Source organism: Sorangium sp. So ce426, assembly GCF_051475585.1.
Taxonomy (GTDB): Bacteria; Myxococcota_A; Polyangia; order Polyangiales; family Polyangiaceae; genus Sorangium; species Sorangium cellulosum_B.
In genome coordinates this window covers 4,348,937-4,579,622 of sequence record NZ_CP150341.1, presented here as the reverse complement: position 1 = coordinate 4,579,622, position 230,686 = coordinate 4,348,937, and the positions used below count along the sequence as shown (strand labels likewise).

The 230,686-nt window shown below is 72.0% G+C and carries 158 protein-coding genes (2 of these 158 cut by a window edge); 53 read left to right on the top strand and 105 right to left on the bottom strand.

Annotation, left to right across the window (positions count from 1 at the left end):
• The 6 genes from hflX to glgA all read right to left on the bottom strand — a co-directional run.
• On the bottom strand, positions 1-778 hold the 5' portion of the coding sequence (hflX, locus tag WMF44_RS17030) for a GTPase HflX (protein ID WP_437300162.1). It extends 653 nt beyond the left edge of the window; only the first 778 of its 1,431 coding nucleotides appear in the window; the start codon lies at positions 776-778; the stop codon falls past the left edge of the window.
• Positions 779-1,020: 242 nt separating this feature from the next.
• Positions 1,021-2,940 carry a GAF domain-containing protein gene (locus WMF44_RS17025; protein WP_437300161.1) on the bottom strand — a complete coding sequence of 640 codons (1,920 nt, stop codon included), beginning with the start codon at positions 2,938-2,940 and terminating at the stop codon, positions 1,021-1,023.
• Positions 2,941-3,172: 232 nt separating this feature from the next.
• Complete coding sequence (locus WMF44_RS17020; RefSeq protein ID WP_437300160.1) at positions 3,173-4,585, bottom strand: WD40/YVTN/BNR-like repeat-containing protein; 1,413 nt, start codon at positions 4,583-4,585, stop codon at positions 3,173-3,175.
• A gap of 35 nt (positions 4,586-4,620) precedes the next feature.
• Complete coding sequence (locus WMF44_RS17015) at positions 4,621-5,004, bottom strand: FixH family protein (protein ID WP_437300159.1); 384 nt, start codon at positions 5,002-5,004, stop codon at positions 4,621-4,623.
• A 70-nt stretch (positions 5,005-5,074) separates the two neighbouring features.
• Positions 5,075-6,079: a hypothetical protein gene (locus WMF44_RS17010; RefSeq protein WP_437300158.1), complete on the bottom strand. Its 1,005-nt coding sequence runs from the start codon at positions 6,077-6,079 to the stop codon at positions 5,075-5,077.
• 168 nt (positions 6,080-6,247) lie between these two features.
• Positions 6,248-7,702: a glycogen synthase GlgA gene (glgA, locus tag WMF44_RS17005; RefSeq protein ID WP_437300157.1), complete on the bottom strand. Its 1,455-nt coding sequence runs from the start codon at positions 7,700-7,702 to the stop codon at positions 6,248-6,250.
• Positions 7,703-7,931: 229 nt separating this feature from the next.
• Between glgA and WMF44_RS17000 the strand changes: the two genes are divergently transcribed.
• The 5 genes from WMF44_RS17000 to WMF44_RS16980 all read left to right on the top strand — a co-directional run bounded on the left by WMF44_RS17000 (position 7,932) and on the right by WMF44_RS16980 (position 15,571).
• Positions 7,932-9,125, top strand: a complete 1,194-nt coding sequence (locus WMF44_RS17000) for a vWA domain-containing protein (protein WP_437300156.1) — start codon at positions 7,932-7,934, stop codon at positions 9,123-9,125.
• A gap of 87 nt (positions 9,126-9,212) precedes the next feature.
• Positions 9,213-10,265 (top strand): RluA family pseudouridine synthase, encoded by a 1,053-nt coding sequence (locus WMF44_RS16995; protein ID WP_437300155.1) that lies wholly within the window; start codon positions 9,213-9,215, stop codon positions 10,263-10,265.
• 205 nt (positions 10,266-10,470) lie between these two features.
• Positions 10,471-11,409: a hypothetical protein gene (locus WMF44_RS16990; protein ID WP_437300154.1), complete on the top strand. Its 939-nt coding sequence runs from the start codon at positions 10,471-10,473 to the stop codon at positions 11,407-11,409.
• A gap of 111 nt (positions 11,410-11,520) precedes the next feature.
• Complete coding sequence (locus WMF44_RS16985; protein WP_437300153.1) at positions 11,521-13,470, top strand: molybdopterin-dependent oxidoreductase; 1,950 nt, start codon at positions 11,521-11,523, stop codon at positions 13,468-13,470.
• Positions 13,471-13,624: 154 nt separating this feature from the next.
• Entirely contained in the window at positions 13,625-15,571 is a 1,947-nt protein-coding gene (locus WMF44_RS16980) for a hypothetical protein (RefSeq protein ID WP_437300152.1), read from the top strand.
• Between the two features lie 14 nt (positions 15,572-15,585).
• Here the strand turns inward: WMF44_RS16980 and WMF44_RS16975 are convergent, their stop codons facing one another.
• Positions 15,586-17,169: a hypothetical protein gene (locus WMF44_RS16975; RefSeq protein ID WP_437300151.1), complete on the bottom strand. Its 1,584-nt coding sequence runs from the start codon at positions 17,167-17,169 to the stop codon at positions 15,586-15,588.
• A gap of 214 nt (positions 17,170-17,383) precedes the next feature.
• On the opposite strand from WMF44_RS16975, the gene WMF44_RS16970 reads away from it, so the two are divergent.
• Positions 17,384-17,890, top strand: coding sequence for a DUF4112 domain-containing protein (locus tag WMF44_RS16970; RefSeq protein ID WP_437300150.1), 507 nt, complete (start codon positions 17,384-17,386; stop codon positions 17,888-17,890).
• Between the two features lie 303 nt (positions 17,891-18,193).
• On the opposite strand, the gene WMF44_RS16965 is transcribed toward WMF44_RS16970, so the two are convergent.
• From WMF44_RS16965 to WMF44_RS16925, 9 genes are all read right to left on the bottom strand, one after another.
• Entirely contained in the window at positions 18,194-18,898 is a 705-nt protein-coding gene (locus WMF44_RS16965; protein ID WP_437300149.1) for a Bax inhibitor-1/YccA family protein, read from the bottom strand.
• A 284-nt stretch (positions 18,899-19,182) separates the two neighbouring features.
• Positions 19,183-19,527: a hypothetical protein gene (locus tag WMF44_RS16960; protein ID WP_157906707.1), complete on the bottom strand. Its 345-nt coding sequence runs from the start codon at positions 19,525-19,527 to the stop codon at positions 19,183-19,185.
• Between the two features lie 148 nt (positions 19,528-19,675).
• Positions 19,676-21,109 (bottom strand): ParA family protein, encoded by a 1,434-nt coding sequence (locus WMF44_RS16955; RefSeq protein WP_437300148.1) that lies wholly within the window; start codon positions 21,107-21,109, stop codon positions 19,676-19,678.
• Between the two features lie 189 nt (positions 21,110-21,298).
• On the bottom strand, positions 21,299-22,867 hold the full coding sequence (purH, locus tag WMF44_RS16950; protein WP_437300147.1) for a bifunctional phosphoribosylaminoimidazolecarboxamide formyltransferase/IMP cyclohydrolase: 1,569 nt from the start codon (positions 22,865-22,867) through the stop codon (positions 21,299-21,301).
• Between the two features lie 59 nt (positions 22,868-22,926).
• Positions 22,927-25,419: an endopeptidase La gene (lon, locus tag WMF44_RS16945; RefSeq protein WP_012235780.1), complete on the bottom strand. Its 2,493-nt coding sequence runs from the start codon at positions 25,417-25,419 to the stop codon at positions 22,927-22,929.
• A gap of 209 nt (positions 25,420-25,628) precedes the next feature.
• Positions 25,629-26,885 carry an ATP-dependent Clp protease ATP-binding subunit ClpX gene (gene clpX, locus WMF44_RS16940; protein ID WP_012235779.1) on the bottom strand — a complete coding sequence of 419 codons (1,257 nt, stop codon included), beginning with the start codon at positions 26,883-26,885 and terminating at the stop codon, positions 25,629-25,631.
• A 482-nt stretch (positions 26,886-27,367) separates the two neighbouring features.
• Complete coding sequence (locus WMF44_RS16935; RefSeq protein ID WP_020735738.1) at positions 27,368-28,012, bottom strand: ATP-dependent Clp protease proteolytic subunit; 645 nt, start codon at positions 28,010-28,012, stop codon at positions 27,368-27,370.
• Positions 28,013-28,309: 297 nt separating this feature from the next.
• Positions 28,310-29,578: a trigger factor gene (tig, locus tag WMF44_RS16930; protein ID WP_437300146.1), complete on the bottom strand. Its 1,269-nt coding sequence runs from the start codon at positions 29,576-29,578 to the stop codon at positions 28,310-28,312.
• Between the two features lie 268 nt (positions 29,579-29,846).
• A complete protein-coding gene (locus WMF44_RS16925) occupies positions 29,847-30,011 on the bottom strand; it encodes a hypothetical protein (protein ID WP_012235776.1) in 165 nt (54 codons plus the stop codon).
• 579 nt (positions 30,012-30,590) lie between these two features.
• On the opposite strand from WMF44_RS16925, the gene WMF44_RS16920 reads away from it, so the two are divergent.
• Together WMF44_RS16920 and WMF44_RS16915 are read left to right on the top strand one after the other, a co-directional pair.
• A complete protein-coding gene (locus WMF44_RS16920; RefSeq protein WP_437300145.1) occupies positions 30,591-31,526 on the top strand; it encodes a ParA family protein in 936 nt (311 codons plus the stop codon).
• Positions 31,523-32,428, top strand: a complete 906-nt coding sequence (locus WMF44_RS16915) for a ParB/RepB/Spo0J family partition protein (protein ID WP_437300144.1) — start codon at positions 31,523-31,525, stop codon at positions 32,426-32,428. Before WMF44_RS16920 ends, WMF44_RS16915 begins: the two co-directional genes overlap by 4 nt.
• 18 nt (positions 32,429-32,446) lie before the next feature.
• Here the strand turns inward: WMF44_RS16915 and WMF44_RS16910 are convergent, their stop codons facing one another.
• The 4 genes from WMF44_RS16910 to WMF44_RS16895 are packed head-to-tail and all read right to left on the bottom strand — an operon-like array spanning position 32,447 to position 37,522.
• Positions 32,447-33,508 carry a tetratricopeptide repeat protein gene (locus WMF44_RS16910; protein WP_437300143.1) on the bottom strand — a complete coding sequence of 354 codons (1,062 nt, stop codon included), beginning with the start codon at positions 33,506-33,508 and terminating at the stop codon, positions 32,447-32,449.
• Positions 33,505-36,366: a [protein-PII] uridylyltransferase gene (gene glnD / locus WMF44_RS16905; protein ID WP_437300142.1), complete on the bottom strand. Its 2,862-nt coding sequence runs from the start codon at positions 36,364-36,366 to the stop codon at positions 33,505-33,507. Before glnD ends, WMF44_RS16910 begins: the two co-directional genes overlap by 4 nt.
• Before the next feature lie 19 nt (positions 36,367-36,385).
• On the bottom strand, positions 36,386-37,219 hold the full coding sequence (locus tag WMF44_RS16900) for a CheR family methyltransferase (protein ID WP_437300141.1): 834 nt from the start codon (positions 37,217-37,219) through the stop codon (positions 36,386-36,388).
• A gap of 15 nt (positions 37,220-37,234) precedes the next feature.
• On the bottom strand, positions 37,235-37,522 hold the full coding sequence (locus WMF44_RS16895) for a hypothetical protein (RefSeq protein WP_044965043.1): 288 nt from the start codon (positions 37,520-37,522) through the stop codon (positions 37,235-37,237).
• Positions 37,523-37,702: 180 nt separating this feature from the next.
• Between WMF44_RS16895 and WMF44_RS16890 the strand changes: the two genes are divergently transcribed.
• Complete coding sequence (locus WMF44_RS16890; protein WP_437301572.1) at positions 37,703-38,548, top strand: ABC transporter ATP-binding protein; 846 nt, start codon at positions 37,703-37,705, stop codon at positions 38,546-38,548.
• A gap of 229 nt (positions 38,549-38,777) precedes the next feature.
• On the opposite strand, the gene WMF44_RS16885 is transcribed toward WMF44_RS16890, so the two are convergent.
• Positions 38,778-40,352: an ATP-binding protein gene (locus tag WMF44_RS16885; protein ID WP_437300140.1), complete on the bottom strand. Its 1,575-nt coding sequence runs from the start codon at positions 40,350-40,352 to the stop codon at positions 38,778-38,780.
• Between the two features lie 89 nt (positions 40,353-40,441).
• Here WMF44_RS16885 and crcB point away from each other — a divergent pair, with 89 nt between their 5' ends.
• Complete coding sequence (gene crcB, locus WMF44_RS16880) at positions 40,442-40,825, top strand: fluoride efflux transporter CrcB (RefSeq protein WP_437300139.1); 384 nt, start codon at positions 40,442-40,444, stop codon at positions 40,823-40,825.
• A 46-nt stretch (positions 40,826-40,871) separates the two neighbouring features.
• On the opposite strand, the gene WMF44_RS16875 is transcribed toward crcB, so the two are convergent.
• The 6 genes from WMF44_RS16875 to rpsB form a co-directional block, all read right to left on the bottom strand.
• Complete coding sequence (locus WMF44_RS16875) at positions 40,872-41,867, bottom strand: hypothetical protein (protein ID WP_437300138.1); 996 nt, start codon at positions 41,865-41,867, stop codon at positions 40,872-40,874.
• A 542-nt stretch (positions 41,868-42,409) separates the two neighbouring features.
• Positions 42,410-44,431 (bottom strand): hypothetical protein, encoded by a 2,022-nt coding sequence (locus tag WMF44_RS16870; RefSeq protein ID WP_437300137.1) that lies wholly within the window; start codon positions 44,429-44,431, stop codon positions 42,410-42,412.
• Positions 44,428-45,780, bottom strand: coding sequence for a hypothetical protein (locus tag WMF44_RS16865; RefSeq protein WP_437300136.1), 1,353 nt, complete (start codon positions 45,778-45,780; stop codon positions 44,428-44,430). Before WMF44_RS16865 ends, WMF44_RS16870 begins: the two co-directional genes overlap by 4 nt.
• A 90-nt stretch (positions 45,781-45,870) precedes the next feature.
• Positions 45,871-46,815, bottom strand: coding sequence for a polysaccharide deacetylase family protein (locus WMF44_RS16860; protein WP_437300135.1), 945 nt, complete (start codon positions 46,813-46,815; stop codon positions 45,871-45,873).
• A gap of 9 nt (positions 46,816-46,824) precedes the next feature.
• A complete protein-coding gene (gene tsf / locus WMF44_RS16855) occupies positions 46,825-47,775 on the bottom strand; it encodes a translation elongation factor Ts (RefSeq protein WP_437300134.1) in 951 nt (316 codons plus the stop codon).
• Between the two features lie 272 nt (positions 47,776-48,047).
• On the bottom strand, positions 48,048-48,884 hold the full coding sequence (gene rpsB, locus WMF44_RS16850; protein ID WP_437301571.1) for a 30S ribosomal protein S2: 837 nt from the start codon (positions 48,882-48,884) through the stop codon (positions 48,048-48,050).
• A 544-nt stretch (positions 48,885-49,428) separates the two neighbouring features.
• Between rpsB and WMF44_RS16845 the strand changes: the two genes are divergently transcribed.
• Together WMF44_RS16845 and WMF44_RS16840 are read left to right on the top strand one after the other, a co-directional pair.
• Positions 49,429-51,531 (top strand): IPT/TIG domain-containing protein, encoded by a 2,103-nt coding sequence (locus WMF44_RS16845; RefSeq protein WP_437300133.1) that lies wholly within the window; start codon positions 49,429-49,431, stop codon positions 51,529-51,531.
• Positions 51,531-53,585, top strand: a complete 2,055-nt coding sequence (locus WMF44_RS16840) for an IgGFc-binding protein (RefSeq protein ID WP_437300132.1) — start codon at positions 51,531-51,533, stop codon at positions 53,583-53,585. Before WMF44_RS16845 ends, WMF44_RS16840 begins: the two co-directional genes overlap by 1 nt.
• 10 nt (positions 53,586-53,595) lie before the next feature.
• Here WMF44_RS16840 and mutS read toward each other — a convergent pair whose 3' ends face one another.
• The 3 genes from mutS to WMF44_RS16825 form a co-directional block, all read right to left on the bottom strand.
• Entirely contained in the window at positions 53,596-56,346 is a 2,751-nt protein-coding gene (gene mutS / locus WMF44_RS16835) for a DNA mismatch repair protein MutS (protein ID WP_437300131.1), read from the bottom strand.
• Positions 56,347-56,463: 117 nt separating this feature from the next.
• The gene (locus WMF44_RS16830; RefSeq protein ID WP_437300130.1) at positions 56,464-59,367 is read right to left on the bottom strand and encodes a hypothetical protein; all 2,904 of its coding nucleotides are present in this window, start codon (positions 59,365-59,367) and stop codon (positions 56,464-56,466) included.
• A complete protein-coding gene (locus tag WMF44_RS16825) occupies positions 59,364-61,121 on the bottom strand; it encodes a hypothetical protein (RefSeq protein WP_437300129.1) in 1,758 nt (585 codons plus the stop codon). Before WMF44_RS16825 ends, WMF44_RS16830 begins: the two co-directional genes overlap by 4 nt.
• 470 nt (positions 61,122-61,591) lie before the next feature.
• Here WMF44_RS16825 and WMF44_RS16820 point away from each other — a divergent pair, with 470 nt between their 5' ends.
• From WMF44_RS16820 to WMF44_RS16805, 4 genes are all read left to right on the top strand, one after another.
• On the top strand, positions 61,592-62,896 hold the full coding sequence (locus WMF44_RS16820) for a PP2C family protein-serine/threonine phosphatase (protein WP_437300128.1): 1,305 nt from the start codon (positions 61,592-61,594) through the stop codon (positions 62,894-62,896).
• Between the two features lie 416 nt (positions 62,897-63,312).
• Entirely contained in the window at positions 63,313-64,320 is a 1,008-nt protein-coding gene (locus tag WMF44_RS16815; RefSeq protein ID WP_437300127.1) for a hypothetical protein, read from the top strand.
• Between the two features lie 242 nt (positions 64,321-64,562).
• A complete protein-coding gene (locus WMF44_RS16810; protein WP_437300126.1) occupies positions 64,563-68,690 on the top strand; it encodes a serine/threonine-protein kinase in 4,128 nt (1,375 codons plus the stop codon).
• A gap of 33 nt (positions 68,691-68,723) precedes the next feature.
• A complete protein-coding gene (locus tag WMF44_RS16805; protein ID WP_437300125.1) occupies positions 68,724-69,461 on the top strand; it encodes an OmpH family outer membrane protein in 738 nt (245 codons plus the stop codon).
• A gap of 63 nt (positions 69,462-69,524) precedes the next feature.
• Here the strand turns inward: WMF44_RS16805 and WMF44_RS16800 are convergent, their stop codons facing one another.
• Positions 69,525-71,636 (bottom strand): hypothetical protein, encoded by a 2,112-nt coding sequence (locus tag WMF44_RS16800; protein WP_437300124.1) that lies wholly within the window; start codon positions 71,634-71,636, stop codon positions 69,525-69,527.
• Positions 71,637-71,700: 64 nt separating this feature from the next.
• Here WMF44_RS16800 and WMF44_RS16795 point away from each other — a divergent pair, with 64 nt between their 5' ends.
• The 3 genes from WMF44_RS16795 (at position 71,701) to WMF44_RS16785 (ending at position 76,001) form a co-directional block, all read left to right on the top strand.
• Complete coding sequence (locus WMF44_RS16795; protein WP_437300123.1) at positions 71,701-72,150, top strand: hypothetical protein; 450 nt, start codon at positions 71,701-71,703, stop codon at positions 72,148-72,150.
• 67 nt (positions 72,151-72,217) lie between these two features.
• Positions 72,218-73,816 carry a hypothetical protein gene (locus WMF44_RS16790; RefSeq protein WP_437300122.1) on the top strand — a complete coding sequence of 533 codons (1,599 nt, stop codon included), beginning with the start codon at positions 72,218-72,220 and terminating at the stop codon, positions 73,814-73,816.
• A 457-nt stretch (positions 73,817-74,273) separates the two neighbouring features.
• Positions 74,274-76,001, top strand: a complete 1,728-nt coding sequence (locus tag WMF44_RS16785) for a glycoside hydrolase family 43 protein (RefSeq protein WP_437300121.1) — start codon at positions 74,274-74,276, stop codon at positions 75,999-76,001.
• Between the two features lie 47 nt (positions 76,002-76,048).
• Here WMF44_RS16785 and WMF44_RS16780 read toward each other — a convergent pair whose 3' ends face one another.
• The 9 genes from WMF44_RS16780 to WMF44_RS16740 form a co-directional block, all read right to left on the bottom strand.
• Positions 76,049-79,027, bottom strand: coding sequence for a hypothetical protein (locus tag WMF44_RS16780; RefSeq protein WP_437300120.1), 2,979 nt, complete (start codon positions 79,025-79,027; stop codon positions 76,049-76,051).
• A 76-nt stretch (positions 79,028-79,103) separates the two neighbouring features.
• Complete coding sequence (locus tag WMF44_RS16775) at positions 79,104-81,722, bottom strand: hypothetical protein (protein ID WP_437300119.1); 2,619 nt, start codon at positions 81,720-81,722, stop codon at positions 79,104-79,106.
• A gap of 380 nt (positions 81,723-82,102) precedes the next feature.
• Positions 82,103-86,332, bottom strand: coding sequence for an RHS repeat-associated core domain-containing protein (locus WMF44_RS16770; RefSeq protein ID WP_437300118.1), 4,230 nt, complete (start codon positions 86,330-86,332; stop codon positions 82,103-82,105).
• Between the two features lie 112 nt (positions 86,333-86,444).
• A complete protein-coding gene (locus tag WMF44_RS16765; RefSeq protein WP_437300117.1) occupies positions 86,445-87,017 on the bottom strand; it encodes a hypothetical protein in 573 nt (190 codons plus the stop codon).
• A complete protein-coding gene (locus WMF44_RS16760; protein WP_437300116.1) occupies positions 87,017-89,791 on the bottom strand; it encodes a type VI secretion system Vgr family protein in 2,775 nt (924 codons plus the stop codon). Before WMF44_RS16760 ends, WMF44_RS16765 begins: the two co-directional genes overlap by 1 nt.
• Before the next feature lie 13 nt (positions 89,792-89,804).
• Positions 89,805-92,078, bottom strand: coding sequence for a type VI secretion system Vgr family protein (locus WMF44_RS16755; protein ID WP_437300115.1), 2,274 nt, complete (start codon positions 92,076-92,078; stop codon positions 89,805-89,807).
• A gap of 40 nt (positions 92,079-92,118) precedes the next feature.
• Complete coding sequence (locus WMF44_RS16750) at positions 92,119-94,344, bottom strand: type VI secretion system Vgr family protein (RefSeq protein ID WP_437300114.1); 2,226 nt, start codon at positions 94,342-94,344, stop codon at positions 92,119-92,121.
• Positions 94,345-95,540: 1,196 nt separating this feature from the next.
• A complete protein-coding gene (locus WMF44_RS16745; RefSeq protein WP_437300113.1) occupies positions 95,541-96,344 on the bottom strand; it encodes a hypothetical protein in 804 nt (267 codons plus the stop codon).
• 179 nt (positions 96,345-96,523) lie between these two features.
• The gene (locus WMF44_RS16740; protein WP_437300112.1) at positions 96,524-101,344 is read right to left on the bottom strand and encodes an alpha-2-macroglobulin family protein; all 4,821 of its coding nucleotides are present in this window, start codon (positions 101,342-101,344) and stop codon (positions 96,524-96,526) included.
• Between WMF44_RS16740 and WMF44_RS16735 the strand changes: the two genes are divergently transcribed.
• On the top strand, positions 101,343-101,654 hold the full coding sequence (locus WMF44_RS16735; RefSeq protein ID WP_437300111.1) for a hypothetical protein: 312 nt from the start codon (positions 101,343-101,345) through the stop codon (positions 101,652-101,654). The two genes, WMF44_RS16740 and WMF44_RS16735, sit on opposite strands and share 2 nt — an antisense overlap.
• A 178-nt stretch (positions 101,655-101,832) precedes the next feature.
• Here the strand turns inward: WMF44_RS16735 and WMF44_RS16730 are convergent, their stop codons facing one another.
• The 4 genes from WMF44_RS16730 to WMF44_RS16715 form a co-directional block, all read right to left on the bottom strand.
• The gene (locus tag WMF44_RS16730) at positions 101,833-102,894 is read right to left on the bottom strand and encodes a beta-ketoacyl synthase N-terminal-like domain-containing protein (protein WP_437300110.1); all 1,062 of its coding nucleotides are present in this window, start codon (positions 102,892-102,894) and stop codon (positions 101,833-101,835) included.
• Positions 102,891-103,922: a DUF2169 family type VI secretion system accessory protein gene (locus WMF44_RS16725; RefSeq protein ID WP_437300109.1), complete on the bottom strand. Its 1,032-nt coding sequence runs from the start codon at positions 103,920-103,922 to the stop codon at positions 102,891-102,893. Before WMF44_RS16725 ends, WMF44_RS16730 begins: the two co-directional genes overlap by 4 nt.
• Positions 103,923-103,986: 64 nt before the next feature.
• Positions 103,987-105,450, bottom strand: a complete 1,464-nt coding sequence (locus tag WMF44_RS16720; protein ID WP_437300108.1) for a YkgJ family cysteine cluster protein — start codon at positions 105,448-105,450, stop codon at positions 103,987-103,989.
• Between the two features lie 114 nt (positions 105,451-105,564).
• Complete coding sequence (locus WMF44_RS16715) at positions 105,565-106,869, bottom strand: DUF1566 domain-containing protein (RefSeq protein WP_437300107.1); 1,305 nt, start codon at positions 106,867-106,869, stop codon at positions 105,565-105,567.
• A gap of 349 nt (positions 106,870-107,218) precedes the next feature.
• On the opposite strand from WMF44_RS16715, the gene WMF44_RS16710 reads away from it, so the two are divergent.
• The 3 genes from WMF44_RS16710 to WMF44_RS16700 are packed head-to-tail and all read left to right on the top strand — an operon-like array spanning position 107,219 to position 110,885.
• Positions 107,219-108,238, top strand: a complete 1,020-nt coding sequence (locus WMF44_RS16710; protein ID WP_437300106.1) for a sugar-binding protein — start codon at positions 107,219-107,221, stop codon at positions 108,236-108,238.
• Positions 108,239-108,270: 32 nt separating this feature from the next.
• Positions 108,271-109,773 (top strand): sugar ABC transporter ATP-binding protein, encoded by a 1,503-nt coding sequence (locus WMF44_RS16705; RefSeq protein ID WP_437301570.1) that lies wholly within the window; start codon positions 108,271-108,273, stop codon positions 109,771-109,773.
• Positions 109,770-110,885, top strand: a complete 1,116-nt coding sequence (locus WMF44_RS16700) for an ABC transporter permease (protein ID WP_437300105.1) — start codon at positions 109,770-109,772, stop codon at positions 110,883-110,885. The genes WMF44_RS16705 and WMF44_RS16700 overlap by 4 nt, the downstream gene beginning before the upstream one ends.
• A gap of 282 nt (positions 110,886-111,167) precedes the next feature.
• Here WMF44_RS16700 and WMF44_RS16695 read toward each other — a convergent pair whose 3' ends face one another.
• Positions 111,168-112,178, bottom strand: coding sequence for a hypothetical protein (locus tag WMF44_RS16695; protein WP_437300104.1), 1,011 nt, complete (start codon positions 112,176-112,178; stop codon positions 111,168-111,170).
• A gap of 114 nt (positions 112,179-112,292) precedes the next feature.
• Between WMF44_RS16695 and WMF44_RS16690 the strand changes: the two genes are divergently transcribed.
• Positions 112,293-113,369 (top strand): glycosyltransferase family protein, encoded by a 1,077-nt coding sequence (locus WMF44_RS16690; RefSeq protein ID WP_437300103.1) that lies wholly within the window; start codon positions 112,293-112,295, stop codon positions 113,367-113,369.
• A 41-nt stretch (positions 113,370-113,410) separates the two neighbouring features.
• Here the strand turns inward: WMF44_RS16690 and WMF44_RS16685 are convergent, their stop codons facing one another.
• Entirely contained in the window at positions 113,411-113,671 is a 261-nt protein-coding gene (locus WMF44_RS16685; RefSeq protein ID WP_437300102.1) for a hypothetical protein, read from the bottom strand.
• 106 nt (positions 113,672-113,777) lie between these two features.
• Positions 113,778-114,569: a Stp1/IreP family PP2C-type Ser/Thr phosphatase gene (locus WMF44_RS16680; RefSeq protein WP_012235727.1), complete on the bottom strand. Its 792-nt coding sequence runs from the start codon at positions 114,567-114,569 to the stop codon at positions 113,778-113,780.
• A 56-nt stretch (positions 114,570-114,625) separates the two neighbouring features.
• Here WMF44_RS16680 and WMF44_RS16675 point away from each other — a divergent pair, with 56 nt between their 5' ends.
• Both WMF44_RS16675 and WMF44_RS16670 read left to right on the top strand, forming a co-directional pair.
• Positions 114,626-116,011 carry an aldehyde dehydrogenase family protein gene (locus WMF44_RS16675; protein WP_437300101.1) on the top strand — a complete coding sequence of 462 codons (1,386 nt, stop codon included), beginning with the start codon at positions 114,626-114,628 and terminating at the stop codon, positions 116,009-116,011.
• A gap of 83 nt (positions 116,012-116,094) precedes the next feature.
• A complete protein-coding gene (locus WMF44_RS16670) occupies positions 116,095-116,523 on the top strand; it encodes a VOC family protein (protein ID WP_437300100.1) in 429 nt (142 codons plus the stop codon).
• A 132-nt stretch (positions 116,524-116,655) separates the two neighbouring features.
• On the opposite strand, the gene WMF44_RS16665 is transcribed toward WMF44_RS16670, so the two are convergent.
• The 3 genes from WMF44_RS16665 to WMF44_RS16655 form a co-directional block, all read right to left on the bottom strand.
• Positions 116,656-119,358: a hypothetical protein gene (locus WMF44_RS16665; RefSeq protein ID WP_437300099.1), complete on the bottom strand. Its 2,703-nt coding sequence runs from the start codon at positions 119,356-119,358 to the stop codon at positions 116,656-116,658.
• 304 nt (positions 119,359-119,662) lie between these two features.
• On the bottom strand, positions 119,663-120,274 hold the full coding sequence (rpsD, locus tag WMF44_RS16660; RefSeq protein WP_437300098.1) for a 30S ribosomal protein S4: 612 nt from the start codon (positions 120,272-120,274) through the stop codon (positions 119,663-119,665).
• A gap of 167 nt (positions 120,275-120,441) precedes the next feature.
• Positions 120,442-121,224, bottom strand: a complete 783-nt coding sequence (locus WMF44_RS16655) for a class I SAM-dependent methyltransferase (RefSeq protein ID WP_437300097.1) — start codon at positions 121,222-121,224, stop codon at positions 120,442-120,444.
• Positions 121,225-121,821: 597 nt separating this feature from the next.
• Here WMF44_RS16655 and WMF44_RS16650 point away from each other — a divergent pair.
• Positions 121,822-122,364, top strand: a complete 543-nt coding sequence (locus WMF44_RS16650) for a PadR family transcriptional regulator (RefSeq protein ID WP_437300096.1) — start codon at positions 121,822-121,824, stop codon at positions 122,362-122,364.
• A gap of 17 nt (positions 122,365-122,381) precedes the next feature.
• On the opposite strand, the gene WMF44_RS16645 is transcribed toward WMF44_RS16650, so the two are convergent.
• From WMF44_RS16645 to WMF44_RS16630, 4 genes are all read right to left on the bottom strand, one after another.
• Positions 122,382-122,912 (bottom strand): GNAT family N-acetyltransferase, encoded by a 531-nt coding sequence (locus WMF44_RS16645; RefSeq protein ID WP_437300095.1) that lies wholly within the window; start codon positions 122,910-122,912, stop codon positions 122,382-122,384.
• Positions 122,913-123,051: 139 nt separating this feature from the next.
• Positions 123,052-124,185, bottom strand: a complete 1,134-nt coding sequence (locus WMF44_RS16640) for a UTP--glucose-1-phosphate uridylyltransferase (protein WP_437300094.1) — start codon at positions 124,183-124,185, stop codon at positions 123,052-123,054.
• Positions 124,186-124,441: 256 nt separating this feature from the next.
• A complete protein-coding gene (locus tag WMF44_RS16635) occupies positions 124,442-125,371 on the bottom strand; it encodes a Uma2 family endonuclease (protein ID WP_437300093.1) in 930 nt (309 codons plus the stop codon).
• A gap of 102 nt (positions 125,372-125,473) precedes the next feature.
• Positions 125,474-127,003: an O-antigen ligase family protein gene (locus WMF44_RS16630; protein ID WP_437300092.1), complete on the bottom strand. Its 1,530-nt coding sequence runs from the start codon at positions 127,001-127,003 to the stop codon at positions 125,474-125,476.
• Positions 127,004-127,263: 260 nt separating this feature from the next.
• On the opposite strand from WMF44_RS16630, the gene WMF44_RS16625 reads away from it, so the two are divergent.
• Positions 127,264-127,869 carry a polysaccharide biosynthesis/export family protein gene (locus tag WMF44_RS16625; RefSeq protein ID WP_437300091.1) on the top strand — a complete coding sequence of 202 codons (606 nt, stop codon included), beginning with the start codon at positions 127,264-127,266 and terminating at the stop codon, positions 127,867-127,869.
• Between the two features lie 73 nt (positions 127,870-127,942).
• Here the strand turns inward: WMF44_RS16625 and WMF44_RS16620 are convergent, their stop codons facing one another.
• Together WMF44_RS16620 and WMF44_RS16615 are read right to left on the bottom strand one after the other, a co-directional pair.
• Positions 127,943-128,824, bottom strand: coding sequence for a hypothetical protein (locus WMF44_RS16620; protein WP_437300090.1), 882 nt, complete (start codon positions 128,822-128,824; stop codon positions 127,943-127,945).
• Entirely contained in the window at positions 128,821-129,885 is a 1,065-nt protein-coding gene (locus WMF44_RS16615) for an AAA family ATPase (protein WP_437300089.1), read from the bottom strand. Before WMF44_RS16615 ends, WMF44_RS16620 begins: the two co-directional genes overlap by 4 nt.
• 96 nt (positions 129,886-129,981) lie before the next feature.
• Between WMF44_RS16615 and WMF44_RS16610 the strand changes: the two genes are divergently transcribed.
• Positions 129,982-131,340 carry a hypothetical protein gene (locus WMF44_RS16610; RefSeq protein ID WP_437300088.1) on the top strand — a complete coding sequence of 453 codons (1,359 nt, stop codon included), beginning with the start codon at positions 129,982-129,984 and terminating at the stop codon, positions 131,338-131,340.
• 96 nt (positions 131,341-131,436) lie between these two features.
• On the opposite strand, the gene WMF44_RS16605 is transcribed toward WMF44_RS16610, so the two are convergent.
• Positions 131,437-131,973 carry a VOC family protein gene (locus WMF44_RS16605; RefSeq protein WP_437300087.1) on the bottom strand — a complete coding sequence of 179 codons (537 nt, stop codon included), beginning with the start codon at positions 131,971-131,973 and terminating at the stop codon, positions 131,437-131,439.
• 122 nt (positions 131,974-132,095) lie between these two features.
• Between WMF44_RS16605 and WMF44_RS16600 the strand changes: the two genes are divergently transcribed.
• Positions 132,096-133,115 carry an AraC family transcriptional regulator gene (locus WMF44_RS16600; RefSeq protein WP_437300086.1) on the top strand — a complete coding sequence of 340 codons (1,020 nt, stop codon included), beginning with the start codon at positions 132,096-132,098 and terminating at the stop codon, positions 133,113-133,115.
• Positions 133,116-133,310: 195 nt separating this feature from the next.
• Entirely contained in the window at positions 133,311-134,144 is an 834-nt protein-coding gene (locus tag WMF44_RS16595) for a tannase/feruloyl esterase family alpha/beta hydrolase (RefSeq protein WP_437300085.1), read from the top strand.
• 276 nt (positions 134,145-134,420) lie between these two features.
• On the opposite strand, the gene WMF44_RS16590 is transcribed toward WMF44_RS16595, so the two are convergent.
• Positions 134,421-135,473, bottom strand: coding sequence for a LacI family DNA-binding transcriptional regulator (locus WMF44_RS16590; RefSeq protein WP_437300084.1), 1,053 nt, complete (start codon positions 135,471-135,473; stop codon positions 134,421-134,423).
• Between the two features lie 624 nt (positions 135,474-136,097).
• Here WMF44_RS16590 and WMF44_RS16585 point away from each other — a divergent pair.
• A complete protein-coding gene (locus WMF44_RS16585) occupies positions 136,098-138,047 on the top strand; it encodes an ATP-binding protein (RefSeq protein ID WP_437300083.1) in 1,950 nt (649 codons plus the stop codon).
• A 153-nt stretch (positions 138,048-138,200) separates the two neighbouring features.
• Here WMF44_RS16585 and WMF44_RS16580 read toward each other — a convergent pair whose 3' ends face one another.
• On the bottom strand, positions 138,201-139,940 hold the full coding sequence (locus tag WMF44_RS16580) for a hypothetical protein (protein WP_437300082.1): 1,740 nt from the start codon (positions 139,938-139,940) through the stop codon (positions 138,201-138,203).
• Between the two features lie 43 nt (positions 139,941-139,983).
• Between WMF44_RS16580 and WMF44_RS16575 the strand changes: the two genes are divergently transcribed.
• Positions 139,984-140,763 carry a hypothetical protein gene (locus WMF44_RS16575; protein ID WP_437300081.1) on the top strand — a complete coding sequence of 260 codons (780 nt, stop codon included), beginning with the start codon at positions 139,984-139,986 and terminating at the stop codon, positions 140,761-140,763.
• Between the two features lie 42 nt (positions 140,764-140,805).
• Here WMF44_RS16575 and WMF44_RS16570 read toward each other — a convergent pair whose 3' ends face one another.
• Positions 140,806-141,294, bottom strand: coding sequence for a hypothetical protein (locus tag WMF44_RS16570; RefSeq protein ID WP_437300080.1), 489 nt, complete (start codon positions 141,292-141,294; stop codon positions 140,806-140,808).
• 11 nt (positions 141,295-141,305) lie between these two features.
• Entirely contained in the window at positions 141,306-143,012 is a 1,707-nt protein-coding gene (locus WMF44_RS16565) for a DUF2330 domain-containing protein (protein WP_437300079.1), read from the bottom strand.
• Between the two features lie 395 nt (positions 143,013-143,407).
• Here WMF44_RS16565 and WMF44_RS16560 point away from each other — a divergent pair, with 395 nt between their 5' ends.
• A complete protein-coding gene (locus WMF44_RS16560; protein ID WP_437300078.1) occupies positions 143,408-144,637 on the top strand; it encodes a hypothetical protein in 1,230 nt (409 codons plus the stop codon).
• 184 nt (positions 144,638-144,821) lie between these two features.
• On the opposite strand, the gene WMF44_RS16555 is transcribed toward WMF44_RS16560, so the two are convergent.
• Positions 144,822-145,271: a hypothetical protein gene (locus WMF44_RS16555; RefSeq protein WP_437300077.1), complete on the bottom strand. Its 450-nt coding sequence runs from the start codon at positions 145,269-145,271 to the stop codon at positions 144,822-144,824.
• 690 nt (positions 145,272-145,961) lie between these two features.
• On the opposite strand from WMF44_RS16555, the gene WMF44_RS16550 reads away from it, so the two are divergent.
• From WMF44_RS16550 to WMF44_RS16540, 3 genes are all read left to right on the top strand, one after another.
• Entirely contained in the window at positions 145,962-147,317 is a 1,356-nt protein-coding gene (locus tag WMF44_RS16550) for a hypothetical protein (RefSeq protein WP_437300076.1), read from the top strand.
• Positions 147,318-147,365: 48 nt separating this feature from the next.
• Positions 147,366-149,063: an amidohydrolase gene (locus WMF44_RS16545; RefSeq protein ID WP_437300075.1), complete on the top strand. Its 1,698-nt coding sequence runs from the start codon at positions 147,366-147,368 to the stop codon at positions 149,061-149,063.
• 87 nt (positions 149,064-149,150) lie between these two features.
• Positions 149,151-149,534 carry a hypothetical protein gene (locus WMF44_RS16540; RefSeq protein ID WP_437300074.1) on the top strand — a complete coding sequence of 128 codons (384 nt, stop codon included), beginning with the start codon at positions 149,151-149,153 and terminating at the stop codon, positions 149,532-149,534.
• A gap of 79 nt (positions 149,535-149,613) precedes the next feature.
• Here the strand turns inward: WMF44_RS16540 and WMF44_RS16535 are convergent, their stop codons facing one another.
• Positions 149,614-150,483 carry a DUF899 domain-containing protein gene (locus WMF44_RS16535; RefSeq protein WP_437300073.1) on the bottom strand — a complete coding sequence of 290 codons (870 nt, stop codon included), beginning with the start codon at positions 150,481-150,483 and terminating at the stop codon, positions 149,614-149,616.
• 404 nt (positions 150,484-150,887) lie between these two features.
• Between WMF44_RS16535 and WMF44_RS16530 the strand changes: the two genes are divergently transcribed.
• Both WMF44_RS16530 and WMF44_RS16525 read left to right on the top strand, forming a co-directional pair.
• The gene (locus WMF44_RS16530; RefSeq protein ID WP_437300072.1) at positions 150,888-152,222 is read left to right on the top strand and encodes a cytochrome P450; all 1,335 of its coding nucleotides are present in this window, start codon (positions 150,888-150,890) and stop codon (positions 152,220-152,222) included.
• 353 nt (positions 152,223-152,575) lie between these two features.
• Complete coding sequence (locus tag WMF44_RS16525) at positions 152,576-154,495, top strand: alpha-amylase family glycosyl hydrolase (RefSeq protein WP_437300071.1); 1,920 nt, start codon at positions 152,576-152,578, stop codon at positions 154,493-154,495.
• A gap of 429 nt (positions 154,496-154,924) precedes the next feature.
• Here WMF44_RS16525 and WMF44_RS16520 read toward each other — a convergent pair whose 3' ends face one another.
• The 12 genes from WMF44_RS16520 to WMF44_RS16465 form a co-directional block, all read right to left on the bottom strand.
• Entirely contained in the window at positions 154,925-155,770 is an 846-nt protein-coding gene (locus WMF44_RS16520) for a carbohydrate ABC transporter permease (protein ID WP_437300070.1), read from the bottom strand.
• A complete protein-coding gene (locus WMF44_RS16515) occupies positions 155,763-156,653 on the bottom strand; it encodes a carbohydrate ABC transporter permease (RefSeq protein WP_437300069.1) in 891 nt (296 codons plus the stop codon). The genes WMF44_RS16520 and WMF44_RS16515 overlap by 8 nt, the downstream gene beginning before the upstream one ends.
• Positions 156,650-157,972: an ABC transporter substrate-binding protein gene (locus WMF44_RS16510; RefSeq protein WP_437300068.1), complete on the bottom strand. Its 1,323-nt coding sequence runs from the start codon at positions 157,970-157,972 to the stop codon at positions 156,650-156,652. Before WMF44_RS16510 ends, WMF44_RS16515 begins: the two co-directional genes overlap by 4 nt.
• A gap of 1 nt (position 157,973) precedes the next feature.
• Positions 157,974-159,050 carry an ABC transporter ATP-binding protein gene (locus tag WMF44_RS16505; protein ID WP_437300067.1) on the bottom strand — a complete coding sequence of 359 codons (1,077 nt, stop codon included), beginning with the start codon at positions 159,048-159,050 and terminating at the stop codon, positions 157,974-157,976.
• Between the two features lie 49 nt (positions 159,051-159,099).
• Positions 159,100-159,264: an NAD-dependent epimerase/dehydratase family protein gene (locus WMF44_RS16500; protein ID WP_437300066.1), complete on the bottom strand. Its 165-nt coding sequence runs from the start codon at positions 159,262-159,264 to the stop codon at positions 159,100-159,102.
• A gap of 8 nt (positions 159,265-159,272) precedes the next feature.
• Positions 159,273-161,456: a family 1 glycosylhydrolase gene (locus tag WMF44_RS16495; protein WP_437300065.1), complete on the bottom strand. Its 2,184-nt coding sequence runs from the start codon at positions 161,454-161,456 to the stop codon at positions 159,273-159,275.
• A 2-nt stretch (positions 161,457-161,458) separates the two neighbouring features.
• Positions 161,459-162,583, bottom strand: a complete 1,125-nt coding sequence (gene glf / locus WMF44_RS16490; protein ID WP_437300064.1) for a UDP-galactopyranose mutase — start codon at positions 162,581-162,583, stop codon at positions 161,459-161,461.
• Positions 162,576-163,724, bottom strand: a complete 1,149-nt coding sequence (locus WMF44_RS16485) for a glycosyltransferase family 1 protein (RefSeq protein ID WP_437300063.1) — start codon at positions 163,722-163,724, stop codon at positions 162,576-162,578. Before WMF44_RS16485 ends, glf begins: the two co-directional genes overlap by 8 nt.
• Before the next feature lie 340 nt (positions 163,725-164,064).
• Positions 164,065-165,975: a glycoside hydrolase family 2 protein gene (locus WMF44_RS16480; protein ID WP_437300062.1), complete on the bottom strand. Its 1,911-nt coding sequence runs from the start codon at positions 165,973-165,975 to the stop codon at positions 164,065-164,067.
• Between the two features lie 508 nt (positions 165,976-166,483).
• Positions 166,484-166,894 carry a VOC family protein gene (locus tag WMF44_RS16475; RefSeq protein ID WP_437300061.1) on the bottom strand — a complete coding sequence of 137 codons (411 nt, stop codon included), beginning with the start codon at positions 166,892-166,894 and terminating at the stop codon, positions 166,484-166,486.
• A gap of 94 nt (positions 166,895-166,988) precedes the next feature.
• Positions 166,989-168,866, bottom strand: a complete 1,878-nt coding sequence (locus tag WMF44_RS16470; RefSeq protein WP_437300060.1) for a c-type cytochrome — start codon at positions 168,864-168,866, stop codon at positions 166,989-166,991.
• Between the two features lie 324 nt (positions 168,867-169,190).
• Positions 169,191-170,363 (bottom strand): ferritin-like domain-containing protein, encoded by a 1,173-nt coding sequence (locus tag WMF44_RS16465; protein WP_437300059.1) that lies wholly within the window; start codon positions 170,361-170,363, stop codon positions 169,191-169,193.
• A 293-nt stretch (positions 170,364-170,656) separates the two neighbouring features.
• Here WMF44_RS16465 and WMF44_RS16460 point away from each other — a divergent pair, with 293 nt between their 5' ends.
• Both WMF44_RS16460 and WMF44_RS16455 read left to right on the top strand, forming a co-directional pair.
• Positions 170,657-172,462, top strand: coding sequence for a hypothetical protein (locus WMF44_RS16460; RefSeq protein WP_437300058.1), 1,806 nt, complete (start codon positions 170,657-170,659; stop codon positions 172,460-172,462).
• Positions 172,459-174,705: a hypothetical protein gene (locus tag WMF44_RS16455; RefSeq protein WP_437300057.1), complete on the top strand. Its 2,247-nt coding sequence runs from the start codon at positions 172,459-172,461 to the stop codon at positions 174,703-174,705. The genes WMF44_RS16460 and WMF44_RS16455 overlap by 4 nt, the downstream gene beginning before the upstream one ends.
• Before the next feature lie 88 nt (positions 174,706-174,793).
• Here the strand turns inward: WMF44_RS16455 and WMF44_RS16450 are convergent, their stop codons facing one another.
• From WMF44_RS16450 to WMF44_RS16440, 3 genes are all read right to left on the bottom strand, one after another.
• The gene (locus WMF44_RS16450; protein ID WP_437300056.1) at positions 174,794-175,369 is read right to left on the bottom strand and encodes a c-type cytochrome; all 576 of its coding nucleotides are present in this window, start codon (positions 175,367-175,369) and stop codon (positions 174,794-174,796) included.
• Positions 175,370-175,458: 89 nt separating this feature from the next.
• Positions 175,459-176,418 carry a TauD/TfdA dioxygenase family protein gene (locus tag WMF44_RS16445; protein ID WP_437300055.1) on the bottom strand — a complete coding sequence of 320 codons (960 nt, stop codon included), beginning with the start codon at positions 176,416-176,418 and terminating at the stop codon, positions 175,459-175,461.
• 83 nt (positions 176,419-176,501) lie between these two features.
• A complete protein-coding gene (locus WMF44_RS16440) occupies positions 176,502-177,317 on the bottom strand; it encodes a class I SAM-dependent methyltransferase (protein WP_437300054.1) in 816 nt (271 codons plus the stop codon).
• A 628-nt stretch (positions 177,318-177,945) separates the two neighbouring features.
• On the opposite strand from WMF44_RS16440, the gene WMF44_RS16435 reads away from it, so the two are divergent.
• Entirely contained in the window at positions 177,946-179,142 is a 1,197-nt protein-coding gene (locus WMF44_RS16435; RefSeq protein ID WP_437300053.1) for a hypothetical protein, read from the top strand.
• Between the two features lie 482 nt (positions 179,143-179,624).
• Here the strand turns inward: WMF44_RS16435 and WMF44_RS16430 are convergent, their stop codons facing one another.
• The 4 genes from WMF44_RS16430 to WMF44_RS16415 all read right to left on the bottom strand — a co-directional run bounded on the left by WMF44_RS16430 (position 179,625) and on the right by WMF44_RS16415 (position 186,827).
• Complete coding sequence (locus WMF44_RS16430) at positions 179,625-181,220, bottom strand: hypothetical protein (protein WP_437300052.1); 1,596 nt, start codon at positions 181,218-181,220, stop codon at positions 179,625-179,627.
• A 267-nt stretch (positions 181,221-181,487) separates the two neighbouring features.
• On the bottom strand, positions 181,488-183,536 hold the full coding sequence (locus WMF44_RS16425) for a rhamnogalacturonan lyase (protein WP_437300051.1): 2,049 nt from the start codon (positions 183,534-183,536) through the stop codon (positions 181,488-181,490).
• 461 nt (positions 183,537-183,997) lie between these two features.
• Entirely contained in the window at positions 183,998-185,770 is a 1,773-nt protein-coding gene (locus WMF44_RS16420; protein ID WP_437300050.1) for an FAD-binding protein, read from the bottom strand.
• 226 nt (positions 185,771-185,996) lie between these two features.
• Entirely contained in the window at positions 185,997-186,827 is an 831-nt protein-coding gene (locus WMF44_RS16415) for an NADPH-dependent oxidoreductase (RefSeq protein WP_437300049.1), read from the bottom strand.
• A 226-nt stretch (positions 186,828-187,053) separates the two neighbouring features.
• On the opposite strand from WMF44_RS16415, the gene WMF44_RS16410 reads away from it, so the two are divergent.
• Complete coding sequence (locus tag WMF44_RS16410) at positions 187,054-187,830, top strand: alpha/beta hydrolase (protein WP_437300048.1); 777 nt, start codon at positions 187,054-187,056, stop codon at positions 187,828-187,830.
• Positions 187,831-188,067: 237 nt separating this feature from the next.
• Here the strand turns inward: WMF44_RS16410 and WMF44_RS16405 are convergent, their stop codons facing one another.
• From WMF44_RS16405 to WMF44_RS16380, 6 genes are all read right to left on the bottom strand, one after another.
• Positions 188,068-189,714 carry a mechanosensitive ion channel family protein gene (locus tag WMF44_RS16405; RefSeq protein ID WP_437300047.1) on the bottom strand — a complete coding sequence of 549 codons (1,647 nt, stop codon included), beginning with the start codon at positions 189,712-189,714 and terminating at the stop codon, positions 188,068-188,070.
• A gap of 164 nt (positions 189,715-189,878) precedes the next feature.
• Positions 189,879-191,180 (bottom strand): 3-phosphoshikimate 1-carboxyvinyltransferase, encoded by a 1,302-nt coding sequence (gene aroA / locus WMF44_RS16400; RefSeq protein ID WP_437300046.1) that lies wholly within the window; start codon positions 191,178-191,180, stop codon positions 189,879-189,881.
• A gap of 123 nt (positions 191,181-191,303) precedes the next feature.
• Positions 191,304-192,713 carry a glycosyl hydrolase family 8 gene (locus WMF44_RS16395; RefSeq protein ID WP_437300045.1) on the bottom strand — a complete coding sequence of 470 codons (1,410 nt, stop codon included), beginning with the start codon at positions 192,711-192,713 and terminating at the stop codon, positions 191,304-191,306.
• A 247-nt stretch (positions 192,714-192,960) separates the two neighbouring features.
• Positions 192,961-193,875, bottom strand: a complete 915-nt coding sequence (locus WMF44_RS16390) for an isoaspartyl peptidase/L-asparaginase (protein ID WP_437300044.1) — start codon at positions 193,873-193,875, stop codon at positions 192,961-192,963.
• Between the two features lie 53 nt (positions 193,876-193,928).
• Complete coding sequence (locus WMF44_RS16385) at positions 193,929-194,489, bottom strand: hypothetical protein (protein ID WP_437300043.1); 561 nt, start codon at positions 194,487-194,489, stop codon at positions 193,929-193,931.
• A gap of 985 nt (positions 194,490-195,474) precedes the next feature.
• Positions 195,475-195,975, bottom strand: a complete 501-nt coding sequence (locus WMF44_RS16380) for a hypothetical protein (RefSeq protein ID WP_437300042.1) — start codon at positions 195,973-195,975, stop codon at positions 195,475-195,477.
• 380 nt (positions 195,976-196,355) lie between these two features.
• Between WMF44_RS16380 and WMF44_RS16375 the strand changes: the two genes are divergently transcribed.
• The 3 genes from WMF44_RS16375 (at position 196,356) to WMF44_RS16365 (ending at position 201,987) form a co-directional block, all read left to right on the top strand.
• Positions 196,356-198,176 carry a hypothetical protein gene (locus WMF44_RS16375; RefSeq protein WP_437300041.1) on the top strand — a complete coding sequence of 607 codons (1,821 nt, stop codon included), beginning with the start codon at positions 196,356-196,358 and terminating at the stop codon, positions 198,174-198,176.
• Positions 198,177-198,243: 67 nt separating this feature from the next.
• Complete coding sequence (locus tag WMF44_RS16370) at positions 198,244-199,671, top strand: pyridoxal phosphate-dependent aminotransferase (protein WP_437300040.1); 1,428 nt, start codon at positions 198,244-198,246, stop codon at positions 199,669-199,671.
• Positions 199,672-199,761: 90 nt separating this feature from the next.
• Positions 199,762-201,987, top strand: coding sequence for a protein kinase domain-containing protein (locus WMF44_RS16365; protein ID WP_437300039.1), 2,226 nt, complete (start codon positions 199,762-199,764; stop codon positions 201,985-201,987).
• Between the two features lie 56 nt (positions 201,988-202,043).
• Here WMF44_RS16365 and WMF44_RS16360 read toward each other — a convergent pair whose 3' ends face one another.
• Positions 202,044-202,475: a response regulator gene (locus tag WMF44_RS16360; RefSeq protein WP_437300038.1), complete on the bottom strand. Its 432-nt coding sequence runs from the start codon at positions 202,473-202,475 to the stop codon at positions 202,044-202,046.
• 237 nt (positions 202,476-202,712) lie between these two features.
• On the opposite strand from WMF44_RS16360, the gene WMF44_RS16355 reads away from it, so the two are divergent.
• The 3 genes from WMF44_RS16355 to WMF44_RS16345 all read left to right on the top strand — a co-directional run bounded on the left by WMF44_RS16355 (position 202,713) and on the right by WMF44_RS16345 (position 205,665).
• A complete protein-coding gene (locus WMF44_RS16355; RefSeq protein WP_437300037.1) occupies positions 202,713-203,219 on the top strand; it encodes a DUF2505 domain-containing protein in 507 nt (168 codons plus the stop codon).
• A gap of 242 nt (positions 203,220-203,461) precedes the next feature.
• Positions 203,462-204,799, top strand: a complete 1,338-nt coding sequence (locus WMF44_RS16350) for an NAD(P)/FAD-dependent oxidoreductase (protein WP_437300036.1) — start codon at positions 203,462-203,464, stop codon at positions 204,797-204,799.
• Positions 204,800-204,885: 86 nt separating this feature from the next.
• Positions 204,886-205,665 carry a hypothetical protein gene (locus tag WMF44_RS16345; protein WP_437300035.1) on the top strand — a complete coding sequence of 260 codons (780 nt, stop codon included), beginning with the start codon at positions 204,886-204,888 and terminating at the stop codon, positions 205,663-205,665.
• A 24-nt stretch (positions 205,666-205,689) separates the two neighbouring features.
• On the opposite strand, the gene WMF44_RS16340 is transcribed toward WMF44_RS16345, so the two are convergent.
• The 3 genes from WMF44_RS16340 to WMF44_RS16330 all read right to left on the bottom strand — a co-directional run bounded on the left by WMF44_RS16340 (position 205,690) and on the right by WMF44_RS16330 (position 210,228).
• Positions 205,690-207,180, bottom strand: a complete 1,491-nt coding sequence (locus WMF44_RS16340; RefSeq protein ID WP_437300034.1) for a tetratricopeptide repeat protein — start codon at positions 207,178-207,180, stop codon at positions 205,690-205,692.
• Positions 207,181-207,280: 100 nt separating this feature from the next.
• A complete protein-coding gene (locus WMF44_RS16335) occupies positions 207,281-209,527 on the bottom strand; it encodes a protein kinase domain-containing protein (protein WP_437300033.1) in 2,247 nt (748 codons plus the stop codon).
• A gap of 44 nt (positions 209,528-209,571) precedes the next feature.
• Positions 209,572-210,228 carry a hypothetical protein gene (locus WMF44_RS16330; protein ID WP_437300032.1) on the bottom strand — a complete coding sequence of 219 codons (657 nt, stop codon included), beginning with the start codon at positions 210,226-210,228 and terminating at the stop codon, positions 209,572-209,574.
• Positions 210,229-210,378: 150 nt separating this feature from the next.
• On the opposite strand from WMF44_RS16330, the gene WMF44_RS16325 reads away from it, so the two are divergent.
• Positions 210,379-211,566, top strand: coding sequence for a lipin/Ned1/Smp2 family protein (locus WMF44_RS16325; protein ID WP_437300031.1), 1,188 nt, complete (start codon positions 210,379-210,381; stop codon positions 211,564-211,566).
• 25 nt (positions 211,567-211,591) lie between these two features.
• Here the strand turns inward: WMF44_RS16325 and WMF44_RS16320 are convergent, their stop codons facing one another.
• Both WMF44_RS16320 and WMF44_RS16315 read right to left on the bottom strand, forming a co-directional pair.
• On the bottom strand, positions 211,592-212,281 hold the full coding sequence (locus WMF44_RS16320; RefSeq protein ID WP_437300030.1) for a lysophospholipid acyltransferase family protein: 690 nt from the start codon (positions 212,279-212,281) through the stop codon (positions 211,592-211,594).
• A 234-nt stretch (positions 212,282-212,515) separates the two neighbouring features.
• Entirely contained in the window at positions 212,516-213,364 is an 849-nt protein-coding gene (locus WMF44_RS16315) for a hypothetical protein (RefSeq protein ID WP_437300029.1), read from the bottom strand.
• Positions 213,365-213,753: 389 nt separating this feature from the next.
• Here WMF44_RS16315 and WMF44_RS16310 point away from each other — a divergent pair, with 389 nt between their 5' ends.
• The gene (locus WMF44_RS16310; protein ID WP_437300028.1) at positions 213,754-214,191 is read left to right on the top strand and encodes an acyl-CoA thioesterase; all 438 of its coding nucleotides are present in this window, start codon (positions 213,754-213,756) and stop codon (positions 214,189-214,191) included.
• 38 nt (positions 214,192-214,229) lie between these two features.
• On the opposite strand, the gene WMF44_RS16305 is transcribed toward WMF44_RS16310, so the two are convergent.
• The 10 genes from WMF44_RS16305 to WMF44_RS16260 form a co-directional block, all read right to left on the bottom strand.
• Positions 214,230-215,789: a class I adenylate-forming enzyme family protein gene (locus WMF44_RS16305; protein ID WP_437300027.1), complete on the bottom strand. Its 1,560-nt coding sequence runs from the start codon at positions 215,787-215,789 to the stop codon at positions 214,230-214,232.
• A complete protein-coding gene (locus WMF44_RS16300) occupies positions 215,777-216,850 on the bottom strand; it encodes a mandelate racemase/muconate lactonizing enzyme family protein (RefSeq protein WP_437300026.1) in 1,074 nt (357 codons plus the stop codon). The genes WMF44_RS16305 and WMF44_RS16300 overlap by 13 nt, the downstream gene beginning before the upstream one ends.
• A 5-nt stretch (positions 216,851-216,855) precedes the next feature.
• Positions 216,856-217,767 carry a 1,4-dihydroxy-2-naphthoate polyprenyltransferase gene (locus tag WMF44_RS16295; protein ID WP_437301569.1) on the bottom strand — a complete coding sequence of 304 codons (912 nt, stop codon included), beginning with the start codon at positions 217,765-217,767 and terminating at the stop codon, positions 216,856-216,858.
• A gap of 29 nt (positions 217,768-217,796) precedes the next feature.
• Complete coding sequence (locus tag WMF44_RS16290) at positions 217,797-217,937, bottom strand: hypothetical protein (protein ID WP_437300025.1); 141 nt, start codon at positions 217,935-217,937, stop codon at positions 217,797-217,799.
• A 49-nt stretch (positions 217,938-217,986) separates the two neighbouring features.
• On the bottom strand, positions 217,987-219,831 hold the full coding sequence (gene menD / locus WMF44_RS16285) for a 2-succinyl-5-enolpyruvyl-6-hydroxy-3-cyclohexene-1-carboxylic-acid synthase (RefSeq protein ID WP_437300024.1): 1,845 nt from the start codon (positions 219,829-219,831) through the stop codon (positions 217,987-217,989).
• A 33-nt stretch (positions 219,832-219,864) separates the two neighbouring features.
• Entirely contained in the window at positions 219,865-220,596 is a 732-nt protein-coding gene (gene ubiE / locus WMF44_RS16280; protein WP_012235642.1) for a bifunctional demethylmenaquinone methyltransferase/2-methoxy-6-polyprenyl-1,4-benzoquinol methylase UbiE, read from the bottom strand.
• Positions 220,593-221,867, bottom strand: coding sequence for a hydroxymethylglutaryl-CoA reductase, degradative (locus WMF44_RS16275; RefSeq protein WP_437300023.1), 1,275 nt, complete (start codon positions 221,865-221,867; stop codon positions 220,593-220,595). The genes ubiE and WMF44_RS16275 overlap by 4 nt, the downstream gene beginning before the upstream one ends.
• 80 nt (positions 221,868-221,947) lie before the next feature.
• On the bottom strand, positions 221,948-223,024 hold the full coding sequence (locus WMF44_RS16270) for a polyprenyl synthetase family protein (protein ID WP_437300022.1): 1,077 nt from the start codon (positions 223,022-223,024) through the stop codon (positions 221,948-221,950).
• A gap of 91 nt (positions 223,025-223,115) precedes the next feature.
• Positions 223,116-223,673 carry a GbsR/MarR family transcriptional regulator gene (locus tag WMF44_RS16265; protein ID WP_437300021.1) on the bottom strand — a complete coding sequence of 186 codons (558 nt, stop codon included), beginning with the start codon at positions 223,671-223,673 and terminating at the stop codon, positions 223,116-223,118.
• Between the two features lie 280 nt (positions 223,674-223,953).
• The gene (locus tag WMF44_RS16260) at positions 223,954-225,702 is read right to left on the bottom strand and encodes a phosphoenolpyruvate carboxykinase (GTP) (RefSeq protein WP_437300020.1); all 1,749 of its coding nucleotides are present in this window, start codon (positions 225,700-225,702) and stop codon (positions 223,954-223,956) included.
• Between the two features lie 177 nt (positions 225,703-225,879).
• Between WMF44_RS16260 and WMF44_RS16255 the strand changes: the two genes are divergently transcribed.
• The gene (locus WMF44_RS16255; protein WP_437300019.1) at positions 225,880-226,737 is read left to right on the top strand and encodes a metallophosphoesterase; all 858 of its coding nucleotides are present in this window, start codon (positions 225,880-225,882) and stop codon (positions 226,735-226,737) included.
• Positions 226,738-226,765: 28 nt separating this feature from the next.
• Here WMF44_RS16255 and WMF44_RS16250 read toward each other — a convergent pair whose 3' ends face one another.
• Complete coding sequence (locus tag WMF44_RS16250; RefSeq protein WP_437300018.1) at positions 226,766-227,953, bottom strand: kynureninase/PvdN C-terminal domain-containing protein; 1,188 nt, start codon at positions 227,951-227,953, stop codon at positions 226,766-226,768.
• A gap of 503 nt (positions 227,954-228,456) precedes the next feature.
• Between WMF44_RS16250 and WMF44_RS16245 the strand changes: the two genes are divergently transcribed.
• Positions 228,457-230,686 carry the 5' portion of a protein kinase domain-containing protein gene (locus WMF44_RS16245; RefSeq protein ID WP_437301568.1) on the top strand. Its footprint extends 1,325 nt past the window's final position, so only the first 2,230 of its 3,555 coding nucleotides appear in the window; its start codon is at positions 228,457-228,459; its stop codon lies beyond the right edge, outside the window.

Below are 230,686 nucleotides of genomic sequence, written 5' to 3'. Positions count from 1 at the left end.
CTACGCGGCGCTGCCCTTGCCGGAGCGCGCGGCGCGTCGACTGCTCGCGCTGAACCGCGGCGAGCTCCTCCTTCAGCTCCGCGATGCGATCGCGGATCTTGCGCCGATCGAGCTCGAGCGCGCTCTCGCCGGCGCCCTTGCCGCCGATCCCGCCGCGCTGCCGGTCCCCGCCGCCGCCCGTCTCCCGGAGCCGCGGCGCGACGTAGTTGAGCCGCGCGATCTCGACCTCGAGCTTCGCCTCCCGGCTCCGCGCGTGGCGGTGGAAGATCTCGATGATCACGCCCGCCCGGTCGAGCACCTGCGCGCCCGTCGCCCGCTCCAGGTTGCGCGCCTGGCTCGGCGAGATGTCGTGGTCGACCGCAACGACCGTCGCCAGGCGCGCCGCTTGCCCGGCGCCGCCCGCGCGCGGCTCCGCGCCGCCGTCGTCGCCCGCGTCGTCGCCGTCGTCTCCGCCGAGCTCGACGTCGTCCTCGTCGCCCTCACCGCTCTCTGCGGCCCGGCGCGCGCGCGCTTTGTTCTTCCGCTCCGGCGCGCCCGAGGGCACGACGCCGCTGCCGCCCGTGAGCTCCGCGAGCTCCCTGAGCTTGCCCTCCCCGAGCACCGCGGCCGCCGCGAGCGCGCTGCGCCGCTGCGATACGGTCGCGATCACGTCGAAGCCGAGCGTGTGCACGAGGCGGCCGAGCTCGGCCAGATCGGCGGCGTGCTCTACATCGTCGACGCCGGGGAGCTGCACCCCGACGAGCACAGCGAGGGGACGTTCTTGGTTGGTGGTGGTCATACGGTCGTGTGCGAAGGCGGGAGCTTCGCCTCATCCACCCCCGCGACGCAAGCCGCCGCGCGCTCGCCCACACCTCGCCGCGTCGCCTCGGACGAAACCGCCGGGCGCGCTCCGGCGAACCGCCGAGCTCTCCCCGACGCGGGCCACGAGGGCGGGCAGGGACAGCCCGACGCCGGCGGCGGGCGTCGCCTTCCGGGCACGCCCGAGGCGCGCGCGTCACATCCCGAGGCGCACGAGCGGCGTCACTTCGCTCGCGCCGCTTCGCCGTGCAGCCGCGCGCTCTCGATGGCCAGCGACGCGAAGCGCCCGAGCTCCGCGGCCACGCCCCTGTCGTCTTGCCGGAGCTCGCGCTCCACGGTCCAGAGGCTCAGCAGGCCGAGCTTGCGGCCGCGCGCCGCGAGCGGCACGAGGATCGCCGAGCGGGCGCCGAGCTCCCGCAGCGCCGAGAGGTGCTCCGGCCCGCGGGCGATCCGCTGCAGCCACGGATCGGTGACCAGCGGGATCAGCGTCGCCTCCCTGCGGGCCGTCGCCTCGGCCAGCGAGGCGGTGTCGCCGAGCAGCAGCGGCGGGTGCTTGAGCAGCCTCGGCAGGAGCGCCCGCGCCTCGGGAAGGCGCGCGGACGCGACGAGCCGCGGGGAGCCGCCGTCGTCGAGATCGAGCGCGCAGAGGTCCGCGAAGCGCTCGCCGCCGAGGCGCACCACCTGCTCGATCGTCCCGTCGTGGTCGAGCGACTCCGCCATCAGCGCGCTCGCGTCGAGCAGGATCTGCCGCGCGCGCTCGGCCTTCCTGAGCTCGGTCACGTCCTCGACCGTCATCACGGCCGCGGTGATGCGCCCGTCGGCGTCGCGCACGGGGGCCACGCTGAAGCTCCCGAGGCGGCGCTCTCCGTCCGCGCGGACGAACTCCATCTCGTCGCGGGAGACCGTCTCGCCGCCGTGCAGCGCCCGGTGGAGCAGCCAGCGCGCGCGCTGGTCGTCGTCGGTCTCGCTGAGCAGCGTCCGCAGCGGCGCGTTGCTCGGGGTCTCCTCGGGGCCGCGGACGATCTCCGCGAACCGCCGGTTGTTGAGCGCGACGGCGCCCGACGTCCCCTCCGCGACGACCACGCCGACCGGGAGCCGCTGGATCGTCGCCTCGAACCGGCCGCGCTCCGCGGCGAGCTGCTCGCGCAGCTGGGCCTGGGTCGCGAGCGCGGCCGCGCGCTCGGCCGCCTTCTTGAAGAGCAGCCGGTCCCCCTCGGAGAACTCCGCCACGCGGCGGGAGCTCACGACCGTGACGCCGACGAGGCGGCCCTCCGAGAGCATCGGCACGCCGTAGAGCGCGTGGAGCGCGTCGCTCGGGCGCTCGCTCTGCGCCCCCGACTCCGGCCCCGCCGCGCCGCCCCCGGCGTCGGTGGCCAGCGGATCCGGCGCGGCCGAGCGCAGCGCCACCGGGCGCCGCTCGCGGACCACGCGCCCGACGAAGCCCTCCGCGAGCCTGTAGGCGCGCAGGCCCCACAGCGCCTCGTCGACGCCGATGCCGGCGCGGATCCGCAGCACCTCGCCCTCGAGCAGCAGCATCACCGCCCAATCGACCGACCGCGCCGACTCGACGAGCACCTCGACCAGCCGCCGCAGCAGCCGATCGATGTGGACGTTGCCCATGCCCTCGGCCGAGACGCGATCGAGCGCGCCGAGCGCGCGCTCGCGCAGCGCGGCGCTCCGCGTCGCCGGATCGATGATCACCTGATCGAGCACCTCGTGCAGGATCGTCATCTCGACCCACGACGGCTGCGTGCCGGTCCGCTCGAGCATCCGGAGCACGCAGCGGCGCAGCACCGAGTACTGCGCGGCCACGTCCTCCAGCTCGAACCCGTCGCGGAGCTTGTCGAGCACGCGGAAGCCGAGCAGCGGCTCGGGGAACTCGACCGACACCGACTCGACGCCGCTCCACGCGTCCTGCTCCTGGTCGCCCGGCGGCGCAGCGGCGGCGGACACGGCCGCCTCGAGGCGCTCGGCGAGGCGCGCGAAGATGGAGGGCAGCTCCTCGCGCAGCGCGATGTAGCCGGGGGACTGCTCACCCGGCGCGCGGCGACGCTCGGCGCGCTCCCATGCCTCCAGGATCTCCGCGCTGTGAGCGCGCAGGAAGACGGCGAGCGGCGATCTGGGAAGGTCTCTAGGGGCCATTCACGCGCTGGCCGGAGCCGCGACCCCCTCAGTCTACGCCAGCCCACGAGGACGTAGATCCAGAAACGAACCGCCGGCGGCTTGCCCGTCCGGCGCCCCCGCGGACGGCGCCGCGTCGGTCCGCCCCCGCCGTCCGTACCCTCCTGCCCGCGCCATGCGAGCGCCCTTCCATAAGCAGTTATGTCGCGCTCGCCTGCACGCCTGCGCCGTCGCGCTCGCCTGCGTCGCCGCGCTAGCGTGCGCGCCGGCGCCGCCGCGCGCTCGCGAGGCCCGCCGCGAGCGCGAACCCGATCGCGCCGCTGGCGGGCGGCGCTGCGTCCTCGCCCCGCCCCGCGCCTGCCGCGCCGATCTTGCACCCGCACCCGTCCGACGCCTCCGCTGGCGGCGGCTCGGATCCCCCGCCGCCGCTGCCGGTCGCCGCGGCGCCGTCGCACCGCTGCGAGCCGATGGTGAGCGCCGTCGCACCCCACAGCGGAGCGCAGGTCGCGGTCGCGCCGCTCTCCGGCGCGCACTCGATCGGCCCGCAGAGCCCGTCGAGGTGCAGCAGCGCGGAGAAGCTCTCGCCGTCGTCGATCGATCGGCCCACCGTGAAGCCGTCGGCGAACTCGTCGCCGCAGGCGAAGAGCGCCTCGGCGGTCCAGGTCAAGCACCGCGCGCCGACGTCCGAGATCTTCTCGAACTCGAGCGACGCGGCCGGCGCGCGCCAGATTCCGTCCTGGGGCCCGCCCACGATCACGGTCGCGCCGTCCGGCGAGAGCGCGAAGCCGAGGAGGTCGCCGGCGCTCTCGAACGCGGTGGTGAAGCTGCGCCCTCCGTCCTTCGAGACGAGCAGCGTATCGGTCGGATCGCCGTCGAGCCGCACGTAGACGATGTCGGGGTCGACGGGATCGATCGCGCCCAGGAACGGCAGGCGCATGTCGTCGCTCCCCGAGATGTCGAGCCGCTCCCAGGTCGCGCCGCGATCGTCGGTGCGCTGGAGGGCCCCGGCGTAGTCGGGCGCGCCGTAGCGGCCGCTCACGTAGACGCGCGCGCGGTCCGAGGGGGCGGCGTCGACCGTGTGGGCGAGGAAGTCGTCGGGCAGATCGACGCCGGCCTTCGTCCAGCTGTCCGCGTTGTCGCTCGTCTCCCAGAGCTGGGTCAGGAACTGGCCCGCCCCGAGCCCCGCGCTGACGACGAGCACGGCACGGGAGGGGTCCTCGCGATCGGCCGAGAGGTCGATGACGTAGCGGTTCATCAGATCGCCCTGGGCGAACGACCAGTCGCAGCCGCCGTTCTTCGACGCGCTGAGGCCGTCGAAGACGCCGGCGATGATCGTCCCGTCGGCCAGGAAGGCGAGCATCGGGTCCTCGTTCCCGCCGAAGCCGACGACCGGCTCGCAGATCCAGCGCCAGCGCTCGCCGCCGTCGTGCGTGGCGAGCAGGCCGTAGGTCGCGCGGACCATGAGGCGCGACGGGTCGCTCGGGTGTGACGCGATCAAGCCTGCGGCCGGAAAGCGGCCGTTGGCCGAGGCCGGCGCGGAGAGCGCAGCGACCGAGAGCAGCGCCGCGACCGAGAGCAGCGGCGCCGCGCAGGACGAGAGGGGGCCGCGCCGTCGCGCGCCTGGCCCGCTGTGGGGGTGACGCGTCGGCGCAGGGAGGGCTCGCACGGAGCGTTCTGTAGGGGCTCGCACGAGGGGTGAGCCTAGTGGACGTCGAACTCGAATGCCGCCTCGTCGATGAGGGACGAGGTCAGGGCCCGGCATTGCACGTCCCAGAGGCCCCCCATCCCGAAGGGCACGTCGGCGATCTCGTACACGCCGGGCTCGATCTCCGTGCCCTCGTGCACGGACCCGTGCCCCATGCCCGTCATGCTGGCGTAGCAGCGGAGCTTGATCCGCTGCGCCGGGTCCCGCGAGTCGGTCCAGGTGAGCCGCACGTGGAAGGTGTTGAAGCCTCGCTTGATCGGCTCGGTCGACTCCACAGCGAACTCGATGCGCCCGTTCGCACCGACGTCCAGCCGGTGGCCGTCGTCCGGCTCCACGTCCCGGGATCCGCAGCCCGCCGGCGAGAGGACGGCGAGCGCCACGAGGAGTGCGGCGCAGGCGCGCGCCCAGCGGCGCCTGGGAGGTGACTTCGGCGAAGGCTGTTCACGAGGTTCAATCACGTCTTCCCCACACGTAGCGAAGGCCTGCGGACAGGGCGGCGAACGCGCCCTCGTTGCGGCCGATCCCGGAGATCGGCACGTCCACCTGGAGGTTGCCGACGGCGGTCCAGCGCGCGCCGACGTCGTGGGCCAGCACGGCGAGCAGCGCCGTCCGCGCGCGCTCCTTTCCCATGGGATTGCGGGGGCCCGGGCCAGGCTCATCCTCGCTCGGCGCGCCCTCGCGCTCGTGGAGCGCGCCCACGGTGAGCGAGGCGCCGGAGGGCCACGAGGGCCCCGCCGCGGCGAGGATCTGCACGCGGGGCGCGGACCGCGCCGCGTCGCCGTCAGGGAGACGGTGGCTGGTGCGGACGCTCGTCGAGGCGGCGAGCAGCGCGTGGAACGAGCCCCACGACTTCTCGAAGACCATCCCCGGCCGGATCTCGGCCACCCCGAGGCCGGTCGTGTCGGCGCCGGTGATGTCGACGCTGTCGACGCCCATCGCGCGGGCGCCGGTCGCGCCGCTCACGCCGGCGTCGAGCGGCGCCGCCCCGGTGCTCGGGCCGCGCCCGGTCGGGAGCGTCACGCCGAGCGTGAACGCGGCGGACGGGATCCACGGCGACGCCGCGCCGTCGATAAGGTCGATCCTGACTGCCGCGCCCAGGTCACCCGGCCCGCCGCCGGACGACGTGGCGCCGAGCCCCACCCCGCTCCAGGTGACCATCATCGGCACGGACACGGCGAGCTGGAGGTGATCCCCGGCGCGCACCAGCCACCCGGCCTCGGCCTTCAGCTCGCGGTGATAGACGCCCTCGCCGGACGCGTCGAAGCCTCCGTCCACCGCCCACGCCCCGAGCTGCTCGCTGAGCCGGACGGAGAAGCTCGCCGCGGCGCGCTCCGAGGGAGCGAGCCACTGGGCCATGCCGTGCCCCGCACCGCAGCAGGCCGACGCGCGCGCGGCCCTCGGATGCACCGCGAGCGACAGCAGGAGCACCACACCGGCGACGACTCTGGCCAGCACGGCCGCTCCTATAGGCGAGGCTCCTGCCCTGCGCCAATGCGACACGTTGTCGCGCGGAGGGCGCCTGATCTCGGTCGGGCCGCGCCTTCACGCGGTGTCGCGAGCCGTTTCCGTTCCGCGCGCAGCGCCTCGCGACCGCGCGCGGTGCTCGGCGACCGCGCGCGGCGCTCAGCTGGCGAGGGCCTGGCGGTAGACCTGGACGTAGCGGCGCGCGGGGCGGTCCCAGCCGAGGTCGAGGCGCATGATGCGGCGCTGGACCGCGGGCCAGCGGGGCGACGTGAGGGCCGCGAGGGCGCGCTGGACGCCGCCGAGCAGCGACGTGGCCGTCGGCTTGTCGAACAGGAACCCCGTGCCGGTCTCCAGGGCGGCGTCGATGTCGACGATCGTGTCGACGAGGCCTCCGGTCCTGCACGCCACCGGGGCAGCGCCGTAGCGCTGCGCGTACAGCTGCACGAGGCCGCACGGCTCGAAGCGCGACGGCACGACCACGAGGTCGGCCGCGGCCATGAGCCGGTGCACGACGGCCTCGCTCACCCCGCCGAGGAACTTCGCCCGCTCGGGCGCCTTGGCCGCGGCGGCGGAGAGCTTCTCCATGAGCTCGGCGTCGCCCTCACCGGCCACGACGACGCTGACGTCGCCCTTCAGGATCTTCGGCATGGCGTTCGCGAGCAGGTCGCTGCCCTTCTGCGCGACCACCCTGCCGATGGACACGAGGAGCGGGCGATCCGGCCGGATCTCGAGCCCGAGCTCCTGGAGGAGCGCGCTCTTGCAGCGGCCCTTGTTGCTCACGTCCTCCGCGTCGTAACGGGCGATGATGGCCGGATCGGTCATCGGGTTCCAGACGGCGTAGTCGATGCCGTTGACGATGCCGGACAGCTGGTTCGCCCGGGTGCGGAGCACGCCGTCGAGGCGCTCGCCTTGCTTCGGCGTGAGGATCTCGCTCGCGTACGTGGTCGAGACGGTGGTGAGCGCGTCCGCGGCCAGGATGCCGCCCTTGAGGAAATTGAGCTGGCCGTAGAACTCGAGCCGCTCGGGCCGGAAGTGGTCGTCGTCCAGGCCGAGGTACGGGAGCGCGTCCTTCGGGAAGAGGCCCTGGTGCGCGGCGTTGTGGAGGGTCAGCACGGTCCGGCCAGGCGCGGACTGCTGGTGGCGGAGCAGGTACGGCACCATGGCCGTGGGCCAGTCGTGGGCGTGGACGATGTCGAACGGCGAGCCCGACCGGGCGCGCTGGCGGACGAGCTCCACGACGGCGCGGGAGAACAGGGAGAACCGGCGCGCGTTGTCCTCGTAGTCGCGCCCCTCCTCGCCGTAGATGCCGGGTCGATCGTGGAAGCCTGGTACGTCGAGGACGACGAGCTCCACGCCCGTGCTGAGCCGCCCGTCGAAGAGCGTCACCTGGATCGGCCCGCCCGGCGACACCTTCGCGTCGACCTCGAGCGGCATCGGGGTGAGGCGGCGCGCCATCATCAGCCCGCTCGAGTCGAGCGCCTGGTAGCGCGGCAGCGCGATCGTCACCTTGTGCCCGAGCAGCCGGAGCGCCTTCGAGAGCGACGAAACGACGTCGGCCAGGCCGCCGACCTTGACGATGGGCGCGATCTCGGACGCAGCGAAGAGGATGTCCATGCGGGCGCCGTGTGTAGCACGAACCGGGGCGCGTACAGCGCGGCTCCGAACCCACAGCGGCGCTGAACGCTGGCCAGCGCCCGGGTGTCGCCGCGGAGGCAGCGCCATGCGCGCCGTTTTGGAGCAACTTTCCATCCGCGCCACATCCACTTCCAGGGCCCTACATGCATCCACTTCCAGGGCCCTACATGGCGGAGACAGGCCGTCCTGCCCTGTGTATCGTTTATCCATGCGCAGTACCCTTAATTTTCCCAGGCTTTCCTTGCTCGTCGCCCTCCTCGCCACCGGCGTCGCCGTGAACTGCGGAGGCAAGAACGACGGCGACGGTTCGTCCCAGGGCTCCGGCGGCATCGGTGGCCATGGCGGCAGCGGCGGCGCGGGCGGCGCGGGCGGCGTCGCCGGCTCGGGCTCGGGCTTCGGCGAAGGCGGCGCGGGGCTCGACTTCGCCGGCTCGCACAGCTCGAGCGGCACGGACGGCGGCGGCGGCGGCGCGTGCCAGCAGCTCGACATCACGTTCGAGCCGCAGACGCCGACCGTGATGATCGTCGTCGATCGCTCGGGCAGCATGTACGGCAGCGGCTTCTGGGATCCGCTCAAGACCGCGGTGCTCAGCGTCGTCGACAGGCTGCAGGACCGGGTGCGCTTCGGCTTCGTGACGTTCACCGGGATCGAGAACAGGCAGTGCCCGCTGCTCGCGAGGGCCGACGGCATCGCCCTCAACCACCACGCCGCCATCTCGGCCGCCTACGAAGAGGCCTCCACGGTGCCGCCCGGCAAGCTCGAGACGCCCACCGCCATGACGTTCAACGAGACGGTCGTCCCGGAGCTCCTCGCGTTCCCGGAGCCCGGCCCCAAGTACATCCTGTTCGTCACCGACGGCGAGCCCGATCGCTGCGACGACGTGCGGGCCGAGTGCGCGCGCGACGACGTCGTCGGCGCGGCGCAGGACGCCTACGAGCAGGGCATCGGCACGTTCGTCTTCGGCCTCGGCTCGGGCGCGCTCGCGCAGCACCTGCAGGACGTGGCGAACGCCGGCGCGGGCCAGCCCGTCCAGCGGCCCAGGAGCGGCACGGACGCGGACTGCTTCACCGGCGCAGGCACTTACGCCGACGCCGGCGGCACCGCCACGTACTACACGCCGGACCCCACCGACGCGTCCTCCCTGGAGGACGAGCTCGACGCGGCCATCGCCGGCGTCAAGAGCTGCACCTTCGACCTCCAGGGCTCGATCGAGGTCGACGTCCGCAACGCGTCGCTCGGCCAGGTGCTCCTCGACGGCACGCCCGTGCCCTACGACGCTCAGAACGGCTGGACGATGGAGAGCGCCACGCAGCTCACCCTCGTCGGCGACGCCTGCGAGCAGCTCAAGGACGCGCAGGAGATCTCGTTCGACTTCCCCTGCGAGATCCTCGTCCCCCAGTGACCCCAGCGAACGACGCGCCGACGCGCGCCGCCCCTTTTCCGCGCCACGGGCCGGCGCTTTTGCTAAAGGCCAAGGCCGGCTCGGCCCATGACCAGGATCAGCGCGCGAGAGCTCGCCGGCACGAGCGGCCCCTTCGGCCGCGGCACGCCGGTGGTGCGCCCCGCGGAGGTGCCGGAGGGGTCGGTCGTCACCGTGCTGCGCGTGCCGCCTGAGTCGGCCGGCATGCGGCTCGACCGGTTCGTGCAGACCCAGCTCAAGCGGACGAGCCGCACGCGCGCCGCCGAGATCGTCGCCCGCGGCGCCTACTCGCCCGAGGCGCGGCGCCTGCGCGGCAGCGATCGCGTCCGGCCGGAGCAGTGCATCCTGCTCTGGCGCGAGCCGTGGGACGAGCAGGCGCCCGACACCCCGATCCCGGTCCTCTACGAGGACGACGCGCTGCTCGCCATCGACAAGCCGGCGGGCCTGCCGGTGCACCCCACGGCGCGGTACCACAAGAGCACCGTGATCAAGATGATGGAGGCCGCGCGCCCCGGCGAGCGGCTGTTCCTGGCCCACCGGCTCGACCGGGAGACGAGCGGCGTGCTGCTGCTCTGCCGCACGCCCGAGGCCGATCGGACCGTGAAGGCGCAGTTCGAGGAGCGCACCGGCGTCGTCAAGCGCTACGCCGCGATCGCGTGGGGCTGGCCCGAGCGCGAGACGTTCCGGGTCGAGCTGCCGCTCGAGCTCGACGACGCGAGCCGCTACAAGGTCAAGATGCGGGTCGCGCCGCCGGGCCGCGGCCTCGCGTCGGCCACCACATGCGAGGTGCTGGGCCGTCGCGCCGATCCCCTCACCGGCCGGCGCTACGCGCTCGTCCGCTGCACGCTCGAGACCGGCCGGCAGCACCAGATCCGGGTCCACCTCGCGGCGAGCGGCCTCCCGCTCGTCGGCGACAAGCTCTACGGCCCGGACGAGGGCATGTTCGCGCGCGGCGCCGACGGCGTGCTCACCGACGACGACCGCCGCGCGCTCGAGCTCGACCGTCACGCCCTCCACGCCGCGCTCCTGGAGCTCACGCATCCGATGACAGGCGAACGCGTGCGCATCGAGGCGCCGCTCTCGGACGATCTGCGCACCTTCTGGGACGCGCTCGACGCGTGATCCACGCGGAAGGCGGAGGATCCATCGCGGGCCACCCCTCCGCTCGTGTGTGTGTGCGGGGCGACGCTTGCGGGACGCGATGACACCGGTGGGCGAGGCGGCGCCTGCGGCGCGCCATGGACGCTGCTGACCGGAGCCCCGCGCGAGCGCGCTCGTGCGCCTGCGGATCTTGTGCCGAAGTGCCGACTTACGTACGATGGCCGAGATGACGCGTGCGCGAGACGACCTCGAGGCGCTGCGGGATCCAGCGCTCCGGTCCACACCGCTCGAGGCCGAGAGCACCGCCCAGAGCACGACATCCGGGCCGGCGCCTGGTCCGGGAGAGACGATGCAGGACGCGGCGGCGCCCTCTCCAGGAGAGCCTGCCGGCGCCGGAGAGCCGCGGCAGGCGGGCCCGGAGCGGGCCGCAGCGGCCTCGTCGGCCGGCGCCGCGCCGCTGCAGGCCGACCCGCGGGCCCGGGGCGACGAGAGCCTGGATCGGGAGCGCTACGAGCGGTACGCGATGCCGGCGAGCGATCTGCCCGCGGCCAACGTGCAGGCCTTTCGCGGCGACGCGAGCGGGGTGCTCGCGATCGTCCGGCGCGCCGTGCAGTCCGTCACGCGCGATCCGGCGCGCCACCGGCGCCGGCTGCCGAAGTCCCGCTTCGACGCGATCCGCAGCCTGCCGGAGCTCGCGATGGCGCTCGACTACGCGGTGACGCGCATGCAGCCCGAGAGCGCGCCGCCGCCCGAGATCGTCGAGAAGCTCGATCTGCTCTACGGGGCGCTGCGCCCGACGCTCGCCACGGCCGAGGTGTACTTCCCGCGCAGCATCGTCCCGGAGACCTTCGGCATCGTCCGGCGCGCGCTCGTCGCCGGCGATCCCGCGAGCGCGACGGCCACCATCACCAACCTCATCCTGGACCGGTGGAGCCACGTGCAGAGCCGGATCCCGATCACGAGGGAGGAGCTGACCCAGCTGAACAGCACGGCGAAGTGGCTGCTCAGCAACACGCGCCCGCCGGAGCGGCTCGACTCGAGGGACATCCGCGATCGGCTGTGGTCGCTCCTGCGCGAGCGCTACGAGCAGCTGCGGGCGATCGCCCAGGAGGTCTCGGGCGACGACTCGCGGGAGTACGCGCCCGAGCGGCTCGCGGCCGATTGATCCGGCGCGCGGAGCCGCCCCGGCGCGGCGTGGAAGCCCGGCCAGGTCCGGACGGACGTCCGGGGGGCGGGGCGGGTGTACCGCCCCGCAGGCTCGATCTACGCTGCCGCCATGCAGGAGCTCCGCAAGACGACCTGTAACCGCGACTGCCCCGACGCCTGCAGCATCGTGGCCACCGTGGAGGACGGCCGCGTCGTGCGCCTCGGCGGCGACCCGGACCACCCGATCACGCGGGGCTTCCTCTGCTACCGCACGTCGCGCTTCCTGGAGACCCAGTACTCACCCGAGCGGCTGACGACGCCGCTGCTCCGCAAGGGCGGCGAGCTCACGCCCGTCTCCTGGGAGGAAGCGCTCGACACCGCGGCCGAGCAGCTCCTCACGATCCGGCGCGAGTCGGGCCCGGCCGCGATCTTCCATTACCGGAGCGGCGGCTCGCTCGGGATGCTCACGGGGATCGCCGACGCGTTCTTCGCGCGGTTCGGGCCGGTCACGGTCAAGCGCGGTGACATCTGCTCCGGCGCGGGCGACGCCGCGCAGCTCGCCGATTTCGGGGAGGAGGACAGCCATGACCTCGCCGATCTGCTCAACGCCCGGCACATCCTCCTCTGGGGCAAGAACGTCTTCACCTCGAGCCCTCACACGCTGCCGGTGCTGCGCGAGGCCAAGGCGCGCGGCGCGGAGCTCGTGCTCATCGATCCGATGCACCACAGGACGGCGTCGCTCTGCGGGGCGTTCTACCAGCCGCGCCCCGGCGGCGACTTCGCGCTCGCGATGGCCGTCGCGCGCGTGCTCTTCGACGAGGGGTGGGCCGATCCGCGCGCCGCGGACTACTGCGATCACCTCGACGCCTTCCGCGCGCTCGCGCGCCGGAGCTCGGTCGCCGCGTGGTGCCGCGAGGCCGACGTGCCCGAGCGCGCGGCCCTGGACCTCGCGCGCCGCCTCGCCGAGAGGCCCACGGCGATCCTCGTGGGCTGGGGCATGGGCCGGCGCACCACGGGCGGCGCGATCGTGCGCGCCCTCGACGCGCTGGGGGCGGTGAGCGGGAACCTCGGCATCCCGGGCGGCGGCGTCTCGTTCTATTTCAAGCGGCGCGGCGCGTTCGACCTCTCGCCGTTCGAGGGCGAGCGCCCGGCGCCCCGCACCGTCTGCGAGCCCCTGCTCGGGCGCGATGTGCTCGGGATGAGCGACCCGCCGATCCGCGCCGTCTGGGTGACCGCGGGCAACCCGGTCGCCATGCTGCCCGAGTCCGACACCGTCGCGGAGGCGCTCCGGACGCGCGACCTCGTCGTCGTTGTCGACTCCTTCCTCACGGACACGGCGCGGGTCGCCCACCTCGTGCTGCCCACGACGACGCTCCTCGAGGCGGACGACGTGGTCGGCGCCTACGGCCACCATTACCTCGGCGTCGCCACGCCCGTGGTCCCGCCCCCGGCCGGGGTGAAGAGCGATCTCGAGATCATGCAGGCGCTCGCGCGGCGCGTGGGCCTCGGCGGCGCGCTCGACGGCAGCGCCCGCGACTGGAAGCGGCGGGTCACCGAGCCCAGGCTCGCGCCGCTCGGTGTCACGCTCGAGACGCTGGAGCGCGGGCCGGTGCGCAACCCGCTGGCGCCGAAGGTGCTGTTCGAGGACCGCAAGTTCCCGACCCCGAGCGGCCGGGTCAACCTCATCACCGAGGCGCCCGAGGAGCGCGAGGATCCCGACGCGAGCGAATACCCGCTGCTGCTCATGGCGCTCTCCACCGAGAAGTCCCAGTCGTCGCAGTGGGCGCGACCCCAGCACGGTCCGGCCGTCGTCACGGTCCACCCGGACGCGGCCGGCGGCGTGCCCGACGGCGGCGCCTGCCGGATCACGTCGCGCGTCGGCGCCATGACGGCGCTGCTCCGCCACGATCCTGCCCAGCGCCGCGACGTCGCGCTCCTCCCGAAGGGAGGCCACCTCCGGGACGGCCGCTGCGCCAACGCGCTGATCACCGCGCGCACCACGGACATCGGCGAGGGCGGCGCGCTCTACGAGGAGCGGGTGCGCGTCGAGCCGATCGACCCGCCGGCGCCCCTGCCCTAGCTCCGCCCGCCAGGGATCCGGAGAGAGATTTCAACGCAAAGTCGCAAAGCCGCAAAGTCGCAAACAAGAACAATGGAGCTCCCGCTCCGGTCGGCCAGGCCGCGCCTGCCGACCCCCCTAGCCCGCGCGGCCGGCGGTCTCTTACGCTCGCGGGATGGCGAGAGAGCTGCCTGCAAGGTTCGGGATCACACCGCACGCGGCGCGCCGCCTGGCGAACCGGCAGATCGCGATCGGCGCGTCGATGGCGCTGGTGGGCGCGGGAGTGAGCGCGACGGGGATCGGCAGCGTCGCGGCCGGGGTGCCCTTCGGGATGGCCGGCGCGCTCATGATCGCGATCGGGCTTCGCGCCCGTTCGATCGGCGTCGCCGTGCAGGTCGTCAACAAGGCGTACAACCTCGCGGCGTCCGGCCAGCGCGAGGACGCCGCCGAGCTGCTCGACTACGCGGAAGCGACATACCGCTCGCGCTACGTCCTGCGCGTCATCGACGTCCAGCGCGCGCTCGCCGCCATGCAGCGCGGCGATCTCGCGGGCGCGCTCGCCCGCGCCGACGCCGCGGTGACCCGCCGCACCGACCCGCTCTCCTTTCACCTGGAGCACGCGACGATCGCCGCGGCGCGCTCGCTGAGGGCCCTGCTCCGCGCCTCGACGAGCGATCGCGACGGCGCCGCGGCGGACATCGAGCTCGTGCGGACGAGCGCCCTGGCGTCGCCCGAAGCGCTCGCCCGCGCGGAGCTCGCGGCCGCGGTGCTCCTGGAGCGCTCGGGCGACAGGGAGGCGCTGCGGGCGCACCTGCTCCGCGAGCGGGGCCTCCTCGTCGAGCACACGCGCCCGCGCGAGCGCGCCCTCGTCCGCGCCTACCAGCGCATGCTGAAGGCGAAGGCGAGCTCGGTCTACCGCACCGGCGCGAAGCGGGAGCCGGAGGCTTCAGGCGAGCTCTCGGCGGCGGACTGGGCGGCGCGCATCTCACCCGACGCGGCGCCGTTCATGCGCGCCCCCGCGCTGGCGGCGGGCGGCGTCGAGGAGCTGTCGCGCGCGGAGGTGGACCGCGCCGACGCCTCCGCGCGCGCCGCGGCGGACGGGCGCGTGGGGAGCAACCGCCAGCCGGTGACGAGGGCGGCGCGCCGCGTGCTGCTCCTGTGGGCGGCCCTGGTGATGCTGTTCCTGGGGGTGTGGCAGCTCTTGAGCTCCGATCGGGCGCCGACGGTGGCGCCCGAGGTCGAGCGCCTGCCAGCGGAGCCGATCGTCGGACCGCTTTCCATCGTCCTGGCGTTGCCGATCCTCTTCATCGTGATGCTCGTCGGGGCCGTGCTCGTGAACATGGCGCGCGCGCGCAAGCTCTCGCAGCGCTTCATGGCCGCCCAGATCGCCGTGGCGAAGGGCGAGGAGCAGCGGGGGAAGGGTGAGATCGAGGCGCTCACGCGAAGCATGGTGCCCGCGGCCGCGGCGCAGGCGCACCTCGCGCTCGCCGAGCTCTCGGAGCGGCGAGGGGAGCTGCCGGCGGCGCTCGCGGCGTGCGAGGCGGGGCTCGCGCGGCTGGGCACCGAGGCGGCGCGCGCGACGGCGGCGGACATCCTGCTGCCTGCGCTCCTGGCCGAGCGCGCGTTCCTGTTCGCGGCGATGGACCGGCGCGCCGACGCGCGCGCCGAGATGGCGCTGCTCGCGGAGCGGTACGCGTCGTACCCGTTCCTGGAGAGGGCCAGGCTGCGGGTGGCGCTCGCGCTGCGCGCGCGGGAGGGCGACATCGCCGGGGCCGCGCGCCTCACCGAGCGGGACGCGGATCTGCCGCTGAACGCGCGCGACGAGCTGCTCGCCGACGTGTGCCGCGCGGCGGCGAGCCCGGGCGCCGCGGGGGCTGGCGAGGTGGAGCGGCTCCGCGAGGAGCTCCGGCTCGACGCCGCGAGCCGGCGCTGGCTCTCGGCGGTCGCGCCGGCGGCGCTCGCGGCGTTCGAGCGCCTGAGGGAGCAAGGCGACGCGGAGGCGCTCGCCGGGGCCGAGGCCCTCGCGGAGACGGAGGCGCTCGCGGAGGCCGAGGCCCTCGCGGAGGCCGAGGCCCTCGCGGAGCGCGCCGGGGTGCGCCCGCGGGACGCCGGGGCGGCGTGAGCGCCGCGCGCCGCTCAGTCTTCTCGAACAGGCGCCCGCATCGGCTCCCTCGGCCTGGTCCGCTCGGGGGGCGCGGCGGCCGAGCCCTCCACGGCGTCGCCGATCTCGCGCGCCACGTCCTCCACGGTGCGCAGGCTGATCCTCCCGGCGACCACCAGGGTCGCGCCGATCTCGCTGCAGTCGATGGGCTCCAGCCGCACCGGCGACGCGAACGCGTTGACGGCCGCCATCTGCCCGGCCGCGTAATCGAGGCGCGCGCCGAACACGAGGTCGCCGTACCGGGTATAGGAGACCAACCCGAGCGACGCGTGGGCGCCGCTCATCCGCTCGAAGAAGAGCTTCGACTCGGCGGACATGGGGCCTCGCAGGCTCGACAGCGCGTTGAAATCGGAGGCGACGCCGCCCACGAGGCTGAGGTCGCGCGTGAGGAACACCTCGGCGCCGAGCCCGACGTTGACGATGGGCGCCGCCGCCTCGACGATGTCGAGGCGGCCCCGCGCCCGGCTCGTCACCGCGCCCCCCGCGATCGCGATCTCCTCGCGATCGGCGGCGATCCGCGCGAACTCGCGCTGGCCCATGTAGAAGAAGCCGTCGAGCTCCAGCCGCAGCCTGCTCCACTCCGCGCTCGCGCCGACCGCGACGCGGGCTGGAGAGGGGGCCACGAACTCCCCTTCACCGGCCCAGTAGCGCGCCGCCGCCGTCCCGTCGGCGCGCGTGTCGGCGTAGCTCGCGTCCAGGGAGTCGACGGCGTGAACGCTGGGCGTCCGCAGGCTGATCCCGGCCGAGAACACCCGGTTCAGCCGGTACGTCACGCCGAGGTGCGCCAGGAGGTCCCATGAATCGCCCGAGAGCGCGGCCTGGTAGGTAGCGCTGCTCGCCGAGCCCGCGCTGGTGTCCTCCACGAGGCTGGCGACGCCGAGCGAGCTCGCGTAGCGGGTGCGCACGAGCGAGAGCGAGGCGCCCACGGCGAGGCGCGGGGTGGCGCTGTAGCTCCACGAAGGGCCGGCGCTGAAGCGACCCCACGCGTAGCGGAGCGTCTGTGCCTGGCTCACGCGCCGCGAGGCGGACTCCCCCGAGAATCGCAGCGCGTCGAACCCGAACTCGTTCTCCTCCGTCTTTCCGAGGCAGGCGGCGACGACCTGGCGGCCGACCGGCACCCGCGTCGAATCCGCGCCTCGTGCGCCGCTCTTCCAGTTGAAGAAATAGCATGTCGCGTCGGGGAGGCTGTCCAGCCCATGATCGCTCACCGACGTGCGATCGAGCCGGAGATCGCCGTAGAGGCCGGGGTCGACCGGCCCTGGCTGGTGCCACCGTTGCAGTGTGCGGTGCGCATAGCGGAAGAACGCCGACGAGAACGCGATGTTCCGGTCCTCGATGCGGACGATCGTGGCTGGGTTCAGGAAGGGCGCGGCGCCGTCGACGCCCAGCACGACGCCCGTGCCCCCCAGGAGCGCCGATCGCCCGCCGAGGAGCGCGGATTCGTACCTTCCCTGCGCGCGCGCCTCGCCTCCGCCGAGCGTCCCGAGCAGCGCGCTGGCGAGGCCGAGCAGCGCTCGGCGCGCTCCGGAGCTGCGAACCAGGGCGCGCGGGCTCGGCATGGCAGGCGCCAGCATGGATCACGGCGCCGTCGCCGCAATGGCGGCAGCGCCCGCCCGCGACCCCCTCTCGAGGCGACGTGCTCCTGCCCGATCCTCGCCCCCGCGCCGCGCGTCCCTGCGACGCCGCCCCGCGGTCTCTCTCGAGTCGCCGTTCGAGGGGGCGAGAAGTAAACTGCAACGGATGTCTGATCCGCTTCGCAGAGATGGGTCCGCCATGCCCGTGCCGCCGCTCGCCCCGCTGAAGGCCGTTGATCTCGAGGACGAGCGGCTAAAACGCTTGAACGCCCTCGGGCATTTTCTGGACAACTCGATCCGTATCCCTGGAGTCGGCTACCGGGTCGGCTACGACGCCGTGATCGGGTTGATCCCTGGGGTCGGCGATCTCATCGGTTTCGCGCTCTCGATTTACATCGTGCTCGCGGCGACGCGTTACCGTCTCCCCGCCTCCGCGGTGCTGCGCATGGTGCTCAACGTGGGCCTCGAGACGCTGCTCGGCACGGTCCCACTCGTAGGCGATCTCTTCGATGCGACCTACAAGGCGAACGCGCGCAACCTCGACTTGCTGCGCGCCCACCTCGCAGCGCGAACGCAGGGCGGCGCGCCGCCCTCGAATCTTCGTTTCTACGCCGGCCTGTTCCTGGCGCTGGCAGGCATCCTCGCCCTGGCAGCTCTCATGCTCTTCTCGCTGACGAGAGCGCTACAAGCCCTCTTCGGCTCCTGACGCCCCCTCTCCTCACTCCTCCGCAACGGACGCCCCCTCTCCTCACTCCTCCGCAACGCCCCCCGCCCGAGTCCCTCTCCGCAACGCCCCCCGCCCGAGTCCCTCTCCGCAACGCCCCCCGCCCGAGTCCCTCTCCGCAACGCCCCCCGCCCGAACCCTTCTCCGCGACGGCCCCCGCCCGAGCGGGGTGCACCCGCACAGGAGACGGGCCCAGATCGGCGTTTTCGGCGCACAGGCGTACTCTCGTACGCCGAGCACCGAAAACGTCGAGGTGGGCCCGTATCCGAAGCGGGTGCGCCCCGCTCAGTCGCGGGAGCTTATGAAGAGACGGAGCACATGCCAGAACAGCATGGCGACCGACGCGAAGAGCTCGAGCGCGGCGCCGACGTACCGGTCCTCGGGGAAGTGGTGCAGGATGTTCGACGTGTCGTAGAGGATGGCGGCCCCAGCGAACGCGACCATGGCGACGCTGAAGAAGGTGCCGAGCTGGAAGCCGAACAGCGCGCCTGCCGCGATGAGGACGAGCGCGCAGATGGCGCCCCAGCGCAGGAGAGCCCCAAGGAACGAGAAATCCTTGCGGGTCACGAACGCGATCGCGGTGAGCCCGGCGAAGCCGGCCATCGTGGCGAGCCCAGCGCTCTGGATCGCGCCGGGAGCGACCATGTCCGCGATGTAAAGGAGCGGCACGAAGACGATCGCCTGGGCGAGCACGAAGCCGCCGAGCGCGGCGTACTGCGCCGGCTTCGAGACCGACGTGTGCGCCGCGCGGCTGGCCAGCCAGCTCACGAGCATGAACGCCCCGAGAACCAGCAGCCAGCTCGTGCCCATCATCGCCCTGGCGATGACCGAGGCGACGCCGGTCTTGAACAGCGCGACCTGGATCGCAGCGAAGAGGACGATCGCACCGAACAGGTGGTTGTACGTTCGCACGATGAAGCGCTCGCGCGACTCGGCACCGGCGCGGAGCACCGACGAGCGTGTCCCGTATCCTACGTAGTTCTGGTCCATGTTCCCTCTCTGGTAGGCCTCGACTCTAGCACGTGAAGCACGCCGCATGCCCGCGGCGAGGCGGCCGGGGGACGAGGCGCAGCGCCACGACGCCGCGAGCGCCGGCGCCTGTGCAGGGGCCCTCCGCCGCTCGCCGGCTCCCGGGAAAGCCGGCCGGTCGCAGGTCCCCCACGGCACCGCGCAGGGCCCCCCGGAGCCCGCCGCGCCCGCCGCGCCCGCCGCACGATGATGGAAATGCGGACGTCGCGCGCCGTGTCCTGTCGAAGTCTCCCTGGAAGAAGGGATTAAATCCCCTTCGGGATCTTGTCGAGGTCCACCTGGGAGAGCGCGTGCCGGATCAGCGCGCTCCTGTTGGCCTTGGTCATCCCGCGCGCCTTGAGCGAGCTGACCATCTCGTCCAGCCGCTCGAGATCCTCGGTGTACATCGAGATACAGATGACCTTGTAGTGCTGCGGTCTCTCCGGCGCCGGCGCAGCACCCGGCTCGGATGCGGCGCCGCTCGTCCGGGCCTTCGCGCGCACGCGAGGCGCTTCCGTGGACGTATAGAACGCCCCGGACAAAACACCTTCCACTTCGTCGCGATCGAGCAGCGCCCGCGCGGCGCCCCCGAGATCGCCTTCGCTTTTCATTGCTTCCTCCAGCTCCCCTGCCCGGTCGAGGCTCCGCGACTGCGGGCCCTTCATTCAGCGAACCCCCGCGTCCGCGGGTCCTTCATCCAGCGGGACCCCGCGTCCGCGGGTCCCTTCATCCAGCGGGACTCCGCGTCCGCGGGTCCCTTCACGCCCCCGCCGCCGCAGCGCCCGGCCGCTCGGTGGCCGCGTCCCCCCGGTCGACGCTCCATGCTGTCCCGTCGCGCGCCGCCCCTGCCTCGGGGCCCGCCGTGCTGCGCTCGCGGCTCTCGATGATGCGATCGACCACCGCGAGGTAGTCGTCCGCGGCAGGGGTTCCCGACGCGTACTCGAAGATCGTCTGCCCTTGCGCGGGCGCCTCCTTGACCTTGATCGCCTGCCGGATCGGCGCGAGGCAGCGCTCCCCGAAGTGCTGCTTCATCGTGCTCACCGCCTCGCGCGCGATCTTCGCGCGGCCGTCGTAGAAGGTCGGCAGCACGCCCCAGATCTGCACCGGGTGATGCAGCAGCGCGTTCACGTTCTTCACCGTCTTGATCACCTGCCGGACGCCGACGAGCGACAGATAGTCGCACGCGACCGGGACGAGCACGCTGTCGGCGAACACCAGCGCGTTCTGGTTCATCAACGACAGGCTCGGCGAGCAGTCGAGCACCACGTAATCGTACTCGGCCGCCGCGGCGGAGAGGCGATCCGAGAGCACGCGGTCGCGGTTCTGGCGCCCTGCCAGGTAGAGCTCTGCCGCGGCGAGCGTCTCGTTGGACGGCAGGAGATCCAGGTTCGGTCGCACCGTCTTGGTCGCGTCCGCGACCCGGAGCCCCATCACGAGCACGTGATAGAGCGACCGCTCCGCGCCCGCGCCGAGCGAGACAGAGACGTTCCCCTGCGCGTCGGTGTCGACGAGGAGCACCCGCTTGTCGCGCGCCGCGAGCCCGGCCGCCACGCTCACGGCCGTCGTCGTCTTGCCCGTACCGCCCTTGTGGTTGAACACGGCCAGGCAGCGGGGCACCCCGGCCGGACGCTGCGGCGGCTGCGCCGGCCGCTTCGCGCCCCCCGCCGGCGACAGGGGCACCGCGACCGCGCCCTGCCCTTTGACCTCCGCCGGGCGAGCGGCAGACGCGGCCGGCGCGGCCCGCCCCGTCGCCTCACCCTGGGCGCTCGCCCGAGCCGCCGGCGGCGCCGGCTCACCTGCCGCCACGGCGGCGCGCGACCCGCCTCCTGCCGGCGGCGCCTCGTCACCGCTCGGCGTCGCTCCCTCGGCCGGCGCCGCGGCCGCCGCCGCGATGTCGCCGAGCCGCACCCCCTTCGCCTCACGGACCAGCTGCGTCCGGCACCCCAGCGAGCACGCGTAGTGCCGGCGCCCGGCGACGTAGAGCACCTGGGACACGAGATCCGGCGGAAACCGCTTCGCGCACGCGTCGCACGTGGCGAGCACGGCGCCGTCCTGCCCGCCGAGCTGGCTCTTTTCCAGGCATTTCTGCGAGCAGAAGAAGGAGAAGCCGCCGTCTTTCTCCTCCATCTGGTACCGGAACTGGACCTCGAATCCGGTCCCGCACACGCTGCACGTCTCGCTGATTCCGCCCACAGCTCGCTCCTTCGCGCCGCGCACAGCGCTTTGCCCAGGCGCAGCGTTGACCATCATCACAGTCAAGGCGCAAAGGTCAACTTTTCTGCGAGCGTGACCCACCCTTCCGACGCAAGGGCGTGGGAGCGCGCGCATCCCGGGACAGAGGCGCGAGGCGGTTCAGCGGCGGGACCTCGGTGCCAGACCGGCTCAGTGACGGAAGTGCCGGGCCCCGGTGAACACCATCGCGATCCCCGCCGCGTCGGCCGCGGCGATGACCTCCGCGTCCTTCACGCTGCCGCCCGGCTGCGCGACCGCCGTGATCCCGTGCTCCGCGGCGAGCACCACGTTGTCCGGGAACGGGAAGAACGCGTCCGACGCGAGGACGCTCCCGCGAGCCCGCTCGCCCGCCTTGCTGCAGGCGATGCGCACGCTCTCGACCCGCGACATCTGTCCGGCGCCGATTCCGACCGTCCTCCCTGGAATCGCGAGCACAATCGCGTTGGATTTCACGTGCTTGCAGACGCGCCAACCGAGATCGAGCGCCTCGAGCTCCTTCTCGGTCGGCGCGCGCTTCGTCACGACCCGGCCGCCGCGCACCTCGCCGGCCGCCGAGGCGTCCCGCTCCTGGACCACCAGGCCGCCGCCGACGCGCTTGAACGTCAGCTCCCGGTGATCCGCGGGCAGGAGCGCGCCGGTCGCGAGCAGCCGGAGGTTCTTCTTGGTCCGGAGCACCTCCAGCGCATCGGGCGTATAGGCGGGCGCGACAACGCACTCCAGGAACGTCTCGACGAGCACCTCGGCGGCAGCGCGGTCGACCTCGCGGTTCAGGGCGACGATCCCACCGAAGGCGCTCACGGCGTCCGCGTCGCGCGCCGTCCTGTAGGCGGCCGCGAGGCTGTCGCCGGTCGCGACGCCGCACGGGTTCGTGTGCTTCACGACGACCGCGGCGGGCTGCGTGAGCTCGCGCACCGCCTCGAACGCGGCGTCCACGTCGACGAGGTTGTTGAACGAGAGCTCCTTGCCGCCCGCGCCCAGCGACTCCGCCAGCGCGAGCGACCCCGCGGCCGCGCCCCGCTCACGATAGAAGGCGCCGGACTGGTGCGGGTTCTCGCCGTACCGGAGCGGATAGGCCCGCTCGAGGGCGAGCGTGAGGAAGCGCGGATAAGCCTCGCGCTCCGCCGCGCTCGGCTCACCCTCCTCGGGGAGCGAGGAAAGGTAACCGGACACCATCCCGTCGTAGGCCGCCGTGTGCGCAAACGCCTTGGTGGCGAGCCGGCGGCGGGTGGCGCTCGACACCTCACCTTGCCTGTCGATCTCGGCGAGCACAGCATCGTAGTCGGCCGGATCGACCACCACCGCGACGCGCGCGTGGTTCTTGGCCGCGCTCCGCACCATCGACGGCCCGCCGATATCGATGTTCTCGATGATCTCGGGGTGCGTGACCCCCGGCTTCCTGACGGTCGCCTCGAAGGGATAGAGATTGCACACCACGAGATCGATCGGCGCTCCGCCGAGCCGCGCGAGGTCCTCGTCGTCGATCGCGCCGCGCATCAGGATGCCGCCGTGCACCCGCGGATGGAGCGTCTTCACCCGGCCATCCATGACCTCGGGAGAGCCGGTATAGGCCTCCACCCCGACGACCGGCACGCCGGCGTCCGCGAGCGCCCGCTGCGTCCCCCCGGTCGAGAGGATCTCCACGCCCTTCTCCGCGAGCCGCCTGGCCAGCGGGAGCAATCCCGTCTTGTCGGATACCGAAATCAGTGCGCGTCGAATCATGGCGACGCAGAGCTAGTGCGTCTCTGCGGCGACCGCCAGCCTATCCGACGGCGCCGCGCTCACGCGCCGGGCGGCGCGGCCGGCGTCGGCTCGCCCGCCGCGGCCGGCGGCGCCTTGACCGGCGCCGCCTCGGTGACGAGCTCGCCGTCCCGGTACTCCAGGACGCCCTTGGGCGGCCCGAAGATCGCATAGGCGTCCGGCAGGATGAGCGCCTCACGGAGCACGTCGTCGACGTGCTCGACGAGCACGAGCCGCAGCGCCTTCAGCACCCGCCGCGGCACGTCCCGGAGATCCTTCCGGTTCTCCTTCGGCAGGATGACGGTCGCGATGCCGCCGCGGTGGGCCGCGAGCAGCTTCTCCTTGAGCCCGCCGATCGGCATCACGCGCCCGCGCAGGGTGATCTCGCCCGTCATCGCGAGATCCCTCCGGACAGGCACCTTCATGAGCGAGCTGACGAGCGCGGTCACCATCGTGACGCCGGCGCTGGGCCCGTCCTTGCGGACGAAATCGGGGAAGTGAATGTGGACGTCGACCTTCTGATAGACGTCCGCCTCGAGCCCGAGGCGGTCGAGGCGCGAGCGCACATAGCTCATCGCCGCGTGCCCGCTCTCCTCCATCCCCTTCTCGAGCAGCCCGGTGATCACGAGCTTGCCCTTGCCCGGCACCACCGTCGCCTCGGCAGGGAGCAGATCACCCCCGACGTTGGTCACGGCGAGGCCGTTCACGAGGCCCACCTCATCGCGCTCCTCGCGCCGGCCGAGCCGGTACTTCGGGACGCCGAGGTACTTCGGGATGCTCTTCGCGACGACCTCGATCGGCTTCTCCTTGCCGTCGGACACCACCCGCCTGGCCACCTTGCGGCAGACGCTCGCGATCTCGCGCTCCAGCGAGCGCACGCCGCTCTCCTTCGTGTAGTGGTGGATGATCGTCCGGAGCGCGCCCTCCGTGAAGTCGAGCGACACGTCCTCGAGGCCGCACTCCTTGCGCTGCCGCGGCACGAGGTACTTCACCGCGATGTTCAGCTTCTCGAACTCCGTGTAGCCCGAGAGCTGGATGACCTCCATGCGGTCCTGGAGCGGCACCGGGATGCCGGAGAGCGTGTTCGCCGTCGTGATGAACATCACGTCGGAGAGGTCGTAATCGAGATCCAGGTAATGGTCGTTGAACGTGTGGTTCTGCTCAGGATCGAGCACCTCGAGCAGCGCTGCCGCCGGATCCCCGCGGAAGTCGGTCGACATCTTGTCGACCTCGTCGAGCAGGAACACGGGGTTGTTCGTCCCGACCTTCTTGAGCGACTGGATCAGCTTGCCGGGCAGCGCGCCGATGTACGTCCGGCGGTGGCCGCGGATCTCCGCCTCGTCGCGCACGCCGCCGAGCGACAGCCTCACGAACTTGCGCCCCGTCGCGCGCGCGATCGACTTCGCCAGGCTCGTCTTGCCGACGCCGGGCGGCCCGACGAAGCAGAGCACCGGGCCCTTGAGCTTCTTCGTGAGCGCCTGGACCGCCAGGTACTCGAGGATCCGCTCCTTGATCTTCTTGAGGCCGTAGTGGTCCTCATCGAGGATCCGCTCGGCCTCGACGAGGTCATAACGCTCCTCGCTCTTGTCGTACCAGGGGAGCTCCAGGATCCAATCGATGTAGTTGCGCACCACGGTCGCCTCGGCGCTCGTGGGGTGCATCATCTTCAGCTTCTTGAGCTCCTTCTTGACCTTCGCGGCGGCCTCCTTGCTCATCCGCTTGGTCTTGAGGGCCTCTTCGATCTCCTGGATCTCGTTCTTGAACTCGTCGCGCTCGCCGCCGCCCAGCTCCTTCTGGATGGCCTGCATCTGCTCGTTGAGATAGTACTCCTTCTGCGTCTTCTCCATCTGCTTCTTGACGCGACTCCGGATCTTCTTCTCCACCTGGAGAATCTCGATCTCGGCCTGCATCAACTCGATGAGACGCTCGAGCCGCTTCTGTGGCTCCTCCATCTCGAGCAGCGCCTGCCGGTCGGTCAGCTTGATGGTCGGCAGGTTGGCGATGATGGTGTCGGCCAGCCGCGAGGCCTCGTCGATGGCCTGCACCGCCATCAGGACCTCGGGCTGGATCTTCTTGTTGAGCTTGACGTACATCTCGAACGTCGACTGGACCGAGCGCATCAGCGCCTCGACCTCGACGCTCGCGACCGAGCTCTCGACGATCTCGTCGTACTCGATCAGGAAGTACGCATCGCTCTGGACGTAGCGGCGGATGCGCGCCCGGCGCTTGCCCTCGATGAGGACCTTGACGGTGCCGTCCGGGAGGCGGAGCAGCTGCATGATCGCGCCGACCGATCCGACGCCGAAGATGTCGTCCGGCGTCGGATCGTTCGTCTTCGCGTTGCGCTGCGCGGCGAGGAAGATCTCCTTGCCGCGGTTCATCGCCTCGTCGAGCGCGGCGATGCTGCGCTCGCGCCCGACGAACAGCTGCGAGACCATGTGTGGAAAGACGATGATGTCGCGAAGCGGGAGCAACGGGACGATCCCGCGCTCGGGTGCGTTCTTGCCGCGATCACTGTCGTTCTTGAAGAACATCCGCCGTCTTTCCGGGAGTATCGGGAGGTCGGGGCACCCCCGCCTCGGTTGTCACAAATGCCTGGATCTGATGCTGAACTTCCGCCGGCTCGTCCCGCTGCCCTCCAGGGACACGCGGCGCCGGCACGCTCGGAGGCGCATCCGGGGGGTGAGGGCGCACGGCTCGGGCCGCGCCTGCGCTCCGGCCCGCCGCCCCCCGGGGGTCAGCGCTACGCGAGCTCCGCCTCCTTCGTGTACACGATGAGCGGAGGCTCGTGCTTCACGATCACGTCCTCGCTGACGACGACCTCCTTGATCCCCGTGCGGGACGGGACGTCGTACATGATGTCGAGCATCGCCGACTCGAGGATGGCGCGAAGACCGCGGGCGCCGCTGTTCCTCTCGAGGGCCTGGCGAGCCACCGCCACGAGCGCGCCGCGGGTGAACTTGACCTTCACCCCGTCCATCTCGAAGAGCTTCTGGTACTGCTTGACCAGGCTGTTCTTCGGCTTCGTGAGGATGTCGATGAGCGCCTCCTCGTTCAGTTCGTGGAGCGTCGCCACGACCGGCAGGCGCCCGATGAACTCCGGGATGAGCCCGAACTTGAGGAGGTCCTCCGGCTGGACGACGCTGAGCAGGTCGCCCAGCTTGAAGTCCTTCTTCGCCTTGATGTCCGCGCCGAAGCCGAGGGTGTTCTGGCCGATGCGCCGCTGGATGATCTGATCGAGCCCGACGAACGCGCCGCCGCAGATGAACAGGATGTTCGTCGTGTCGACCTGCAGGAAATCCTGCTGCGGGTGCTTGCGCCCGCCCTTCGGGGGGACATTGGCGATCGTCCCCTCGATGATCTTGAGCAGCGCCTGCTGCACGCCCTCTCCGGAGACGTCGCGGGTGATGCTCGGGTTGTCGCTCTTCCGGCTGATCTTGTCGATCTCGTCGATGTAGACGATGCCGCGCTGCGCGCGCTCGACGTCGTGATCCGCGTTCTGCAGGAGCTGGACGATGATGTTCTCGACGTCCTCGCCGACGTACCCCGCCTCGGTCAGCGTCGTCGCGTCCGCGATGGCGAAGGGGACGTTGATGATCTTGGCGAGCGTCTGCGCGAGCAGGGTCTTGCCGGACCCCGTCGGCCCCAGCAGGAGGATGTTCGACTTGGACAGCTCCACGTCGTCCGAGGAGACCCGGCTGTCGATGCGCTTGTAGTGGTTGTGCACCGCCACAGCGAGGATCTTCTTGGCGCGGTTCTGGCCGACGACGTACTCGTCCAAGGTCGCTTTGATGTCGGCGGGCTTGGGCACCGGGGTCGACCCCGCGTACGGCTCGTCCTTCTCGACCTCCTCCGCGATGATGTCATTGCACAGCCCGATGCACTCATCGCAGATGTACACCGTGGGGCCCGCGATGAGCTTCTTCACCTCTTTCTGCGACTTGCCGCAGAAGGAGCAGCTTAGATTGCCATTCGAGTGATCGTCCCGCCTTCGCTCCACTTCGACCCTCAGTGCGGTCTGCCGACGCTACCGCTTCAATGAGAGGTGGGGTCCCGCCGCGGCGGCGGCCCCTCCAACTTGCGGCGGGAACGGCTTCCACCGTCCCCTGGATTTTCAGCGATGCGCAGCCAAACGCCGCGCTCGGATTCTAGTGCGGTGCCCGTACCGTCGCAAGCTAACGGGGGTGGTCTCCAGCCTGTGGCCGAAGTCAGGGAATCACCCGATGGCGCCCCGCGATCGGCCGCCGGCGCGGCCGCGCATCGCGCGAAAAGCGCGAAAAACAGCGGATCGAGCGAGCTCCGCGCGGCGCATGCGGCGCCGAGCCCGCGTGCTCCGCTGCTGCGCGCCCGCGTGCAATGCTCCGCCCGCCACAGCGGTGGCGCGCGGCGTGGCATCGCGACGCCGCGCCGCGGCGCGGCCCGGGGCGGCGCCGCGCCGGCCTTCATCCCGAGCACGCCCGCCGGACGCGGCGGCGCGGCCACCTACTTGTTCCGCTTCGGGAAGACCTCGTCGATCAGGCCATACTCCTTGGCCTGCGTCGCGCTCAGGTAGAAGTCGCGCTCGATGTCCCTCGCCAGCTCGTCCCGGTTCTTGCCGGTCGCGTCGACGAGGATGTCGATCAGCGTCTCCTTGATCTTCTTGATCTCGCGCGCCTGGATCTCGATGTCCGTCGCCTGGCCGCGCGCGCCGCCGAGCGGCTGGTGGATCATCATCCGCGCGTGCGGCAGCGCGAAGCGCCGGCCCTTGCGACCGGCGCCGAGCAGCACGGCGCCCATCGACGCGGCCTGGCCGATGCACATCGTCGACACCGGGCAACGCACGTACTGCATCGTGTCGTACATCGCGAGCCCCGACGTCACGACGCCGCCCGGACTGTTGATGTAGACCTGGATCTCCTTCTCGGGATCCTCGCTCTCCAGGAAGAGGAACTGCGCGATCACGGCGTTCGCGACGAAGTCGTCGATCTCCGTGCCGATGAAGACGATGCGATCCTTGAGGAGACGGCTGAAGATGTTCCACTCCCGCTCGCCGCGGTGGGTCACCTCGGTGACCGTCGGGAGGATGTAGGCCTTCTCGCGTTCGAGAAACTCGATGGCTTGGGTGCGGGTTTCGACTCGTCGGGTCATCCGGTGCTCCGGGGGGTTCGCTGCCGCGCGGCAGGGGCTCTACTCCTGGGCCAGACTGCGTCCGATCGCAAGACCGAACGCGCCCGAGGTTACCGGAAATATCGGCCGCTCGCCGCGCGGCGCACGGAACACGCGGGGCGCCGCGGCCCGCGCGATCCGGCCGCGCGCGCCCGACGTCGATCGAGAGCGCGAGAGGCGCGACCTGGACAAACGGCGCACGCCGGCGCAGCAGAGCTGAGGCGCCGGCGTGCGGTGCAGGAGTCCGGCCATTCCGCGCCGGACCGCTGCTGGGCGGGGCTAGCTCGCGTCGGCGACCTTCGCCGCAGCCTCGATGATGTCGAGGATCTTGTCCTCGAGGATCATCCCGGCGAAGAGCTCGCGCTTCTGGGGCTCGCGGTACTCCGCCTTGATCTTCGCCACGTTCTTGCCGGTCTGCTCGGCGAGCTCCTCGTAGCCCTTCTCGAGGTCGGCCTCGGTGATCCTGACCGCCTTCGCCTTCGCGATCTCGGCCATGACCAGGCCCGCGCGCACCTTCATCTCGGCGTCGAGCCGCACGCGGGCGCGGAACTCCGGCGTCGGATCGACGCGCTGCCCCTGCCTCCGCGCCGTCGCGAGCAGCTCGCGCTCGGCGAGCTGCGCCTGCTGATCGACGAGCGACGGCGGGACCGGGATCGGGTTCGCCTTGCAGAGCTCCACCACGAGCTGCTCGGCGACGGCGTCGCTCGCCCGCTGCGTCAGCTCCTTCTCGAGCTTCTTGCGGAGCGACTCGCGGAGCGCGGACAGGCTCTCGTCGCCGCAGTCCTTCGCGAACTCATCGTCGACCTCGGGGAAGATGCGCTCCCGCAGATCCTTCAGCGTGATGTGGAAGGTCGCCTGCTTGCCCCGCAGATCCGCGTTGGAGTGCTGCTCGGAGAACGTGACCTGGACGTCCTTCGACTGGCCGGGCGTCATCCCGGCGAGCGCGTCCTCGATCTCCTTGAAGACCTGGCCGCTGCCGAGCTCGGTCTCGATCTCCTGCTCCTTCGTGTCGCGCAGCGCGCCGTCGACCTCGAGGGTGAACGCGATCGTCGCGACATCCCCCTTCGCCGCGGGGCGCTCCGGCTCGGGCGCCTGCAGCGTCGAGTGCTCGCGCCGGAGGGCGGTGATCTCGGCGTCGATCATCTCGTCGCTCGGCGTGGTCGAGGGGCGCTTCACCTCGAAGCCCTCCCACTTCACCTCGGCGATGTCGGGGCGGACCTCGAAGCGGGCCTTGTAGGAGAACGCGTCGTCAGGGCGGAGCTCGGTGGGCGCGATCGCCGGCTGGGACAGGGGCTGCACCTGCTTGTCGGCGAGCGCCTGGTTCAGCGTGGCGTCGACGAGCCGCTGGGCGACATCGGCGTGGATGCGGCCGCCGTAGAGGTGCGCGAGCACCTGGCGCGGCGCCTTGCCAGGCCGGTAGCCCCGGACCCGGGCCGTCCGCTGGAGCGCCGTATAGGCCTTGTCGACCTCGCTCCGGACCCGGTCCGCGGGGACCTCCACCTGAAACTCCATCAGCACGGGAGAAAGCTTTTCGACGTTGACTTGCATGGCCGTTTTTTTCGAAGGGCGGCACTCGTGCCACGCGTCGCTGGGGGGGTCAAGACGAGCGACAGGACGCTGCTTTAAAAAAAAAGGAGCCCCGGCGGAGAGGCGGCCGCCGGGGCTCGGATCCCGGGAGGGATCGTGCAAGCTGATGTGGAGCGCCGCGCAGCGCCGGCGCTGGTGACGCGACGGAGCAGCAGCGCCGAGCGCGACCGCGAGGACGTGCGAGGACGCTGAAGGCGCGCCTCGCCGCCTCGCCGCCGCGCGGCCGCGCTCAGTCGTCGTCCGAGACGTCGAAGGGGTCCTTGTCGAAGTCGAGCTCGGCGTCGAAGGACCCCTCCTCCTCGACGATGTCCTCGAGCGAGAAGCCCACACGGCTCGGGCGGAGAATCTCCCGCTCGAACTCTGAAAAGCTCTGATACGACCTGGGAAGCGGCATCTGTCCTCCTCACATGTGCCGAGGCGACGTCGGTGCGTCGGTCTGCTCGGCGAAGCTGGGCACCACGTCCGTGATCAAGGGGCGGTCGACGTCGTCCCGCGACTCGAGGTCGAGGGCGGACGACGGCGCGAGCCGAGCGCCGACCTGCGTTGAAGCGAAGGCGAAAGCACGAGGACCTGCGCAGGAGCGAGCGGCGCAGGGCCGCGCCCGTCGCACCAGAAAGCGCGCGCAAGGACCCGATCGACGGGCCCCGGGTCGCAGCAGGCGAGCAGCGCCCCGCCGAGGCCGAAGCAGCGGCCTCGCCTCGAGGCGCGACCGCGTGCCCACGCCTTCGCCGTTCGGCCACCTTTGCCTACATCAAGCGACATGTGGGCACTGTAGATTCCCCTGCCGTTCAGGCCAACAATCTGGCGAGCGAACGGTGGGATGGCGGCGAGCGGGTGACGACGCCCCCCGCGCGCTGGGCCGACCGCAGGACGGACCCGCACGCTCGGTCGAACGTTTGTGTCGAGGCGCCCGCATCTCTCGACGTGCCGATGGGGGTCGTGTAAGCAGCCTGGTCGGACGCGACACAGCACGATGCCATCGCCCAACGAGGGGGGCGCGCCCGGCAAGCCCGGCTCCGCCCCCAAGCCTTCGCCTGTCATCTTCGCCGTCGCCAACCAGAAGGGGGGCGTCGGCAAGACCACGACCTCGGTCAACCTGGCCGCGAGCTTCGCCGCGGCAGAGTGCCGTACGCTGCTCGTCGACTGCGATCCGCAGGGGAACGCCTCGAGCGGCGTCGGCGTGCGGCGCGGGAGCTTCGAGCTGTCCCTCTACGACGTCCTGATCGGGCGGGCGGCGCTGAAGGACGCGATCGTCGCGACCGAGGTGCCGCTGCTCGGCGTGGTGCCCGCGACCCAGGACCTCGTCGCGGCGGAGCTCGAGCTGGTCGACGCGGACGACCGCGCGGTGCGGCTGCGCAACGCCCTGCGCCCGCAGCTCGCGGGCTACGACTACGTCGTGCTCGATTGCCCGCCGTCGCTCGGGCTCCTCACGCTGAACGCGCTCACCGCGGCGCACCGGGTGCTCGTGCCGCTCCAGTGCGAGTACTACGCGCTCGAGGGGCTGACGCACCTGATGGCGACCATCGACCGGGTGCGGAGCGCCTTCAACCCGGAGCTCACGGTCGAGGGCGTCGTCCTCACGATGTACGACGGGCGCAACTCGCTCACCCACCAGGTGGCCGACGAGGTGAAGGCGCACTTCCGCGTCTTCGACGCGATCATCCCGCGCAACGTGAAGCTCAGCGAGGCGCCGTCGCACGGCAAGCCGGCGCTGCTCTACGATGCGCAGTCGAAGGGGGCGCAGGGCTACCTGAGCCTCGCGCGCGAGATCCTGGACGGCCCGCCCGCCGCCGCGGCAGACACGAAGAAGCGGCCGCGCGGGGACGCCGCCGAGGCGGAGCCGCCGGCCGAGCCTTCGCCCCCGCAGAACCCCGGAGAGCGCGCGAGGGACGCACGACCCAGATCATGAATGCCGATCAGAAAGGGGCGCGGCGCGCGCTCGGACGGGGGCTCGACGCCCTGCTCCCCGCGGCGCCGCCGGCGACAGCGACTGCGGCCGAGGGGCGCAGCGTGTTCGTGTGCGCGATCGAGAAGATCGTCCCGCAGAAGGGGCAGCCGCGGCAGCACTTCGACGAGACCGAGCTCGAGGAGCTCACCGGCAGCATCCGCGAGCACGGGCTCATCGAGCCGCTCATCGTGCGCAGGACGCAGGCGGGGAACGACGCCTTCGAGCTCATCGCGGGCGAGCGGCGGTGGCGCGCCGCGCAGCGCGCGGGGCTCAGGGAGGTGCTCGTCGTCGTCAAGGACGTCTCCCCGAAGGAGGCGTTCGAGCTCGCGCTCGTCGAGAACGTGCAGCGGGCCGACCTCAACCCGATCGAGATCGCCGAGGCGTTCGATCGGCTGCTGCGCGAGCACAGCTACACGCACCAGACCCTGGCCGAGCGCGTCGGCAAGGACCGCACGACGATCGTCAACTCGCTCCGGCTGCTCCGGCTGCCGCCGCGGATCCGCACGATGGTCATCTCGCGCGAGCTCAGCGAGGGCCACGCGCGCGCGCTGCTCGGCGCGCCCAGCGACAAGGTGATGGCCGACGTCGCGGAGCGGACCGTCCACGGCAAGCTCCCCGTCCGCAAGGTCGAGGCGCTGATCAAGGCGGCGAAGGAGAAGGAGCTCCGGGCCGCCGAGGGCGAGGAGCCGGGCGAGAAGAAGCGCGGCGGGAAGTCGCCCGCGATCAAGGACCTGGAGGCGCGGCTCGCGCGGCGGCTCGGCACCCGCGTCGAGGTGCGCGACGCGGGCGGCCACGGCGAGCTCGGCATCACCTACGGCTCGCTCGACGAGCTCGACAGGATCATCGCGCTGCTCGGCGCGTGACCCTGCGCGGCCGCGCGATCACTTCAGCCTGGCGCTGAGCTCCTTCACCTTGGCGCGGGCGCGCTTGCCGATCTCGGTGTCGCCGCCGTGCTTCCCGGCCTCGGTGAGCGCGGCGATCGCGCTCTGCGGCTTGCGCTCGGCCAGGAACGACAGGCCGAGGTAGTAGTGCGCGGCCGCGAACCGCGGGTCCACCTTGATCGCCGCCTGGTAGTCGGCGCGCGCCCCCGGCTCGTCGCCGAGCTCGTGGCGGCACGTCCCGCGGCGCACGTGGAACTCGGCCTCCGGCTTCAGCTTGATGGCGCGGTCGAACGCCGCCACGCAATCGGCGTAGGCCTTCGCCGGCCCGAGCATCCGCCCGATCGTCGCGATCGTCGCCACGTCGTCGCCGGTCGCCGCGAGCGCCTTCCTGAGCTCGGCCGCGGCCCGGTCGAGCACCTTCGCCTCGAACAGCATCGCGCCGTAGGCGAAGCGCGTGGCGGCCGTGTCCTCGGCCTTGAGCGCCGCCTCGTAGTGCTTGCTCGCGTTCGCGACGTCGCCCTTCAGCCCGTACGCGTAGCCCAGGTTCTGGTGGAGCGCCGCCCGGTCCGGCGCCTGCTCGATCGCCTTCGAGAGGACCGCGATCGCCTCGTCCGGCCGAGGCGGCTCGTCCAGGTAGAGCGCGGCCAGGTTCAGCGCGGCGGCCTCGAGCCTGGGGTCGCTCGCGAGCGCCTTCTTGTACGACGCCTCGGCGCCGGCGCGATCGTTCGTCTGCTCGTTCGCGAGGCCGAGGTAGTAGTGCGCCTCGGCGCTGCCCGGCTCGTGCTCGATCGCCTGGAGGAGGTGCGGCTTCGCCTCCTCGTACTTCTCGTTCTTGATGTACGCGACGCCCCGGTCCAGCGCCGTGGACGACGCGCCCTTCGAGGCCGCCGCGTCGCTGCCCTCGGGCGGATCGGCCAGGAGCGGGTCGCGCTGGGGCTCCTGCGCTCCACCACACGAAAGGGCGCACGCCGCGACGCACGCGGCGAGCGCCATCGCCCCGAGGACCCGCTGCGCCGCGGGCCTCGCCGTCCACACAGCGCGCGTAAACCACCTCTCGTTCATCCGACACTCCCTTCGCCGTCCAGGCCCTGGAGGACGGCGTGCAGCCGCTCCTCCACCTCTTGCGTCCGCTTGCCGCTCGCGATCTTCGTCCCGTCCGCCTCGCTCACGTAGAACACGTCGGCCACGCGCGTGCCCTCCGTGTTGATCTTGGCGACCGAGATCGAGAGGCCGAGCTGGTAGAGCGCGTCCGAGATCGCGAACAGGAGGCCGGGGCGATCGCGCGTGAGGACCTCGATCACCGTGTGGTGCGAGGCGCGATCGTCGATGGATACCTGCGTCCGGACCTTCGGCGTCGGGCGCTCGCGCAGCGCGCCGCCCCGGCGCTTCTTGGCGAGCTCGGCGCCGGAGAGCTGCCCCGAGAGCACCGCCTGGATGTCGGTCACGAGCTTCGGGATGGCGCGCGCCACCCCCCCTACCCCTTCGCCGCGGTCGCGCACCCAGAAGAGGTCGACGGCCTGCAGGCGCACGCCGGCCGGCGGGGACGAGCCCGCCCTCGCGCGGATCACGCCGCCGTCGTCCATCCCGTCGTCGTCGCACGCGCGCGAGTGGATCTGCGCCGCGTGGACCTCGAGGCGCGAGGCCGCGAGCGCGGCCGTGATCGCCGCGAGCAAGCCGGGGCGATCCGGCGCCACGACGCAGACCTCCGCGGCCTCCGGGTGGCGCGACGGGACGAGCGCGACCGAGACGCTGTTGGCGCCGGACTGCTGCTGCCGGGCGAGCTCCGAGTGCGCGGCGATCGCGGCCGGGCTGTTCGCGAGCAGGTAGCGCTCGGGCATCGACGCGAGGTAGCGGGCCAGGAAGTCCCGCTGCGCGCGCCGCTCGGCCTCGCTCGCGGCCGGGAGGTCCTCGAGGGCGCCGACCGTGCCGCTGATCGCGCGGGCCATGCGCTGGTCGTCGATGTCGAACGGCCCCGCGTCCTCGCGCGCGCCGCGCAGGGCCCTGTCCGCGGAGAGGTAGAGCTCGTCGAGCATGCGCGCCTTCCACGACGTCATCGACGTGGGGCTCGTGGTCGAGATGTCGGCGACCGTGAGCAGGTAGAGATCGCGCAGCCCCTCGCGGCCGTGCACCTCCTGGCAGAACTCCGAGATCGTCGCGGGGTCGTCGAGATCGCGCCGGGTCGCGATGAGGTACATCACGAGGTGCTTCAGCACGAGGTGGCACGCCTCGTCGATGTCCTCCTGAGGGAAGCCGAGCCGCGCCAGGATCTTCCGTGCCATCTCGGCGCCGCGCCCGCTGTGATCGGTGCCCCCGATCGCCTTGCCCACGTCGTGCAGGAGCGTGGCGAAGAACAGCATCGTCGGCCGCGTCGCCTCGGCGGCGAGCCGGCACGCGAGCCCGAACTCGCCCGCGAGCTCGCCCCGCGCGAGCGCCGCCAGCCGATCGACGGCGGCGACCGAGTGAACGTCGACCGTGTACACGTGGTAGACGTCGTGGTGGACGCGCCCGACGACCGGCGAAAACTCCGGGATCATCGCGAGCAGGAGGCCGAGGTCGTGCAGCTCGCGGACGACCGAGCCGCTCTGCAGCTGCGTCTCCTTGCACGTGGCGACGAGGGTCCGGAACCGCTCGGCGGCCTCGGGGCTCTCGCGGAGCGCCGCGCAGAACGCCGGATCGCCGGCGGCGCGGACGATCGCGCCGCGCGCGTAGGGCAAGAGCGGCACGCCGCGCTCGACGGCCTCGGAGACGAGCCGCAGCGCGATCGCCGGATCGGTCCTCAGCAGATCCGGATCGCTCATCGTGATGCAGCCGTCGAAGAGGCGGACCCCGGCGCCGAGGTCCTCGTCGCGGCGGCGGCGCCGCGTCAGCGTCGGCGTGGCGCGCGAGACGATCATGTCGAGGGAGCGCGAGATGGTCCGGGCGCTCCGGTAGTAGTCGCTCATCATCCGCTCGATCGCCTCGGGCGACACGGCGGCCTCGTCGGGGGGCGGCGCGCTCTTCCGGCCGGCGTCGGCCGGACCGGCGCCCTTGCTATAGCCGAGCGCGCCCGCGCACAGCTCCTGCTCGTCGAACGTCAGCCGGTCGGTCCTCCGCCCGGAGTGGGCGTGGAGCAGGTTGCGGATGCGCCAGAGCATCTCCGCGGCGCTCCGGATCTCCTCCGCCTCGCGGGCGACGAGCGCGCCGAAGCGGACGAGCGCGTCGAACTCGCCGACGCCGTAGCGCGCCTTCGCGGCCCAGCGGGCGACGTCGAGATCGCGCAGCCCGCCCGCGCCGTTCTTCACGTCCGGCTCCAGGAGGTAGACCGAGCCGCCGAAGCGCTCGTGCCGCTGCGAGATCTCCTTCCCGAGCCGCTCGATGAAGCGGGGCAGCTCCGAGTGCGCGAAGATGCCCGACGAGGCGCGCTGCCAGAGCGACTCCGACAGCGACGCGTCGCCGACGACGTGCCGCCAGTCGAGCAGGCTCGTCGCGGTGGGCAGGTCCTCCCGCGCGCCGTCGATGAGGTCGTCGATGGTGACGACCTGGTGCCCCACGGCGACCCCCATGTCCCAGAGCGGGTAGAGCAGCGCGTCCGCGATGGCGCTGGCGCGCTGGGCGTTGCGGGCGAGGATGCGCAGATCGAGGTCGCTCCGCAGCGCGACCGCGCCGCGGCCGTAGCCGCCGACCCCGGCGATCGCGACCGAGTCCCACTCCTTGCGGCTGGGCCCGCCGGACTCGCGCAGCAGGTGGAAGAGGCGCGCCAGGAGATCGTCGAGCAGGCGCGCGTGGCGCCGCCCGAGGGCGACCCCGACGGCGGCCGGGTCCGCGGCCGGCGTGGGGCCGCTCGGCGCCGTGCGATCGAGCTCGGCGCGCTCGCGCGCGTAGGCGGCGCGGAGCTCGACGAGCCCGCTGGGCCTGGACGTGGGGGAGAGGTCGACGCTCATGCGGTGTCGTTCTGCTTTCTCAGGCGCCCGGGGCGCGGAAGGCGGTGACGTGCGCGTTCACCTTGACCGACGTGAGGCCGGCGCCGCAGAGGCGCGGCGCCTCGCTCGCGGCGGAGAACAGGAGCCCGCCCGGGCCGAGCTCGGCCGCGAGGCGCCGCGCCACCGCGTCGCCGGCGGGCTCTGCGAGGTACAGGAGCACGTTCTTGAAGAAGATGATCTGGAACCCGCCGCTCGGCACGGCGTGCACCAGGTCGCAGACCTCGAAGGACACGACCTCGCGGAGCTGCTGGCCGACGTGCAGCGCGCCGCCCTTCTCTTCACAGTAGCGCTGAACGAAGGACGGGGGGAGCTGGTCGACGGCCTCGGCGGAGTAGACGCCCTCGCGCGCCGCCTCGATCGCCGGAGCGGCGCGGTCGACCCCGAGCACGCTGAAGCGGCGGCCCGCGCTCGCGAGCACCATCGCCAGGGTATAGGCCTCCTCGCCGGTGCTGCAGCCGGCCGAGAGGCCGGCGATGGGCAGATCGGGCGGGAGCCTGGGCAGCACCGAGGCGGCGATGGCCTCCCAGATGATCGGGTCGCGGTAGAAGCGCGTCTCGCCGACGCGGAGCGCGCTGACGATCTCCTCGATGGCCTCCCTGTCGTCCCGCAGCCGCTCGGCGGCCGCGAGCGGCGACACGCCGTGGCGCGCGGCCACGGCGCTGAGCACGGCGAGCACCCGCTCGCGCACCCAGCCCGGGGCGGCGAGGCTGCGGCCCAGGCCGAACCTGTGCTGCAGCTCGGCGAGCGCGAGGTCGACGGCCCGCTGGGCGGACCGCGCCGCAGGACCTGCTCCCGCTCTCGACGATCGGGCCATCGAAGGTCGCCGCGATCAGCCGAGGAAGCCGGCTTTCCTGGCCTGGGCTCCCTTGCCGCCGCCGTCGAGGGCGATGGCGAACACGTCCTTCAGCGCGAGCACGAACGTCTCGCCCTTGGTGCTGCGCGCCTTGAGGAGCCCGCCCGCGCTCGACACGGCCTCGATCTTGGTCACCGGGAGCGACACGCCGTCGTGCGCGGCGTAGATCGTGAGCACGCGCCCTTCGGGGAGCTCGGCCCAGCCGTCTTTGTCGGTCTTCGCCTCTGCGGTCTCGAGGGCTGCCTTGAGTAGGTCGTCGGTCATGAGCAACGTTTCCGTCCCGCGCCCTGCCGCGTCAAGCACGTGCTCGCCCTTACCGTGATGCAAGGCGATCGGCGTCCTGCGGGGCCCCCTCCGTGGTACCGTACTGTGCGGATGTCGAGAAGGCCGCCCAGCCAGCCCCCCCCGCGAGGGGCCCCCCCGGAGGCGCAGCAGGTGGGCAAGATGCCGCCGGGGTGGCAGCCGGGGGATCACCTCTTCGTCGACGACATCAAGAAATCGTTCGGGGCGACGAAGGTGCTGCACGGCATCACGATGCACCTCCGGCGGACCGAGACGGCGGTGATCATCGGCGGGTCGGGCGCGGGCAAGACCACGCTGCTCCGGCTGCTCATCGGGCTCGAGCGGCCGACCACCGGCCACATCTGGGTCGACGGCGTGGACATGGGCGCGCTCGACGATTTCGAGATGAACCGGATGCGCCAGCGGTTCGGCATGGTGTTCCAGTACGCGGCGCTGCTCGACTCGCTGACGATCTTCGACAACGTGGCGTTCCCGCTGCGCGAGCACAGGAAGCACATGTCGAAGCGGGACATCCGCGACAAGGTCGTGGGCATGCTGAACTCGCTCGGCCTCGAGAACAAGGAGGACCGGATGCCGTCGGAGCTGTCCGGCGGGCAGCGCAAGCGCGTGGGCCTTGCGCGCGCGCTGATGCTGGAGCCCGAGATCCTCATCTACGACGAGCCGACGAGCGGGCTCGATCCGCTGACGAGCCGGATGGTCGACGACCTGATCGAGGAGACGCGGGCGCGCTTCAAGGTGACGAGCGTCGTGATCTCGCACGACATGGCGAGCACGTTCCGCATCGCGCACCAGGCGTTCCTCGTGATCCAGGGGCGGGTCGTCGCGTCGGGGACGCCGGACGAGCTGGCGCACGGCGACAACGAGCAGGCGCGCCAGTTCATCGCGGCGTCGGGGGTGGCGACGGACGAGGTGTCGCGGGTGAACCGGCCCGCGCTCGCGGACGGCACGGGCGGGCGGGTGATCGAGTTCAGGAAGGCGGCGGAGTAGCCAAGGGGGCCGCGGGACGAGAGGTCCTGCCGAGCTGCCCGGCCCGAGCAGAGGGTGTTCGTCGCGCGGCGCGGGGACCCCGCCGGACTCGCCTGGGACAGAGCCCCTCCGGCTACGCCGGAGGGGCTCTGTCCCAGGCTCAAACATCGGCCCTCCCCACGCCGCGCGACGAACACCCTCTGCTCGGGCCTACGCTCTTCGTTCCTGGAACCGGAGCTCGAACGGCGCTCTACAAGCGGAGCAGCGCGACGCGGCGGCCGCGGGGCGTCGTCGCCTCGGAGAACCGGGGGGTGGTTCTAGCGAGGCGCCCGCGCGCGTCGAAAATCACGAGCGTCCCGCGCTTCTGGCGCAGGCGCGCGAGGTAGTCGTCGAGCTGCGCGAGGCCCTCGCGGAGCGGATCCTTCTGACCCTTGCGCCACACCTTGAGCTCGACCGCGCGCCGCTGGACGGCCCGGGAGCCGTCGGGCTTCTGGTAGGGGAAGCGGACGAGCAGATCGATGCGCCCGCGGCCGACGCCGTACTCGCGATCGATGAAGCCGCCACCGTTGACCGCGCGCCGGAGGAAAGCCATCAGGACGAGCTGCGGGGCGACCTCGGGGTACGGCATCCCGGAGGCGAGCACCTCGCCGTGCTCGTGCCAGAAGGCGGCGAATGCGCGGAGCAGGCGCCGAAAAGCGAGGCGGCCGTCGGGCAGGCGGAAGCGCTCGGGCGGAGCATCGATCCGCTCCTCGGCCGACGAGGACAGGACACGGGCGATCACCTCGCGGTAGATGGGGTTCGCGACGCGCAGCGGCTTGCCCTGGGCCACGAGGCCGAGATCGCGGACATAGGAGGCGTCATCGTCGTACGTGTCGCCGCCGCCCTCGTACGTCCCCGCGAGCAAGGGCTCGAGCACGCGGCGCACGCGGGGCTCGGCGAGCTTGCTGACGAGCGAGTCGAGGTGGGTAGCGCGGGCCAGGATGAGGCGCTCCTTGGCCTGCTCGACGTGCGCGCGGGTGATGGGCTCGCTGGGCGGGACGGCCATCTTCTCGACGATCTCGCGGCCGAGGGCGTTGACGAGCCATGGTTGGCCGGCGGTGAGCTCGAAGGCCCGGGAGAGCGCCGCGTCGACGAAGACCTGGCCGGTGTCCTCGGTGTGCTGGGCATAGAGCGCACGGATCTCTTCCTCCGAGAAGTCTCCGAGCCGCAGGGACTCGAGCTTGATGTTGAACGGGCTCGCGGTGCCGAGGCGCCCGGGATCGCCGCCGCTCGCAGCCTTGTAGTCGCGCACATCGCGCAGCCCGCAGAGGATCACCGAAGCGGGGAAGTGGTCGGGACGGCTGGGAAAGCCGGCGCGGAGCTGGCGCAGGACGCTGAGAAGGCCCTGGCCGCGCAGCGAGTCGATCTCGTCGAAGATGAGGGCGAGCGGGAGCGGGCAGGCGCGCGCCCAGGAGGTGAGGGCCGCCGAGAGGAGGCCCTCGTCGCCCTCGAGGGAGAACGGGGGCGGCTGGAGCTCGGGGGGCAGCGCGATCTGGGCCGCGCGCGTGAGCTCGCGCAGGACAGCGCGCTGGGCGGAGCCGTAGTCGTCGCCGGCGGCGCTACCCTCCTCGCAGGAGAAGAGGACGGCGGCGTGCCGCCCCGAAGCCGTGAGCCGCTCGGCGACGGCGCGCAGGGCGGTCGTCTTGCCCGTCTGCCGGGGGGCGTGGACGACGAAGTAGCCCATCTGCTCGACGAGCCCAGGGGCCTCGGGCAGGCGGCTCTCGGCCGGGATCATGTAGTGCAGATCGGGGCGGCACGGCCCTGTCGTGTTGAAGCGGCGCTTCACCCGCGCCAGCGTTGGGCCAGCGGCGGCGAGGACGCAAGGGCGCGGCCGCCGTTCACGGTGATCGCGACTCGAGCGAGAAGGTGAAACGAATGGATCGGTGGTTCTGGATCGGCCTCGGTGGCGCAGCGGGGACCCTCGCCCGCTACGGGCTGTCGACGTGGTGCCAGCAGCGCCTCGGCGCCGAGTTTCCGTATGGGACGCTCGCCGTCAACGTGATCGGGTCGTTCTTGCTCGGCGCCATCGGAGAGGTCGCCGCGACGACGGAGATCCTGTCGCCGACGCTCCGCCTCAGCCTGAGCACCGGCGTCATGGGCGGCTTCACCACGTACTCGAGCTTCAACAACGAGACGATCCGCCTCATCGAGCACAAGTCGTTGGCGGCGGGGCTCACCAACATCGCGATCACGCTGGTCGCTTGCTTGCTCGCCGGCGCCCTCGGGATGGTCGTCACGAGGCGGCTCATCGCGGGCTGACGCGGTGGGGGCGGGCGCTGAGGAGCGCTGGCTCGGGGGCTGGGGATCAGCCGCCGACGCCGGGACTCGGTGTGGCCTCCGGCGTCAGCGCGCTGCCGCCCGGCGCGCTGTCGCTCGGCGCGGTGCCGCTCGGCGCGGTGCCGCTCGGCGCCTCGCCGCCGCCGGACGGGGCTTTCTTGGCCGAGTTGCCGGAGCGGGTCTCGAACATCCACGCGGCCTTGTTCAGCTCGGGGACCAGGATGGTCCCGTCGACCCGGCGCGCGGCCCTGAAGGCGCGGAGGATCTTCTCGATCACGACCGCGACCCTGCCGTCCTGGAGATCGAGCGCCCGCTGGGTCACCCGGCGCCCCGCGGCGACCTGGATGCTGGCAGTCCCGCGCACCCGCTGCGCCATGGTCCGGAGCGCGGCCGCGCACTCGGCACCGACGTCATAGTCCTCGAGGAGCTGCGCGTCCTGCGGATCGGCCCGCCGGGTCTCGTCGATGAAGGCCGCGAGCGCCTCGAGGCCCCTGGCGAGGTTCTCGGGGGAATCCGCGCGCCCGACGATGGCGTCGACCCGCGCCATGCGGCGCGGGCCGAGCGCGTTGCGCAGGCCGTCGTAGCAGAGGTCGCGCTCGGCGATGCCGTCGCGCATCGCGCTCCGCCCCTGCACCTCGAGCGCGGCCCGGGCGCCGGCGACCTCGGTCGCCGCCGCGTCGTGCGACCGCTTCATCGCCTGGAGCCTGCCCGCCTCGGCGACGAGCAACGGCAGGAGCGCCTCGGGCATGCGCACCTTGCCGCGCTGCGCCCCAGACAGCGAGCCCAGGATGCGCCGCGCCGAGGCGACGAACTGAGGGACGTCATCGATGAGGCTCTGCGAATCGATGCGCGTCCCCTCCGCGACGAGGTCCTCCTCGGGAATGCCCGCGTACGTCCGCGCGGCGAAAGCGCCGTCCGCGGGGCCGAGCTCCCGCGCGAGCGCGTCGAGGGTGGTGGTGGAAACGACAGGTGCCTCGGCCGGCGAGGTCGCCGGCGCGGGCTTCTTGGTCTTGGAAGTGGCCATGAGAGGGGAAGCTACGGGAAAGCGTCAAGGAACGGAAAGCGAACACATCGCTGCGCAAGATCACGTCGCGACGATCCAGTCCGAACGAATGCACGGGGGCCGGGAAAGCGGCGCAGGGTCGGTGGCTGGGGCGCGCTCGGCGGGCGCGACGCGCGGACCAGGCAAGATCGACGGCGTCACGACGGCGGGCGGCGCGCGCGAGACCGGCGAGGGAACGCGCGCAACCCCGGTCGCGCCGGCGCACCACAGGCGCGGGGCGCGCGCACAACGCGGGGCGACGCGCGCACAGGCGGCCCGGACACGCGCACGACGCGGAGGCGGCGTGCGGCAAGCCCGTCACCCTCGCGCGCCAGAGATCCCGGGCGCGCGCACGACGCGCCAGGGACGCGCGCACGACGCGCCGGGAACGCGCGCACGACGCGCCAGGGACGCGCGCACGACGCGCCGGGAACGCGCGCACGACGCGCCAGGGACGCGCGCACGACGCATTGCGTCATACATCTCCCCTGCCCTTCATCGCCGGCAACCGCCGCGCCGCAGGCTCAGGACGGGCGCGCAGCAGCGCGGAGTAGCTCGTCCCACGCGGGCACGCCGAGGCCGCCGAGAGGTTGGGCGAGCGCCGCGGCGCGCAGCGCGGCGGAGCGGGCGTCACCGGCGCCAGCGCTCGCGAGGCGCCGCGCGAGCTCGCGGTGCGCCGCCACGGCAAGCACGCGGCTCACGTGATCCTCGGCCGTGTCGCCCAGCAGCGCCTCGGCCTGGCCGGCGAGAGCGCGCGCTCTCGCCTCGGTCTGATCGCCGTCAGGACAGAGCGCGGTCCGGAGCAGCTCCACCACGAGCCGCGCGCGCAGGCGCGATCGCCGGTCCAGGCCGAGGCGACCCCAGGCGTCGATGAAGCCGCGTGCGCTCTCGAACCACACGCAGGCGCGTGCAATATCCCCCGTGACCATCGCGAGGACCCCGGATGTCATCGCGTGAAAGGCGTCTGCCCGGAAACCGCCTTCCGGTTCGGGCTCCCTCCAGCGCGAGAGAGCCTGTGGGTCCCTCGGACGCCCGAGCAGCTTCGTGGCTCGCTCTTCGTTTCCGCGAGCGATCTCGACGAGCGCCGTGGCGACCTCGCAGCGGCGAGGGAGGCTCGCGTGCTCTTCCGGCCAGGCCGTGCCCTCGACGCGAGCTCGATCGAGCTCGCGAATCGACGCGTCGAGGTCGCCGGCGAGAAACTCGAGATCCGCGACGATGATGCGCGCGATCGCCTCCCCTGCCACAGGCTCGTTCCGGGGCGAGCCCGTGCGCTGCCCGGAATCGAGCAGCGCGCGGACCTGCTCTCGCGCCGTGCCGAGCTGGCCGCGCTCGGCGAGCCGGAGGAGCCGCGATCGAGCGACGAGGGGCCGATAAAACCGCCGGGCGGCCTCGGCAGGCGCCTCGATCCCGACGGCCAGCGCGTGGTCGAGCTGCTCCGCGACCTCGAGATGACCGAGGCACCAGCGCACGAGCGCGTTGGCCCGCAGCACCCACGCGGTCACGTACGGCGATACAGCCGCCCAGGCACCCCCTCCGCCGGGGACGACGCCGACGAGCGCGAGCGCCCGGCTCGCATGGACCGCGGCGGCGTCCGCGCGATCCTGCGCGGCGACCGCGATGGCAAGCTCCGAGAGCGCGACGGCTGTCAGCTCCGTCTGGTCATCCGCGGCGCGCTCCAGCAGATGGGCGAGGAGCTCCTCTGCATCATCGAAGCACCGCGCAGCGAGCATATCGTCGGCCCGGCGCAAATCTCGCTGCGCCAGGGCGGACGGTGCAGCGCCCCATGTCCCGGGCTGCTGGCTCGCATCGCTGTCCATTGGATCGGCGGCCCAGCGCGCGGCGAGGACGTCGTCGATCCAGGGCCTGACCACGATATCGCCGCCGAAGAGCGAAAGCGGCGAGGCGGCACGCAGGAGCAGCAGCGCGTCGTCCACACGCCCTCTCACGCTTCCCGGCACCGTCGCGGGCAGTGACGGTGAGGTCCCGCGCGCGGCACCCACGAAGGAGATGGATCCCTGCGCGCGGGCTTCCAGGCCGCCTCTGGTCGCGCTCGCGCCCTCCTCGATGACGTACTCCCCGCTGCGGATCGACCACACGTCCGGCGCCGCGGCCGCGAACACTGACACGAGCGCGACCGGCAGCACCACCACGACCTCGCCATGGGATGGGCCGAGGACGTTGCGCTTCTCGTTCCAGAGCGAGAAGAGCCGCGCCCACGCCTCCATGTCCGCATACCTGACGCGCGACGCGTCGACGAGGTGGATCGCGCTGCGGAGCTCGTCGGGCGGATCGAGGAGCGGGAGCAGGACACGCGCCGCGAGCTCACCGTCGGTGAGCGGTGTGTCCTCCGTCCGCCCGCTGTACGGCTCCAGCCGCACGAGGCGGACCTCGGCGCGCCCGAGCCGCGGGAGCTCGTCGGAGAGCGCCTCCACCAGCTGATCCGCCGCCCGAGGGCTCGCGCACCGCGCGAGGTACAGGTGGAACCTACGCGAGAGCGCGAGCGCCCGGAGTAACCGCGAGCGCTCGCCGCCCGCGGCGCCGGTCATGCGCCCTTCTCCAGCGTGGCGTCCGTCGCGTCCGGGAAGGGACCCGCGAGCTCCTGCATCCCGGCCACCGACGGATGAAGATCGACCCACTCGTCGTCATTCAAGTAGCGGAGGATGACGTTGTTCTGGAGCAGGTGGTCGGCGGCCTCGCGCTCCTGCTCATTGTTGGTGATGAGCTGCTTCGTGCGGTTCACCTTCGCGAGCCACGGGATCGCTCCGCTGTCATACACGATGCTCCGGTAGCCATTCCCCGCACGGCGCAGCTCCCGCTCGAGCGTCTCCCTGTCGACGGGGAACCGATCGAGCTCGAGCACCGTCTGGAGCAGTCGCACGATCTCGCGGGGATAGCCCCCCGACCACAGCGCGATCGCGCGGATCCGGTCCCGGAGCGCGGCTCTGCCGAAGATCTCGTCGAGCGCGACCTCATCGATGCGCTTCTTCACGAGCTCGGTGATGACCTCGACCCCTTCGGGGTGAAGCCTTCCCTCTGCGTCCCGGACCTTGATCATCGGCAGGAACGACACGTCGACCATGCGCCGCGCGAGCGCCGGCGGGATCGTGTAGAGCACGTGCACCGGAAGCTGGAGGTAAGGCGCGCCGGTGGAGAAGATGCGCTCGGCGCTCTCGAGCACTGGCTTCCAGGTGAGGCTCGTGCCCCGGAGCTTCTCCAGCGAGTCGAACAGGATGACGATCCCGGTGCGCCCGAGCTTGCGCGCGCGCCAATCGAGCTCCTGGAGCTCGTCGTGCACGAACCGGACAAAGGTGGACAGGTGCGTGCCCACGATGTCGCGGACGCGGCGGCGCAAGGTCGGGTTGGTCTTGAGGTTGAGCTCGATGCCCGCCCTCGCGCCCGCGATACCCGCCTTCGCCCCCGCGTCGATACCTGCAGTGATCTTGCCGATCTCCACGTCGGTGCGCGAGAGCCACGCCCAGAGCCGCCCGAGAGGCCCATCGGTCAGGGCATCGGCCGCGTCGCCTCCCTCCGCGACGAGGACGGCACGCTCGGTTTGCTGCAGAACGAGCGCGAGCACGTCCGAGATGTCGATCTCCACGGTGAGGTCGAGGACGTCATCTGCGTCGATGAGGACCGTGAGCAGGTTGCGCCGCTTCGGATCGGAGAGGCGAGCGGCCAGGCGTTGTATCTCGGTGCTCTTCCCCGTGCCACGCAGGCCGGTGAACAGCTGGCAGACCGGTGTTCTGGAGAGCTCGATCTGGCGCGCGAGCTTGTTCGTCCAGTGCGCTCCACGGACGCCCCGGTGGTCGATGTCCACGTTGCGGTCGTCGCCCGGCGACAGCGCTTCGTCCGGGTTGCAGCGGTTGTAGAGGTCCTGGAGGCGCTCGAACTCCATCCCCGGGAAGGTACCCGACGGTACGATGCTCGGCAGGAAATTCAGGGACGTGACCGGGGCCCCATCAACACGTGGTCAGGTGACGCCGAATCAGGTGATGAGCCCGCGCTCCCGGCTCGCCTCGTCCAGCCGCACGAAGCTCGCTCCCCTCCGCGCAAGCTCCTCCACGAACACTCCCAGCGCCTCGAGCCGCCGACCCAGCGGCACCCGGAGCTCCGGCTGGAACGGCGCGAGCGCCTCGAGGCCGTCGCTCCGGTCGAGGAAGTCCATCCCGTGCAGCTCCAGGTTCACGAGCGCCTCCCCTGCGCACGCGCGCGCCAGGAGCCGCGCGCCCGCCGCGCCCGCCAGCGCCACGCTCGTCCCGATGACCGGCAGCCGGAGCCCCGGCGTCACCTGGATCGGCAGCTCGACGAAGCGCCGGCCGCCACGCCGGTACCACGGCCGCCCCGGCCGGTACGGCCGGCGCGGCGCCGAGAGCACACGCGGGGTGTCCAGGATCGCCGACGACCCCCTGCCCTTCACCCGCTGCACGCCCATCGCGAGCGCCTTCGCGGCGTAGTAGGGCGGGCAGGGGAACACCGAGGAGTCGAACGCGACCCCGACCGCGTCGAGCGCGTCGAACAGCGCGTCGCTCACCGTGTACCCCGGCGCGCGGAAGCCCGTCGGACGCCGGCCGACCGCCTCCACGATGGCCTCGGCGCCGAGCAGGACCTCCAGCGCGATCGCGGCGCGCGGGAGCCGCGAGAGGTCGTAGCGGTGCCCGTACGAGTGGTTCTCGACCGCGTGGCCGGCGTCGCTCAGCGCGCGCAAGGCCGCCGCGCTCTCGGGGCGCGCGAGGTCGCGGCCTATCGCGAACAGCGTGACCGGGATGCCGTGGGAAGAGGCGAAATCAGCGATGCGCGGCAGCGCCGTGTCGTAGACGGCGCTCAGCGCGGCCGCCGCCCCGGAGCGATCCGGGACGGCGAGCCCGTGGATGGCGAAGTAGTTCGGGACCTCGTCGAGGTCGATCGAGACGGCGGCGAGGCGCCCCCGCATCGGACCGCGTCAGCTCGCGGCCATCTTCGCCACCTCGGCGGCGAAGTCGTCCTCTTTCTTGGCGATGCCCTCGCCGCGCTCGTACCGCACGAAGCGCGTGAGCGTGAGCTCGCCGCCGGCCGCCTTCGACGCCGCCTGGAGGAGCTTCTCGATGGTCTGGCCGCTCTCGCCGCGCGAGGCCGCCTCCACCGACTCCTGCTCGAGCAGCGCGACCTCCGAGTACCACTTGTTGAACTTGCCCTCGATGATCTTCGGCCACGCCGCCTCCGGCTTCGGCTTCGGATCCTCGCGCAGCTGCGCCTCGAAGATCTCCTGCTGCTTGGCCTTCAGCTCCGCCGTGACCTCGTCGCGACGGAGGACGAGCGGGCTCATCGCGGCGGCCTGCATCGCCGTCTCTTCGACGAACTTCTGCACCGCAGGGTGCTCCGCCACGGCCTGGCTCGACGCCTCGACCGCCACGAGCACGCCGATCTTGCCGCCGAGGTGCACGTACTCGTGCGCGACGCCGTGCTTGCCCGCCGGGATCGACACGCGATCCCAGCGGCGCACCGCGACCTTCTCGCCGATGCGCGCGGTCAGCTCGGTGGCCGTGTCGGCGATCGACTTGCCGCCGATCGAGAGCTGAGCCGCGTCCGCGCCGTCGGGCGCCTTCTCGACCGCCGCGAGCACGTCGCCGACGAACTGCCGGAACGCGTCGTTGCGGGCGGCAAAGTCGGTCTGGATGTTGACCTCGACCATCGTCGCGCTGCGCCGGTCGGCCGCGACCACCGCGCGGACCTCGCCCTCGGTGGCGGACGCGCCGGCCCGCTTGGCGCTCTTCGCGAGACCCTTCTTCAGGATGATCTCGACCGCCTTCTCCATGTCGCCCTCGGCCTCCGTGAGGGCGCTCTTGCAGTCGCTCATCCCCGCCTGGGTACGCTCACGAAGCTCCTTGATCGCCTGCGCATTGATGCCGGCCATGGCTCTTTCTCCTTCAACCTGAAACCTAGATAGGAAGAGGCCGCGCCGAGCGGCCCCCGTTCACCACACGTCCGACTGCTGTTGCACGAACGGCCCGAGCGAGGGCGGGTCGAACCGCAGAGGCACAGAAGGCGCAGAGGCGTGAAATTTTCATTTCTGTCCCTGCGCCCTCTCTGCTCTCTCACGGCTGCCATACCGCCCAGGCGAGCGGCGACGTCGTCGTCACCGCGCCGCCCGAGCGCTGGGGCCGCTCCGTCGCGGCTCGCGCCGCGCTACGACGCCTGCTGCTGGCGCGGACCGCCGCCGCGGCCGCCGCGGCCGCCCTGGTAGACGTTGATCTCGTCGCGCTGGCCGCGACCGCCGCCCGCCCCCTGCTGCCCGCCCTCGCCGTGATCCTTGCGGCGCTGCGCGCCCTCGACGCACGCGTCCGCGACGCGGGCCGTGATCAGCCGGATCGAGCGGATGGCGTCGTCGTTGCCGGGGATCACGAAGTCGACGAGATCCGGGTCGCAGTTCGTGTCCGTGATGGCCACGACCGGGACGTTCAGCTTGCGCGCCTCGCTGATCGCGATGGACTCCTGGTGCGGGTCGATCACGAAGATCGCCGCCGGGAGACCGCCCATGCCCTTGAGGCCGCCCAGGTACTTCTCGAGCCGCTCGCGCTCCTTCTCGAGGCGGACGACCTCCTTCTTGAGCAGCTGCTCGTAGGTGCCATCCTCCTTCATGCGCTCGAGCGTGCGCAGGCGATCGAGGCCCTGCTTGATCGTCCGGAAGTTCGTCAGGGTGCCGCCGAGCCAGCGGTTCGTGACGAAGTACATGCCCGCCCGGCGGGCCTCCTCCTGCACGATGTCCTGCGCCTGGCGCTTCGTGCCGACGAACAGCACGTGGCCGCCGCGACCGACGGCGTCCGTCAGGAAGTCGTACGCGCGCTTGAAGAGCCGCGTCGTCTGGTCGAGATCGATGATGTGGATGCCGTTGCGCGCGCCGTAGATGAACGGCCGCATCTTCGGGTTCCAGCGCTTCGTCTGGTGGCCGAAGTGCACGCCCGCGTCGAGCAGCGAGCGGAGCGGAAGCGGGAAATCCCCCGGCTGGGGGGCAACGGCCTGCATGGTGTCGGCCGCGGGGACGGATGCGGAGAAGCTGGTATCGGTCACGGCAGTGCCCTTTCGGTTGGTCCGCCGCTCCCCCTCCCGCGACCAACCCCAGGCGCGGACAGGAGCGTCCGTGCTGCTGGGGCACCGGGCCGCGGAATGCCGTGGGTGCCAGGAGAGCGTGTGGATTCGGTTCTGCGGCAGCGAAGGCGAGGATTCAGCCTCCGCTGTCCCCCTCGTCACGAGACCGCAAGAAGGGGGGCGGTTTGCTACCCCGAGGGGCCTCGCTTGTCAAGCGATGAAGCCGCCGCCTCGGCGTGCACAATTTCCGTGTGTTTGCGTGTGTCTCCGCGCGGTCGTCCGCGCAGCCGCAGCCATCCACGCAGGTGCCCGCGCGGTCACCCGTGCAGTTACCCGTGCAGTTACCCGTGCAGTTACCCGTGCAGTTGCCTTCGTTGCGTCAGCTGCGCCGAGGGGACCACGCGGCGCGGAGCACGGGAACGCCGGGCCGCGCCCCCTGGCGCGCCGTGGCCCGGCATCCGCGATGGCGTACACTCGCCTCGTGCGAACCGCATCACGAGGCTTTCTTACCGCACGCTTCGCTTCGGTCGGCGCAGGGCTCGCGATCGTCTCCGCCTGCATCGCCTCGGCGCCGGAGGGCATCCGCCGGCAGACCGACGGCGACGGCGGCGATTTCGGCGTGGACCCGCAGACCACGTCGACGTCGTCGTCCGCCGGCGCAGGGCTGCCCGGCGGCGATCCGCACGCGCTGCTCGGCGCGGACCCGACGCACGGGCCGTTCAACGGAGGCCAGCGCGTCCTGCTCCACGGCAACGGCTTCAGCTCCAAGGTCCGCGTCTGGTTCGGCGACGTCGAGGTCGATCCGTCCGCGATCGTTCCCATCGATCCCAGCCGGGTCCAGGTGGCGGCGCCGCCGGGCGCGGCGGGCCCGGTGGAGCTCGCCGTGCAGAACGGCGACGACACGTCGACCCGGCGAACGCTGCCGGGCGGCTACGTGTACGACGCGCTCTATGCGTCTCCGTCGAGCGGGCCGATCTCCGGCGGGACGACCATCGAGCTCGTCGGCCAGGGCACGCGCTGGAACGAGAGGACGGTCGCGAAGATCGATCAGAAGCCGTGCACGTCGCTCACCGTCCAGGAGCCGACGCGGCTCCTGTGCACGGTGCCCCAGGGCACGCCGGGCGCGAAGACGATCTCGGTGACGACCGGCGGCGAGACGATCCTCGTGCTGGACGGCTACACCTACGAGGACAGCCAGAACGGCTACAAGGGCGGGCTCAGCGGCGCGCCGCTCGCCGGACGGCTGAAGGTGCTCGTCTACAACAACTTCACGGGTGATCCGATCCCGGGGGCGAGCGTCGTCGTCGGCACCGACACGACCTCCGCAATCACGGTCGACGCGTCCGGCGTCGCTGTGATCGAGGACGCGTCGCTCGATTCGCCGCGCACCGTCACCGTGGCCGCGACGTGCCATAGCCCGATCTCGTTCGTCGACGTGCCGGTCGACACCGTGACCGTCTACCTGGATCCCGTGCTCACCCCCGCGTGCGGCGCGTCCGGCGATCCGCCCCCGCCGGTCGGCGGCAAGGTCGGCAGCGCGGGGGCGATCGAGGGCGAGCTCGTCTGGGACACGTCGCTGGACCCCGGGGGCGCCGCGTGGGGCAACATCCCGAGCCCGCGCCGCGAAACCGAGCGAAAGGCGGCGTACCTGTTCACGACGGGCGCCGATCCTCTCGCGACCTTCAGGCTGCCGTCCGAGTTCCAGGCCATCACGCCGGAGACGTCGGGCGAGCTCGGGCACGGGTTCACGATGTACATCGCGCCCGGCAACCGCACGATCTACGCGCTGGCGGGCCTCGAGGATCGCTCGACGACCCCACCGCGGTTCACCGCCTACGCGATGGGCGTGGTCCGCGGGATCCCCGTGCTCCCGAACAAGTGGACGAGGGAGGTGTTCGTGCGGATCAATCAGCCGCTCGACCACGCCCTCTCGATGGACGTCAGGGCGCCGGCGAAGGGGCCGAAGGGGCCGGATCGGATCCAGGCGAACGTGTCGCTGATGATCGGCAACGACGGGTTCGCGACGCTCCCGATCGGCGCGCAGAGCCCGCTGATCCCGTTCGACGGGGGGCTGACGTTCGTGGGCGTGCCGCCGCTCGCCCGCGACCTGCTCGGCGCGAGCTACCACTCGTCCGCGCGCGCGGTGACCGGCCAGGCCGGGCTCGCGCCGCTGTCCGTCGTGGGGCGGGTCCTCTCGACCAGCACGAGCGAGCCCGTGCGCATCGGCGACTTCGTGGGGGTGCCGACGCTCGAGGCGCCCGCGCAGAACAGCGCCTGGGATGGGTCCCACCTCGCGGCCTCGTTCAGCGCGGGCGCGCCCGTCGATCTCAGCGTCTACGACATCGCGAGCGGAAACGGCCTCATCCGGTGGACCGTGGCCGTGCCGGCAGGGTCGCACGCCGTCGAGGTGCCGGACCTCCGGCAGCTCGGGCTCGATCACGGCGCGCTGCCGCCAGGGCCGCTCACGATCGGGGTGTACGGGGCGCGGATCGACGGCTTCGATTACGGCAAGCTCGTCTACCGGCAGCTCAGGCCGGCAGGGATGGCGGCCTACTCCCTCGACAGCTTCAACGCACACCTGTGATGAGCGCCCCGCCCCCCCCGACGCGAGCGCGCAGGCCGGCGCGCGCACGGAAGCCAGGACGCCGCGCCCGATCGCGGCACGCTGCAGCCGCCGCCCTCGTCGCCGTCGCCGCGGGGCTCGGGCTCGCGCCGAGCTGCTTCGACAGCGGCACCCGGTGGGGTGCGCGGCCGGAGGAGCCGCCGCCCTGCACGGCCGGCGCGGTGCGCTGCGGGGCGGAGCTCGCGCGCTGCGAGGAGACCGGCGCAGGGCTGGCCTGGGTGACGCTCGACGACTGCGCCGCTCGAGGGCTCGTCTGCGCGTCGATCGAGCTCGGCTGCAGGCCCTGCGTGCCCGCCGCGCACTCGTGCCGCGGGCAGGACGTCGTCGCCTGCGACGCGGACGGCCGCTTCGGCCGGGTGCTCGACACGTGCGACACGGAGGCCGGCGAGGCGTGCCGGAGCGGGAGCTGCCAGCAGCTCTGCGCCGTCGCGGAGCTCGAGCGGAGCAACGTGGGGTGCGAGTACTGGGCGGTCGATCTGGACAACGCGCGGATCGACGCGACCGGAAACGCGGCGGCGCAGCAGTTCGCGGTGGTGATCTCGAACCCGCAGCCGGACGTGCCGAACGAGATCCACATCTTCCAGGACGACGGCGCGCCGGGCGACGAGCCCGCCCCGGTGGAGATCGCGAGCGGGCTCATCGCGCCGCTCTATCTCCAGGTGTTCAAGCTCGGGCCGCGCGAGGTCGATGGCAGCCCGGAGGGCGAGTACAACACGGGCACGCACACGGCGCTCACGCGGCACGCGTACAAGATCACGTCGAAGTTCCCCATCGTCGCCTACCAGTTCAACCCGCTGGAGAACGCCAACGTGTTCTCCAACGACGCCTCGCTGCTGAAGCCGCGCGAGGCGCTGACGTACAGCCCGGGCGCGATGGCGACGGCGTACGTCGTCACGGGGTGGCCGCAGACCATCGCGGTCACGGACGATCCGGACACGAACTTCGATCCGCAGAACCCGGTCGACCTCCGGGCGTTCCTGACCATCGTCGGGACGCGCGAGAACACGACCGTGCAGGTGAAGACGACGGCGAAGGTCGTCGGGGGCGGGCCCGTCCCGGAGACGCCGGAGGGCGGGTCGATCGAGGTCAAGCTCGGCGCGTTCGACGTGCTCAACCTGGAGAGCGGCGGGTTCAACGCGGACTTCACCGGATCGATCGTGAAGGCCGATCAGCCGATCGCGGTCTTCACCGGAAGCGAGGCCTCGGACGCGCCGCACTTCGAGGTGCTCGCCGATCGCCGCTGCTGCGCCGACCACCTGGAAGATCAGCTCGATCCGACCCGGACCGCCGGCAAGCGGTTCGCGGTGCCGCACACGCCGAGCCGGTCGCAGACGGTGAAGGAGGCCGGCGCGCGGATCGAGGCCGTGCCCGAGCCGGACTACGTCAGGATCGTGGCGGCCAGCGGCAAGGGCGCCGTGATCGCGACGACCCTGCCGCCGCCGGACGATCGGATCACGCTGTCGGCGCTGGGCGAGTTCCGCGAGGTGACGGCGTGGGGCGACTTCATGATCGAGAGCTCCGAGCCGGTCATCGTGTCGCAGGTCATGGCCAGCCAGAACGCGACGGGGGTCAAGCAGGGGCTGCCAGGCGGAGACCCGAGCCTCATCATCCTGCCGCCCATCGAGCAGTTCCGGCCGGACTACGTGTTCCTGACGCCGGACAAGTACGCGTTCGACTTCATCTCGGTGGTCGCGCCGCGGTCGGCCGTCGTGCAGCTCGACGACGCGACGCTCGGGCCGGACGAGTGCGAGATCGCGCCCGCGGACGGGCTCACGGAGGAGCAGCGCGGGGGCGGCGCGCCGTCGTTCGTCGTCTACCGCTGCCAGCTGAGCTTCGCGGCGATCGATCCGGCGCGGCAGGCGCCGGACAACGTGCTGCCCGGGACGCAGCGCGACGGCGTGCACTGGCTCACGGCCTCCGCGCCCGTGGGGCTGCTCGTGACGGGGTTCGACTCGTTCGTGAGCTACGGGTACGCGGGCGGCACCGAGCTCCGCGAGATCGCGCCGCCGGACTGAGCCGCCGCGGTCAGCCGCCGCCGCCGAGGAGGCCCTTCAGCTTGGCCACGAGCCGCAGCGCGTCGAGCGGCGCGAGCCGATCGACGTCCACGGCGCGCAGGGTCTCGATGACGGCCGACTGCTCCGGCGGCGCCGCGGCCTGCGCGGGGGCGAACAGGTCGAGCTGCGCGGCGCCGCCGCGCGTGCGGCCGCGGAGGGAGGCGTGCTTGCCGCCCGGCAGCGCGGCGCCCGACTCCAGCGTCGCGAGGATCGCGCGGGCGCGCGCGAGCACCCCCTCGGGGACGCCCGCGAGCCGCGCGACCGCCACGCCGTAGCTGCGGCTCGCGGGGCCCGCCTCGAGCTTGTGGAGGAAGATCACGTCGTCGCCGTGCTCGCGCGCGGCGACGGAGTAGTTCGCGATGCCCGGCGCGCGCGCCGAGAGCTCCGTCAGCTCGTGGTAGTGCGTGGCGAACAGGGCGCGGCAGCCGATCGCGTCGAACAGGTGCTCCGCCACGGCCCACGCGATCGCGAGGCCGTCGTACGTGCTCGTGCCGCGGCCGATCTCGTCGAGGATCACGAGCGATCGCCGCGTCGCGTCGCGGAGGATCTCGGCGGTCTCCCGCATCTCCACCATGAACGTGCTCTCGCCGCGCGCGACGTTGTCGCTCGCGCCCACCCGCGAGAGGATCCGGTCGACGAGGCCGATCTCCGCCTCGCGCGCCGGGACGTAGCTGCCCATCTGCGCGAGGACCACGATCAGCGCCACCTGGCGCATGAGCGTCGATTTGCCCGCCATGTTGGGGCCCGTGATCAGCCAGAGCCGCTCGCCCGAGAGATCGAGGCGGGTGTCGTTCGGCACGAAGTGCCCCGCGGCCGCGTAGCGCTCGACCACCGGGTGGCGGCCGTCGCGGATCGCGAGCGCCTCGCCCGCCGTGACGTGCGGCCTCACGTAGTCGTTGCGGTGGGCGACGTCGGCGAGGGCGGCGGCGACGTCCCACGCCGCGAGCTTGCGCGCGAGCGCGCGGAGGCGGCCCTCGCTCTTCGCGACGAGGGCCCGCAGCCGGTCGAAGAGCGCGGTCTCCCGCTCCAGCGCGCGCGCCCCGGCGTGCTCGATCTTGTCGGCGAGCTCGTCGAGCTCGTCGCTCGTGTAACGCTCGCCGGTCGCGACGGTCTGCTTGCGGCGGAAGGTCTCCGGGACCTTGGCGATGTGCGCGCGCGTCACCTCGATGTACCAGCCGAAGACGCGCGTGTACTTGACCCGGAGCGAGGGCGCGCCCGTCTGCGTGCGCAGCTTCGCCTCGAGCGCGAGGATGAGCTCCGTCGCGTTCTTCTCCACGCCGCGCGCGTCGTCGAGCTCCTTGTCGTACCCCTCGCGGAAGATGCCGCCCTCGCGCGTGTTCGGGGGCGGCCGCTCGATCAGCGCGGCGGTGAGCTCGGCGCACACGTCGGCGACGACATCCAGCGCCGCCGCCTCGGCGAGGATCGGCTCGGAGCCCGACCCGGCCGCGGCGCCGTCCTTGCCCCGCGCAGCGGCGCCGTCGTCGCTCCGCGCCGCCGCCTTGCCGAGGTCCGGGATCGACCGGACCGCGGCGATCGCCGCCGGGGCCGCCGTGAGGCCGTCGCGCAGGAGGCCGAGGTCGCGCGGCGTGGCCTCGCCGAGGAGCGCGCGGACGCTGAGGCGCTCGAGGTCGCCTACGCCGCCGAGCGCTTGCCGCAGCTCGCCGCGGGCGCGCGGGTGCGAGACGAAGAGCTCCACCTCGTCGAGGCGCCGGCGGATGCCGGCCAGGTCGGCGAGCGGCGAGAGCAGGCGGCGGCGCAGGAGCCGGGCGCCGCCCGGGGTGACCGTGCAGTCGATGACGTCGAGCAGGGTGCCGCGGCGGCCGCCGTCCGCGGCGCGCACGAGCTCCAGGTGCGCCTGGGCCGTCTCGTCGATGCGCAGCGTGCCCGAGGTGTCGTGCGGGGCGATGCGGCGCACCGGGATGCGCGCGCCGGGGCTGCAGCGGCGCGCGAAGCGCAGCGCCCGGGCCGCGGCGCGCACCGCCGGGAGCGGGTGCTCGGCCAGCGCCGCCGCCGAGATCGGCTCGATCGCGGCGTCGTCGAGGATCGACGCGACCTGCGCGCTGTCGAGCTCCTCGTCGTCGCGCAGCGCCGCGCGGCAGGCGAGCGAGGCCGCCGCCGCGCGGACGTCCGGGAGGTCCCGGGCGATGAGCGCCTCGCGCGGATCCGCCCGGGCGAGCTCCGCGAGCAGCGTCGCGGCGTCCGGGACCGAGGTGGCCGAGAGCTCGCCGGTCGAGAGATCCAGCAGCGAGAGGCCGTAGGGGCCCCCCGCTCCGAGGGCGTCGCCGCGGGGCGCGCCGCCGCCGTCGACCGCCGCCAGGTAGTGGTTGGCGCGCGCGTCGAGCTGCTCGGTCTCGGTGACGAGCCCCGGCGTGACGACGCGCACGACCTGCCGCGGCACGAGCCCCTTGATCTTCGACGGATCCCCGCACTGCTCGCAGATCGCCACCTTGTGGCCGAGCGCGAGCAGCCGCGCGATGTACCCGTGCGCCGCGTGGTGCGGGACGCCGGCCATCGGGGATTCGTCGGGCTCGCCCTTGTTGCGGCTCGTGAGCGTCAGGTTCAGCGCGCGCGACACGAGGACCGCGTCGTCGTTGAACATCTCGTAGAAGTCGCCCATCCGGAAGAAGAGGATGGCGTCGGGGTGGAGCGCCTTCGCATCCTCGTACTGGCGCATCACCGGGGTCAGCTTCTTCCTGGCCGCAGGCTGCTCGGACGGCTGCATCGCCGGCGTCTTAGTCTCGACCGCCGGTGAGGTCTACGCGTGATTCGCGCGTTTGTTCCGCTGTTTTCGTGGAAATATCGGCGCCGAAACCGCAATGCAGCGGGGCCGGCGGGCGGCTCAGCGGTACCGGCGCGTCACGGAGACGTCGCGTGAGCTCAGCAGGAACAGGCCCTGGACCGAGCCGTCGGTGACGGCGAGCTGGCCCGTGGCCGGAACGAGCTGGATGGACTGCGGCTGGAGCTCCGGTGTGTCGCTGATCCCCGCGAGGTCCAGGGCGAGCGGCGTGAACGCCCCCTGGGTGGTGAAGCGGAACTGCATGTCCTGCTCGGGCACGCCGCCCGTGACAGCGAACCGGAACATCGGGTTGATGAACGCACCCACGTCACCGTCGGTGACGTGCCCGTCGCGCGGCGTATGGACGACGCGCCCGTTGAGCCGCGAGAGGCGCGTGTCGCACGAGTTGCGGCAATAGCCGCCCGCGGGATCGGCGATCACGTGGTGCAGGAACCCGGCGCCGTTGCTCCGGACGACCCACTGGCCTCCGGCGCGGATGCCGAGCTGCACCGAGCCGGCGAAGCAGCACGCAGCGAACCCGACCTCGTCCGTCCGCTCGAGCTCGAGGTGGTCCTCGTAGGCCTCGACGATGCGGAGCGCCGGGCGCGACGTGATGACGCTGCCGTACTTCGCGTTGCAGGTGTCGAACGAGCAGACGGCCGGGTCGACGCTGTTCCAGTAGGTGGCATCTTCGTCCGGGAGCTCGGACGTGATCTGCGCGAAGTCGGCGAGCTGCTCGGCGCGGGTCTCGGCCTCGCCCTCCGGGACGCCCGCGGCCTTCAGCTGCGCGGCCACGCTGGTCAGGCTCTGCACGCCGCGGCGGCAGAAGCGGGCGTCGGCGCCCCTCAGGTGGAGGTTCTCGTCGAAGGCGACGGAGGCCCGGGTGATCGACGTGAGCACCCCCTCGTACGTCACGTTCCACGTCTCGTTGGCGATGTGCACCCGCGGGTCCTCGAGGTTCATCGTCAGCGCGTGCTGCGGCCCGCCGGACCTCAGCACGAGCCCCCGCTCGTCGAGCTCGCTTTCGGCGCTGTCGCTCGACGCGATCGCCTCGCGCTGCACCCCCACCGCGAGCGCGAGGTCAGGCGCGGCCCCCTCGGACGGGAGCGTGGCGCGCATCTTCGGGCTCTCGCCGGAGAGCGGCACGACCGCGCCGCTGCGATCGTAGAGGATCGGCAGGCCCTGCACGCCGGGCTCGATCTGGCCGGAGCCGTCGCTCGCCACGATGTAGCTCTCCGAGCGGACAGCGTGCGGGAGGACGACGTTGCAGGACGCCTCGCCGCTCGTCTCGAGCGGCGGGCTGCTCGGCGAGGCGTCCGCCTCGCAGCCCGCGCGGACGCTCTGGCGCTCGGGTCCGCGGCAGGCCGCGTCGAGGTCGTCGATGTCGACGATCGCGACCTGCCCGTTCGTGAGCGCCATGTACGCGAACGTGCCCCGGAGCTTCAGCGGGCCGGCGCCGGAGTCGCGATCGGTCGACGTGCGGAACAGCGTCTCGAGGTCGCACGACGTGACGCTGCTGTCGCACGTCCTGAGCTCAGGGAGGGGGCTGCACCGGATCCCCCTCGGCACCACGCCCGTCGCCGGGAGGCTCCTCGGGACCTCGCGCTGCACGATCGCGAGATCGCGCACGGGCGCCGGCAGGCGGATGCGGTCGGGCGGCTGGAACGGGTTCCAGTCCGGGTTCTCGCGAGAGATCGGCGACCGGCTGGACGCGTCGTCGCTCACGTCGTCGCTGACGTCGAAGACCATCACGCTGCCGTCGCCGGCGTCGACCGCGTAGAGGTAGCGGTTGAACTCGGGGGGCGACGCCTGGCTCACCGCGAGGCGCCTCGTCGTGACGACGCGCCCTGGGTCGAGCGTCGACGCGGGCAGCAGCGGGGGCTGCTCGCGCGGCTCGCAGGGCGTCGGGAGGTCGACGACGTGGATCACAGGCGCGTCGAGATCGGCGATGAACAGCCGGTCGCCGGAGAGCGCGAGCCCCGCGGGCCGGGCCTTGTCGAAGGCCTGCTCCGGGCCGGCCGCGGCCGCCGGCTGAGCGCACGACACGTCGCCGGGCGGCGGCTCGTCGGGCGGCGCGGCCGGCGGGAGCGAGACATGGAGAGGGACCCACCGCTCCACGTCGCACGCCGCGAAGCCGCCGTCCTTGTAGTCCTCGTGCTCGAGGAGCTTCTGCGCGTCGATCACGACGAAGCCGCCGAGATCGGGCAGGGTCACGAGGAGCTTCTGCCGGCCGCCGCCCTCCATGGCGAGGCTCCCGTTCGAGGTGGCGCAGACGTCGTCCACGAACGCGCCCGGGGGGTCGCCAGGCGTGGTCGGCTCGACGTCGTACGGAGGGGGGCCGGCGTCACACGAGCTCCGCACGTTGCCGTCGGTGTCCGGCGGGTCGGTGAGGAGCAGCATCTCGCCCGGCGCCGAGGGGAGCGAGCAAGCCGGCCAGGAGCTGAGCGACGGGACCGGGCAGCCCTCGCGCGGCAGCACCTTCGCCGACGGGAGCGCGTAGATCCCCGCGCGCCCCGGCTCGGCGACGGCGACGAACGACGCGGTCCCCCCCGGCGTCGCGACGATGTCGACCGGCTGCGCGCCGACCGGGAGGAAGCTCGGGGCGGGCGTGCCCGTGTCCCGATCGACGATCAGCGAGGACTCGGTCGTCAGGTCGACGACCGCGACCTCGCCGCGCGTGGTCTGCGTGACGAGGCCGTAGAGGTGCGGGAGCGTGGCCCTGCCCCCGTCCTTGGCGTCGACCTCGTAGTCGGTGGACGACTCGACGGTGCCGTACGAGCAGTCCGTGATCGGCAACGAGCGCATCACGCCCGGCTTGCCGGGATCCGGCCGGTCGATGGCGAGGCAGACGAAGGCGCTGCGGCCGGACTGCGCCAGGGCCTCGACGGCGACCGGCGTGGTCTCCGCGGCGCACCCGGCGAGCGCCAGGGCGGAGGTGGAGGCGACGAGCGCGAGGCGCGGCTTCATTGGGACTCCCGGGGCGGGACGGGCGTGCCCACCGTGAGGATCATCGTTCCGAACGTGTTCGTCTTGCGCATGTCAAGGTTGACAACGCCGAGGTACGAGTCGGTGAAATGCGCGATGTACATGAGGGAATAGGGTTCGCAGCCGGCGCTGCCCTGCTCGCAGTCGCAGCGCTCCTTCTCGTCGCCGCACGTGGAACCCGTGTCGAACGCGAGCGCCTGCGGCCCACGCCCGGTCTTGATGGGGGGGTCGAGGCGGCGCGCTTCCGGGTCGTAGGAGAACGCGAGCCCCGAGTCGAACGCGAGCGCGAAGATCCTGCGGCGGCGCGCGCCTTCCAGATCGATCACCTCGCCCACCTCGATCCGGGACGGGTAGGCCCCGAGCACGGCGGCGTCGTGGAACGCGATCGAGTAGAACACCGAGGCCCGCTTCGCCGCGGGGTCGCCCGAGTCCCTCTTGACCAGCGTCGTCGTCAGCTCGCCGATGAGCAGCGAGTTCGGGCCGCGATGCGCCACGTACACCGGGATCGGGATCTCCACGCACCGCTCGAGGCACGCGACCACGTCTGCGTCATCCGCGCAGCCGTCCTCGCACGCCTTCCGCTCGCTCGCGTCGAACGCGATCCCGCGGGAGTCGGTGCCGCTCGCGAGCGCGGTGATCGGCGTCGGGGTCGACTCGTTCAGGCGCGGCGCCCCGCCTGAGGCGGCGTCCTGATAGCGGAGCAGGCCGAGCTCCGGCGCCGCGAGGTACGTGAGCGCGAACGCGGGCTGGTCGTCGATCGCCCACCCGCCCTGCTGCAGCGCCCCGAGCACGCTCGGGCGCGGCACGGCCGCGAGCTCCGTCGGCCCGTAGGCGAGATCCGTGAGGACGTGCGCGAGCTGCGGCCTCTCGGTCGCTTCCCAGCGGTTCACGATGACACTCGCGGCGTTCTCGGTCTGGTGCGAGACGACGATGCTCGTCCCGCCCGGGCCGGCGGCGATCCCGAACGGCTCCAGCGGCAGCTTGCGCCGGATGAGCTCCCGGCCCGGGTCCTCCCCGATGCGGTGATCTCTGCTGCAGCGCCCGCCCGCCGCGCTCGCGCCGCAGTCCAGCTGGAAGCAGGCGTCGCCCTCGCAGCGCTGCGCGCCGGCGTCGGACCGATCGTCGGCGACGTCGAAGAAGGTCACCGAGGGGTCGCCGCGCACGGGCACGAACAGGCGCGCCTGCCGCTCCGCACCCGGGTCGGCGCCCTCGCCGCTGAGCGGCCTGTGCACGAGGAGGAGGTTGGACGCGAACGCGCCGATCACGGCCGAGCTCCGGACGACCTCGTCGTCGCCCTCGAGGGCGGAGATGTCGAGCGGCCCGCACGGCCCCGGGTAGAGCGACGGCGCGGCGTTTGTCGCCAGCCCCACGCTACCGCACGCGCCGCGCACGCCGGCGCTGGCGTTCGGCCCGCCGGGAGCGAGCGCCGACTGGAGCGTGAGCGCCCGCCTGCGCAGGCGCTGGAGATCCAGCGCCTGGACCGTGCCGCCGTTGAACTGGAGATCGAAGTCCGAGTTCGCGACGTAGAGGACCCGTCCCCCGGGAGACACCGCCAGGCCCGTCGGGTAATAGAGCCCCTCGACCGGCGGCGGGAGGCCCTCGCCCTCGACGAAGCAGCCCGCGACCCCGAGCCCGCCCACGCCCACGATCGAGGCCGCGAGGCCCACGCCAACGATGCGAGGTGTCTGGAGAAGTGTGCGGGCGAGCTTCATGCGGGCGCGGAGACTAGTCAGCACCAGGAGCACTGGCAACCCGCTCCGCTCGGTGGGTTCGTTTGCGGCGGACACGCGCCGGGCGCGCGGCGCTCGCAGCGGGCCTCGTGGCGAACGAGCGGCAGACGCCGCTGCGAAGGCCCTCGTCTCTCGCGCGCACCTGCCGCAGCGCAGCACGCCCGCACGGCCTGCCCCGGGTGAGCGCGCACCGCCCGCCAGGCGCAGCCTCTCCCTGGCGAGGCGCGCTTCTCTGGGCGAAGCGCTCTGCAGCGGTCGCCCGTCACGGGGTGGCGAGCCCTGCGGCAGGGTGAGGTGGCGCTCCCTGCGCCGGGTGGTGCCCAAGGTGCGCCCCTGCAGCAGTGTGAGCTCCGCAGGTCAAGGTCGACCAGGATCGATCGCCGTCGTCCGTCCCCCTGCACGTTGATCTCGGAGACGCGGCGCGCCTTTGCTACGTTGGTCGCCGGGACATGGCCGATCTCGCAGCCGCCCTTGTCATGGGAATCGCCCTTCTTGGGCTGATCTATTGGTATTTTCGCTCGAACAACGGCGACCGGACCCGCCCTCGCGCGGCGACGGCGCTGACGCAGGGGGGCCCAGGAGCCCAAGCCCTCGACGAGGGGGAGGGAGATCTCGAAGATTCAACGACGAGGCCAGGCGCAGCAGGGCTGCGGGGCGGCGCGCCCGCGAGCGAGAGCGCCCACGCGAAGACCGCGGGAGGTCACGGCCGCACCGAGCGGGTCTCGAGCGCCGACTGGAAGCGCTCGAACGGCCCGTCGCGCTGCGACGACGACGACGCGTTCGACGACGATGACGACGACCTCACGCTGATCACGCTGGCGCCGCCGGAGGTGCTGCAGAGCACGATCAAGCGCGCGAGCGTCCCGTCGTACGGCGGCGACGACGACGATGATGATGACGACGACGGGCACGAGCGCGAGGAGCCGTCCGCCGTCCCCATCATCTACGACGACGAGGCCGCCGTCGACGAGCCGACCAGCTCGTCGCCGCTCCTGCTCATCAGCGCCGTCGGCCAGACAGACCCCGGTCAGAAGCGCAAGAAGAACGAGGACTGCTACCTCTGCCTGGACGAGCACTACCTGTTCGCCGTGGCGGACGGCATGGGCGGCCACGCCGGCGGCGACGTCGCCAGCCGCCTCGCGGTCGACACGATCGCGCGCGCGTTCAAGGATCAGTCGTTCGTGGACAGCGACGCGGAGAGCCCCTACCCCGACGTCCCGCGTCGCGGCAGCGAGCTCGCGGTCGCGATCCAGCAAGCGAACCAGGCGATCTACGAGCGGGCCCACGCCGAGCGGAGCCTCACGGGCATGGGAACGACCCTCGTGAGCGCGCGGTTCTCGCCCAACAAGCAGCGCCTCTACATCGGCCACGTGGGCGACAGCCGCTGTTATCGCCTGCGCGACAACGAGCTGACGCAGCTCACCACCGATCACACGATGGGCGCCGCGGGGATCACCGGGCCGATGGCGAACCACCTGAGCCGGGCGATCGGGATCTCCCCCGCAGTCAAGGTCGATCTGATCATCGCCCGGCCCCACCCCGGCGACGTCTACCTCCTCTGCTCCGACGGCCTGTCGAAGATGACGACCCACGAGGCGATCCGCGACATCCTGCTCGCCGAGCCCGATCCCGAGAAGGCGTCGCAGGCGCTCATCGAGAAGGCGAACGCCGGCGGCGGGCGGGACAACATCACCGTCATCCTCGTCCGCGTCAGCGATCCCAAGGACCTCGCGCGGCTCGCCTCGCGCGCTGGCGCCAGCGCCGGCGCCAGCGCTGGTTGACCGCTCGCCGTCCCCTTCCCCCCTCGCCCTCTCGCCCCCTCCCCCCCTCCAGCGAGATCGACCGCGCACGGCGCTGACCGAGAGGTCCGCGCGGCCGGCGGAGCATGCCCGCCGCGCGCAGGCCATTGCAGACAGCGTGTCTGCATTGCCTCGAACCCCAACGGATTCTCATGGTCCGCGCCGGTCAGCTGCCTGCGTGCATACGGGCGAGTGGTCACGCTCGTCACGGATCCGGATCCCGCTCACGCACAATCGTGATTTGGAGGCCATTACCATTCACGAGCTTCGATTCTCACGTCAATTGAAGCCAGCCGAGATCGCGAAGAGAACCGACGTGAGCTCTTGACGTGCTTTGCCTCGAGAGCGCTTCATGGCGGCCACGGATGGCTCGTCCAGCGGAGCCGCTGACCGGGGATATGGCACGCTCCTTTCTCTGCATGATCGTCTTCGCCTCTCTGCTGCTCAGCGCGCCATCGCGCGCGGCGGAGCCGGCACGCCGCGCGCTGCGGCTGCGCTACAGCGAGGATGCGCAAGCGGCCTCGTGCCCTGGAGAGCGCGCGCTGCGCGAGCGGATCCGGCTGCGCGTCGGGTACGACCCTTTCCGCGAGGACGCGACCGAGGAGGTCGAGGTCGCGATCAGGCCTCACGGCGCCCACGTCGTCGCGACGACGACCTACCGGAACGCCGACGGGCAGGTCTCCGGCCGAGGCTTCGACGTCTCCCACGGAGACGGCGCCTGCGAGCAGCTCACCGATACCGTCGCGGTCGCGATCGCCTTCGCGCTGACGCCGTTCGCGAGCGACGAGCGAGCGCCCGCCGCGCCGCCTCGCCCGGAGATCGCGCCGGCGCGCCCGGAGCCCGCGAGCAGGCCCGGCGAGCCATGGAGCTCGGCGCGGATGGGCGTGGGCGCGATAGCGGGGCTCGGGGTGCCCGAGGGGCTGTTCGGCGGCGCCTCCTTGCTCGTCAGGCTTCGCTGGTCACAGAGCCTCTCCTTCTCGCTGGAGAGCCGGGGCACGTTCGCCGTCTCGAGGCCGAGCACGGTCGGACACGGCGAGGTGTCGAGTCCGGACGCCCCGAGCCCCGGCGGGAGCACGACAGCGCGATCGCCGTACCCGCGCACGTACAGGAGCGGCGCCTTCGCTCCGTGCCTTCACACGGTCGACCTGCTCGTCACATGCGCTCTCTTCGAGATGGGCGTTGCGCAGGTCAGCGATCAGGACGCCCCCGCCACCGACGAGTCCCTGCTGTTCATGGGCCTCGGGCTCCGCGGCGGGATCGAGCTCGCGCTCAGCGACACGCTCTCGTTCTATACCCACGCCGAGGTCCTCGCCGCGCTCGGGCTCGTCGACCACCCGCTCGCCGACGCGCTCAGACCTCTGCGTCCGAGCGCTTCCCTCGGCGCCGGGCTGCTCGCGGGGTTCTGAGCGCACGGAGGGCTCCGCGCGGGCAGGAGGGTGGTGCGGACGGCGCGACGGCGCGGATGCTGGCTGGAATTTTCGAGCGCCGTGTCCCGATCGCGCCGGTCATGGCGGCGCTACGCCGCGGAGCAGCACGACGATGGCGCGCGATTCGGGCTTCGGCCCAGGTCGCCCGCCGGCGCTCCGCGCCGCGCGGGGCGCCTTCTCGCTGGCATGAAGACGCGAGGTTCGCGTAGCCTATCCGGACGGTGCTCCCGGAGTTCACCGACCCGACCGACCGCTTCATGATCGAAGCCCGCAGCCGAAGCGGCGGCATGGGTGATATTTTCAAGGGCACGGATCAGACCACCGGCACCCCGGTCGCGCTCAAGATCCTGCGCGCCGCCGCGTCGCCCCAGGAGCGCGCCCGCTTCGCGCGCGAGATCTCGATCCTCGCCGATCTGCGGCACCCCAACATCGTCCAGTACGTCGCGCACGGCACCTGGCTCGACGGGCGCCTCTTCTTCGCGATGGAGTGGCTGGACGGCGAGGATCTAGGGCAGCGCCAGCGGCGCGCGCCGCTCGGCCTGCGCGACTCGGTGGAGGTCGTCCGGCGCAGCGCCGCCGCGATGGCCGCCATCCACGCCCGCGGCGTCGTCCACCGCGACCTCAAGCTCTCCAACATCTTCCTCGTCCGCGGCAAGGGCACCGCGATCAAGCTGATCGACTTCGGCGTCGTGAAGCTCGCGGTCCCGGACGACTGCCCCACCGAGCGCGGCACGATCATCGGCACCCCGCATTTCATGGCGCCCGAGCAGGCGCGCGGCGAGGCGGTCGACGCGCGGGCCGACGTGTACTCGCTGGGCGCCGTCCTGTTCCGCCTGGTCACGGGCAGGAACGTGTTCGAGACCGAGAACGCGATCGCCCTGCTCAGCCGCCTCGTTGTCGAGGATCCCCCGCGCTCGCAGCAGATCCGCTTCGACGTGCCCGAGGCCCTCGACGAGGTGCTCGCGCGCGCCATCGCCCGCGATCGCGAGCAGCGGTACGAGAACGGCGGCGAGCTGGCGCGCGCGCTCGCGCGGGTCGGGGAGCTGAGCAACGATCCCCCCGCGACCGACAGGTCCGCCTCGATCGTCCGGCGCGCGGCCGCCCAGGAGATGATGCCGAGGCCCGCCGGGCCGGGCGACGAGCGGCCGCAGGTGCGGCTCGCCAACGGCGAGCGGCGCGTGATCGCCTGCGCGCTCTTCGAGCTGGGCGCCGGCCCGCTCCGCCCCGCGGTGGACGCCGCGCTCCGCGAGGTCCTCGGCGACGACCCGCGGTTCGAGCCGCTCCCCGACGGGAGGCTCGCCGCGGCGCTCGGGGTGGAGCGCTCGCGGGGCGACGAGGCGGCGCGCGCCGCGCGGGCGGCGCTGACCGTGGCCCGATCGACGCCGGGCGCGCGGGCCTCGGTCGCGGTCGGGCACGCCGTCCGCGGCAGGGCGAGCCTCGCCGGCGAGGCGCTCGATCGCGCGGCGCAGCAGCTGGAGTACGCGGCGCCCGGCGCGGTCCGGATCGACGCCCACGCGATCGCCGCGCTGGAGGGGCGGTTCGTGGTCCAGGAGGACGCGCGCGGCGGCGTGATCGTCCACGAGGACGCGGCCGGCTTCGACGCGCGCAAGCCCGCCGGGCTCCCCACGGCGCCCCTCGGGCGCGAGCACGAGCTCGCGAGGCTCCAGGGCATCTTCAGCGCGATCGCCGGGGACGGCGCGCCGCGCGCGGCGCTCGTGACGGGCCCCGCCGGCATCGGCAAGAGCCGCGTCCGCGCCGAGCTGATCCAGCACCTCGAGACGGCGCCGCACGCGCCGATCATCCTGCTCTGCCGCGGCGACGCGATGAGCCAGGGCGCTGGCCTCACGACGCTGGGCCGCGCCCTGCGCGCGCTCATGGGCATCCGCGACGGCGAGCGCCTCGAGGACCAGGTGCAGAAGGTGAGCGCCCACGTGGCGATGCGCCTGGCCCGCCCGCTCCGCTTCCTCGCCGGCTTCATCGGGGAGCTCGCCGGCGTGCCCTTCCCCGACGAGGGCAACGAGCCGCTGCGCGCGGCCCGCGAGAGCCCGCAGCTCATGGAATCGCGCACGCGGATGGCCGTGGAGGCGTTCTTCCGCTCGAAGTCCGAGACCACGCCGCAGATCCTCGTCATCGAGGACATGCACTGGGCCGACAGCGCGACGGTCGAGCTCGTCGACTGGCTGCTCGGCTGCGCCGATCTCCGCTTCGGGGTCTTCGCGTTCGCGCGGCCCGAGCTCTCCGCCCGGTTCCCGTCGCTGTGGGAGCACCGCGACGTGACCCGCGTGACGCTCCCGCCGCTGTCCCCGGAGGCCGCGGATCGGCTCGCGGCGAGCGCCCTCCCGCAGGCCGACCCGGCCGCGCGCGGCGCCATCGTCCAGCGCGCCGGCGGCTACGGGCTCTTCCTGGAGGAGCTCATCCGGTCCGCCGCGGAGGGGCGCGACGGCGTGCCGCTCGGCGTGCAGGCCCTGGTGCAGGCCCGCGTCGATCGCATGTCGAGCGGGGTGCGCGGGGCGCTGCGCGCCGCGTCCGTCTTCGGCCAGGTCTTCTGGACGGCGGGCGTCGCGGCGCTGCTCGAGCGCGCCGTGGGCGCGGAGCTCGCCGAGCTGGAGGCGGGCGAGATGATCGCGCGCCAGCTGGAGCCGCGGGTCCCGGGGCAGGTGCAGTGGACGTTCCGGCAGGCGGTCGTGCGCGACGCGGCGTACGCGTCGATCCTCGAGGAAGACCGCGCCGCGCTCCACCTCGCCGCGGCCGCCTGGCTCGAGTCCGCGGGCGTCGATCCGGGGCTCATCGCGCGCCACGCCGAGGCGGGCGGCGACAAGGCGCGGGCGGCGCTGCTCTACGCGCGCGCGACGCGGGACCCGGCGGCGAGCGGCGCGGAGCTCGACGAGGCGCTCGAGCTCGCGACGCGCGGGCTCGCCTGCGGGGCCGAGGGGACCACGCGCGCCGCGCTCCTGGTCCGCCGGGCGGAGATCCTCGAGCTCCTCGGCCGCCTCGACGAGGCGCTCGACGCCGCGGAGCAGGCGTCGCGCCTCGCGCTGCCCGGCTCGGATCTGTGGGGCGAGGCGCAGGTCGTCGCGGCGACCTGCATGATCGAGGCGGGCCAGGGCGCCGAGGGCGACGCGCGCGCCGCGTCCGCGCTCTCTCCGCAGTTCGCGGCGGCGCTCTCGCCGTCGATCCGCGCGGAGCTCCTCGCGTCGCGCGTCCGCGCCCTCGCGGCGCTGGGCCGGCCCGCCGAGGCGCTCCGCGCCGCGCACGCGGCGATGGAGGCCGCGCGCGGGAGCGGCTCGGCCGGCGCGCTCCTCCACGCCCGGGAGGCCCACCTGGCCGCGCTGATGCACGCCGGCGACCTGGCCGCCGCGGCCTCTCTGGGCGCGTCGCTCGTCGCGGACGCCGACGCGGCCGGCGACGCCGTCATCGCGGCGAGGGCCCGCCTGAACACCGGCTCGGCGCTGAACCAGCTCGGCCTGTTCGAGGAGGCGCAGGCGCTGCTCGAGCGCGCGCTGCTCGACGCGCGGAGCCGGAAGCTCCGGGCGATCGAGGGGTTCGCGCTCCATAACCTCGGGATGTCGTACGCGCGGCTCGGCAACATCGAGGAGGGCGTCGCGCTCGAGCGCCAGGCGAGCGCGATCGCCGACGCGTGCCAGATCTCCCGCCTCAGGTTCGCCGGCCGGCTGTACGAGGCGCTCTTCCTCGTCTGGCGCGGCGCCCCCGGCGACCACGCGACCGCCCACGCCGTCGCGCGCTGGCTCTGCGAGGAGGCGGCGCACCACGCGGCCGCGCTGCAGGCGATGGCGAGCTTCGCGATGGCGCGCGTCCAGTTGGCGCGCCGCGAGCTCAGGGCCGCGGTCGACGCGGCGCGCGAGGCCTCGCGCCACCTCGCGGGTGGGCCCATCGAGGAGTGGAGCGACGCGATCCGCGTCACGCTCGTCGAGGCCCTCCTCGCGATCGGGGACGAGCGCGAGGCGAACGCCGCGCTCGACGCCGCGTTCTCCGCCCTGGCCGCGCGCGTCGAGGCCCTGCGGGATCCCCGCCAGCGCGACGCGTTCCTCCGGGGGAACGACGACGTCGGGCGACTGATCGCCCTCGCTCGAGAGCGCCTCGGCCGGTCGCTGCCCTCGACGCCGCGGCCGCCGCACGCGGCGGACCCGTCCGCCCAGCGGGCCGCCGGGGCGCCGTCGCGGAGCAAGGTCGCGAAGACCGCCGGCGCCGTGGGACGGAAGGAGCGCGCCGAGGCGCCGAGCAACAACGATCCGGCGGCGCACCGGAGCGCGAGCGCTGCGCAGAGCAAGGAAGCGCACCCGGAGGGCGCGGCGGCGGCGGCGCACGAGAAGGGCGCGCCACGTTCTTGACGTTGGGTGGCCGGGTAGCTAAGGCCATCCGCGATGCGAAACAACGCTCCTGAGCGGCTCGTCGCGCGCTGTTCCACGTTCTCCACCCCTGCGCGCCCGGCCGGCGCGAGCCAGGGTGCTGCGCTGGCAGCCCGCCCGACCTCGGGCCGGTGGCTCAGGGCGCGCGTCCTGCCGCTGCTCGCGGCCGCGGCGCTCGGCGGCGCGGCGCTGCTGTCGCCCGCGCCCGCGGCCGCGCAGTCGAAGATCGCGGTCGTCGACGTGCGCCGCGCCATGCTGGAGACCGAGGAAGGGCTCCGCGTCCAGGCGACGCTCAAGAAGCTGTTCGACAGCCGCCAGGTGGAGCTCGACACGAAGCGCCGCGCGCTCGACGACGAGCGGGACAAGCTCGACAAGGAGGCCCAGACGGGCAAGACGCCGAAGGACGTCCTCCAGCGCAGGTTCGAGACCTGGCAGCGCCAGGCCGCCGAGTTCCAGGCGACGACGCTCGACGCCCAGCGCGAGATGCAGCGCAAGGAGAGCGAGCTCACGACGCCGATGCTGCAGAAGGTGCTCGGCCTCCTCCGGCGCCTTGCGGCGCAGGAGGGTTACGACCTCATCCTCGACAAGTCGGCCGTTCCCTACTACCGCGCCGATCTCGAGCTCACCGATCGCGCGATCCAGATGTACAACAGCGGGCAGGCCGGAGAGGCGCCGCCCGCGAAGGGCGCGCCGCCCGCGAAGGGCGCGCCGCCCGCCGCCCCGGCGAAGCCGGCCGCGCCCGCCAGGAAGTAGCCGCGCAGCGTACGTCGCTCGAGGGGCGCTCGTGGCTCGCGCGCGCCGACGTCCGCGCGCCGTTTACCCTGCGCGCCGGCGGGGCCGCGTCCAGCGGCCCGGGGCGCCGGAGGCGCGCGCCGCGATCGGCCGCCAGGCCTGGATCGCCTCCTCCTGCGCCACCACGAAGTCGTGCGGATCGAAGCGCACGAAGTGCCCGGTGCGGACGATCAGCTCGCGCTGGAGCAGCCGGCGCTCGCCCGGGGTGACCCGCCCCGTATCCAGCTCGTCGAGCACCACGTCGGGCGTGTAGGGGCGCCCGCGGCGGTAGCGCGCGGTCATGTCCCAGCCCTGGCAGCGCTCGCGCCAGAAGGCCCGCCAGCGCGCGGCGTCCACCGTGGGCTGCTCCTCCATCTCTGGCGCCGGCGCCTCGGGCAGGTCGTTGGGATCGCTGACCAGCTGCGCGAGCTTGAGCTCGCGAGGCTCGCCCACGTCGGGCTCGGGCGGATCGGCGACGAAGATCTCCTCGTCCTCCACCGCGACCTCCTCCCACATCCCCGCGCCGGTGATCCGCTCCAGCGCGTAGGCCGCGGCGAGCTTCACGTCCCCATCGACGTCGCGCTCGAGCAGGTCGATGAGCAGCGGCACCGCGGCGGCCGCGCCGGTCCAGCCCACGGCGAAGATCAGGCCGCGGCGCGGCGCCTCGGCGGCGCGCGAGGCGAGCAGCCGCGCGTCGGCGTCGTCGCCTGCGAGCGCGAGCAGGAGCGCCGCGGCGTCCGCGCCGTCGGCCTCCTCCAGCGCGCCGCGCAGCGCGAGCGGGGCGTGCGGGTGATCCGAGAGCGCCATGGCCGTCCAGGCGGCCTCGCGCAGCGCCGGGTCCGGCGCCGCGGTGGACGCGAGCGCCCGCTGGATCAGCTCGGGCAAGCGGGGGCACGGCGTGCAGCCGAGGTGGTGGAGCGCGCACGCCGCCACGGCGGCCTCGTCGTCCGACGCCGCCGCGACGAGCTCGTCCTCGGTCGCGAAGCCGCGGTAGGCGAGGACGTCGATCGCCATCGCGCGGACCAGCGGCTCGGGCTCGCGGAGCAGGCCGCGGAGCGCGAGCGGCAGGAGCTCGTGCGGGACCAGCTTCAAGGCGGCGCCGAGCGCGTCGATGAACGCCCTGTCCTTGCCGCTCCGGAGCAGCGCGAGCTCGGCCGCGGCGAGCGCGTCGCGGCCGGCGAAGCAGCCGAGCACCATCGCGCTCGCGAACGCGACGCTCGCGTCCTTCACTGGCGCGTCGGCCACGAGCCGCGGCACGTGCTCGAGCGCCGGCGCCCCGATCGCCGCGATCACGTCGATGGCCGCGAGCATGCGCCGCTCGAGGATCAGCGCGCCACGGAACGGATCGCCGAGCAGCGGCGCCCGCTGCATGCCGACCATCGCGACCTCCTCGAAGCACTCGCGGGCGCGGGCGCGGAGGAAGGCGAGATCGTCGAGCGCGTCGCCGATCTCGGGCGCGAAGCCCGGCGGCACGGGGCGCGCGGCTCCCTCGTCCGGCCGCGCCGCGGGCGGCCGCACCTCCGCCGCCGCGGGGAGCGCGCCGGGCGCGGGCGCCTGCTGCTTCAGCGCCTCGACGGCGGCCTTGAGCTCCTCGAACGTCCGCGGCCGCGGGATCGGCGGCGGGGGCTTCGCGACGAGCTCGGCCGGGGGCGGCTCCGGGACCTTGAGGAGCGGCGCGAGCGACGCCCGCTGGATCGCGTGCAGCCGCGGCCGGTCGCGGCTCGCCAGGATCGGCGGCAGGTCGAGCGGCGGCGCCGGCGGCACGAGCGCGAGCCGCGCCGCGGCTTGCTCGAGCCAGCCGCGCGCGCTCCGGAGCAGCTCGTCCACCGCCGCGAAGCCCGCGTCGAGCCCGATCGCCTGCTCGATCCGAGCGGCGATGTCGTCGGTCTCCGCCAGCGCGGCACGCACAGCGCCGAGGGGTTCGGCGCGGCCGTCGAAGGCGTCGTAGATCGCGCCGAGGGCCCGCTCCAGGGCGCGCGCGGGCCCGGTCAGATCGGTCACCGGCTCGACGTCGTGCTCGAGCGACAGCGCTGCGCGGCGGAGCGCGGCGTGCGCGTTCTCGAGCTTGTCGTGGGCGAGCACGTCCGCGCCGGCGGGCGCGGAGGGCTGCCCCTGCTGACCGCCGGGCGCGACGAAGGGCAGGTAGGAGAAGGACACGCGCCATGAATACACCTGCGCGAAGGAGGCCCCAAGACGCGCGCTGAGGTAGCCTGCCCGGACGATGAAGGATCCTCCGCAGGGCGCGCAGAACGTCGACGACGTCGAGGTGTACGCGACGCTGGCCGCCCAGCTTGCGGACCCGAGCGCCGACCGCGCGGCGCTCCTCGCGGCGCACGGGCTCGACGAGGCTGGCTGGGAGGCGCTCGACGACGCCTGGCAGGCGCGGCTCTCCGAGGCGGACGACGACGGCGAGGAGGTGGGCGTGCCGCCGCTCGTCGTCGCCTTCGCCGAGACGTTCGCGAGGGTGCAGCGCGCCCGGGCGAAGAGCGAGCTGTCGTTCGAGCGCTTCCTCGAGGCCGCGCGCGGGTTGAAGCGGGGCACCGACATGGCGACGGTGCTGAGCCGCCTGGACCTGACGCTCGAGGACTACCTGAGCGCGCAGCAGCGATGGACCGCGGCGATGCTCGAGGACGAGGCGCTCATGGCGCGGTTTCAGCGGGCGATGAGGTAACCGGGACGGCCGCGGGGCGACATCGGCCGGGCCGCCGCAGCGCGCCGCCCGACGGCGACGAGGGGGTATGTTCGTGGACATGGTGGAGCGCGACGAGGAGGTCCGATCGATCCGGCTCGAGGAGCTCGCCGCCGTGGCCGGGGCCCTCGAGGCGGGCCTGCCGCGCGACGAGGTGCTCGCGGACGCGGGGCTCTCTGCCGCGGCGTGGGAGGCGGAGCGGGAGCGGTGGATGTCCAGGCTCGCCGCGCAGGCCGCGCGCGGGCAGCTGCGATCGAGCCGCCGGTACCTGGAGCTCGTCGCCGCGCAGAAGCGCCGCGCCGAGGAGAAGGCGCGTGGCGCGCGCAGGAAGCTGGAAGGGCCGATGCCGGTCGCGCCCGCTGCGCGCATCGCCCCGCTGCAGGGGGCGCCTCGGGATGGGGCGACGCCGCCGCCTGCCGCGGGCGTGAGCGACGAGGGGGCTGCGCGATCTCCCTGGGCCAGGCTGAACGCAGCGGCGCCGCCGGCCGGGGTCGTGCAGCCTTCGCCGTTGCCACCGCCCGGGGTCGTGCAGCCTTCGCCGTTGCCGCCGCCCGGGGTCGTGCAGCCTTCGCCGTTGCCGCCGCCCGGGGTCGTGCAGCCTCCGCCGTTACCGCCAGCCGTGCCGTCGCCGTCGCTGCTGCCGGCCGTGCCGTCGTCACTGCCCATGCCGAGCCTGGAGCGGCCGTCCACGGCACCGCGAGCCCGCATGACGCTCCTCGGCACGACGTCTCTCCCGCGCCGGGATGCGCTGCCATTCCGCCAGGACGTGTCGAACGCGCCCGCGGTCGAGGGGACAGCGACGTCACCGGCAGACGGCCCGGAGATGGAGACGACGAGCATCGGCACGGTCGGCGCGCAGGCGGCCGACAGAGCCTTGCCCTTCTCCGGCACGGCCCCTCTACCCCCGCTCGACGCCGCTCTGCCCTTCTCCGGCACGGCCCCTCTACCCCCGCTCGACGCCGCTCTGCCCTTCTCTCGCCCGGCCTCCTCGCCGCCGGCCGCCAATCCCTTGCCCTTCTCTCAACCGGCCTCCTCGCCGCCGGCCGCCAATCCCTTGCCCTTCTCTCAACCGGCCTCCTCGCCGCCGGCCGCCAATCCGTTGCCCTTCTCGCGGCCGTCCTCCTCGCCGCCCGCCGGCAACCCCCTGCCCTTCTCGCGACCGTCCTCCTCGCCGCCGGCCGATAACGCCTTGCCGTTCTCGCGACCGACCCCCTCGCCGCCCGCCGACAAAGCGCTGCCCTTCGCTCGTCCGGGCCAATCGCCCGCGCCGGCGCGGCCCGCCAGGGGAGAGATCGCTCCGCAGCCGCCCCAGATCCCGACGGGGAGCTGGGCCCTGCCCTTCCTTCAGCCAGGCGCCGTCGAGCCGCCCGCGAGCCCCATGCCCACGGAGCCCGCCGCGCAACCGCACGCCGGCGCGGACGACGACGAGATGATGCGCCGCGTGGAGCGGATCTCCCTCGCGCGGTACGCGCGCCTGTGCGCCGACATGCGCGACCATCCGAATCACATCCCGCAGATCCAGAGCCACTATGGGTTGACCCCACAGAGCTGGATCGCGCTCCACAGGAGTTGGCACGAACGCTTCGAGTCCGATCCGGCGCTCAAGGCGCAGTGGCAGGCGCTCCTCGGCCAGAGCGCGCGGAGCTGACGACACCAGCGCTCGAGTCGGGCGCCGTTCAGCGCTGGCGTCGAGAGGTGTCGAGGCTCGCCGCGCGGGTCTATTTTGATTGACATCCGCCATGTGAACGTTCACAGTGCGGTCCCGGGGCATCCTTTTGCTTCGCCCTGAACAGCCTGCGCTCGTGACCTCGCCTGCAGGAATTCGCGGGCGAAGCGGTGCCATGGGCAGAGCCGCCTCCGATCCCTCGACGGGAGCGAAATTCGCGGACGGCGGAACTGCGGCAGACGGCGCCGTCGCCACCGGCGGAGACGGCGGCGACGTCGACCACGCGATCGACACAGCGAACCGCGACGACAGAGGGACGGTCTTCAGCGTGCCCTGCTCGACCATGAAGAAATCGGCCTCGGCCGCCCGAGCGGCCGTGATCAACGGCTCTGGACCAACAGGTAAGGTGAACATGCGTCGCTCACGTACATTGGCGAGAATGGCTTGTTGCGGGGTCGCGCTCGCCTCGGTCGGGCTCGCCGCGAGCCCCTCCGCGCTGGCCGATTACCCCATCGCCTCGCACCGCTACCTCGCCGACCCCGCCTCGCTGGTGCATGACGGACGTGTCTACCTCTACGCCTCGAACGACGACGACAACGCCAAGGCAGACGGCTCGGACGGCAGCTACGAGATGGCCTCGATCGTGGCGGTCTCGAGCAGCGACCTGAAGAACTGGACCGATCACGGGGAAGTGCTGCGCGTGCCCCGCGCCGCCTCCTGGGCGACCTACTCGTGGGCCCCGGCGGTCGTGGAGCGCGGCGGCACCATCTACATGTACTTCGGCAACAGTGGGAACGGTATCGGCGTTGCCTCGAGCGACAGCCCGACCGGACCGTTCAAGGACGCGAAGGGCAGCGCCCTGGTGACCTCGAACACGCCCGGCGCCTCGGGCCCGAACATGTGGCTCTTCGATCCGGGCGCCTTCATCGACGACGACGGCCAAGCGTACCTCTACTTCGGCGGCAACGGCGAGCAGAACGCGCGCGTCATCAAGCTCAATGACGACATGGTGAGCGTCTCGGGCTCGGCCACCGCGATCACGGTCCCGTACTTCTTCGAGGCCGCCTGGATGCACAAGCGCAACGGCCTCTACTACCTGTCGTACTCGACGAACCCTGACAACGCCCTGCGGATCGACTACCTCACGAGCACGAGCCCCATGTCCGGCTTCACCCACCGTGGCACGGCGGGGCCCCAGCCGCCGAAGAACAACAACAACAATCATGCGGCGATCTTCGAGTATGGCGGCTCCTGGTACCACGCCTACCACAATCGCGCTGTCGCCACCGATGCCGGAGAGCCCACCGGCTATCGCCGGAACATCGCGCTCGAGCCGCTCACCTACAAGGACGACGGCTCCATCGTGCCGGTGACCTACACGACGGACGGGCTCAAGCAGACCGGGAACCTCGACCCCTACGCGCGCGTCGAGGCCGAGACCTTCAACGCGCAGCGCGGCATCGAGACCGAGCCCTGCGAGGAGGGCGGGATGAACCTCTCGTTCATCAGCGGCGGCGACTGGGTGCGCCTCCGCGGGGTCGACTTCGGCGAAGGGGCGGAGAGCTTCCGCGCGCGCGTCGCGAGCGGCGCGGAGGGGGGCAGCATCGAGCTCCGCCTGGACGCGCGCGACGGCAAGCTCGTGGGCACCTGCGCGGTCGGGGCGACGGGGGGCTGGCAGACGTGGACCGATACGTCGTGCGCGGTCGACGGCGCCACAGGCGTTCACGATCTCTATCTGGTCTTCACCGGCGATGGGTCGACCCTCTTCAACGTGAACTTCTGGCAATTCTCGCCCATCGGGGGCGGAGGCGCCGGCGGGGGTGGCACGGGGGGAAGCACGAGCGGCGGGGGCGACGGCAGCGTCAGCGGCGCCGGCGGCGGCGTCAGCTCCAGCTCCGGCCCCGGCTCCGGCTCCGGCTCCGGCTCCGGAGGAGCGCCCTCGACGGGTGCGGCCACGGGTGGAGGGTCCCCCAGCTCAACGTCAGCCGCCCAGGCGTCGTCGGGGGGCACCTCCGGCGAGCAGTCGGGCGATCCAGCCGGTTGTAGCTGTCGCGCGGCGAGCCGCGCTCCATCCGGAGGTGCCCTCGCGCTGACAGCGCTGCTCGCGGCGTCCCTGGGGCTCCGGCAGCGCGGCCGGAGGGGGCGTGGCCCAGGCGTGACGAGCTGAATCGGTAACCCGGGCGGCGATGGCCACATCGCCGCGGACGCGAGCGATCAGCCCTCTTCGGGCCCGGGTCCGATCTCCGAGAACCAGTCGTCGAGCTCGGCGAGCGTCCTGGCCCAGGCCACGAGGGCGGCTTCACCTCCCAGGCGCAGGAGGAGCGTGTCCAGGCACGCGCCGTTGTCATAACGTCGATCGTACGTGAAAAGCGGCGTGATCTCGGCGATCGTGGGGCGCCACGCCTCGGGTGCTGCGCGCTCTCGCCACACGTCGCACAGGCTCTCCTCCGACATCCACGGAAACATGCTGCAGAGCGAGCGGTCCGACTCCTCGGGGGGCTCGCGGAGCGCCTTCTTCACCGCGTCGGCGACAACGGCGGACAACCTCTCCCTTGCTTCCAGGGAGAGCGACGGGAACACCGCCGCCCACGCAGACAGCCTGTTCGACGCTCGGACAGCGCCACGCACGAGCTCCGCGAAACGCTCCGCGTGCTCCTCGCCCTTCAGCGCCTTCCCTACCATCTCGAGCATTCCAGAAGCTTCCTCGTCTTCCAGGTCCGGCCGCACGAGGCGCTCCACCTCGGAAAACGGGCCCAGCGCGAGCGCGATCTGCAGCTCGGCGTGATGTCGGTCGTCGTCCCCTTCCATCGCGGCGCAAAAGCTGGTCGCAAGGTCCCTGTCGCCCAGCGCCACTGCACGACGGGAGAGCGCCGCGAGCGCGTCGTCAATCTGAGAGCCCATGCAGGGCAACACCTTCTGGTGAATGGTGCGGAGCTCCTCCAGCGTCGCCGATTCCGCCCAGTTCTCGATGGCGCGGCCCTCGCCGCGAAAGGCCTCTGGCGGCTCCGAGAAGAACATGCGCGCCAGCTCCGCTCGGACGTCCCCCGTGACCAAGGAGACGAGCTCGGAGGCGACGTAGTTGCGGTCAGAGACGTCCGTCCGTTCTCTCACCTCCGCGAGGGGAGCATCCTGCACCTCGGCCGCGAGCCACGGAGGCAGCTGCCCGCAGCGGAGCGGCCCGAGCGAATCCGCGGATCCTCGCGATTCGCCTTGCCAGCGACGGACGAGCGCTCGGGCCTCCTCGGGAACGAGCCGGTTCCATTCACTCTCGGGAACATGAAAGAGAAAGCGCTGCGCTGTGAGCGGAAACCGTTCGGAGGACAGCAGCCATCCCATGGCTCGTTGAACGGTCGCGCTCGCTCCAGCCGAGGTCTCCAGGAGCCGCTCCGTCAAGACGTCAAGGCGATCTCCGAGCTCCGGCAAGGCGGATATCTGCGCGTCCACGTCTTCGAGTCGCTCGGCACGGCGCTCCTCGGGGTAGAGCGGCGCCAGCAGGGCAGCCCAGGACGCACGGCGCTCTGGATGGAGCCCGGCAAGGCGCCTGGCCGCCAGCAGCAGAACCTCGTCCCGCGCGGGGGAGCGCAGCCGCTCGGCGATACGCCGGAGCGCACCGATCACGAGCGCTTTCACGACACGGCGCCATTTCAGCTCGCCCAATACGAAGCCTCTGCGGTCTCGCGCGTATGCCGAGGGGGTCTCGGTCGCGCCGGCGGCCTCGTTCCCTGCGACGGCGCGATCTGCTTCGTGCAGCAATGGCGTTGGCCATACCACATCCGCCTCGGATACGGCGGGCCGGACCGCACGCCACAGCCTTAGCCTATCTTTCTCGCTCAGCGGCTTGGCGAGTTCGATGCCTGCGCCCGGTTGAAAGATCCCCTCGTGGATGGCACCGCCAACCACGTCCGGGAGCGCGTGCACGAACGAAGTGATGAGCTGCTCGAAGAGTGTTCGCAACCGCAGCGCCTGCACCATGCAAGGGCCGCGCGAGGCTTCCGACGTCGCTTCGCAGAACGCCGCGTGGCTTCGCCGCCACGCGGCGACGACGAGCGCACGAAAGCCGAACGCACCGCCATCCAGGGGTTCCCAGGCGGCGCGCATCGGCTCGGCGATCACGCGATCGAGCTCTTCCGCCGTGGCATCATGTCGCAAGAAGTGCATCGCCCCGTATCGAATTATGTACCGCGATGGAGCGACCGGGGCGATGCTCCCTTCGGAACAGCTATCGAGAGTCGCCCGAACATGTCCGGTCAAGAGCGCCCGCCCACGGGCGTCGCCCAGGCTGCTCAAGCGCAGAGCAAGCTCTTTCCCGAGAGCTCGATGACGGAACGCAGCGCCATGCGTTATGTGACAGAGCCATGGTTCTAGCTTCCGCAACGTGGCAGACACTCGGGCCTCGGCCTGATCGCCTCCCACGATCTGGACCAGCTCTGCCTCTGAGATCGGCCCACTAGCGGCGCTCAAGACGCACACGGTATCTGCGTCCACGTCACCAGGCAACGCCGCGACGGAGCACTCCGGCGGCGTCTCCAAGACGACATTAGACCAATCCTTCAACCGATGAAGGACCTCACCCCATTGGGCGGCCGTGACACCGGCCTCGTTCTCCGCAGACACCCACACGCGGACGTTCCCGGGCAGCCCCGCTGACCATCCGATGCGCGACCATACCGCCGGATCATCGTTCTCGTGGACACCGTCGAGAACGAGCAGCAGCGGCATCTCGGGAATCTCATCACCGTCGAGGATCGGTCGGATGTCATCGGCCACGCGCGGGGCGAGCGCGCGCTCGGATGCCTTCCTGGAAGTCAACGCTTTGAGCCGCGCATGCAGCGCGGTAACCCATATCGATGGATCCGACATGCCGCTGTGGACCGAGATCGGGATGAACGCCACGCGGGCCAGCCCTCGCCGCGTGAGATGAAGACAGAATGCGCCGAGCAGCGAGCTCGTGCCAGAGCACGCAGGAGCCCTGAGCAAGGCCCGCTCGCCTGGGCGGGAGCTCGTCCAGAGCGCCTCCAGCGCTGACCACGGGCGCCGCTCGAACGAGCCGGGAACACGGGGGTCACCGTGAAGCCAGGCTGCCACCGCCGGAGACGCGAGAAGGGCCCGCGTGGCCTGCCAGCCCCCGTCCGGCGCGCGCTCCAGCCCGCCGAGCAAAGCTGAAATCGCAGCTTCTTCGTCGACTTCTGTCATCGCTAGTCCTGGCTCCGGGTCGGGTTCTCCATGGGCCCCCCGCCGACGAGCGCCGTCTCGCCGCGAACGCGCGCGATCAGTCCGGCCAAGGTCCGATCTCCGAGAACCACTCGTCGAGCTCCGCGAGCGTCCTGGCCCAGGCCACGAGGGCGGCCTCACCTCCCACACGCAGGAGCAGTGTATCCAGGAGCGCGCCGTTCCTGTAACCCCGATCGTACGTGAAGAGAGGCGTGGCCTCGAAGATCGTGGAGCGCCACTTCTCGGGCGAGGCGCGCTCTCCCCACACATCGCCCAGGCTCTCCACCGACATCCAGGGGAACATGCTGCAAAGCGCGTCATCCGACTCCTCGGGGCGCTCGCGGAGCGTCTCCTTCACCGTCTCGGCGACGGCCCCGGACAACCGCTCCCGCGCCTCCTGGGAGAGCGACGGGAACACGGCCGCCCACGCGCGCAACCTGTTCGACGCCCGAGCCGCGCCCCGCACGAGCTCCGCAAAGCGGACCGCATCCTCCTGGCTCTTCAGCGCCTCCCCCACCAGCTCGAGCATTCCAGATGCCTCCTCGTCGTCCAGGTCCGGACGCAGGAGACCCTCCACGTCGGAAAGCGAACCCAGCGCGAGAGCGACCTCCATTTCGGCTTGATGCCGGTCGTCGTCTCCTTCCATCATGGCGCAGAAGCTGGTCGCAAGCTCCCTATCGCCCAGCTCCACCGCACGACGGGAGAGGGCGGCGAAGACCTTGTCATCACAAGGTCCGACGCGTGGCAAGATGTCCTGGTGGATGCGACGGAGCTCTTCCAGCGTCGCCAGCGCGGCCCAATTCTCGACGGCGCTGGTCCTGCCGCGATAGGCCTCCGGCGGCTCCGAGAAGAACATGCGTGACAGTTCGGCGCGACGTTCCCTACTGACATGCGGAGCGTACTCGGAAGCGCCATGGACCCGTCTGGCGCCCTCAACCCGTCTCACCGAGTCAACAAGTCCGCATTGGACTTCATCAGCGAGCCAAGCCGGGAGATTCCCATCGAGAAGCGGCGCGACGCTACCCTGATACCCGCGCGAGTCACCCTGCCAGCGTCGGACGAGAGCCCGCGCCTCATCAGGATCGATCCGTCTCCATTCGCTTTCGGGCACATACTGGAGAAATCGACTTGCCAGCACGGGGAACCGATGGGCAGACGCGAGCCACCCCATCGCTGTATGGACGATGCTGGCAGCCTCCTCCGAGCTCACCCGAAGCCGCTCCGCCAATACGTCCAACCGGTCGTCCAACCTCGGCAAGGCCACCACCTCAGCATCCACCTCATTGAGCAATATGACACGACGCTCGTCCGGACAGAGACGCGCAATCCTGACACTCCACACCAGCTGATCTTCCTGACGCAAGCCCGCGAGGCGTCGCTCGGCGAGAAGCAGCACCTCGTCTCGCGCTGGAGAGCACAGGCGCTCCGCGATTCGTAGAAGCGAACCAATGACGGGCGCCGCGACCATACGACGACACTTCAACTCGTAGAGCACGCGGTTCTTGGGCTCTGTTCCACGATCGACCGACGAACGAATCGAGCTGGCCTCCGCCGGTTCAGCGACGGCGCGCTCGGCCTCGCCCAGCAACGGTTCTGGCCACGCCACGGCAGTTGGCGACACCGCAGGTCGGACGGACTTCCACAGACGTATCCGCTGCTCTGCGCTGAGCGGCTTGGCCAGTTCAATGCCTGCGCCCGCTTGAAAGATCCCCTCACGGATGGCGCCAGCGACCGTCTCCGGGAGTGCATGTACGAGCGAAGTGACCAGCTGTTCGAAGATCGTTCGCAACCGCAGCGCCTGCACCATGCACCGGACGCGCTCGGCTTCCGACACCGCCTCGAGGAACGCAGAATGGCTTCGCCGCCACGCAGCGATGACGAGCGAACGAAAGCCAAACGCACCACCGTCCAAGGACTCCCAGGCTGCGCGCATCGGTTCGGCGATGACACGATCGATCTCTTCACCGGTCGCCCCATGACGCACAAGATGAATCGACCCATACCGAACGACGTACTCTGCTCGAGAAAGAGCGACAGAAACCTCTCCACAGGCACCATCGAGAGTCGCCCGAGCGTAGGCATTCATGCACGCGCGTCCACGGGAAAGCCCCTGGACGCTCGAGCGGCGGACGAGATCTTCACCCCATGCTCTATCCAGGAACGCTATGCCATCCTCGGTGCGGGAAAGCCATGGACCGAGCCGCTCCAGCGTATCCTTCACTCGACTCTCCGACCGGCTGAAACCAGCAACTCTGGCAAGCTCTGCCTCCGCTATTGGCCCGCGTGCGGCACCTAGAATGGACACCGTATCGGAATCGACGTCATCGGGAAGCTCTGCGATTGGGCGCTCATGCAGGTCCTCAATCAAAATCTCTGACCACTCGTTCCCCAGATCCAATAGCCGACGCCGCTCCGCAGCCGTACATCTCGCATCATCGCTCTCGGTACCGCAGACCGAAATCCACACGCGAACATCGGTGGAGAACGCCGCAGACAATTCAAGCCGCGACCACACAGCCGGGTCGTCATTGTCACCAGCGCCGTCGAGGATGATGAGCAGCGGCATCTCCGGGGTTTCGTCACAGTAGATGAGCGGCCGGATATCATCGGCCACACGCGGTTCAAGCGCGCGCTCGAACGCTCCCGTCCGGGTCAACTGTGCGAGGCGCGCGTGCAACGCAGCAACCCATACCGAAGGCTCGGCCGTACCGTAGCGGACCGAGATCGGAATGAACGCAACCCTGGCGAGCGCTCGCCGCGTGAGATGGATAGCGATAGCACCGAGCGGCGAGCCTGCTGCAGCGCCCGAGGGAACTCGAATGAGAGTTCGCTCACCAGGTCGCGAGTTCTCCCAGAGAGACTTGAGCCTGGACCGAGAGCCTGGAACGCCCGCCTCGAGATGAGATTCGCCCGCATGGGGAGAATCCAGTGCGCCACGGACGCTTGCGGATGGATCCGCAGTTGCAAGGACGGATCGAGTGGCGCGCCAGACCGATCCTGGGGCGCGCTCGAGACCTTCCAGCAGCGAGCGGACCGCGATATTATCGGAGGAATCGCTCATTTCTTGGTCGGGTCGGAGGTGTCGTCTTCGGGTGGTACGAACTTTGGTTGCGGTGGAGGCACCGGCTTGTCGGGCCGTCTAAAATTGCCTTGTTCATCGCGGAACGCGTTCGGATCACGCCTCGTCATTTGCTGCGACCCGTCCGGGTTCAACTTCGGCACGACGTTGGTGCCAGATAGATTCTGAAGCGCCACCTCCTTCCCTGGATCGTTTCTATCCGGTTCGTAGACGCCGTCTGTCCGGTGATCCCATTTTTTCCCCTCGTGCATGACCCCGCCGCCCGCCTTGCCTACAGTGAGGCCGGCCGCCTGCTTGACGGCATCAGGCACGTCTTTGTTCGGATCAGCGTCGATGTTCACCGGGTGGATGCCTAGCTCGCGGAAGACTTGTGCGCAGAACGGACAAGGCTTCTCTGGAGATATCTTTCCCTTGTTCTGCCTGTTGTACGCTTCGATTCGCGCGCCGCGGCGATACTCTTCGCGCAACTCGTTGCGAACACGGGCATTTTGTTCGGCCTCGGACATCTTCGCCCACCCCTCCTTCTTGCTGAGGCGGCCACGAACGTCCTTGGCTTGTTGGTTCAACGCATCAATCTCAGCGCATCGACCCGCTTTGCTGGACGCCTTCGGTTTGGCTCTACCATCTGCATCGACATTGCGAGGATCACCGGGTGGTTTATTAGGGTCCGCGAACTTATCCCGCGCATTGACAACGGCATCCTTGAGCGCCGGGTCCAGGTCACTATCACCCTGAACCGTCGAACTCTTCCCTTCGATGCTCTTCAGCTGATTGCCATCCGCGTCCTCGCGCCTGACAATCGACGCGAACATCAACCCCGTCGGGTCCACCATCTTCGTGGGCCGATTCCCCGCATAGGAGAACCCGTTCTGCCCGCCGAGCAGCCCGACCGGGTCGACGCTGATGTACCGTCCTACCGCGGGGTCGTAGTAGCGATAACGGTTGTACGCCAGCCCCGTCTCGTCATCGTAGTACTGCCCGAGGAACCGCATCGGCGTGTCCGTGCGGGCGCCTTCCCGCGGACGCGCGGCGCCCCACACCGTGCGGTCGAGCTCGCAAGCGACATTCCCGGCGGCATCGAGCAGGCGCTCCGGTCTGCCGACAGGGTCGTTCAGGTAATAATACCACTCGATCGACACAGCATCGCCTTCGCCGCTCCTGGCGTCCTTCTGCGCCCACGGCGCCGACGTCTCCTCGTCGGTGCAGTACGTCCTCTCCTGGGTGACCCGCTCGCCGTCCGGGCCCCACTCGCGCTTGATCTCATGAACGAGCGTGTCCCCGTCCCAGATGAACCGCGTCGTGGACAGCGTGTCCATGCGCCCGCCTTCGTCTCGCCTGAGCACGCGCTTCTCGAGGCGCCGGGCAAAGGGGTCGTAGGCATGCTCGATCCGGACGCCGTCGGGGCGCACCACGGCGCTCAGGAGACCCGCGCCGTTCCATTCGTAGCTCGTCGTGGCTTCCTGACCGCTCGGCATGACCACGCGGCGCTTGATCAGCCTCCCGTCGCCGTCCCACACGTACGACACGGGGCCGCGCCGGAGCAGCACGTTGCCGCGCCCGTACTCGCGCTCCGGCGCGCCGGCGCCGAGCTCGCGCACGTTCCCCTCTGCGTCGTACCGGAAGTGCTCGCCCCGGCCGTGGGCGTCGGTGCGCGCCAGCACCTGCCCGCGCGGATCGTGCTCCCATCGCTCGGCGCCCGAGCGATCGTCGTCGACCGCGGCCACATCGCCCTGCGGCGTGTAGTGAACCGATTGCCGGAGGGTGAGGTCATGGGGGTGCGCCCCGATCCAGTCGGGCTGCCCTGCGGCCACCACGGGGCCCGCGACCCCGCGCGACACCGTGCGCTGGACCATGCGGTCGAGCCCGTCATAGACGACGTCCACACGCCCGCCGCCGGGCAAATAGCGAGCGGTCTCTCGCCCGAGCGCGTCGCGGACGACGCCGAGCTCCTCGTTGCCGTCGAGCGTCACCCGCAGCGCGCGGCCGGCGACGTCGCGCACCCAGGTCTGGTGGTGTCCGCGGGAGGTCCTTCGCTCGACGACATTGCCCATCAAGTCATGCTTCGTCTCCACCGAGAACGTCTCGCCGCCGCTCACCTGCCGCTCGCACGTCACCCAGCCCAGGAGATTGCGCTCGAAGAAGATGTCGCCCGACGGGCCGTGCGCGGCGATGATGTAATCCAGCTCGTCGTACTCGAACGTCTCGACGCCGCCGTCGGGGTACTGGTGCTCCACGACGCGGCCCACGAGATCGTAGACGTACCCGGTCTTCTCTCCGAGGCCGTTCTCGAACTGCACGACACGCCCCATGGCGTCGTAGCGATAGCGAAGGGTGCGGCCGTCGAAGGTGACCTCCTCCGAGACGAGCCTGGCCGCGTTCAGCTGGATGCGGTGCACCTCTCCGTGGCTGTTGTGCACCTCGACGAGGCGCCCTTCACGGTTGTATCGATATTTGCTGATCCGCCCGTCGGGCTCGCGCGTCTCGACGATCCGGTTGTACCCCGCATAACGGTGCGTGGTGGTGTGGCCGTTCGGGTGCCAGATCGACGTGCAGTTTCCCGACGCATCGTATTCGTAGCGCGTCACGCCGCCGTCCGGCGTTCGCTCGGATCGGAGGCGGCCAGCGTCGTCGTGGGCGTACGTGACCATCGCCCCCGACGCGTCGAGCATGCTCTGGCGGCGGCCCCAGTAGTCGTACGTGTACTGCGTCACCGCGCCCGTGGGGTCGGTCCGCTCGATGAGGTTTCCGTGATCGTCGTACCTGTACAGCGTCTGCCCGCCGTTCGGCGCGACGGTCCGCGTGGTGAGCCCGCGGCGATCGAAGTGCACCTCGAAGGTGGCGCCGATGGCGTCGCGCCACACGAGCCCGCCCGTGAGGCGCCCCGTCTCGATGACACCCCCTGCAGGATCGACCGCCCTCCGGATGTGTCCGTCGGCGTCCCGCTCGAACGTGGTCACCCGGCCGAGAGCATCCGTGATCCGGAGCTCCCGCCCGCGGGCGTCCCGCTCCCAGCGGGTCGTCGCCCCCGTCGCGTCGGTGAACGACAGCAGGTTTCCCCACGCGTCGTACGTGCGGCAGAAGACGCCGGCGGCCGTGACCGCCTTGTCGACGCTCCCGAAGTCGTTGCCGAAGAAGCGCTCGACCGAGATCGAGTCGGCCGCCTCCACGTAGTTGTCAGGCCCGTACTCGAGCTTCGTGTGAAAGATGCCCTTGGCCGCCGTGGTCCCGTCGGCGAGCACCGCCGGGACGTCGGCCGCGAGGCTCTCATCCTCGCGCCCCGGGTACGCGCCCCAGGTCTCGACGCACCGCCCTGCCCCGTCATAGACGAAATAGAAGCAAAGGCCCGTCGGGTGCTCCTGGCACGTCAGGAGATGATCCGTATACGTGTACCTGGTCGCCGCGCCCATCGCGTCCTCGGCGAGCACGAGGTCCCCCGCGTCGTCGTAACGATACCGCGCGAACGGGACCAGCTGGCCCCGGTGCGCCGCGTTCTTCACCTCGAACGACGCGATGCGCCCTTCCCTCGTGGAGCGGACCTCGACCCTGCGACCGACCGAGTCGACGATCTGCGCCAGGACACCTTCCTTGTAGAAGAACGAGATGCGGTTGTCGTGAGAGTCGGTCTCCGCCGACAGGAGATACCGGTCTTGCCAGGCGTGCTCGAAGACGAGCCAACGGCCGTCGCCCCGATCGAGCACGAAGCCGGTCTGGCCGCGGACCAGCAGCCACCCGGAGGGGCCCACCGCCGACTCGCCGACGCGCATGGGCGTGAAGTCGACGTACATGCCGTTCCCGGTCCAGAGCCTCGTCCGGCCGCGGTGCACCTCCACCTCCCACGCGTACGAGTGGTACCAGCCGCGCCCGAGCCCGACGTCGCGGTCGCGCGCGGCGCTCGTGTAGCTGCGGGTCAGCGTCAGCGGCAGAGGACCCGGCAAGTGCACGTCGGTGACCGGGATCGTGAAGACACGGCCTGTCACGATGTCGACAGGGTCTCCCTTGGAGCCCTTGCCGCTCCCCTTCTTGCCGTGATGGTTTGGGCACGCCCCGCCGTTCTGGCCGGAGCCGCAGGCACCTTTGCCGCCCCCCGAGGCGCTGTCGCCCCCGTTCTTGCCGTTCGCGCCTTGTTTGTCCTTGCCCGCGCCGCCTCCGCGGCCGCCGGCCCCGCCGCCATCACCGCCGCCGCCGAGAACGAAGACTCCGGGGTTCATCCCCGGGATGGCCGGGATGTTGGGGACAGGTGCCGTTCGCATTGCTGTTTCGACGCTCCCTGAGTGAAAGCTATGACTGCCGAGCCTTCCAGCGGACACGCGGTGCGCGCCGTCAATTCAACCGCAAGAGCCTCCCGACGATCCGGAACAGCCCCCGCGACGCGGCGCTGATGCGGCTGCCCACGACCTCGATGTCGCCGTCCTGGCGAATGCGGACCGCGCCGCGGCCGGAGCGGAGCAGCAGCTCCTGCTCCGCCTCGATGGCGACGGTGGTCGCCTTGAGGTGGAGCGCATGCGGCCGCTGCGTCGTCAGGGCCGCGACGATCAGCGGGGGCTCGCCGTCGCAGAGCTCGACGAGCACGGCGTCGCCGCGGGCGCGGGCGTCGGCGATCACCTCGGGATCGACGTCGGGCGCGATCTGCGCGTCGACGGGCCCCTCCGCGCCACGGACGTGGATCGACGCCCTCCGCCCCGCGATCGAGGCGACGCGCGCGGTCCGCATGGCGGCGCCGAGCGGCTGCGCCTTCGGCGCCGGGAGCGGCGCCGCGGCCGGCTCGGCGAGCACGTCGTCGAGCGTCACGCGCGGCGACCCGGACGCGTCCTCCGCCGGGGCCCCGGCGTCCGGCTCCTCCAGCGAGAGCGACGCGCCTGCCGCCCGAGAGCCACCGTCGAACGGAGTCGCCATCAGACCTCCGAGACCTTCTTCGGCAGCTGGATCTTCGGCGCCAGGATGGTCACGAGCGGGGACGTGATGGTGACGCCGGCGCCGTCGATCACCACCTCGCTGGCGCCGCACTTGAAGACGATGGCGCCCTTCGCCTCCACCTTGTGGAAGGCCCCGATGAACGTCGCAGGCCCGACGGCCTGCACGACGTGCGACCCCTTGAGCTTGTCGACGACCGCGCCGCCCACCATCGCGGTGCGCGAGCCTGTGACCGTCTCGCTCTCGCCCCCGTTGCTCAGGACGACCAGGCCCGTCGCCTTCTCGCTCTTCGAGCCCGTGACGCTCTCCGCGTAGCTGCCGAACGCCACCTGCACCGTCGCGGCGCCGACGTCGATCGTCTTCTTGCCGGTCACGTTGTTGTCGATGTCCTGGATCGCGCCCAGGACCTTCATCGAGCCCACGTCCTCCTTGTGGGTGCCCGTGACCTTGGCTGTCGTGTGCCCGGGCCCCTTCTCGCGGTCCGTCGCGTCGACGCCATCGACGGCGCCGTCCGGCCCGCCGACGTTGGCCGTCGACGCGCCGCCGCCCCCGCCCCCGTCCATGCCGAGGGCCGAGGCGAGCGCCTCCGGCTTCACGAAGACCTTCCCGGCGAGGCTGCTCTGCGCCACGTTCGACGCGATCGAGGCGAGCATGTTGGGCGCTGCGGCGCCCGGCGCGCCGCCGGCAGCGCCGCCGCCGCCTCCGCCACCCCCGCCTCCGCCCATCGAGGCCGCGAGCTGGCTCGCGCCGGGGATGCCCGACGCGCCCGCGATCATGCCGGGCATGCGGCTCATGTCGCCGCCGGCGACGGCCTGCATCGCGCCCGACACCCCCGCCGCCTTCTGGGTCAGCCCGTTGATCGGCGCCATCACCTGGTTGATGGCGCCGTCGACCTGCCCCTGGACCGCCGCGATCGCGTTGTTGGCCATCACGCTCGCGAACTGCACCGCCGCCTGCGCCGCGAGCGCGAGCATCGCCTCGAGGGGGTTGCCGTCCATCTCGAACTGATTGCCGCCCACGGTGGTCGTCGCGTTGCCCTTCGCCGTCAGCGCCGACACGGCGTTCACCTCGACGTTGCGGTTGCCTCCGACGCTGATCGTCTGGTTCGCGCCGACCGTGTTCTGCGAGCCCTTCGTGATCTTCGTCGTCTGGTTGCCGCCGACCTCGAGCGACGCGTTGTTCCCGACGACCGACGTCTCGTTGTTGCCGATGTTCCGCTTGGCGTTGTTCGCCGCGACCGTCTTCATGTCGCGCTGGGCGTGCACCATGATCTCCTCGGAGCCCGCCTTGTCCTCGAAGCGGATCTCGTTGGCTCCGCCGCCGCCCGGCGTGCTCGAGGTCTGGATCGCCGTGCGGGTCTTGCCCTCCGGCAGCGCGTACGGCGGCATATAGACGCCGTTGTAGAGGCGCCCGGTCACGATCGGCCGATCGGGGTTCCCCTCCAGGAACTCGACGATCACCTCCCAGCCGATGCGCGGGAGCATCATCGAGCCGGAGGTCTGGAGCTGCGCGACCCGCATCCAGCACGACGCCTTGTCGTCGATCACGTCGCTGCGATCCCAGTGGAACTTCACCTTGCAGCGGCCGAACTCGTCGGTGTGGATCGCCTCGGTCTGGGAGCCGGCGGGCGCCACCACCGTCGCGGTCTGCGGCCCCTCGATGAGCGGGATCGGCGTGATGCGCCGCGGCCTGTACTTCACGGAAGCCGGCACGAGGCGCGCCCGCGCCCTGGAGCGCGGCGTCGCGCGCTCGCCGCCGCGCGCGTCGTCCTCCTCGTGGACGTAGGTGTGCTTCACCGCGAAGAGGAAGTACTCGCCGTCGAGCTCGCCGGCGTCCGTGATCGTGAGCTTCTGGCCGACCGCGAGGCGCGCGCAGACGGTGTCGATCTCGATCGTGCGCCGCTCGACCTGCTCTTCCTCCAGCCGGATCTGCGCGAGCCGCTTCCCCTCGCTCGGCTCGAAGTAGCCGCCCGGGTAGTCGTAGCGCTCCAGCGCGTCGTTCTCCCCCTGCGCCGCGGTCGCCGTGAGATCGAGCTTCGGCCGCTCGAAGTCGAAATCGCGGAGGACGAACTTGCCGGAGCGCACCCGCTCGAGCTCGCGGATCGCGTAGATCGCGTCGCGCTCGTCGGCCGCGCTCAGCCCGGTGCGCCGGCGGAACGGCAGCGCGGGGTCGCCCGCGATCGGCCCGGCGACGGTGCTGTCGTCGTCGAAGACGAGGAGCTCGCCGTCGGCGTCCACCTCGACGAAGCTGTAGATGCCCTCGTGCTCCATGAGCCGCGAGATGAACGCGAGCGCGCTCTCCTGGTACTGCACGCAGTACTCGCGCTTCGGACAGTCGCCGCTGAGCCGCCACGCCACCCTGGTGATCCCGTGATCCTCGAGGACCTTCGCCACGATCTCCTTGGCGCTCATGTCCTGGAAGATCCGCGAGTCGACGCTGCGCGCGAGGAGCGCGAGCGAGGAGACGACGCGGACGGCGTACCGGACGCCCAGGAGCCCCTCGACGCCGAGCTCGGTGGTGCCGATCGAGGTCGCGGCCTCCACCGTGCCCGCGATGACGCGCGGCGCCTCCCCGGGCACGCCGAAGGAGAGCGCCGCGGGCTTGCCGATCATCGCGTCGAGCTCCTGGTACGTGTGGAGGTACACCTCGACGTCGAGGACGAGCGGCCTGCCGGCCTCGTGGGTCGACTCGAAGCGGAGCACCCGGGCCGCGGGGACCTCGTCGATCGTGAAGTGCGCAATCATCTCGCGTGCCACGTTCGCCTCCTCCTCAGTTGTCGAGCACCAGGGCGGCGGTGTCGGAGACGTCGCCGTCGAGCTTCGCGGAGACGCCGATGATCGCGACGCTCGCGGGCGTCAGCGAGAGGATCGACGCGCCCATGACCAGCGTGAGCGCGCCGGTCGCCTCGAAGACGGCGTTGTTCGCCTTGACGAGCTGCGCGCCCCCCGCGAGCTCGGTGTACGTGCCGAGCGAGCTCTCCACGCGGTTCCCGTTCGCCACGTTGACGATCGCGCCGCCGACCTTCACGTTCATCGATCCGCCGACCTGGACGCCGCGGCCCGACTTGACCGCGATCACCTTCGCGCCGGTGGCCGTCTCGCTCCGGTCGCCCTGGACCGTCACCGAGCGGTGCCCCAGCGCGAGCTCGACGAGCGCCGCGCCGACCTCGTGGTTGAAGCCGGCCAGGGTCTGATCCGTGACCGAGCCGACCACGAGATCGATCTGGTTGCCGGACACCGTGAGCGCGCTGTTGCCGGTGACGTCGCGCTTGTGATCCCCGCCGATCTTCATGTCGCGGTTGCCGCCGATCGAGAGCGAGTGATCGCCGCCGATGTCGTCGACGTGGAAGGTCTCGATCTTCATCGACTGGTTGCCCGAGACCGAGAGCGTCTGGTTCGACCCGATGCTGGTCGTCATGCTGTCCGTGACGTTCGTCGTCTGATCCGCGCCGATCTTCTTCTTGTGGTTGTTGCCGATCGACTCGGTCGCGTTGTTCTTCACCTCGGTGGACATGTCCTTCGAGGCGTTGATGAACATCTCCTCGCCGCCCTTCGCGTCCGACATCCGGAGCTCGTTGGTGCTGCCCCCGCCCGGCGTCGTCGCTGTCTGGAGGGAGCTCTTGCCCGCCTCCTTCGGGAGCGCGTAGGGCGGCGGCGTGAGCGCGTTGTACATGCGGCCCATCACGAACGGCCGGTCGGCGTCGCCCTCGACGTGGCGCACGGTGACCTCCCACCCGACGCGCGGCAGCAGCATGGATCCGCCCGTGGGCACCTGGCTCGTGCGGATCCAGCGGCTCGAGGTGTCGTCCTTCTTGCCGGAGCGATCCCAGTGGAAGGAGACCTTCACCTGCCCGCTCGCGTCCGTGTGGATCTCCTGCCCCGAGGGCCCGGTGGTCATCGCTGTCTGCGTGCCCGGGATCACCTGCTCGCGGGCGCGCCGCGGGGGCCTGTAGCGCGTGGTCCCGGTCGGCACGCCCCAGAACTCGCAGCTCGACCGGAGGTCGCGCGCGCCGTCCTCCGCGCCCGCGCGGCCGGAGAGCTCGAAGTTCCGCGGCCGGCTGCCGGCGATGCGCGCGCGGACCACGAGGTACTCCTGGTTGAGCGGGTCGTAGGGGTGACCGTCGACCGAGAAGCGCCGGCCCGGGAGCAGCGCGAGCGAGCCTGTCTCGCCGTGCACGACGTCGCGCTCCGCCTGCACCGAGTCGAGCAGCACCTTGGCGAGCCGCTCCGCGACGCCCGCGTCGGCGGTGCGCGCCGGGTGCTCGTAGATCTCGAGCACGTGCTCCCCGGGATCGCTCCCCTCGGCCGACGCCTCCGGCTTCGTCGAGGGCTTCTCCGGGTCGTAGTCGCGGACGAACACCTTGTCGCTCCGCACGGAGACCTCCCGGGAGAGGCGGACGATACGATCCGCGAAGCCCTCGACGCCGAAGTCCTGGAAGAACGGCAGCGACGTCGCGCCCTCGATGTCCTCGAGGCCGGTCGGCGAGTCGCCGAAGACGAGGACGTCCTCCTCGTCCTTCATGTGGATCGCGAAGTAGATCCCCTCCTCGGCGAGGAGGCGGCGCACGAAATCGAGGTCCCGCTCGCGGTACTGGACCGTGTAGACCCGCGCCGGGTGCGGCTCGGTCACGCGCCAGTCCTGCTGGCCCGCGGGCACGCCCGCGCCCTCGAGGACCTCCTTCACGATGTCGACAGCGCTCTTGTCCTGGAAGATGCGGCAGTCGGAGCGCTGCCCGAGGTTCCAGAGCGCCGGCGCGACCTCGATCCGCAGCGTGGGCACGTCGTCGGGATCGGGCACGAGCTCGGCGAGGACGATGGTCCCGGCGAAGGAGCGCGTCTGCGTGTCGTCGCTGCGCGACAGCGTGAACACGGCGCGCTTGCCGAGGACCTCCTTCGGCCTCGGCAGCGCCGCCTCGTCGTCGAGCAGCTCGCACTCGAGGCGGGTGAGCTCCGAGAGCTGCTCCGTGAGGTCGAAGCGCAGCACCCGGTAGATCTTGCCCTCCACGCTGAGGGAGGGGATCGCGAGGACATGATGATCAGCCACTCTTCACCTCTCTCTTCACGTCACCAGCGCTCATGGGCCCTCACGATCCGAGCTTCATCGACGCGCCCATCTTGACGACGAGCGCGCCCTTGACCGCGATCTTCGACCCCTTGATCACGACGGGTCCGCCGCCGAGCTTGAGCTCGCTGCCGCCGCCCTTGAAGGCGCCGACGGCGCCGAGGAGGGTGATGAGCGGCGCCTGCACCACGAGGTCGCCGTCCAGCTTCTGGTAGTGGAGGCCGCCGACCATGTTGGTGACGCCGAGCGCCACCTGGGAGAGCGAGCCCTTCGTGAGGTGGAGCTCCGCCGCCAGCGAGGTCTGGTCCTTGTTGGCCGTGATCTGCTCTCCATGGCTGCCGTTGATGATCTGCGCCTTCACGGCGCCCACCGTCTCCGTCATCCCGCCGAGGACGTTGTCGTTGATCGAGCCCAGGCTGCCGGAGAGCTGCAGCGCGCCGACCTTGCGGCTCATGTCCCCGGTGATGGAGTGCCTGACGCCGTTCGAGATCGTGATCTGGTTGCCGCTCACCGTGTAGGAGCGATTGCCGGTGACCTTCTCGACGTAGTTGCTGATCGCGTTGGACGTGTCGTTGCCGCCGATCGAGATGCTCTGGTCGCCGGTGATCTTGTGCGAGAGCACCGCGCCGACGTCGAGCGATTGATTGCCGGCCACGGAGGTCGAGTCGTCGACCTTCACCGAGCGGGAGCCGTTCACGCTGATGTGCTGCTCCTCGTTGACCGTCACCTCCTCGACCTTGTCGTTCTTGATGGTGACGTTGAGGTCCTTCTGGGCGTGGATGCCGAACCCCTGGCTCCCCGCGGTGTCGGACATGCCGATCTGGTTGTGGCCGCCCGCGCCGGGCGACGACATGCTCTTCAGCGTGCCGGACGCCTTGGCGGCGGGGAGCGCGTCGGGCGGCGTCTTCTCCGCGTTGTAGGTGCGCCCGAGCACGAGCGGCCGGTCCGGGTCGCCGTCGAGGAACGCGACCGAGACCTCCCAGCCGACGCGGGGCAGGATCATCGAGCCGCCCATCGCGATCTGCGAGACGCGCAGCCAGCAGCTCGACGTGTGGTCCTGCTGGCCCTGCCGGTCCCAGAAGAAGCGGACCTTGATGCGGCCGTACTTGTCGACGTGGATCGCCTGCTCCTGGGTGCTCGACCCCGTGACGACCGCCGTCTGGATGCCGCGGATGCGCGGCCGCCGCGCGCGGCGCTCGGCCGCGAAGGGCGCGCCCTTGGGGACGCCGCGGAAGTGGTTCTCGACGTCGTAGTTCGTGACGCCGCCGGTGAGCGTCTGGTTGCCGCGCGAGACGAGGCGGGTGACCACGAACTCGCCGTTCAGGCACGGCTCCGCGGCGCCCTCGACGGCGAACGGCTCGCCCACCTTGAGCCCGGCCGCGCGGCTCTCGCCCTCGCACACGTCGGCGTCGGCGGAGAGCTCGCGCATGCGGGCCTCGGCGCGGCGACTGCCCACGCTCCCCTTCGTGAAGCCGGCGGGGTACTCGAAGTAGGGCAGCGCGATGGCCTCCTTGCGGGGCAGCGCGGACTCCGGCTTCACGTCGGGCTTCTCGAAATCGTGGTCCCGGAGGTGGACGAGGCTCGTGCGCAGGGCGCGCGTCCTCGTGAACCTGGAGAGCGGCAGGCTCCCGGGCAGGCCGCCCTGCGCCATGCGGAAGCTCACCGGCAGCCCCTCCTCGACCTCGAAGGCGGCGGGGTCGTCGGTGATGATCATCGTGTGCCCGGCGGCCTCGTGCCGGAAGTAGTAGAAGAGGCCGTTGTCCTCGAGGAGCCGCGAGACGAAGTTGAGGTGCGACTCGCGGTACTGGACGATGAACTCGCCCGGCTCGTACTCCTTCGCGATCCGCCACTCGACCTTGTCGCCGAAGCCGGCGTCCTCGAAGACCGACTGCGCGACCTGGACGATCGTCTTCTCCTGGAAGATGCGGCACCCCTCGCGGTGCTCGAGCGCGGCCAGCGCGGGCCGCAGGCGGACGTCGAACTGGCGGCTCTCGCCCACGATGTGCGCGAAGCCGGCGCGGTCCACGATGCCGTCGTACAGCCGCTCCTTGCCCGACGTGTCGACGACGCGCAGGCAGAGGCGGCTGCGCAGGCAGTCCTCGACCCGGAACGACGCGTCCAGCGTCGCGAAGCGCACCTCGACCGTGTAGGGGGTGGAGATCGCCTCGACGGCCTCGAAGCGGGTCACGGCGACGTCCGCGGGGAGCTTGTCGCCCTCCAGGGAGAAGGTGGCGAAGGTAGCGGCCATTGGGGGCATGGTAGGCGATCGGCGGACGGCGCCAAGCCCCGGCGCTGGAACCCGACGCGGGGGGAGCAGCGTGGGGGGCCGGATCGCGCGGAGCTCCGGGCGGTGAGTGGTGGGGTACTTGCTCCGCCCTGGCGGAATGATGGAGCCGCCAAGACACCATAAGACGCCAAGATTGTTGTGTTTTTTGGCGCTCTTGGCGCGCTTGGCGGTTCAAGAGACCCGCCCTTCGGCCAACGTACCTCACCACCGGGCGGTGCGCGGGCGCGGCAGCGCGGCGGTATCTTTCAACTACCCTCCGCGGCCGCGCTCGCCGCAGCAGCGTCGGGTTCTTGATGCCTAGAAGACCGATCACGTTGATCGAGCGAGAAGTGAACCGCCAAGGCGCCATAAGACGCCAAGATTTTTGTGATTCTCTTGGCGTCGTTGGCGCCTTGGCGGTTCGAATTCTGCTCTCTTCTGGCGGTTTCAACCCGTTTGTCGCTCTAGGAGGTTCGACCTTCGTCCCCTGAATCTCCTTGAGCGCTGCCGTCACCGACTTCTCATCGTAGAACGAGAACAGCACGAACCCGGTGATGCAGATCAACACCCCCGCCACGCCGCTCATGCGAACGCCGAGAGGATTGAACAGGGAGTCGGGGAAGATGCCGCGAGCTCATCCCGAGCTGGCGCCCGATCTTCGCCATGGAGGGCTCCCCCGCCGTCAACCTCTCCGAGATGGCGCTCCGGACTTGCCCTGTCAGTCTCACGCGACGGCGGACACGCGACCGCGCTGTCCAGTGATGCAGGTCGTCACCGCATGAACGCACCGTCGCGGAGCTTCACGCCCAGCTGACCAAGAAGTCATGTTGACGGAGGACGTCAAACCGCAGCTTGTCAGATCTCTGAGTGCCTCATCGTGCCTGCAGCTGCGGATGCCCGCAAGTCGTTCTGCCATGCTCGGCTCATGCGTCCACAGATCCTGAGGAGGAGCCGATTGATGTACGGCGATGGTGATTCCCTAGCATATATAATTGAAGACGCGCGCCCGGAAGGGAGCTGTCCATCGAGAGGATGAACTGTCAGAAGCGTGGACAGCAGCAGTGGATTACTGGTCAGATCTGCAGGCGTCGGAAACCAGCGGATTGCGTCGTCCGCATTGTGGACGGGCCGCTTCTTCCGAAGCGACCTTCACCCTTGCGCAAGCTATGCGCTGACCGTCAATCGCGGATGCGGTAACGGGCGAGCTCTTCGGCCGTAGCCTCGCCGGTGTAGAAGCCGTTCGTGACCCACACCGCGCGCAGCCCCAACTCCTTGACGAGCCCGCGGGAGATCTGTACGTCGCCGGTGCTGGGCGCAGGCACGCCGAGGGCGGGCTTGCCGTCAAGAGTACGCACGGTGTGGTTGTGGAGGACGACCCAATACTCCCAGCCGGCGGCCACGTCGCGGCGGACCTCGTCGAAGCCATAGAACGCCTTGGGCGGGAACATCGCGTCGCTCCCCCCGAAGTAAATCTTGAGCTGGGGCCGGCCGCCGACCTCGCGGCGCAGGATCGACGCGATGAACTCGGTGGGCTGGGTGAGCTCCGAATAGCGCGCGTCCTGGGCCGCGAACAGGGCTGCCTCGAGGCAGCGGATAGGCCGGACGCGACCGGCGCCGCCGTACATCAGCGCAACGTTCTCGTCCTCGCGGCGCCATAGCTCGCGCTCGGCGTCGTCGCGCGGCTGGGGTGGATCGGCGACCGGACGCTCGAGGTCACCGCCGGCCGCCGCGATCGCCTTACGATACGCCAGGTACCCGGGCGCGCTCGGCAGCACCTCCTCGAACAGCACCGGCGCGGCCGGCACCTCCCACACCTGCAACACCGCGTTGCCCTCGCGACGCACCACCGTCGGCGCGCCGGGCAGCGCGCACCTCGGCGGCGGTGCCTCGACGGTGCCCGCTACGGCGGCGGCCGAGGGCAGCTGGGGGCCTCCGCAGGCGGCGAGGACGAGCAGCTGGAAGAGCGTACATTGCGGGCTCACGGCCGGGATCGTGGCACAGAAGAGGGCCGCCTCCACTCCACAGCCTGTGGGCGCGCCGAGGCCGTGCCCTCCATCGATGCGGATGAATGAAGCCCTCTGGCCGGGCATCGAACACGACTTCAGCCGTTTGCTCCCGCGCCGGCGCGGGCGGAGAGTGAACCGGTATCCAGGAGCGCCGATCACTCGATCACGATCGGCCGCGCCGGGACCACCGCGCGCGGCAGCTCCTCCTGCGCCACCCGGGCCTGCGCCTCGGGCGCCGTCACCTTCCCGGCGAGCGCGAAGCGCACCGGGATCTCCACGAGCGTCGCGAGCCGGCTCGCCTCCACGGAAGCCCGCAGCGCGAGGACGCCGTTCACCTGCCGCACGCGCCCGAGCGGCGCGGCCAGCGACACCCCTGGCGGAAGCGGGATGCGCACGTCGACCTCGACCGGGCGGCCCAGCGCGTGGCGCAGCGAGACAGCGAGCTTCCCCGTCGTCCCAGCGCGCGGGCGCTTCGGCCAGGAGATCTCCACCTGCACGGGGCTCGCCGCCGCGGCCGGCGGCCGGCTCCAGCGCCGGAGCGCCGGGCGCTCCAGGCGCGCCACGACCGCGGGCCCCGCCGCCTCGACCGCCACCTCCGTCGCGCCCGCGTCGAGCGGCAGCACGAGCCGCCCCGATGGCCCGACCTCCACGTCGCGGCGCGCGCCGCCCGAGGTCACCGTGACCCGCGCCGCCCCGCGGCCCTCGCCCCCGTGGGCCAGGAGCGCGCGCACCACCGCGCGCGTGCTGGCCGGCGCGCCGTAGCCGCCGCGCACGTCCCGCTGCACACCCACCCAGCCGAGGAGCCTCGCGGGCGGCGCGGCGCTCCTGCCGAGCCCGGCGGCGCGGAGGAGCGCCGCGTAGACCACCGCGCGCGTGCTCCGATCCTCGGCCTGGCCGGGCGGCAAGGTGATGCCGTCCGTCGGGAGCAGCGCCACCCAGGCGCGCAGCCGGTCCGCCACGTTCGCGGCCAGCGCCGCCCGGTGCGGCCGCTCCGCGAGCGCGAGCAGGACCCGGGCGAGCGCCACGCGATCGCCGCTCCGAATCACGTCGTCCAGCGTCCTCGTGACGAACGCGTCCCAGCACGCGTTCACCGCGCCCCCCGCCGGCGAGGGCTCGACGTCGAGCGCGTCGAGCGCCGCCGTGGGGTGCAGGGGCTCGGGCGGGCAGCGCGCGTCGATCTTCGGCAGCTCCTCCGCCACGGACGCGGGCGCGAAGGTGCGCGCCCGGAGCGCCGGGGGCCAGGAGGCCAGGTCCTTCTTGGTGCCCTTGTACGCGAGCAGCCGGCCCACGGCGCGGCGGCCGATGTCCTCCGCGCGCGCGGCGAGCGGCGCGCCCTCGCCCCCGCGCGCCGCGGCCCAGCGGCGCACGAGCGCCGCGACCTCCACCGCGTCCGCCATCGCCCCGGCAGACGAGAGCCGGTCGGGATCCATCGCCTCGAGCGCCGCGGTGAGCGCGCCCGCGAGGCCGCGCTCGACGACGAGCCGCGGGCGGCCGGTGGGCTGGTAGCGCTGCGCGTCCGCCGCAATGCGCAGCGTGGCCGTGGCGCCGCCCTCGACGACCTGGGCGATGTTCAGATCGGTGGGCTCGCCCGCGGGGCGCACGTCCCATGCGTGCACGAGCGTGTCGCCCGGGGTCCCCTGCGCCTTCAGGGCGACCGCGAGCTCCGCCCGCCCCGCGCGCAGCGCCCGCACCCGAGCGCGCACCGGGGCCGCGCCCCCCGCGGGCACGTCGACCGCCACCGCCCGGCGCCGCGGGTCCGCGAGGGCGGCCACGCCGCGCGCCGTGAGCTCCACGATCGCGCGGAGCGGCTTCGATGAGCGGTTCCGGACCGAGATCTCCACGTCGACCTCGTCGCCCTCGACCCACGCGGCGCCCGCCTCGACGCGCGCCGAGAGCGGCTGCGCGGTGGGCACGTCGAGCGTGGCGGTGGCCGGCGTGGCGCCGTCCGGCACGCCCACGAAGACGAGCCGGAAGGTCGTCTCGACGTCGCCGAGCGGGACGCGCATCCGCAGCCGGCCATCCTTGTCGGTGCGCTGGGGCGGCGACCAGAAGAACACGCCCCGCGGCGCGCCGTACGACGTGCGTTGGGATCCACCGAGCCTGCCGTGGCCTGCACCGAACCCGACGCCGGAGCCCGTGCCCCCGCCGAGGGTGCCGATGCCGCTCAGGCCCAGCCCCTCGCCCAGCGACGTGCCCGTGAACTCCTCCAGGAGGCTCTCCCACGCCGACACCGTGGCGTCGCCGACCTCCATGTCGAACTTCGCGTCGACGAGGCGATCCTCGCCGACCGCCCTGGCGTACGGCGTGCCCGAGCGCAGCACGCGCTCGAACGGATCGCGCACGTCGTCGCCCGTGCCGATCCGGCCGTCGGGCCCGGGCGCGTGCAGGGCGAAGCCGCGCCGCACCGTGAGGAACGGCGCGGGCGGCGCCGTCGTCGGGGTGAACTGGATCGTGCCGCCCCAGGGATCGAGCAGGAGCGACTCCTCGAGCTGCGCGTCGCGCACCAGGCGGCGGAGCAGCGCGTTCGGATCGCGGAGCGCCGGCTCGTCCGGGTCGAGCAGCCGCTCGCGCCGGAACGCGCGCGCCGCGGCGAGGACGCGGAAGAGCTTGAGGCGGGTGACGCGGCGAGCGACGTGATCGAACGTGACCTGCGGGTCCACCGCCAGGAGATCCGCGAGCGAGAGCGGCTCGCCGCCGGGCGTCTCGGGGGGCGCATCCATGGCGGCCGTGACCAGGGTCATCAGCTCGGGGTTCCATGCATGGGCGCCGCCCGGCCCGCGGCGGCGCACGTCGCGCAGCCGCTCCGGGTCGCTGGTGGCCTCGAAGACCGCCCCCTCGAGCGAGCGGAGCACCTGGCCGAACGCCTCGTCGAGCGCCGCCCGCGCGGAGCCGGCCGGATCGTTCGCCGGCGCGATCGCCTCGCGCGCCCGCGCGCCGAGCTCCGCGCGCCGGAGCGGATCGAGCGCGGGATCGCCCTGCAGGAAGGCGCCGCAGCGCTCGGGCTCGACCATGCCCTGGCAGAGCCGCGCGCGCGTGTCGAGCGCCGCGAGGCCGCCAGCGCTGCCCCCGCCGTGCAGATCCACGACGACGGCCGCGACGGTCCCGGGCAGGCCGCGGTTGCCCCCGTCGGTGAGCGCGAGGTCCACGTCGACGGCGCCGCGCGGGGCCGCACGGCCGCCCGTGATGCGGGCCTCGAGCCGAGGGAGGACGCGCGGCGTGACGAGCACCGCGCCGCCCGCCTGCCGCGCGGCGGCGCCCGGCCGGGGAGCGGCGGCGCTGAGCGTCCAGACGCCGGCCGCGCCCTCGGGCAGGCCGAGCGCGCCGCCCTCCAGGCCGCCGGCGATCCAGGCGCTCGCCGCGCGGGCCGAGTTGCCCGCCTGGACGATCACGCTCCAGCCGGCGCCGTCCGCTGCGCTGCCGCCGGCGCTGTCCCCTGCGCTGCCGCCCTCCAGCCGCCGGCCAGCGCGCGGGCCCGCGCCACCGGCGTCGATCACGTGGAGCGCGAGCGCGTCGCCTGCGCGAGCGAGGAGCCGCTCGGGCCGGAGCAGCGCCGTCGCGTCGCGATCGACGGAGACGCACAGCGCGAACGGCTCGCGCCGCGACGCGAGCGCCGGGATTTCGCCCGCTGGCCGCACGCGCACCGCCGCCGCGACGCCGCCGGCGCACGGCCCGACGCTGCGGAAGGCCCCGAGCTCGGCGGGCGCGTCCCAGGTCACCTCGGCCTCGCCGTACGCGTCGGTGGTCACGGCGGCCTGGAGCCCGTCGCCCTCGACGGTGAAGGTGCCCTGCACCGGCTTCCGCCGCGCATCGCGGACGCGCAGGAGCATGCGCTGAGCCACGCCCGGAACGATCGCTCCCGCCTCCGGGAGCAGCGCCGCCTCCGAGGTGGGGCTCTCTACCGATACGGTGGCCTCGCGCTCGAGCTCGTGCCCCTCGAACGTCGCGCGCGCGACGACGCGCAACGTGGTCCCTGCGCCCTGCACCACGGTGGTGGGCGCCACGGCCGCGCCGCGGACCTCTCCGGCCGCGTCGGTGCGCGCGGGCGTTGTGAGCTTCTCCCACGCGGCCCTGTCCTCGGGCGGGCTCGTGCCCTTCGGCCCGGTCCAGGTCCGCACCGGCAGCCCGGCCACGGGCTGGCCGGCGCCATCGCGGATCCGGATCACGTAGCTTGCGCGATCCCCGGCGCGCAGATCCTGCTCGGACCACTCGGCCAGCATCTGCGGGGCGCCTGGCGTCTCTTCGCGCGGCGAGAGGGAGATCTCCGCGGCGTTCGACGAGGCCCCCGCCGCGCTCCGCGCGCGGGCGCGGAGGATCCAGCGCCAGCCGGGCTCGTCGATCCAGGGGACGGGAACGCGCGTCATGGCGACGCCGGCCGCGTCGGTCGTGACCACGGCCGTGTGCCGGGCGACGCCGCCCTCGAGCAGGCTGATCTCCACGGGGACCCGCGGGGCCGGCTGCCCCGAGGCCTGGCTCTGCACCGTGATCCACGCCGACATCGCGCTGCCCGGCACCACGCGCGTGTCAGGGACGTGCAGGTCGACCTGGAGCGGCGCCAGTCGGTGCACGGTGAGCGTCCGCGTCCGCTGCCGGTCTCCGGCGCGCACGCCGAGCAGCAGCCGGAGCTCGCGCTCGGGCCCCTCCGGGATCGGGACGTCGAGGTGAGCGCGCCCCTTCGCGTCGGTGGTGACCCGCACGGGCGGCGGGACGGCGCTGACCTTGCCGAGGTGCTCGGGATCCCAGGTCGCCTCCACGGTGGCCGCCTCCAGCGGCCGGAGCGTGATCGCCGTGGGGAAGCCGAGCGCGAGGACCTGGACCGGAAGGGTGGCGCCGGGCGCGCCGCGGTCGGGCGCGTGAAGGAAGAGGTCGAGGCCGCGGGCGACCGCGTCGCGGCCGTCCGTGGCCGCGTCGGAGGTCGCGGCGGCGCCGAGGACGGCGATGAGGAGGAGGCCGGCGAGCGGAAGGGAAGCCCTGGGCATGGTGCCTTTCGACACGGCAGAGGGGAGCAGGTTCCTGCGCTGCACGGCGCCGCGCGCGGTGGCCGGCGCGCCGGCCGGCGACGGGCTCCAACGCAAGGGTGTCGACGACCTCCGGGCTGAGTTTCATCTCTCCGGGGAGGCTGTCGACGACCTCCGGGCTGAGTTTCATCTCTCCGGGGAGGCTGTCGACGACCTCCGGGCTGAGTTTCATCTCTCCGGGGAGCCTGTCGACAACCTCCGGGCTGAGTTTCATCTCTCCGGGGAGGCTGTCGACAGGTGGAGAGGGAATTCCCCGACCCTGCCGGAATGATAGAGCCGCCAAGCCGCCGTAAGACGCCAAGCAACCAAAAAATCTTGGCGCCTTATGGCGCCTTGGCGGCTCAAAAGACGCCGCCTTCGGCCGAGGTATCCCACCACCCCGCGAGCGCCAGTTCGGCGGTCGTCCCGTTTGGCGGCTACACTTGGACCTGGTCCGCCAGGTTGCGCCGTCACCCCGGCGCCACGACCACCATCGCCGCGCGCTCCCCGCCGTCGCTCCCGGCGAGGGAGACCGCACACGGGTGCGGCGCGAAGCCGCGCGCGAACGCCTCGGACGCGATGGCGAGGTGCAGCGGCATGGCCGCGGCGCCGAGCGCCCCGATCCGCTGGGCGGGGCACTCCAGCTGCTGCGGATCGCAGAAGAGCTGCTGCGTGCGCACCGACGCGGCCTGGAGCTCGAAATGGCGGAAGGTCTCAAAGGTGATGTCGGTGAGCATCCAGCCCGCGCGCATCCCGCGCTCGGCCAGCGGCGCGAGCGCGGCGCGCAGCGCGGCGGTGAGGCCCGTGGCCTGGAACGCGGGCTCGTCGTTGTCCGGGCGGGCCCGCTCGTGCGCGGTGGAGAGGCCGACGATCTGCCCGAGCTCGCGGAGGAGCGCGCGCCGCGCGACGTCGGGGCGCATGAGGACCACGAAGGCCGCGCACTCGCCGGGGACGAGGGCGTCGAGGTTGTCCGGCCGGAAGAGCCGGCCCGCGGCGTCGAGCGCGGCGATGCGCGCGGGGTCGTAGTCGGTGTGCACGCCGCCGAGCAGCGCCGCGTCGATCGTGCCTCGCGCGAGCGCGTCGCACAGCTCCGGCAGCAAGTACCCCGGCGCGGCGGGGCCGCGCGTCGAGACCTTGACCGCGATCTCCGGCGCGCCCCCGTACGACTGCGCCCGCGCGGCGAGCTCGGCGGCGATCCGCTGCGCCGGGGCCTCGCCGCCCGGCGGCCGCTGCCCGAGGTGCTCGTCGAGGCACAGGCCCATCTGCAGGCGCAGCCCCCGCGCCGCGGGGCCGAGCTTCTCGAGCGCCTCGCCGAGCGCGCGCTCCGCGAGCAGGACGGCGCGCGCCGCGCCCGTGACCCGCGGATCGAGCGTGGGCAGGAAGCACATCGTGACGGGCTCGCCCTGCCCGTCCACGAGCGGCGACTCGCGCATCGCCGCGGCCGAGGCGCGGTGCGAGAACGCGGTGTCGATCGAGCGCAGCCCGACGGGCGTGACCGCGCCCGCGGCCACCATGACGGCGAGGGGCCTCACGCTCGCCCCCGCTCGCGCACGATCACGCGCGCGTCCTTCATCCGCCGGGGCGCCTTGACGTGCGCGCGCCAGACCATCTCGACGGCCACCGGCTTCTGCGGGCCGGTGGCGTAGAGGTCGACGAGCACGGTGTCGAGGTGAGGCGCGAAGGCGACCGGCTCCCGATCCTTCACGTGGAACTCGATCTCGACCTGCACCTTCGGGAGCTCGAAGCTGAGCGCCCCCTCGGGCGTGAGGTTGAGCGCCCGCACCGGCTCGCCGCCCGCGAGCGGCGGATCCGCGATGAGGCCCGGCGAGGCGCAGAGGTTGAAGCGGTGGTCGAAGTCCTCGGGCAGGAGCGGCGCGCGGTTCTCCCGCCACGCGGCGTCGTACGTCCCCGCATACGCGCGGCGCGGCTCCCAGTGCCGGCCGACGGCCCCGATCCCCGCGGGCGGCGGCGCGGTCTTCGCGGTCCGGATCGGGTACGAGGGATCCTCGATGGCCGGCGCCGGCTGGTGGGTGAGCGAGGCCGGCGCGCGCGTGACGCCCGTGCCGATCGGGTTGCGCGGCTCCTCGAGGGGCGCCGCGGGATCGTCGTCGTCCCGCCCGCCCCAGGCGTGGTCGTAGCGCATGTCGATCTGCTCGATGGGCGCCGGCGCGGTGAGGGCGGCGCCCTTGTCCACCCAGAGCCGCTTGCCGAACACCACGAGCGATTTCTTGAGCGGGCCCACCTCGACGCGCACGTCGAAGGACGGCACGGCCTTGCCGTTCGGCGCGTACGCCGTGGCCACGAAGATCACGTCGGTCGCCGGCTTGAACAGGCAGACGTCGGCGGGGTACGCGACGCTCTCGGGCTTCTTCTCCTCCCAGGGCAGGTCGGCGAGGCGGACCCCGCGCGTGCGCTCGGGGGGCGCGAGCTCGAGGCTGCCGTCCTCCTGGAGCTCGAAGCTCGCCTTGACGATCGTGACCAGCTGCTCGCCGTCCCGGTCGACGAGCAGCTGTGGGTGCGCGGCGAAGTCCGTCTTGTTGTCGAGCGGGGGCTGGCTCATCGCGGGCGCATTATCGACAGGATCGGAGGCGATGTCTCTCCGAGTTCGACGGAGGCGCGCGCGCTCACCCGGCCATGGCCGCCTCGGCGGCGTACGCGTCGAGGCCGTGGCCGCGGAGCATCGCCTCCACGAGCGCGATCGGCTCGGCGCAGGCCGGGTCGCCCGCGCCCTCCCCTTCAATGACCGCCGGCAGCGCCCGGGCCACGACGAGCCGCACGGCGCGATCGCGGAGCGCGAGCGAGAGCGGCAGCGCCCCGAGCAGGCGGTGGCCGTGCAGCGCCGCGCGGAGGTAAAACCGCTCGCGGTCGCCGACGCGCGCGCGCACGGGCGAGAGCAGCAGCGCGCCGAGCAGGTCGGGCTCCGCAAGCGCCAGGGTCGCGTCCGCGATCCACCGCATGGCCCTCCGGGCGAGGTCCCGCTCGCTCCGCCAGGCGGCGTCCTCGCGCGCCCGCCGCGCCGCGCGGCCGTGGAGCGCTGCGAGCCAGGGCGCGAGCGCCGCCGGATCCAGCGGATCGGGCCGCTCGAAGCGCGCGATCGCCCCGTCGGCGAGGCCCTCGGCCTCGATCGCGGCGGCGAGCGAGAAGAGGCCCGCGGCGACGTCGGGCGGGGGCGCTGCCGCGGCGAGGCGCCGCGACCAGGCGACGACCTCGGCGCGGGAGGCGGTCGCGCCGGGCGCCACCTGCGCGCGATCGGGCAGCCGGGCGACGTCGATGCGCTCGTCCAGATCCCCCCGCGTGACGAGCCGCGGATCGAGCAACGGCGCGCCGCCGGGGCGGCCCACGCTGGCGAGCACGCAGGCGCACTCCACGGCGACCGAGACGCGCACCGACTCGCCGTCGTCGATGAAGCTGGTCGGGAAGGTGCGGCACCCGAGCGGCTTGGCCTCGGGCCCGCCCCTCGCGTGGAGCGAGCAGCGCCCCTCGCCCTCGAGGTAGGCGCACCGGCCGTCGCGCATTGCCACGACGGAGGCCGCGCACGGCCACGTCCCGCGCTCCGGCGTGAAGGCCCGCTCGTGGCGCGCGCCCCCGCTCAGCACGTCGGGCCGCAATGCCCGCGCCCGCGCGGCCTCCTCGGGATCGAAGAGGATCGAGGCGTAGATCCGGCAGCAGCTCCCGCCGCCGTCGCAGTGCAGGCTGAAGTCGGGCAGCACCTCCAGCGGGCGCGCGCGGGGATCGCGCTCCCCCGGGTCGAGCGCGGGCGCCGCGGGCGCCGCGGCATTCCAGGGCCCCGCGTCCTCGCCGGCGTCATCGGCTCCCAGCAGCCCCGCGGCGTGGAGCTCCGCGAAGAACGCTTGCGCCGCGGGCACACGCGCGTGTGCGCCCTCGCGGGCCGCCGCGATGACGATGCCCTCGACGTCGCGCGTCCCGTCGGCCGCGGAGAGCAGGACCCACTCCCGTGGGCCGAGCTGCAGCAGCTGCCCGGTGCGGACATCGTGGAGGATGACGCGCTCCTCCTCGCCGACCACGTGGCGCCGCGCGAGCACGTGGGCGGCGAGGCGAGGGCGCGCCGGCGGCATGCTCGGGCTCACCCGAGCCACGCTATCCGACGCCGGCGGCAGCGCGCCATCGAAACGAGGCGCGGCGGCGCCGGCCGTCGCCGCCGCGCGCTCCCCGGGCGGAGCGCGGCGGCCGCAGCCACGCCGTCAACGCACGCACTTCACCCACGCGGCCGTGAAGTGGTTCCACTTGCCGCTCTCTCCCGCGTTGAACCCGGTGAAGCCGTCGTCGAAGTTGAGCGCCCAGGCCGCCGAGGCGTTCCCCACGGCCGCGTGGGAGCTCCAGTACCAGTCGTTGCTGCGGGCGCCGTACTGCGTGTCGGGGAACATCGCGCGGTTGATCGACGGCGCCACCTGCGCCTCGTCGACGAGGGTCGCGAGCTCCCGGATGCTGGGCAAGCGCCACGTGTGGCCGTTGAGATCGAGCGTCGCGCAGTAGCTCTCCGCCTCGGCCCAGGCGAGCGTGGCCGGCGAATACCCCTGCTGCCAGACGAGGCCTGTGTACCTGTCCATCACCTCGCCGGGCGACACGACGGCGTACTGATCGGGCGGGGCCACGGCCGGGCTGCTCGGCGCCTCCCCCTCGCCGTTGCCTCGCACGCAGCGCAGGCTCGCCGCGGTCGCCTTGGAGTAGGCGTTGCTGACGATCCCGTCGCTCAGGTTGAAGGCCCAGGCATAGTCGCGCCCCGCGCCGGCGCCGGCCTGCCGGATGGTGAGGATCCAGTCGGACGACGTCTTGTGGAAGCCCCCGCGCGCCCCCGGGAAAGCGCCTCTGTCGATGGCCGGGCTCCGGGTGAAGTCGACGATCGACGTCATCTCGATGCGCGTGGGAAGGCGCCAGTCGGAGAACCCGCCGAGCGTCAGGTCGTCGCAATAGCCGATCGCCTGCTCCCACGTGTACGCCTCGGAAGGAGGGTTCTGCTGCCATTCGAGGCATGTGACGTCGTCGCGCACCACGCCGCCCCCCACGTCGGTGTAACTCGCGGGGTTGGGCAGGCCGCTGCCCGCCGGGTTGGGCATGGGCCAGCAAGCCCACTTGTGCGTCCCGCAGGCCGCGGCCCTGGTGCAGGTGTCGGTCGCTCCGCCCGCGCCGCCGCTGCCCGGGCCGCCGCCCTCCCCGGCCGCTCCGCCCTCCCCTGGCGCGCCGCCGCTCGCGGTGCTCTCCGCGCCGCCGCTCGCGGTGCTCTCCGCGCCGCCCTCCCCCGGCGCGCCGCCGCTCCCGGTGCTGTCCGCGCCGCCGACCCCGGCGCCCGTCTCCGAGGCTCCGCCTGTCGCGAGCGCGCCGCCCGTCCCCCACCCGCCGCTGCCCGCGATCACATCGCGGTCGCCGCCCTCCTGGCCGCACGCCGCGGCCGCGAGCACCACGCCGAGCGCCACCCCCGTCCGGGCACGCGCCACCGGGACGGCCATCACCCAGGTCGCGTCGACGACCCACCGCTTGCTTCGATTCACAGGCACCTCCGCGCGCTCAAGCCAATGCCACAAGACAAATATGCTCGAACCGCACCAACCTATCACACGCCGCGCACAGCACCCGCCGATCGTGGTTGACACCGAAAATGTGAACGTTCACAGTGCATTCCTGCGGGCGTCCTTTGTCCTCCACATCCATTCCGATGGTGGAGACCAAGGAGTGGTTCGGCCTCCAGGACGCGGAGGGTAGACCCCAGCCACCGGGGCGCACTGTGGGATGAGCGCGCCGCCAGCTTTGCGGCAGATCACGGGGAAAACGGCCGGGTAAGGGCGACGCCGCGCGTGATGTCAACACGTTCTTAAATGTGAATCAGCAAGGAGACCAGCCGTGAAAGAGACGAAGTCCTGGGGCAAGGGGTGGGCGGTCGTGGCGCCCTTCGTGTTGGCGCTGCTCGCGATGACGGGGTGCAACGAGAAGAGCGAGGGGACGGGCGCCGCGCCAGCCGAGGGCGGCGGCGCGAAGCCGAAGATCGTCAAGCTCGCCTTCGTCACCAACAACGCGTCCGAGTTCTGGAAGATCGCCCAGGCGGGCGTCCGGAAATATGAGCAAGAGAGCAAGGTCCAGGTCGACGTGAAGATGCCGTCGAACGGCACCACGGAGGAGCAGAACCAGATCCTCGAGAACCTCTCGAGTCAGGGCTACGACGCCATCGCCGTGAGCGCCATCGCGCCGGCCGATCAGGTCCCGGTGCTCAACAAGGTGGCCGGGAAGAGCAAGCTCATCACCTTCGACTCGGACGCCCCGGCGTCGAGCCGCCTTCTCTACATCGGCACCAACAACCACGAGGCCGGCAAGGCGCTCGGCGCCCACATCGTGAAGCTCCTCCCGGAGGGCGGCAAGATGGCCGTGTTCGTCGGCACGCTCTCCGCGGACAACGCGAAGCAGCGGCTGCAAGGCATCCAGGACGCGATCGCCGGCAAGAACATCGAGATCGTCGACAAGCGCGAGGACAACACCGACCGTGCGAAGGCGCGCTCCAACGTGGAGGACATCATCAACGCGCACCCGGACCTGAAGCTCGTCGCGGGCCTGTGGTCTTACAACGGCCCCGCCATCGCGGCCGCCATCGAGGCGCTCGGGAAGAAGGGCAAGGTCCTCGCGGCGGTGTTCGACGAGGAAGAGGAGACGCTCACGGCCATCGAGAACGGCACGATCTCGGCCACGGTCGTCCAGAAGCCGTTCCAGTTCGGTTACCTGGCGAGCAAGTGGGCGCATGAGCTCTCGGTCAAGCCCGACACGGCGAAGGCGCAGATCCCGGCCAACAAGAGCATCGACACCGGCATCGACCTGATCGAAAAGACCAACGTGGCGACCTTCAAACAGCAGCTCGCCGAAATGAAGAAGTGAGCGTGGCCGCGTCCCCTCCGGATCTGCTCGCGATGCGCGCGATCACCAAGCGGTTCGCCGGCGTGGTCGCGCTCCAGGGCGTCTCTCTCTCGCTGAAGCCGGGCGAGGTGCTCGCCCTCATGGGCGAGAACGGCGCCGGCAAGAGCACGCTCATGAAGATCCTCGGGGGCGCCCTGCAGCCCGACGAAGGCGAGATCTGCATCGAGGGGAAGAGCGTCGCCATCGAGAGCGTGCGCGCCGCCAAGCGCCTCGGCATCGCGCTCATCCATCAGGAGCTGATGCTGGCGCCGAACCTGGACATCGCGGCCAACATCTTCCTCGGCAACGAAGGCGGCGCGACAGGGCTGCTCCTCCGTCCCCTGCCGAAGGGCGACATGGCCGCCCGCGCCAGGGAGCTGCTCCTGCGCGTGGGCTTGCGGCTCTCGCCCTCGACCCCGGTGTCCGCGTTGACCGCCGGTCAGATGCAGATGGTCGAGATCGCCAAGGCGCTCGCCCTGAGCGCGCGCATCCTCATCATGGACGAGCCGACCTCGTCGCTCACGAGCGGTGAGTCCGAGCATCTCTTCGGGATCATCCGCAAGCTCCGGGCGGACGGCATCGGCATCGTCTACATCTCGCACCGCATGGAAGAGGTCATGGCGCTGGCCGACCGGGTGACGGTCCTGCGCGACGGCCGTCACGTCGGGGACCTCACGCGCGCGGGAGCGACGCGCGAACGGATCGTCTCCATGATGGTGGGCCGCGAGCTCAGCGCGCACTACTTCCCGGAGAAGCGGCCCCGTGCATCGACCGAGCCCGTGCTGGTGGTCGAGGGGCTCGTCGTGCCCGGCGCGCCCGCGCAGATCTCTTTTTCGGCCGGACGCGGGGAGATCCTCGGCTTCGCCGGCCTTGTCGGCTCGGGCCGCACGGAGCTCATGCAGACGATCTTCGGGGTCACGCCGGCGCTCGGGGGACGCATGACGCTCGAAGGCAAGGAGTTCGCTCCTCGAAGACCCAGGGACGCCATCGACCGCGGCGTCTACCTGGCGCCGGAGGATCGCAAGCGCCACGGCCTCGTGCTGCCGCTCAGCGTCGCGGAGAACACCTCCCTGCCCGACATCGGCAACTACAGCCGCTGGGGCTTCCTGAACAGGGAGACGGAGCGCCGGGTCGCCGAATCGGAGGTGGAGCGCTTGAGGACGAAGACGCCCGGCATCCGTCAGCCCGTCGTGAACCTCTCCGGCGGAAACCAGCAGAAGGTGGTGCTCGGGAAATGGCTGGCCATGAACCCGCGCGTGCTCATCCTGGACGAGCCGACGCGGGGCATCGACGTCGGCGCCAAGGCCGAGATCTACCGCCACATGACCGCCCTCGCGGATGAAGGCATCACGATCTTGATGGTCAGCTCGGACATGGAAGAGATCATCGGAATGAGCGATCGCGTCGCCGTCATGCACGAGCGGCGCATCAAGGGCGTGTTGCCGCGGGAACGGCTCGGCCAGGAGCGGATCGCGACCTTGATGACGGGCCACGCCGACAAGGAGGATCTGTCGTGAGGCGCGAGCTTGGAATGACCATCGCGCTCGTCGTGATGTGTCTGGGTCTCTACATCTCGAACCCGGATTTTCTCGGGCAGTCGAACTCGATCAACACCCTGCGGCAGATCTCGATGCTCGGGATCTTCGCGATCGGGATCGGGTTCGTCATCATCGCCGGCGGCATCGATCTGTCGATCGGGTCCGTGATCGGCCTGACGGGCGTCCTCATCGCCAAGCTCTCGTCGAGCCAGCTCGGCGGCCTGGGTTACCCGCTCTGGATCGGCATTCCGGTGGCGCTCGGCGTGGCGCTGCTGATCGGCCTCGGCCAGGGCCTGTTGATCACGCGGCTCAAGCTGCAGCCGTTCATCGTCACGCTCGGCGGCATGCTGTTCTTGCGCGGCGTCTCGCAGACCATCGCCGGGGGGGGCACGCTGAGCCTCGGCGGCTCGCCGCTGCTCACCCTCGCGAACGGCGGGCTGCTCAAGAGCGGGAGCGACGCGCTCGTCCCGTATCCGCTGCTGATGTTCCTCGCCGTGGGCGGCGTGGCGGCCTACGCGCTGCACTTCACGGTGTTCGGCCGTTACGTCTACGCGATCGGCGGCAACCGCGACGCGGCCGAGTACTCCGGCATCAACGTGAAGCGGGTGGAGACGTCCACCTATGTGATCTCGGCGGGGCTCGGCGGCGTGGCTGGCGTCTGTTACGCGTCGTACATCGGGCAGATGTCGCAGCAGGTCGGCATCGCGTACGAGATGTACGCGATCGCCGCGGCCGTGCTCGGCGGCTGCTCGCTTCGCGGGGGTGAAGGCACGGTGCTCGGCATCATCATCGGCTCCGCGGTGATGCGCGTCATCGACAACGGCATCAACATGTTCCAGCTGCCGTACGAGGACGCCGACCGCATTCAACGCATCTGGCGCCTGGACCCGAACTGGACCTTCATCATCATCGGCGGCGTGATCCTCGTCGCCGTGATCCTCGACCAGATCGTGCACATGGTGCAGGCGAAGCGGCGCATCCGGCATGCCTCCGCGGGCGCCGCCGAGGCGGCGCCGAGCCTGCAGGCGGCCGCGGCGGTCAGCGCAGCGGGGCCACCTGCCGCGGGAGCGCCCGATCGCGAGAGCGTCTGAGCTTTCCGGCGATGGGGGACGAACCGGCAAGTCGCCAGGAGCGCCCCGCCCTGCCCCTCAGGACGTCGTTGCCTCCTCAGCCCGGCGGTCCGGCCTGAGCGGCGCCGGAGCTCGTGACCCCTGTCGCCTGCCCCGTCTCGGCGCCATGTCGGGTCCATGTCAGTCCACTCGAAGAAGACGTCTATCGGTTGCTCCGGCAACAGCAGGCCGAAGAACAAGAACAAGCGACATCACTGGAAGCGCTACCGCGGCCAGGGCAAGTCACACCACGGGTGATCGCCGTCACGGCGAGGTGAGCCGGCGAGCCCAGCCCGCCGCCCGACCCACGAGCGCTGCGGCCGCGATCACGCCGCGCGCCCGCGGCGTCTCCCGGGGCGAGCGCGCCTCCGGCGGCGCGACGAACGCCTCGAGCCAGGCCTCGGCCGGCGGCCGCGCCAGCACCCCGCCGAGGTCGAACAGCGAGAGATCCGAGACCCCGGCCGCCGCCGCGGCGGCCACGTCCTCGCGGAGCTCGGCGACCGAGCGGTAGACAGGCTCGTCGCCGAGCGCGCCTTTGCCCACGGCGCCCAGCGAGGCGCCCGCCCTCGGACCGAACCGCCGGGCGGCGGCGCGGCACCCCCAGGCGAGCAGCGCGAGCGCGTCCTCCCGGCCGAGCGCGCCGCGCGAATACCCCTCGAACAGCGACGTGTACAGCATCGCGCCGACGCGCCCCCACGGCGGCGCGGACACGGGCGTCCCGAGCAGCCGCTCCCAGCCGCATGCCGGCCCGTCGCGCCCGTCGGTCAAGACGAGCGGCACGATCGCCGCCGAGGTCGCCACCCCGCGCGCGTGCACCGCGCCCGCCAGATCGGCGTACGCGCGCTGCGCATCGCTCCACCGCGGGCTCCCCCGCGCTCCACGCGGCCCACCGCCGAGCAGATCGAGCGCGCCGCGCCCCCCCGCGAGCGCCCGCCGCACCGCCTCGATCGGCGGCTCGAGATCGAACACGACCTCCGCCGCGGCCAGGCGCCGCGCGTCGAGCGCGTCCAGCAGCCGCGCGACGAACGCGCCGAACGCCGCCGCGTTGCCGGCGCTCGCCCAGCGCCCGTCGTCGTCCGCGATCATCGGCCACACAGCGACCGCCACCCCCGCGTCCGCGCACGCCGCCGCGAGATCCGGCAGCCCCGCCGCTGTCTCCGGCCGCACGGCGATCGAGAGCTCCAGCGCATACCGCCGCAGAAGCGCGAGCGTCCCGGGCGCCCGCACCACCTCGAGCGGCAGCAGCTCGCTCCAGATGCGGCGGCGGAGCGTCACGCCCGCCGCCCGCGCCGCGGCGCCGCCTGCGCTTGGTCGCCGTCCGCGCCGCCCGCGCCGCGGCGCCGCCGTTTCCTTCCGAACGCCACGAAGCCCCCGCTACACTCGCGCGTCATGAAGATCCTCTATGGCGTCGTCGGGGAAGGGATGGGGCACGCCATGCGCTCGCGCGTCGTGATCGAACACCTGCTCGCGCAGGGACACGAGCTCGAGATCATGGCGTCGGGCAGGGCGACCGACTTCCTGTCCAAGCGCTTCGCGGGGGTGAACCGCATCCACGGGCTCCACATGATCTACGAGGAGAACCGGGTGCGGCGCGGCAAGACGCTCTGGTCCAACGTGCTCTCCGGCGCGACGGGCACGCCGAAGAACATCGCCGCGTACTTCGAGCTCATCAAGGACTTTCGCCCCGAGCTCACCGTCAGCGACTTCGAGTCGTGGACGTACCTCTACGCGAAGATCCACCGGCTGCCGATCGTCTCGGTCGACAACATGCAGATCATCAACCGGTGCACCCACGACGCGCAGATCCTCGCCGGCCACGAGGCGGGTTTCCAGCTCACGCGGGCGTTCGTGAAGAGCAAGCTGCCGTTCTGTAACCACTACGTCATCGCCACGTTCTTCCGCCCGCCGGTCCGCAAGCAGGAGACGACGCTGGTCCCGCCGATCCTCCGCCCCGAGATCATCGCCGCGAACCGCCGCCCCGGGGAGCACCTGCTCGTCTACCAGACCGCCGAGGGGAACGACGCGCTGTCGGCGACGCTCGCGAAGACCGGGCTCGAGTGCCGCATCTACGGGATGCGCCGGAACATCACGGAGGAGCAGGTCGAGGGCAACCTCCGCTACCGCCCCTTCAGCGAGGAGGGCTTCATCGACGACCTCGCCTCGTGCCGCGCCGTCATCGCGGGCGGCGGGTTCACGCTGATGGGGGAGGCGGTCTACCTGCGCAAGCCGATGCTCGCCGTCCCCCTCGGCCGCCAGTTCGAGCAGGTGCTCAACGCCCGCTACCTCGAGCGCGAGGGGTTCGGCCGCGGCGCCGATTCGCTGGACGACCCGGCCGTCGTCGCGGATTTCGTGAAGGCCATCCCGGCCTGTGAAGAGAAGCTCGCGGGCTACTCCCAGGACGGCAACCGGCAGCTGTTCGAGGTGATGGACGGCCTGCTCGATCGCGCCCACGCCGGCGTGCTCTGAGCGCGGCGGCCGGCGCGCCGCGCTCCGCCGGGCTCCCTCCCCTACTTCGGCCTGCAGCCCTTGAGGTCCGAGCCGGAGACGCCGTTGCACTCCTGGTCCGCGGGGCAGTCCGTCTGCTCGACGCACGTCTTCAGGCACTCGAGCGCCGCGCTGTCGTCGGGCTTGCCGCAGACCGCCCCGCTCTCACACTCGCCGTCCGCGCCCGCTTCGTCGCATGCCTCGCCGAGCGCCGCCTCGCCGCCGCAGCCCCACGCGAGCAGCGCGCCGACGAAGAGCCCCATCCCGATCCACCTGGTTCGCATGCATGACCTCCCTTGTCTTCAGCCCATTTGCGGCGGCAGGGGCGCGGCGGCGCCGCTCACGTGATGGCGCGGCGTGCTCCCGGCCCCCTGCGCACGCAGCCCGATGCTACCGCGCGCTGCGGCTCTTGACGCCCTGGCGCTGGCTCCACGACGCCGATGCCGTCTCCTCGATCCGGATGAGCACGGCGGTGATGTTGTCGCGGCCACCGTTCTCGTTGGCGCAGTCGATGAGCTTGCCGCACGCGTCGGCGAGCACGGCGTTGTCCTCGACGATGCGCGCGATCTCGCGATCGTCCACGAGCCCGTGGAGGCCGTCGGAGCAGAGGAGGAACACGTCGCCCGCCTCGACGCGCTCCGCGCGCAGGTCGATGTCGACGCTGGGGCCGATGCCGAGCGCCCGCGTGATCACGTTGCGGGGCAGGTAGGCGAGGTCGCGCTCGGTGAGGTCGGGCCGCTCGAGGAGCGCGTCCGCGATGAGCGAGTGGTCGCGGGTCAGCTGCGAGATATCGCCGTTGCGGAGGAGGTAGCAGCGGCTGTCGCCGGCGTGGGCGACGTAGAACTTCCGCTCCCGCGGCGAGAACGCCGCGGCGACGACCGTGGTCCCCATCCCGCGGTAGAACCGCGAGTCGTCGGCGTGCGCGAAGATGCGCGCGTTCGCGTACGTCACGGCGGCGCGCAGCCTGTCGCCCGTCGACGCCTTGCGCCGCTTGCCGTTCGCCTCGCGGAAGTAGCCGGCGATGGCGCTCGCGGCGATCCGGCTCGCGACCTCGCCGGCCTCGTGCCCGCCCATGCCATCCGCGACGACGTAGACGTTGAACTCGGGGAGGAGGATGTATCGGTCCTCGTTGTGGACCCGCTCCCTGCCGACGTCGGATAGACCTGCCGCGGTGGCGCGCATTCGCCCCGAGTCTAGACGACGCTTGGCCCCCCAGGGAACTGGGTTAATCTCCCGCCATGTCCGACCTCGTGATCGACAACCCGTATACCCTCGAGGAAGCCGTCCGCCGGCCTCTTGCAGACGAGGCCGCCGTCGACCGGCTCCTCGACGCCGCGACCGCCGCCGCGCGGCGCTTCTCGCGCACATCCATCGCCGAGCGCGCCGCCCTCTGCCAGCGCGCGGTCGAGCACATCGAGGCCAACACCCCGTCGATCGCCGCCGACATCACCCGCATGACGGGCAAGCCCCTGCGCCAATCCCGCAACGAAGTCGCGGGGATGGCCAAGCGAGCCCGGCACATGATCGCGATCGCCGAGGGCGCGCTCGCCGATGTGATCCTGCCGGAGCTCCCCGGGATCGAGCGGCGGATCGTGCGCGCTCCGCTCGGTGTGGTCTTCAATCTCCCCGCCTGGAATTATCCGCTCCTCACCGCCGTGAACGTGGTCATCCCCGCGGTGCTCTCGGGCAATGTGGTGCTGCTCAAGCACTCGCCGCGCTCGCCGCTCTGCGGAGAGCACTTCGCGACGGCGTTCGCGGAGGCCGGCGCGCCGCCCGGCCTCGTCCAGGCCTTCCACTGCGACCACGCCACGTCCGAGCGCGTCGCGTCGGACCCGCGGGTCAACTTCGTCGGTTTCACCGGTTCCGTCGAAGGCGGACGCCGGATCTATGCGGCCACATCGAAGAAGGTGGCCGTCGACGCCGGCCTGGAGCTCGGCGGGAAGGACGGCGCCTACGTGGCGGCCGACGCGGACCTGGAGAAGGCGGTGGACGGGATCGTCGACGGCGCCTGTTACAACGCCGGACAGAGCTGCTGCGCTGTCGAGCGCGCATATGTGCACCGCGACCTCTATCCGAAGTTCGTGGAGGCCGCGCTGGAGCTGATGAAGCGTTACGTCCTCGGCGATCCGACCGACGAGCGGACGAACCTGGGTCCGATGGCGCAGCCTCACGCGCCGGCGTTCCTGGAGGCGCAGGTGAAGCAGGCGCTCTCCCGGGGGGCGAAGGCGCTCTGCGGCGGTCGGGCGACCCAGGTCGACGGCCGCGGCCGCTTCTTCGAGCCGACGCTCCTCGTGGACACGGCGCCCGATCTCGACGTGATGCGCATCGAGTCGTTCGGGCCGGTGCTGCCCGTCGTGCCGGTCTCGTCCGACGAGGAGGCGCTCGCGCTGATGAACGACAGCGATCTCGGGCTCACCGCGTCGGTCTGGACGCGCGACCGCGAGCGCGCCGCGCGGCTCGCGCGCGAGCTCGACGTCGGCACGGTCTACATGAACCAGTGTGACACCCTGGATCCGGCGCTCCCGTGGACGGGCGCGAAGAACAGCGGCAAGGGCGCGACGCTCTCGACGCTCGGGTTCCTGCACCTGACGCGGCCGAAATCGATCAACTTCAAGATCGGCTGAAGGCCCGGACGCGCGCAGCCCGCGAGCAGATGAGCTCGAATGAGTCCGCTTGCGCCGGGGGCGAGGTGCGGTATCCCGAGGCGATGGAAATTCAAGAGATCTATCGCGGGCGCCTCATCGATCATGTTCAGCTCGTCGTGGCTGACCTGGCGGCGAGCAAGAAGTTCTATCGAGCCGTCTTCGAGACGATCGGGATCCCGATCGGAGGCGAGGCCGACGATTACTTCTGGGCCGACGAGCTCTTCATATCGAGCGTGGACTCGCCGGCCGCGGCCGGCGTGACCACCGGCCGGACGCACCTCGCCTTCCAGGCGAGCGACCGCGCGACGGTCGATCGTTTCCACGCCGCCGCGGTCGCCGCGGGCGGCCAGGACAACGGCGCTCCGGGCAAGCGCCCGTACCACCCCGGCTACTACGCGGCGTTCGTGCTCGACCCGGATGGCAACAACATCGAGGTCGTCCACCACGGCCCGGCGAACAGGTCGTCGGACGCGGTGAAGATCACGTTCTGATCGCGAAGGTGTCGCGAAAGGGTTGAGGAACCGACAGAGAATCGATTGAAGTCGGCACGGACGCCAGCGCACCACCGCTGCTGCTCCCGCGCTGCTTTCCCTGCGTCCCTCTCTGCGCCTCCTCGCTTCTCCTCAGACCGACTGCCCTGCTGGCTCGCCGTCGATACAGACCCGCTTCCTGGCGACGGGCCTCGGCGCGACGTCGTTCAGGACCACCCCGAGGATGCGGCGATCGCCGAGCTGCTCGGCGGCCCTCGTCAGCGACGACGCCCGGGTCAGCGAGGCGCGCGCGACGAGGACGATGCCGTCGGAGGCGTCCTCGATGACGTTGGCGTCGCCCGAGCCAAGGATCGGAGGGCCGTCGATGACGACGTAATCGTGATAGCGCCGCAGCGTGCGCATCGCGGCCTCGAAGTGGACCGAGTGGAGCGCCGCGGGGTAGCTCGCCTCGAGCGATGGCTCCGCGAGCACCGAGAGCGACTGGCTGACGGCGATGACGCCGAGCGGTCGGGTCTCGCCCGCCATCCGCCGCCGGAGCTGCTCCGAGAAGCTCGCGTGCGCGGGCAGCCGCAGGCCGAGCGTCGCCGCGACGCGGGGGCACGCGAGGTGGCCGTCGACGAGCAGCACCCGGGCGCGCTCGGCCTCGGCGAGCGTCATCGCGAGGCGGACCGCGAGCGCGGTCTTGCCCTCGGCCCGGCCGGGGCTCACCACCGCGACAGCGAGCGGCTCGCCCGCCCGCCGCTGATCGAGCCGGTGCCGGAGGACCCGGAGCGCCGCGAGCGCGGGCGCGGGCGCCCCCCGGAGCAGCTCGAACACGCCGTGCCCCTCGGGATCGAGGTCCGCGCCGATGATCTCCACCTCGGGCCCGTCGAACGCGGGGCCGCCGGCGCGCGCGAACGAGCGCACGCCCACGCGGGCGAGCGGCGCCTCGGGCGCGCTCCAGGTCGACCGGTCGACCACCTCGCAGTCGCCGAGATCGAGGCCGTCCCGGAGCGTGTCCTCGGGGGCGGAGCCGTCCTCGGGGGCGGAGCCGGCCGGAGCGGCCTCTTCCGAGGCGGCGGGCGGCTCTGCGCCATGCCCGAGCCCGCCGGGCGGCTCCGTGCCGGGCCGAGCCGCGACGGGCGGCTCTGCGCCGTGCTCGATCCCGCCGGGCGGCTCCGTGCCGGGCCCAGCCGCGATGGGCGGCTCTGCGTAGTACGCGGGCACGATCGCGCGCTCGCGGAGCGGCGGGCGCGCCGGGAGCTCCGGCATCGCGGCCAGCAGGGCGGGGCCGCCGAGCGCGTGGATGTCGCCGCCGTCGTAGAGCGTGTCGTTGAGCAGCACCCGGGCCCCGGCGACGCCGATCGCGAAGAAGAACGTCACCGCGGCGCCCGCGAAGAAGACGCGGCCCCGCCCCCGGTCAGGGCGGCTCGGCAGGTAGGCCTGGTCGAGGACGTCGAGCTCGGTCTCGCTCTTGTTCTCGGCGGCGTCCGCGGACAGGTCCGCGGCCCGCTCGTTGGCCTGGACGGTCTTCAGGTACTCGCGCGCCCGCTCCAGATCGAGGCGGAGCCGGTGCCACTCGGTCTCGAGCTCGATCACGCGCTCCTCGGCGCCCCCGTCGGCCGCCCACGGCGGCGCGCGCGGCGCCTCGCCCCTGGCCGGGCTCTCCGCCGGCGCGCGCGGCGCCTCGCCCCCCGCCGGCGCCCTGCCGCCTCCGGCGCGCGCGCGCAGGCCCGCGATCTGCCGGAGGAGCGCGGTCCGCTCCGCCGCGAGCGCCGCGCGCCGCGACGGCGTGAGCGCGCGCGCCTCGCCGGCCGGCGCCTCGGTGACGCCCGCGCGCACGAGCCCGAGCGCGCCCTCGGCCGCGGTGAGCTGGCTCTTCGCCGCCTCGACGCGGCGCTTCGCGGCGACGGCGTCCGGGTGGATCGGGGTCACGGTCGTGAGCTTCTCGGCGAGCGCCGCCTCGGCCGCCGCGACCGCGGCGACGGCGGCTGTGCGGGCCCGCTGCGCCTCGACGACGCTCTGGGGCAGCGGCTGCCCCGGCGCCGCCGCCGGCGATCGCCCGGCCCCGAGCAGCGCCTCGACCCGCGCGAGCTGCCGCTCGAGCGCCGCGAGCTGCGGGTCGACCGGGCGGGCAGGCTGCGCTGACGACAGGGCGCGCGCTCCAGGCGCTGGCGCGGGAGCGCCGGGCAAGCCGAGCTGCTGGGGCGCCGGTGCATACGGAGAGTCGTTGAGCCCCCACTGGAACTGCGGGTTCCTGGCGAGGAACGTCGCCAGCGCGCGGCTCGCCGCGTCGACCTTGGAGCTGGCCTCCGCGAGCTCCTTCCGCAGGAAATCGCGGGTCATCGTCGCCGTGCCGAGGCTGTCGCGGCGGTAGTCGTCGAGCAGGATCTGCGTGAGGCGGGCGGCGACCTGCTGCGCCACGTGTGGATCGTCGTGGGTGAACGAGACGACGTACGTATCGCTGCTCTGCGCGCGGAAGCCGACGTGGGTCTTCATCTCCTCGACGGCCTCGACCATCGAGCGGGCGGTCTTCTCCGGGTAGAGCCCGAACGCCTCGACGACGCCGGCGAGCGTCCCGCGCGCGCTGAGCGCGTCCTTGAGCTTCGACCCGAGGCGCGCCGCGCGCGCGGTGCTGCTCTGGGGATCGCGGCCGGTCTGGATGGTGTCGCGGTAGAGGATCGTGGCCTCGCTCCGCCACACCCGCTTCGTGGCGAGCGCCAGGGCGAAGGAGATCGCGAGTCCGACGGCCATCATCGCGGCCGCTCCGCGCCAGTACATCCGCACCCGGCCGAGGACGCTGATCGCGCGGTCCAGGCGCTCGCGGGGTGTGCTCTCCGTGCTCAGGCTGGCCATGGTGTTCCTCGCCCCGTGGGCAGCGCGTCCGGCGCCGCGCGGCGCGAGGGCGCGCGCGGTGGGCGCTCCGCCCCCGCACGGCAAGGCGCGTGCTCGCGGGCGCGTCACCCCGGGACGCACCCGGCTCGGCGCCCCCCCGCGCGCCGACCGCGTGAGCGAGAGCCGATGCCGACGAACGCCATGGACATTCCGCATCCGGCGAGCGCGGCTCGCTTCGCGGACGCTCCCGGGAAGGCGGGCGCTTGTCGCGGCCGCCCCGCGTCGAGGGAGGCGGGCTCGCCAGCGCGGCGAGCCCTGATCCTCGTCACAGCCGCTGCGAGTAGTACTCGATGATGAGCTGAACCGCGATGGGGAACGGGATGCTCGTCTCGTCCGGGAGCGCGGCCACGCGCACCTGCCGGGCGTCCTTGTCGACAGCGAGCCACGTGGGGGCTTCCATGTCCGTCCTCGCGAGGCCCTCCACGACGGTCCGGTGGTCACGGCGCTTCTCGCTCACGCTCACCGTCTCTCCGGCGCTGACGCGGTAGGACGGGATATCGACGCGCTTTCCGTTGATGAGCACGTGTCCGTGCGCCACCAGCTGCCGCGCGGCCGGGATGGTGCGCGCGAAGCCCGCGCGGAAGATGACGTTGTCGAGCCGCCGCTCGAGCAGCTCGATGAGCTTCGTCCCGGCGGCGAGATCGCTCCTGCGCGCCTCGAGCATGAGCGTCTTCAGCTGCGTATCGGTGAGGCCGTAGTTGAGCCTCACCTTCTGCTTCTCGCGGAGCCGCAGGGCGAACTCGCTGAGCTTCTTGCGGGCCTGTCCGTGCTGCCCGGGGGGGTAAGGCCTCCGCTCCGTCTTCCTGGCCGACAGACCGGGGAGCTCGACCCCGAGCGCGCGCATGACCTTGACGCGAGGTCCGGTGTAACGGCTCATGCCCGGGCCCTCCCCAGGGACGCGCGCGCGTCGCGATGGTGGAGCGCGGCGCCGCAGGGCGCCGGTGCGTCAACGTAGTCCTGGATGTTCATCGAGCGTCTCTGTCCTTGTGCATGGGTCTTGCTGTTGCTTGTCATGGCGGTGTTACCGAGGGTGCGATCGAGGGCTCACACGCGCCGGAGGTGGCGGAGGATTGGGAACTGCGCTTTACGGAAGAAGCGCGCGAGTCCATTCGTGGTCCGGATGCGGGCGCCGAGCGGCTCGGGATAGTCGTTATCGCCCAGGACGCGCAGCCATGGAAACGTCTCGACGACGCCTCCCTCTCGGTGGAGCTCGACGTGACGCGCGCCCCTCGCCGTGGTGGGACGGAGCTGGAGGCACGGGCTCGCGTCGAGCAGGAGCTCCACGTCCTTGGCGAGGCGCAGGGAGACCTGGGTCAAGAAGGCGCCGATCCGCTCGGGGCCGAGATGAGAGAAGAGGCCGAGGCCGAGGATCAACGTGGGCCAGTCCTGCGCGTCGGCGAGCTGATCGATCCAGTGATCGCAGCCGGGGGACGCCGTGGCCAGCGCATACCGCGGCGTCCGCGGGGCGCGCCGGGACTTCCAGGCGACCACGCGGGGAACGTCGATGTCGATCCAGTGGAGGTGCCCGTTGTCGACGCGCGAGAACCGGGTGCACGGCCCGGAGAAGAGCCCGATGGCCAGCCCGTCCGGGTGACGGCGGAAGAAGTCGTCCACGACGTCGTCGACCAGCCGCGTGCGGGTCGCGAGGGGGCGGAGCTCCTGTTCCGTGAAGCCGGCGCGCTCGACCTCGAGCAAGCGGGCGAGCTGGCGCGCTTCCTCGTCGTGGAGCCCGAGGTCAGGAAACGCGTCGGAGGCGTACGCGCACGCGGCGACTCCCGCGAGCTCGCGTCGAGCAAACGAAGGGGCAGCGTCGATACTGAAAATCATTTTCACTTTCGTTACAGGGACGTGCGTCCTGTGTCAAGCAGCGAACAGCAGCGATCTCACCCAGGTTGAGCTGCCGACCCCACCCAGGTTGAGCCTGCGACCCACCCAGGTTGAGCGGCGACCCCACCCAGGTTGAGCGGCGACCCCACCCAGGTTGAGCGGCGACCCCACCCAGGTTGAGCGGCGACCCCACCCAGGTTGAGCGGCGACCCCACCCAGGTTGAGCGGCGACCCCACCCAGGTTGAGCGGCGGCGACCCCACCCAGGTTGAGCGGCGGCGCCTCTCCCCATCGCTGCGTGCTGCGACCGTGCCCGGCGCGCGAGCCTGCGGTCGTCCGCCCCGCCTCTTGACGGCCGACAGTCGAGAGCTATCTTTTAGATATATCTTTTAGAATATCGACCCGGCCGCCACAGTCCGCCGGGCCGTGGAGCCGGGGTGGCCTGCGCACGAGCGCGCGGCAGCTGAGTGCTCGCCGCCGTGGTGGTCCGCCGCCGAGCCAGAGAGGGATTTTGTCTATGTTCTGGGGACACGAGCATCATCACTGCGCAGGCCCGCGAGGGCCGAGGGGGGGTCCGTTCGGGAGGGGTCGGCCCGGCATGGGTGGCGGCCCGCCGGGCTGGTGGGGCGACTGGTTTGGAGGGCCGCCGCTCCGCGCCGATCGCGGCGGCGTGCGTTACCTCGTGCTCGACGTGCTCGCCGAGCGAGCTCGCCATGGCTACGAGGTCATCCAGGCGATCGAGCAGCGCAGCGGCGACACCTACCGGCCGAGCCCCGGCGTCATCTATCCGACGCTGCAGATGCTCGAGGAGCTCGGCCACGCGCGCGTCGTCGAGGCCGAGGGGCGCAAGGTCTACGAGATCACCGACGCCGGGCGCGAGGACCTCAAGGCGAACCGCGAGTACGTCGACGAGTTCTACGAGCGCTTCGTCGAGACCTCGTGGGAGCGCTTCGCCGAGGATTTCGGCGACGTCATGAAGCGCATCGGCTCGCTCATGAAGATGCTGCGCCACGCGATGCGCCGGGGGCGCATCACGCCCGCCGTGCTCGCGCGCACCGTGAAGGTGCTCGACAAGGCGGCGGCCGAGATCGAGGAGCTGCTCGCCGAAGATCCGGAGGGGCGCGCCGGCCGGCGCCCGTGATCCTCGCCGCCGTGGAATCAGGGCGCGACGCGCTCAGGCACGCTCTCGAAGCAGAACACCCGCCAGGCGTGGGGCTGACCAGGACGCACGAGCTCCGTCACGGCGCCGCCCGTGAACTCCGCGACGACGCCGCGCCAGAACGCCAGCGCCCCCCGGTTCCCCTCGGCGACGCGCACGGTCCACTTCCCGGGAAGACCGTTCCATAGGAGGCACGCCGCCTGGCGGCCCACGCCAGAGCGGCGATAGCGGCGAAGGACGAAGAACTCGGCCACATCGAGGGTCTCCGGGTCCTCCACCGCCGGCGAGCCGCGCGTCGCCAGGACAAACCCAGCGACGCGCCCGCCGCATCGAATGAGGAACGCGAGCCGCCGCTCCCGCTCCGACCAGTAGAGAGGGAGCTTGGGGTAGCCGAAGCGCCCGTCCTGCCCCAGCTCGACGGCGGGGAACACATCACTGAGATCGTGAATGTACAGCTCGAGAAGGTTGGACAGGATCACGGCGTCCGCCGGCGTCGCCGCGTCCAGAGAGACCGTCTTCACATCTGCCATATCCAGCTCTCCCGTCCGAAAGCGCGCGCTCGGGCGCTCCTCGGCGGCGCGCAGCGCCTCGTCCCACGCGTCGATCCACGACGACAGGCACCTTCGCCCGCCGGCCGCGCGCCGCGTGCCGCGGGCTGTGCCCCTCGCTTCAGCCGAGGAAGCCGCGCGCGCGGGCGATCGCCTCGATCGCCGGCCGCCGCCGCTCCAGCTCCTCGACGTCCTTGACGGGGAGGAACCGGGCCGCGAGGCCCTCGCGCGGGACGCGAACGAACCGGGCCGGCAGCCCGAACGTGACCTCGTTCAGGATGCGCTCGAACTGGATCGCCTTGCGGTCGTCCACCTTCTTCTCGACCTCCACATAGATCCAGTCCAGCGCGAGGGCCTCGAGCGCCTCGGCGCTCGCCAGGAAGGTGTTGGTGTTGAAGACGGGCACGACCTTCGGATCGAACCCGACCGGCAGCCGGAAGTCCTCTGCCATCACCGGTCGGCCGTTCCACCGCAGCGGCCCGCCGCCCTTGTCGCCGCCCTTGTCGACCACCTCGACGGAGAGGGGCCCGCCGTGGCCGAGGTGCCAGCCGAGGAGGACCGGATCGACCGTCGCGCCGAGGTTGTCGAGGTTGGCGATCCAGACGATCTTCCCGCCGCGGGCGATGAAGCGGCCGAGGAGGCCGCTCTCGCGGAGGGCATCCGGGAGATCGCCGTGGCCGGTGGCGTAGACGCTCGGCTCGCCCGCCTCGTCCAGGAACAGCCCGCCTTCAGGGGTCAGGCGCAGCGAGACGTGCTGCTCGAACGTGGCGCACAGATCGCCCGGCTCGTCGAGGCGCGGGCCGAGCGCCTCGCGGATCGGTCCGTTCGTCGCCTCGCTGGTCATCAGCCACAGCGGGACCGGGACCCCCGTCGTGCGCCGGAGGTGATCGCTCTCGGCGAGGCGCAGATCGAGGAAGGTCCGACCGGGCAGCACCTCGACGAGCGCCTTGACCACGCCGCCCATCCGGGTGGCCATCCCGCCGGCGAGGACGCAGAGGGCGACCTCGCCCCGGCGCAGCGCGGCCAGGCCCGCCTCGCGGCAGCGGGCGTGCTCGGGCGTGCCCTCGGCGGGCAGGTCGGCGACATCGCCGGGCGCGGGCGGCTCGACCGTGCCCTGGAGGCGGTTGCGGGCGTCCCGGTCCTTGCCGATGGACGCGGCCCACCGGGCGACGCGATCGGGGTCGAACCCGCGAGCCCGGAGGCGAGCGAGGAGCGGGCCAGGGAGCGCGGCGATCTGCTGGGTGAGGGAAGACACGGTATCCTCAAAAGACCACGAGGCGATGCGCGTGGCAACGGCATCGTGCAACGGGTCACGCCGTTCATAATGGGCGCGCCTCCTGCTCGAGAGGCATCTCGCGCCTGCGCACACACCCGAGATCCGGATGGCGCTGAATGCGTCGTACGTGGCTCCCTGATGCCGCGTCGCTCGCCTGAAGATCGCCAGTTCCATTCAAAGAATGGACCCTCTCCAGGAAGTCACGCTGACCCGGGAGCCCCCGGTCCGGCTTCGCTCAGCGGCCGGTCGACTCCAGGAACAGCTCCTCCACCGCCGCCGCGGTCGCCGCGCGCTGGAGCCAGCGTCCCAGGACGTCCACGTCCGTCTCGCCGAGGATCCGGCCCCTCGCCTCCTCGCTCGCCGGGACGCCGCGCGCGTTCAGCAGCATCAGGATCGCCGCCGACAGCTGCCCCACCGCCTGCTCGGCCCGCGCCTGCTCCTGCTCGATCCGGGCCTCGGCGGCCTCGATCATCCCCTCCAGCTTGCCCACCAGCTCGCTGGCGGTGACCAGCTCAGCGGTATCCGCGTAAAAGCGGAGACGCCCCGCCTCCACCGCCAGATCCAGATTGAGGACTTCCGATCGGTACCGCCCGGCGCGCGAGGGGATGCTCTCGTAGCGCCGCGCGCCGGTGGGCGGTAACCGGTGAGCTTTGAGGTGCCCGCGCGGGATGTCGTAGATGAAGTACTCGCGGATCCCGAGGGTCGCGTAGCGCACGACGTTGTCGACGAAGTCCTTGCGCCAGTTGCCGGCGTAGTGCACCTCGATCGCGAGGTCGATCCCCTTGCCCTCGGCGCTGACCATCCAGCAGAGGCGCGGGGTGGGATCGACGTCGGTCACCGCGATCACGTCGGGCGTGAAGCCCTTCTCGCCCGGATAGTGGGCCTTCATGTCGGCGCCGATGTAGATGCGCCGCCCGCGCCGGCCGAACCAGGCGCGGAGCGTGTCGCGGGCTTCCACCTTGGCGTCGAAGTGCGGATCCCCTTCGGCCATGGCCAGGCGCTCGTCGATCTCCTCCTGGGACACGGAGTCGACGAGCGCCGTGATCGCCTGCTGGCGCTGAGCGGGCGACATCGCGGCCCACTCGGCCTCGGTCGGGGCGCGCGGCGCCTCGGCCGGGATGGGTGCAGCGGCGGGCTCGACGGGCTTGCGGATGGGAGCCGACATCCCGCCCAGCATACCACCGTTCCAGGGCGCTCCCGCCGTCGGACGACCTGCTGCGAGGCCGCGCCGCCGCCGTCCCGCGGCGCCCGGCGCTCGCGCGCGCGCTCACCGGAGGAACCGGAGCAGGACGTTGAGCAGCACGAGCACCAGGGACATCGCGCCGCACACGAGCGCGACCTCCCTCCCGGACACGCGCACCACGACGCGGCTGTCCTCGGCCCGCGCGGCGCCGTAGAGCGCGGCGGAGGCGCCGAACACCATGTAGAGGATGTCCTTGTAGGCCCACGAGAGGAAGAAGATGCCGATCAGCGCGCCGCACAGGCTCACGAAGATCGCCGGCGCGAACCGCCTCGCCGTGGGGCCGACATCGACGTCGCCCAGCCAGATCGACAGCGGCACCTTGATCGACGCGTACAGGACGAGCGCGAACAGGCACATCCCGAGCAGGCCCGTCTCGGCCGCGGCGAGGAGATAGGAGTTGTGGGCGGTCAAGCCGAGCGACGACTCGTCGCCGAACTGCCCCGCGCCGACGCCGATCCCCCGCGTCCGGCGGATCATCTCGAACGCTTCCCGGAGCAGCTCGACGCGCTCGCCCGAGCTCTCGCTCGCCTCGTCGCCGCTCCGGCCTCCGAGCAGGAGCATGGGCGGCCCGACGAAGCAGGCGGCGATGACGCCGAGGGTCCCGCTCCGCCGGATGAAGCTGATGCCGAGGACCGCCAGGTACACGATGACGCCCGAGCGCGAGCGCGACAGGACGACCATCGCGCCGATCGCCGCGATGACGGCCGTCACGGGGAGCGCGCGGAGCGCCGCGGCCACGCGCGAGATCAGCCGATCCGTGAGCAGGACGGGCAGCGTCAGCGCGCGGGGCGCCCCGAAGGCCCGCGCGGGCCGTGGCGCAGCGCCGCCGGGCGGCGCGCCGGCCGACGGGCGCTGGCCCCCGCGGACGGACCTGCGCGGCCGGCGCGGGCCGGAGCGCCGCTCGGCGAGCGCGATCGCGAGCGGGATCGACATTCCGGCCATCAGCGAGAGCTCGTTGGGATCGGCGAGCGAGCCGCGGTAGCGGACGCGGCCATCGATGGTCGACGTGCCGAGCGGCCCGGGGCGCTCGCACCGGTAATTGCCATCGGGCACGGGCGCCTCGATGCGGCAGTCGACGTTGGTCTCGCAGGGGCGTCCATCCGGCTCGAGCTCGCCCTTGCCTTCCCAGTCGTCGGGAGCGGCGATCATGCAGCCGTGGGGCTGGAACGCCTGCACGATCGCGACGACGGTCGTGAGGACGGCGCAGCCGACGAGCGTGATCGCGAGCGCCCGCAGCCCCCGCGGCGAGGCGGCGGCGAAGGCGACGGCGACGAAGATGCCCGCGACGGTCGCGAGCTGCATGCCGCGCTCCTCGAGCGCGGCCGGGCGCTTCAGCGCGGTGGTCAGCGCCGCCCAGGCGAGGAACGCGAGCGCATAGACGACCTGAGGCGCGAGCGTCGGTTTGAGCCGCCGCCACACGACGTCGAGGGCGACGCAGAGCAGGGTGATCCCGAACGCCGCGTGCACGAGCGGAATCCCCGAGAGCGCGGGGATGAACTCCTGCGGCTTGACGATGACGAGCGCGCACAGCGCGCACACGACCCACGCTGCCATGGTGTGGCGCGCCGTTCGCGTGGCGCGCGCCGCGCACGGGCGGCCCGCGCCGCGCCCTCGTGACGGCCGCGCAGAGGCGCCCTGCGCGGGCGCGATGAGGCGCGGCGCGCATTCCCCCCTTCCGCGCGACGGATCTAGCACCGCGGGCCCGCGCGGCACGCGGGAAGAGCGCCAGTGCGCGCGCGAGGAGCAGGCGCGGAGCGCGGCGGCGGGATCGGCGCTTGCTGGAGCGCCATCGCATCAAGGAGGCTGGAAACCGCATGTGCTCCCGCTGTGTCCGGATTGCCCTGCTCTGCTCCGCGCTCACGGTCCTCATGGCGCTCCCGGGCTGCGGCGCGCGCGCCCCGCGGATCGATTTCGACGCGGAGCGCCGCGCGACGAGCGCCTATGCGGTCGGCCCCGGCGACGTGCTGGAGGTGCGCGCCTGGAAGAACGAGGCGCTGAGCCAGCGCGTCACGGTGCGACCCGACGGGTTCATCACGATCCCGCTCGTCGGCGACGTCCTGGCGTCGGGGCGCACCGTCATGGGCATCGCCGAGGACATCGCGACGCAGGCCGCCAAATTCTATCATGAGAAGCCGGTCGTCAGCGTCGAGGTGGCAGAGCTCCACAGCTACCGGGTCTACGTGATGGGCGAGGTGTCGCGTCCTGGCGAGTTCACGCCGAGGGCGCAGATCACCGTGCTCCAGGCGCTCGCCCTCGCGGGCGGATTCACGCGCTTCGCCGATCCCGACGAGGTGGTGATCGTCCGGCGCGACGCGATCGGCGAGCGCAGGATTCCGTTCGCCTTCGATGAGGTCGTCGAAAAAGGCGATCTCCGCGGGGACCTGCCGCTGCAGACGAACGATACCGTGGTGGTGCCGTAGAAGGCCCGCCACGAACGCGCATCGAACCCAGCAGAGCGTCAGCCGGACGCAGAAGCTATCTGTCGAGCCAGAGCTAGCCTGACCGCTCCAGCTCTGCGCGCGAGAGAATGAGGCGAATCAGAGCTGCGAGATCGGCCGGCGGCTCCCGGCACTGGTCGAGGTAGCGCTCGGCCAGATCCATACGGTCCGGCCGCTTCCGCGCGCAGGGAATCGTGCGATGGATCTCCTGGAACACGAGCTTCCCGGAGACGTGCTTCCGTAGCTCGTCGAGATCGTCCTCGCGGGCTCGCAGGAACGCGAGCCGCTCTCGGTACACCTCGTGCGCGGTGTCTTGCGCACCGAACGCGCTCGCCCAGGTTGCAAGCCCATCCTCGGCGTTCACGGTCGCGAGCGCCTGCACGGCGGTGAGATAGCTTCGGCCGACGAAGCTCGGCTGCGCTCCGTGGACATCGGCCACGTGCCGCACGGTCCAGTTATGCGCCCCGATCGGAAGCGCCTCGCGATAGAAGCCGCGGATGCGATCGGCCACCGCATCCACCGTGTCCCATCCCTCAGGCACACGGCCTTCGCGTCGCCACAACACCCTCCGCAGCACGCTGAGCCACCCTTCCGGATCGAGCAGGTAGCTCTCCAGGTCGTAACGAGAGAGCCGGTAGCAGGTGCCGTCGAACGACGGCTCCGACTGGCGCGCGAGCTCCTCGTCCGGCGTGAAATCCCTGTCCAGAATGCCGTATACGGGCACCGGCGTGCCGCGCCGCCTGAGCTCGTTGACGGCGTCCTGCACGCACTTCCAACCATCCTGGGCGTGGAATGTGACCATCCGTCCGAGATCGCCGAACCATTCCTTGTAAAAGAACTCGTCCTCTCGGTAGTCCTCGCCCTCGCAGATGATCGCGATGCCTGCGCCGCTCCGCAGGACGATTTCGAGCTCGTCGAGGCTCTTGTAAGCGCTCATGGTGCGCCCTCGTCAGGCACGTCGAAGAGACTTTCCGGGTAGTCGAGGCTCTTCACCTCCACCGGCGGGACGCTGCGCACGATTTCCGGTGAGTGCGTCGCGAGGAACACCTGCATCTCGAGGAGCCGCGCAACGCGCCGTAGCTGGGCGAGGAGCTGACGCTGCAGGGTCGGGTGCATGCTGATCTCGGGCTCGTCGATGAACAGCACGCCGCGTGGCCGCTTGCGTCGCGCGATCTCGCCGAGGAGCATCACGCACTGCCGCTCGCCCGAGGGGAGCTGGTCGAGCATCACCTCAGCGGGTTTGCCGGACGCGTCGTTCCAGGGCGCCGTCACGCGCACCCTTCCCTCGCGAACGAACACCTTGCGCCCGGGACCGAGCGCTTCCTGGAGAAGCTCGACCGACCCCGCGAGCTCGCCGGGATCCTCTCCGCGGCTCTTTCGTTCGAGATCCAGGTAGTTCTGCCAGACCCAGAGCTGCTCGAGGGAGCCAGTCCACTGGCTCGTGGGGGAATACCGGGAGATCCACTGCCTGTCGGCGGGCGGGGGCTCGATGGTGCCGCCACGGACAGGGCGGAGCTCGCGGTCATGGGAGAAGTAGATCAGGCCGCCGAGAGGTTGGGTCCCGCCCAGATCCACCTGCGTTGCGTGAAGACGCAGCTCTTCGGTGTAGTTGGTCTCGGACCACCGGCGCGCCACCCCGACGTCGTTCGTCTTGAGATAGACTGTGCCACCACGAACGTCGCTATCGGAAAGGTACGATGCCTTCCCATAGACGATCAGCTCCGGGTACTGCTGGCCCTCAACGAGATCGCTCAGCGGTTGCTCGATCGTCAGCGCCACCAACCCAGCCTCGTCGAGGATCGGCGCCGGTCTCTCAGGATCGACGACGAAGGCGAGCATGGCTTCGATGACGTCGAACACCGTCGTCTTCCCCGACCCGTTGCTCCCGACGAGGACGACGCGATCCCGGGCGTCGCCCGTGACCGGATCGGTGAAGTCGAGGACGTGCTTGCCCCGGAAGCAGCGCAGGTCGTGGATCTCGAGGCTCCTCACGCGCATGACGGTCCTCCCTCTACCTCAGGCAGTACCACGGCAGAAGGGCCATGGATCGAACGAGCGCATCATGAACGCCTATCGGAAGGGCCGATCCGAAAAATGGACGAAGCTCACGCGGCTGCTCGCCCGCGCGGCGCGCAGGCGTCGAGCTTCGCGACTGGCCCCCCCACCCGCCTCGACGTCGTACCGCCGCAGCGCCCGCCGCACACCGGCGGCGCGGCGTCTGCGGCCGGGCGTCTGCTGATGATGCGCGACCGCGATTTTGGCATCCTGGGCAGGATGCGCACCGAGGCCACGCCGCTCGCCGCCGTATTGACCCTCGCGTTGCCGTTGATCGTCGCGGCGTGTGCTCCCGCGAGCCCCGGCCCCCCGGGCCCCGCCGGCAAGGCCGCAACGCCGCCAGGCACGCCGGTCCTCGCGGCAGCCAGCGCGCCTCCTGGCCCGGGAACCCCTGGGCCTGCCGGCGCGGCGTCCTCGGGGACAGCGCCGACAGATGGCGCCCCGGGCGCCGCGCCCTCCCCCGCCCCGACCGAGCCGGCCCCCGCCATCTCGGCCGACGAAGCCGAGGCGATCCTGTTCCCGGGCGACACCGCCGCGCACCGGGACGCCATCGACGCCTGCCGGCGCGGGAACGCCGGGACAGCGGCCGCGAAAAGCCCAGCGCACGAGCGCATCCGCTGCCTGCTCGCGCTCCGCTACCAGGGCGACCCGCAGGCCGCAGCGAGCGCCACCGCGCTCTTCGACCAGAACGGCAGCGTCGCCGGGCTGGAGCGGGAGCACATGATGGACGGCGGTTACCGCGGCATGCTCCACCTCGTCCCGGAGCTGCCGGTGCGCGCCGAGCGCCGCCACCTCGAGTGGACGGTGGCGGCGATCGCCGACTTCGACGCCTTCGTCGCGGATCTCGCCGCCATGGCCAGCTCGCCCGTGCGCTACCGGCACCGCGCCCTCGCGCTCAAGTACTTCCGGTCCGTGCGGGCGCGGACGCCCTCCGCGTACGCCTCGGGCTGGACGGTCGCGTACAACCTCTCCGGCTCGCTCCACCGCTCCGCGGACGACGTGCGGGAGACGCTCTTCCACGAGCTCTTCCACCTGAACGACGGCGCGCACGGCGGGTGGTCCCAGGCGGCGCTCTCGCCGATCTACGACGGGATCGTCGCGCGCTGCGGGACGAGGATCACCTGCCTCACGCCGTACTCGCCGAACGAGACCATCGTGAAGGGCGGCACGTATTACTCGTTCCAGCCTGGAAACGGCGTGGTGGAGTACGCCGCCGAGCTGGCGATCCGCTACTACCGCGAGCAACGCGCGGCGCTCCGCGGCAAGCCGCTCGCGAAGGCGCCGTTCAAGTGCGGCCCGCCGGAGAACGCGCGGGCATGGTCGCTGCTCGCGGGAGAGTTCTTCGGCGGCGCCGATCGGGTGGCGCCCTGCCGGGAAGGTCCTCCGGCGGCGCCCTGAGCCCCACCGCAGCACGCGCTCTCATCGTCCCACGCGCGGCGCATGCCGTGACGATGGGGCGCAAGCACCTCGGAGGCTCGGTCGCGCGCGGGCGCATCACCCCACCTGCGACCGGTGGACGATCGAGGGGCGCGGCAGCTCGAGCGGCGGCATGGGATCGAAGAGCGAGCGCTCCGCGTCGGCCACCTCCTCGGCCGAGAAGGGCCGGAGGGTCTGGCAGAACTCGACCATGATGCCGTTGGGATCGATCGTGCAGATCGAGCGGCAGAACTCGCGATCTCGCTCGGTCACCTCGAGGCCGTGCGAGAGCCACCGCGCGAGCATCCGACCGTAGAACTCGCCCGTCGGGGCGCTGAAGGCCAGGTGGTTCATCCACACCGGCAGCCCGAGCCCTGTCGAGAGATCGGTCCTGAAGCGCCCCCGCACCGTCTCTTCGTGCAGATCCCAGAACGCCAGCAGCGGACCATCGGGCTCGCTGGTCCGATACAGGGCGTGCCTCGCCCAGCCCCCGTCGCGGCTGCCCTCGTAAGGCACCGCGATGACCTTCACGAGACGGAACCCCATGGCCCGGGTATAAAACCGGTGTGTGGCGACCAGATCGCTGGTCGCCAGCGCGAAGTGATGCACCGCCATCGTCCCCCCTTTGCGTGCACGTCGAGGATGCCACGAGCCGGAGCGCTCGTTCAAGCTGGATTTCGAGCGCGGCGGGATCGGCGCTGAGCCCCCGGGCGGCTGCGCTATCCTCGGCGCACGCCATGTCCGACCGCGACCTCGTGTTCGCGTCCATGCCCGCCGGGCTCATCGCCTTCGCCTCGTCGTGCGGAGTCCCGCAGGAGGATCTGCTCCGGGCTGCCGGCGTCGCGCCCGAGGTCCTCGCCGCGCCCGACGAGCTCGTGCCGTATGCATCGCTCTTCTCGCTGTGGGAGCTCCTTCTCCAGCGCCTCCCCGGCGAGCCGCTCGGGCTGCGTTATTCTCGCTGCGTCCCGGTGTCGGTCGTCGGCATCGTGGGGCACGTCCTTCGCCACAGCGAGACCGTGCGGCAGGGCGTCGCCGTCTATGGCCGCTTCTGCCGGCTGATGGACCCGCACCTCCGCATCAGCCTCGAGGAGCACGGCGCGGTCGCCCGCCTCGCGCTCGAGCACGAGCCGCGCGTCGTCGCCATGGCCGAGCCGATCGAGCTGATGATCGCGACGCTCGCGCGCTTCATCGCGCTCTACCTCGGCGGGTCGGCGCGGCCGATCGAGGCGCTGTTCCGCCATCCTCGCCGGCACCCGCCGTCGCTCTACGAGGAGGCGATCGGGGCCCCCGCCCGCTTCGAGGCGGGCGCGATGGGCCTCGTCTACGAGGCGCGTGTGCTCGACGCGCCCGTGGTCGGCGCGGACCCGTCGGTCCGCGATTACCTCGTTCGCCACGCCGAGCAGCTCCTCGCCGCGCGCGCCGCGCCCGCCAGCGCCGCGACGCTCGACGCGCGCGTGCGCGCCCGCATCGACGAGCGGCTCGACCGCGGCGACGTGGACCAGGAGGGGATCGCGCGCTCTCTCGGCATGAGCACGCGGTCGCTCCAGCGCGCGCTCAAGGACATCGGCACGTCGTTCACGGCGCAGCTCGACGAGGCCCGGCGGGAGAAGGCGCTCGATCTCGTCCGGCGGCCTGACCTCGCGCTCCAGGAGATCGCGTTCCTGCTCGGCTATGGCGAGCCGCGCCATTTCTACCGCAGCTTCCGTCGCTGGACGGGCACGACGCCGGGAGAGTACCGGCGCGCCCGCGCCCGGTAGCCGGGCCCTTCGATGCGCTGCCGCCTGTTCCGGGATCGTGCCTGTGTCCCCAGCACTCTTTTTCATGGATGCAAACCAGCTTGCCAGGAGCGCGCATTGACGATCGCTGGCGCCAACACGATAGTGGCGACATGAAGATCAGACGCGGGATGAACGCGCTGTACGCCGCATCGATAACGACAGGCACGCTCTTCGGTGGTCGGCGACGTGGCGAGCTGCAACGAGCGATTCGACGTGACGGCGCTACGTTGCGCGGGTGGTGAGGACACCGGCGACGCGTGCCTGTCTGACGCGCAGATCCACGCCCTGGAGGCCATCAACGCGCCCGTACGGCTGGCGTCGCCGCTCGCCAGCGGTGACACCGAGTTTGCTGGCTTCAACGTGTACTCGGCTGCGCAGGGCGTCGGGACCGATTCGCCGCTGGAGCCTCACGTGCAGTCCGTCGACCTTGGCTCGCGCGCGCCGACCTTTCCTGTCGACCCGCTCACCAGCTCGTTCGCGGCGGCCCTCGTCGACAGCTTCATGCGCCACGTCGTCGTCAGGGATCCGTCCTTCGACTATCGGACCTTCGACGCGCGGACGTTCGGCCCCCACGCTGCGCGCGTACAGGAGCTGTCTCTGCTCGACGTGGGCGACGCCGACATGGGCGGCTTCGCCGCGCGGGGCGGAAAGCTCCTGTTGCTCCATGGCACGGGCGACATGCTGACGAGCCCGCGGACGACGGAGCGCTACGTGGAAGGGCTAGAGGCGTCGCTCGGCGCGACGGCCGCCGGCGCGATGCTGCGCTACTACGAGGTCCCTGGGTTCCAGCACGCCGTGAGCACCGTCTTCCAGGTGTCCTGGGATGGCCTCGGCGCGCTCGAGAGGTGGGTCGAGGCCGGCGAGGACCCTGGTGACGCCGAGGTCGTCACGGACCTGGCGGGCGTGCCGGGGCGCACGCGACCGCTCTGCAGGTATCCAACCTTCGCGAGGTATCGCGGGACGGGGGATCCGGACGACGCCGCGTCGTTCGCGTGCGCGGCGCCCTGACGCGGCCGCTCGGCCGCGCGCGAGATGGTGGTGGCTCGACGCCGTCGCCTGCTCCCGGACCGCGGGCGCACAGGCGGCTCTGGAGGAACGGACAGGAAATCGGGACGAACCGCCATTGAATGATTGAGCGACCGACATCACATGAACGGGGCCACCGCAAACACTTCTCGTCCGCGTCATCCATCGCGATGCAAGGGCTGACGCGGGGAGGTGCCCTGTGTACATTTCGTCGACATCGCGTACCCTCGTTGTCCTTTGGCTGGCAGGCTGGAGCCCTCATCGGTTCCGGGGGACCGCGGCGGTGCTCTTGCGCAAGACCAGCTCGGCATCGACCACGACGCGCGAGCAGGAGCGGCGGCCGCTCTCGATCTGCCCGAGCAGCAAGTGGAGGCACCTGCGCCCCAGCTCGGAGAAGTCCTGGCGGACGGTGGTGAGCGGAGGCGTGAAGTAGGCCGCCTCCGGGATGTCGTCGAAGCCGACGATGCTGATGTCCCGCGGCACCGCGCGTCCGATCTCGTGGAGGTAGCGGAGCACGCCCAGCGTCATCTGGTCGTTGGCCACGAACACGGCGGTGACGCCTGGCGTGCGCGCCAGCTGCGGGGCGAGCTCGTAGCCCGAGCGTGCGCTCCAGTCGCCGCGCAGGAGAGGCGGCGGCTCGACGCCCGCGGCCTCCAGCGTCGAACGCCAGCCGTCGATGCGCTGCTCGGCCTCGAGCGAGTCGGTCGAACCGGCGATGTGCCACACCGTCCGGTGACCCAGGTCGAGGAGATGGCGGGTCGCGGCCGCGGCGCCGCCGTGCTGGTCGACGGCGACCACCGGGACCGAATCGTCCGGCCCCCCCTCGACGGCGACCACCGGCACGTCGGAGTTGACGTGGCGGAGCGCGTCCACCGCCGACCGCAGCGGAGCGATGACCATGATGCCGTCGGCGCCCTGATCGCACAGCCCCTTCACCGCATCCACCACCGGCGCGCGGCTGAGCGATTTCAGGCTGACGACGCTGACGCCGTACCCGGCGTCGTGCGCCGCCGTCTCGAGCCCGTGGAGCGTCGACGCCGGGCCGTAGTGCGTCGTGTCGAAGCTGACCACACCGAGCGTCCGCGAGCGCCCGGTGACGAGCGCCTGCGCCACGGAGCTCGGGCGGTAGTCGAGCTGGCGGATCGCGTCGAGCACGCGCTCCCGCGTGTCCCGATGCACGTGGGGGCTGTCGTGCAGGACCCGCGAGACCGTCTGGTACGAGACGCCGGCGAGCTTGGCCACGTCGACCATGACCGCGGCCCGGCGCCCGCCTCGCTTGATGCGCCCCTCGGGAGGAGAGTTGTCGTCCATCGGGGCCAAGCTTAGTCGCGCGCGGGGGGATATGGTATCGACATCCACCACGACCGCGCCCCGGCGCCCGCCTCTCTTGAACGGCCGCGCCCGGCGCGACCAGGGCGGCGACCGCGCCCGCCGGGGAGCTGGGCCCCGATTCGACCCGGCAGGCGCGCCCGCCCTCGTCCTCGCTGGCGTTGTCCGCAGGGGCGGCGCCAGCGTCGCCCGTGGCCATGGCGCCGGACGGAAACACTGTCGCACCACAGAGCGATGATGCCATGACGAGGACCTTACGTTGGATCGATAGTATGCTTTTGACCATTCTTCGACCTCGCCGCTCTCCCGGAGCTTCGTCAGCGATAGCCCAGGAAGGTTACCGGGAGCTGCGCGAGCGAGGTTTGCAACGCCGACCCGCGCACCGCGGGGCGCCGGCCTCTCTCCTGTTCGCACGTCCATCACCGGGCGATCGGACGCGTACGCGCGGCGCTCGCTCGGCGTTGCCGCCCCGATGCAGGCCGACGAGCCTCGACGAACGCGCTCCGCCGTGGCGTCGCGGCGAGCGCCACGCCAAGCAGCCGCACGACGCCGAGCACGCCCCGCAGCCTGGTGACGTGAACGGCGAGTTGCCAGGTCAGCAGGCTCGTGCCTTGGCGCAGCGCTCGTGTTACGAGGTCGGTGTCCATGGGGGATGCTGGAACGCCGGGCGCCACGGTCGCGAAAGAACGGTTCCGCAAATGGAACGACTTCGTCCGCGAGCTGGATCTCGCCGACCCGCTGCGCCGTCTCGTACTCGACTCATGGGAGCGCAGCCGGGCGGCGGCGGTCGACCCCGTCCGTCCGCCCTTCCGTCGGATCGACGACGAGGAGCTCGCGAGGAGGCTGGAGCTCAGCGCCGACCTGGTCCGGGCCGCCATCCCTCACCTGCACTGGGCCGCCGCGCTCCTGCGGGCGTCGGAGCCGGCCGTCTACGTCGTCGACGGGGACGGCATCGTCCTTTGCTCGGTCGGCGCGTCTCGTTCGATGATGGAGACATTCGGCCTCCTGCCCGGATTCGACTGGTCGGAGCGGGCGATGGGGACCAACGGCGCCGGCACCGCCATTGCCGCCGATCGCCCGGTCGCGATCGTCGGGCCGGAGCACTTCGCGAGCGCATTCGACGACTGCACGTGCACCGGCGCGCCGATCCACGCGCCCGACGGTACGATCATCGGCGCGATCGACGTCAGCACGTCCGTCGCGACCGGCAGCCCCGAGCGGCTCGCGCTCGTGGCGCACATCGCCTACACCATCGAGCGCGAGCTGCAGGCGTCATGGGAAAGTCGCCGCCGCGAGGCCGAGGAGGCGGGCCGGATCCAGGCCGAGGAGGCGCGCGAGCAGCTCGCCCACCTGCAGGCCGTCACGGCCGCGCTCGCCCGCACGAGCACCGCCGGAGAGTCCACCTGCGTCGCGATCGGCGCGATCGGCGCGCTCCTGCGGGCCCAGGGCGCGCGGGCCTACCTGCGAACGGACGACCCACGAGGGCTGCGCCTCGTGGCCTCGACCGGCGACGAGGGGACGTCGCCCTTCCCGGCGTTCCCGTCCGATCCGGAGCAGCCGATCGTCCTGGCCCTGTACCGCGGCGAGCTGGTCATCCTGCCGGACCCTGACGAGGTCGAGGGGGCCGCCGCGCGCTTCGCCCCGGGCCCCACCATGTCCGCGACGGCCTCGCCACGCCTCGTGGCGCTGCCGCTCCGGATCCACGATCGGGATCTCGGCGGCCTTGTATTCGTCATCGAGGGTCCGTGCCGCCTCGATGCGGCGATGCGCAAGCTGGTCGCCACGATGGCGGATCAGTGCGCTCAGGCGGTCGAGCGCAATTCCCTCTTCGAGTCGGAGAAGCGCGCCCGCGCCGAGGCACAGGATGCGGTCCGGCAGCGCGACCAGATGCTCGGCATCGTGGCCCACGATCTTCGCAACCCCCTCAGCGCGATCCTGCTCCGGGCGGCCCTGCTGAAGCGGGAGATGGCGTCCCGCGTCGACGCGGAGAGGTGGCGGGACGGCGTACGGACGATCGAGCGCGCAGCGCGCCACAGCAACCGCCTCATCGCCGACCTGCTCGACGTGGCGAGCATCGACGCGCACCGATTGTCGATCCTGCCCGCCCCCCACGAGGTCTCCGACATCGTAGCGGATGCGACGGAGACGGTGCGCCTCGGCGCGGCCGGCCGCTCGTTGTCGGTGCACGTGGAGGTTCCGACGGATCTGCCGCGGGTGCTCGCCGATCGCGACCGGGTCGTCCAGGTCCTCTCCAACCTGCTCGGGAATGCCCACAAGTTCACGCCCGACGGCGGGACGATCGGCGTGCGTGCCGAGGCGCTCGACGGCGAGGTGGGGATCCACGTCCGGGATTCCGGTGTCGGAATCGCGGCCGAACACCTCCCACGCATCTTCGACCCGTACTGGACGCACCCGAACAACAGGCAGCGCGGCACTGGCCTCGGTCTGGCGATTGCGCAGGGGCTCGTCCAGGCGCACGGTGGGCGAATCTGGGTGGAGAGCCGGGTCGGCGACGGGAGCATTTTCTCGTTCACCTTGCCGCTCGCCGATCGCTGAAGCGCCCCCTACGTCGCGCCGGAGACTGGACCGCGCGCTCGGCGAGAGGGCGCTGTTTATCTCGCTGCCGCGCGGCCGAACGCCGCGTCAGCCGATGACGGGAGCACACCACCGCGGCTCGCTGCAGGAGGTCCTTTTGGTCGTACAGCCGGTCTAGAATCCCTTCTTCCGGAGGACGAACTGTCCGCCGTCGGCCGGCGGAGCATAGCTCTTTCCTGAAACATCGAAGGCCGTCTCCCAGGCCCCGCTGACCCAAACGCCGCCCTTCGTATCGACGGCGACGTGCGTCAGGCCGTTCGGGTTGCCGGTCGCGAGCTCGACGCTCTCGCCCTTCGTCCCGTCTGCCGCAAAGCGCGTGAGGCGCCCTCCTTTTGCATCTTCTTCCGTGCCGAGCCAGCCGAAGCGACCGGCCACGTAGCTTTGACCATCGCCGCCGAGGGCCAGCGCGTTCCCGAGATGGTCTGGTCCGCCGAGCCGGCTCGCCCAATTCACCGTCCCACCGTCCTCGAAATCATAGAGGACCGACTCCGTTCTTTCCTCGTCGAAGGTGTCCGTATGATCGAGGAAGGTCGATGTCGACGTCTGTGAGGCGAGGAGGAGGAGGCGTCCAGAGGCGGTCGACTTCAGGTCTTTCACATAGTCGAAGCTCGCCCCGCCAAATCGGAGCGCGCGCAGAGGATCGCCGCTCTCCGGGTCGAGCCAGGCGAGCCAGCCGTTGTAGACAGCTGGATCGTCCTGCCCTCCAGCCTTTTCGATCTCTGTCTCTCCGATCGTGAGTATTCCAGTGAACGCGCCACCGGCGAGGATCTCACCGCCACGATTGAACGCGAGGGAAATCGTGTATCCCTGGCTGATGTCGTGCTCGAACGTCGTGCTCCAGATCTCGTCGAGGGTCGACCCGGAGAACTTCATGATCTGAGGTTTCTGTACGGATGCATCGTCGTTGTACACGCCGAGGCCAACGACGACGTCGCCCTCCGCGTCAACCGCGATCGCTGTCAGAGGAGAGCTGCCTTCGAGGGTGACTCCGGCCGCGAGGGCGATCGAAAAATCGGGGTTCACCTTGACCAGATAAAACCCTTCCTCGACGGTCGTGAGGGTGAGCTCGCCGAAGGTCATGTCCTTGTAGAGCTGACCGACGAGGAAGATCGAGCCCTCCGCGTCGATCGCCATCAACTCTGGCTCAGCGGCTCCGGGCAGCGCGAGCGCGTGGAGGACTTCGCCGGTCGCCGAGTACTCCGCAAGAAAGGGCTCGTCGATCGAACCGGGGAGGAGCTCCGCGGGAGCTCGAGCTCCGACCGTGATGACCGAGCCGTTCTCGGTCGCTGCGAGCGGTTGACCGAGGCCAAAGACGTTGCGTCGCGGGAAGCTCAGAAGAAACTCCTCGCCGGCCCCGTCAGGGTCGGGCTGCGCTCCGCCGCTCCCGTTCCCGCCGCCGCTTGCTGCGCCACCCGCACCAGCGCCGCCGCTTGCTCCACCTGACGCCGTTCCACCGGCGCCCGCGCCCCCGGTTGACGTATCTCCGCCGGACGCGCTCTCCGCATTCGCCGCCGGTACGACCGTCGTCCCGCACGCGAGGAGAACGAAGGGCAACGCGAGAGTGATGAAGCGGCGTACATGCGACATCGGGATCTGACCAAGGCCGACTTTGGCACACTCTGACACGCATCCAGGGTCGCGACTTGCTCGGCCGAGGCCAACGACCAGCGCGATCCCAGAGCGTTTCCGGCGACTTCGAAGAGGCGAGGAGCGGGGCATCGTCCCCGTCAGAGCAGACTTCGTACCGCTTTGATGCCTCGCCCTCGATTGGCGGATGGGAGCCTTCCTGGCAGGGGAAGGGCGCTTGACAATCCATGGGGGATTTGCTCCGCTCGTCGTGAGCGTCGCGCCCATCCTTGGATGTGACTACGGCGTTCGCCGAGCGGAACGACTTCGCATGACCCACGATGCTCCGCCTGGAGCGGTGAGCGACCGCTTCGACATGTTCACGCGCACAGAGCGCCCGGATCTAGGCGCCCTGATGGATGTCGTCGTCGAGCAGGCATGGGCCGCGACGCCGTTCATCTACCCCAACGACGTCGAGGACGCCTATCAGGAGCTCCTGCGGGAGACCCCGGCGTTCACGTTCGGCCTCGTCGAGAGGGCGACGGGGCGCCTGGCCGCGGTCGGCAACGCCGCGCCGATCGCCGTGCGGAGCGACGATCTGGCGGCGCCGCCCGACAGCGGCTGGAGGTGGCAGGTCCTCCGGGCGAAGGCGGTCCGCGACGGCGACCCGCCAACGCACCTGGGCGCCTTCACCGCCTCGGTGTCGCCGCTGTTCCGCGGCCAGGGCGTGAGCGCGCTCGTGGTCGCCGGCTTCAAGGCGCTGGCGAGGCGATCGGGCCTCGCCGGCGTGCTCGCCCCGGTGCGCCCCCCGTCCAAGGCATCCTGCCCACGCATCGACATCGAGGCGTTCCTCGATCGCGCCCGCGAGGACGGCTTGCCCGCCGACCCGTGGGTCCGAACGCATGTCCGCATCGGGGGCCGGATCGCCGGGACTCCCCGCCGCGCCCTCGTGGTCGACCTGGAGCTCGATTTCTGGGAGGTCTGGCTCGGCAGGCCTATCCTGCCTTCCGAGTTGTCTTTCGAGATCCCCGGCGGCCTTGCCCCCGTGTACGTCCAGGGTCGGCGCGGACGTTATGAAGAGCCAGCCGTCTGGATCGTTCACTCGCTCTGACATAGCGCTGCTGGACCCGACTGGCGATGTGGATTTCAGGCCCTATGGCCGCTCAGCACAGGCCTCGTCGCTGTCCCATCGGGGGCGCACCAGCCGCTCGGCGGTCGCAACCGTGCCTCGCGCGTCGGTCACCACCCCCCTGATCCGGAGCGGTTGACCGATGGCACAAGCTGGCTCGCGGAGCACGGCCGGCCATCCGATGAACTCGCACCGGCCGTCCTCGAGCTCCTCGAGCGCGATCCTCCCCCGGCTGGTCGTCGCCGAGGACGGATCGCCGATCACGGTCGTCGTGACCTCGAGCTGGGCGCCCTCGGGCTCCAGGCCGAGCGTCCTGACGCTTGTCCACACGTGCCAGCCGCCCTGCGCGCCGTGGGCGAGCTCGACCTCCTGGCCGTCGGCCAGCGGCTCGAACTGCCACTCGCCGGTGCCGAGCTCGGCGATGCCCTGCGCCGGCGGCTCGTCCCCGCCGGCGCAGCCAGGAGCGAACGCGAGGAGCACGGCGAAACCGGCGGCGGAGGGCGAGCAGATCACGGCGTGGACTCCTACGAGCGCCGGCGGCGGCGCGCGGCCACCAGAAGCCCGAGAAGCGCGCCGCTGAGGCCGATGGCGCTGCCAGCATGGCCGCCGGCGTTGCAGCCTCCAGAGGCGGCTGCGACGGCGGGCGGCGGCACATCGATCGGTCGGCCGCCCGGCAGCGAATCGGGCAGCTGCGGGACGCGCCGGTCGTAGAAGGACGCGGGGACGGGCTCGTCGGGGAGCACGCAGGTCGTCGTGCGGCTGCCGTCGGCGGCGATCGTGCCTACCGCCACATGACCGGTCGAACAGCGGCAGGTCGGCGTCATGTTCATGGGCACGCACTCGCCGTTCGCGCCGCAATCGAACGTCGCGCAAGGATCCGCGAGCGGCGGCGCGTCAGGGAGCGCCCGGTCACCCGGGTTGAGGAACGACATGCGGATGTCCTGGCAGGTCACCGTCGGCCGACCCGACGGATCGAGCGTGGTGCGCGCGGTCGTCCCGGGCACGCATGCGCAGGCGGCGACGGGCTGGGTGCCGTCCGCGCCCTCGACGACGCGGCACAGGCCGCCTGCGCCGCACGCCGCGAAGTCGCACGGCGACGCGGCGCCGGCGGCCTCGGCGCCCGGCGGGCCCACGCACAGGTCGCGGTCCTCGACGTAGCGCTGGAGCAGGCGCGTGTTCGACACCACGGGGCCGTCGGTGCGCCGGAAGATCGGATCGACGGTCATCTCCTCGGGCGACAGGCGCGTATAGAGCCGTGTGATGGTGGCGTTGCCCTCCAGCAGCGGCAGCAGCGCGTCGCGCGCGGCCAGCTGATCCTCGTCCGAGCTCATCGTGTTGCGGACCTGCTCGGCGATGCTCGTCGTAGGTCCGCTCATCTCCGTGACGAAGCCTCGACCGCCGGCCTCGTCGACGCCGCGCGCGACGAGCGCCGTCCAGTTCGTCTGCAGCGGCCACTGGTTCGCGCTCCAGACGATCTGGTTGTCGTCGATCTCGACGTCCGGCCAGTTGGCCGGCCCATAACGCCGGTCGCCGAGGATCATCACGGTGATACCCATCTCCGGCTCGGCCGCGATCGCCGTCAGCCGGATCGGGATCGACGGCGACCCCGAGGGTAGCGTGAAGCGGAACGGCTGGATGTCGGTGACGGCAGCGTCCGGCTGGAGCCGCAGCGCGAGGAACTTCATCCCCTCGCTCGTATAGATGCGGATGTACGGCACCATCGCGTCGTTGACGCGGAAGTTGTTGTCGCGAAGCCACTCGACGAGCGCCGTGGGATCGGTCGACTCGACAACGGCCACGTCGTACGGCCCGACCTCTTCCCGGATGTGCACCGTGACGTCGCCGTCGTCGGTGCCGCCCGCGGTGGGCGCGCCCCCCGCGGCCGCATCGGGAAAGATGGGGGAGCAGCTCGGGTCGTTGGGCCACTGGAACTGCGGGCCCGTCGCTGAATCGAGGGCGGTGAGCGCAAGCTGCGGGAACACAGCGAGGCTCTCCACCGCCGGCACCTCGGCGAGCGGAACCACCCACGCGAAGTCCGGCGCCGCGCCCGCGTACTGGATCTGCGTCACCATCGTGACCGAGCCGTCCTGGTTCGTCGCGAACAGGATCCGCTCCGCGGTCTGGTCCACCGGCTGTCGTCCGCAAAAGAATCCGCCGCACGCCTCGGCGGGTCGTGGCGCAGTCATCAGCGCCGCCGCCGCCATCACCGGAGCCACCCATAGCTTGCGCATGGTCTACATCCTCCTCGCCCGACCGATCGGGCGAACGCCCCCAGGCAAACACAGCGCCGTGCACAAGAAAAGGCGATTCCTGGGAAAGTAACGCTGTAGTCACCAGCTGATTCGAGAGGAACGGCCTTGCGTGGACGAGCCGTGCTTGCCTCGCGGAGCCCGCTCTCGAGAGCGCATCCGCTCGCCCTTCGGGGATGGGCTGCGGATCCAGCATCACCATTCCGGGCGGGAGCGGTTCGCTCGGGTTGAGCAACCGGGTTGGCGCCGCGCGCCCCCGCGTTGGCATGGAGCGCGCTTGGCCCCCTTCGGACACCGCAGGAATCGCGCTCTTCTCGGCCTGGAGAGCAGCGCCCTCACGGGTACGCGTGTTGCCAACACCGCCCGTGATGTGGCAAATGAGGTCTCTCCATCTCCCATGGCTGACGCTCGCCGCCGTGGCGTGCGGCACGGATCCGGTGGCGGTGGACCCCCGGACAACCTCGCAGCTGGTCCTCGACGGAGGGCTCGTCGATGAGAGCCCGCAGGTCATCGTGCTGGTCGTCGATGACGCGGACACGGCCGAAGCCGCGCAGCTCCGCGAGCGCGTCGCCCAGAGCGTGCGCGCAAGCCTCCTTGCCGTGATCGGATCGCGGTGGGGAACATGCGGCAGCGCGGATCCGGCCCGGTGGCACCCCGGCGACATCCGGGTGGTCGTCGCGCGGCCGAGCGCGCCCGACGCTGCGGCGCTCCTCACCTCGAGGGATATCCCCGCGCTCGCGTGGACCACGCAGACCTCGCGCGAGGAGGAGGTCGAGGCGGTGATGGCAGGCGTGACAGAGGCGCTGGGACAGCGGCTCGCCGAGCCCGGGGAGGAGTACCGCCCGCTACGGACGGCCAGGGGCGCGCTGGAGCTCGTCACGGGCGCGCGCGCACCCGTGGGGGAGGCCGAGGTAGCCCTCGTCAGGTCGCTGCCTCAGGACAGGATCGCGAGGCTGCTCGTCGCGAGCACGCGCGACGACGAGGGGCCCGGGCTCGTCGCCGACGAGGTACCCAGCCAGACAGCGCTGTCGATGACCCTGGACACGGAGGTGGTCGGGCCTTTCACCACGCCCGATTGGACCTGTCACGCCATCGACGAAGGCAGCGGGCGACTCGCGGCGTGGAGCGAGCTCGTGCGCGCGGAGCCGATCGCCTCGAGCTGCGACGATCAGCACACGTGGGACATGCTCCTTCACCCGGGTTTTGCCGATTGCGGCTTCATCTGCCAGGCCCACCCGCTCGCCGTGGACGCCGGAGGCGTGGTCGCTTGCAAGGTCATGATCGATCAGGCCGATCTCGAGCGCTGCGATGCCGCGCGCGGTCGGCGCGATCCAGGCGGGCAGCCCACGTTCGTCGAGCGCGGCGGCAAGGAGCTGCGCCGCTGCGAGGTCGTGCAGCTCGCCGGCGCCGACCTGGAGAGCTGCCGGCATTCGCTCGATTGTCCAGGATGCCCGAGCGGCTTCTGCGCGACCGAGGTGCCGGAGCTCGTGTCGCAGTGGCGCTGCATGCCCTCGGAGCACCCATGGCCGCTCCGGTTCATCGGCGGCGCGATCGAAGGCCGTGGAGGGAGGATCAACATCACCTGCAGCACCGAAGCAGAGGAATGAGAGACGGCATCGCGCGGTGCGCCCTGCCCGGTCGTCGATACCTCGTTCCGAACCCGACAGATCCTCTCACTTGTTGGCATCATAAAAGAAGATGAACAGGGAGGCGGGGAGATTCATGGGATTCTACTCCCCGTCTCCCCGCCTCCCTGTGAATTCTCCCGGAAAGGAACCAGCAGGGTCGGGTTCAGTCGATGACGGTCCAGGTGGCCTTGGCGGTGCAGCCGTAGGCGTCGAGCGCGCCGGGGTGCGAGAGGGGGACGAGCTTGGTCTGCCCCTTGGCGAGCGGCCCGGTGACCGAGCGGGTGTAGGGCCCAGGATCGCCGTAGTAGTGCGTGACCGTGAAGGTGATCTTGGCCGAGTCCGGAACGCCGAAGAGCGAGGTGTTCTTGATCGCCGCGTTCGGGTTGAAGATGCTGGGATAGGTGATCGAGCACGAGAGGTTCACGGTCCTCGTGACCGGGCCGCCGCCGTCATCGCCGCCAGGACCGATGATCGCCTCTGCGCCCTCGCCCACGACCTCGGCGGCGTCGCTCGCGCCCTCATCGGCGCTGTCGCCGTCGAGCGGCTCGGCGATGCAGCCGACGAGCGAGAAGGACGAGATGAGCGAGCAGAGGAGCAGGTTCTTGAGCTTCATGGTGGTGTCTCCTTGGGTCAGGGTTCACGCTCACGAGATCGCGTGTCGGCGGGCTCTGGCGAGTTCGAGTCGCCCAGGTCGCCCTCGTCGCTGTCTCGCGGCGTCGCATCCCGATAGAGCAACAGGCAGGCCAGGTTGTCGGGGCGCGTCGGGCCGCCCCCGGCGCGCCCAGGATCCGCGGGAAAGACGGCCTCTTTCGGGGTTTTCGAGCTCGTCTGCGCGGCGCCGGAGGAACCCCCGCGCGGCGCGGTGGAGGGCTGAGCCCCCACGCCGACGGCGCGAGCCTCCACCAGATGTCCTCTCAGGTGCTCTCTGGCCCGGGAGACCGCGGCCGGCTCAAGCTCTGTGCTCGTTCGACGGGTCGGCGCCGGCCGCGCCGCCCGCGTCCCGCAGGCCGCGAAGGGAACGCGGTGCCTTCGGTGCACGAGCCCGAGGAGTCGAGCGCCCGTCCATCGCGATCCGGCGGCCTCCTTGACGGCGAACGGCGCCCCATGGGATCGTCGGACATGCAGGCCGAGGCGCGTTTCTCCGAGGCGCGCAGCGTGCAGCGCGGTCCGCGACGTCCAGGTGGTCCTGCCGCGGGCGGGGCGCCTCGGTGAAGCTCAAGGAGCGTTGATGCTGGCACCGGGCGATCATCCCCGCTCTTTCTTCTCGGACCCTCCGAGGGGTCACGCCGCGTGCGTGGGGGTCATGGTTGGCCCCTGCGTCGCGCTCGCCATCCTCACGGGCAAGCACGTGTCCGTCCCCTGGTTCGTGGTGGAGGCGGGCTTGCTCGCCGCGCTCCTCTGCGTCGGCGCCGCGGCCCGCAGCCCTGCGCTGCGCGTCTCTCTTCCCCTCTTCGTTCTTCCGCTCGCGTATCTTTTCTTCCGCATGACCCGGGATGGGATGACGTGCCCCGACATCCCCCGTTCCTGGCACGCATGGCGAGAGTGGTTGCCGCCCATCGGGAGCGTGTTCGGGCTCATGTCCGCCCTCGTCGGCGCCCTCGGCGTGGTGTTCTTCGCTGCCATGGCGAGCACCATGGTCCGCGTGCCGCCGCGCGCTCTCCACGCGGCGAGCGTCGCCGTCCTCGCGCTGACCACGGGCCTCATTGCCGTATCGACCGTTCACGCCGTGCGAGAGCCCGATCCGGAGGATCACATCACGTCCCTTCCGACCATCGGGGTCGTCCCGCCCATCGAGGGGGAGCCCTCGATGATCGCCGAGGGCCCGTCGGACCCGTCCGGACCGCCCCTCGTGACGCGCATCCACGACGTGACCATCGGCCAGCTGGGCGTGCGCCGGTTGTGCCCGAGCCTGTCCGAGAGGTGTTTTCTCGATGTGGAGGAGGCCGGGAGGCCTTTCGACGCTCACGTCGTGACGTGGCTGTCTCAGCGCGGCACGTACACGATGGTCGACCCCGAGGCGTGCTGGCAGCAGCCGGGCTGGATCGATCCCCGCGCTCCTCTCGTCATCCGCCAGGCGTCGCCGCTCGTTCGCGAAGCGTCTCTGTTCGCCAACGACCGCGAGCTGAGCGAGCTGCTCGTGCTCGACGGAGCGATCTACGATGCCCATCGCAGCGGCGAAGCAGGTCGGGTCGTCCTCGCGGCGCCGCGGTTCTTGGCGATGCCCGCGTCCATGCGCCTCGTCGCAGACGTGCTCGGCGCCCACCGGCGCGCGATCGCCGTCGCCGCCTGCGGAGCGCTGCTCTCCGCGGCGCTGCTCCGTTATCGCTGGCGCGCCCGCCGCGCCCTCGCGCGGATCGCGGGGGCGAGGGCCGCGGTGCTCGCGGAAAACGGCTGGCTCGACTTCGCGGACGGCTCGCCTCCCGTCCGCGCCGCAGACCGCGGCTTGCCGCCCGGACCTGTGGTGGTCCTCGGACCGACGTCCGCGGGCACGTACCGCGGAGGGGCCCTCTCCGGCGCCGAGCTCATCGCAGGAGAGCAGGCCTGGCTGCTCGATCGAGGGTGCGAGCGGATCGCGCAGCTCGACGTCCTCGTCTTCTTCGTCGCGGTGCTCGCGCCGCTGCCGCTGCTGACCATCGCGGTCACGCTGAGCCTCTGGTAGCCCCCTGCCCGCCGTTGCGCGCCCCATGCGGGTGCTAGGGTGGCGCTCATGTCGAACGCGCTCCGAGCGACGCTCCTGAGCCTCTTCGGCAGCCTCGCCCCCAGCTGTGCCTCGCCGGGCCAGCTCGCCGCGACGGCGGCGCCCTCGGCGCCCGCAGATCTCGTGATCTCCGCCGGCGTCGTCCGGACCATGGACCCCGGGAACCCGCGCGCCGAGGCGGTCGCCGTGCGCGGCGAGCGGATCGTCTTCGTGGGCAGCGCGGCCGGCGCGGAGGCCTTCGTCGGGCCGGGGACGCGCGTCGAGGAGCTGCCGGGGCGCGCGATCGTGCCCGGGCTCGTCGACGGGCATGCCCATCTTTACGGGCTCGGGGTCGCGCTGGAGACGCTGAGCGTGCGCGGCGCGACGAGCGCCGAGGCGGCGGCGGCGCTCGTGGCGGAGGCGGTGAAGGCCCGCCCGAAGGCCGAGTGGATCACCGGGCGCGGCTGGGACCAGAACCTCTGGCCAGGCGCCGCGTTCCCCACGCACGCCCCGCTCGACGCGGCGGCGCCGGAGCACCCGGTGGCGTTGCGCCGCGTCGACGGGCACGCGCTCTGGGCGAACGCGGCGGCGATGCGCGCGGCCGGGGTCGGCCGAGGCACGCAGGATCCGCCGGGCGGGCGCGTCCTGCGCGACGCCGCGGGCGAGCCGACGGGCGTCTTCATCGACAACGCGATGGGCCTCATCGAGGCCAAGGTCCCGGCCGACCCGCCCGCCGTGCGCGAGCGGCGCATCCTGCGCGCGGCCGAGGAGGCGCTCTCGTCCGGGCTCACGGCCGTGCACGAGATGGGCATCGACGACGAGACCGCGGCCGTCTACCGCGCGCTCGCCGCCTCCGGGCGGCTGCCGATCCGCGTCACCGCGTACCTCGCGGGCGACGGGAACCTCGAGGGGCTGAAGGCGCGCGCCCCCGACGTGGACCCGACAGGCACGGCGATGTTCGTGCTGCGCGGGGTCAAGCTCTTCGCGGACGGCGCGCTCGGCTCGCGCGGCGCGGCGCTGCTCGCGCCGTACGCGGACGAGCCCTCGACGAGCGGGCTCCTGCTGATGGATCGCGAGGCGCTCGCGCGCGCGGCGCGGCTCGTCGCGGACGCGGGCTTCCAGCTCGCGGTGCACGCGATCGGCGACCGCGCCAACCGCGCCGTGCTCGACGCGTTCGAGGCGCTCGGCCCGGGGCGGGCGGCGGCGCTGCGGTTCCGGGTGGAGCACGCGCAGATCCTCTCGCCCGACGATCTGCCGCGCTTCGCGGCGCTCGGGGTGATCGCCTCGATGCAGCCGACCCACGCGACGAGCGACATGCCCTGGGCGCCCGCGCGGCTCGGCGCCCATCGCCTGAAGGGCGCGTATGCCTGGCGTTCGCTCCTGTCGTCGGGCGCGTGCGTCGTGTTCGGCTCGGATTTCCCGGTGGAGGACGCCTCACCGCTGCTCGGCATCCATGCAGCCGTGACCCGGCAGGATCTCTCGGGCCACCCCCCGGGCGGGTGGATGCCCGAGGAGCGGCTCGACCTCGACGAGGCGCTCCTGGCCTTCACCGAGGCGCCCGCGTACGCGGCCTTCGCCGAGGGCCAGCGGGGCCGGATCGCGCCTGGCTACGTGGCCGATCTGACCGTCCTCGGCCGCGATCTCTCGCCCGATCGCTCGCTCGTCGACACGAAGGTCGACATGGTGGTCGTGGGCGGCCGCGTGGCGCGCGCGCCGGCGCCGCGGTGAGCGGCGCGCGCAGCGCTTCGTCCGGACCGCCATGAGACCTCACGGCCGGCGCATGCAAACGACGAACGAAAGGAGGAATGAGCACCCATGCTTGCACGCTACCAGATCGTCCGCGGGCACCGTCGGGAGGACGATCCGCTGCCCGATGGCAAGCGGTACGACACGCGCAAACACACGCACCACGTCCTGAGGCCCACCCCGGAGATCGTCGAAGAGTTCCTGTCGGATCCCTCGCAAGCTGGCTTCAACAGGTTTCGCGCCGCCTACTTTGCGGTGCTCGACGAGCGGTTTGCGGAGCAACGACCGCACTTCGACGCGCTGGCGCAGGAGGCCCGGCAAGGTGACGTGTTCCTCGGCTGCAACTGCCCCACGGCGCGCCAGCCCGACGTCCGCCACTGCCACACGTCGCTGGCGCTCGAGTACCTCGCCCGCAAGTACCCGGACCTGGACGTGAGGTTCGATGCGGGGTGAGCGGCGTTCCCTCCTGCCCGCGGCGAGCGAGGCCGCTCGGGCGTCGCGCTTTCCCCGGGTGCGGCGAGGGACCCGCGGCTCAGCGCCGCATCCGTGAGCAGCAGTCGTCCGCCTCGGGAGCGGCGGCCGCGGGCCGCGCGCCGCTCGAGTCGGACAGGTCCTGCTGCTCGTCGGGGTAGCGGATGCGCTCGTCGCCGGCCTTGGCGCCCAGCCCGGTGCTGCGCCCCTTGGGCTCTTCCCATTCCTCCTGGCGCCCGAGCGCGGTCAGATCGAGGAAATAGTACGAGCCGCCCGTCGACTCCGTGCCGCGCCCGTAGGTCGAGTAGGTGTGGTACACGCGCTCGCCGTCGCGCAGGAAGCAGCTCAGCCCGTGCAGATCGAAGGGCTGCTTGCCCCCCAGATAATAAGCGGATCCCGCCTGCTCGTGCTCGGCGGGCGTCCGGTAGTTGTACTCCACGGGCGCGACCGACTCGTCCAGCGTGACGTGGTAGTCGTGGTTGAAGCGGCTGCCCGCGGACGAGTACCAGGGCACGGGCCAGCCCATACGCGCCTTGAACGGCGCGATCTTCTCCCAGGGGCCGCGCGAGATGAGCGCGAACGTGGTGCCGACGTTGTGCCAGTGCCGCAGGTGGCCCTTCGAGATCTGATCGGCGAAGCCCGAGCAGCTCGGGCAGCCGCGATCCTTGGGTGTGCCGTCGTCCTCGAACAGCCACATGAAATGATAGACGATGAGCTGCTGCCGGCCCTCGAACAGATCGAGCAGGCGCAGCTTGCCGTGGGCGCCCGAGAACTCGTACGGCTCGGTCACCTCGACCATCGGCAGGCGCCGGCGATCCGCGTTGAGCCGATCGCGCGCTCTGGTGAGCTCCTTCTCGCGGGCGAGCAGCGCCTTGCGCGCCTCCAGCCACTCGGCGCGCGACACGACGCGGGGCAATTCGATCCGGGTCATGGGGACATCTCCATGGTCATCTGGAATGGGCCTCGCCCGGTGAGGGCGCTGCCGCGGAACGGGTTCGGAAGGTCGACTGCCGAAGCGCGCGAAACTCATCGGTGCATCCGACAAAAAACGTCGCCGGTGGCCGCCATGCCTATGGCATGAGCATTGCTTAACCACGCCGACAACGGCCCAGGCGGGCTCTCCGGGGGGCGAGCGCGGTAGCGCCGGCTGGCCCCGACGGGGTGTCGCGAGGGCCTTGGTCGGACGGGCACCGCGCGGCGCCGCTCCGCCTGGCGCCGTCCGTCGTAACATTGGCGCCCGACGCCGCTGCCGCAGCGGCGCGCCGAGCCCATCCTTGCGTCGATCCCGGTGAGGCGCCGCGCGCCCCCGGGCTCGATCCCCCTCCGAGGTACGCCATGAGCCAGTTGCCCCGAGGCCCGCGCAGCCGACTTCTTACGACCTACAAGTTCCTCACCCGTCCGTTCGAGTTCCTCACGCATTGCGCCGCCACCTACGGCGATGTCTTCAACGTCCCCGTGCTCAGCGGCGATGTCGTGATCGCCGGAGGCCCCAGGACGGTACAGGACGTGATGGCGGCGCCGCCCGAGACCTTCCTTCCCTTCGCCACCAAGGCGATCGCGCCGCTCGTGGGGGAGCACTCGCTGCTCATGCTCTCGGACGAGCGCCACAGGCGCGAGCGGAAGCTGCTGACGCCGCCTTTCCACGGCGATCGCATGCGCGCCTACGCTGTGGCGATGGCGGACACCGCCGCGCGCCGGCTCACCGAGGCGGCGCGCGCGCCCCACGCCGTCGCCCAGGAGCTCACGCAGGCGATCTCGCTCGACGTCATCATCCGCGCCGTCTTCGGCGTGGAGGAGCCGTCTCGAACGAGCGCTTTCGCGCGGGCCGTCGTCGCCATGACCGACGCGCTGACCCCTGCGCTGACCTTCCTGCCGCCCTTGCAGCGGGAGCTCGGCGGCCTCGGCCCCTACGCGCGCTTCCGCCGGCGCGTCGGCGACCTGGAGGCCCTGTTCCGGGCGCAGATCGAGCGGGCGCGCGCGGCGCCGGGCGACGACATCCTGAGCCTCATGGTCTCGGCCCGCTACGACGACGGATCGCGCATGAGTGATCAGGCCATCTTCGACGAGCTCCGGACGCTGCTGTTCGCCGGGCACGAGACCACGGCGCTCGCCCTCGCGTGGGCCCTCGATCACGTGCACCGCCACCCCGGCGTCCTCGCGCGCCTCCGCGACGAGATCGACGCCCTCGGCCCGGAGCCCGACCCCGAGCGCCTCGCTGCCCTGCCCTACCTGGACGCCGTGTGCAAGGAGGCGCTGCGCGTCTATCCGATCGTCACCGAGTCCCCGCGCCTCCTGGCGCAGCCGTTCCGCCTCGGCGAGCACGAGCTCCCGCCGGGAACGGGGGTGGCGCCCTGCATCCTGCTCGTGCATCACCACCCCGAGCTCTACCCCGAGCCGTCCCGGTTCAGGCCGGAGCGCTTCCTGGAGCGAAAGTTCTCCCCGTTCGAGTACCTGCCGTTCGGCGGCGGACACCGCCGCTGCATCGGCGCGGCCTTCGCGATGTTCGAGATGAAGATCGTGCTCGGCGTGGCGCTGTCAGCATGGGAGTTCCGCCTGCTCGACGAGCGCCCGCCCCGCCCCGTGCGCCGCAACCTGACGCTGAGCCCCTCGGGCGGCGTCCCGCTCGTCATGCGCGCCCGGGGCCGCAGCCGCCTTTACGCCGCCGCCTGATCCTGGCGCGAGGAGGCGCAGGGGAAGCCCCGGCACGGGAATGCGCCGCCATGGATGCCACGACACGGCGGACATGGAGGAGAGAGAGAAGATCACGGCACAAAACCACCGTGCTGCCAGCGCTTCGGCGATCGTCAGAGGTGGATCTGGAATAGAGGGGCTCCCCCGCTTGCCGCATCGCCCCCATGCTGAGACGCCTCCTCCGCTCGACCGCAGCCTCTTCTCCCTGTGCATCTCTCTCTGGACCGGTCGCGCCGATCGGCGCGGCCACGGGCGCCCCGCGGCAGCGCGCCCCGGGCCCGTCGCGTCACGCGCGGCCGCTCACCCGGCTCGGATGGGCTGCGGCGCTGCTTTTGGCGGCGCCCTCGTGCGAATCGGTCATCCCCTCGGGTTCGCCGCGCCCCTCCGCGGCGGCGCAAGCCCGGCTGGAGCTTCACGCCGGCGATGCCGACGTCTGGGCCTTCAGCGCGCGCGTCCAGGGCGCCCTCGCCGGGGCGGGCACGCTGGAGGACTGCGCGATCCGGGTGGGCGGCGACGTGGTCCCCGCGGCGATCGAGCAGCAGCGGTTCTTCGCGGACGTCCCGCTGCTCGAGGGCGAGAACGAGATCGTCGCGCGCTGCCGGGAGGCGAGCGCGGGTGACCTGGAGTCTCCGCCCGTCACCTACCGCGTCCGGCTGGAGGACACGCCGCGCGCCCGCGCCCGCGCCGCGCTGGCCGGCGGCAAGCTCGTCCTCGACGCGACGAGCAGCGAGCCCAGCGAGCGCTCCCGCGCCGAGATCGTCGCCTTCGACTGGCTCCGCGTGCGCGCCGGCGCGGCGCCGGAGCCGCTCGGACAGGGCGCTCGCCTCGAGCTGCCGGCGCCCGACGCCGGCGATCAGGCGCTCTACGAGCTCAGGGTGCGCGACGAGCGCGGCCGGGGCGACGCCGCGCGTGTCGCGCCGCCGCTCGAGGCCGCCTCCGGCAGGGCCGCGCCGGCATGGATCGACGACGCCGTCCTCTACGGCGTCGTGCCGCCGTTCTTCGGCGATCCGCCGCTCCGGAGCGTCCGCGCCGCCCTCCCCGCGATCGAGCGGCTCGGCGTCACGGCGATCTGGCTATCTCCACTCTTCGCCGCGCCCGAGGGCGACTTCGGGTATGCCGTCACCGATTACTTCAGCGTGCGCCCCGACTACGGGACCGAGCAAGATCTCCGCGAGCTCGTGGACGACGCGCACCGGCGCGGCCTGCGCGTGCTGCTCGATCTCGTGCCCAACCACACCTCGGCCGAGCACCCGTATTTCCGGGAAGCCGAGCGGCGCATGAACCGCGCGCACAGCTTCGCCTTCTACGATCGCGACGAAGGAGGGGAGCCGACGCATTACTTCGACTGGGAGCACCTGCCGAACCTGAACTACGACAGCGCCGAGGTGGCGCGCTGGATGCTCGAGGCGTCGCTGCACTGGGTGCGCCGGTTCGACATCGACGGCTATCGCGTCGACGCCGCGTGGGGCATCAAGCAGCGGCGGGGCGAGCTCTGGTCCCCCTGGGCCGCCGAGCTCCGGCGCGTGAGCCCGCATGTCGCGCTGATCGCCGAGGCCTCGGCGCGCGATCCGTACTACCTGCGGAACGGGTTCGACGCGGCGTATGACTGGACCGAGGAGCTCGGACACTGGGCCTGGAAGGACGTGTTCGGCGCGCCGCGGGGCATCGCGGCCCGGCTCGGCGCGGCGCTCGCCGCCACCGCGGCGCGCGCCGAGCGCCCCGAGCGCACGCTCAGGTTCATCAACAACAACGACACGGGCGCGCGCTTCGTCACCCGCCACGGGCCGGGGCTGACGCGCGTCGCCGCGGCGGCGCTGCTGACGCTGCCGGGGATCCCGTGCGTCTACACGTTCGACGAGCTCGGCGCCGAGTACGAGCCTTACGGCGGCCTCGCCCCGGTCTCGCGGCCCCCGCGCGGCCAGCTGGCGCGGCATTACGAGCAGCTGATCCGGCTCAGGCGCGGTATCGCGGCGCTCCGGTCGCCGGGGCACCACACGGTGCACGCCGGGGGGCCGGACGACGAGGTCTTCGCGTATGTCAGGCACGGCGACGACGCGTCTCGCTTCGCGCTCGTGGTCCTGAACTTCAGCGAGCGACCGGTGAGGAAGCGGCTCACCGTGCCGGAGCCGTTCGCCGCCCACGCGCGAGGCGGCCTGCGCGACGCGCTGAGCGGCGCCGGCGCGCACCTCCGGGCCGGCGCCCTCGCGCTGGACCTCGCGCCCTGGGACGTCCGCGTCCTCGTGCCGCGGTAGGACGAAGGACGGGCCCCGCGCGGGCGCTGCCCGCCGCCCCACGCCGGCCCAGAAAAACAGAGCGCCCATTCGACGGCGGGGGGGGAAGCCGTCACGGGCGCTCTGCCCTGGCTACTTAGCAGGACACGGGCCAGGGTCCTTCCGCACCCTTTTCAAGGACTTACCCGTAAGGAAGCCCCCGAAGATTTCGTTCCTGAGATCGCCGCTTGCAGACCTGACGGATGCACTCGCGCCGCGGCCGCAGGGCCGTGCGGCGGTCCAGCGCGCTCACCACCCGGCGTCGTCGCCCGGATCGACGTCTTCCGTCACCTCGGATCCCCCTCTCGCCCTCGTCGGTGAACCGGCCGTGGTCCTGCCGGCCGAGGTAGGCGATGCCGCGCTCCAGCATGAACTCCGGTCCGGCAACAGGCCGTGCGCCACGGCGGCGAATCAGCGCTTGAGCCCGGTCCGCGCGAGCCCCTCCACGAAGTACCGCTGCGCGAACAGGAAGAGCACCACGAGCGGCAACATCGCGAGGGAGGCGCCCGCCATGAGCACGGCCGGCTCGCCGCCGTAGGCGTTCTGGGTGCCGGCGATCATCTGCTGGATGTTCATCTTCTGCGGAGAGGTGATGTACACGAGCGGCCCGAAGTAGTCGTTCCAGGCGGCCTTGAGCCCGAGGACCGCGAGCGTCGCGACGGCCGGCCCGGCGAGGGGGAAGACCACCCGCGTGAACGTCTGGAGAGGGTTCGCGCCGTCCAGCGTCGCGGCCTCGATGAGCTCGTCCGGAATGCTCGCGAAGTACTGCCGCATCAGGAAGATCGCGACCGCGCTGCCCGTCGCGCCCGGCACGATGAGCGGATAGTAGGTGTCGATCCAGCCGATCCGGGCGAAGCCCACGAACTGCGGGATCAACGTGACCACGGTCGGCAGCATCATCGTCGACAGGAGCGCGGCGAAGATCGCGTCGCGCCCCGGAAAACGGAGCTTCGCGAAGGCGTAGCCGGCGAACGAGGCCGTGAGGAGGCCGCCGAGGGTGGAGGGGACGGCGATGAGGAGCGTGTTCCAGGTGCCGCGGAGGATGTCGATCTCGGCGAAGGCTTGCCGGTAGTTGGCGAGCGTCGGGCGGGCCGGGATCCAGCGGATCGGGACCGCGTAGATCTCGTCCGCCGGCTTCACGCTGGTGCTGATCATGAACGCGAAGGGCGCGAGCACGAAGACGGCCACCAGCGCGAGGACGGCATAGGAGAGGAGCCGGAGCGCGCGGCGCCCCCGGGACCTCCGGCCGCTACTCATCGTGCACCCAGCGCCGGGCGAGGCGGAACTGGAGCACGGTCACGATCATCACGAGCGCGCCGAGCACCCAGGCCATCGCCGACGCATAACCCATCTGGAAGTACTGAAAGCCGGTGAGGTAGAGATAGAGCATGAACGTCGCCGAGCGGAACTCCGGGCCGCCGCGCGTCATCACGTAGACCTGATCGAAGCTCTGCAGCCCGCCGATGACGCTGGTGACGGCGATGAAGAACGTCATCGGGCTGATGGCCGGCAGGGTCACGTGCCGGAAGCGCTGCCAGGCGTTCGCCCCGTCGAGCTCCGCGGCCTCGAGGAGCGATCGCGGCACGCCCTGGAGCGCGGCCAGGAAGAGGACCATGTTGTAGCCGAGCCCGCCCCAGATCCCCATCACGACGAGCGCGGGCTTGACCAGGCGCGGGCTCGAGAGCCACGCGGGCGGGTCGGCGACGCCGAGGGCGCGGAGGTACGTGTTGATGAGCCCGTAATCGGCGTTGTAGATCCACTTCCAGAGCAGCGCCGCGGCCACGATCGAGCACACGGAGGGGATGAAATAGACGGTGCGGAAGAGCCCCTCGAGCCTGAGCTTCTGGTTCAACAGGAGCGCGAGCACGAGGGAGATGGCGATGCCGATCGGGATGCCGAGGAGGTAAAAGGCCGTGTTGGCGAGCGTCCGCCAGACGAAGAAATCCCGGGCGAAGAGGCGAGCGTAGTTATCGAGGCCGACCCAGCGCGGCGGCGTGAGCACCTCGAAGCGGGTGAAGCTCAGGTAGAGCGAAGCCAGCATCGGACCGAGCGCGAAGACGACGAAGCCGAGCACGGGGACCGCAACGAACGCACAACCCCAGCGCGCCTCGGCGCGGGCGCGCGGTATCTGCTTCTTCAACGCGCTGCCTCCGGTCCGGGGTTGTTCTCCCGCATGGTTTGCTCGACGACCGGCGCGAGGGCCGGGAGCAGCTCGCGCGCGCGCCGTTCGCCGCGCCAGACCTGGGGGAGGAAGCTCGAGAACACCTCGTGCCAGAAGGCGTTGGGCATCTCGGTCTCGGGGCTCGGACGGCTCGTCTCGGCGGCGCGCAGGAAGACCTCGGCGTGGGCCGGCCGCTGCCCGGGCTGGAGGAAGGCGGCGGTCGCGGCGACCGATCGCTGATTGGGCACCTGGAGCCCGGATCGGGCCAGCTCGCGCTGTCCCTCGGGGCCGGCCAGGTACTCGATCAACGTGAACGCCTCGGCGATGCGCCGGCTCGCGGCGCTGACGGCCAGCCCCACGGAGCCAGACCAGCTCACCGAGGTCATGCCCGGCTCCGGGACCGGCACGGGCGCGACATCCCAGTCGAAGCGCATCCGGCGATACCGCGGGACCATCCAGCGACCATCGATGTGCATGGCGGCGAGCCCGGCCTCGAAGAGCTCGCTCTGCCCGGCGCCGCCGCTGCGGGCGAGGTTGGGCGCCACGTGATGGCGGAGGGCCAGATCCGCGCACCACTGCACCGCGTCCATCGACACGCCGGAGTCCATGAGCCACCGGCGCCGCGGCGCGTCCACGATCTCGCCGCCCGCGGACCAGACCGCGGCTTCATAGGGATATCCGGTGATCCCCCAGCGCTGGACATAGCCTTCGCGGTACGTGAGCGCGCGAAAGGCGGCGATGGCCTGGTCCCAGGTCATCGGCACCTCGGGATCCGGCGCGGGGACGCCGCGGCGGCGCAGCGCGTCCTTGTTGTAGTAGAGCACCGTGGGGCCGATGTCCTTCGGCAGCGCGTAGAGGCTGCCCTCGTGGAGGACACGGCCATTCCAGCGATAGCGGTCCAGGGCGGTCGGCCAGACGTCGGCGAGGTCGAGCGTCCGACTCTCCTGCACGAGACCGTCGATGTCGCGCAAGACGCCCTGACTGACCATCTCGCCGAACGCGCCGTCGGGCACGTAGAAGACGTCGGGCGCGCGCTTCGCCACGATCATCAGCCGGAGCTTGTTGAGGTAGTCGTAGCCGACGCCGGGCACCTGCGTGTACTCGACGTGGATCTCCGGGTGGATCCGCTCGAAGGCGGCGAGCGCCGACCGCATGATGGCCCGCTCCTCCGGCATCCCCCAGCCGACGAAGGTGATGGTGGTGCGCGCGACGTGCGAGGGTGGATCGGCCTTCGAGGCGCATCCGGCGGGCGAGATGGACGCGCACCAGACCACGAGCCAGAGCGCGCGGCGGGCCATCTCAGACCCGCTCCTCGGTGCGCGGATCGAACAGGTGGACGTGCTCCGGCGCGGCGGCCAGCGTCACGCGCGCGCCGACGGCCGGCGTCGTGCCGCGATCCAGCCAGCGGGACACGATCGCGGCGTCGCCGACGCGCAGGTGGACGTACGACTCGAACCCCATCGCCTCGACCATCTCGACATCGCCCCGCACGCCGAGCGACGCGCCGGCGGGCGCGGGGCCGAGGTGCTCGGGCCGGACGCCGGCGATCACCCGGCCCTCGCGGTGCTCCGGTGTCCTCGGCAGCGCGAGCCGCACGCTCGGCGCCGAGAGCACCGAGGTCGGGCCGTCGAGGCGGAGCTCGGCGGGGATCAGGTTCATCGGGGGTGCGCCGATGAACGTCGCGACGAAGACGTTCGCCGGCCGGTCGTAGAGCTGCTGCGGGCTGTCGTGCTGGAGGAGCGCGCCTCCGCGGAGGACGGCGATCCGCTCCCCGAGGGTGAGCGCCTCCGTCTGATCGTGGGTCACGTACACGAGCGTCGTCCCGAGGCGACGATGCAGGCGGCGCAGCTCGGCGCGCATCGAGCTGCGCAGCGCGGCGTCGAGGTTCGAGAGCGGCTCGTCCATGAGCAGCACGCCGGGCTCGCGCACGATCGCGCGCCCGATGGCCACGCGCTGCTGCTGGCCGCCCGAGAGCGCCCGCGGCTTGCGATCGAGGAGGTGATCGATCGCCAGCGCGCGCGCCGTGGCCTCCACGCGGCGCTTCACCTCGCCGCGCGGCACGCGGCGGAGCGCGAGCGCGAAGGCCATGTTCTCGAAGCACGTCATGTGCGGGTAGAGCGCGTAGCTCTGGAAGACCATGGCGACGTCGCGCTGCTTCGGGGGCACGTCGTTGACCACGCGGCCGCCGATGGAGAGCGTCCCGCCGTCGACGTCCTCGAGGCCCGCGATCATCCGGAGCGTCGTCGACTTGCCGCACCCGGAAGGCCCGACGAGCACGAGGAGCTCGCCGTCCTCGATGCGCAGCGACAGGTCCTCCACGATGGGCGCGCTCCCCTGGTAGCGCTTGTACACATGCTCGAACGCGATCGCGGCCACGCTTCCGCCTCCTCGGCGCCGCTGCTCGTGAACCGCGGCGTGGGCGAGATCAAGCTGCCGGGCGAGCGCCGCCTTCGCGTCGCCGGGCGAGCCCCCAGCTGGACGCCGAGCCAAGGATCTCGGCCAGATCCGCGACGTCGTGACCGCGCGCGACGAGCTCTTCGGTGATCGCGCTGCCAGTGTAGCCGGGTCCGCCGGTGACCAGGACGCGCATGAAACCACCTAACTTCGTGGCCGGGGGTCACGCTCCGCGACGTAGCGCGCGAGCGCGTCGTCGAGCGACGGCAACAGGAGCCCGCGGCCGCTCCCGAGCGCGCTGTACCGCGGGCGCGGCGCGGCCAGGCCGAGCGCGCGGCTCGGGCAGCGCACGAGCCGCGTCGCGGGGACGCGCGCGAGCGCCGCGCTGCGCGAGGCGAGCTCCGCCCAGCTCGTGGCGTCCCGGTTGGCGAGGTGCCAGATGCCGCGCTCGCCGTCGATCAGCAGATCGAGGGTCGCGTGCACGAGATCCGGAACATAGGTCGGCGAGACGATCACGTCGTCGGCCGCGTGGAAGCTCCGGCCCTCGCCGAGGGCGCGCAGCGCGGCGCGGACGAAGTTCGCTTCGTCCCAGGGACCGAAGAACGCGGCGGTGCGCACCACCAGCGCCTCCGGGAGGATCGCCAGGACGTTCCGCTCCGCCGTCGCCTTGCTCCGGCCGTAGACGTTGAGCGGCCGCGCGGGATCGGTCTCCACGTACGGCGAGCGCCGCGCGCCGTCGAAGACCAGATCGGCCGAGAAGGTGACGAGCCGCGCGTCACGCCGGCGACACGCGATCGCGAGCACGGCGGGCCCCAGCGCGTTCTCGCGCTCGCAGCGGTGCGGCTCGCGCTCGGCCTCGTCGACACGCACGAACCCCGCCGTGTTGACGACCGCCCACGGGGCGAACCGATCGAGGGCGCGCTCGACCGACGCGGGATCGGCGATGTCCATCTCGTCGCGCCCGATCGTGCGATGGGGCAGGCCGCGCAGCGCGCACAGGCGCGCGAACGCGCGGCCGAGCGTCCCCTTCGCGCCGGTGATCAGGATCGGCGGGCCGGCGGTGGCGGCCTCGGGCGCGGGCGCGACGGCCGCGGCCGGACCGTACGTCAGCCGCTCCGGGCGCCGCCACCAGCCCGGCGAGGCGAGCACGGGATGCTCGAAGCGATCGCCGCGCGCGAGCGCGGAGACCAGCCGAGCGAGCGCCGTCGACCGCGGCGCGGGGCCGCGCACATCGAACACGCCCGGCTCGTAGTGCCCGCGCTCCTCGGTGACGAGGCAGCTCCAGTCGAAGCAGCCGAGCAGCGACCACGCGGTGACCGCGCGCACGTCCGCGCCCGCCGCGCGCGCCGCCTCTGCGGCGCGGAACGCCTCGACCAGCCAGCGGAGCTGCTCCTCGCGCGGCCCGCCGAGGTGCACCTCGCTGATCGCCACGGGCCGGCGGTAGCGATCCCAGACCTCCTGGAGCCGCGCGCGGTGCCCGTCGATGCCTCCGGCGACCGCGCGCACGGCCTCGACATCGGCATACGCGTGCTTGCCATTTCCGCCGTGCGACCAGGCGGGGTAAGAGGCCAGCCGCTCGTCGAGGAAGCGCTCGCTCGTGATGTAGTAGTTGATGCCGAGGATGTCCGGCGGACATGGATCCTCGACGAACCACGCGAGCTCTGCGGGCGAGGCGCCCCACCCGAGGAGCAGCGGAAACAGCGGGTGATCGCCGCCCACGCGCCCGGTGAGCAGATCGAAGCTGAGCCAGCGCCGGTGATTCTCGTGCTCGGCCTGGTAGGCGAGCAGCGGCGTGCTCATCGTCTTGCCGACATCCTCGGTCTGGATCAGGCGCGCCCGGGGGATCACCTCCCGGATGGCGCGCATGGCGAGCGCGATCGCGCGGCACTCGATGAGCAGCGCGCGCACGAACGTGCGCGGATCGCGGCCGTGCGGGTACCAGTGCCCGTAGAGGCCCGAGAAGCGGGCCGTCGTGAGCGGCTCGTTCACCGGCGTCCAGTCGGTGACCCACGGATAGCGCTCGGCCGCCGCGCGGGCGAAGCGGGCGAGCCCCTCGGAGAAGCCCGGATCGACGAGGCTCGTGTAACGCGGGCCGCTGCCGTGGTGGACGAGCCCGATGATGGGCCGCACGTCGAGCGCCCGGAGCCGCTCGATCCGCGCGTCGGCCCAGCCGAAGTCCAGGCGCTCCGGCCGCTCGGGCGCCGTCCGCTCCCAGAGCACGGGCATGCGCAGCGCCCGGATCCCGAGCGCGGCGAAGCGATCGAGATCCTCGAGGCGCCGCGCGTGCCCGCTCCGCTCGAGCTGGTGGTGAACCACGTCGCCGACGCGGTTGACCGTGCACTCCACGCCGCCCCAGATCTCGAGGGGCGCCCTCGCCTCTTCCGCCATGCTCAAGCCGCCTTGGCCGCGGCAAGCTGTCGGTTCGGCACGCCGGCGAGCTTGCCATAGAGGGTGAGCGCCTGCGCCACCACCTGGTCCATGTTGTAGTAGCGATAGGTCCCGAGCCGCCCGGCGAAGTGGACGCCGGGCGTCTCCTTGGCGAGCTCCTCGTACCTGCGGTAGAGGGCCGCGTTCTCCGGCCGCGGCACGGGGTAATACGGATCGCCCTCGCCCTTCGGGATCTCGTAGACGATGGTCGTCTTCGGGTGCACCTGGCCCGTGAGGTGCTTGAACTCGGTGACCCGGGTATAGGGGTTCTCGTTCGGGTAGTTGATGACCGGCGCGTCCTGGTACCTCTCTTGATCCTTGGTCTCGAAGTGGAACTCCAGGGATCGATACGGCAGCTTCCCGAAGCGATAGTCGAAGAAGGCGTCGACGGGGCCGGTGAAGATCACCTCGCGATGAGGGATCTCGCTCTGCATCTCGCGGAACGAGGCGTTGAGCAGGATCTTGATGTTCGGGTGATCGACCATCCGCTCGAACATGCGCGTGAAGCCGTGGAGCGGCATGGCCTGGTAGGTGTCGGTGAAGTACCGATCGTCGCGGTTGCTCCGCACCGGCACGCGCGCGGTCACGGCGGCGTCGAGCTCGGACGGGTCGAGTCCCCACTGCTTCCGGGTGTAGTGCTTGAAGAACTTCTCGTAGAGCTCGACGCCGACCTTGCTGACGATCACGTCCTCGCTGGTGCGGATCTGCTCGCGTCGCACGGCGCGGGAGGCGAGGAACGCCTCCACCTCGGGCGCGCTCAGGCGCAGGCCATAGAGCTGGTTGATTGTGTCGAGGTTGATGGGGATGGGGACGAGCTGCCCGTCCACCCAGGCGCGCACGCGGTGCTGGTACGGGCGCCACTCGGTGAACTGCGAGAGGTACTCGAAGACCTCCCGCGAGCTCGTGTGGAAGACGTGGGGGCCGTACCTGTGCACGAGCACGCCGGCGGCGTCGTGGTGATCATAGGCGTTGCCGCCGATGTGCGGGCGGACATCGCAGAGCACCACCTTCTTGCCCGAGCCGCGCGCGAGCCGCTCGGCGAGCACGCAGCCGGCGAAGCCGGCGCCGACGATGAGATAGTCAAACATCGGCGCCCTGCCGCGCCGCCGGGCGCCGGGCCGCCATCAGCAAGCCGTCGAGGAGCTTGTCGATCTTCGACCATGTCGCGTCCCACGATCCCTGCGCGAGCAGCGCGTCGGCCCGCGCGAGCCGCGCGGCGTGGTCCTCGGCGAGGTACGCCTCGACGGCGGCCACGAAATCGCCCGCTGTGTCCGCGATGCGCGCGAGGCCGAGCTCGCCGTAGGGCCGGACGACATCGCGGATCGACGTGGAGACGACGGGCTTGCCGCCCGCGAGGTACTCCGGCGTCTTGGTGGGGCTGATGAAGCGCGTGGCCTCGTTGCGCGCGAACGGGAGGAGCGCCACGTCCCAGCCCGCGAGGTAGGCGGGCAGCTCCTCGTAGGTCTTCTTGCCGAGATAGTGAATGTTGGGCGCGCGCGGCAGGCTCGCCGGATCGATCTTCACGACCGGACCGACGAAGACGAGGTGCCACCCAGGCCGGGCGGCGGCCACGCCGGCGATGAGATCGAGATCCATCCGCTCGTCGATGACGCCGAAGTAGCCGAGCCGCGGGCCCGGGATCGTGGCCTGATCGGCGGGCTGCGCGAGCAGCCGGCGCGCCGCAGCGAAATGGGCGATGTCGACGCTGCTCGGGAGCAGGTGCACGTTCGCGTGCAGCGCCCTCTTGGACTCGTAGAGGCTGCGCCCTCCCGTGAAGACAACGTCGGCGCGGCGGAGCAGCTCGGCCTCGTGATGCTTGAGCGCGGGCGGCGCGCCGGCGAACGCGGAGAGCTCGTCCATGCAGTCGTACACGACCGCGCTGGCCGCGAGGTGCCGCGAGAACAGGAGCGCCATCGGCGTGTAGTACCAGAGCACGTGATCGTCGATGCCGAAGCGAGCGAGCATGTCGTCGACGAGATCGCGCTGCAGCGCGTGGATCCGCGCGTCGTCGAGGCCAGACGGAAGGTGCGGCGTGACGACGCGCACGCCGTGGCGATCGACGGGCGCGGCCTCGATCCGCGGCGGCCCGTCGCTCCACACCGGCTCCTCGAAGAAGAACACGCGTCGCGTGCGCGCGCAGCGCGAGAGGAGGTGTTGCGGGCGCTGGAAGACGAAGCTCCAGCGCAGGTGCGAGAAGCAGACGACGTCCGGCCGCCGTTTCGGGCTCATGCTTGTCCTCCTCGGTGGCGGCCGCGGCGCGGCTGATGTGCACGAGCGTGCCGCCCGGGAGGGGCAATACAAGGAACGTACCTAACAGGAGTTACGTGTCACGAACAGCAGAGCTCGCGAGCGAGCGCTCACGCCATCGGGACGAGCACCCTCGGGGTGAACCCGGATCGGGCGTCGTACACCCGCGCAACGCGCCCGGCCACGGCGCAACCGGATCCGCGCTTCGCGAGGATCACCACCGCGCCGCCGAAGATTGCCCGCTCGATCGCCCGAGGGCCACCTCCGTCGCGGAGCTCGGCCGCCTCTCAGCCGCCCGGTTTGGCGAGGCTCCGTTTGAACATCACTCCTCCCCGGCGATCACCTCGTCCATGATGATGCCTTCCTGGCGCGGGCCGGCGCACTCCGCGAGCTCCATCGGGTCGGGGTGCGCCTGCCCGGCGGCCCGGCCGCGCGTGGCGGCGGCGATGGCGTCGATCAGGAATTTCGGCGTCCGATCGGCGTACAGCAGCCCGTTGGCCTCCTGGTAGGTATCGGTGAGCTGCGTGTAGCAGAAGCCTGCGAGCAGCGGTGTCGCGCGCACCACGGCGAGGAGGCGCTCGTACGCCCGCTCCAGCGCTGCTGGGTTGTCGGCGGAGGTGTATCCCCACGTGCCGGGGCGGCGGAGCGCGATACCGCCCATCTCCGAGAGCACGATCGGGTGCTCCTGCTTGCGCGAGTGGCCGTCGAGCACGAGCACGCGGCCGCCGGGGCGCTCGCGCCGGAAGAGCCGCGGGCGAGACTCGCCGCCGTCGTAGCGCTGGGCGATCCGGGCCGGATCCGGGTCGTAGTCATGAATACCGATGATGTCGGTGGCCACGGCCTCCCAGCCGTCGTTGCCGATCACCGGGCGCGTCGGGTCGAGCGTCTTGGTGAGGTGATAGAGCGCCTTGACCGCGTGCCGCTCGCGCGCGCTGTCCGGCAAGTTGGGCACGCCCCAGGACTCGTTGAAGGGCACCCAGGCGATGACGCACGGATGGCTGAAATCGCGGTTGATCGCCTCCGTCCACTCGCGCGTCAGGCGCTCTATCGAGAGGGGCGTGAAGCGGTAAGCGCTCGGCATCTCCTCCCACACGAGCAAGCCCAGCCGATCGGCCCAGTAGAGATAGCGCGGATCCTCGATCTTCTGGTGCTTGCGTGCGCCGTTGAACCCCATGGCGCGCGTGAGCTCGACGTCGCGCCGGAGCGCGTCGTCGTCGGGCGCGGTCATCCCGGTCTCGGGCCAGTAGCCCTGATCGAGCACCATCCGGAGCGCGATGGGCCGCCCGTTGAGCAGCACGCGATCGCCCTGCACCGCGACGGATCGGAGCGCTGTGTAGCTGTGCACGCGATCGATCGTCTCGCCGTCGCGGGTGACGAGCTCGATCTCGGCGTCGATGAGCGTGGGTGACTCCGGGCTCCAGAGCAGCTGATTGCGCGAGTCGTCGATGCCCGGATCGGAGAGCGCGATCCGGCGGTGGACCTCGCCGAGCACCACGGCATAGCTGTCCTCGGCGAGCAGCGCGCCGTTCGCGGTGAGGCGCAGGCGCAGCCGCAGCCCGTCCCGGCGCTCGCCGCCGAGCCGGGCGTAGAAATCGAGCTCCCATCGGTCGAGGCTCGACTGCCAGCGGAGCGCCGCGATCGAGCTCGCGGGCACGCGCTCCATCCACACCGTCTGCCAGATGCCGGTCGTGCGCGGGTACCAGATGGAGTGCGGTTCGAGCTGCCAGTCCTGCTTGCCGCGCGGCTTGGCGAGGTCGAGCGGATCGTCCTCCGCGCGCACGACGATCTCGACGGCGCGCGCCGAGCCGACGAGGTCGGTGATGTCGACGCTGAAGGGGGTGTAGCCGCCGGCATGATGCGCCGCGCGGCTCCCCGCGATCCAGACGGTCGCGTCGTAGTCGACGGCTCCGAAGTGCAGCATCAGCCGCTCTCCGCCGCGGAGCTCCGGCACCGCGATGGTGCGCCGGTACCAGGCGGCGCGGAAGAGGCCGCGCGCGCATACGCCGCTCCGCGGGGTCTCCGGCGCGAAGGGGACCTCGATGACGCCCTCCCAGGCGACGTCGGCTGGCCCCCGGAAGCGCGCCTCGGGATCGAGCGCGAAGCTCCACGCACCGTTGAGTGATTCCCACCCGGCGCGCCGGAGCTGAGGCCGCGGGTAGCCATGCGCGCGCCCGCCGGCGAAGGAGAGGTCTGCTCCGGGGGACGGCTCGGCGGCGACGGACGGGTGATTCATCCTTCGAGGTGCTTCCTTGGCTGTACGGCGGGGCAGACCTTACAGCGCCTCAGGCGTCACGCCATGCCGCCAGCGCGGGTTTTGATCGGCGCGGTGGCGCAGACTTCATCGACGCGCGAATACCGGACAATCGACGTCTCTCCATGAGTCCGCGAATTCCGGCGTTCCGAGCGGGCCCGGCGGCAAGCGGGCAAGTAGCCTCGAGCGGTGCGCTGGATCTGACAGGGAAGCTGCTTGCCGCGAGCTGGTCGAGCCTCACTCGGCGTAGACGGCCACCGTCGCAGTGCACGAGGCATTGCCGACGCAGCCGGCGCGGAAGGTGTAGTAGGCCGAGAGCGCCGCGACGTGGCCACCTGCACGGGCGACCCGGAGCTCAGGTCGAAGAGGCGGAGGAACGTGTCGCCCGAGGAGCTGGCGCCGACGATGCCGGTCGTGCGAGGCTCGCGCTGGCGCTCGGACCCGCCAGCAGTGGAGGCTCTTCCCTCCACCTCGGCGCCGGGCGGCGCGCTCAGCCGGGCGTGGCGATCTCGTCGTAACCGCGGCCGCTGAACTGAAGAAGGCAGACGCCGTGGCCGAAGGGATCGGCCAGGCGGAGCATGCGCCCCCACGCCGCCACCTCGATATCGGCTTCGGGGACCGCGCCTGCCTCCAGCGCGCGGCGCGCGGCGGCCTCGAGATCGTCGACGACGAAATCGAGGTGGACCGGCGTCCAGTGCCGCCGGTAGTCGCGCGGAGACGCACCGGCGGCTGGCTCGCTGCCGGTCGGCTTCGCCAGGAGGTAGATGGGCGCCGCCGCGCCGAGGAGCTCGACCGCGGAGGCACCCAAGCGCCGCCCGACGCGCAGGCCGAACGCACGCGTGTAGAACGCGATGGCAGGCTCGAGCGCCGGAACATCGATGTTGACGAGCAGGTCCGACATGCGATGCAGTCTAGCTGCAGGGCACGTCGCCCCCAAGCCAGGGCGCTTCGCGGCTGCGCAGGGGGACGCCCGGCGCGGGCCGAAAGCCATCGCGTCAGAGCGTCTCGAGGTACGCCACGAGATCGTCGATCTGGGCCGGCGTGAGCGCCGAGGTGACGCCGTGCCGGTCCCCTCCGCCGCACGGGCCGAAGCGGTCGTGGAGCGTCGCGGCGCAGCCGTCGTGCATGTACGGGGCGCGCGCCGCGAGCCCGTGCAGCGAGGGCACCTGGAAGGGCTGGCCCGTGCCCACGTCGACCGTCTCGTTGTTCGTGAGCTTCCTGCCGGAATGGCACGTCGTGCATCCCAGGGTCGGGTCGTTGAGGAGCCACTTGCCGCGCTCGACGGCGTCCTCGTCCGCCGGCTTCGACCGGGGCAGGGCCTTGATCGTGTCGAGCCACTCCGCGAACGCGTCGAGGCGCTCGCGGTCCGGAAGCGAGCCGCCCATCCGCTTCTCGAGCACCTCCTCCATGAAGCCCCTGAAGTCCACCAGGCCACCGTCCCAGTGCAGCGGCATCGTCGCGAGGACACCGCCTGCGACCGATTGCGTGCGGCGCGGTCCGGTGGGTTGGAAGTTCCATACCCGACCATCTTCATGCCCCTCCGGATGGCAGGACGCGCATGTGACGGAGAGGGCTCCGCCGCGGTCGCCATGGAAGAGGGCATGGGAGTCGTCGAGCCGGCTCTCACCGGGAAGCTCGAGCGTGCCGAGCTTCTCGCCGCTGAGGGCCCCGAAGCGCAGGATGCTCGGCGGCTCCCGTACCTGCACGAGCAGGTTTCTCTCTCCGTCGTAGCCGGCGGCGATGGGCTCGCCGCTGGAGCCGACGAAGAGGCGGCGCTGGTCGGGGGCGAGCGCGCAGGTTTCGATCCCGTCCTCCCGCTCGAGGGTCTCGAGCGGCGTCTCGACGACATCGCGGCTGCCCGCCTGCACGATCGCCGCGCTGAGCCCATCCGGCGACACCGCGATGTCGACCGGGAGCAGCCCCACCCCGATGCTGCCCACACCATGTCTGGACAGCACGGGCTCCCACGGATGCCCCTCGCTGGGCAACGGTCGCGTGACGGTCACCGCCGTGTGGATCAAGCGCCGCCTGCAATCCTTCGAGTAGTAGCGGCCGGCCCCCACGGCGTCGACGGGCGTGACGATGGCGCGCTGGTGCACCATGGCCACACCGCCCCCAGGCAGCGGGACCGTCCTCCACGCCACCGCCGGCTCGAACGCGCGCGTGTCGCTCTCGTCGCCGTACAGCTCACCCGGGATGTACGCGAGCGGCCTGATGCGCTCGGCCACGGTCCCGTCCTTCGCGATCACCAGGAGCTCGGCGGACCGGAAGCGGCTCACGAGGAGCGAGTCCCCCTCGACGATCACGTCGCGCAGATCGCGGTCGAGGCGGAGCTCGCGGACCGGCGGGGCCGTGACATCCGAGGAGAGCGTCACGAGCTCGCCTCCCGCGCACGCGACGTGGAGCAGGTCTGTCGCGGCGTCGTACGCGAGCCCGCGGGGCGCGGGGCAAACGGGCCTGCGGTGCATCTCCCTGGTCGCGAGATCGATCATGATCACCGCGCCCCCGCGGCGGAGCGCCACATGAACGGAGCCAGCCGCCCCCTCGGCCACGCGCCCGGGCTCGTCGTCCTTCTCCAGAGGGAGGATGGCGTCCACCTCGAACGTGCCGAGGTCGACGATGGCGATCCTGTCGCGGTCCGGATCCGCCGCGATGGCGAGCGCCTTGTCGGCGGTCACGAGGAGCGTCCCGCCGCTGATCGGGGGAGGCGGCACCGCGGAGACGTTGGGGGGCGGATCGTACGTCTCGGACTCCGTGAAGCCTGGGGTCTCGTAGTACGGGAGTTCGTTCCAGCCGTCGAGCACCTTGCACCCGGCGATAGCCGTGATCATGGCGACGAGCGAGGTGAGCCCCGCTCCGGATAAAGCTTTCATTGCGCCTCCTGCGACCGGCGCGGCTGTGCAAGAAGGCTGCCGGGTTCGTGGGTCGAACCTCTGACGACACCACCTCTCCTCGAAATGAGCGAGATCGCTGCGGGCGTGCCGAGCTCAGGGGGCGCATCCATGCAGCAGGATGCGCGGTCGCGCCCAGGGCACAGACTTCCGGCTGCCGGAATCGTGCTGGAAGACGCAAAATGTATACGCTGAAAAGGCCAGGTGTTGCCGCCGTTCCACACGCGGCGTTCAGGCTGGCGCCTCGCCCTTCATGGCAGTTAGGGAGCGTCTCGCGTGGACAAGGCGACTGGAGGGCCCCTCCCCTCAAGCCATCATCGCGCTCTGGGCCGCTCCATCCGGGCGCCCCGCCAGGAGCAACCTCGACGCCGGCCGCACGATCTCCTCGATCGCGCGCGCGGCCGCCTCGCCGCGCGCCGCGGCGCCGAACCGCCCGTGCGCCGCGAGCTGCGCGCCTCCCGCGCTGTCGCCTCCCCCGAGCTCGGCGCGCCCGAGCCCCGCGAACACCTCTTCCACCGCCGCGCGCACCCGCTCGCCGCCCGCGCGGATCGCCCACGCCACGGTGCCCCACGCGAGCTCCGCGTGCCGCGCCTCGTCCGCCGCGATGATCGCGAGCGCGCTCCGCACCGCCGGGTCCTCCGCGGCGCCGAGCTCCTCGGCCGCGACAACCGCCGCGATGGTCTCTCCGATGCAGCCCTCCTTCGCGGCGCGCGCCGCGATCGACGCGAGATCCGACTCGACCTCCACCCGCCCGTCGAAGGGAAACGCGCCGGGCGCGATCGCCTCGCCCGCATAGGCGCTCGCGAGGGCGAAGCAGAGGCGCGCGTGGCGGGCCTCGTCGAGCGCCGCGCGGTGCGCCTCCTCCACGAGATCGGCCGGCGCACCCGCGGCGAGCAGCTCGAGCGCGAAGCGGCCGAACGAGGCCACGGACGCATGCTCGAAGAGCGCGTCGCGCGTCCACGCCGTGGCCAGCGCCGCCCGCAGATCCGCGGTGAGATGATCGATCCGCGGCGCGACGGCCTCCGCCGCGCCCCACCCGGCGCTGCCGCGGGCGCGGACGAACGGCGCTGTCCGCGCCGCCTCCTCGACGAGGTACGGGCGCCCCTCGCACATCGGGATGAAGTACGCCTGATAGCAGCACTGGCCGTCCTGCAAGGCTCCATCGCTCTTGACGCTGTGCGATCCGAAGCCGGTCTGATTCAGGATTTCCTGCGCCTCCGGCCGCGAGGGGCACGCGACAGGCTCGCTCCCGCCGGCACCTCCGCCGCCCCCGGCTCCCCCCTCACCGCCAGCATCTCCGAGGCTGCTCGCATCGTCCTGCGGCCATGCGAAACAGGCCACCTTGGACACGGGCTCGGGATCGTCGGGACAGCTGCTATAGGTCGTGGTGCAGCCGGCCGCGCCCGCCGCAGCGGGGAGCGCGAGCAGGGCGAAGAGGCGATGGGCAAGCGTGCGGCGAAAGGCATGGGCGGCATTCATCAGACACCTCGTTGATGAAGAGCAGGTCCGGACGCACTTGCACGGCGCATGCCTCCCCCGAATTCAAGCCAACTTCGAGCCCCCGCGCCGGCAGAGTATGGTCGGGCAGTCATGGGGGTGGCGGGCCCGAAGGCGGGGCCCCTCCTCAGGCCGAGCTCTCCACTCCTGTTCATGCAGCGTCGCCAGACTGGCGGTGAGAGCCGCGGACTCCCGGGCGACCTGGCCAGCTCCCTTCGCCCACGCCACGCTCACGCAGCTTTACGCCCTCTCGCGGATAGGGCACGTCCCCTTCCATGGAGGAGCCTCGACATCCGACCGACGCGCAGCCCCCCGCCCCCGAGCCCGAACCGCCGGAGTCGCTCGCGGCGCTCGTGCCGAAGCGGAGGCTCTGGCCGGTCTTCGCGGTGCTCGGCCTCGTGATCGCGGCGGCGGGCCTCCTCGCCTTCCGCTCGATGACGGCGACCGATCCGCTGCGCATCCTCGTGGCGATCGATCTCGACGGGACCTGGTGGGAAGGATCGCAGCCCGCGGCGAGGCTGGCCGACGAGCTCGGCGAGCACCTCGCGGAGCTCGGGTTCGATCCCGTGAAGGGCGGCGATCCGAAGGTGATGAAGGCGCTCGAGAGCGCCAAGGACCCGAAGGAGGCCGCGAAGGCGCTCGGCGCCGGCTTCATCATCGAGGCGCGCCTCGCGCCCGAGATCGTGGAGCACCCGATCAAGGAGGGTTACTTCGAGCTCCGGGTCGACGCGCCGGTGACGCTCACGTTCCTCGACAAGGGCACGTCGACCGAGCGGCGGATCCGCGGCTACTCCGGGGCGACGAAGAAGGACCGCGCCATGGCGCTGCTCGCGAACTCCATGGCGTCCCAGGCGCTCGACGCGGTGATCGCGCAGCTCATGGACCACCCCTCGGTGCGCGAGATCACGGAGGGATCGGACATCAAGCTGCTGGAGCGGCTTTCGTCGGCGCGCAGGTTCGTGAAGGACCGCGCCGCGAACCTCGACCGGGCCGCCGGCGCGTACGTCGCCCGCGCGAAGGAGATCGAGGCCGAGGAGCAGGGGCGCGTGACCTTCCTGTCGCCCCAGGCGGCGGAGGACCTGCTCGTGGGCACCGCCGAGGGCGGTTATTTCGTCAAGACGGCCGACGTCTCGGTGTTCCACTCGGTGAGGTCCAGGGACCTCGCCCGCAGCGAAGCGCTGGAGACGGTCGAGTGGCGGCCGCTCGCTCAACCGGCCGTCCCCACGACGGATCCCGGCGCGGTCAAGCCGATGTGGAGGGGTTATCACGTGTACTCGTACCCGTCGTCGCAGCGCGACGGCGACCGGGTCGCGCTGGTGGAGGACTTCTTCGGCTGGGCGAAGACCATCACGGTCGTCGACCGATCCGGGCAGAGCAAGCGCGTGCGCGTCGATCCGGAGCACCGCTTCGTCGACCCGAAGCTCGCGCCCGGCGGCAGGTTCGTGGCGGTCTACGATCGCCCGGAGGCGGACGCGCAGGCCGATCTGATGGTGCTCGACACCGACGGCGGCAAGGAGGTGTTCGGCCTCCACACCGAGAATGAGTCGCTCGGCGGGTTCGCGTGGCTCGACGAGACGAGGCTCGCGTTCGTCTACGTGCCCGACGCGTCGGAGGGCGACGCGCCGCACCTCGCGGTGGTCGACGTGGGCAAGCAGCCGCTGTCGATCGAGCGCCCGTTCCGCGCGAAGCCCGGGGAGGATCTGCGCAACCCGGCGGCATCGAGCGACGGGACGAAGATCGTGTGCGTCGTCGACGGCGACGAGCCGGGGATCGCGGTCATCGACACGGCGACGTGGCGCCGGAAGGTGTACGCGGCCCCGGGCGGGGCTTCGTGGCCCGCGTTCTCGCCCGACGCCGCGCGCGTCGCGTTCGAGACGCGGGGCGCGGGCGGTACGGACATCGCGGTGCTGGCGCTCTCCACGGGCGAGATCAAGAAGTTGACGGTGGGCTCCGCGACGGAGCGGGTGCCGCGGTTCTCCGCCGATGGGAAGCGCGTGCTGTTCGAGGTGCGGTACCGCGACCCGGTGTTCCCGCAGAAGCGGTCGATCTCGCGCATCGCGAGCGCGGCGGTCGACCCGTGACCGCGCCCCTCCTCCCGCCGCAGCACGGCGCCGGCGCCCCGCAGAACGCCGGCGCCCCGCCGCAGAACGCCGGCGCCCCGCCGCCGGACGCCGCTCCTCCCGGCGAGGAGAGCGCCGCGACCGCGATGTTCTACCGCATGTCGGCCGAGCGCCTCCACGCGCGTTGCCTGTGGAGCGGCCTCGCGCTCGCGCTGTCGGCGCTGGTGCCGTACGAGGTCGCCTACGGCCACGGGATCTTCGTGTGGAGCGTGCTCCCCGAGCTCGCGCCCGCCGCCCAGGTCGCCGCGCTCGCGCCCGCGATCGCCGGCCTGTGGCTGCTCTTCCTCGGCGCGCGCACCGAGCGGCGCGCGGGCCTGCTCGTCGAGCGGCCGACGTCGCGCGCGATCGCCGTGCTCGCCGCGTTCGTGGCCGTGAACGTCGCCGTGTGGATCGGCCGCCGGAGCTCCGCGTGGGACATGCTGCCGCTGCCGGACAGCCTGCTGACGCGGCCGGCCCCGTTCCTCGCGGTCTTCGCGTTCACCGCGGCGGGCGTGGTGCTGCGCTTCCACGCCAGGGCGCGCAGGGGCGGCAGCGCGCTGCTCATCGCGTCGCTCGCCGCGGCGCTCGTCTTCTACCTCTGGCCGTCCCGCGGCGAGATCCCCGCGCAGACGATCGCGCGCGCGGCCGTGCTCGTCGCGACGCTGCCCGACGCCCGCTTCCAGCTCGGCTACGGCATGGTCCTGCTCTTCGTGCTCGGCCCGCTCGCGATCGCCCTGCTCGGCCTCGCGCACGCGCGCAGCGTGCCCCGGCGCGAGCACCCGGGCCTCGCGATCGCGGCCGTGTGGGCCATGCCGGGCCTCATGCTGCTCTTCGTGTACCGCGCGTTCCTCTCGGGCGGCTGGGGCGTCGAGGCGGGCACCGTCGCCTTCTTCGCGCTCCTGCTCGCCGCGGTCGTGGCGGCGCTCGCCTCCGCGATCGAGGTGCTCGCGCTCGGCGTGATGGTGCCCGAAGCCGAGCTGGAGCCAGGCATCGGGGCCAGCGCGGGCGGCGCCCGGCCGATCGTGGCGGCGGGCGCGGCCGCGGCCTCGGTCGCCGCGCTGCTGGGCGCCCTGCTCGTGCTCGGCCGCCCCGCGCCGAAGGGCGTCGACTGGAGGCTCGTCGCGCCCACGGCCGAATGGGACAGGGTGTACGGCGAGCTCTTGCCGAGCTGGGAGCGCGCGCGCATCGCCCGCGACGCACACGCGCGCAGCGGACGCGCGCAGGGCACGGGCGCGGAGGCGCAGGTGCTGACCAGGGCGCGCGGCCGCGAGATGCTCGCGGTCGCCAGGGCGCAGCCCGACGGCAAGGACGTCGCCGCGGCGCTCGCGACGCTGGCCGCTCAGGTGGACGATCTCGAGCTCTCCGGCCGCGCGTTCGGCCGGCTCGTCGCCGAGGCCAACGACGCGGCGCGACGCTCCGGGCTCGGGTACTACCTCGACGCGGCCGTCAATCTCAGCGTCTCGGCCGACGGCGCCACGCGGCGCTTCTACACGACGCCTTACCGGGTCAAGGAGGTCCACGCCTACCGCGTCGGCGACGACCGCTTCGCGACGCTGCTCGTGGAGCCGATGACGGACGAGCGCCGTGTCCACCTCGGCTTCTCGCGCGACCAGGATCCCTTCGCGCTCGTCGTCGGCTCCGAGGTCCGGTCCTATGCCGAGCGGTTCGATCAGGAGGGCGCGACGTGCCACGCGGCGGCGGACGGCGCGGACGGCGCTCGCGCCGGCGCCCTCGCGCGCTGCGACGCCGCGCTCGCGAAGCTGCGCGGGCGCCTGGGCTCCACGCTCGAGCGGGCCGTGCTCGCCGGCACCGAGCGGCACGAGCTCCAGCACCAGATCGACGGCCCTCACCTGCCCCTCTCGCCGGCGGTGACCGAGCTGCTCGCCGGCTTCTCCGACGAGGCGCAGGACCGCGTGAGCCGCGAGCTCTCCGCGTACATCGCCGAGATGACGGCCGGCGACGCGCCGCCGCAGCTCACGCTCGTGCACCTGTTCCCCTTCGGCGTCGTGGCCCGCGGCGGTGCCGAGCACCGGGTGGCCACGCTCGTCCTCGAGACGCTCGCCGGGAGGAAGCTGCGCTTCGGCGCGCGGCAGGTCGATCCCGAGACGTACGCGCGGGCGTTCGAGGAGCAGGTCAGCCGCGGCGACGACGAGCTGCGCGAGGCCGCGCGGCGGGGCTACCGCGAGCACTTCGGGGTGGATCTGCAGGAGCCCGTGCGGGAGTGACCGCCCCTCTCGCCTGGAAGCGCCGCCGCCGCAGCCAGCCCCGCCTGGAAGCGCCGCCGCCGCAGCCGGCCCCGCTCGCCTGCGCGCCTCAGGGCAGGACGCGCGTCTCCCGCGCCGCCGACAGCGCCGCGCCGCCGGCCCACGGCTCCATCCGGTCTCCCAGCGAGGCGCGCACCTTCGCGACCTCGTCCCGTGTGATGGCGGGCGCGCTGTTCCCCCAGCTCGACCGGACGTAGGTGAGCACCAGCGCGACGTCCTCGTCCGACAGCGTGACGCCGAGGTTGGGCATCACGTCGTTGTAGAGCGCGCCGTTCACCTCCATCGGGCCGGCGGCGCCGAGCAGCGTGATCCGGATCGGCGTCTCCTTGTCCTCGATCAGCCATGACGACCCGGTGAGGGGCGGATAACGTCCCGGCTTCCCCTCCCCCCTGGCCTGGTGACAGTTGGCGCACGAGCGATAATAGATCTTGCCGCCCTGGGCGAGGTCCTCGGCCGGGACGCCGGAGGCCGCCACGCCGCCCGTCGGCGTCCGGGCGTCCAGCTTCCGGAGGACCATCCACGGCAGCGCGAGCACGCCGAAGGCCACGATCAGCATGATCACCACGACGTGCGCCGTGCTCTGCGCTCCGTCTCGAGCGTCGTCGCGCTTGCTTGCTGGACCCACGGGGTGCTCCTCCGCCGCAGGTGAAGCGCACACGTCCGCGGCCGTCAAGGATCCCCTGACGCCCGCGGGCGCGCCTCGGCTCGGCGCGGCTACGCCGTCGCCGTGGCCACGGCGACCGCGGCGCTCTCGCTCCTCGCGGGGGAGGCGCGCGGCGCCTTCTTGCGGGTGACGCTGCGCCGGCCGTCGATGCTGACGGGCGCGTCCCCGTCCACCGTCACGCGGCGCACCACGCGGATCTGATCGCCGTAGTCGTTGATCGCGTAGTGCTGCGTGGCGCGGTTGTCCCAGATCGCCACGTCGCCCGCGGCCCAGCGCCAGCGGACGGTGTTCTCGAGGCGCGTGACGTGCTCCTGGAGCACCTGGAAGAGGTGCGCCGAGTCGTGGGACGAGACGCCGAGCAGCCGCTTGACGAAGTGGCCGAGCACGAGCGACCGCTCCCCGGTCTCCGGGTGGACGCGCACGACGGGGTGCTCGGTCTCGTACACGGTCGACGTGAACACCTCCTGATAGCGCCGCACGTCGTCCGCCGACGAGTTCGGCTTCCGCGCCTGGTAGTCGTACTCGTTGCTGTGGACCGCCCACAGCGTGTCCGCGAGCGCGCGCAGCGCGGGCGGCAGATCCTGGTACGCGGCGACCGTGTTGGCCCAGACGGTATCGCCGCCGTACGCCGGGATCACGAGCGCCCGGAGGATCGAGGCCCTCGGGTAGGCGTCCACGAACGTGACGTCGGTGTGCCAGGAGTTCGCGCGCCCGCCCTCCCGCGAGTCGAGCTCGTGGATGGTTTCGGTGCCATTGACCACGGGCACCGTCGGGTGCGCGACGGGCTTGGCGCCGAACAGCGTGGTGAGCGCCTCCTGCGAGGCGTCGTCGAGGTGGTGCTGGCCCCTGAAGAAGATGACCTTGTGTCGCAGCCAGGCCTTCCGGATCTCGCTCACGGTGGCGGCGTCGAGATCGGCGCTGAGGCGCACGCCGCGCACCTCCGCGCCGATCCGGCCAGCGACGGGGACGATCTCGAGGACGTTGTTGCTCTGGTTCTGTGTAGCGCTCATGCGGAGTTCTCCTCGTGGCAGAGAAAGCGAAAAGGGTGCTTGGATGGCGTCGCTGTGTGGTGGTCGGCTATCGACCTGTCAGCTCAGTGCGACGCCGGTTTGTGTGCGATGGCGAAGAGGCGCTTCCCCTCGAGCCGGATGCCCTCGGGCGTCCGGAAGGCCTCGAGCTCGCGCTGGATGTCCTCGATGGCCTGGCTGCGCAGCGACTCGGGCAGGTGGCCGAGGAAGTTGCCGAACGAGCTCGCCTGGGAGAAGGCGATGGCGGCGCGCCCGTCCGGCTGATGGTGCACGTTCTCCTGGGCCTCGATCTTCTGCACGGTGAAGCCGGCGCCCCCGAGCAGCCCGGCGAGCTCCACGGCGGTGACCCAGTGGGGCGTCCCATCCCGGGACTCCGGATAACGCGCGTAGGGCTCGCGCGAGAGCACCTCCCGCTTGATGGCCTGCAGGCGGTTCGGGTGATCCTTCGCGCCCGTGGTGAGCCCGATCCGGCCCCCCGGCTTGAGCAGGCGGTGGATCTGCCGCAGCGGCTCGGTCTTCTCGGGGAGCCAGTGGAAGACGGCGTTGAGGTACACGACATCGAAGCTGCCGGAGGGGAGCCCGTCGAGCGCGTAGGCGTTGCCGACCTGGAAGGAGAGGTTCGCCTTCGCCTTCTGCTGGGCGATCTCCACGCGCAGCGGCAGCGGATCGATCCCGAGCACCTTCCCTGTCGGCCCGACGAGGCCCGCCACGTGCTCCGCGAGCAGCCCGGTCCCGCTGCCGACGTCGAGCACGTGATCGCCGGGGCGGACGCCGATCTCGGCGATCAGCCGCTTTCCATGGCGGAACTGCCGATCGGCGCTGCGCACCTCGTAGTCCTGCGCGAGCTGGGGCGTATCGAAAACGAGACTGAGACCACTCATGCGACGGCTCCGTGAAAAGGTTGTTTTCGGGCGCGCTCGGCGGGGTGACGGCCCGGGCGGCGCGCCACCGCGGGCCCGGGCGGCGCGCCGCCGCGGGCTCGGGCGGCGCGCCGTCGTCGGCGTCGGCGTATCGCACGCGCCGTGCCAGGCATTTCCACGCGCTTCGGCCGGACATCGCGCGCCTGGTGCTGCGTCACGAGCACGCGGTCAGCAGCGCCTGCTGCCGAGGCCGCACCGCGCCCGCGCGAGCATCGCGGTCAGCAGCGCCTGCTGCCGAGGCCGCACCGCGCCCGCGCGAGCATGGCGCCGGAGCGGCTCAAGAGCGCGGCGGACAGGCCATGCGGGGTGTCCAGGCCGGGAACGATCCGGCGCTGGACGCGCGGTGTACAGCAAGGGTGGACCATTCGATAGGTTCACCTGTTTCAGAGGGCGCCCTGCCCTCATCGGGCTCTGTCGGCCCCACCGCTTCTGTCCGGCCGATCGTCGATTGATCGACGTTCACATCCCTGCGAACGCGGACGACCGGTGACCGGATGAAGCGCGCGGCGCGGGGGCGATGCGCGATGCGGCATGGCGAAGGCGCGACTCCACGCTCCCAAGCGCTCCTCTCCTGTGGCAGACTGCGCGCATGCTTTTTCATGTCGTGAGGAACGGTTCACTCGTCGGCGCGCTGCTGCTCGCGGCGGGATGTAGCTCGGGCGGCGGGCCGGCGCAGCCCGAGGGCGAAGGGGGGTCGGGCGCCACGGTGGGCAGCGGCGGATCGGCCGCGCAGACGAGCGGCGCAGGCGGCGCAGGCGGCGCTGGGGGCGCGAGCTGCGCAGAGTTCGCGATGCCCACCGACGTGGAGTGCGCTGCGCCGCTCGACGGCGTGCTGCCGGTGGACCTGCGCTGTACGGGGCTTTACGGAAACTTCGATCAGCGCGAGCTCGCGTGCGGTGTGCTCGAGTACAAGCCTGCCGTGGAGCTCTGGAGCGACGGCGCCGAGAAGCGGCGCTTCGTGTCGATTCCGAAAGGGCAGCAGGTGGACACGAGCAATCCGGACGCGTTCATCTACCCCGAGGGGACGCAGTTCTGGAAGGAGTTCAGCGTGACGGGCGCGGGCGGCGCGCAGCGCCTCGCGGAGACTCGCCTCCTGCGCAAGACGGCCGCCGGCTGGGTCTACACGAGCTATGTGTGGTCCGAGGACGAGAAGCAGGCGATCCAGATGCAGAACGATTTCGGCGTGACCGATCTCTACGGCACCGGCCACACGGTGCCGAACCGCGATCAGTGCAAGGAGTGCCACGTCGGACGCGCCGATTACGTCCTCGGCTGGGACGCGCTGATGCTCGGCGCTGGGGCCCAGGGGATCTCGGCCGACACGCTGGTCGAGCTCGGGGTGATCGCGGACGCGAGCCATCTCGCCCTCACGATTCCTGGCAACGAGGTGGAGCGCCAGGCGCTCGGCTACCTGCACGCCAACTGCGGCGTGAGCTGTCACAACGACCTGCCCGAGGCGGCGGCCCACGATACGGGCCTGTACCTGCGGCTCGAGGCGGGCGAGCTCGGCGAAGTGATGGCCACGGACGCCGCCCGGACGGCCATCAACAAGCGCCCCGCGGAAAACGCGAAGTACGAGGGCCTCACGAACCCCGACCCGGCCAACTGGTACGACATCCGGCCGGGGGACCCGTCGCGCAGCTTGCTTGTCGCCCGCCAGGTGCTCCGCGGCTTCGAAGGGCAGATGCCGCGCATCGGGACGCACAAGGTCGACGAGACGGGCGTGGAAGTGGTCTCGCGCTGGATCCAGGAGATGAAGGAGACCTACCCTCCGCCTGGACCCTAGTACGGCCTGGCCCAGGTCCGTCTCCGGTTGCGTGCAAGGTAGTGCCGAGCTGCCCGCCCCAGGTCGCCTCACAGGCGGCAACCAAGCTTGTTCGGTCACGCTCAGGGCACGAAGCCCGCTCCCCCCACCATCGGTCACCGACGTCAACGTGAACATGAACGTTTACGTGGACGTGGAGTTGGACGTGGTCGTGGTCGTGGACGTCAACGGTAAGCCGTAAACGACCACGACCACGTTCACGTAAACGTAAACGTTAGGATGTAGGAGAACGCGGCGCGAAGCGTGGTTAACGCCTATGCCACGGGGCGAGCAACGGAATCGATGTTCGGGATGCCAGGAGGGAGTCGGAGCGCCCCGGGCATCCTCTGACGCCTCGGGGTACGGAGCGGGGCGGGGCGGAGGGCACCGATCGCGCCCCCCGAGCCCCGAATGCCGCGAGGCCGGCAGCTCGGATTCCCGCCGACCTCAAGCGTTCGCCAGGATCAGGTCGGTCCCGGGGCGCCGTCCGCGATCCACTTGCGCAAGATCTCGAGCTGCGTCGCGCTGACGGTCGGCCCCCCCGTGCTGGGCGGCATCACGCCCGAGATGCACTGCGCCGTGGAGGACTGCTGGCACCCCGCGCCCTCCGCCTTGCCGGAAGCCTTGAGGTAGAGCCAGCTATTGTCGGGGTCGCCCGGGACGACGAGCTTGAACTGGCCGCCGCCGCGGGAGGCCACGTTGACCAGACCGTCGACGATCTCCTTGGAGCTGAGTCGGCCACCGAGCGACAGCCCCGCGTTGGGGCCCGACTCGGCGTGACAGCCGCTGCACAGGTTCGTCGCGCTCTCGAAGATGGGCCGCACCTTCTCGTGGAAGTATCCGGACTCGTCCGGCAAAGGCGCATTGGGATCCCTGACATCCTCGGGGTCCAGGTTCTCCTTGATGATCTTGATCTCGGTATCCATCTCGCGGCACTGCGCGACGAGATCGTCCGTCAACTTCTTGTCCGTCGGCAACATCCCCTTGGCGCGCCGGTACTTCTCCCACACGTTGTCGATCCAGCCGTGGAGCTTCCAGAACATGTAGTTGTCGATGTTCGCGTTGGTGTTGTTCACACCGTGCGTCGTGTTGCCCGGCCGCGCCCACTTGGCGTGCAGCACGAAGTGGAGCCCAACCCACGGCATGTTGGTCGCCCCCGCCAGCTTCTGCCCCACGTTGCACTGAAGCCAGAAGCCGAGCTCGCCTTCGTCCTTGAACCTCGCGAGGTTCTCGGGCTTGTCGATCTCATCGCCGATCTTCCCGGCTTCGAGGGCGGCCGAGTCCCAGTTCTTCCACGCGGAGCGCCACTGGGGCGGCACGTCTTCCGCCTTGGTCGGGAACTTGGTGAAGCCCTCGAACTGCTCGCTATGCTTGGGCCAGAGCTGCTTCAACGCCTGGATCATGTGGCGGTGAAACACAAGGAACTGATAACCGTCGCCGGCGGACTGACAGTTCTGATCCTTCGGGACCAGCTGCTTGAATTTGCAGATGCCGACCTTGCTCCCGGCGCCCCCGAAGTTGCAGGCGCGGATCGCGTGCCACTCGACGTGAGCGTCCTGCCACCTGTTTTCATACATCCAGTCCAGGACCTGGGGCTGCACCGTCGTATCGACGATGTCCGGACTGTTGTTGCCGGGCGGATAGAACTCCGCCGGGCCATCCTTCATGTTGGGATCCGAGTCGCTCGGGTGAGGCATGTACCCGCTCACGCAGTGGTCGTACGCAGGATGGTCCTCCGGACCGCCGCCGACACCGGCGCCTCCAGTGCCCGCGCCCGAGCCCGAGCCCGAGCCCGAATCCGCGCCCGTGCTCGCCTGCGAGCCCGCGCCGGTGCCCGCGCCAGAGCCTGAGTTCACGCTCGATTGCGAGCCCGCGCCGCCCGTCCCGCCCGTCGCGTCGGGTCCTCCCGCGCCGCCCTCCGACGCGCCGCTCAACGAGTTGCCATCGTCACCGGCGCACGCGCCGAGCAACAACGCGGCCAGCGCGGCGAGCGTGGCCAGGCCCCGCCGGGGCGTACGGAGATCGGTTGCAGACACCTGGTGCTGGTCGATAAATCGCATGTCGCTCTCTCAGGCTCTCAGGCCGTTAGGCTCAGTCCGTCAGGCGCAACCCGCCTCGCCTCGGGCAGGTAACACAACTCTACCAGCGCCACGCGAGCTTCGTCAACGGTGTTAACGAACGTACTGTGCTCGTGTATTTATAAACTTGTGAACGATCACATGCAGACTGTGCAGTGAGGGCGGCCCTTTCGACGCGAGTTGACTCGGTGGCCAGGCCGTCGGCTTCAGATGTCGAGTCGAGCGAGGCGACCCGCCAGCGCCGGTGTCTCAGCGGACGTGGATATCCGGCTTCGGCGCCGCGGCCATCCCCTCCCCGATATGGAAGCTCGGGTGAGGCGGCTGGTTGTAGGCGCCGTTCTGCCACGAGATGGCAACGCGGTACTGCGGATCGTGCATCAGGGTGTAGATCCGGTTCGTCGCGACCTGGTTCGTGGTGAAGATGCGGATGGAATCGCCGCAGCGGAAGATCACCTCTTCACGCCAGTCGCCCAGGATGTCGGCGCTGAGCGTCGGCGTGCTCTTCGTGCCGTTGTTCGAGGCACACCCGGCGGCCGTGAAGTTCCCCCCTTGGCCGTCGGCCTGGCGGATGCCGTTGCCGTCGAGGAGCTCCCGGCTCAGGTCCGCGTCCCACCAGATGAGGAAGTTGCTCGACGCAGGGCGGCTCCCGACGCCATCGCCGTCCGAGCCGCGCAGCAGCTCGCTGTTGTTGACCCACGCCTCGCTGCCAGGGCTGCGCGGGTCGACGTCCGCCGCCACGCCCCGGCCAGGACCCTCCTCGCCGCCGTTGCCTGGCCCCTTCCAGAGGACCTCGCACGTGCGGGCGTCGCGCATGGCGTAGGCGGGCGCGTCGCCGCTCTCGTACGGCTGGAACACCTCGAGGCCAGGGCGCGACGGGATGTGATCCGTGACGTGCAGCGCGTCGCCGTGAGCGTAGTAGTCCACCGCGCAGAGGCCCGTGCCGTCGTCGTCGAACGTGGCGCCGCCGTTGATGATCTCCTGCTGCGGGTCGTCGTCCACGTTCGCGACGCTGATGGAGTGGCAGCCCTTGCCGCCGAACGCCTCGTTGGCGCGGCTCGAGCTGGAGTCGAACGTCCAGAGGTTCGAGAGCGCGCCGTCGCGGTAGTTCCAGGCCGAGAGCGTGGTGCGCGCGTAGTAGCCGCGCCCGAACACGACGCTCGGGCGCCCCGTGTCGTCGAGGAACGCGATGGTGCCGACGAAGCGGTCGACGCGGTTGCCGTAACACTCGTTGTTGCCCCAGCTGCACGGGTCGCCGCGCCCGACCTTGAACTCGGTCGTGGCCAGCTCCGCGCCGGTGTCGCCGGCGAACACGGTGAGGTACTCCGGGCCGGTGAGGATATAGCCGTCGTTGTTGCGGTAATCCTTGGAATCGTCATCGCCGGCCGCGGGCCCCTTGCTCAGGTACTCGCCCCTCCCATCGCGCGTCCCCGGCGCCGTCTTGACGGCCACCTCCGCCTTCCCGTCGCCGTCGAGATCGTACACGAGGAACGGCGAGTAGTGCGCTCCGGCCCGGATGTTCACGCCGAGATCGATGCGCCAGAGCCGCTTGCCGTCGAGCGAGTAAGCGTCGAGGTAGGTCTTGCCGGTGCGGCCGGCCTTCGAGTTGTCCTGGAGGTTCGACGGATCCCACTTGAGGATGATCTCGTAACGCCCGTCGCCGTCCACGTCTCCCACGCTGCCATCGCCGCTCGAGTACGTGTAGCCGTCCCCCGCGGGCGGCGGCGTCGTCGGGATGGACAGATATCCATCCTTCCACACGGGCGCGGACTCCGACTCGCCTTGCTCGACGCCGCCGACGACGGGCCGCACGGTGTAGACCGAGCTCGGAGAGCCGCCGCGGTCGACGAGGTTCGTGGAGTCCGCGAGCGGCGCGGCGTTGACCTTGGCGCCGTCGCGGTAGACGTTGAACGCGATGTCGTCGGGGTCGTAGCCGAACAGGCGAAAGCCCACGTACGTGCCGCCGTCCGTGGGCACGGCCACGACGCCGCGGTCGAGGTCTTCCATCTGCGCGAACCCCGTCGGCCCGCCGGCGCCCGCGCCGCCGCTGCCGGTCGCGGCGCTGGTCCCGGCGCCGCCGCTGCCGGTCGCGGCGCTGGTCCCGGCGCCGCCGCTGCCGGACGCGGCGCTGGTGCCCGCGCCGCTGCCGCTGCCGCTGGACGCCGCGCCTGTCGCGCCGCCGCCCGTCCCGGCGCCCTCCCCGCCGGCCCCGTCCGAGCCGGTTCCGGGTTCACCGCTCGATCCGCATGCCAGGTGAGCGGCAGCGAGCGAAAAGCAAATCAAGAAAATAGGTCGTCTCATGCATACCTCGCGCGGCCCCTCATCGTCCGGTCGGCGCCTCGCCTCCCGGCCGTGAGCGGAATGGTGGCCTCGTTTCTCACCCAGGTTGTGAGAGCAGGGCGAAGTCAGTCATGAGAATTGCACGGGACGCACGATTTCTCGGGCGTTGAAAATTTACCGCCACGCACCTGAGGACAACGGGCCCGACTGGCCCGAGCCCCTTCAGGGCAGCAGGTGCTCGCGCTCGAACGGTTCGCCGCGAGACCTGTTGTGGCGGGGATGGGGGCTCCTGCCGTGAAAGCACGCGGAGGCGCTCGCGGCGCCTCTAGAGCGACAAACGGGTTGAAACCACGAGAAAAAGCAGGAATTTCACAGGGAGGCGGGGAGGCGGGGAGCGAGAGACGGCAAGAGGGAGAGAATCATTTTTTTCTTCCTCCCCGCCTCCCTGTGAAAATTCTCCGGGTTTCAACGTGATCGTTGTTCTAGGTCTGCCGAGCGACCGTGAGGACGCGGAATGTCTGGTCGGCGGCGGCGCCCGGCTTGCGCCGGGAACCCCACTCCACCGCGGCCCGGTAGCTCCCGAGCAGCCCGGACGCCTCGAGGCGTCCCTCGTCCACGGCGACCGGCCGCTCCGCTTCCGGGGCCACGTAGAGCGCGTCTACAGGGCAGTAGGCCTCGCACATGAAGCACGTCTGGCAGTCGCCCTGCCGGGCGATGACCGGCGCGCCGCCCGGGACGCGGTCGAACACGTCGGTGGGGCAGACCTCGACGCAGAGATCGCACCCGATGCACCGGGCATCGCTGACGAGCTCGATCATGGCGCCTGCGCCTCCGCCGCGGCCGCGCCGCGAGGCCTGCCGCACCTCCCGCCACAGCCCATCGAGCCTGTCGAGCGAGGCCGCGAGCCCCCGCGCGGTGCGGAAGAGGTTCTTGTCGTACGGGAACACCTCGTCTTGCACCGACCGGATCACCCCCTCCGCGTCGAGCGGCCTCGTCCCGCCCGCCGCCGGGAGCGCGGCGCGGCCGGCCCCCTCGACGACCCGCCGGCCGGCGCGCGGGCCGACGCTGCGCGCGAACAGGGCGGCTCCCTCGCCGGCCCACTGGCCCGAGGAGATGGCCCAGGCAGCGTTGTGGCTGCCGCCGCCCGTGAATCCGCCGCAGATGAGCTCTCGCGTCGCGGCGTCGCCAGCGGCGTAGAGCCCCGGCGCCGATGTGGCGCAGCCGTGGCTGGTGATGCGGATCCCGCCCGTGCCGCGCACGGTGCCCTCGAACCGCATCGTGACGGGGAACCGCTGCCGGAAGGGGTTGATGCCGGCGCGATCGAAGCGAAGGAAGAAGTTCGGCTGGGCCGTGCGCATCCACGCCTGGAGCGCCTCGTCGGCCTTGTCGAGCTGGACGTAGACCGGCTGCGTGAGGAGGGTCTCCGCGATCACGGACCGGCCGCGCTGCGAGCCGGCCCCCTCGATGACGCGCCCGTCCTCGTAATAGAACGTCGCCCAGTTGTAGAAGAGGGTCTTCGTCACCGACGCGAAGGCCGGGGCGATCGCGTAGGCGTTGGAGAACTCCATCCCTGACATGTCGGCGCCCGCCTCGGCGGCCATCAGCCCTCCGTCGCCGGTGAGGACGTTGGTGCCGAGCGCCTTGCTCAGGAACGCGCAGCCGCCGGTGGCGATGACCACGGCCCCGGCCCTCACCACCCACCTGTGCCCGAGCTGCCGGCAGATGCCGGACGCCCCGGCGACCACGCCGCTCGCGTCGACGAGGAGCTCGATCGCGGGGCTGTGATCGAGGATGCGGACGCCCGCGAGCTTCACCCGCTTGCGCATGAGGCGCATGTACTCCGGGCCTTGCAGGCTGCGGCGGACGGGCTGCCCGCTGTCGTCGACAGGAAACGGATAACCCCAGGTCGCGAGGTCGTTCACGCTGGCCCACGTCCTGTCGAGCACGCGGTCCATCCAGCCCCGGTCCGCGAGGAAGCCGCCCAGCCCCTCTCGGCTGGCCTTGGCCGCCTCGCGCATCTCGGGGACCGGGGGCACGTACCACACGCCGACCCCCGAGGGCGCCGTGGCGCCGCTGCTGCCGCAATACCCCTTGTCCGCGAGCACGACGCGCGCGCCCTTCGCCGCCGCGGCGAGCGCGGCCCAGGTCCCGGCGGGCCCGCCGCCCAGCACCAGGACGTCGGCCTCCAGCGCCAGCGTGTCGCTCCCGTCGAGGACGCGTCCGACCTCGCCCTCAGGCTCCAGTTCCTCGCTCATGATGGGAAGGCTCCCTTGTTCAGGCCAGCTGCCTTGTCCGCCCCACTTCACTTCACTTCGCTTCGCTGTGATTGCGATTGCAGCCGACATGCCATGGCCCGTTTCCCCGCGTCGATCCGGCGGGCGGCGCCCTCGTTGCTGAAGAGGCACCAGGGGCTGCTGCCCAGGTGCTGCTCCGGGCGCACCTCCGCGGCACCTCGAGCGCGCCAGGGCGGCCCGGGCCCGGCTACTGAAGCCGGAACCCCATCGCCAGCAGCGCCGCGCGCAGCCGGTCGCGCCCGCGCAGCGCCTGGGCCGACTCGACGCGCGCGGCCGAGTGGCGGCTCCAGCTCCCCTGCACGCCCATGCGCTCCTTCGCGTAGAAGCGGTCCATGAGCTGGTCGTAGGCCTCGATCGCGCCGACGGATCGCTCGAACGCGCCGTACTGCTCGTTGTGCAGGACGACCTCCCGCGGGAGCCGCGGCTTGATGTTCGCGGGGACGCTCGGATCGGGCCAGCCCACACACAGGCCGAACGTCGCGAACACCTGGGGCGGCAGGCCGAGCTCGGCCGCGACCGCTTCGGGGTGGTTCCGCAGCGCGCCGATATACACCGTGCCGAGGCCGAGCGACTCGGCCGCGACGAGCGCGTTCTGGGCCGCGAGCGCCGCGTCGACCACCGCCATGACGAACATCTCGAGGTAATCGAGCCCCTCGTGCCCCACGCCGCGGTGGCTCGCGACGTCGCCGAGCCGCCGCAGATCGGCGAGCCAGACCAGGAACAGCCCGCACTCGCGGACATGCGCCTGGCCGCCGGCGAGCTCCGAGAGGCGCCGCCGCCGCTCGACGTCCTGCACCGAGAGCACGCTCCAGAGCTGCAGGTTCGAGGAGCTCGGCGCCGACTGCGCCGCGGCCACGAGCAGCTCGAGCGTGCCCTCCGGGAGCGGCTTCTGCGCGTACCGGCGCACCGATCGATGGCCGAGCAGCGACTCGATCACCGGGTTCCACTGCTCGAAGCGGGGCGCCGCCCCATCGCTTCCGTATCGCTCGCCAAGGTGCTCGAGGGCGCGGTTGCTCATCGGATCTGCTCCTTCCAGACTCATCCAATAAAACGGATGAGTATTCCGCAAAAACGGACATGTCAACAGCGCGCGCACAGCTGCGCTCCGGGTGTGGCGAAAAAGCGGAAGGTGACGAGCTCCGCTGCCTCGTTTTCGGTGCATGCGGGCCTGATTTCCGCGGCCCGATCGCGCTCAGGGCGGTTGTTCGCCGGCGATGGCCCGGTCCTGGCACTGCGCCACGATCATGAAATATTCCGTTGTAGCCATAGCCGGGGTTGGCCTCGCCGTGCTCACGACGGGGTGTGGCAAGGAGGAGCGTGCGCTCGCGGAGGAGCGCTCGGCGCAGCCGGCGGTGGTCGACGTCGACAGGCGCGCTGTCGATCCGCCGCCCGTGGCGACCGAGCTGGCGGTGCCCGGCGATCTGCCGGCGTTCGTCGTCACCGGGCCGGGCGGCGCGTGTCCGCGGATGGTCTTCCTGCACGGCATGTGCGGGCACGGGCTCGGCTACGTGCAGGCCATGCCGAGGGCTGCGCGGGAGCACGGCGGGGTGCTCGGGCTCCAGGGCAACGTCCCGTGCGGAGCCGACGGCGTGTTCAGCAGGTACTCGCCCGACCCCGAGGAGCAGGACGGTCGCATCCGGGCCGCCCTCGCGGCGTGCGGCGGCGAGGCGGAGGACCTCGTGCTCATCGGCACGTCACAGGGGGCGTACATCGGGGAGCGGCTCGCGGAGCGCTGGCCGGAGCGGTACGCGCGGCTCGTGCTGATCGGCGCGCCCACGACGCCCTCGGCGGCGCGGCTCCGGGGCATCCGGGGCGCGGTGATGATCAGCGGCGAGCTCGACGCGAAGCACCGCATGAAGGAGGGCGCGAGCGGCCTCGTGGCGGCGAAGATCCCCGCGATTTACCGGGAGATGCCCGGCGCGCACCACGGCGAGATGCCGGACGCCGAGCGGGTGATGGACGAGGCGCTCGACTGGCTCGACGCGAACGCGCTGCCGCCGCGCCGCCCGGCGCTGCCATGAGCGCCGCGCTGCCCCCCGGGCGATCTGCTCGGCGAGCTCGACCAGCTCTTCCTCGACGCCTACGCCGCGCGCCGGGAGGCCGTGCTCGCCAGCATCGAGCCGCGCTCCTCGACGAGGCGAGCGCGGCCGGCGGCGTCGCGCCCGAGGCGCTGGCCGCGTTCACGCGCGCGCAGACCGAGGACGTCCTGCGCAACGCCGAGGACGCGGCGCGCGGGGCCCGGGCGGCGCGCCGCCGGCTCACGCCGACGTGATCCCCCCCGTCGCGCCCGCGGCGCCCCGCGGCTCGCCCTCTCCCCCGAGCGCCACGCGCGCCCGCGGGAGGTACCGCCCGCCCTCCAGCGACGTCAGCCACTTGACGAGCCCCTCGCGCACCACGCAGCGCAGGTCCCAGAGCTTGCCGGCCTCGGAGGCCGAGACCAGCGCCCGGAGCGCGATCGTCTGCGCCGTCGCGTCGACCACGACGAGGCCTGCGACCTTCCCGTCCCAGTTCGCGTCGGCGGCGCACAGCCGCGCGACCTCCGCGCGCATCTCGTCGACCGGAACCGTGTAGTCGGCGTGGACGAAGACCGTGCCGAGCAGATCCGGCGACACCTTCGTCCAGTTCTGGAACGGCTTCTCGAGGAAGTAGGTGATCGGCACGACGAGCCGGCGCAGATCCCAGACCTTCACGACAACGAACGTCAGCGTGATCTCCTCGATCCAGCCCCACTCCCCCTCGACGATCACGGTGTCGCCGATGCGGATCGGCTGCGAAAAAGAGAGCTGCAGGCCGGCGAGCAGCGTGGCGATCGACTTCTGCGCCGCGAAGCCGACGACCACGCCGGCGATGCCGGCGGAGGCGAGCAGCGAGACCCCGACCTTCCGGACCACGTCGAACTGGAGGAGCATCAGCGCGACGGCCACCACGCCCACGAGCACGTTGGCGATGCGCCGCAACATGGCGACGCGGGTCTTGCTGCCCCGGACGAGCGCCATGTCCGCGGCGCTCGCGGTCAGGCGCTCGGTCACCGTGTCGCCGGCGAAGCGCACGATGCACGTCGTGAGCCACGCCGCGGCGGCGATGAGGAGGGTCTGGAGGAGCGTGTCGACGACCTCCTGCGCCGGGGCGGCCAGGCGCAGCGGCCTGACGAGGCCGCTCGCGAGCGCCAGCGTCAAGAGCGCGCGCAGCGGCGTCCGGATCCCGTCGAGGAGACGGTCGTCCCATTGCACCTCCGTCCGCCGCACGAGCCTGCCGACGGCGACGGAGACGAGGCGGCCGAGCAGCAGGCCGCCGAGCGACGACGCGGCGATCGCCGTCACGAGGCCGAGCCACTGCCAGGCGGCGAGCCCCAGGAAGCGCACCCGGGAGAGCACCGCCGGCAGCCGCTCGGCGATCGGCCCCGGACCGAACGCCTCGTGGAGCTCGGGCACGGCCGCGACCGTCGATCGCGAGACGAGCCAGATCGGCGCGCCGCCCGGGCCGGCCGCGCGGCTCATGACGATCGGGATCGCGGTGTCCCCGAGCGGGATGCGCCCGACCTCGTCGCGGCCGGGCCCGTCGGCCGGGGCGCCCTCGGGCTCGTCCGAGAGCTCCTCCCACACGTTCCAGAGCCGCTGATCGAGCACGAACGTGAGCTGCGCGGCGAGCTCGGGCCCGCGCTCCGCCTGCGCGGCGCGCGGGATGGCGGACAGGTCGAGCGCGTACGCCGCGACGTCGTGGCGCCCCTCGCGCGCGGCGTCGACGAGCAGCCGCAGGGCGCGCCGGGGCGTCGAGCGGTCCGCATCCGCAGGCGCCGGCGGCAGGCCGTCCTGCGGCCCCGCGGCGGCGCGCGTCGAGATCATGAGCAAGGCGACCAGCAGCGCGAGCAGCGCCGCCATCGCGATCCCCGTTCGGGTTCGCTTCACTTCGTCAATCTCCGGGATCTGGTACCGAGCGCGCGGCGGCGGGACACGCGCGCGTCCCGCGCCGAACCGGCCGGGATGCTTCGCGCAGATTGCTTTGAAGTCAAACAAACTCGAGCGCGCCGCCGACCGCGGTCACCCCGGCGGCGCGCCGCCGCCGACCGCGGTCACCCTGGCGGCGCGCCGCCGCCGACCGCGCTCCGGCACCGCTCGACGTCTTCCCAGAACGTCGGATACGTCTTCGCCACGCAGGCGGGGTTCTCGATCGTCACCCCGGGCCGGCACAGCCCCAGGATCGCGAAGCTCATCGCCATGCGGTGGTCGCTGTAGCTGTGCACGAGCGCGGGCGTCAGCGGGCGCGGCTCGATGCGCAGCCAGTCGTCGCCGTGCGTCACCTCCTGCCCGAGGCGGCGGAGCTCGGCGACCGTCGCCGCGAGGCGGTCCGTCTCCTTGATCCGGATGTTCGCCACGTTCCGGATCGTCGTCGGCCCCTCGAGGAGCGGAGCGATCGCGGCCAGCGTCATCACGGTGTCCGAGATGTGGTGCATGTCGACGTCGATGCCGCGCAGGCGCCCGTCGCTGCGCACCGTGGTGGCATCGGCCTGCCGGCTCACGCGCGCGCCCGCCTGCTCCAGGAGCTCGACGAACCGGTAGTCCCCCTGCAACGCCCCCTCGGCAAGCCCTGGCACGGTGATGGAGCCGCCCGCGGCCGCGGCGAGCGCGAACGGATAGCTCGCGGACGACGCGTCGGGCTCGATCGGGTACGCCCGCGGGCGGTACCCCGCGGCGGGATGGACCGTGAACCCGCCCGCGGCCTCGTCGATGCGACCGCCGAAATCCGCGACCATGCGCCGCGTGATCTCGACATAGGGGCGACTGACCAGCTCGCCGGCCACGCGCAGGTCGATGGCGGACTCGGCGAAGGGGCCGGCCATCATCACGGCCGAGAAGTACTGGCTGGAGCGATCGCCGCGCATCGTCAGCGTGCCGCCCTTCAGCCGGCCGCCCCGGATCCGGAGCGGCGGGCACCCGGTCGCGCACTCCACGTCCGCCCCGAGCTGCCTCAGCCCGTCGACGAGATCGGCGATTGGGCGCTTCGCCATGTGCTCGTCGCCGACGAGCACCACCTCGCCGGGCACGAGGCACGCGAGCGCCGCCAGGAAGCGCACCGTGGTGCCGCTGTTCCCGATGAACAGCTCGCGCTCCGGCGCGCGCAGCCGGTGCCGCCCGCCCTTCACCACCAGCGTCGTCGGCCCGGCGTCCTCGATCCCGATCCCCAGCGCTTCCAGGGCGGACCGCATGTGCCGCGTGTCGTCGCTATGGAGCACCCCCTCCAGCGTGCTCTCACCGTCGGCGAGCGCAGCCAGCACGAGCGCGCGGTTCGTGATGCTCTTCGAGCCAGGGACCCGCCAGCTCAGATCCGGCGGTGAGGACAGCGGGGTGATGGGCAGAGGACCGGCAGGGATCATGAGGGCGGCGGACTATAGCGGCGCGCTTCTTCGTGCGCCACGGGCTCATCGCGTCGCGCGACGGAGCCCGGATCACACGAATCTTCGCGCCGCCGCGCCGCCGCGCCGCCGCGCCGCCGCGCCTCACTGCGGCGCGTACGCCTTGAACTCGCCGCTCGCGTGCAGCAGCGCCATGAAATACAGCATGCCGTCGTAGTAACGGTACTGCCCGCTCGGGGGAGCGAGGTCCCAGAGCGCCTGGACGAAATCGGCGGACCGCGGGTCTTTGGCCGCCAGGCTGGCGACGGCGTTCATCGCGACGAGCCCCGAGGAGTGGTCGGCGCTCAGCGCCTCGCCGTCGAGGGTGAACTGGTTCCCGTACTCCGCTCCTTGCGCCTCGAAGAACGCCTGGATCCGATCGCTGAGCTCCTGCTGGCGCTCATCCTTGGCCCACCACGCCCAGTCGACGGACCAGTTCATCGCGGTGCGCCACGCGTCGAAGCGGAAGTCCACGGACTCGGGCTTCCAGGACGCCGCCTTGGGCGTGCCGTCGAAATTCGCGTAATCGGGCGTGAGCCCCGTCTCCGGGTGGGCCGCGAGGTGGAAATAGCCGCGGCTCACCTCGGCCGCCTCGCTCCAGAAGGCGCGGTCCGCCTCCGGACCGTACTTGGCCCAGATCTCGTAGAAGGCCGGCAGGTGATAGGACGGATCGGTGTGGTCCCCGTTGGTCTCGAAGTTCCCCGTGTCCGGCGTGAAGCGGATCTGGTGGTTCTCGGTGTTGAAGAGCGTCGACCCGGTCGTCGTGCGCGTCTCGCCGTTCCCGAAGGACTCCCCGGTGATCTCCGGTCGGTTCTTCATCAGGTCGAGCAAGCGATCCGCCTCCGCCCGGTAATTGTAGATGCCCTCGCCATTGCCCCAGCGCCCCGACGCGAAATAGAGCGCCGTCGCGAAGTACTCCTCGCCGTCCGGCGCCGGCATCTCGTCGAGCGGGGTGCCGTCGAAGCTCATCTGCCACGAGAAATACCCGTACGCCGGGTGCGTCTCGTCGGCGTGGAACATGTAGGTCTTCGCCCAGTTCCAGAGCGCGTTGAACTCCGCCTGATGGTCTGTCTGGACGGCGATCATCATGCCGTAGCTCATGCCCTCCGAGCGCACGTCCTCGCTCGCGATGTCGCGGATCTGCGCGAGCGGGCCGTTGTCGTTCTCCTCTTGCTCGAAATAGACGGCCTCTTCGGCCGGATCCCCCTTGAAGAGATGGTCCCAGGCGGCCGCGATCTTGGCATTCACCTCGTCCTGCGTGCGCCCGTTCTCGACGAAGAGGTTGCGGTACTCGCCCGTATCGACAGCCCCGCTCCCGCCAGGCGTCGACGCGCCGCCCCCACCGTCGCCGCCCCCGCTCCCGCCTCCGCCATCGGCAGAGCCGCCGGTCCCCCCTGCCCCGCCCGTGCCCGAAGACACGCTCCCTGCACCGCCGGAGCCACCGTCGTCATCGCCGCACGCGACGGCCGCCAAGAGCAGACCCACCGAGAGAAACCGCAGCGAATTCCGATTCATAAGATAGACCTCCTGGTGACGAAGCCCAGCGTGATCCCCGTGGATCGGGCACCGTTCAGGCCGCCTCGCCGTGCAGGACACGCCATGATCCGACGCGCGCAACAGCGCCGCGGCTTGGTTGCGAACACCCCAGCTCAGGACGAACGCGGTTTGACAGTGAGGCTCACGACCGCGTACGCGAGAGCGCCCGGGGCGTCACGCGATGAACAGTGACCATGGAATAATTGTGGTTCTCTGTAAAGCGAATTCACACACCGCTTTCCTCGCCCCAATCGCCGACCGCCGCCCACGACATTGTCGCGGTCGATCGCGCCAGCCCGAACCGCCCAGCCCGATCGAGCGCGATGACGCCCCCGGTGATGTCGAGGCGCTCCGCCAGGTGCGCGATGATCCCGCTCGCCGCGTCGACCGCGCTGGTGCCCGCGCGCATCCGCTCCACGGCCGAGTGCGCCACGACGAGCCGGATCATCCCCTCGCCGTGGCCGGTCGTCGACACGGCCCCGGCCTCGTCGTCAGCGTACGTCCCTGCCCCGATGAGGGGCGAGTCCCCCACCCGCCCGACCCGCTTGTTGACCGTGCCGCCCGTGCTCGTCGCCGCGGCGGTGAGCCCGCCCTCGTCGAGCGCCACCGCGCCGACCGTGTTGCCCGCCCAGGACGTCGCGCGGATGCCTTGCTGGGCCGCCGCGAGCGCCTCCCGGGCCGCCTCCGTGACGAGCGCCGCCTCGCCCACGGGCGTGAACCCCTTCATCCGCGCGAACCGCGCGGCGCCGTGCGCGGCGTACAGCACGTGCCGGCCGTCCTCCAGCGCCGCGCGCGCGATCGCGATCGGCTCGGCGAACTCCGAGAGCGCGCAGACCGCGCCGGCCCTGAGCCCGCGGCCCTCCATGATCGACGCGTCGAGCTCGACGTGGCCCTCCTCGTTGAGGCACGCGCCCGTGCCCGCGTTGAAGAGCGGATCGTCCTCGAGGACGCGCACCGCGCGCTCGACCGCGTCGAGCGCGCTCCCTCCCGCGGAGAGCACGCGCGCTCCCTCGCGCGCCGCGCGGAGGCACCCCGCCGCATGCAGCGGCCGCCGCTCCGGAGCGACGTTGCCCGCGCCGCCGTGGACCAGGACGGTGCGCCGCCCGCCGCGCCCGCCCAGAGAATGGATGACGTGCTTCACGACCGTGGAACCCTACCGCGGCGCGCGCCCGGAGGTCCACGCCCAGCCGACGCTCACTCGGGCGGGAGCGCGCTCCGCTTGGCCTTGAGATCGTAGGTCATGCCGCACGGCAGCGCCGCGACCACCGGCGCGACGCTGAGCTCTCCGGCGACGAGGTCCTCGCACCGCGACCCCGCCGTGGGCACGAACTCGAAGGACATCGTCGCCTTGAACCCCGCGACGTCATCCCCTCTGCCGCCGAGCTGCCCGAGCGCCCGGTCGCGGCGCTCGACGGAGCACGGCGGCCCCGGCGGCGCGTCGCCCGCGCGCATGTCCACCACCACGCGCCCGTCGATCGAGAAGCTCACCTCGTCGTCGTCGATGACGCCTGCGATCACGCTGGCGCCGTTGTTCCAGTACAGGGCGCCGTCGCCGCGCGCGAGCGCGACGTCGAACTCCCACAGGCGCTTCGCGCCGAGCGCCCCCTCCCCGCACGTGTTCGCCGTCTGTGTCCCCACCACGTGGAACGCGCCGAGCGCGGTCCCCCGCTCCGGCGCCTCCTGATCCCCGAAGGCGTCGGCGCACGCTGGAAGCAGGGGCAACGCCGGCAGCAGCGCGAGCAGCAGCATCCGCATCGAGCCCGCGTACCAGACGGGCACGGCGCAGGACAAAAAAGCGCTCGCGGGCAATGGAAATAAAAACGGGTCGGGTGCTTCGTTCGCACCCGACCCGTCCCGTGGGCCTCTACCGGAGGCCTTCTGGACCCCGCTTGATCCCGCCTGTGCGGCGCCCCCCCTGTCCCATCGCGACGAGCGTTCAGCCCCGGAGCGCCGGTGAGAATCGTTGCCGGAAGACCTGAGTCTTCCTCGATTCCCTCTCTGCCGGCCTCGCGGAGGTCGCGATGGCAGTCAACAGGTTATCGAGCGCCGGACCTGGCCGAGCGCGGTAGCGTTTTGCAAGGCCCCGATGACCCTGCGTCCACGCTCCACGAGGGTCAGCCGTTCCCAGCCTCCGGTATAGAAGAGCCACTGGTACTGTGCATGGTGTCCATCCCTCCTCCGGCTTGCCGGCACCCCGCGCCGGATCGAAAGAGATCGTCCGGCATGGCAAGGGTGTTCGATTGCGGATCAGCGGAGAGCCCGCCGATCTGGTGTCGACCCCAGCACCGTGGTGCTCCACGGCAGGACCATCCTGGAGCTGATGCTCCGTCCGAGGCCGAGGACCAGCGTATCACCGCTGTTCAGGCGAGCAAGGGGCTCACGCACCGAAACATCGAAAGCGATTCTCTTCCATTCCATCCATGTCCACCCACGGTCCATGTCGACCCACGGTCCGCATCGTCCCACCGCTCCCACCGCGTCTCGCAGCGCAGCCGGGCAGGCGTCGAACGTCGAGCGTCGCCGCACGCCGCACGTCGCACGTCGCACGCGGCCAGGCAGGCGTCACCGGAGGGAGCAGCCAGGCAGGGCGAGGCGCAAAGCGCGTCTCCAGGGCGAGGCACAGAGCGCTCCAGCGAGACGACGTGCCGGACGCAAACGCGCAGCTGCGGAACAGGTCCGGTGGAACGAGGGCGAGGACATCGCGCGGCGGGCCGGCGCGCCGTGACCGGCCCCGCGCGCGTCAGACGTGTGCGAACCAGCTCGCCTCCTCGCCCTCCGGCAGCGCCGTGGCGAGGACCGCGAGCATCGCGTCGATCTCTTCCTTCGTGTGGACCCCGCTGCGCAGGATGGCCGCCGGGCCGTCGCCCCCGGGCACCACGACCGACTCCACGGCGAGCGCGGTGTTGACCCCGTAGCCGTAGGACGCCAGCGTCACGACCGCGGTGGCTTCGCGGTCGTCGAGCAGCCGGCGGATCGTCAGCGTGCGGCGCACGCGCTCGCTGTCCTCGGCCCACGACGCGAGCCACGCGCGCGCCGCCTCGTCGATGCCGACGAGCACGAGCTGCGCGGGAGGCAGCGCGTCAGGATCGGCCGCGGCGACGGCGGCGCGGTGGAAGCCCCGCACCTCCCGGCACCAGAGCGGCGGCGCACCGTCGACCCGCACGAGAAAGCCGTAGGGGCCTCGGGCCCCCTCTCGCTCCGAGCCCCCCGAAGAAGAGGAAGAGAAACTGTCGTTCGACACGAAGGGAGACGATACACGAGCTCTGCTCGGCGGAGGAAGCCCGCTCAATTGCGCAGCATGTCGAGCCGACACGGCTCCGCCCCGGTCACACCTGTCACACGCACGCCACCTGGGTACGCCCGCCGATGCCCATGGCGGCCACAACGAGAGCGCCACACTCCTGGGATTTCGGCTAAGGTGGCGCCGCCTCCCCCGTGGAGCCCGTCCGGGACGGGGTGCGTCCTGCACCTACGGCGTCGCCCCGGCCGACGGGCTCCAGCCCGCAGCGACGGGTCGGGGCGGCAGCAGCGCCCGACGCCGGGCGCGCTGCCGCGGAAGGCCGGCGAAGAGGCCCGCCGGCGCGTCCCGCGTCACCTCGATCCCGATCCGAACCGCAGGCAATGAAGCTCACGTCACAACAAGTCATCGAGATCGTCATCGCGCTCTGCGCCTACTTCGGCGTCGCGTTCGCGCTCAACTGGTTCGTCCCGTCGCGGCTCCGCGTGCTCGCGCGGTACAGCACGGTCGCCGCGGGCATCGCGCTCTTCTTCCATGGTCTGGACCGGTACATCGACGAGCACGCTCGCGCCGTGGACATGGCGAAGGTGGCGATCGCGATGGGCGCCGCGCTCTGCGTCTTCTACGAGACGCACCGCGAGGGGATGCGCCGGCCGATCGCGGAGCGCTGGAAGCGGTTCGCCGGCGTGGCGCTCGGTGTCGCCGCCATCATCGCGTACTTCAACGGCTTCCGCTTCGGCTATCCCAAGTATTACCACCGCTGGGATCAGTTCCATTATTACATGGGGGCCAAGTACTTCCCGGAGATGGGGTACGACGGCCTCTACAAATGCGCGCTGATCGCGCAGGACGAGCTGGGGCTCGTCACGTACACGAACGAGGACACGGGGCGGCAGGTCAAGCTGGACATGGCGAAGGAGGTTCGCCACCCGGACAAGAAGATCCGGAACCTCGGTGGCGACAACCTCCTCATGCCGGCGAGCGAGGTGCTCAGCACGCCCGAGATCTGCAAGGCGCACTTCTCACCGGAGCGCTGGGACGCGTTCAAGGCCGACGTGCAGTTCTTCCGGACGGCCTCGGACAAGGGCTACTGGGAGGACATGCAGAAGGACCACGGCTACAACCCGCCGCCGGTCTGGACGATCATGGGTAAGTTCTGGGCGGACCTCCAGCCGGCCAGCACCCGCTACCTCCAGTTCCTCGCCAGCTTCGATATTTTCTATCTGCTCGGGATGTTCGCCGCCCTCTACTGGGCCTTCGGGTGGCGGGTCTTCGCCGTCGCGGCGATCTTCTGGGGCTGCCAGTCGTCGGCGCCGTTCTACTGGACGGGCGGCGCGTTCCTCCGGCAGGACTGGCTCTTCTACCTGGTCCTCTCGGCCTGCCTCATCCGGAAGCGCTACTTCAAGCTCGCGGGCGCGAGCATGGTCTACGCTGGCCTCCTGCGCATCTTCCCGGGCCTGCCCGTGATCGGCTGGCTCACCGTCGCCGGGATTCACCTCGTCCGCCACAAGCGCATGGCGAGGTCGCACGTGCAGGTGCTGATCGGCGGCGTCCTCGCGGCCGCCGTGCTCATTCCTGTGAGCATGAAGGTCTCGGGCACGGACTCGTACCGGCAGTTCTACGAGCACACGCTCAAGGTGCACGACCAGACGCCGCTGACGAACCACATGGGCCTCCGCGTGCTCGTCGGCCACGAGCCCGGCACGGGCGTCGAGTCCGGCCGCATGAAGTACACGAAGGACACGAAGCTCGTCGATCCGTTCGAGGTCTGGAAGCGGATGCGCAACGAGCGCTACGCGAAATACCGCTGGATCGCCTACGGGATCATCGCCGCGACCCTGGCGGGCTTCGTCTACGTGTGCCGGCGGGTCCGCTCGCTGTGGGTGGCCCAGTGCCTCGCCCAGATCTTCGTCATCCTGCTCTCGCAGCTGACCTGTTATTACTATTCATTCATGATCTTGAGCGCGCCGCTCACCCGGGTGAAGCGCCAGATCGAGGTACCCCTGTTCGGCCTGGCGGCGCTCAGCCAGTTCATCTGGATCACGTTCAACTACAACGACGACAAGTACACGGTGCTCACCGCTGTCTCACTCGCCTTCTGCTATTACCTGCTCTGGATCTTCTCGGGTAAGACGATGCCGTGGGCGCGGCAGCCCGAGCCGGCGAGCGAGGACGGCGGAAAGCCGACGGCCCAGCAGGCCTGAGGCGCTCGCCTCCCGCCGGGTCGCCACGGCAGCGCCTCCCATGCCTGGAAGTGCCTGGAAACAAACGATGACAGAAGTAGAGCGAGAGCATCCCGACGAGCGAAGCGACGTCCAGGGAGACGAGGCCCGGCCCAGCGATCCCGGGGCGGCGGGCGACCGGGGGAACACGCCGGCTCCGCCGCGCGGCGACGACCGGGCGGTCCACGCTTTCCGGAAGGTCCCGCGGACGGGCGTCATCTACGTGACGACCGAGGCCGCGCGCCTGGGCTTTAACCCGGGTCGGGACTCCGCGTCCGCGGGTCCCTCCGAGCCGGGCGCCGACGAGGGGACGGACGGCTGGTGCAACCTCGGGCAGGGCCAGCCGGAGACGGGCCCGCTCCCGGGCTCGCCCGCGCGCTGCGCGGCGGTGCCGATCTCCGGAGACGACCAGGAATACGCGCCCGTGGCCGGCCTCTGGGAGCTGCGCGAGGCGATCGCGTCGCTCTACAACCGCGCGTACCGGCGGGGCATGCCGTCGCGCTACACGGCCGAGAACGTGGCGGTGTCGGGCGGGGGTCGCATCGCCCTCACCCGCGCCGCGGCGGCGCTCGGGCAGATCAACCTCGGCCACTTCCTCCCCGATTACACCGCCTACGAGGAGCTGCTCGACGTCTTCCGGCTGTTCTCGCCGATCCCGATCCTGCTGGAGGGCGAACGGGGCTACTCGTTCTCCGTCGGCGACCTGCGCCGCGAGATCCTGGGCCGCGGCCTGAGCGCGATCCTCGCCTCGAACCCCTGCAACCCGACCGGGAAGCACGTGCGCGGCGAGGAGCTCGCCGCCTGGGTCCGCACCGCGAAGGAGCTCGATTGCGCGCTCCTGCTCGACGAGTTCTACTCGCACTACGTCTACGGGATGGGCGACGTCGCCCCGATGGAGAGCGCCGCGCGCTACGTCGAGGAGGTCGACCGCGATCCGGTCGTGATCTTCGACGGCCTGACCAAGAACTGGCGCTACCCCGGCTGGCGCGTCACCTGGACGCTGGGGCCGCGCGAGGTCATCGAGGCGGTGGCGAGCGCCGGCAGCTTCCTCGACGGCGGCGGCTCCAAGCCGATGCAGCGCGCCGCGGCAGAGCTGCTTACCATCGAGCACACCCGCGCCGAGACGACGGCCATCCACCGGACGTTCTCGCGCAAGCGTGAGATCATGCTCGACGGGCTGCGCAAGATCGGCGTCACGGTCGACGCGGAGCCCGAGGGCACGTTCTACGTCTGGGGTTCGGTCGCGGATTTGCCCCCTGGGCTCTCCGACGGCTACGGCTTCTTCCGGGCGGCCCTCGGGGAGCGGATCATCGTCGTGCCGGGCGAGTTCTTCGACGTCAACCCCGGCAAGCGCCGGGCGGGGCGGCCGTCGCGGTTCCGCCACCACGTCCGCTTTTCTTTCGGCCCGAGCGAGGACGTCCTCGTCCGGGCGCTCGGGCGGCTCGAGCGCATGGTAGGCGAGCGTCGCCGGGCCTGACACCGGCGGCGCCGCGCAGGGGAGCGGGAAGACGGGGCCGAGCGCCAGGTCTTGTCGCGCTGCACGTCTTCCGACATGGTGGGGGAGCGCGTGGCCAAAGATCCGTGGAGTGATTGGAACGACGACGACCCCGGTAACTTCCAGCCGGGCGATACGATCGGCCCCTACGAGCTGCTGTTCCCGGCAGCCGTGGGCGGCATGGCCGCCGTGTGGGCTGCGCGGCTCAGGCGGCCCAACGGCTCCGTCCAGATCGTCGCCGTCAAGCTGCTGTCGGACGCGATGCGCGGGGATGACGACGCGCGGGCGATGTTCCTCGACGAGGCGTGCACCGCGTCGCGGATCCTCCACCCGAACGTCGTGCACATCCTCGCGTACGGCGAGGTCCGCGATCGGCCGTACCTCGCGATGGAGTGGATCGACGGCGCCCCGATCGCGAAGATCTTCTCGAACCAGAAGGCGAAGCGCGCGCTCCTGCCGCTCGGCTGGGTGCTCCACGTGATGATCGACGCGTGCGCCGGGCTGCACGCGGCGCACGAGGTCCGCGACGACACGGGCGAGCTCCTCAACCTGATCCACCGCGACGTCACGCCGGAGAACGTGATGGTGACGTTCGACGGCATGGTCAAGGTCGTCGACTTCGGCGTCGCGAAGACGCGGGCGCGCGCGCAGACCAGCCGCGTCGGCGCGATCAAGGGCAAGACCGGGTATTTCTCGCCCGAGCAGGTCATGGGCGGGGCGCTCGACCGCCGCAGCGATCTCTTCTCGATGGGCGTGCTGCTCTACCTGCTGGTGACGGGCCACACGCCGTTCCGCGGCAAGGGCCCGCTGGAGGCGATGCAGCAGATCGCCAACCGCAACCCGCAGCCGCCGCGCGAGATCATGCCCGAGGTCCACCCGGAGCTCGACCGCATCATCATGCGGGCGCTCGCCAAGAACCCGAACGAGCGGTACCAGACGGCCGCGGAGCTGCGCCGCGATCTCGAGCAGGTGAGCGCCGCGGTCCGCGAGAGCTACACCGACAAACAGGTGGGCCAGCTCGTGCGCGATCTGCTCCCCGGGGTCGCCGAGGCGCGCAAGGAGCGGATCGATCAGGCGCTCGACGAGCTCGACCGGATCCTCGCCGAGCGCGCCCACCCTCAGAAGCCGCAGGCCTCGCGCCCCGAGGACGCGACCGAGGTGATGCTGCGGCGCATCTCCATGCTGCCGATCCTGCAGGACGGCCCGGAGGCGACGGAGGGCGGGGGCGCGGCCGACGCGGCGCCCCCCTCGTCCCCGGCGGGCCCCGCGAGCTCGCGCATGTCGGGGCCGGCCAGCTCGCGCATGTCGGGACCCGCAAGCTCGCGCATGTCAGGACCGGCCAGCTCGCGCATGTCGGGGCCGGCCAGCTCGCGCATGCCGGCGCCGACGAGCCCGCGCCGCGCGAACGCCGACCCGATGCGCAAGTCGAATCCGGACGCGACGCGCAAATCGACGCCGGATGCGACGCGCAAGTCGAACCCCGACGGAGCAGGCTCGCCGCTCGATTTCCCGGCGGGGCTTTCGCCGCTGCCGCTGCTCCCGCCGCCGCTGCACGTCGGGCCGCCGGTGTCCCCGGGGCCGGCGGCTTACGTCGGTCCGGCGGCGCACGCGAGCGGCCCCACGAGCGCCGTCGCGTCCGCGCCCGAGCGCCGCGCGTCCCCTCCCGCGAAGGGGTCCTTCGTGCGCGTGGCGTTGCTCGCGCTGATCGTCCTGGGCGTGGTCGCGGCCGTTGCGTTCCTGCTGCTCGCGCGTTCCGGCCGCATATCGCTCGGCGGTGTGGTGGTGCCTTCCGCCAGCCCCAGCGCGTCCGCACCGGCGGTGCAGGCGCCCGATGCCGGCGCCGATGCCGCGGCGACGCCGAGCGCGGCAGCGACGGCGTCGACGGTCGCGAGCGACGCCGTCGCGGACGCCGCGGCCCCGAGCGATGCAGCCGCGGCCGAGCTGATCGCCGACGCGGCCGCCCCCGCCGACGCCGCCGCCCCGGCCGACGCGGCCGCGGATGCCGCGGTGCCCGCCGATGCAGCCGCCCCTGTCCCGGGCGGGCAGCCGGCGTACGTCCCGGGCGCCGTACCCGCGCCCGGGACGCCGTCCCCGGGCTCCTCGGTCACCCCTGCGCCGCGCGTCCCAGGGCCCCTGCCCGCGCCGTCCGTCACCGGGTGGCCTCCGCCACGGCCCGCGAGCCAGCCCGGACTGCCGGCGACTCCGCCCGCCTCCACGCTGCCGCGCGGGCCCGTCCCCGGCCAGGCGCCGCCGCGGCCGCGCCCCGCTGCGCCCCCCCTCGACCTCGCGCCGCGGTAGCGCCTTCGGACCGGGCGCGGCTGCCTCCCCCGCAGCCCGCGCGGCCGGCGCATCGCTCAGTCCTCGTCCGGCTTCTCGGGCTGCGCCTCGTCGGGCGGCGGGGGCGGGGTGGCGCGGGCCGCGGCTTTCTTCAGCGACGACTCGGCGAGCGACACCAGCATGGCGAGGTTCACCGGCTTCGAGAGCAGGAAGATCGCGTGCCGTCGCAGCGCGCGGATGCGCGCCTGCTGCGACTCATCGGCCGTCACGACGAAGACGGGCGTGTCGCGGTTCAGCGCTCCCTTGGCCGAGAGCGACTCGAGCACGCTGAAGCCGTCGATCAGCGGCATGTGCAGATCGAGCACCACGAGATCGAACTTGCGCGCGGAGAGCCGGCGCAGCGCCGGCGCTCCGCCGTTCGCCTCCTCGACGTCGCCCAGCGTACGGAGCGAACGCGCAAACATGGCTCGGATCGCGGCGTCGTCGTCGATGACGAGGATGCACGTCACAGCGTCATGATCGCACGGACGCAGGAGCGCAGGAAGCCCGCCGCCAGCCCCCGCATCGCCCGGAGCGCGCGTACGCGACCGTGCGCAACGCCGGTGGCGCGCGCAGCGCAGACGGACGCGTCGCCAGCGCAGATCCCGCGCTCAGCGGCGCGGGTCGAGACATGGACGCCACGTACGGGCTGCGGTAAACGCGGAGCTATACGTCATCGACCCCGCGCACCGCAAAGGAACGATCCCATGGGCAAGTTCACCCTCACACACGAGATCAACTGCAACCTCGAGACGTTCTGGAAGCTGTTCCTGGACAAGACGTTCAACGAGGAGCTCTACAGGAAGGAGCTCGGGTTCCCCGAGTTCACGATCACGGAGCAGGTCGAGACGGCGACGGAGATCATCCGGAGGTCGGCCGGGAAGCCGAAGATGAATTTGCCCGGCCCCGTCGAGAAGCTGCTCGGCTCCGGTTTCCGCTACACCGAAGAGGGCAGGCTGAACAAGGCGACGAACGTGTGGACCTTCAAGCTGACGCCCAGCACCCTGGCCGACAAGATGCGCAACGAAGGCGTGGTGCGCGCCGAGGCCATCGGCGACAACAAGGTGCGTCGGATCGCCGAGATCACGATCGAAGCGAAGGTGTTCGGCGTCGGCGGCATGCTCGAGAGCAGCGCCGAGAAGGAGCTGCGGCAAGGGTGGGAGGTCAGCGCGGTCTTCATGAACAAGTGGATCGCCCAGGGCAAAGCGGCTTAGCCGGGGCTGGAGGCGATCGGCCGGTCCCTGCCGCGCGCCGCCTGGGGCGCCTGACGCCGGCGCTGCCCGACGAACGGACGGCGACGCCGACGAGAGGGGGATGAGAGGGGATCGCGAGCGGCCGTCTCGCGGCCTCCATCCCGCGAACGAGCGAGGGCGCACCCCTGCACGTCCAGGGTCAAAGCGGGAGATCTGCGGCTCCGGCTCTTGCTGCGGTGGCGTACGGGAACCAGGGCCACGGCATGGAGCACGTCGTCATCATCGGTGCCGGCTTCGGCGGCCTCTACGCGGCGCGGGCGCTCCGGCGCGAGCCGGTGCGGGTGACCGTGATCGACCGGCACAACCATCACACGTTCCAGCCCCTCCTGTATCAGGTCGCGACGGCGGGCCTGAGCGCGAGCGACATCGCCACGCCCATCCGCCACGTGCTGCGCAAGCAGAAGAACACGAGCGTGATCCTCGCCGAGGTGAAGGCGATCGATCCCGTCCAGAAGCGGGTGATCTTCGAGGACGGCGAGCTCGGCTACGACAAGCTGATCGTCGCGGCCGGGGCGTCGCATTCGTACTTCGGGAACGACGCGTGGGCGGCCGTCGCGCCCGGGCTCAAGACCGTCGAGGACGCGCTCGAGATTCGCCGGCGCGTCCTCCTCGCCTTCGAGGCGGCCGAGCGCGAGCCGGATCCGGCGCGGCGGAGCGCCTGGATGACGTTCGTGGTGGTGGGCGCGGGCCCGACGGGCGTCGAGCTCGCCGGCGCCCTCTCGGAGCTCGCGAGGCACACGCTCGTGCGCGAGTTCCGGCGCATCGATCCGAGCAAGGCCCGCATCGTCCTGCTGGAAGGGGCCGGGCAGGTGCTGCCGTCGTACGTGCCGGAGCTCGGCGAGAAGGCGCGACAGCAGCTGGCCGCGCTCAACGTGGAGGTGCGGACGAACTGCCGCGTCACCGACATCGACGAGGAGGGCGTCTCGATCGGCGACAAGCGGATCGAAGCCAGGACCGTGCTCTGGGGGGCCGGCGTGGCGGCGTCCGCGCTCGCCCGCAGCCTCGGAGCGCCGCTCGACCAGGCAGGGCGCGTGCTGGTGGCGCCGGACCTGACGGTGCCGGGTCACGAGGACATCTACGTGATCGGCGACCTCGCGTCGGTGAAGCAGGAGGACGGGACGCCCGTGCCCGGCGTGGCGCCCGCGGCGATCCAGGGAGGGCGCCACGCCGCGCGCTGCATCGCGCGCACCCTGCGGGGGCTGCCGCGGCTGCCGTTCCGGTACAACGACCGGGGATCCCTGTCGACGATCGGGCGCGCCGCGGCGGTCGCCGACTTCGGCAGGCTGAAGCTCTCCGGGTTCCTGGCGTGGCTCGCGTGGCTGTTCGTCCATATCCTCTTCCTGATCGGCTTCCGTAACCGCTTCCTGGTGCTGTTCTCGTGGGCCCTGTCCTACGTGACCTACGAGCGCGCCTCGCGGTTGATCACGGGCGAGATCCCGCCGCTCCTGGAGGACCACCACGCGCCGGAGCTCGAGGCGCGCATGGACGGTGGCGCCGTGAGGCGGCACCCGCCGATGGAGCCCGCGCGCACGCGCGCATAGCCGCCGCCCGGGAGCACACACGCAGCCCGCCGGCGTACTGCGCTCGTCTGGACCTCGGCGACGGAGCTGCGTTAGCGTCGTTGACCATGACGACCCATCCCGGACAGGGCGCCTCGACGCACCCATGGCGAGCGCTCCTCGCCAGCGCAGCACCCCTCGCCGCACTCCTGCTCAGCGCCCCCTCCGCCTTCGCGCAGGCGCCTCCTGCGTCCTCGCCGCGCGCAGGCGCCGAGCCGCAGCCCGCGCCTCACGGGGCCCCTGCGCCGTACGGCGCGCCTGCCCCGTATGGGCAGCAGCCCGGCTACTACCCGCCTCCGGGATACGCGCCGCCCCCGGGATACGCGCCGCCCCCGGGATACGCCCCGCCTCCGGGATACGCCGCGCCTCCGGGGTACGCCCCGCCTCCGGGATACGCCTCGCCTTCCGGCTCGTATCCTGTTGGCCCGAGGATCATGAACTACGAGGAGGGGCAGGCCGTCCCGGAGGGTTACCGCGTCGAGGAGAGGGCGCGCCGCGGCCTGGTCATCGGCGGCGCCGTGACGTTCGGCGTCACCTACATCCTCTCGGCGATGGTCGGGCTCGTGGCGGAGAGCGCTGACAGGGCGAGCGGCGGAAGCGGCGAGAGCTACCTCCCGCTCTACATCCCGCTCGCCGGCCCCTTCATCACCGTGGGCACCGCGGATGCGAAGGGCGGCGGCGTCTTCGTCCTCATGGTCGACGGGCTGGCGCAGGTCGCCGGGGCCGCGATGTTCATCGGCGGCCTCGCCGCGCCGGAGAAGAAGCTCGTCCGCAACGACGTCGCCCTGTCGGTGAAGCCGATCGTCACGGGCGACACCGTCGGGCTCGGCGTCTCCGGCTCGCTCTGAGCGCGCGCCGCCCGCGGCCAGGCGTCACGGCGCGACGGGCGGCGTCTCATCCATCGTCTTGACGGCGCGCTTGGCCCTGCGGCGCACGTCGACGTGCAGCGACTCGTCGAAGTTGATGGCCGAGAACGCCGCCCGCGCCTCGATGTTCTTGCCGAGCGCGGCGTACGCCTCGGCCTCGTTCCACCGGAGCTTCCAGTCGCGCTTCGCGAGGTCCGAGAGCTTCGCTGCGTCGGCGATGATGTCCGGGTACCGCTGCTGCTTCCCGAGCTCGGTCCAGTACTCGGCCCGGAGGTCGTCGTCCCCGGGCGCGAGCGCGACGGCCGCCGCGAAGCCCGCGAGCGCGTCGTCGATCCGACCTGCGACCAGCTCGGCGCGGGCGAGCGAGCGGCGCGCGCCGGCGCTCTCGGGGTGAGCCGCGACGAAGGCGGCGAGCGCGGGGATCGCCTCGTTGACCTTCTGGATGTCCGCGGGATCGCTCGGCCAGAACCGGAGCGAGAGCGCCGCGAGGTCGCCTGGGTCGCTCTCCAGCGCGCGCTCGACCGCGGCGGGCACCTCCGCGCCGCGGCCCGCCTGGGACAGGCACTTGGCGAGCTCGACCCAGGCGCCCGACGAGGACGGCGCCGCCGCGGCGAAGGCCTCGGCCGCGGCGAGCGCCTCGTCGGTGCGCCCGAGCGAGCGGAGCGCGGCGATCCGCGCGAGGTGCGCGCGCTCGCGGCTCGCCCCTTCGCTCGAGGCGGCGACGGCGCGCTCAGCTGCAGCCAGCGCGACGTCGTGGCGGAGCTCGCGCTCGTGGTAGGCGAGCTGCTCGAGGTAGAAGGCGCCGTCGCGCGGCGCCGCGTCCCACTGGCCCGCAAGGTACTCGAGCACCGCGTCGGAGCGCACGTAGACGAGCGAGGCCGCGTCGCGCGGGTTCTCGTAGATCGGCAGGAGGACCCCGAGCTGGACCATCGCGTCCAGCGCCGGCTGGCAGTCGGGCTTCGCCTCGAGCGCGAGCACCATCTCGTCGAGGGCGGCGTCCTTCTTGTGCATCGCCAGGTGCACTTGCCCGACCGCCACGTGGTAGTCGGCGTCCCCCTGGAACGTCTTTCGGATCGCCTGGAAGCTCTTCAGCGCCGCGGGGTGATCGCCCATGTTCGCCTGCGCCGATGCGAGGTTCAGCCGCGCGGCGTGATCGTCGGGATCCATCGTGATGATGCGCTTGAGCGCCGAGATCGCCTTCTCGTAGTCGCGCTCGCCGAACGCCTTCTGCGCGCGCTCCCAGACCGGAGCCTTGTCGAGGAACGCCTCGAACTGCGAGACGAGCGTGCTGTTCTGCTTGCGCCAGACGCCGCTCTTGCCGGGCTCGGAGTTCGTGAGGAAGTCTTTGATCCACTTGCGGGCGGCGTCGATGCTGAGCCCCTTGTCAGCCAGCCCCTCGAACTCCCCCCGAGGCACCGGCATGCGCGCGGGGATCCCCTGCCGGCGCGCCGTGGTCTCATCCAGGCCGATCAGCACCCAGTCGCTTTGCTCGCTCATGATCCAAGGACGGTAGCCGCCGTGCCCCGCCGGGATCAAGCGACGTCTCGGCGCGTCGGGCGCGCTCGCGCGCTGCCCCGCCAGCGCGCGCAGCGGCGCTTCAGGAATAGAACCAGGCCAGCAAGACGAACGCCATGAAGGCCGCCGCCGCGACGGCGAGCGCGAGCGCGCGCGGCACGCCGAGGAGCATCGGCCGGAGGCTGGCCTGAAACGCGACGGCGTCCGCGGCGGTGGGCGGGCCCATCGCGTCGCCGGCAGCGTCGACCCGGACGGCGAGCGCGGCGGATGGCGCGCATGCCGCGTCGCTCCTCGCGGGGTCGGCGCCCATGAACGGCTGGGCCGCGCCCGCATCCCAGGGCGTCGGCGTGAGCCGATGCGGGGCCGCGCTCGCGTCCCCGGGCGCCGGAGTGAGCCGATGCGGGGCCGCGCTCGCGTCCCCGGGCGCCGGAGTGAGCCGATGCGGGGGCGCGCCGAAATCCGAGGGCCGCGACGCGGTCGGTGACGCCAGGTGCTCGAGGCCGAGCTGGGCGAGGATGGCCCGCTGCTCGTTGCCCCACGCGAGGGGCAGCGCCGTCGCCTCGGGCGCGAGCGTGAGCGGCGCGGACATCACCTTGTGCATCGCCCGCTCGAGCGCGAGCGCCTCGTCGAGGCGGTGCGACGCGCGCTCCGGGGCGGCGCTCGCGGAGAGGCGCAGCGCCTCGGTGGCCATCTCGGAGAGGTGAGCGGCCACCTTGGCCAGCGCCAGCTTGCGCTCGGCGTGGGCGACCGCGAAGCGCGCCTCCTCGCGGAGCCGGAGCGCCTCGGTGGTGAGGCGGTCGACCTCCGCGTGCAGCGGCCTCGCCACGCCCGGCGCGCCCTGCGCCGTGAGCGGTGTGTCGGCGTCGTGATCCACGGAGAACGCGGCCACGGGAGAGATCGAGGGCGTCGCCTCGTTCCCGGACGTCGCGCGCAGCTCGTTCCCCGACACCGGCAGCGGCTCGCTGTCCCGATCGGTGAGGGATCCGTACGAGGGCAGGCTGCTGCGGCGCCGTCCTCCGCTCGAGCTGGAGGACCCGGGGTCTGCGCGCACCCTGCCGCTGCTGCCGACGACGACCGTCGCCTCGTCGGCCGTCTCGGAGGCCATCGGTCCACGCCGGCCGAGGTCGTCGTCCGCGGCGTCCGCCTCGCGCGGCGTGAGGCCGGTCGGCGACGGGGACAGCGTCGCGCGGCGCGCCTCGATGTCGGTCGCGTCGTCGTTCTGAGCGCGCGCGCCCCCGCCGCCGCGGAGCCGACCGGGGGCGTTCGCCCCCCTGCCCCGCGGATCGGCCGAAGGCCGGCGCGGGATCGCCTCGGCTGTCGAGAGCGAGGGGCGCGGCGCCTTGGCGACCCCGGCGAAGCCGCCGGTGACGGCGCGCTCGAACCAGCGCATCTGCCTCATCGCGTTGCGCCGCACGAAGCGCCCGAGCGCCTCCTCGTTCCCCTCGTGGTACCCGTGGCTGTGCAGCCAGCCCTCCAGCCGAGCGAGGATCTCGTCCGCGCTCTGGAAGCGCGACGGCGGGTCCCTCTCGAGACAGCGCATCACGATCGACACGAGCTCCTTGTCGATCTTCGGCCGGAGCTCCCGCAGGTCGGCCGCGGGCTGCGTCGACATGCTCCGCAGGAGCTCGTAGTCGCTCGTCGACGGCCACGGGTGCTTGCCGGTGAAGAGCTCGAACAGCACGACGCCGAGCGAGAACAGGTCGGAGCGCCTGTCGGCGGGGCCCCCGCGGGCCTGCTCCGGCGCCATGTACGTCGTCACGCGCCGGCGCGCCCCGACGGCCGTCGTCATCACGCGGAGCGACGATTTGGCGAGCCCGAAATCGGCGATCTTCACCTCGCCCTGGAACCCGACGAGCACGTTGCCCGGCGTCAGATCGCGGTGCACGAGGTTGAGCAGCGCGCCGGCAGGCGAGCGGAGCTCGTGCGCCGCGCTGAGCCCGCGGCAGAGCGTCGCGCCGACGTGGACGACGAGCCGCTCGGAGAACATCTCGCCGGTGTCGAAGACGGTCTTCATGAGCCGCGCGAGGCTCACGCCCTGCACGAGCTCGACGGCGAAGTACCACCCCTGCTCGTCCGTCCCCCAGCCGGCGACCTCGACCACGTTCGGGTGCTTGAGCGCCGCGGTCGTGCGCACCTCGTCGAGGAACCGCGTGGAGACGTTCTGATCCTCGGCGAAGTGCGGGTGCAGCCGCTTGACGGCGAGCAGCTCCCCAGGCCGGTGCGGACCTGCCGACCTGCAGAGATCAACGCGGGTGGTGGCCCCGGATGCGATCTCGGCAAGGAACTGGAGCGAGAGCGCAGCCGGCGCGGGCTCGGGGAGCCGAGACATGCACGGAGAAGTCTAGCGGGCGACGACCCCCACCGGAAAGAGCCTCAGAGGCCCGCGCGCACCGCGGCGATCGCGGCGGCGACCCCGGAGGGGGTGGCCTTGAGGTGCACGTCCAGGTGGTCATCCTTGGTCTTGAGCGCACGGACACCGAGCACCGGCGCGCAGATGCGCAGCGCCCGCACGACCGTCGGATTCCCGCTGAGGGCCGGGATTTTGAGGAGATCCAGGGTAATCCTGTCACCCTTGGCGTCGATCAGCGCGGCGGGCCGCTTGGGCATGAAGGAGACGAGATCGCCCGGCTTGTTCAGGTCGATCGCCCCCGAGCCGATCAGCCCGGCGATCGGCGAGGCCTCGTCGCCCATCACCTGCAGCTTGAGGTCGGCGATCCGCAGGCCGACCTGGATCGCGTCCGCGCGCACGTCGAGCTCCTCGGCGAAGGCCGTGAACGAGGCCCGGATCGGGGCGCCCATGATCTTCACGGTCAGGGCGAGGCGCAGGCCCGGGGGCGCGGCCTCGATCACGATGTCCTTCGGCGCGCGCTTGCCGCCGCTGAGCTCTCGCGCCAGATAGCGCAGCGCATCGATCGGGACGCCGAACCGCAGGCGGAGCGCGCCGCGGAGCGCCCTCGCGAGCTCCTCGGGGTGCGCCTTGAGATAGCCACCGGCGTGGCGAAGCAAGACCTTCGGATCGGGCTTGGGCATCGTTGGGGGCGCTACGATTGCCCGGAGTCGAGCCAGCGCGCAAGGGGCGAGCGCGGTCCGCCGGGAGGCCCTCGACGACCGGAGGTCGCTGTTCGAACGGGGGCGACTCGGTCACACTCGGGCCCGATGCAGACCAGGATCCTACTTGTCATGGCGACAACAGCGCTCGCGATCGGCTGCGGATCGGCCGACGCGGCGCTCGATTGGACGTCGAGCGGAGGCGGGGGCGGTGGCCAGGGAGGTGATGACGATGGCCGGGGCAGCGATGGCGACGGCCAGGACAGCGGCGGGGGCCAGGACGATGGCGGCGGGGGCAAGGGCGATGGCGGCGGCGGCGCGCTGAGCGGCGAGGACGGCGGTTCGAGCGGCGGCGAGGCGCCGGGAGCCTCCTGCGACCCACCTCCGGCGTGCGATGCGGCGCCGCCCGATCCGGGCGAGGAGCTCGCATGGAATCACCCGTCTTCGTACCTCATCGCCGGCGCTGGGAGCCCCAACCACCGCGGACGCGACCTCTACCTGACGCCGGACGACCCGCAGTGGATCATCGGAAAGTTCGCCTACGGGATCACGGACAAGGACCTGAAGGACGAGCGGGTCGACATCTATCTGCTCCGCGGCTGCGGCGGCGCGTGGGAGCGCCTCGGCTCGGCGACCACGACGGAAGCGGACTCGGCGCACCGCGCGGTCGAGGGGGTCAGCGATGACGGCGGCCGCGTCTACTTCGAGATCCCCGCGGCGCAGCGGCTCGGTCCGGGCCGGCACCGGGTCCACCTGGTCGTCCGCGGCGACCTCTCGAGCACCGACCTCTTCATCGAGGTCGTCCCGCGGGGCACGCCGATGTTCGTCAGCGACGTCGATGGGACGCTCACCGGCACGGAGACCGAGGAGTTCACCTCGCTGCTCCTCGGCGAGCTGCCCGACGCGCACGCGCACGCCGCGGCGGCGCTCCACCGGCTCGCGTCGAAGGGCTATCGCCCGATGTACCTGACCGCGCGGCCGGAGTGGCTCGTCCAGCGCACGCGCGATTTCCTCGAGGCGTACGGCTTCCCGCCTGGCATCGTGCACACCACGCTGAGCCTGACAGGCGCGACGGGCGACAGCGCCGTGGAGTACAAGACAGCGGAGCTGGAGCGGCTGTTCGACGGAAGGGAGATGCTGCCCGCGTGGGCCTTCGGCAACACGGCGACCGACGCCGAGGCCTACGACAACGGGGGCGTGACGCCGGTCGCGCGGCGCGTGTTCTACCGGTTCGACGATGAGGCGCACGGCGGCCGTCGCATCGACGGCTACGACGAGCTGTTCGCCGAGATCGACGCGCTCCCCAGCCTCTGCGATTGATCCGCCCCGCCGGCGCGTCGCCCCGTCAGCCGGACGCCTGCTCGGTCCGGGCGCCGCTCGCCGGCGCCTCCGACGCGGCCGCGGCGCCGGCCGGAGGTTCGACGCGACCGCCGATCGAGCGGAGGAGCTCGCTCACCGCGGCGTGGGCGCGCTCGCGCAGCTCGTTGACCCGCGCGCCCTCGCGGCCGTCGGGGCGCACGGCGATCGGCGCGCCGACCCGGACGCGGACGATCCGCAGGGTGCCGTCGCCGGTGTCGAGGGCGCCCTTCTTCATGAGGAGGTGCGTGCCGTCGATGGCGACCGGCACCACGGGCACGCCGGCGCGGACGGCTGCATAGAAGCCGCCGTTCTTGAACTGCCGGAGGATGCCGTCCTCGCTCCGCGTCCCCTCGGGGAAGACGAGCAGCGGCTTGCCGCTCTTGAGCACCGCCTCGAACCGCGAGATCGCCTCGACCGCGGCGCGGGAGCCGACCGTGCGATCGACCGGCACGTGACCCGCGAGCCGGAGGTGCCAGCCGAGGAATGGGATCTTCATGAGGGAGCGCTTGGCGGCCCACTTGAAATCGCCCGGCAGCACGGCGCCGAGGGCCAGGATGTCAAGAAGGCTCTGGTGGTTGGAGCAGTAGACGAACACCCCGGGAGGGACGTTCTCGAGTCCGCTCGCCTGGATCTCGATATCCAGCCCTCGCGCGCTCGCCTGACACCAGCGTCGCATCGCCCAGAGGCTCGCCGAGCGCTGCGGCGTGAGGGGGCCCAGCGTCAGAGACACTGTGCCGTAGGCCATTGTCCTGAGGGTGAAAGGGACCCACTGGCGCGTCGCCAGCCATGCGCTCCTGAGATCCATACTACAGCGCTTACCACTCTCCATGTCGGGCGAAAACGCGTAGCGTCGTGCGCACCGGCGCGGCGTGCAAGCGGCGTTGCTCGGCTCCGGATCGCCGGCGCGTGCTCACGGATCGAGCGGCGGTGTGAGCAGCCCCCAGCCGACCGTGGCCGGCCGCCCGGCGCGCTCGAACTTGACCGTGAACAGGCCTGTCTCCTCGGCGCTCTGCACGACGGCGGGGCGCAGCGCGCCGACCCATTCGGCCCAGACGCTCGCCCCGATCTTGAGCTTCGGCTTGACGGGGAGCGGACGGAGCGCCGACTCGTCGGCGAGCAGCGCGGCGCCGCCATAACCGAGGGCAAACCACCGCGCGGAGCTGCTGGACAGCGACGTCAGGACGGCGCCCGGCTCGGCCGGAGGACCGCCGAGCCGCGACACGAGCAGCACGTGGCGCCACGTCTCGCCGTCCTTCCATGCGGCGAAGTTGCCGGGGGCGAGCCCCGCGGTCTGCACGACGAAGCGAACGCCCTTGAGCTGCGCGAGCGGGGTCCGCGGGTCCATGTCGGTGTAGCGGACCTCGATCTTGTCCTTCACGAAGCGGGTGAGGACGGCGTGCTTCATGACGCCGTTCCACTCCGTGAGCAGCGGGTCGTGGGGCCGGAGGCGGGGCGCGTCGGGCACGGGGATGACGTAGCCCGGGTGAACCTTGTACGACGGTCCCCCCCTCCCCTCGACGATGAGATCGTCGCCGTCGAAGCCGACCACGGTCGCCGCGTACAGCACGAGCGTGGACCCGAGCTTGGCCCCGGCGAGCATCCGGTCCGAGAAGGTGAACACGCGGCGGCCTGGCTCGAGCTTGATCGGGTACGGGGGGAGGCCGAGCGGGTTCGACGCGTGCGCCGCGCCGGTCGGCGCCGAGGTCTCCGCGAACGCAGGCCGCGGCAGCGCGGCGACCGGCGGGCTCTGAGAGGGCATCGGCGTCGGGGTCGATACCGGCGTCGACTCGCACGCGGCCGCGAAGCTCGCTGCGAGGAGGCAAGCGAGCGCCGCGAGCACGCCGCGGGAACGCGGCGCTCGTTCCCCGAGGCATCGCATCGCGCGGCGCTCGCGATCCTTCGAGGTGGCGCGACGCAGCCTGCGGGACCCGGCCCCGAGACCGCCGGGACGTCGGTCAGCCATCGCGGGCGAGCATGGACCGCGAAACGGACGACGGCGAGCAGAAAGGGACAGCAGAACGACTCGATGAAGCGCCGGCGTCAGACCTGACCGCCCGCGTCAGAGCCGGAGAAGGAGGGCGCCGCGGTGCGGCGGAGCACCCCGCTCCTCGCGACGCGCTCGGCGCCTCTGCGCTACCCTGCGGCGCGATGAAGCGCGCGTTCAGCGTCGATGAGCTCAAGCAGACCGCGCCGCGCCTCGCCGTGGAGCGCCGCGCCGTGCGCTTCCAGGACGTCGACGCGGCCGGGATCGTCTTCTATCCGCGGGTCCTCGAGTATTTCAGCGACGCGTACATGATCGCGCTGAAGGAGCGAGGCATCGACCTTCCTGCGATGATCGCGGGCGGCACGATCAAGCTGCCGCTCGTCCACGCCGAGGCGGATTACCTCCTGCCGCTCCGGTTCGGTGACACCATCGAGGTCGAGGTGCTCGCGCCGAAGCTCGGCGACACGTCGTTCACGGTGGGCTACCGCGTGACGACGGCGGGCCGGGTCGCCGCCATCGGGCAGACCGTGCACGTGTGCATCGACGGCGCGCGCTTCACGCCGTGCCCGCTCCCGGACGATCTGCGCAGCGCGCTCGCCTAGCCGCGCCGAGCGGCGGCCGCCGGACGGCGCGCCGGGCGCTAGCGCGGCGGGAACGGGGCGAGCGCGGCCGCGAGCTGCGCCGCCGCGCCCGCGCGATCGAGCTTGCCGGCCGCGGTGAGCGGCAGCGCCGCGACGGCGCAGAGGCGCCGCGGGCGCTTGTGCGGGGCGAGCCGCGCCGCGACGACGGCCGCGAGATCGCCGAGCAATGCGGGGGAGGGCGCGGCGCCGCCCGCCTCGCAGGGCGAGGCCTGATCGGGGACGATCGCCGCGGCGACGACCTGGCCCCAGCGCTCGTCAGGAACGCCGAACACCACCGCGCCGGCGACGCCCTCGCAGGACGCGAGGACCTGCTCCACCTCGGCGGGGTAGACGTTCTCTCCGCCGGTCACGATGAGATCGCTGCGGCGCGCCGCGACGTGCAGCCGCCCGGCGGCGTCGAGCGCGCCGAGATCGCCGGTGCCGAACCACCCGGCGCCGTCGACCGAGAGCTCCGGCGCCCGGTCGGGGCCGCGGTAGTAGCCGCGGAACAGCGCCGGGCCGCGGATCTCGATGCGGCCCACGCCGTCGCTGCCGGCGCCCTCGATGCGGAGCTCGACGCCGGCGATCGGGGAGCCGGAGCCCGGCTCTGTCGCGCGCGGATCGCGCGGGCGCTGCGCGGTGACCTGCGAGCACGCCTCGGTGAGGCCGTACGTGGTGAGCGCGGGGACCCCGCGGCGCGCGCACTCGTCGAGCGCCCGCGCCGGAGCGCCCGCGCCGCCGACGAGCACCGCGCGGAGCCGGGCGAGGACGTTGTCGCGATCGGCCTCCAGCAGCGCGAGCAGCATCGTCGGCACCACGGAGAGCAGCGTCGCGCGGTCGCGGGCGATCGAGGCGAGCACCGAGGCGGGCTCGAAGCGAGGCGCGAGGATGACAGCGCGGCGCGCGAGCAAGCAGCGGGTCACGATCGAGAGGCCGCCGACGTGGCAGAGCGGAAGACAGAGCAGCCAGCGATCGTCGTCGCGCACGCCGAGGTTGGCCGCGCTCCCCTCGGCGGCGGCGAGGAACGCGCGGCGCGAGAGCACCGCGCCCTTGGGACGCCCGGTGGTGCCCGAGGTGTAGACGATCGCGAGATCGCCGGAAGCGTCCGGCGGAGGGACGCGCGCGGCCTCGGCGGCGCGCGCCCCGCGCTCGCGGAGCGCGCCGATCTCCGGCGCGGCGTCGTCGAGCAGGGCGGCGAGCGCAGGCTCGCGCAGCACGAGGTCGGGGCGCGCGTCGTCGATCAGGAGGCCCGCCTCGCCGGCCGTGAGACGTGGATGGATCGGGACGAGCACGGCGCCGAGCGCGAGCAGCGCGTGGAGGACGACCACGGTCCCGAGCGCGTTCGGGGCGACGAGCGCCACGCGGGCTCCCTGCCCTATCCCCGCCCGGGCGAGCCGGCCGGATACGGCCGCGACCGCGGGCGCCAGCTCGCCGAAGCGGAGGGCGCCGCCGGGGCCGACGCCGAGGGCGGGGACGTCGATCGCGCGCTGCGCGTCGTCCTCGGCGCCGCCGAGGACGATCGCGGTCCGAGAGGCGATCTCGGGATCGCGCACAGCATCGAGGAGGCTCAGCCCGTCCATGGCCGGATGCCGAGGCCGGGCTGATCGCTGGCCGCGACCAGGCCGCCCTCGCGGAGCTGCGGGATCCGGATCGCGGGCCACGCCTCCAGGCCGGCGTGCGCGTCGAGGCCGCACGCGAGCGGCGCGCGCGGCAAGGCGAGCGCGAGCTCACACGAGGCGGCGAGCGCGATGGGCCCGTCGAAGAGGTGCGTCACCACGGCGTCGAGGCCGCGCGCCTGCGCCCGGCAGCCGAGCGAATGCGCGCGCAGCAGGCCGAGCATCGCGGGCTTCAGGATGAACGCAGCGCAGCCTTCCGCTTCGAGCAGGCGCTCCGGCATGCCCTCGACCGCGAGCGACTCGTCGGCCGCCCACGGGACCTCGCGCGCGCCGAGGTGGTGGAGGAGCTCCGGCGCGACAGGCTGCTCGACGAAGCGCGGGCCGAGCGGCGCGAGGAGCGCGAGCCGACGGGGCGCCTCGTCGAGCGACCACGCCGCGTTCGCGTCGAGCCGGAGCTCGACGCCCGGGTGCTCCCGCCGCAGCGCGCGCAGCGCCTCGAGGTCGCGCGCGAAGCCGTCCTCCCCGCGCGAGCGGAGCTTCACCTTGATCGCGCGGACGCCGCGCACGACGAGCGCGCGGGCGCGCTCGAGCATCTCCGGCAGCGGCACCGAGGTCGCGAGCAGCCCGTTGACCTGGACCTCGGCGTAGCGCCCTTGTCCGCCGAGGCACGCCGACATCGAGAGGCCGAGGCGCTGGCCCAGCAGATCGAGCAGCGCCGTCTCCAGGGCGAAGCGCGCCGCCGGGAGATCGCGCAGCCGCGATGACAGCGGCGCGAGCGCGCGCAGAAGCGCGGACACCGTCGCCGTCGGCGGAGCGCCCTCGGCCGGCAGCTCGATCGCACCGAGCGCCCCCGGCAGCTCGGCGAGCGCGCGCTGGTCCTCGTCGGCCGTGTCGGGTGAGAAGCCGGGGAGCGGCGTGGCCTCACCCAGGCCGACGCGCCCCTCGTCGTCGGTGAGCGACAGCACGAGGCCGCGGCGCGCGCCATCGAGGATCCGGGACACGAGGCGGGCATCGACGACGCGCATGATCCCTACAGCTGGGCCGCGAGGCCGAGCGAGAAGAGCAGCGCGTAGGCGAGCAGCAGCTTCGCCGTCCCGGCGAGGCAGTCGTTGAGCGGCCGGCCGTCGGTCGTCGCCAGCACCCGGAGCAGGCGCACCGCGCGAGGGAACGTCGCGAGCACGAGGAGCGTCCACCGCCGGCCTTCGCCGACGGCGAGCGCGACCGGCACCGCGTAGGCGGCGGCGAAGAGCATCGCGTATTCGATGACGCCCGCGCGGCGCCCGAGCCGGACGGCGAGCGTGCGCTTGCCGGCGACGACGTCCGTCTCGCGATCGCGGATGTTGTTGACGACGAGCACGGCGGTGGCGATGGCGCCGATCGGCACGGCCGCGGCCCACGCGAGCGGCGGGACCGAGCCGAGCTGGACGAACGCCGTACCGCAGACGGCGACGAGGCCGAAGAACACGAACACGAAGAGGTCGCCGAGGCCGTGATAGCCGAGCGGGTACGGCCCCCCGGTGTACGCGACACCAGCGAGGATCGAGACGACGCCGATCACCACGATGGGCCACCCGCCCACGAACGCCAGGTACACCCCGAACGGCAGCGTGAGCGCGATCGTGACGAGCAGCCCGGCGCGCACCTGGCGCGGGGTGAGCAGCCCCGCCTGCACGGCGCGCGTGGGGCCGAGCCGCTCGTGCGTGTCGGCGCCCTTCTCGTGATCGAAGACGTCGTTCGCGAAGTTCGTCGCGATCTGGATGAGCATCGCGCCCGCGAGCGCCGAGAGCGCGGGGCCGAGCCGCATCCCGCCGAGCGCGTAGGCGACGGCGGTCCCGACCATCACCGGCGCGAGCGCAGCGGTGAGCGTCGCCGGCCGGCACGCGAGGAGCCACGCCCGGAGCGAGCCGGGGCGCACCCCGCCCGCGGCCGCCGCGCCCGCCACGCCCGTCGCCCGATGCGCCGCCGCGGCGCTCACGCTCCCCTCCCCGGCTCGCGGAGCCCGCGCGCCCTCGCGGCGGCGCGAGCGCCCCCGCGCTGCGCGGCGCCCTCGCCGGACGCGCCGCGCGCGACGTCGTCGGGTGCCGGACTCGTGTTCGCGTTGACCTGGCTCATGATCGTGGATCCCTCTCGGCAAGCTCGGGGTTCTCGGCGCGCGCGCCGCTCATGGAGTCTGCAGATCGGCCGCCGCGCCGTCCGCGGCCGGCGCGCTGCCCAGGGCCGCGACGTCGCGACGAACGTCGGACCAGAGCCGCGCCACGCGGGCGGCGCCGTCGTGGGGCGGCACCACCGCCTCGATCAGCGTCGCGCCCGCCCGCTGGTACCCCGCGGCGAGCGCGCGGGCGAGATCCCCGGCGGTGCCGGCGCGCTCGTAGGCGAGCCCGAACATCGCCGCCGCGGGCGCGAAATCGAGGTGCTGCGGCATCGTGAAGCACCGCTCGAGCAGCTCGGCGCCGCGCCTTGCGATGGGGAGGTGCTCGAAGATGCGGCCGCCGTCGTTCTGGACCACCACGATGACGAGCGGCGCTCGGCCGTCGCCCGCCGCCTTCGCGGCGAGGAGCAGCCCGGTCAGATCGTGCAGCAGGCTGAGATCGCCGAGCAGCAACGTGACCGGCGCGGCGGCCGCCACGCGCGCGCCCGCCGCCGCCGACACGAGGCCGTCGATCCCGCTCGCCCCGCGCTGGTGCAGCACGCGCAGCGCGCGCGCCGACGGCGGGCAGTACGTGTCGAGGTCGCGCACCGGCATGCTGTTGCCGATCGCGAGCAGCGAGCCCGCAGGGCACGCGCTGGCCACCATCCGGGCGACGGCGCCCTCCGTCAGCTCCTCCCCGGCGCAGGCCCGCGCGGCGTGCGCCGCCGCGATCTCGCCGGCGCGCGCGAACGTCGCGGCCCAGTCCCGCCGCCCGCGCCCCAGGCTCAGCGCCGCCCCGGCGAGGCGCGCCGCGAGCGCCTCACACACCTCCACGGGCTCACCCATGACGAGGGCAGCCGCGGCGCTCGTCGGGTCGTTCCAGCCGTGCGCAGAGACGACGACGCGGCGGGCGCTCGTGTGCTCGGCGATGTAGGTCGCGTAGCCGGCCGACGTCGGCGGGGCGCCGAGCTCGAGGATGAGGTCGGGCGCGTTCGCCGCGCGGAACTCGGGCGCGCGGAGGAACGAATCGAACGACGCCGGCATCACGACGCCGTCGGTGAGGCCGCCGAAGCAGATCTGGCTCGTGCCCTCGGCGAGCACCGGGAAGCCTGTCGCGCGCGAGAGCGCGAGCACAGCGCGGCGCGCGCGCGCGTCGTCCTCTCGGCTCTCGGCGGGGCCGCAAACGATGAGCCCCCGCTCCGCGCGCGCGCAGCGCGCGGCGAGCTCCTCGATCGCGCGCCCATCGACCCCGGCGCGGGCCGACACGACCCGCGTGCCGGCGCGGCGCATCAGCGCCTCCCACTCTGCCTGCCATGGCTCGGGCCCGGCCGCGTCGACAGGCTCGAGCGGCTTGCGGAAGCGCGCGTTGATGTGGACCGGGCCCGGCGTCGGCGACAGCGCGCGCGTGACCGCCTGGGCCGCGATGCGCGTCACCGCGCGCAACGCGAGGGGCGACGGATCCGGCAGCCCGAGCTCGGCGAAGTGACGGACGTGGTCGCCGAAGAGCTTGGTCTGATCGATGGTCTGCGCGGCCGCGGCGTCGGCGAGCTCCCACGGGCGGTCGGCCGTGATCGCGATGAACGGGGTGAAGCTCTGGTGCGCCTCGATGATCGCCGGGAGCGCGTGCGCGCCGGCGGTGCCCGAGGTGCAGACGAAGACGCTGGGCCGGCCGGTGACGCGCGCCTGCCCGAGCGCGAAGAACGCGGCGGTGCGCTCGTCGACGACGCTGTGGCAGCGCACCTCCTCGCTCTCCATCGCCGCGATCGCGAGCGGCGTGGAGCGCGAGCCGGGGCAGAGGACCAGGTCGCGCACCCCGGCCTGCGCGAGCGCGCGGACGAACAGCTGCGCCCAGGCAGAGTGGAGGTTCGACCCGCCCATCACCGCCCCCCTAGGCCCTCTCTGGCGCGCACCTCAGGCCCCCTCGGGCGTCGCGACGAAGAGGCACACGACGCCCATCGTGAGCGGCTCCACGCGGAGCACGCGCAGCCCCGCGCCGCGCATCAGCTCCGCGAACTCGTCCGGCGGCGGGAACCTCGCGATCGAGTCCTGCAGGTACCGGTACTCGTCCTTGCCGGAGATCGCGCCGCCCACGTACGGGACGACCGTGTGGATGTGGAAGCGCGCGAGCTTGCCCATGAGCCCGCTGCGCGGCTCGCTGAGCTCGAGGATCGCGATGCGCCCCCCGGGCCGCGTGACGCGCGCCATCTCGCGGAGCGCCCGCGCGCGATCCGGGACGTTGCGGATCCCGAACGCCATCGAGATCGCGTCGACGCTCGCGTCGCCGAGCTGGAGCTGCTGCGCGTCGCCGACCTCGAGCTCGACCCGCCCGGCGAGCCCCGCGGCCTCCACCTTCCGGCGGCCGACGCCGAGCATCCCCTGCGACGGATCGACCCCGATGACCTTCACCTCGTGCGCCCGCGCGATCGCGATCGCGAGATCGGCGGTGCCGGTCGCGAGATCGAGCACCGTCGCGCCGGGCGAGAGCTCGAGCGAGCGCACCGCGCGCCGCCGCCAGCCCTGATCGAGCCCCAGCGAGATGACGCGGTTCAAAAGGTCGTACCGCTCCGCGATGCCGTCGAACATCTCGCCCGTGCCGAAGCGGCGCCCGCCGCGCGGCGCCTGATCCTGGCTCGCCTCGCTCATGTCCCGCCCCCCGCCTGGTGCACCGCGCGCGGCGCCTCGGCGCGCTCTGCGGCGAACCGCTTGCCTTCGCCGGACGGCGGCGCGGCGGACTCCCCGCCCGCCGTCGACGTGCCGCCGATCGCGCGCTTCCGCTCGTGGAGCCGCATGTGGCCTCGCTGGATGCCCTCGCTCGCGAGCGCGCGCAGCGCCGCCAGGTTGGACGCCAGCCCGACGGACGCCAGCACCACCGCGAGCTCGCGCGCGCTCTTCGCGCCGACGAGCTGCAGCGCCGCGCGCACGCCGGCGTGCACCTCGGTCGCGCCGCCCACCGTGCCGACGGCGAGCGGCAGCTCCGCCCGCCCCACGAGCCCGCCCGGGATGCGCTCCCACGTGCTGAGCGGCCGGTACCGGCCGCCGATCGCCGCGTAGGCGTGCGCGCCCGCCTCGATGGCGCGGAAGTCCTGCCCGAGCGCCACGGCCGCCGCGTCGAGCCCGTTCATGAAGCCCTTGTTGTGGGTCGTCGCCCGGTACGGATCGAGCTCCGCGAAGCGGCTCGCCCGCGCGATGCCGCTCGCCACGTCCGCGCCCCCGATCGCGTCGTCCGTCACGGTGGCCGTCACCCGGACGAGTCGGCGGACGGTCAGGTTCGAGAGGATCCGCAGGCCCAGCGTCCCGCCGGCGATGCGCTGCACGAGCGGCGCCACCGCCTCTGCGACGGTGTCGACCAGGTTCGCGCCCATGGCGTCGCCGACCTCGACATAGAGGTGCACGACGAGCACGCCGAGCTCCGCCGAGAGGACGCGCACCTCCAGATCGCGGCAGCCGCCGCCGCGCGCCACCATCCTGGGGATGGCCGCGTCCCCGGACGCGAGCAGGCTCGCGCGGGCCGCCTCCAGCCGGGCCGCGGCCGCCTCCGCGTCCGGCACGTCGTCGAGCTGGACCTGGGCGGTCATGATCGGCGGGTCCGCCTCGCCGGAGAAGCCGCCCGACCGCCGGACCATGCGCGCCGCGTTCGACGCGGCGGCGATGACGCTCGGCTCCTCCACCGCCATCGGCACCAGCACGTCGCGCTCGTTCACGCGGAAGTTCAGCGCCAGGCCGAGCGGGAGCGCGTGCGTCGCGATGACGTTCTCGCACATCCGATCGGCCACCGCCGTCGGCAGCCCGCCCCCGCTGGCGAGGTGCGCGAGCGCCTCCTCGTCGAGCAGACCGAGCGCCTGGATCGCGCGGAGCCGCTCCTCGAGGCACCGCTTGTAGAAGCCGCTGATCCGGCTGGACACGTGTTGGCTCATCGGGTGTCTCCGCGCGCCGCGCGCGCTCGCGAGCGGCGCGCGCGCTCCGCGCACCGCATCAAGGGGTTCGTCATCGCCGCTCACCGCTTCCGCCGGGGCGTCGACATCGCGACCCCCTCCAGCGCCGCCTTCGCCGGGCTCTCCGGGAGCGGCTCGATGCTCCGCACCGCGTCCCCGCAGAGCCGGGACGCGAGCTCCAGGCAGTCGTCCACGACGCGCTCCTCGACCATGATCCGCGCGATGCGCCGGCCGAGCTCCGGCTCGACGGCCGTGTCCTCCGACGCGCAGTGCGCCTCGAGGGCGGGCGTGAGCTCGCGGTCGCGCTCCATGGCGAGGAGCAGCGGGTACGTCATCTTGCCCTCGCGCAGGTCCGTGAGCAGCGCCTTGCCGGTCGCCTCCGGGTCGCCGGCGAAGTCGAGGACATCGTCGACGAGCTGGAACGCGACCCCGAGGCTCGTCCCGAAGCTCTCGAGCGCCTTGCAGAGCGGCTCGCTCACGCCGCCCGCGCGCGCGCCTGCGAACATCGCCCAGCGGAACAGCGACGCCGTCTTGCCGTCGACGATCTGGAAGTACTCGCTCGTGCTCGTGCGCACGCGGCCCCGCGACGCGAGCTGGAGCGCCTCGGCCACGACCATCTCCTTGATCACGAGGAGCACCCGCTCGAGCACGTCGGTCATGCCGACCGCCTGGATCTTGGAGAGCGCGTCGAGCAGGAGGTAGTCGCCGCCGAAGATCGAGGCGGCGTTGCCGTAGATGACCCGCGCCGCGTCCGCGCCGCGCCGGCGGTCGCCGAGGTCGACGACATCGTCGTGCAGCAGCGTCGCGTTGTGGACGAGCTCGACCGCGACCGCGAACGTCCGCGCGGCGTCGTTGAAGCCGCTCCCGATGTGGGAGGCCAGCGCGACGCAGATGGGCCGCAGCCGCTTGCCGTTCAGGCCGAGCAAGTGCCGAGCGCTCCGGTGCGCCGGCGTCTCGCCGTCCAGCCCGACCTTCTCGATCTCGCGCTCGATGTCGCCGAGGTCCCCGTCGAGCAGGCGCCTCAGCTCCGCGAGGCGCGCGGCGAGCGCGTCGAGCCCTCGCCCAGCGCACATGCCTCCGAGGCTCGAGACGACATCGCTCCGCTGGACCGTCCCAGTAAACGTTGTAGTCGCAGTCATCCCATCTCCACCTGGAAGCACGAGCGCACGCTGCGCCCCGCACCGCGCGGGGCCCCCCGTGACGGCCGAGCTCTCCGAAATCACGGTCCCGCTAGGCGCCTCGCCGGGAACGCACGGCGCGGATGGGGAACCGGACCAGATCCCCGAACCGCGAGAAATCCACGGTCCTGCTCTTGATGAACCCGTCGAGCGCCGCCTGCGCGACGATCACGAACGAGAGGAGCCGCTCCACCCGATCGAGGCTGAACCGGGCGGCGTCGGTGGGAGGCAGGCCCTCGAGCAGCGCCGAAGCCCGCTCGAGGCGCTCCCTCACGGAGTCGGCGATCAGCCGCTCGCGCTCGGCGAACACTTTGGAAATCATCTTCCAGAAGTCCGTCTCGGCCTCGAAGAACTCCTTCCGCTCTCCCGGTTTCCATACCCTTCGTACTACACCCCACCTTTGCAATTCTGTCAGCGACATACTCATTGCGCCGGAGGAAACCTGCAGCCGCTCGCCGATCTCGGCGGCGGAGAGGGCTCCGCCCTCGATGAACAGGACGGTCCAGATCCGCCCGAGCACCCGGCGGAAGCCCCAGTGCTCGATGACGTCGCCGATCGCGTCCGCCGCGAGCAGCTCCGCCTGGCGATGCATGTCGCTTGCGTGGCTCATGAAAGTTTCAAAATTCTTTGAAAGAACTGTGTGGGCCTACTTGCGCCGGCGTCAAGACATTCCCGACCGTTCTCGCCACGCAGCGCGGACGAGGGGGTCGGTTCCTGGCTGGCGCGGGGGCGCGCGGGTCACTTCCTAGGCCGCGCGCCGCGCGGCCTGGGGCGTCGAGCGCCGGGGTGCTCCTGTGCAGGGTTCGCGCGCCGCGACCGCGAGCCTTCGGCCCGGGGCCATTCGGGCCTCGCGGCGGTGCGTGGCGTGAACCGCTCTCGACGGCGCTAGCTCACGCCCGGATCCGGTCCATGAGATCCCGGTTTTGCCGGAGCAGCGCCTCGGGCATGCGCGAGCCGAACGACTCCAGGAACGCCTCGCGATCGCGCGCCTCCTCCAGCCACGCGTCGCGATCGATGGCGAAGAGCTCACGCATCGCCTCGTCGTTCACGCCGAGGCCGCTCGTGTCGAGCTCGCCGTCCGTGGGCATGATCCCGACCGCGGTGTCGTGTCCCTTCGCCTCCCCGCGCACACGCGCGACGATCCAGCGCAGGACGCGGAGGTTCTCGCCGAAGCCTGGCCAGAGGAGCGCGCCCGCCTCGCTCTGCCGGAACCAGTTCACGTGGAAGATCTTCGGGAACGCCGCGCGGTTCTCGCCGAGCTCGATCCAGTGCCGGAAGTAATCGCCCATGTTGTATCCGCAGAACGGGCGCATCGCCATCGGGTCGCGGCGGACGACCCCGACCTTCCCGGTGGCCGCCGCGGTCGTCTCCGAGGCCATCGTCGCGCCCAGATAGACGCCGTGGGCCCAGCCGCGCGCCTCGCAGACGAGCGGCGCGAGCCGCGCGCGCCGTCCGCCGAAGACGATGGCCGAGATGGGCACGCCCGCTGCGGCGTCGAACTCCGTCGAGATGGACGGGCACTGGCGGGCCGGCGCGGTGAACCGGCTGTTGGGATGCGCCGCGGGCTCCTTGCTGTCGGGGGTCCACCGGCGTCCCCTCCAGTCGGTGAGCACCGGCGGCACCGGACCGTCGAAACCTTCCCACCACGGCGTCCCCTCCGGCGTGAGCGCCACGTTCGTGAAGATCGAGTTCTGGGCCAGCGTCGCCAGCGCGTTCGGGTTCGTCCTCGAGCTCGTCCCCGGCGCCACGCCGAAGAAGCCCGCCTCGGGGTTGATCGCCCAGAGCCGGCCATCCCGGCCGATCCGCAGCCAGGCGATGTCGTCGCCGACGGTCCACACCTTCCACCCCTTCTGGGACGCGGGCGGCACGAGCATGGCGAGGTTCGTCTTCCCGCAGGCGCTCGGGAACGCCGCGCAGACGTACGTCACCCGCCCTTCCGGGTCCTCCAGCCCGAGGATGAGCATGTGCTCCGCCAACCACCCTTCGTCGCGCGCCATCGTGCTCGCGATGCGCAGCGCGAAACACTTCTTCCCGAGCAGCGCGTTGCCCCCATACCCGGAGCCGACGCTCCAGATCAGCCGCTCCGCCGGGAAATGGCAGACGAAGCGGCGCTCGGGGCTCAGGTCCCCGAGCGAGTGCAGCCCCCTGCAGAAGTCGTCGGAGCTGCCCAGCGCATCGAGCGCGACCCGGCCCATACGGGTCATGATCCGCATGCTCGCCACGACATAAGGGCTGTCGGTGATCTCGATTCCAACCTTCGCCGAGGGCGATCCCACTGGGCCCATCAGGTACGGCACGACGAACATCGTCCGCCCCTTCATCGCCCCGTCAAACAGCCGTCCGACCCGCTGCGAGGCCTCGTCCGGCGACATCCAGTTGTTCGTCGGGCCCGCGTCTTCCTTGTCGCGAGTGCAGATGAACGTGAGGTGCTCAGTCCGGGCGACGTCGGTCGGGTCGCTCCGGTGAAGATAGCAGTTGGGGTATCTCTCCCCGTCGAGCGCGAGGAGCGTCCCGTCGCTCAGCATCCCCTGGATCAGCGTTCGGTTCTCCGCCTCGGAGCCGTCACAGAAAACGACCCGATCAGGCCGCGTCTGATGGGCGACCTCGTCCACCCACGCTGAAAGTTTCCGGTTTTGCATACGACTGCGAGCCTAGCCTGAGCGAGAACCTCCGCCAAGTCACAGTACTATTGTAATACTTCGCCAAATCTGGATGTTCTGGCAGAGAGCGTGGCGTTGCAGCCAGCCGGCGTTCACGCGTCGGATGGGCTCAGTTCACGCGAGGCGAACGCAGGGACGTTCGGCTATGCTGGAGACGTGCAGCGTGTCGTCGACCTCCCTGATCGGGGCAGACTCATCGTCGCCACCGATTTACAGGGCAATGTCGCGGATTTCGAGCGAATCGCCGAGATCTTCGAGCAGGCGGCGACCGGCCGTGACGGCGCGGTCCTCGTGATCACGGGCGACCTGGTCCACGGGCCCGAGCTCGACGAAGGTGAATGGCCCGACTACCTGGGCTCGTTCTACCGGGGCGATTCCGTGACCTTGCTGAAAAAGGCGAGGAGTCTCGCGGAACGCCACCCCGGGAGGGTTCACTACCTGCTCGGAAACCACGAGCACGCGCACGTGGGAGGTCCGGTGGTGGCCAAATTCTTCCCGGACGAGGCGCTGCGGCTCGAAGACCTCCTCGGCCCGGAGGACACGCTGGCGATGCGAAGCTGGTTCCGCGGGTGGCCGTTCGTGGCGGCCGCGCGCGCGGCCCGGCTGGTCATGCTGCACGCGGCGCCGCACGCCCGCATTCAGAGCCGGCAAGATCTCGATCGGCTCCCGCTCGACGGGTTCCTCGACGTGCCGCTCTCGGAGATGAGCCTGCACGGGACGCTCGGCGCGCTGCTCTGGGCGCGGAGCACCTCGAGCGAGCGCGCCTATGCCTTCCTCCGCGCGATCGACCCGGACGCTCGCGTGGCGATCTACGGGCACGACGTCGCGCGCGAGGGGTACGCCACCGAGCGCGAGCCGCTGCTCTGCCTGTCGACGAGCTTCGGTTGCTACGACGGCGACAAGCTCTACCTGGAGTGGGATCTCGCCGAGCCCGCGGAGAGCGCGGCCGACGTCGCCTGGCGCGGGCTCCGGTCGCTGTACCCCGACGCGCCGCGCGTCCACAGCGACCCCTGAGCGTCCCGACGAGAACGTCACCAGCGCGCTAGCGACCGAGCTCCTCGACGAGGGCCGCGACGCCCTGGTCGATCTCGGCGTCGGTGAGGTACGGCGCGGGGCCGATGCGGAGCACGTCACGCCGGGCGTCGACGAGCACGCGCCGGGCGCGGAGGCGCTCCACGACGTCGCCCGCTCGCGCTGAGCGCACGGCGACGAAGCCGCCCCGGCGCTCGGGCTCGCGGGGCGAGACGACGTCGCCGCCGCGGCCCGCGGCGTCGAGGAGACGGAGGATGCGCCCGGTCTGCCGGAGCGATATCGCGCGCAGCCGCGGGACGGTGAGGCCGAAGCGATCCCAGTGCGCGATCACCGCGGCGGCGCGGTAGAGCGCGGAGGGGTCGAACGTGGAGCCCGCGAACCGCGCGCCCCCGGGCGCGTACGCGACGCCGCCGCTGCTGCCCGCGAGCGAGCCGAAGTCGGCGAACCAACCGGTGAAGACCGGGCGCAGCCCGCAGCCGTGCGGGACGCGCATCCAGCAGATCCCCTCGCCCATCGCCGCGTACTTGTAGCCCCCCGCGACCGCGAAGACGTGAGGCGCCGCGCTGCCCCACGCGAGCGGGACGACGTTGAACGCGTGGTAGGCGTCCACGAGCGGGACGGCGCCGATCTCGGCCGCGCGCGCGACGACCTCGTCGAGCCGCGGCACCACCGTCGCGCTCTCGAAGAGCACGGCCGAGATCGCGAGCATCGAGGTGCCCGGCCGGAGCGCGGCGAGCAGCCGGTCGGCGAGCGCGTGGCGCGGCTCGACGCTCACCCAGTCGATCTCGACGCCCTCCTCGGCGAGGCGGGCGAGCTGGCGCCTGAGCGAGTGGAACTCGCCCTGCGTGGTGACGATCCGGAGCCGCTCGCGCCGAGGGAGCGACGTGATCAGCCGGTAGACGAGCTCGTGGGTGTTCTGGCCGAAGGCGATGGCGTCGCCGCGCTCGAAGCCCATCCGCTCCAGGATCGCCGCGCCGACGGTCGAGAGCCTCGGCAACACCGCGGCGTCCCACTTGCCGTCGACGAGCCGCGCGGCGTCGTCGAAGCACGCGGCGAGCGCGTCGCGCGCCACATCCGGCCAGGCCTGGTGCGAGTGCCCTGTGAGCAGGATGCGCGGCGCCGCGTCCCCCGCCGGCGCGAGGAAGCGCGAGTACGCCGCGCGAAACGCGTCGAGGTCGAGAGAGAAGCCCTGTTCCACGTCTCCTCGCATTCCAGCTCTTCAGCCGCGGCATCGCGCGGCGAACACGCGGGGCGACGAGGCCCCGCACGCGCTGCCGCTTAACCCACTTCGATGCCCACTTCCACCCAGTCGGTCCGTGGGGTGCGGTGCGTTGCGCAGGATGCGCGGATTGCGTCCTCGACGCGCGCGGCGCGGCCTGGAGCGCTCTGCCATCTGCCCAACGCGCGCGCCGACGGCCCAGGCGGCCGGACGCGAGAGGACCGGCTGCTGCACGAGATCGAGCATCAACGGGGCTGGTTCATCGCCCCGCCATGTCGTGCTCGCCGGGGCGAGGCGGCGGAGCGCGCGGCGGGGGCGCGCCTCCGGCCGGTCCGATCATCGTAGGGGGAGGTAGCTCTCTCGGAGCCATGCGGAGCGGCACGCGCTTCCAGATCGAGGTGGGAGGTTCCATGACGGGCGAGGATTGCTGCGGCGTGGGAGGGGGGCCGGCGCGTCGGCGCGCTAGACTGCGCAACTTGCCGATGCGACCGCGCGCGGAATACCTCGAAGGGCTCGTCGACCTCACGTCCCACGACGACCCGAACGTCCGGCGCGCGCTCTTCCGGCAGACGATCGCCTCGCTGGCGCTGATCGATGCGCTCGATGGATCGACCCCGCTCGACTCCCTCAGCCCGGATGGCCTGCTCCGGAGCGTCCAGACCGCCATGGCCGACGGGCTGCTCGACGATCTGAGCTGGCTCGCGCCGGCCGCGGCGAGCGTGGCGCTCTACGAGATCGCCGGGGCGCTCCCGCTCGGGCCGGAGCGGCGCGAGCTGGGCAGGCGCGTCCTGGGACAGCTCTACGCCGGCAACGCAGCGACGTTCGTCGCCCTCGCGACGCGCATGGCGGCCGGCTCGGCCCGCGGCCTGTCCGGGGCAGGGATCCGCGCCCGCGTGATGCTCTCGCTCTGGCTCCCCGCCGGCACGGACATCCCGGTCGAACCGCTCGCGCTCCTGCTCGCCTCGCGGCGCGAGCTGTCGCGCGACTGGATCGCCGCGCCGTCGACCGGCTCGCTCCCGGAGCGACGGCTCGCCGCGCGCCTGCTCGAGCGCGCCGCCCGCGAGGCGACCCGCCGGGCCACGCAGGGCGACGACCTCCCGCTCCGGCTGTTCCGCAACGTCGGCGACGGGCGGCGGCGCGACCTCGACCGCAGCGCCGACGGGATCGCGCTCGCCTGGCAGACGCTCCTCGCCGATCGCGAGCCGCTCGTGTGGCGCCACGTCGCCGCGGCGCGAGGGCTGCTCGCCGGGGTGCTGCCCGACTTCGCCGAGGAGGTGCGCGCGCTGCTCGCCCAGGATCTCTCCCCCACCGAGTGGCGGCGCGGCGCGGCGTCGCTGGCCGCGAGCATCGCCGTGGATCCGGACGGCGCGCTCGGACGCGCGATCGATCTCCTCCGGAGCCCGCTGCTCGCCGCGGACCCGGGCATCGCCACCGCGATGGCCTGGGGGCTCCCCGTCGCGGCCGACGCGGAGCCCGAGGCCGCCGACGCGCTGCTCGACGAGATCGCGCGCACGTCCCCGATGGCGACCGCCGAGGCGATCGTCGAGCTCCGGCGCGAGCTGCGCGGCGTGATGAGCCGCGGCGAGCCGCTCGGCGCCCGCGCCGCGGCGCGCTGCGCCCGCGCGCTCGAGGACGCGCTCGAGGCCCCGCCCAGCGCGCACGTCCGCGACGACGGGCTCGCGGCGCTGGCGCGCGTCATCCACCGCGACCTCTCGATGGACAGCGCCGGGGTGGCGCTGCTGCGCGGCGCGCTCGACAGCGCCGTCGCGGCGTTCGTCGAGACCGGCCCGCGCGACGCGCACGGCCGCGCGCTCGAGGCGTACGCCCTCGCGACCGAGGTGGTGGGCGCGCTCGAGGAGATCGAGCTCTGCGAGCACGACGACGCGCAGAGCACCGCGGCGCGCAGGGCCGCGGTGGGGCTCGTGCGCGAGCTGGACGCCGAGCTGCTCGGCTCCGGCCTGCTGAAGAGCCTCCTGCTCCTGAACCGGCGGCCGAGCGAGGACGCGACCGGGGTCGCGTCCCTCGACGATCTCGACGAGCGGCTGGCCCGCTGGCTGCTCCGCGCCGAGGGGCCCGCCGCCCGGGCGAGCGCCTCGCCGCCCCTGCACGTCACCGTGCACCAGCGCAACCTGCGCGCGCTCATCCACCTGATCGACGGCGAGAGCACCGACTTCGGCAGCGAGCCCGAGCTCAAGGCGCGGGTGCTCGCCCGCTGGACGGGCGCCATCGGCGTGCTGCTCGACCGGCTGCGCGCCGAGCGCGGCTCGTCGCTCCGCCGCGCCATCGCCGCCTCGGTCGCCCGCGGCCTCGACGCGCTCGTGCGCGAAGGCGCCGCCGACGCGGCCGACATCTTCTTGCACGCGGCGATGCGCGGCGGCGACCCCGACGACCTCGACGTGCTCGGCCAGGCGAGCATGCACCCGGACGTCGCCCAGCTGCTGCGCGCCTACGCGCGGTTCGCGCGCGGCGGGCGCGACGGCGGCGCGCGCGCGCGCGCGCCGGAGAGCGACGCCGCGGCGTCGCGCCGGTCGACCCGGCAAGCCGGCCTCGACGCGGAGCTCGCCGAGGCCGAGCGCGCGCGCGTGGCGCTCGAGCGCATCGCCGCCATCGAGGCGCTCGTCACGGCGCTCCCTGCGGGCGCGTCGCAGCGCACGGAGATCGTGCGGGGCGCGCTCGCCCGCCTCGCGCGCGCGCTCGGCGCGATGAACGCGG

Bases quoted from the DNA above. Each gene is read 5' to 3' on its own strand.
- WMF44_RS16530 (WP_437300072.1), top strand. From the start codon at position 150,888: ATGAGCCAGTTGCCCCGAGGCCCGCGCAGCCGACTTCTTACGACCTAC.
- WMF44_RS16970 (WP_437300150.1), top strand. From the start codon at position 17,384: ATGCCCGTGCCGCCGCTCGCCCCGCTGAAGGCCGTTGATCTCGAGGAC.
- WMF44_RS16655 (WP_437300097.1), bottom strand. From the start codon at position 121,224: ATGATTTTCAGTATCGACGCTGCCCCTTCGTTTGCTCGACGCGAGCTC.
- rpsD (WP_437300098.1), bottom strand. From the start codon at position 120,274: ATGAGCCGTTACACCGGACCTCGCGTCAAGGTCATGCGCGCGCTCGGG.
- WMF44_RS16410 (WP_437300048.1), top strand. From the start codon at position 187,054: ATGAAATATTCCGTTGTAGCCATAGCCGGGGTTGGCCTCGCCGTGCTC.
- WMF44_RS16320 (WP_437300030.1), bottom strand. From the start codon at position 212,281: ATGCGACGCTGGTGTCAGGCGAGCGCGCGAGGGCTGGATATCGAGATC.
- WMF44_RS16540 (WP_437300074.1), top strand. From the start codon at position 149,151: ATGCTTGCACGCTACCAGATCGTCCGCGGGCACCGTCGGGAGGACGAT.
- WMF44_RS16935 (WP_020735738.1), bottom strand. From the start codon at position 28,012: ATGACCCGACGAGTCGAAACCCGCACCCAAGCCATCGAGTTTCTCGAA.
- WMF44_RS16565 (WP_437300079.1), bottom strand. From the start codon at position 143,012: ATGCGCAAGCTATGGGTGGCTCCGGTGATGGCGGCGGCGGCGCTGATG.
- glf (WP_437300064.1), bottom strand. From the start codon at position 162,583: ATGTTTGACTATCTCATCGTCGGCGCCGGCTTCGCCGGCTGCGTGCTC.
- WMF44_RS16925 (WP_012235776.1), bottom strand. From the start codon at position 30,011: ATGCCGCTTCCCAGGTCGTATCAGAGCTTTTCAGAGTTCGAGCGGGAG.
- WMF44_RS16385 (WP_437300043.1), bottom strand. From the start codon at position 194,489: ATGCGGATGCTGCTGCTCGCGCTGCTGCCGGCGTTGCCCCTGCTTCCA.
- WMF44_RS16680 (WP_012235727.1), bottom strand. From the start codon at position 114,569: ATGCGCGCCACCGCGGCAGGTCTATCCGACGTCGGCAGGGAGCGGGTC.
- WMF44_RS16460 (WP_437300058.1), top strand. From the start codon at position 170,657: ATGGAGGAGCCTCGACATCCGACCGACGCGCAGCCCCCCGCCCCCGAG.
- WMF44_RS16840 (WP_437300132.1), top strand. From the start codon at position 51,531: ATGAGCGCCCCGCCCCCCCCGACGCGAGCGCGCAGGCCGGCGCGCGCA.
- WMF44_RS17025 (WP_437300161.1), bottom strand. From the start codon at position 2,940: ATGGCCCCTAGAGACCTTCCCAGATCGCCGCTCGCCGTCTTCCTGCGC.
- WMF44_RS16510 (WP_437300068.1), bottom strand. From the start codon at position 157,972: ATGGCCCGCCGCGCGCTCTGGCTCGTGGTCTGGTGCGCGTCCATCTCG.
- glnD (WP_437300142.1), bottom strand. From the start codon at position 36,366: ATGAGCGTCGACCTCTCCCCCACGTCCAGGCCCAGCGGGCTCGTCGAG.
- WMF44_RS16335 (WP_437300033.1), bottom strand. From the start codon at position 209,527: ATGTCTCGGCTCCCCGAGCCCGCGCCGGCTGCGCTCTCGCTCCAGTTC.
- WMF44_RS16750 (WP_437300114.1), bottom strand. From the start codon at position 94,344: ATGGCCGCTACCTTCGCCACCTTCTCCCTGGAGGGCGACAAGCTCCCC.
- WMF44_RS16685 (WP_437300102.1), bottom strand. From the start codon at position 113,671: ATGCGAACCAGGTGGATCGGGATGGGGCTCTTCGTCGGCGCGCTGCTC.
- WMF44_RS16305 (WP_437300027.1), bottom strand. From the start codon at position 215,789: ATGGACGGGCTGAGCCTCCTCGATGCTGTGCGCGATCCCGAGATCGCC.
- WMF44_RS16910 (WP_437300143.1), bottom strand. From the start codon at position 33,508: ATGAACGAGAGGTGGTTTACGCGCGCTGTGTGGACGGCGAGGCCCGCG.
- WMF44_RS16890 (WP_437301572.1), top strand. From the start codon at position 37,703: ATGCCGCCGGGGTGGCAGCCGGGGGATCACCTCTTCGTCGACGACATC.
- WMF44_RS16560 (WP_437300078.1), top strand. From the start codon at position 143,408: ATGAGGTCTCTCCATCTCCCATGGCTGACGCTCGCCGCCGTGGCGTGC.
- crcB (WP_437300139.1), top strand. From the start codon at position 40,442: ATGGATCGGTGGTTCTGGATCGGCCTCGGTGGCGCAGCGGGGACCCTC.
- WMF44_RS16445 (WP_437300055.1), bottom strand. From the start codon at position 176,418: ATGAGCGCTACACAGAACCAGAGCAACAACGTCCTCGAGATCGTCCCC.
- WMF44_RS16860 (WP_437300135.1), bottom strand. From the start codon at position 46,815: ATGCGGGGGCGCCTCGCCGCCGTCTCGATCGACCTCGACGAGGTCCCG.
- WMF44_RS16580 (WP_437300082.1), bottom strand. From the start codon at position 139,940: ATGGGCGCGACGCTCACGACGAGCGGAGCAAATCCCCCATGGATTGTC.
- WMF44_RS16915 (WP_437300144.1), top strand. From the start codon at position 31,523: ATGAATGCCGATCAGAAAGGGGCGCGGCGCGCGCTCGGACGGGGGCTC.
- lon (WP_012235780.1), bottom strand. From the start codon at position 25,419: ATGTTCTTCAAGAACGACAGTGATCGCGGCAAGAACGCACCCGAGCGC.
- WMF44_RS16630 (WP_437300092.1), bottom strand. From the start codon at position 127,003: ATGGCAGCGTGGGTCGTGTGCGCGCTGTGCGCGCTCGTCATCGTCAAG.
- WMF44_RS16275 (WP_437300023.1), bottom strand. From the start codon at position 221,867: ATGAGCCAACACGTGTCCAGCCGGATCAGCGGCTTCTACAAGCGGTGC.
- WMF44_RS16600 (WP_437300086.1), top strand. From the start codon at position 132,096: ATGTCCGACCGCGACCTCGTGTTCGCGTCCATGCCCGCCGGGCTCATC.
- tsf (WP_437300134.1), bottom strand. From the start codon at position 47,775: ATGGCCGGCATCAATGCGCAGGCGATCAAGGAGCTTCGTGAGCGTACC.
- WMF44_RS16665 (WP_437300099.1), bottom strand. From the start codon at position 119,358: ATGGCCAGCCTGAGCACGGAGAGCACACCCCGCGAGCGCCTGGACCGC.
- WMF44_RS16815 (WP_437300127.1), top strand. From the start codon at position 63,313: ATGGCACGCTCCTTTCTCTGCATGATCGTCTTCGCCTCTCTGCTGCTC.
- WMF44_RS16770 (WP_437300118.1), bottom strand. From the start codon at position 86,332: ATGAACCCCGGAGTCTTCGTTCTCGGCGGCGGCGGTGATGGCGGCGGG.
- WMF44_RS16740 (WP_437300112.1), bottom strand. From the start codon at position 101,344: ATGCCCAGGGCTTCCCTTCCGCTCGCCGGCCTCCTCCTCATCGCCGTC.
- mutS (WP_437300131.1), bottom strand. From the start codon at position 56,346: ATGCAGCCGTCCGAGCAGCCTGCGGCCAGGAAGAAGCTGACCCCGGTG.
- WMF44_RS16975 (WP_437300151.1), bottom strand. From the start codon at position 17,169: ATGCCGAGCCCGCGCGCCCTGGTTCGCAGCTCCGGAGCGCGCCGAGCG.
- WMF44_RS16425 (WP_437300051.1), bottom strand. From the start codon at position 183,536: ATGAGACGACCTATTTTCTTGATTTGCTTTTCGCTCGCTGCCGCTCAC.
- glgA (WP_437300157.1), bottom strand. From the start codon at position 7,702: ATGGACATCCTCTTCGCTGCGTCCGAGATCGCGCCCATCGTCAAGGTC.
- WMF44_RS16300 (WP_437300026.1), bottom strand. From the start codon at position 216,850: ATGCGCGTCGTCGATGCCCGCCTCGTGTCCCGGATCCTCGATGGCGCG.
- WMF44_RS16895 (WP_044965043.1), bottom strand. From the start codon at position 37,522: ATGACCGACGACCTACTCAAGGCAGCCCTCGAGACCGCAGAGGCGAAG.
- WMF44_RS16470 (WP_437300060.1), bottom strand. From the start codon at position 168,866: ATGAAAGCTTTATCCGGAGCGGGGCTCACCTCGCTCGTCGCCATGATC.
- WMF44_RS16465 (WP_437300059.1), bottom strand. From the start codon at position 170,363: ATGAATGCCGCCCATGCCTTTCGCCGCACGCTTGCCCATCGCCTCTTC.
- WMF44_RS16900 (WP_437300141.1), bottom strand. From the start codon at position 37,219: ATGGCCCGATCGTCGAGAGCGGGAGCAGGTCCTGCGGCGCGGTCCGCC.
- WMF44_RS16795 (WP_437300123.1), top strand. From the start codon at position 71,701: ATGAAGGATCCTCCGCAGGGCGCGCAGAACGTCGACGACGTCGAGGTG.
- WMF44_RS16870 (WP_437300137.1), bottom strand. From the start codon at position 44,431: ATGACCGGCGCCGCGGGCGGCGAGCGCTCGCGGTTACTCCGGGCGCTC.
- WMF44_RS16550 (WP_437300076.1), top strand. From the start codon at position 145,962: ATGGTTGGCCCCTGCGTCGCGCTCGCCATCCTCACGGGCAAGCACGTG.
- WMF44_RS16435 (WP_437300053.1), top strand. From the start codon at position 177,946: ATGCTTTTTCATGTCGTGAGGAACGGTTCACTCGTCGGCGCGCTGCTG.
- WMF44_RS16290 (WP_437300025.1), bottom strand. From the start codon at position 217,937: ATGAGCCAGGTCAACGCGAACACGAGTCCGGCACCCGACGACGTCGCG.
- WMF44_RS16325 (WP_437300031.1), top strand. From the start codon at position 210,379: ATGGCGACAACAGCGCTCGCGATCGGCTGCGGATCGGCCGACGCGGCG.
- WMF44_RS16555 (WP_437300077.1), bottom strand. From the start codon at position 145,271: ATGAAGCTCAAGAACCTGCTCCTCTGCTCGCTCATCTCGTCCTTCTCG.
- WMF44_RS16645 (WP_437300095.1), bottom strand. From the start codon at position 122,912: ATGGCAGATGTGAAGACGGTCTCTCTGGACGCGGCGACGCCGGCGGAC.
- WMF44_RS16480 (WP_437300062.1), bottom strand. From the start codon at position 165,975: ATGAATCACCCGTCCGTCGCCGCCGAGCCGTCCCCCGGAGCAGACCTC.
- WMF44_RS16430 (WP_437300052.1), bottom strand. From the start codon at position 181,220: ATGCGATTTATCGACCAGCACCAGGTGTCTGCAACCGATCTCCGTACG.
- WMF44_RS16650 (WP_437300096.1), top strand. From the start codon at position 121,822: ATGGGTGGCGGCCCGCCGGGCTGGTGGGGCGACTGGTTTGGAGGGCCG.
- menD (WP_437300024.1), bottom strand. From the start codon at position 219,831: ATGGGCGGGTCGAACCTCCACTCTGCCTGGGCGCAGCTGTTCGTCCGC.
- WMF44_RS16610 (WP_437300088.1), top strand. From the start codon at position 129,982: ATGGACGAAGCTCACGCGGCTGCTCGCCCGCGCGGCGCGCAGGCGTCG.
- WMF44_RS16605 (WP_437300087.1), bottom strand. From the start codon at position 131,973: ATGGCGGTGCATCACTTCGCGCTGGCGACCAGCGATCTGGTCGCCACA.
- WMF44_RS16520 (WP_437300070.1), bottom strand. From the start codon at position 155,770: ATGAGTAGCGGCCGGAGGTCCCGGGGGCGCCGCGCGCTCCGGCTCCTC.
- WMF44_RS16820 (WP_437300128.1), top strand. From the start codon at position 61,592: ATGGGAATCGCCCTTCTTGGGCTGATCTATTGGTATTTTCGCTCGAAC.
- WMF44_RS16485 (WP_437300063.1), bottom strand. From the start codon at position 163,724: ATGAGCCCGAAACGGCGGCCGGACGTCGTCTGCTTCTCGCACCTGCGC.
- WMF44_RS16960 (WP_157906707.1), bottom strand. From the start codon at position 19,527: ATGAAAAGCGAAGGCGATCTCGGGGGCGCCGCGCGGGCGCTGCTCGAT.
- WMF44_RS16500 (WP_437300066.1), bottom strand. From the start codon at position 159,264: ATGCGCGTCCTGGTCACCGGCGGACCCGGCTACACTGGCAGCGCGATC.
- WMF44_RS16260 (WP_437300020.1), bottom strand. From the start codon at position 225,702: ATGCAAAACCGGAAACTTTCAGCGTGGGTGGACGAGGTCGCCCATCAG.
- WMF44_RS16875 (WP_437300138.1), bottom strand. From the start codon at position 41,867: ATGGCCACTTCCAAGACCAAGAAGCCCGCGCCGGCGACCTCGCCGGCC.
- WMF44_RS16990 (WP_437300154.1), top strand. From the start codon at position 10,471: ATGACGCGTGCGCGAGACGACCTCGAGGCGCTGCGGGATCCAGCGCTC.
- WMF44_RS17000 (WP_437300156.1), top strand. From the start codon at position 7,932: ATGCGCAGTACCCTTAATTTTCCCAGGCTTTCCTTGCTCGTCGCCCTC.
- WMF44_RS16635 (WP_437300093.1), bottom strand. From the start codon at position 125,371: ATGTCGGCTCCCATCCGCAAGCCCGTCGAGCCCGCCGCTGCACCCATC.
- tig (WP_437300146.1), bottom strand. From the start codon at position 29,578: ATGCAAGTCAACGTCGAAAAGCTTTCTCCCGTGCTGATGGAGTTTCAG.
- WMF44_RS16535 (WP_437300073.1), bottom strand. From the start codon at position 150,483: ATGACCCGGATCGAATTGCCCCGCGTCGTGTCGCGCGCCGAGTGGCTG.
- WMF44_RS16705 (WP_437301570.1), top strand. From the start codon at position 108,271: ATGCGCGCGATCACCAAGCGGTTCGCCGGCGTGGTCGCGCTCCAGGGC.
- WMF44_RS16765 (WP_437300117.1), bottom strand. From the start codon at position 87,017: ATGGCGACTCCGTTCGACGGTGGCTCTCGGGCGGCAGGCGCGTCGCTC.
- WMF44_RS16790 (WP_437300122.1), top strand. From the start codon at position 72,218: ATGTTCGTGGACATGGTGGAGCGCGACGAGGAGGTCCGATCGATCCGG.
- WMF44_RS16355 (WP_437300037.1), top strand. From the start codon at position 202,713: ATGGGCAAGTTCACCCTCACACACGAGATCAACTGCAACCTCGAGACG.
- WMF44_RS16805 (WP_437300125.1), top strand. From the start codon at position 68,724: ATGCGAAACAACGCTCCTGAGCGGCTCGTCGCGCGCTGTTCCACGTTC.
- WMF44_RS16270 (WP_437300022.1), bottom strand. From the start codon at position 223,024: ATGACTGCGACTACAACGTTTACTGGGACGGTCCAGCGGAGCGATGTC.
- WMF44_RS16265 (WP_437300021.1), bottom strand. From the start codon at position 223,673: ATGAGCCACGCAAGCGACATGCATCGCCAGGCGGAGCTGCTCGCGGCG.
- WMF44_RS16590 (WP_437300084.1), bottom strand. From the start codon at position 135,473: ATGGACGACAACTCTCCTCCCGAGGGGCGCATCAAGCGAGGCGGGCGC.
- WMF44_RS16375 (WP_437300041.1), top strand. From the start codon at position 196,356: ATGAAGCTCACGTCACAACAAGTCATCGAGATCGTCATCGCGCTCTGC.
- WMF44_RS16310 (WP_437300028.1), top strand. From the start codon at position 213,754: ATGAAGCGCGCGTTCAGCGTCGATGAGCTCAAGCAGACCGCGCCGCGC.
- WMF44_RS16735 (WP_437300111.1), top strand. From the start codon at position 101,343: ATGGTGCCTTTCGACACGGCAGAGGGGAGCAGGTTCCTGCGCTGCACG.
- WMF44_RS16545 (WP_437300075.1), top strand. From the start codon at position 147,366: ATGTCGAACGCGCTCCGAGCGACGCTCCTGAGCCTCTTCGGCAGCCTC.
- WMF44_RS16475 (WP_437300061.1), bottom strand. From the start codon at position 166,894: ATGTCGGACCTGCTCGTCAACATCGATGTTCCGGCGCTCGAGCCTGCC.
- WMF44_RS16865 (WP_437300136.1), bottom strand. From the start codon at position 45,780: ATGGAGTTCGAGCGCCTCCAGGACCTCTACAACCGCTGCAACCCGGAC.
- WMF44_RS16395 (WP_437300045.1), bottom strand. From the start codon at position 192,713: ATGAATCGGAATTCGCTGCGGTTTCTCTCGGTGGGTCTGCTCTTGGCG.
- rpsB (WP_437301571.1), bottom strand. From the start codon at position 48,884: ATGCAGGCCGTTGCCCCCCAGCCGGGGGATTTCCCGCTTCCGCTCCGC.
- WMF44_RS16690 (WP_437300103.1), top strand. From the start codon at position 112,293: ATGAAGATCCTCTATGGCGTCGTCGGGGAAGGGATGGGGCACGCCATG.
- WMF44_RS16575 (WP_437300081.1), top strand. From the start codon at position 139,984: ATGACCCACGATGCTCCGCCTGGAGCGGTGAGCGACCGCTTCGACATG.
- WMF44_RS16985 (WP_437300153.1), top strand. From the start codon at position 11,521: ATGCAGGAGCTCCGCAAGACGACCTGTAACCGCGACTGCCCCGACGCC.
- purH (WP_437300147.1), bottom strand. From the start codon at position 22,867: ATGATTCGACGCGCACTGATTTCGGTATCCGACAAGACGGGATTGCTC.
- WMF44_RS16495 (WP_437300065.1), bottom strand. From the start codon at position 161,456: ATGGCGGAAGAGGCGAGGGCGCCCCTCGAGATCTGGGGCGGCGTGGAG.
- WMF44_RS16315 (WP_437300029.1), bottom strand. From the start codon at position 213,364: ATGCCCTCTCAGAGCCCGCCGGTCGCCGCGCTGCCGCGGCCTGCGTTC.
- WMF44_RS16330 (WP_437300032.1), bottom strand. From the start codon at position 210,228: ATGCCCAAGCCCGATCCGAAGGTCTTGCTTCGCCACGCCGGTGGCTAT.
- WMF44_RS16620 (WP_437300090.1), bottom strand. From the start codon at position 128,824: ATGAGCGCTTACAAGAGCCTCGACGAGCTCGAAATCGTCCTGCGGAGC.
- WMF44_RS16440 (WP_437300054.1), bottom strand. From the start codon at position 177,317: ATGAGTGGTCTCAGTCTCGTTTTCGATACGCCCCAGCTCGCGCAGGAC.
- WMF44_RS16830 (WP_437300130.1), bottom strand. From the start codon at position 59,367: ATGAAGCCGCGCCTCGCGCTCGTCGCCTCCACCTCCGCCCTGGCGCTC.
- WMF44_RS16675 (WP_437300101.1), top strand. From the start codon at position 114,626: ATGTCCGACCTCGTGATCGACAACCCGTATACCCTCGAGGAAGCCGTC.
- WMF44_RS16345 (WP_437300035.1), top strand. From the start codon at position 204,886: ATGACGACCCATCCCGGACAGGGCGCCTCGACGCACCCATGGCGAGCG.
- WMF44_RS16980 (WP_437300152.1), top strand. From the start codon at position 13,625: ATGGCGAGAGAGCTGCCTGCAAGGTTCGGGATCACACCGCACGCGGCG.
- WMF44_RS16785 (WP_437300121.1), top strand. From the start codon at position 74,274: ATGGCTTGTTGCGGGGTCGCGCTCGCCTCGGTCGGGCTCGCCGCGAGC.
- WMF44_RS16350 (WP_437300036.1), top strand. From the start codon at position 203,462: ATGGAGCACGTCGTCATCATCGGTGCCGGCTTCGGCGGCCTCTACGCG.
- WMF44_RS16370 (WP_437300040.1), top strand. From the start codon at position 198,244: ATGACAGAAGTAGAGCGAGAGCATCCCGACGAGCGAAGCGACGTCCAG.
- WMF44_RS16725 (WP_437300109.1), bottom strand. From the start codon at position 103,922: ATGAGCCAGCCCCCGCTCGACAACAAGACGGACTTCGCCGCGCACCCA.
- WMF44_RS16995 (WP_437300155.1), top strand. From the start codon at position 9,213: ATGACCAGGATCAGCGCGCGAGAGCTCGCCGGCACGAGCGGCCCCTTC.
- WMF44_RS16625 (WP_437300091.1), top strand. From the start codon at position 127,264: ATGTGCTCCCGCTGTGTCCGGATTGCCCTGCTCTGCTCCGCGCTCACG.
- WMF44_RS16965 (WP_437300149.1), bottom strand. From the start codon at position 18,898: ATGGACCAGAACTACGTAGGATACGGGACACGCTCGTCGGTGCTCCGC.
- WMF44_RS16420 (WP_437300050.1), bottom strand. From the start codon at position 185,770: ATGAGCGAGGAACTGGAGCCTGAGGGCGAGGTCGGACGCGTCCTCGAC.
- WMF44_RS16920 (WP_437300145.1), top strand. From the start codon at position 30,591: ATGCCATCGCCCAACGAGGGGGGCGCGCCCGGCAAGCCCGGCTCCGCC.
- WMF44_RS16340 (WP_437300034.1), bottom strand. From the start codon at position 207,180: ATGAGCGAGCAAAGCGACTGGGTGCTGATCGGCCTGGATGAGACCACG.
- WMF44_RS16615 (WP_437300089.1), bottom strand. From the start codon at position 129,885: ATGCGCGTGAGGAGCCTCGAGATCCACGACCTGCGCTGCTTCCGGGGC.
- WMF44_RS16780 (WP_437300120.1), bottom strand. From the start codon at position 79,027: ATGACAGAAGTCGACGAAGAAGCTGCGATTTCAGCTTTGCTCGGCGGG.
- ubiE (WP_012235642.1), bottom strand. From the start codon at position 220,596: ATGAGCGAGGCGAGCCAGGATCAGGCGCCGCGCGGCGGGCGCCGCTTC.
- WMF44_RS16415 (WP_437300049.1), bottom strand. From the start codon at position 186,827: ATGAGCAACCGCGCCCTCGAGCACCTTGGCGAGCGATACGGAAGCGAT.
- WMF44_RS16670 (WP_437300100.1), top strand. From the start codon at position 116,095: ATGGAAATTCAAGAGATCTATCGCGGGCGCCTCATCGATCATGTTCAG.
- aroA (WP_437300046.1), bottom strand. From the start codon at position 191,180: ATGATCCCTGCCGGTCCTCTGCCCATCACCCCGCTGTCCTCACCGCCG.